This window comes from Isoptericola sp. F-RaC21 (assembly GCF_038593535.1).
In the GTDB taxonomy this organism is placed as follows: Bacteria; Actinomycetota; Actinomycetes; order Actinomycetales; family Cellulomonadaceae; genus Isoptericola.
Map to the genome: position 1 here is coordinate 961,404 of NZ_JBCFYX010000001.1, position 198,754 is coordinate 1,160,157.

At 74.7% G+C, this 198,754-nt stretch carries 177 protein-coding genes and 2 tRNA genes (1 of these 179 running past the window's edge); 60 read left to right on the forward strand and 119 right to left on the reverse strand.

What is annotated here, in order from left to right:
• Nucleotides 1-13: the beginning of an excinuclease ABC subunit UvrA gene (uvrA, locus tag AAG589_RS04495; protein WP_430566030.1), read on the reverse strand. The gene continues 3,005 nt to the left of window position 1, outside the view; the window shows 13 of its 3,018 coding nt (coding positions 1-13); it begins with the start codon at nucleotides 11-13; its stop codon lies off the left edge, out of view.
• A gap of 142 nt (nucleotides 14-155) precedes the next feature.
• Between uvrA and AAG589_RS04500 the strand changes: the two genes are divergently transcribed.
• Complete coding sequence (locus AAG589_RS04500; protein ID WP_430566031.1) at nucleotides 156-452, forward strand: YciI family protein; 297 nt, start codon at nucleotides 156-158, stop codon at nucleotides 450-452.
• A 61-nt stretch (nucleotides 453-513) separates the two neighbouring features.
• Here AAG589_RS04500 and AAG589_RS04505 read toward each other — a convergent pair whose 3' ends face one another.
• The 4 genes from AAG589_RS04505 to coaE all read right to left on the reverse strand — a co-directional run bounded on the left by AAG589_RS04505 (nucleotide 514) and on the right by coaE (nucleotide 5,641).
• Nucleotides 514-1,620: a TerC family protein gene (locus tag AAG589_RS04505; RefSeq protein WP_430566032.1), complete on the reverse strand. Its 1,107-nt coding sequence runs from the start codon at nucleotides 1,618-1,620 to the stop codon at nucleotides 514-516.
• A complete protein-coding gene (locus AAG589_RS04510; RefSeq protein WP_430566033.1) occupies nucleotides 1,617-2,630 on the reverse strand; it encodes a TerC family protein in 1,014 nt (337 codons plus the stop codon). Before AAG589_RS04510 ends, AAG589_RS04505 begins: the two co-directional genes overlap by 4 nt.
• 214 nt (nucleotides 2,631-2,844) lie before the next feature.
• The gene (gene uvrB / locus AAG589_RS04515; protein WP_430566034.1) at nucleotides 2,845-4,959 is read right to left on the reverse strand and encodes an excinuclease ABC subunit UvrB; all 2,115 of its coding nucleotides are present in this window, start codon (nucleotides 4,957-4,959) and stop codon (nucleotides 2,845-2,847) included.
• Nucleotides 4,960-5,005: 46 nt separating this feature from the next.
• Nucleotides 5,006-5,641 (reverse strand): dephospho-CoA kinase, encoded by a 636-nt coding sequence (gene coaE, locus AAG589_RS04520; protein ID WP_430566035.1) that lies wholly within the window; start codon nucleotides 5,639-5,641, stop codon nucleotides 5,006-5,008.
• A gap of 96 nt (nucleotides 5,642-5,737) precedes the next feature.
• Between coaE and AAG589_RS04525 the strand changes: the two genes are divergently transcribed.
• Nucleotides 5,738-7,618 carry an ABC transporter ATP-binding protein gene (locus AAG589_RS04525; protein WP_430566036.1) on the forward strand — a complete coding sequence of 627 codons (1,881 nt, stop codon included), beginning with the start codon at nucleotides 5,738-5,740 and terminating at the stop codon, nucleotides 7,616-7,618.
• A gap of 111 nt (nucleotides 7,619-7,729) precedes the next feature.
• Here the strand turns inward: AAG589_RS04525 and rpsA are convergent, their stop codons facing one another.
• Nucleotides 7,730-9,217, reverse strand: coding sequence for a 30S ribosomal protein S1 (gene rpsA / locus AAG589_RS04530; RefSeq protein WP_430566037.1), 1,488 nt, complete (start codon nucleotides 9,215-9,217; stop codon nucleotides 7,730-7,732).
• A gap of 193 nt (nucleotides 9,218-9,410) precedes the next feature.
• On the opposite strand from rpsA, the gene AAG589_RS04535 reads away from it, so the two are divergent.
• Nucleotides 9,411-10,232: a class I SAM-dependent methyltransferase gene (locus tag AAG589_RS04535; protein ID WP_430566038.1), complete on the forward strand. Its 822-nt coding sequence runs from the start codon at nucleotides 9,411-9,413 to the stop codon at nucleotides 10,230-10,232.
• A gap of 56 nt (nucleotides 10,233-10,288) precedes the next feature.
• On the opposite strand, the gene polA is transcribed toward AAG589_RS04535, so the two are convergent.
• On the reverse strand, nucleotides 10,289-13,030 hold the full coding sequence (gene polA / locus AAG589_RS04540; protein ID WP_430566039.1) for a DNA polymerase I: 2,742 nt from the start codon (nucleotides 13,028-13,030) through the stop codon (nucleotides 10,289-10,291).
• Here polA and AAG589_RS04545 point away from each other — a divergent pair.
• Nucleotides 13,029-13,463 carry a hotdog fold thioesterase gene (locus tag AAG589_RS04545; protein ID WP_430566040.1) on the forward strand — a complete coding sequence of 145 codons (435 nt, stop codon included), beginning with the start codon at nucleotides 13,029-13,031 and terminating at the stop codon, nucleotides 13,461-13,463. The genes polA and AAG589_RS04545 overlap by 2 nt on opposite strands.
• Before the next feature lie 55 nt (nucleotides 13,464-13,518).
• Here AAG589_RS04545 and AAG589_RS04550 read toward each other — a convergent pair whose 3' ends face one another.
• From AAG589_RS04550 to AAG589_RS04675, 26 genes are all read right to left on the reverse strand, one after another.
• The gene (locus AAG589_RS04550) at nucleotides 13,519-14,298 is read right to left on the reverse strand and encodes a GNAT family N-acetyltransferase (RefSeq protein ID WP_430566041.1); all 780 of its coding nucleotides are present in this window, start codon (nucleotides 14,296-14,298) and stop codon (nucleotides 13,519-13,521) included.
• Between the two features lie 223 nt (nucleotides 14,299-14,521).
• Nucleotides 14,522-15,148: an ANTAR domain-containing response regulator gene (locus AAG589_RS04555; RefSeq protein ID WP_429729957.1), complete on the reverse strand. Its 627-nt coding sequence runs from the start codon at nucleotides 15,146-15,148 to the stop codon at nucleotides 14,522-14,524.
• 159 nt (nucleotides 15,149-15,307) lie between these two features.
• Nucleotides 15,308-15,384: transfer RNA gene (locus AAG589_RS04560), tRNA-Leu, on the reverse strand.
• 142 nt (nucleotides 15,385-15,526) lie between these two features.
• Nucleotides 15,527-16,951, reverse strand: a complete 1,425-nt coding sequence (pyk, locus tag AAG589_RS04565) for a pyruvate kinase (protein WP_430566042.1) — start codon at nucleotides 16,949-16,951, stop codon at nucleotides 15,527-15,529.
• An 82-nt stretch (nucleotides 16,952-17,033) separates the two neighbouring features.
• A complete protein-coding gene (locus AAG589_RS04570; protein ID WP_430566043.1) occupies nucleotides 17,034-18,500 on the reverse strand; it encodes a glutamate synthase subunit beta in 1,467 nt (488 codons plus the stop codon).
• Nucleotides 18,493-23,061, reverse strand: coding sequence for a glutamate synthase large subunit (gene gltB, locus AAG589_RS04575; protein ID WP_430566044.1), 4,569 nt, complete (start codon nucleotides 23,059-23,061; stop codon nucleotides 18,493-18,495). Before gltB ends, AAG589_RS04570 begins: the two co-directional genes overlap by 8 nt.
• Before the next feature lie 121 nt (nucleotides 23,062-23,182).
• Nucleotides 23,183-24,298: a prolipoprotein diacylglyceryl transferase gene (lgt, locus tag AAG589_RS04580; protein ID WP_446719671.1), complete on the reverse strand. Its 1,116-nt coding sequence runs from the start codon at nucleotides 24,296-24,298 to the stop codon at nucleotides 23,183-23,185.
• Nucleotides 24,295-25,170, reverse strand: a complete 876-nt coding sequence (gene trpA / locus AAG589_RS04585; RefSeq protein WP_446719672.1) for a tryptophan synthase subunit alpha — start codon at nucleotides 25,168-25,170, stop codon at nucleotides 24,295-24,297. The genes lgt and trpA overlap by 4 nt, the downstream gene beginning before the upstream one ends.
• A complete protein-coding gene (gene trpB / locus AAG589_RS04590) occupies nucleotides 25,167-26,480 on the reverse strand; it encodes a tryptophan synthase subunit beta (RefSeq protein WP_430566045.1) in 1,314 nt (437 codons plus the stop codon). The genes trpA and trpB overlap by 4 nt, the downstream gene beginning before the upstream one ends.
• A gap of 178 nt (nucleotides 26,481-26,658) precedes the next feature.
• Nucleotides 26,659-27,483 carry an indole-3-glycerol phosphate synthase TrpC gene (trpC, locus tag AAG589_RS04595; protein WP_430566046.1) on the reverse strand — a complete coding sequence of 275 codons (825 nt, stop codon included), beginning with the start codon at nucleotides 27,481-27,483 and terminating at the stop codon, nucleotides 26,659-26,661.
• Nucleotides 27,484-27,694: 211 nt separating this feature from the next.
• Entirely contained in the window at nucleotides 27,695-27,973 is a 279-nt protein-coding gene (locus AAG589_RS04600; RefSeq protein ID WP_430566047.1) for an HGxxPAAW family protein, read from the reverse strand.
• Nucleotides 27,974-28,014: 41 nt separating this feature from the next.
• Nucleotides 28,015-28,695, reverse strand: coding sequence for a Trp biosynthesis-associated membrane protein (locus AAG589_RS04605; protein ID WP_430566048.1), 681 nt, complete (start codon nucleotides 28,693-28,695; stop codon nucleotides 28,015-28,017).
• 33 nt (nucleotides 28,696-28,728) lie between these two features.
• Nucleotides 28,729-30,258 (reverse strand): anthranilate synthase component I, encoded by a 1,530-nt coding sequence (locus tag AAG589_RS04610; protein WP_430566233.1) that lies wholly within the window; start codon nucleotides 30,256-30,258, stop codon nucleotides 28,729-28,731.
• Between the two features lie 147 nt (nucleotides 30,259-30,405).
• Nucleotides 30,406-30,828: a phosphoribosyl-AMP cyclohydrolase gene (hisI, locus tag AAG589_RS04615; protein ID WP_446719682.1), complete on the reverse strand. Its 423-nt coding sequence runs from the start codon at nucleotides 30,826-30,828 to the stop codon at nucleotides 30,406-30,408.
• Between the two features lie 96 nt (nucleotides 30,829-30,924).
• The gene (locus tag AAG589_RS04620) at nucleotides 30,925-32,724 is read right to left on the reverse strand and encodes an ABC transporter ATP-binding protein (protein ID WP_430566049.1); all 1,800 of its coding nucleotides are present in this window, start codon (nucleotides 32,722-32,724) and stop codon (nucleotides 30,925-30,927) included.
• On the reverse strand, nucleotides 32,721-34,544 hold the full coding sequence (locus AAG589_RS04625) for an ABC transporter ATP-binding protein (RefSeq protein ID WP_430566235.1): 1,824 nt from the start codon (nucleotides 34,542-34,544) through the stop codon (nucleotides 32,721-32,723). The genes AAG589_RS04620 and AAG589_RS04625 overlap by 4 nt, the downstream gene beginning before the upstream one ends.
• Nucleotides 34,545-34,650: 106 nt before the next feature.
• Nucleotides 34,651-35,424, reverse strand: a complete 774-nt coding sequence (hisF, locus tag AAG589_RS04630) for an imidazole glycerol phosphate synthase subunit HisF (protein WP_430566050.1) — start codon at nucleotides 35,422-35,424, stop codon at nucleotides 34,651-34,653.
• Nucleotides 35,425-35,477: 53 nt separating this feature from the next.
• Nucleotides 35,478-36,473, reverse strand: a complete 996-nt coding sequence (locus AAG589_RS04635; protein WP_430566051.1) for an FKBP-type peptidyl-prolyl cis-trans isomerase — start codon at nucleotides 36,471-36,473, stop codon at nucleotides 35,478-35,480.
• Between the two features lie 228 nt (nucleotides 36,474-36,701).
• Entirely contained in the window at nucleotides 36,702-38,063 is a 1,362-nt protein-coding gene (gene pafA, locus AAG589_RS04640; protein ID WP_430566052.1) for a Pup--protein ligase, read from the reverse strand.
• Nucleotides 38,064-38,116: 53 nt separating this feature from the next.
• Nucleotides 38,117-38,839, reverse strand: coding sequence for a proteasome subunit alpha (prcA, locus tag AAG589_RS04645; protein WP_430566053.1), 723 nt, complete (start codon nucleotides 38,837-38,839; stop codon nucleotides 38,117-38,119).
• Nucleotides 38,836-39,729 (reverse strand): proteasome subunit beta, encoded by an 894-nt coding sequence (prcB, locus tag AAG589_RS04650; protein WP_430566054.1) that lies wholly within the window; start codon nucleotides 39,727-39,729, stop codon nucleotides 38,836-38,838. Before prcB ends, prcA begins: the two co-directional genes overlap by 4 nt.
• Nucleotides 39,730-39,735: 6 nt before the next feature.
• A complete protein-coding gene (locus AAG589_RS04655; RefSeq protein WP_430558976.1) occupies nucleotides 39,736-39,933 on the reverse strand; it encodes a ubiquitin-like protein Pup in 198 nt (65 codons plus the stop codon).
• 199 nt (nucleotides 39,934-40,132) lie between these two features.
• Nucleotides 40,133-41,878 (reverse strand): depupylase/deamidase Dop, encoded by a 1,746-nt coding sequence (gene dop / locus AAG589_RS04660; protein WP_430566236.1) that lies wholly within the window; start codon nucleotides 41,876-41,878, stop codon nucleotides 40,133-40,135.
• 122 nt (nucleotides 41,879-42,000) lie between these two features.
• Nucleotides 42,001-43,668, reverse strand: a complete 1,668-nt coding sequence (arc, locus tag AAG589_RS04665; protein WP_430566055.1) for a proteasome ATPase — start codon at nucleotides 43,666-43,668, stop codon at nucleotides 42,001-42,003.
• 217 nt (nucleotides 43,669-43,885) lie between these two features.
• Nucleotides 43,886-44,845, reverse strand: coding sequence for a tRNA (adenine-N1)-methyltransferase (locus AAG589_RS04670; protein ID WP_430566237.1), 960 nt, complete (start codon nucleotides 44,843-44,845; stop codon nucleotides 43,886-43,888).
• A gap of 145 nt (nucleotides 44,846-44,990) precedes the next feature.
• Nucleotides 44,991-46,112 (reverse strand): site-2 protease family protein, encoded by a 1,122-nt coding sequence (locus AAG589_RS04675; RefSeq protein ID WP_430566056.1) that lies wholly within the window; start codon nucleotides 46,110-46,112, stop codon nucleotides 44,991-44,993.
• Between the two features lie 82 nt (nucleotides 46,113-46,194).
• Between AAG589_RS04675 and AAG589_RS04680 the strand changes: the two genes are divergently transcribed.
• On the forward strand, nucleotides 46,195-47,091 hold the full coding sequence (locus AAG589_RS04680) for a RecB family exonuclease (protein WP_430566057.1): 897 nt from the start codon (nucleotides 46,195-46,197) through the stop codon (nucleotides 47,089-47,091).
• On the opposite strand, the gene AAG589_RS04685 is transcribed toward AAG589_RS04680, so the two are convergent.
• The gene (locus tag AAG589_RS04685) at nucleotides 47,081-47,794 is read right to left on the reverse strand and encodes an HAD family hydrolase (protein WP_430566058.1); all 714 of its coding nucleotides are present in this window, start codon (nucleotides 47,792-47,794) and stop codon (nucleotides 47,081-47,083) included. The two genes, AAG589_RS04680 and AAG589_RS04685, sit on opposite strands and share 11 nt — an antisense overlap.
• Before the next feature lie 104 nt (nucleotides 47,795-47,898).
• On the opposite strand from AAG589_RS04685, the gene AAG589_RS04690 reads away from it, so the two are divergent.
• The gene (locus AAG589_RS04690) at nucleotides 47,899-48,795 is read left to right on the forward strand and encodes a PAC2 family protein (RefSeq protein WP_430566059.1); all 897 of its coding nucleotides are present in this window, start codon (nucleotides 47,899-47,901) and stop codon (nucleotides 48,793-48,795) included.
• Nucleotides 48,796-48,871: 76 nt separating this feature from the next.
• On the opposite strand, the gene mshC is transcribed toward AAG589_RS04690, so the two are convergent.
• Together mshC and AAG589_RS04700 are read right to left on the reverse strand one after the other, a co-directional pair.
• On the reverse strand, nucleotides 48,872-50,155 hold the full coding sequence (gene mshC, locus AAG589_RS04695; protein WP_430566060.1) for a cysteine--1-D-myo-inosityl 2-amino-2-deoxy-alpha-D-glucopyranoside ligase: 1,284 nt from the start codon (nucleotides 50,153-50,155) through the stop codon (nucleotides 48,872-48,874).
• 52 nt (nucleotides 50,156-50,207) lie between these two features.
• Complete coding sequence (locus AAG589_RS04700) at nucleotides 50,208-51,080, reverse strand: undecaprenyl-diphosphate phosphatase (protein ID WP_430566061.1); 873 nt, start codon at nucleotides 51,078-51,080, stop codon at nucleotides 50,208-50,210.
• Nucleotides 51,081-51,131: 51 nt separating this feature from the next.
• Here AAG589_RS04700 and AAG589_RS04705 point away from each other — a divergent pair, with 51 nt between their 5' ends.
• Nucleotides 51,132-52,097, forward strand: coding sequence for an aldo/keto reductase (locus AAG589_RS04705; protein WP_430566062.1), 966 nt, complete (start codon nucleotides 51,132-51,134; stop codon nucleotides 52,095-52,097).
• Here AAG589_RS04705 and AAG589_RS04710 read toward each other — a convergent pair.
• On the reverse strand, nucleotides 52,079-52,441 hold the full coding sequence (locus AAG589_RS04710; RefSeq protein ID WP_430566063.1) for a primosomal protein: 363 nt from the start codon (nucleotides 52,439-52,441) through the stop codon (nucleotides 52,079-52,081). The two genes, AAG589_RS04705 and AAG589_RS04710, sit on opposite strands and share 19 nt — an antisense overlap.
• 74 nt (nucleotides 52,442-52,515) lie before the next feature.
• Between AAG589_RS04710 and AAG589_RS04715 the strand changes: the two genes are divergently transcribed.
• Both AAG589_RS04715 and AAG589_RS04720 read left to right on the forward strand, forming a co-directional pair.
• A complete protein-coding gene (locus tag AAG589_RS04715) occupies nucleotides 52,516-52,767 on the forward strand; it encodes a DUF5703 family protein (RefSeq protein ID WP_430566064.1) in 252 nt (83 codons plus the stop codon).
• Nucleotides 52,768-52,840: 73 nt separating this feature from the next.
• Nucleotides 52,841-53,626: a fructosamine kinase family protein gene (locus tag AAG589_RS04720; protein WP_430566065.1), complete on the forward strand. Its 786-nt coding sequence runs from the start codon at nucleotides 52,841-52,843 to the stop codon at nucleotides 53,624-53,626.
• Between the two features lie 4 nt (nucleotides 53,627-53,630).
• Here AAG589_RS04720 and AAG589_RS04725 read toward each other — a convergent pair whose 3' ends face one another.
• On the reverse strand, nucleotides 53,631-54,998 hold the full coding sequence (locus AAG589_RS04725) for a M20/M25/M40 family metallo-hydrolase (RefSeq protein ID WP_430566066.1): 1,368 nt from the start codon (nucleotides 54,996-54,998) through the stop codon (nucleotides 53,631-53,633).
• 142 nt (nucleotides 54,999-55,140) lie between these two features.
• Between AAG589_RS04725 and AAG589_RS04730 the strand changes: the two genes are divergently transcribed.
• Entirely contained in the window at nucleotides 55,141-56,229 is a 1,089-nt protein-coding gene (locus tag AAG589_RS04730; RefSeq protein ID WP_430566067.1) for a lytic polysaccharide monooxygenase auxiliary activity family 9 protein, read from the forward strand.
• Between the two features lie 49 nt (nucleotides 56,230-56,278).
• Here AAG589_RS04730 and AAG589_RS04735 read toward each other — a convergent pair whose 3' ends face one another.
• From AAG589_RS04735 to AAG589_RS04745, 3 genes are all read right to left on the reverse strand, one after another.
• Nucleotides 56,279-57,910 carry an ABC-F family ATP-binding cassette domain-containing protein gene (locus AAG589_RS04735; RefSeq protein ID WP_430566068.1) on the reverse strand — a complete coding sequence of 544 codons (1,632 nt, stop codon included), beginning with the start codon at nucleotides 57,908-57,910 and terminating at the stop codon, nucleotides 56,279-56,281.
• Nucleotides 57,911-58,179: 269 nt separating this feature from the next.
• Nucleotides 58,180-58,779 (reverse strand): GNAT family N-acetyltransferase, encoded by a 600-nt coding sequence (locus tag AAG589_RS04740; protein ID WP_430566069.1) that lies wholly within the window; start codon nucleotides 58,777-58,779, stop codon nucleotides 58,180-58,182.
• 37 nt (nucleotides 58,780-58,816) lie between these two features.
• Entirely contained in the window at nucleotides 58,817-60,022 is a 1,206-nt protein-coding gene (locus AAG589_RS04745) for an AI-2E family transporter (RefSeq protein ID WP_430566070.1), read from the reverse strand.
• Between the two features lie 304 nt (nucleotides 60,023-60,326).
• Here AAG589_RS04745 and AAG589_RS04750 point away from each other — a divergent pair, with 304 nt between their 5' ends.
• From AAG589_RS04750 to AAG589_RS04770, 5 genes are all read left to right on the forward strand, one after another.
• A complete protein-coding gene (locus AAG589_RS04750; RefSeq protein WP_430566071.1) occupies nucleotides 60,327-60,752 on the forward strand; it encodes a hypothetical protein in 426 nt (141 codons plus the stop codon).
• 63 nt (nucleotides 60,753-60,815) lie between these two features.
• The gene (locus tag AAG589_RS04755) at nucleotides 60,816-62,072 is read left to right on the forward strand and encodes a hypothetical protein (protein WP_430566072.1); all 1,257 of its coding nucleotides are present in this window, start codon (nucleotides 60,816-60,818) and stop codon (nucleotides 62,070-62,072) included.
• A complete protein-coding gene (locus AAG589_RS04760) occupies nucleotides 62,069-62,956 on the forward strand; it encodes a hypothetical protein (RefSeq protein WP_430566073.1) in 888 nt (295 codons plus the stop codon). The genes AAG589_RS04755 and AAG589_RS04760 overlap by 4 nt, the downstream gene beginning before the upstream one ends.
• Nucleotides 62,953-64,494, forward strand: coding sequence for a hypothetical protein (locus AAG589_RS04765; RefSeq protein WP_430566074.1), 1,542 nt, complete (start codon nucleotides 62,953-62,955; stop codon nucleotides 64,492-64,494). The genes AAG589_RS04760 and AAG589_RS04765 overlap by 4 nt, the downstream gene beginning before the upstream one ends.
• Nucleotides 64,488-65,747 (forward strand): CHAT domain-containing protein, encoded by a 1,260-nt coding sequence (locus AAG589_RS04770; protein ID WP_430566075.1) that lies wholly within the window; start codon nucleotides 64,488-64,490, stop codon nucleotides 65,745-65,747. The genes AAG589_RS04765 and AAG589_RS04770 overlap by 7 nt, the downstream gene beginning before the upstream one ends.
• Before the next feature lie 67 nt (nucleotides 65,748-65,814).
• Here AAG589_RS04770 and AAG589_RS04775 read toward each other — a convergent pair.
• Nucleotides 65,815-65,902 (reverse strand) — tRNA-Leu (locus AAG589_RS04775).
• A gap of 240 nt (nucleotides 65,903-66,142) precedes the next feature.
• Between AAG589_RS04775 and AAG589_RS04780 the strand changes: the two genes are divergently transcribed.
• Nucleotides 66,143-66,967: a metal-dependent hydrolase gene (locus tag AAG589_RS04780; RefSeq protein WP_430566076.1), complete on the forward strand. Its 825-nt coding sequence runs from the start codon at nucleotides 66,143-66,145 to the stop codon at nucleotides 66,965-66,967.
• Nucleotides 66,968-66,986: 19 nt separating this feature from the next.
• Here AAG589_RS04780 and AAG589_RS04785 read toward each other — a convergent pair whose 3' ends face one another.
• The gene (locus AAG589_RS04785) at nucleotides 66,987-67,874 is read right to left on the reverse strand and encodes an MBL fold metallo-hydrolase (RefSeq protein ID WP_430566077.1); all 888 of its coding nucleotides are present in this window, start codon (nucleotides 67,872-67,874) and stop codon (nucleotides 66,987-66,989) included.
• A 249-nt stretch (nucleotides 67,875-68,123) separates the two neighbouring features.
• On the opposite strand from AAG589_RS04785, the gene AAG589_RS04790 reads away from it, so the two are divergent.
• Nucleotides 68,124-69,029: a serine protein kinase RIO gene (locus AAG589_RS04790; protein WP_446719673.1), complete on the forward strand. Its 906-nt coding sequence runs from the start codon at nucleotides 68,124-68,126 to the stop codon at nucleotides 69,027-69,029.
• Between the two features lie 9 nt (nucleotides 69,030-69,038).
• Here the strand turns inward: AAG589_RS04790 and AAG589_RS04795 are convergent, their stop codons facing one another.
• A complete protein-coding gene (locus AAG589_RS04795; protein WP_430566078.1) occupies nucleotides 69,039-69,713 on the reverse strand; it encodes a hypothetical protein in 675 nt (224 codons plus the stop codon).
• A gap of 35 nt (nucleotides 69,714-69,748) precedes the next feature.
• On the opposite strand from AAG589_RS04795, the gene AAG589_RS04800 reads away from it, so the two are divergent.
• The 3 genes from AAG589_RS04800 to AAG589_RS04810 all read left to right on the forward strand — a co-directional run bounded on the left by AAG589_RS04800 (nucleotide 69,749) and on the right by AAG589_RS04810 (nucleotide 71,301).
• Entirely contained in the window at nucleotides 69,749-70,147 is a 399-nt protein-coding gene (locus AAG589_RS04800) for a hypothetical protein (protein WP_430566079.1), read from the forward strand.
• Between the two features lie 81 nt (nucleotides 70,148-70,228).
• Nucleotides 70,229-70,876 (forward strand): SRPBCC family protein, encoded by a 648-nt coding sequence (locus AAG589_RS04805; RefSeq protein WP_430566080.1) that lies wholly within the window; start codon nucleotides 70,229-70,231, stop codon nucleotides 70,874-70,876.
• A complete protein-coding gene (locus tag AAG589_RS04810; RefSeq protein ID WP_430566081.1) occupies nucleotides 70,876-71,301 on the forward strand; it encodes an ArsR/SmtB family transcription factor in 426 nt (141 codons plus the stop codon). The genes AAG589_RS04805 and AAG589_RS04810 overlap by 1 nt, the downstream gene beginning before the upstream one ends.
• A gap of 34 nt (nucleotides 71,302-71,335) precedes the next feature.
• Here AAG589_RS04810 and AAG589_RS04815 read toward each other — a convergent pair whose 3' ends face one another.
• From AAG589_RS04815 to AAG589_RS04825, 3 genes are all read right to left on the reverse strand, one after another.
• The gene (locus AAG589_RS04815) at nucleotides 71,336-74,833 is read right to left on the reverse strand and encodes an error-prone DNA polymerase (RefSeq protein WP_430566082.1); all 3,498 of its coding nucleotides are present in this window, start codon (nucleotides 74,831-74,833) and stop codon (nucleotides 71,336-71,338) included.
• Nucleotides 74,826-76,514 (reverse strand): DNA polymerase Y family protein, encoded by a 1,689-nt coding sequence (locus AAG589_RS04820; RefSeq protein ID WP_430566083.1) that lies wholly within the window; start codon nucleotides 76,512-76,514, stop codon nucleotides 74,826-74,828. Before AAG589_RS04820 ends, AAG589_RS04815 begins: the two co-directional genes overlap by 8 nt.
• A gap of 68 nt (nucleotides 76,515-76,582) precedes the next feature.
• Complete coding sequence (locus tag AAG589_RS04825; protein WP_430566084.1) at nucleotides 76,583-77,425, reverse strand: hypothetical protein; 843 nt, start codon at nucleotides 77,423-77,425, stop codon at nucleotides 76,583-76,585.
• 286 nt (nucleotides 77,426-77,711) lie between these two features.
• On the opposite strand from AAG589_RS04825, the gene AAG589_RS04830 reads away from it, so the two are divergent.
• The 7 genes from AAG589_RS04830 to AAG589_RS04860 all read left to right on the forward strand — a co-directional run bounded on the left by AAG589_RS04830 (nucleotide 77,712) and on the right by AAG589_RS04860 (nucleotide 82,145).
• On the forward strand, nucleotides 77,712-78,872 hold the full coding sequence (locus AAG589_RS04830; protein WP_430566085.1) for a zinc-binding dehydrogenase: 1,161 nt from the start codon (nucleotides 77,712-77,714) through the stop codon (nucleotides 78,870-78,872).
• Nucleotides 78,869-79,642, forward strand: coding sequence for a 3-oxoacyl-ACP reductase FabG (gene fabG, locus AAG589_RS04835; RefSeq protein WP_430566086.1), 774 nt, complete (start codon nucleotides 78,869-78,871; stop codon nucleotides 79,640-79,642). The genes AAG589_RS04830 and fabG (AAG589_RS04835) overlap by 4 nt, the downstream gene beginning before the upstream one ends.
• An 85-nt stretch (nucleotides 79,643-79,727) precedes the next feature.
• A complete protein-coding gene (locus AAG589_RS04840; RefSeq protein WP_430566087.1) occupies nucleotides 79,728-80,192 on the forward strand; it encodes a MaoC family dehydratase in 465 nt (154 codons plus the stop codon).
• Nucleotides 80,193-80,211: 19 nt separating this feature from the next.
• The gene (locus tag AAG589_RS04845; RefSeq protein ID WP_430566088.1) at nucleotides 80,212-80,412 is read left to right on the forward strand and encodes a hypothetical protein; all 201 of its coding nucleotides are present in this window, start codon (nucleotides 80,212-80,214) and stop codon (nucleotides 80,410-80,412) included.
• On the forward strand, nucleotides 80,409-80,777 hold the full coding sequence (locus tag AAG589_RS04850; protein ID WP_430566089.1) for a type II toxin-antitoxin system death-on-curing family toxin: 369 nt from the start codon (nucleotides 80,409-80,411) through the stop codon (nucleotides 80,775-80,777). Before AAG589_RS04845 ends, AAG589_RS04850 begins: the two co-directional genes overlap by 4 nt.
• A gap of 45 nt (nucleotides 80,778-80,822) precedes the next feature.
• Nucleotides 80,823-81,308 carry a pyridoxamine 5'-phosphate oxidase family protein gene (locus AAG589_RS04855; RefSeq protein WP_430566090.1) on the forward strand — a complete coding sequence of 162 codons (486 nt, stop codon included), beginning with the start codon at nucleotides 80,823-80,825 and terminating at the stop codon, nucleotides 81,306-81,308.
• 63 nt (nucleotides 81,309-81,371) lie between these two features.
• Nucleotides 81,372-82,145 (forward strand): phosphotransferase family protein, encoded by a 774-nt coding sequence (locus AAG589_RS04860; protein WP_430566091.1) that lies wholly within the window; start codon nucleotides 81,372-81,374, stop codon nucleotides 82,143-82,145.
• 19 nt (nucleotides 82,146-82,164) lie between these two features.
• On the opposite strand, the gene AAG589_RS04865 is transcribed toward AAG589_RS04860, so the two are convergent.
• Nucleotides 82,165-83,388 carry an acetyl-CoA C-acetyltransferase gene (locus AAG589_RS04865; protein WP_430566092.1) on the reverse strand — a complete coding sequence of 408 codons (1,224 nt, stop codon included), beginning with the start codon at nucleotides 83,386-83,388 and terminating at the stop codon, nucleotides 82,165-82,167.
• 63 nt (nucleotides 83,389-83,451) lie between these two features.
• Nucleotides 83,452-84,696 carry an acyl-CoA dehydrogenase family protein gene (locus AAG589_RS04870; protein WP_430566093.1) on the reverse strand — a complete coding sequence of 415 codons (1,245 nt, stop codon included), beginning with the start codon at nucleotides 84,694-84,696 and terminating at the stop codon, nucleotides 83,452-83,454.
• Nucleotides 84,697-84,795: 99 nt separating this feature from the next.
• On the opposite strand from AAG589_RS04870, the gene AAG589_RS04875 reads away from it, so the two are divergent.
• The 5 genes from AAG589_RS04875 to AAG589_RS04895 all read left to right on the forward strand — a co-directional run bounded on the left by AAG589_RS04875 (nucleotide 84,796) and on the right by AAG589_RS04895 (nucleotide 90,136).
• Nucleotides 84,796-85,512, forward strand: coding sequence for a QsdR family transcriptional regulator (locus AAG589_RS04875; RefSeq protein WP_430566094.1), 717 nt, complete (start codon nucleotides 84,796-84,798; stop codon nucleotides 85,510-85,512).
• A gap of 75 nt (nucleotides 85,513-85,587) precedes the next feature.
• The gene (locus AAG589_RS04880) at nucleotides 85,588-85,989 is read left to right on the forward strand and encodes an acyl-CoA thioesterase (protein WP_430566095.1); all 402 of its coding nucleotides are present in this window, start codon (nucleotides 85,588-85,590) and stop codon (nucleotides 85,987-85,989) included.
• 120 nt (nucleotides 85,990-86,109) lie between these two features.
• Nucleotides 86,110-87,207 (forward strand): phosphotransferase family protein, encoded by a 1,098-nt coding sequence (locus AAG589_RS04885; protein ID WP_430566096.1) that lies wholly within the window; start codon nucleotides 86,110-86,112, stop codon nucleotides 87,205-87,207.
• Nucleotides 87,208-87,209: 2 nt separating this feature from the next.
• Complete coding sequence (locus tag AAG589_RS04890) at nucleotides 87,210-88,412, forward strand: acyl-CoA dehydrogenase family protein (protein WP_430566097.1); 1,203 nt, start codon at nucleotides 87,210-87,212, stop codon at nucleotides 88,410-88,412.
• A 59-nt stretch (nucleotides 88,413-88,471) separates the two neighbouring features.
• Nucleotides 88,472-90,136 (forward strand): AMP-binding protein, encoded by a 1,665-nt coding sequence (locus AAG589_RS04895; protein WP_430566098.1) that lies wholly within the window; start codon nucleotides 88,472-88,474, stop codon nucleotides 90,134-90,136.
• Between the two features lie 64 nt (nucleotides 90,137-90,200).
• Here AAG589_RS04895 and AAG589_RS04900 read toward each other — a convergent pair whose 3' ends face one another.
• The 9 genes from AAG589_RS04900 to AAG589_RS04940 form a co-directional block, all read right to left on the reverse strand.
• Nucleotides 90,201-91,484 (reverse strand): ABC transporter substrate-binding protein, encoded by a 1,284-nt coding sequence (locus tag AAG589_RS04900; protein ID WP_430566099.1) that lies wholly within the window; start codon nucleotides 91,482-91,484, stop codon nucleotides 90,201-90,203.
• 4 nt (nucleotides 91,485-91,488) lie between these two features.
• Entirely contained in the window at nucleotides 91,489-92,643 is a 1,155-nt protein-coding gene (locus tag AAG589_RS04905; RefSeq protein WP_430566100.1) for a branched-chain amino acid ABC transporter permease, read from the reverse strand.
• Entirely contained in the window at nucleotides 92,640-93,518 is an 879-nt protein-coding gene (locus AAG589_RS04910; RefSeq protein ID WP_430566101.1) for a branched-chain amino acid ABC transporter permease, read from the reverse strand. Before AAG589_RS04910 ends, AAG589_RS04905 begins: the two co-directional genes overlap by 4 nt.
• Nucleotides 93,519-93,576: 58 nt before the next feature.
• Nucleotides 93,577-94,296: an ABC transporter ATP-binding protein gene (locus AAG589_RS04915; protein WP_430566102.1), complete on the reverse strand. Its 720-nt coding sequence runs from the start codon at nucleotides 94,294-94,296 to the stop codon at nucleotides 93,577-93,579.
• Nucleotides 94,293-95,069, reverse strand: a complete 777-nt coding sequence (locus AAG589_RS04920) for an ABC transporter ATP-binding protein (protein WP_430566103.1) — start codon at nucleotides 95,067-95,069, stop codon at nucleotides 94,293-94,295. Before AAG589_RS04920 ends, AAG589_RS04915 begins: the two co-directional genes overlap by 4 nt.
• A gap of 120 nt (nucleotides 95,070-95,189) precedes the next feature.
• A complete protein-coding gene (locus tag AAG589_RS04925) occupies nucleotides 95,190-95,945 on the reverse strand; it encodes a glucose 1-dehydrogenase (protein ID WP_430566104.1) in 756 nt (251 codons plus the stop codon).
• Nucleotides 95,946-95,991: 46 nt separating this feature from the next.
• Complete coding sequence (locus AAG589_RS04930) at nucleotides 95,992-97,065, reverse strand: NADPH:quinone oxidoreductase family protein (RefSeq protein ID WP_430566105.1); 1,074 nt, start codon at nucleotides 97,063-97,065, stop codon at nucleotides 95,992-95,994.
• Between the two features lie 39 nt (nucleotides 97,066-97,104).
• The gene (locus tag AAG589_RS04935; protein ID WP_430566106.1) at nucleotides 97,105-97,689 is read right to left on the reverse strand and encodes a TetR/AcrR family transcriptional regulator; all 585 of its coding nucleotides are present in this window, start codon (nucleotides 97,687-97,689) and stop codon (nucleotides 97,105-97,107) included.
• Nucleotides 97,690-97,701: 12 nt separating this feature from the next.
• A complete protein-coding gene (locus tag AAG589_RS04940; protein WP_430566107.1) occupies nucleotides 97,702-98,487 on the reverse strand; it encodes an SDR family oxidoreductase in 786 nt (261 codons plus the stop codon).
• 127 nt (nucleotides 98,488-98,614) lie between these two features.
• Between AAG589_RS04940 and AAG589_RS04945 the strand changes: the two genes are divergently transcribed.
• The 3 genes from AAG589_RS04945 to AAG589_RS04955 all read left to right on the forward strand — a co-directional run bounded on the left by AAG589_RS04945 (nucleotide 98,615) and on the right by AAG589_RS04955 (nucleotide 101,573).
• Nucleotides 98,615-99,166, forward strand: coding sequence for a YbhB/YbcL family Raf kinase inhibitor-like protein (locus AAG589_RS04945; RefSeq protein ID WP_430566108.1), 552 nt, complete (start codon nucleotides 98,615-98,617; stop codon nucleotides 99,164-99,166).
• Complete coding sequence (locus tag AAG589_RS04950; protein WP_430566109.1) at nucleotides 99,163-99,747, forward strand: YbaK/EbsC family protein; 585 nt, start codon at nucleotides 99,163-99,165, stop codon at nucleotides 99,745-99,747. Before AAG589_RS04945 ends, AAG589_RS04950 begins: the two co-directional genes overlap by 4 nt.
• Before the next feature lie 128 nt (nucleotides 99,748-99,875).
• Nucleotides 99,876-101,573, forward strand: a complete 1,698-nt coding sequence (locus tag AAG589_RS04955) for a serine/threonine-protein kinase (RefSeq protein WP_430566110.1) — start codon at nucleotides 99,876-99,878, stop codon at nucleotides 101,571-101,573.
• 34 nt (nucleotides 101,574-101,607) lie between these two features.
• On the opposite strand, the gene AAG589_RS04960 is transcribed toward AAG589_RS04955, so the two are convergent.
• The 18 genes from AAG589_RS04960 to AAG589_RS05045 form a co-directional block, all read right to left on the reverse strand.
• On the reverse strand, nucleotides 101,608-102,246 hold the full coding sequence (locus AAG589_RS04960; RefSeq protein WP_430566111.1) for an A24 family peptidase: 639 nt from the start codon (nucleotides 102,244-102,246) through the stop codon (nucleotides 101,608-101,610).
• A gap of 7 nt (nucleotides 102,247-102,253) precedes the next feature.
• Nucleotides 102,254-105,499, reverse strand: a complete 3,246-nt coding sequence (locus AAG589_RS04965; protein ID WP_430566112.1) for a LysM peptidoglycan-binding domain-containing protein — start codon at nucleotides 105,497-105,499, stop codon at nucleotides 102,254-102,256.
• Nucleotides 105,499-105,987, reverse strand: a complete 489-nt coding sequence (locus tag AAG589_RS04970) for a Tad domain-containing protein (protein WP_430566113.1) — start codon at nucleotides 105,985-105,987, stop codon at nucleotides 105,499-105,501. Before AAG589_RS04970 ends, AAG589_RS04965 begins: the two co-directional genes overlap by 1 nt.
• Before the next feature lie 3 nt (nucleotides 105,988-105,990).
• Nucleotides 105,991-106,437: a TadE/TadG family type IV pilus assembly protein gene (locus tag AAG589_RS04975; RefSeq protein ID WP_430566114.1), complete on the reverse strand. Its 447-nt coding sequence runs from the start codon at nucleotides 106,435-106,437 to the stop codon at nucleotides 105,991-105,993.
• Entirely contained in the window at nucleotides 106,434-106,766 is a 333-nt protein-coding gene (locus tag AAG589_RS04980; protein WP_446719674.1) for a TadE/TadG family type IV pilus assembly protein, read from the reverse strand. The genes AAG589_RS04975 and AAG589_RS04980 overlap by 4 nt, the downstream gene beginning before the upstream one ends.
• 80 nt (nucleotides 106,767-106,846) lie before the next feature.
• On the reverse strand, nucleotides 106,847-107,047 hold the full coding sequence (locus AAG589_RS04985; protein ID WP_430566116.1) for a hypothetical protein: 201 nt from the start codon (nucleotides 107,045-107,047) through the stop codon (nucleotides 106,847-106,849).
• Between the two features lie 53 nt (nucleotides 107,048-107,100).
• A complete protein-coding gene (locus AAG589_RS04990) occupies nucleotides 107,101-108,012 on the reverse strand; it encodes a type II secretion system F family protein (protein WP_430566117.1) in 912 nt (303 codons plus the stop codon).
• Nucleotides 108,009-108,875 (reverse strand): type II secretion system F family protein, encoded by an 867-nt coding sequence (locus tag AAG589_RS04995; protein ID WP_430566118.1) that lies wholly within the window; start codon nucleotides 108,873-108,875, stop codon nucleotides 108,009-108,011. The genes AAG589_RS04990 and AAG589_RS04995 overlap by 4 nt, the downstream gene beginning before the upstream one ends.
• Nucleotides 108,872-110,629: a CpaF family protein gene (locus tag AAG589_RS05000; RefSeq protein ID WP_430566119.1), complete on the reverse strand. Its 1,758-nt coding sequence runs from the start codon at nucleotides 110,627-110,629 to the stop codon at nucleotides 108,872-108,874. The genes AAG589_RS04995 and AAG589_RS05000 overlap by 4 nt, the downstream gene beginning before the upstream one ends.
• Nucleotides 110,626-111,420 (reverse strand): hypothetical protein, encoded by a 795-nt coding sequence (locus AAG589_RS05005; RefSeq protein WP_430566120.1) that lies wholly within the window; start codon nucleotides 111,418-111,420, stop codon nucleotides 110,626-110,628. The genes AAG589_RS05000 and AAG589_RS05005 overlap by 4 nt, the downstream gene beginning before the upstream one ends.
• A 7-nt stretch (nucleotides 111,421-111,427) precedes the next feature.
• Nucleotides 111,428-112,111, reverse strand: a complete 684-nt coding sequence (locus AAG589_RS05010; RefSeq protein ID WP_430566121.1) for an SAF domain-containing protein — start codon at nucleotides 112,109-112,111, stop codon at nucleotides 111,428-111,430.
• 494 nt (nucleotides 112,112-112,605) lie between these two features.
• Complete coding sequence (locus AAG589_RS05015) at nucleotides 112,606-113,658, reverse strand: siderophore-interacting protein (protein ID WP_446719675.1); 1,053 nt, start codon at nucleotides 113,656-113,658, stop codon at nucleotides 112,606-112,608.
• 74 nt (nucleotides 113,659-113,732) lie between these two features.
• The gene (locus AAG589_RS05020; RefSeq protein WP_430566122.1) at nucleotides 113,733-114,668 is read right to left on the reverse strand and encodes a universal stress protein; all 936 of its coding nucleotides are present in this window, start codon (nucleotides 114,666-114,668) and stop codon (nucleotides 113,733-113,735) included.
• Nucleotides 114,669-114,714: 46 nt separating this feature from the next.
• Nucleotides 114,715-116,814 (reverse strand): iron ABC transporter permease, encoded by a 2,100-nt coding sequence (locus tag AAG589_RS05025; protein ID WP_430566123.1) that lies wholly within the window; start codon nucleotides 116,812-116,814, stop codon nucleotides 114,715-114,717.
• An 11-nt stretch (nucleotides 116,815-116,825) separates the two neighbouring features.
• Nucleotides 116,826-117,812: an iron-siderophore ABC transporter substrate-binding protein gene (locus AAG589_RS05030; RefSeq protein WP_430566124.1), complete on the reverse strand. Its 987-nt coding sequence runs from the start codon at nucleotides 117,810-117,812 to the stop codon at nucleotides 116,826-116,828.
• A gap of 94 nt (nucleotides 117,813-117,906) precedes the next feature.
• Entirely contained in the window at nucleotides 117,907-118,713 is an 807-nt protein-coding gene (locus tag AAG589_RS05035) for an ABC transporter ATP-binding protein (RefSeq protein WP_430566240.1), read from the reverse strand.
• Between the two features lie 138 nt (nucleotides 118,714-118,851).
• Complete coding sequence (locus tag AAG589_RS05040; protein WP_430566125.1) at nucleotides 118,852-119,709, reverse strand: TrmH family RNA methyltransferase; 858 nt, start codon at nucleotides 119,707-119,709, stop codon at nucleotides 118,852-118,854.
• A gap of 52 nt (nucleotides 119,710-119,761) precedes the next feature.
• Nucleotides 119,762-120,775 carry an AraC family transcriptional regulator gene (locus AAG589_RS05045; RefSeq protein ID WP_430566126.1) on the reverse strand — a complete coding sequence of 338 codons (1,014 nt, stop codon included), beginning with the start codon at nucleotides 120,773-120,775 and terminating at the stop codon, nucleotides 119,762-119,764.
• Between the two features lie 135 nt (nucleotides 120,776-120,910).
• Between AAG589_RS05045 and AAG589_RS05050 the strand changes: the two genes are divergently transcribed.
• Nucleotides 120,911-121,588 carry an NAD(P)-dependent oxidoreductase gene (locus AAG589_RS05050; RefSeq protein ID WP_430566127.1) on the forward strand — a complete coding sequence of 226 codons (678 nt, stop codon included), beginning with the start codon at nucleotides 120,911-120,913 and terminating at the stop codon, nucleotides 121,586-121,588.
• A gap of 80 nt (nucleotides 121,589-121,668) precedes the next feature.
• Nucleotides 121,669-122,202, forward strand: coding sequence for a GNAT family N-acetyltransferase (locus AAG589_RS05055; RefSeq protein WP_430566128.1), 534 nt, complete (start codon nucleotides 121,669-121,671; stop codon nucleotides 122,200-122,202).
• A 76-nt stretch (nucleotides 122,203-122,278) separates the two neighbouring features.
• Here AAG589_RS05055 and AAG589_RS05060 read toward each other — a convergent pair whose 3' ends face one another.
• The 6 genes from AAG589_RS05060 to AAG589_RS05085 form a co-directional block, all read right to left on the reverse strand.
• On the reverse strand, nucleotides 122,279-124,303 hold the full coding sequence (locus AAG589_RS05060) for an ABC transporter ATP-binding protein (RefSeq protein WP_430566129.1): 2,025 nt from the start codon (nucleotides 124,301-124,303) through the stop codon (nucleotides 122,279-122,281).
• Nucleotides 124,300-126,051: an ABC transporter ATP-binding protein gene (locus AAG589_RS05065; RefSeq protein ID WP_430566130.1), complete on the reverse strand. Its 1,752-nt coding sequence runs from the start codon at nucleotides 126,049-126,051 to the stop codon at nucleotides 124,300-124,302. The genes AAG589_RS05060 and AAG589_RS05065 overlap by 4 nt, the downstream gene beginning before the upstream one ends.
• Nucleotides 126,051-126,803 (reverse strand): TetR/AcrR family transcriptional regulator, encoded by a 753-nt coding sequence (locus AAG589_RS05070; RefSeq protein ID WP_430566131.1) that lies wholly within the window; start codon nucleotides 126,801-126,803, stop codon nucleotides 126,051-126,053. Before AAG589_RS05070 ends, AAG589_RS05065 begins: the two co-directional genes overlap by 1 nt.
• Before the next feature lie 156 nt (nucleotides 126,804-126,959).
• Nucleotides 126,960-128,159 (reverse strand): SPFH domain-containing protein, encoded by a 1,200-nt coding sequence (locus AAG589_RS05075; RefSeq protein WP_430566132.1) that lies wholly within the window; start codon nucleotides 128,157-128,159, stop codon nucleotides 126,960-126,962.
• Between the two features lie 117 nt (nucleotides 128,160-128,276).
• On the reverse strand, nucleotides 128,277-128,756 hold the full coding sequence (locus tag AAG589_RS05080) for an NfeD family protein (RefSeq protein ID WP_430566133.1): 480 nt from the start codon (nucleotides 128,754-128,756) through the stop codon (nucleotides 128,277-128,279).
• A gap of 125 nt (nucleotides 128,757-128,881) precedes the next feature.
• Complete coding sequence (locus AAG589_RS05085) at nucleotides 128,882-129,679, reverse strand: ABC transporter ATP-binding protein (protein ID WP_430566134.1); 798 nt, start codon at nucleotides 129,677-129,679, stop codon at nucleotides 128,882-128,884.
• Nucleotides 129,680-129,788: 109 nt separating this feature from the next.
• On the opposite strand from AAG589_RS05085, the gene AAG589_RS05090 reads away from it, so the two are divergent.
• Nucleotides 129,789-130,574, forward strand: coding sequence for a hypothetical protein (locus AAG589_RS05090; RefSeq protein ID WP_430566135.1), 786 nt, complete (start codon nucleotides 129,789-129,791; stop codon nucleotides 130,572-130,574).
• Nucleotides 130,575-130,593: 19 nt separating this feature from the next.
• On the opposite strand, the gene glgA is transcribed toward AAG589_RS05090, so the two are convergent.
• The gene (gene glgA / locus AAG589_RS05095) at nucleotides 130,594-131,898 is read right to left on the reverse strand and encodes a glycogen synthase (protein ID WP_430566136.1); all 1,305 of its coding nucleotides are present in this window, start codon (nucleotides 131,896-131,898) and stop codon (nucleotides 130,594-130,596) included.
• A 66-nt stretch (nucleotides 131,899-131,964) separates the two neighbouring features.
• On the opposite strand from glgA, the gene glgC reads away from it, so the two are divergent.
• The 4 genes from glgC (at nucleotide 131,965) to AAG589_RS05115 (ending at nucleotide 136,001) form a co-directional block, all read left to right on the forward strand.
• Complete coding sequence (glgC, locus tag AAG589_RS05100; protein WP_430566137.1) at nucleotides 131,965-133,209, forward strand: glucose-1-phosphate adenylyltransferase; 1,245 nt, start codon at nucleotides 131,965-131,967, stop codon at nucleotides 133,207-133,209.
• A complete protein-coding gene (serB, locus tag AAG589_RS05105) occupies nucleotides 133,202-133,939 on the forward strand; it encodes a phosphoserine phosphatase SerB (protein ID WP_430566138.1) in 738 nt (245 codons plus the stop codon). The genes glgC and serB overlap by 8 nt, the downstream gene beginning before the upstream one ends.
• A gap of 62 nt (nucleotides 133,940-134,001) precedes the next feature.
• Nucleotides 134,002-135,450, forward strand: coding sequence for a purine-cytosine permease family protein (locus tag AAG589_RS05110; protein WP_430566139.1), 1,449 nt, complete (start codon nucleotides 134,002-134,004; stop codon nucleotides 135,448-135,450).
• The gene (locus AAG589_RS05115) at nucleotides 135,447-136,001 is read left to right on the forward strand and encodes a cysteine hydrolase family protein (RefSeq protein ID WP_430566140.1); all 555 of its coding nucleotides are present in this window, start codon (nucleotides 135,447-135,449) and stop codon (nucleotides 135,999-136,001) included. Before AAG589_RS05110 ends, AAG589_RS05115 begins: the two co-directional genes overlap by 4 nt.
• 3 nt (nucleotides 136,002-136,004) lie before the next feature.
• Here the strand turns inward: AAG589_RS05115 and AAG589_RS05120 are convergent, their stop codons facing one another.
• From AAG589_RS05120 to fabG (AAG589_RS05130), 3 genes are all read right to left on the reverse strand, one after another.
• On the reverse strand, nucleotides 136,005-136,553 hold the full coding sequence (locus AAG589_RS05120; protein ID WP_430566141.1) for a SixA phosphatase family protein: 549 nt from the start codon (nucleotides 136,551-136,553) through the stop codon (nucleotides 136,005-136,007).
• A 49-nt stretch (nucleotides 136,554-136,602) separates the two neighbouring features.
• Entirely contained in the window at nucleotides 136,603-137,367 is a 765-nt protein-coding gene (fabI, locus tag AAG589_RS05125; RefSeq protein ID WP_430566142.1) for an enoyl-ACP reductase FabI, read from the reverse strand.
• A 70-nt stretch (nucleotides 137,368-137,437) separates the two neighbouring features.
• Entirely contained in the window at nucleotides 137,438-138,178 is a 741-nt protein-coding gene (gene fabG / locus AAG589_RS05130; RefSeq protein ID WP_430566143.1) for a 3-oxoacyl-ACP reductase FabG, read from the reverse strand.
• A gap of 257 nt (nucleotides 138,179-138,435) precedes the next feature.
• On the opposite strand from fabG (AAG589_RS05130), the gene AAG589_RS05135 reads away from it, so the two are divergent.
• From AAG589_RS05135 to AAG589_RS05145, 3 genes are read left to right on the forward strand one after another with little or no spacing between them, the layout of a single operon-like run.
• Complete coding sequence (locus AAG589_RS05135; protein WP_430566144.1) at nucleotides 138,436-138,912, forward strand: DUF3099 domain-containing protein; 477 nt, start codon at nucleotides 138,436-138,438, stop codon at nucleotides 138,910-138,912.
• Nucleotides 138,912-139,148, forward strand: coding sequence for a hypothetical protein (locus tag AAG589_RS05140; protein ID WP_430566145.1), 237 nt, complete (start codon nucleotides 138,912-138,914; stop codon nucleotides 139,146-139,148). The genes AAG589_RS05135 and AAG589_RS05140 overlap by 1 nt, the downstream gene beginning before the upstream one ends.
• Nucleotides 139,145-140,164 carry an SURF1 family cytochrome oxidase biogenesis protein gene (locus AAG589_RS05145; RefSeq protein ID WP_430566146.1) on the forward strand — a complete coding sequence of 340 codons (1,020 nt, stop codon included), beginning with the start codon at nucleotides 139,145-139,147 and terminating at the stop codon, nucleotides 140,162-140,164. Before AAG589_RS05140 ends, AAG589_RS05145 begins: the two co-directional genes overlap by 4 nt.
• Here AAG589_RS05145 and AAG589_RS05150 read toward each other — a convergent pair.
• On the reverse strand, nucleotides 140,137-141,735 hold the full coding sequence (locus tag AAG589_RS05150; protein ID WP_430566147.1) for an ABC-F family ATP-binding cassette domain-containing protein: 1,599 nt from the start codon (nucleotides 141,733-141,735) through the stop codon (nucleotides 140,137-140,139). The two genes, AAG589_RS05145 and AAG589_RS05150, sit on opposite strands and share 28 nt — an antisense overlap.
• A gap of 134 nt (nucleotides 141,736-141,869) precedes the next feature.
• On the opposite strand from AAG589_RS05150, the gene AAG589_RS05155 reads away from it, so the two are divergent.
• On the forward strand, nucleotides 141,870-143,351 hold the full coding sequence (locus AAG589_RS05155) for a M15 family metallopeptidase (RefSeq protein WP_430566148.1): 1,482 nt from the start codon (nucleotides 141,870-141,872) through the stop codon (nucleotides 143,349-143,351).
• A gap of 20 nt (nucleotides 143,352-143,371) precedes the next feature.
• On the opposite strand, the gene AAG589_RS05160 is transcribed toward AAG589_RS05155, so the two are convergent.
• On the reverse strand, nucleotides 143,372-144,094 hold the full coding sequence (locus AAG589_RS05160) for a Type 1 glutamine amidotransferase-like domain-containing protein (protein WP_430566149.1): 723 nt from the start codon (nucleotides 144,092-144,094) through the stop codon (nucleotides 143,372-143,374).
• An 80-nt stretch (nucleotides 144,095-144,174) separates the two neighbouring features.
• On the opposite strand from AAG589_RS05160, the gene ypfJ reads away from it, so the two are divergent.
• Genes ypfJ through AAG589_RS05180 form a run of 4 tightly spaced genes read left to right on the forward strand, consistent with a single transcriptional unit; the run spans nucleotide 144,175 to nucleotide 148,473 of the window.
• A complete protein-coding gene (gene ypfJ, locus AAG589_RS05165) occupies nucleotides 144,175-145,080 on the forward strand; it encodes a KPN_02809 family neutral zinc metallopeptidase (RefSeq protein WP_430566150.1) in 906 nt (301 codons plus the stop codon).
• A 47-nt stretch (nucleotides 145,081-145,127) separates the two neighbouring features.
• Entirely contained in the window at nucleotides 145,128-146,039 is a 912-nt protein-coding gene (locus AAG589_RS05170) for an ATP-grasp domain-containing protein (protein ID WP_430566151.1), read from the forward strand.
• Nucleotides 146,036-147,310 carry a glycosyltransferase gene (locus AAG589_RS05175; RefSeq protein ID WP_430566152.1) on the forward strand — a complete coding sequence of 425 codons (1,275 nt, stop codon included), beginning with the start codon at nucleotides 146,036-146,038 and terminating at the stop codon, nucleotides 147,308-147,310. Before AAG589_RS05170 ends, AAG589_RS05175 begins: the two co-directional genes overlap by 4 nt.
• 2 nt (nucleotides 147,311-147,312) lie before the next feature.
• The gene (locus tag AAG589_RS05180; protein WP_430566153.1) at nucleotides 147,313-148,473 is read left to right on the forward strand and encodes a hypothetical protein; all 1,161 of its coding nucleotides are present in this window, start codon (nucleotides 147,313-147,315) and stop codon (nucleotides 148,471-148,473) included.
• Here AAG589_RS05180 and AAG589_RS05185 read toward each other — a convergent pair.
• Nucleotides 148,465-150,216, reverse strand: coding sequence for a PAS domain-containing sensor histidine kinase (locus tag AAG589_RS05185; protein ID WP_430566154.1), 1,752 nt, complete (start codon nucleotides 150,214-150,216; stop codon nucleotides 148,465-148,467). The two genes, AAG589_RS05180 and AAG589_RS05185, sit on opposite strands and share 9 nt — an antisense overlap.
• Nucleotides 150,216-151,337 (reverse strand): PIG-L deacetylase family protein, encoded by a 1,122-nt coding sequence (locus AAG589_RS05190; protein ID WP_430566155.1) that lies wholly within the window; start codon nucleotides 151,335-151,337, stop codon nucleotides 150,216-150,218. The genes AAG589_RS05185 and AAG589_RS05190 overlap by 1 nt, the downstream gene beginning before the upstream one ends.
• Nucleotides 151,338-151,503: 166 nt before the next feature.
• Here AAG589_RS05190 and AAG589_RS05195 point away from each other — a divergent pair, with 166 nt between their 5' ends.
• Nucleotides 151,504-151,944 (forward strand): MarR family winged helix-turn-helix transcriptional regulator, encoded by a 441-nt coding sequence (locus AAG589_RS05195; RefSeq protein ID WP_430566156.1) that lies wholly within the window; start codon nucleotides 151,504-151,506, stop codon nucleotides 151,942-151,944.
• A 3-nt stretch (nucleotides 151,945-151,947) separates the two neighbouring features.
• Nucleotides 151,948-152,514, forward strand: coding sequence for a TIGR03086 family metal-binding protein (locus AAG589_RS05200; RefSeq protein ID WP_430566157.1), 567 nt, complete (start codon nucleotides 151,948-151,950; stop codon nucleotides 152,512-152,514).
• 21 nt (nucleotides 152,515-152,535) lie between these two features.
• On the opposite strand, the gene AAG589_RS05205 is transcribed toward AAG589_RS05200, so the two are convergent.
• The gene (locus tag AAG589_RS05205; RefSeq protein ID WP_430566158.1) at nucleotides 152,536-154,386 is read right to left on the reverse strand and encodes a flavin-containing monooxygenase; all 1,851 of its coding nucleotides are present in this window, start codon (nucleotides 154,384-154,386) and stop codon (nucleotides 152,536-152,538) included.
• Between the two features lie 106 nt (nucleotides 154,387-154,492).
• On the opposite strand from AAG589_RS05205, the gene AAG589_RS05210 reads away from it, so the two are divergent.
• Nucleotides 154,493-155,068 carry a TetR/AcrR family transcriptional regulator gene (locus AAG589_RS05210; RefSeq protein ID WP_430566159.1) on the forward strand — a complete coding sequence of 192 codons (576 nt, stop codon included), beginning with the start codon at nucleotides 154,493-154,495 and terminating at the stop codon, nucleotides 155,066-155,068.
• Here AAG589_RS05210 and AAG589_RS05215 read toward each other — a convergent pair.
• Genes AAG589_RS05215 through AAG589_RS05225 form a run of 3 tightly spaced genes read right to left on the reverse strand, consistent with a single transcriptional unit; the run spans nucleotide 155,028 to nucleotide 161,229 of the window.
• Nucleotides 155,028-157,727: a family 78 glycoside hydrolase catalytic domain gene (locus tag AAG589_RS05215; RefSeq protein ID WP_430566160.1), complete on the reverse strand. Its 2,700-nt coding sequence runs from the start codon at nucleotides 157,725-157,727 to the stop codon at nucleotides 155,028-155,030. The two genes, AAG589_RS05210 and AAG589_RS05215, sit on opposite strands and share 41 nt — an antisense overlap.
• Nucleotides 157,724-158,962 carry a glycoside hydrolase family 1 protein gene (locus AAG589_RS05220; RefSeq protein ID WP_430566161.1) on the reverse strand — a complete coding sequence of 413 codons (1,239 nt, stop codon included), beginning with the start codon at nucleotides 158,960-158,962 and terminating at the stop codon, nucleotides 157,724-157,726. The genes AAG589_RS05215 and AAG589_RS05220 overlap by 4 nt, the downstream gene beginning before the upstream one ends.
• Nucleotides 158,963-158,988: 26 nt before the next feature.
• A complete protein-coding gene (locus AAG589_RS05225) occupies nucleotides 158,989-161,229 on the reverse strand; it encodes a glycoside hydrolase family 2 protein (protein WP_430566162.1) in 2,241 nt (746 codons plus the stop codon).
• A gap of 143 nt (nucleotides 161,230-161,372) precedes the next feature.
• On the opposite strand from AAG589_RS05225, the gene AAG589_RS05230 reads away from it, so the two are divergent.
• Complete coding sequence (locus tag AAG589_RS05230) at nucleotides 161,373-162,584, forward strand: helix-turn-helix transcriptional regulator (protein WP_430566163.1); 1,212 nt, start codon at nucleotides 161,373-161,375, stop codon at nucleotides 162,582-162,584.
• 13 nt (nucleotides 162,585-162,597) lie between these two features.
• On the opposite strand, the gene AAG589_RS05235 is transcribed toward AAG589_RS05230, so the two are convergent.
• The 12 genes from AAG589_RS05235 to AAG589_RS05290 all read right to left on the reverse strand — a co-directional run bounded on the left by AAG589_RS05235 (nucleotide 162,598) and on the right by AAG589_RS05290 (nucleotide 174,600).
• Entirely contained in the window at nucleotides 162,598-164,247 is a 1,650-nt protein-coding gene (locus AAG589_RS05235) for a hypothetical protein (RefSeq protein ID WP_430566164.1), read from the reverse strand.
• A complete protein-coding gene (locus AAG589_RS05240) occupies nucleotides 164,247-165,083 on the reverse strand; it encodes an SDR family NAD(P)-dependent oxidoreductase (RefSeq protein WP_430566165.1) in 837 nt (278 codons plus the stop codon). Before AAG589_RS05240 ends, AAG589_RS05235 begins: the two co-directional genes overlap by 1 nt.
• A gap of 49 nt (nucleotides 165,084-165,132) precedes the next feature.
• On the reverse strand, nucleotides 165,133-166,629 hold the full coding sequence (locus AAG589_RS05245; protein WP_430566166.1) for an MFS transporter: 1,497 nt from the start codon (nucleotides 166,627-166,629) through the stop codon (nucleotides 165,133-165,135).
• Nucleotides 166,630-166,892: 263 nt separating this feature from the next.
• The gene (locus tag AAG589_RS05250) at nucleotides 166,893-167,252 is read right to left on the reverse strand and encodes a metal-sulfur cluster assembly factor (RefSeq protein WP_430566167.1); all 360 of its coding nucleotides are present in this window, start codon (nucleotides 167,250-167,252) and stop codon (nucleotides 166,893-166,895) included.
• A gap of 26 nt (nucleotides 167,253-167,278) precedes the next feature.
• Entirely contained in the window at nucleotides 167,279-167,767 is a 489-nt protein-coding gene (gene sufU, locus AAG589_RS05255; protein ID WP_430566168.1) for a Fe-S cluster assembly sulfur transfer protein SufU, read from the reverse strand.
• 20 nt (nucleotides 167,768-167,787) lie between these two features.
• Complete coding sequence (locus tag AAG589_RS05260) at nucleotides 167,788-169,086, reverse strand: cysteine desulfurase (RefSeq protein ID WP_430566169.1); 1,299 nt, start codon at nucleotides 169,084-169,086, stop codon at nucleotides 167,788-167,790.
• A 36-nt stretch (nucleotides 169,087-169,122) separates the two neighbouring features.
• Nucleotides 169,123-169,890: a Fe-S cluster assembly ATPase SufC gene (gene sufC, locus AAG589_RS05265; protein ID WP_430566170.1), complete on the reverse strand. Its 768-nt coding sequence runs from the start codon at nucleotides 169,888-169,890 to the stop codon at nucleotides 169,123-169,125.
• Nucleotides 169,891-169,948: 58 nt separating this feature from the next.
• Nucleotides 169,949-170,296, reverse strand: coding sequence for a non-heme iron oxygenase ferredoxin subunit (locus tag AAG589_RS05270; protein WP_380316062.1), 348 nt, complete (start codon nucleotides 170,294-170,296; stop codon nucleotides 169,949-169,951).
• Between the two features lie 7 nt (nucleotides 170,297-170,303).
• The gene (gene sufD, locus AAG589_RS05275) at nucleotides 170,304-171,527 is read right to left on the reverse strand and encodes a Fe-S cluster assembly protein SufD (RefSeq protein ID WP_430566171.1); all 1,224 of its coding nucleotides are present in this window, start codon (nucleotides 171,525-171,527) and stop codon (nucleotides 170,304-170,306) included.
• Between the two features lies 1 nt (nucleotide 171,528).
• A complete protein-coding gene (gene sufB / locus AAG589_RS05280; protein WP_430566172.1) occupies nucleotides 171,529-172,989 on the reverse strand; it encodes a Fe-S cluster assembly protein SufB in 1,461 nt (486 codons plus the stop codon).
• Nucleotides 172,986-173,780 (reverse strand): helix-turn-helix transcriptional regulator, encoded by a 795-nt coding sequence (locus AAG589_RS05285; RefSeq protein WP_430566173.1) that lies wholly within the window; start codon nucleotides 173,778-173,780, stop codon nucleotides 172,986-172,988. The genes sufB and AAG589_RS05285 overlap by 4 nt, the downstream gene beginning before the upstream one ends.
• A 172-nt stretch (nucleotides 173,781-173,952) precedes the next feature.
• A complete protein-coding gene (locus tag AAG589_RS05290; RefSeq protein WP_430566174.1) occupies nucleotides 173,953-174,600 on the reverse strand; it encodes an HdeD family acid-resistance protein in 648 nt (215 codons plus the stop codon).
• A gap of 195 nt (nucleotides 174,601-174,795) precedes the next feature.
• Here AAG589_RS05290 and AAG589_RS05295 point away from each other — a divergent pair, with 195 nt between their 5' ends.
• From AAG589_RS05295 to AAG589_RS05320, 6 genes are all read left to right on the forward strand, one after another.
• A complete protein-coding gene (locus tag AAG589_RS05295; RefSeq protein ID WP_430566241.1) occupies nucleotides 174,796-175,722 on the forward strand; it encodes an ABC transporter ATP-binding protein in 927 nt (308 codons plus the stop codon).
• Nucleotides 175,719-176,501, forward strand: a complete 783-nt coding sequence (locus AAG589_RS05300; protein ID WP_430566175.1) for an ABC transporter permease — start codon at nucleotides 175,719-175,721, stop codon at nucleotides 176,499-176,501. The genes AAG589_RS05295 and AAG589_RS05300 overlap by 4 nt, the downstream gene beginning before the upstream one ends.
• Nucleotides 176,502-176,587: 86 nt before the next feature.
• Nucleotides 176,588-177,559: a COX15/CtaA family protein gene (locus tag AAG589_RS05305; protein ID WP_446719676.1), complete on the forward strand. Its 972-nt coding sequence runs from the start codon at nucleotides 176,588-176,590 to the stop codon at nucleotides 177,557-177,559.
• 53 nt (nucleotides 177,560-177,612) lie between these two features.
• The gene (locus AAG589_RS05310; RefSeq protein ID WP_430566176.1) at nucleotides 177,613-178,341 is read left to right on the forward strand and encodes an aminotransferase class IV; all 729 of its coding nucleotides are present in this window, start codon (nucleotides 177,613-177,615) and stop codon (nucleotides 178,339-178,341) included.
• A 704-nt stretch (nucleotides 178,342-179,045) separates the two neighbouring features.
• Complete coding sequence (locus AAG589_RS05315; RefSeq protein ID WP_430566177.1) at nucleotides 179,046-180,041, forward strand: ATP-binding cassette domain-containing protein; 996 nt, start codon at nucleotides 179,046-179,048, stop codon at nucleotides 180,039-180,041.
• Nucleotides 180,038-180,889, forward strand: a complete 852-nt coding sequence (locus AAG589_RS05320) for an ABC transporter permease (RefSeq protein WP_430566178.1) — start codon at nucleotides 180,038-180,040, stop codon at nucleotides 180,887-180,889. Before AAG589_RS05315 ends, AAG589_RS05320 begins: the two co-directional genes overlap by 4 nt.
• Here AAG589_RS05320 and AAG589_RS05325 read toward each other — a convergent pair.
• The 13 genes from AAG589_RS05325 to AAG589_RS05385 form a co-directional block, all read right to left on the reverse strand.
• Nucleotides 180,871-184,329 carry an ATP-binding protein gene (locus AAG589_RS05325; protein WP_430566179.1) on the reverse strand — a complete coding sequence of 1,153 codons (3,459 nt, stop codon included), beginning with the start codon at nucleotides 184,327-184,329 and terminating at the stop codon, nucleotides 180,871-180,873. The genes AAG589_RS05320 and AAG589_RS05325 overlap by 19 nt on opposite strands.
• Nucleotides 184,330-184,351: 22 nt before the next feature.
• On the reverse strand, nucleotides 184,352-184,981 hold the full coding sequence (locus AAG589_RS05330) for an NUDIX hydrolase (RefSeq protein WP_430566180.1): 630 nt from the start codon (nucleotides 184,979-184,981) through the stop codon (nucleotides 184,352-184,354).
• Nucleotides 184,982-185,019: 38 nt separating this feature from the next.
• Entirely contained in the window at nucleotides 185,020-186,705 is a 1,686-nt protein-coding gene (locus AAG589_RS05335; protein ID WP_430566181.1) for a CTP synthase, read from the reverse strand.
• A 58-nt stretch (nucleotides 186,706-186,763) separates the two neighbouring features.
• Entirely contained in the window at nucleotides 186,764-188,425 is a 1,662-nt protein-coding gene (murJ, locus tag AAG589_RS05340) for a murein biosynthesis integral membrane protein MurJ (protein ID WP_430566182.1), read from the reverse strand.
• A gap of 4 nt (nucleotides 188,426-188,429) precedes the next feature.
• Nucleotides 188,430-189,329, reverse strand: a complete 900-nt coding sequence (locus AAG589_RS05345) for a hypothetical protein (RefSeq protein WP_430566183.1) — start codon at nucleotides 189,327-189,329, stop codon at nucleotides 188,430-188,432.
• On the reverse strand, nucleotides 189,329-190,327 hold the full coding sequence (locus AAG589_RS05350) for a copper transporter (protein WP_430566184.1): 999 nt from the start codon (nucleotides 190,325-190,327) through the stop codon (nucleotides 189,329-189,331). Before AAG589_RS05350 ends, AAG589_RS05345 begins: the two co-directional genes overlap by 1 nt.
• Nucleotides 190,328-190,401: 74 nt before the next feature.
• Nucleotides 190,402-191,595: a putative cytokinetic ring protein SteA gene (steA, locus tag AAG589_RS05355; protein WP_446719677.1), complete on the reverse strand. Its 1,194-nt coding sequence runs from the start codon at nucleotides 191,593-191,595 to the stop codon at nucleotides 190,402-190,404.
• A 5-nt stretch (nucleotides 191,596-191,600) separates the two neighbouring features.
• Nucleotides 191,601-193,352 carry a DNA repair protein RecN gene (gene recN / locus AAG589_RS05360; RefSeq protein WP_430566185.1) on the reverse strand — a complete coding sequence of 584 codons (1,752 nt, stop codon included), beginning with the start codon at nucleotides 193,350-193,352 and terminating at the stop codon, nucleotides 191,601-191,603.
• 1 nt (nucleotide 193,353) lies between these two features.
• Nucleotides 193,354-194,301, reverse strand: coding sequence for an NAD kinase (locus tag AAG589_RS05365; protein WP_430566186.1), 948 nt, complete (start codon nucleotides 194,299-194,301; stop codon nucleotides 193,354-193,356).
• Complete coding sequence (locus AAG589_RS05370) at nucleotides 194,298-195,176, reverse strand: TlyA family RNA methyltransferase (protein WP_430566187.1); 879 nt, start codon at nucleotides 195,174-195,176, stop codon at nucleotides 194,298-194,300. The genes AAG589_RS05365 and AAG589_RS05370 overlap by 4 nt, the downstream gene beginning before the upstream one ends.
• Nucleotides 195,177-195,202: 26 nt before the next feature.
• A complete protein-coding gene (locus AAG589_RS05375) occupies nucleotides 195,203-195,451 on the reverse strand; it encodes a hypothetical protein (protein ID WP_430566188.1) in 249 nt (82 codons plus the stop codon).
• Nucleotides 195,452-195,697: 246 nt separating this feature from the next.
• Entirely contained in the window at nucleotides 195,698-196,711 is a 1,014-nt protein-coding gene (locus tag AAG589_RS05380; RefSeq protein ID WP_446719683.1) for an HAD-IIA family hydrolase, read from the reverse strand.
• Between the two features lie 8 nt (nucleotides 196,712-196,719).
• On the reverse strand, nucleotides 196,720-197,526 hold the full coding sequence (locus AAG589_RS05385; RefSeq protein WP_430566190.1) for a hypothetical protein: 807 nt from the start codon (nucleotides 197,524-197,526) through the stop codon (nucleotides 196,720-196,722).
• Between the last annotated feature and the right edge of the window lie 1,228 nt (nucleotides 197,527-198,754).

A 198,754-nucleotide genomic window follows, 5' to 3' on the forward strand; every position in this document is an offset into this window, starting at 1 on the left:
GGCGGTTGCTCACCCGGGCATCCTACGTCGGCGATCCGACATTCGTACAGGCGTTCTATGCCTCTCAGGGTGCCTGACCGGTCACACCCGACGGCCGGCACTCGGGGCATGGACGCCGGCGCCACCGCGTCGCGCGGTGGTGCTTGGATACCGCCATGTCCGTCTACGCCGTCACCTACGTGTACGTCTCCGACCCCGACCGCCTGGCCACGGTCCGTCCCGAGCACCGCGAGTTCCTCCGCGGCCTGCACGCGACCGGCACCCTGCGCGTGTCGGGGCCGCTCCCCGCCACGCCCGACGGCGAGCCCGGCGGCGCGCTGCTGCTCGTGGAGGCCGACGACGCGACCGAGGCGCTCGAGCTGCTGTCGGCCGACCCCATGCGCCGCGAGGGCCTGGTCGCGCATCGCGCGGCACGCGAGTTCGTGCCCGTGATCGGCGGCTTCGCGGCCTGACGGCGACCGGCGCGCGAAGGGCCCCGGACGCCTCTGCGCCCGGGGCCCTCGCTCGTCGGCGTCAGCGGCCCGAGCCGTCCCGGCCCGGGGTGGCCGACTCCGAGGCCGCGTCCTGCGTGGTGGGCTCGGCCGTCGTCGACGGCGTCGACGGCGTCGGCCCGGCCGCGGAGTCCGCCCCCTCCTGCGCGGCCACCGCGGCGGTGCGCCGGGTCTTCGCCAGGCTGGCGACCGTCGCGACGGCGATGGACCCGAGGATCACCGCCAGCGACAGCCAGATCGGGATCTCCGGCGCCCACGCGACGTGCTCGCCCCCGTTGATGAACGGGAGCGTGTTGGTGTGCAGGGCCTCGAGGATGAGCTTCACGCCGATGAAGCCGAGGATGACGGCCAGGGCGATCGGCAGGTACACGAGCCGCTCGAGCAGGCCGCCCAGCAGGAAGTAGAGCTGGCGCAGGCCCATCAGCGCGAAGATGTTCGCGGTGAACACGATGAACGGATCCTTCGTCAGGCCGAAGATCGCCGGGATCGAGTCGAGCGCGAACAGCAGGTCTGTCGAGCCGATCGCGACGAACACCACGAGCATCGGGGTGAACAGCTTCTTGCCGTCCACGACCGTGCGCACCTTCGCGCCGTCGTACTCCTTGCTCACCGGCAGCACGCGGCGCAGCAGCCTGATCGCGACGTTCTCCTTGAACTCCTCCTCGTCGTCGTCGCCCGCCACCAGCTTCACGGCCGTGTAGATGAGGAACGCCCCGAACAGGTAGAACACCCACACGAACTGCTCGAGGATCGCCGCCCCCGCGAGGATGAAGGCCCCGCGCAGCACCAGCGCGATGATGATGCCGACCATCAGCACCATCTGCTGGTGCTTCTTGGGCACGGCGAACCGCGACATGATGATGACGAAGACGAACAGGTTGTCCACGCTCAGGGAGTACTCCGTGAGCCAGCCGGCGTAGAACTCACCGGCGGGAGCGACGCCGCCCACCGCAAGCATGATCAACCCGAACACGAGCGCCAGAGCCACGTAGAACGCGACCCACAGGCCGCTCTCCTTCATGCTCGGCACGTGCGGGCGTCGGCCCACGATGGCGAGGTCGACGGCGAGCAGGACGATCAGCGCCGCGAGCGACGCCCACTCGAACCAGACCGGCAGCTCGTGGATCATGCATCTCCTTCGGAGGACGATGTCGCGCCCGCAGCGACCCGTCGGTCACGGCGGTCCTTGGCCAGGGAGGCGACGGTCGTGACGGCGAGCACCACCACGATGAACGACAGGGACAGGCTGGTCGGGATCTCGGGGATCGCCTCGATGTGCTGCCCGCCGTTGATGAACGGGAGCTCGTTCGTGTGCAGGGCGTGGATCACGAGCTTGATGCCGATGAAGCCGAGGATCGCGGCAAGACCGTAGTTGAGGTACACGAGACGGTCCAGCAGCCCGTCGACCAGGAAGTAGAGCTGGCGCAGGCCCAGCAGCGAGAACGCGTTGGCCGCGAAGACGAGGTACGTCTCCTGGGTCAGCCCGAAGATCGCGGGGATCGAGTCGACGGCGAAGAGCAGGTCGGCGCTGCCGATGGCCACCATGACGATGAGCATCGGCGTGATGTACCGCTTGCCGTCGATCTTCGTCGTCATCTTGTCGCCGACGTAGGTGTCGGTCGTGGGGAAGATCCGGCGCGTCAGGCGCAGCACGCCGTTCTCGTTCCACTCCTCGTCGTGCCCCGTGCCCGAGCGGGCCTGGGCGATCGCCGTCCAGATGAGGAACGCGCCGAAGACGTAGAACACCCAGGCGAAGTTCGCGATGATCGCGGCGCCCGCGACGATGAACACCGTGCGCAGCACCAGCGCGATCGTGATGCCGATGAGGAGCACGCGCTGCTGGAACTCCCGCGGCACCCGGAAGCTCGTCATGATCAGGACGAAGACGAACAGGTTGTCGACGCTGAGCGACTTCTCGGTGATGTAGCCGGCGAAGTACTCGCCGCCGTACGTCCCGCCCCACACGATCCACACGATCACGCCGAACACGACCGCGACCGCGACGTACGCCAGCGACCACATGGCCGACTCGCGCAGCGTGGGGGCGTGCGGGGTGCGCACGTGGCCGACGTAGTCGACCGCGAGCATGACGAGGATCACGCCGACGGTGACGACCCAGACCCAGACGGGCACATCCATGGAAACTCCTCCGGTACGTAGCACTGAGCACCGGAGGTCTTCCCCACCCGGAGCTGCTACGAGCCTGGCGTCCGGGCCGACGAGGCCGGACCGGCATCTGTGCCGGACGTGATGACGACCTCACCGTGGGCGGGGTACTCCCCTCCAACTCGGACACCCTACATGAGACCCCAGACCCGCCGACCGCGCATGTCGCGACGGGTCGCGCACCCGCTCAGGCCGTCGCGGCCTGCATCTGCCGCAGCTCCTTCTTCAGCCCGCCGATCTCGTCGCGCAGGCGCGCCGCGACCTCGAACTGCAGCTCGGCCGCTGCGGCGTGCATCTGGTCGCTGAGCTCCTGGATGAGCTCCGCGAGCTCGCCGGCGGCGGCGCCGGCGAGCCGGTTGCCGGTGGTGGCTCCCTCCTTCGGCGACCCTGGCACGGGCGCGCGGCCCTTGCCCTGCGCAGACGACGGGGCCTTGCGGTACCCGCCGGACAACAGCTCCTGCGTGTCGATGTCCTCGCGGGCGAGCATGTCGGTGACGTCGGCGATCTTCTTGCGCAGCGGCTGGGGGTCGATCCCGTGCTCGGTGTTGTACGCCACCTGCTTCGCGCGTCGGCGGTCGGTCTCGTCGAGCGCGTACCGCATGGCCGGGGTGATCTTGTCCGCGTACATGTGCACCTGGCCGGTGACGTTGCGCGCCGCGCGCCCGATCGTCTGGATGAGCGACCGCTCGGAGCGCAGGAAGCCCTCCTTGTCGGCGTCGAGGATCGCCACGAGCGAGACCTCGGGCAGGTCCAGGCCCTCGCGCAGCAGGTTGATGCCCACCAGCACGTCGTACTCCCCCAGCCGCAGCTCGCGCAGCAGCTCCACGCGGCGCAGGGTGTCGACCTCCGAGTGCAGGTACCGCACCCGCACGTCCTTCTCGAGGAAGTAGTCCGTGAGGTCCTCGGCCATCTTCTTGGTGAGGGTCGTGACGAGCACGCGTTCGTCCTTCTCGACGCGCTCGCGGATCTCGTGCAGCAGGTCGTCGATCTGGCCGGTGGTCGGCTTGACGATCACCTGCGGGTCCACCAGGCCGGTGGGCCGGATGACCTGCTCCACCACGCCGTCGGACATGGACAGCTCGTAGTCGCCCGGCGTGGCGGACAGGTAGACCGTCTGCCCGATCCGCTCGACGAACTCCTCCCACCGCAGCGGCCGGTTGTCCATGGCGCTCGGCAGGCGGAACCCGTGCTCGACGAGGGACCGCTTGCGGGACATGTCGCCCTCGAACATCGCGCCGATCTGGGGCACGGTCTGGTGCGACTCGTCGATGACGAGCAGGAAGTCCTCGGGGAAGTAGTCGAGCAGGGTGTTCGGGGGCGAGCCCTGCTCGCGGCCGTCGATGTGCCGCGAGTAGTTCTCGATGCCGCTGCACGTGCCGATCTGGCGCATCATCTCGATGTCGTACGTGGTGCGCATGCGCAGCCGCTGGGCCTCCAGCAGCTTGTTCTGCCGCTCGAGGTCCGCCAGCCGGTCCGCGAGCTCGGCCTCGATGCCGCCGATCGCCCGCTCCATCCGCTCCGGCCCCGCGACGTAGTGCGTGGCCGGGAAGAGGTAGACGCTCTGCTCGTTGCGGATCACCTCACCCGTCAGCGGGTGCAGCGTCTGGATCGACTCGATCTCGTCGCCGAACATCTCGATGCGCACGGCGAGCTCCTCGTACACGGGGATGATCTCCACCGTGTCGCCGCGCACCCGGAACGTCCCGCGCGTGAACGCCACGTCGTTGCGCGTGTACTGCATCTGCACGAAGCGACGCAGCATGTCGTCGCGGTCGACCACGTCCCCGACGTCGAGCCGCACCATCCGGTCCACGTACTCCTGCGGGGTGCCCAGGCCGTAGATGCACGACACCGACGCCACGACGACGACGTCGCGCCGGGTCAGCAGGGACGACGTCGCGGAGTGCCGCAGGCGCTCCACCTCGTCGTTGATCGACGAGTCCTTCTCGATGTAGGTGTCCGTCTGCGCGATGTACGCCTCGGGCTGGTAGTAGTCGTAGTACGAGACGAAGTACTCGACGGCGTTGTTCGGCAGCAGCTCGCGGAACTCCGTGGCCAGCTGCGCCGCCAGCGTCTTGTTGGGGGCCATGACGAGCGTCGGGCGCTGCAGCTTCTCGATGAGCCACGCCGTCGTCGCGCTCTTGCCGGTGCCGGTCGCGCCGAGCAGCACGACGTCCTTCTCCCCCGCCTGCACGCGGGACGTGAGGTCCGCGATGGCGGTGGGCTGGTCTCCGGAGGGCTCGTACTCGGACACCACCTCGAAGGGGGCCACCGCACGCTGCAGGTCGGTCACGGGTCGCATGGCACCACGGTACGTCGGGCCCCCGACACCCCGACCGACGTCCGCCTCAGAGGCGCGCGCTGTCGCCCTCGGACTCCTGGTCCACCTCCGCGCACAGCCGGCGCCACAGCGCGTCGACCTGGGTGCGGAGCCCCTCCTCCGTGCCCGTGCCGTCCAGCACCACGTCCGCGACGGCGGTCCGCTCCTCGTCCGTGGCCTGCGCCGCGACCCGCGCCCTCGCCGCCCCCTCCTCGAGGCCGCGCCCGCCGACGAGCCGCGCGACCCGCTGCTCCGCCGGGGCGTCCACGACGACGAGCAGGTGGAACCGGTCGGCCTGGCCGGTCTCCACCAGCAGCGGGATGTCGTGGACCACGACGGCCCGGTCGTCCGACGCGCCGGCGAGGGCCTCCCGCTCGGCGGCGATGCGCCGGATCTCCGGGTGCAGGATCCCCTCGAGGCGCTCCCGCGCGGCGGCGTCGTCGAACACCAGGCGCCCGAGCGACGGCCGGTCGAGGGAGCCGTCGTCCGCGAGCACGCCGTCGCCGAACGCCGCGACGACCTCCTCTAGCCCCACCGTGCCGGGCGCCACCACCTCGCGGGCGAGGACGTCGTGGTCGATCACCACGGCGCCCAACTCGGCGAGCCGACGCGCGACGACGGACTTGCCTGCGGCGATGCCGCCCGTGAGGCCGATGCGAAGCATGGGCCCATCCTGCCCCCGGCGTAGGCTTCCCGCCATGAGCGCCCAGCGGCACCGGGCCGGGGCGTGCCGGGAGGTGGCATGGCGGGCGGACCGATGATGCGTTCGTACCTGAACGACGCGACGGTGAAGGACCGCCGGCTGGCGGGCTCGACGCTGCGTCGCATCCTCGGCTTCGCCCGGCCGTACCGGGGTCAGCTCGCGGCGTTCGTCGGCCTGCTGATGCTCAGCGCGGCCGCGGGCGCCGTGACGCCGCTGCTGTTCCGGCGCCTCATCGACGACGGCATCGCGACCGGCGACCGCCGCCTCGTCCTGGCCCTCGCGGCGGCCGCAGCGGGCATCGCGCTCGTCTCCGCGGCCCTCGCGGTGGCGGAACGGTGGCTGTCCTCGAGGGTGGGCGAGGGGCTGATCCTCGACCTGCGCACCGCGGTGTTCGACCACGTCCAGCGGATGCCGCTCGCCTTCTTCGCGCGGGCACGCACGGGCGCCCTGGTGCAGCGGCTCAACGGCGACGTGCTCGGGGCGCAGCAGGCGTTCACCTCCACGCTGCAGACCGTCGTCTCCAACGGGCTGACGATCGTGTTCACCCTCGCCGCGATGGTCGCGATGTCGTGGCAGCTCACCCTGGTCTCCGTGGTGCTCGTCCCCGCGTTCGTCTTCCCCGCCCGGTGGTTCGGGCGGCGCCTCGCCGCGCTGGCGCGCACCGGGTACGACCTCAACGCCGACGCCGGGCAGATGATGAACGAGCGGTTCAACGTGGCCGGCGCCCACCTCGTCAAGGTGTTCGGCGACCCGGAGGCGGAGAGCGCCCGGTACGCGGCGCAGGTGGGCCGGCTGCGGGACCTCGGCGTCCGGACGGCGCTCCTCGGCACCTGGTTCCGCGTCGGGCTGACGACGCTCGCGTCCCTCGCGATCGCCGTCGTCTACGGGCTGGGCGGGGTGCAGGCCATCTCCGGCTCGCTCACGGTCGGCACCGTCGTCGCGCTCACGGCCTACCTCGGGCGCCTCTACGGTCCGCTCACCGCGATGTCGAACGTGCAGGTCGACGTGATGACCGCCCTCGTCAGCTTCGAGCGGGTGCTCGAGGTCCTCGACCTCCAGCCGGCCCTCGCGGAGAAGCCCGGCGCCGCCGACCTGCGCACGGCCGTGGCCGCGCGCGGCGCGTCGCTCGAGCTCGACCACGTGACCTTCCGCTACCCGCGGGCGGACGAGGTCTCCCTCGCCTCCCTCGAGTCGGTCGCGACGCTGCGCTCCGACCCCACCGAGGACACGCTGCGCGACGTGTCCTTCTCCGTGCCCGCCGGGGCGATGGTCGCGCTCGTGGGGCCCTCCGGCGCCGGCAAGACCACCGTCTCCCAGCTGGTCTCGCGCCTGTACGACCCGACGGCGGGCGCCGTCCGGATCGCCGGCCAGGACCTCCGCGACGTCACGGCGGCGTCCCTGCGCGGCACCGTCGGCGTGGTCTCCCAGGAGGCGCACCTCTTCCACGACACCGTCGCCGCGAACCTCCGCTTCGCCCGCCCCGACGCGTCGGACGAGGACCTCGAGCGTGCCCTGCGCCAGGCGCGCATCTGGGACCTGGTGGCCCGGCTCCCCGAGGGCGTCGACACCGTGGTCGGCGACCGTGGCTACCGCCTCTCCGGAGGCGAGCGGCAGCGGCTCGCGATCGCCCGGCTGCTGCTCAAGGCGCCCGACGTCGTGGTCCTCGACGAGGCCACGGCCCACCTGGACTCGGAGTCGGAGGCTGCCGTCCAGGCCGCCCTCGACCAGGCGCTGGCCGGGCGCACGTCGCTCGTCATCGCGCACCGGCTGTCGACGGTCCGCGCCGCGGACGCGATCGTCGTGCTGGCCGAGGGTCGCGTGGTGGAGACCGGCACGCACGCCGAGCTGCTCGCCGCCGGCGGCCTGTACGCCGAGCTCTACGCGACGCAGTTCGCCGACGCCGGGACGACGCCGGGCGAGCGGCCGGCGGCCCGGTAGCCGGTCTCCTCGCGCTCCCCCACGCACGACGGCGGCCCGCCACCCCGAGGGGTGGCGGGCCGCCGTGGGCTGCTGCCGGGTCGCGCACGACCCGGCGGCGTCAGTCGCCGATCAGTTGCCCGTGAGCTTCTCGCGGAGTGCGGCGAGCGCCTCGTCCGAGGCGAGCGTGCCCCCGGCCTCCTGCGCCGGGGGTGCCGACGAGTAGGACGAGGAGGACGAGCTGCTGGAGCTGCTGCCACCGGGGACCGCGTCGTTCACGGCCGCGTCGGCGTCCGCCGCGATGGCCGCACGGACCTGCTCGCGGTGCGACTCCCAGCGCGCGTGCGCCTTGGCGTACTCCGCCTCCCAGGCCTCGCGCTGCGTCTCGAAGCCCTCGAGCCACTCGTTGGTCTCCGGGTCGAAGCCCTCGGGGTACTTGTACTCGCCGTTCTCGTCGTACTCGGCGGCCATGCCGTAGAGCGCGGGGTCGAAGTCCTCGGACTCCGGGTCCATGCCCTCGTTGGCCTGCTTGAGCGACAGCGAGATGCGGCGACGCTCGAGGTCGATGTCGATGACCTTGACGAACACCTCGGCACCGACGCTGACGACCTGCTCGGGCAGCTCGACGTGGCGCACGGCCAGCTCGGAGATGTGCACCAGGCCCTCGATGCCGTCCTCGACGCGGACGAACGCACCGAACGGCACGAGCTTCGTGACCTTGCCGGGCACGACCTGGCCGATGGCGTGCGTGCGGGCGAAGGTCTGCCACGGGTCCTCCTGCGTCGCCTTCAGCGACAGGGAGACGCGCTCGCGGTCGTGGTCGACGTCGAGCACCTCGACGGTGACCTCCTGGCCCACCTCGACGACCTCGGACGGGTGGTCGATGTGCTTCCAGGACAGCTCCGAGACGTGCACCAGACCGTCGACGCCGCCGAGGTCCACGAACGCACCGAAGTTGACGATCGAGGAGACGACACCGGGGCGCACCTGGCCCTTCTGCAGCGTCTGCAGGAAGGTGGAGCGGACCTCGGACTGCGTCTGCTCGAGCCAGGCACGGCGCGACAGGACCACGTTGTTGCGGTTCTTGTCGAGCTCGATGATCTTGGCCTCGATCTCCTTGCCGACGTACGGCGCGAGGTCGCGGACGCGACGCATCTCCACGAGGGAGGCGGGGAGGAAGCCGCGAAGACCGATGTCGAGGATGAGGCCGCCCTTGACGACCTCGATGACGGTGCCGGTGACGACGCCGTCCTCCTCCTTGATCTTCTCGATCGTGCCCCAGGCGCGCTCGTACTGGGCGCGCTTCTTGGACAGGATCAGGCGACCCTCCTTGTCCTCCTTCTGGAGGACGAGAGCCTCGACGGCGTCGCCCACGGCGACGACCTCGCCCGGGTCCACGTCGTGCTTGATGGAGAGCTCCCGGGACGGGATCACGCCCTCCGTCTTGTAACCGATGTCGAGGAGGACCTCGTCGCGGTCGACCTTGACGATCGTGCCTTCCACGATGTCACCATCGTTGAAGTACTTGATGGTGGCGTCGACGGCGGCAAGGAAGTCCTCTTCGGTGCCGATGTCGTTGACGGCAACCTGCGGGGCGGACTTCGTGGTGGAGATGGTCATTGAGTAGATGCTCCGATGCGGACAGGACGTAGTGCGGACAGGGTCTGCGGTGCGAGCTCCCGGGCATCGACACGGGGATCGATCCGCACGACGGCGGATCCACTCCAGGACGTCCTCAGGCGCACTGCACCGCCGACAATCCTATCGACGGTGCGGCGAGGGGTCAACGCGGCCCCCGTGCCACGATGGCCGGGTGAGCCACCATCCTCCCGCGCCCCGGCCCGTCACGCACGCGGGGTACGACGACGTCCCCGACGACGCGGGCAACGCGGCCGCCCGCGGGTGGTGGGACGAGAACGCCGACGAGTACCTCGCCGAGCACGGCGCGTTCCTGGGCGACGCGGGCTTCCGCTGGGGCCCGGAGGGGCTCACCGAGGCCGAGGCCGGCCTGCTGGGCGAGGTCGACGGCGCGCGGGTGGTCGAGGTCGGCGCCGGCGCGGCCCACTGCTCGCGCTGGCTGGTCGGACGCGGGGCCCGCGTCCTGGCGACCGACGTGTCGGCGCGCATGCTGGCCGGCGCGGCGCGGCTCAACGCCGCCTCCGGCGTCGCCGTCCCTCTGGTCCAGGCCGACGCCCGAGCCCTCCCGCTCGCGTCGGCCGGCGCGGACGTCGTGTTCACCTCGTACGGGGCGATCCCGTTCGTGGCGGACGCGGCGCGGGTGCACGCCGAGGCCGCGCGCGTGCTCCGGCCCGGCGGCCGGTGGGTGTTCTCCGTGACGCACCCCGTGCGCTGGGCGTTCCCCGACGACCCGAGCGCCCGCGGGCTCACCGTGCACCGGTCCTACTTCGACCGCCGCCCGTACGTCGAGACCGACGACCTCGGCGAGGTGCGCTACGCCGAGTACCACCGCACCGTCGGCGACCACGTGCGCGACGTCGCCGCGGCCGGCCTCCGGCTGCGCGACGTCGTCGAGCCCGAGTGGCCGGGCTGGAACACCGCGACCTGGGGCGGCTGGAGCCCGGAGCGCGGCGCCGTGCTGCCCGGCACCGCCGTCTTCGTCGCGACCAAGGACTGACCTGCGGGCCGCCCCGCTCAGGCGGGACCTGACCCGCCCGCCGCCTCGTCCCGCCGTCAGTGCCCGGCGTCGTGCCAGGTCGGCCCCGCGCCGACGGACACGTCCAGCGGCACGTCCAGCTCCACCGCGGAGCCCATCTGCGAGCGCAGCACGTCCTCCGCGGCCGCGCGCTCCCCCGGCGCCACCTCCACGACGAGCTCGTCGTGCACCTGCAGCAGCAGCCGCGACGCGAGCCCGCGCTCGTCCAGCTCGCGCTGCACGCCGAGCATCGCCACCTTGATGATGTCGGCGGCGCTGCCCTGGATCGGCGCGTTGAGCGCCATCCGCTCGGCCATCTGCCGCCGCTGGCGGTTGTCGCTCGTGAGGTCGGGCAGGTAGCGCCGCCGCCCCAGGATCGTCGCGGTGTACCCCGTGGCCCGCGCCTCCTCGACGACTCCGGTGAGGTAGTCGCGCACCCCGCCGAACCGGGTGAAGTAGTCGTCCATCAGCGACTGCGCCTCGCCGGTCGGGATGGTGAGCTGCTGCGACAGACCGAAGGCGCTCAGCCCGTACGCCAGGCCGTAGCTCATCGCCTTGATCTTCGAACGCATCTCGGGCGTGACGTCCTCGGGGGCCACCTCGAACACCCGGGAGCCCACGTACCGGTGCAGGTCCTCCCCCGAGCGGAAGGCCTCGATCAGGCCCTCGTCGCCGGACAGGTGCGCCATGATGCGCATCTCGATCTGGCTGTAGTCGGCGGTGAGCAGCGTCTCGTAGCCCTCGCCGACCCGGAAGGCGCGGCGGATGCGCCGCCCCTCCTCGGTGCGGATCGGGATGTTCTGCAGGTTCGGGTCCGTGGAGCTCAGCCGGCCCGTGGCCGCGATCGTCTGCTGGAACGTGGTGTGGATCCGGCCGTCGGGCGCCACGGACTTCAGCAGCCCCTCGACCGTCGAGCGCAGCCGCGTGGCGTCGCGGTGCGCCAGCAGGTGCTCGAGGAACGGGTGCTCCGTCTTGACGTAGAGGTCCTGCAGCGACGCGGCGTCGGTGGTGTAGCCCGTCTTGATCTTCTTCGTCTTGGGCATGCCGAGCTGGTCGAACAGCACCTCCTGCAGCTGCTTCGGGCTGCCGAGGTTCACCCTACGACCGATCACGTCGTACGCGTCCGCCGCGGCGTCCGCCACCATCGACGCGAACTGGCGCTCGAGCTCCGTGAGGTACTCGACGTCCGCGGCGATGCCCGTGGCCTCCATCCGCCCCAGCACGACCGTCAGCGGGAGCTCGAGGTCGGTCAGCAACCCCGCGGCGCCCCGGTCCTCGAGCTGCCCGGACAGCGCGTCGGCCAGGTCGACCACGGCCGCCGCCCGCACGGCCGCCTGCCGCGCCCGCGGGTCCTCGTCCCCCGCGTCGAGCGCGAGGTCGAGGGCGCCCTGGCCCGCGGCGTCGGGCGCCTCGCCCGCGGACAGCTCCCGGCCGAGCAGGCGCACGGTCAGGTCCGCGAGGTCGTAACCCCGCTGGTCGGGGTAGCAGAGGTACGCCGCGAGCTGGGTGTCGAAGGTCACGCCCCGCAGGTCGAGGCCGCGGCCCGCGAGCTCGTGCCAGGCCGCCTTGGCCCCGTGCACGACCTTCGGCGCCGCCGGGTCGGCGAGCCACGTCGCGAGCGCGCGCTCGTCCTCGGGCGTCACGTCGGCGAGGTCGACGACCGCCGCGGCGTTCTCGCCGTCGTGGGCGTCGGCGAGCGCGACCTCCCACGCGTCCCCGGCCCCCGGCGTCGGCGTCCCGGTGACCTCGAGCCCGAGGGCGCGGCCGGAACGCGCGGCCAGCCAGGCACCCAGCCCGCCCGGCTCGAGCGCCGCGAGCGCGACCTGCACGCCCGCCACCTCCGCCGCCTCGGCGGGCTCCGCGGACGGGTCCGCGGCGAGCAGGCGGTCGCGCAGCGCGCCGAACTGCAGGGTGTCCGACACGCGGTGCACGGCCTCCCGGTCGAAGCCGGCGAGGCTCAGCTGGTCCACGGTCAGCGGCAGCTCCACCTGGTCGAGCAGCCGGTTGAGCTCGCGGTTGAGGCGCACCTGCTCGACGACCTCCCGCAGGTTCCCCGCCGCCTTGCCCTTCAGCTCGTCGACGCTCTCGAGCAGCGGCTCGAGGCCGCCGTAGGTCGTGACCCACTTGGCCGCCGTCTTGGGGCCGACCCCCGGCACGCCCGGCAGGTTGTCGCTCGACTCGCCCACGAGCGCCGCGAGGTCCGGGTACTGCTCCGGGGGGACGCCGTACTTCTCGGCGACGGCCGCCGGGGTCATGCGCGCCAGCTCCGACACGCCACGCTTCGGGTACAGCACGGTGACCTCGTCCGTGACGAGCTGCAGCGAGTCGCGGTCGCCGGAGCAGACCAGGACGTCGAAGCCCGCCTCGCGGCCCTCGCGCGCGAGCGTGGCCAGGATGTCGTCCGCCTCGATGCCCTCGCGCTGCAGCGCGGGGATGCGCAGCGCCTCGAGCACCTCCTTGATGAGCGGGACCTGGCCGCGGAACACCTCGGGCGTCGCGTCGCGGTTGCCCTTGTACTCGGGGAACCGCTCGGTGCGGAACGTCACCCGGCCGGCGTCGAACGCGACGGCCGCGTGCGTCGGCTGCTCGTCGCGCAGCAGGTTGGTCAGCATCGAGGTGAAGCCGTAGACGGCGTTCGTCACCTGGCCGCTCGAGGTCACGAGCGTGTCCGGCAGCGCGAAGAACGCGCGGTACGCCATGGAGTGGCCGTCGATCAGCAGGAGGCGTGGGCGGGTCCCGGTTCGCGCGGAGGTCGTCACGGGTGCCAACCTATCGCCCATGACCGACACCTCCACCGGCACGTCCGGGTTCCCCAGCACGCTGGACCAGTGGAAGGCCGCCGGCCGCGGCACCCTCATCGAGCGCCTCGGCATCGAGCTCACCGGCGTCGCCGCCGACCTCACCACGGGCACCATGCCGGTGGCCGGCAACACGCAGCCCGCGGGCCTGCTGCACGGCGGCGCGACGGCGTCGCTCGCGGAGACGCTCGCCTCGGTCGCCGCCCAGCAGCACGCGGGACCCGGGCGCGCCGCGGTCGGGCTGGAGCTCAACGCGACCCACCACCGCGGCGTGCGGTCGGGGACGGTGCACGGCGAGGCCCGGGCGCTGCACCTGGGGCGGTCGACGGCCGCCTACGAGATCGTCGTCACCGACGACGCGGACCGCCGCGTCTGCACGGCGCGGCTGACCTGCATGATCCTCGACGCCCGCTGAGCCGGGTGCGGTCGCCGGGACGGCGCCGCACCCCCGGCCCGCTCAGGACGGGTGCTCAGGACGGGACGGACTCGCTGGCCGCGTCGCGACGCGGCAGGGTGCCCAGCGACGTGACCGCGCCCGTGCCGTCGGCGACGTCGTCGACGGGCTCGACCCGGTCGGCCGCCCGGTCGGCGGCCACGCGCAGCGCGGCGTCGCGCTCGGCCTGGAAGGCGCGCAGGTCGACCGGCCCGGTGGGCAGGCCCGCGGCGCGAGCCCGGCGACGGCGGGCGACGAGGTCCTCGATCGCGGCCCGGGTCGCCTCCCGGCGCCCCGCACGCGCCACCGTGCGCGACGCACGCGGGTTCTCCTGCACCAGCCGGCGCTGCAGCGTGGCCGTGGCCACCACCCGGTGCCCCGACGTGGGGGCGAAGCCGAGACGGGCGAGGAAGCGGTGCATGCCGCGGGCTCCCGGGGCGGGCGCGCAGTAGACGTTCTCGGCGCCCCGCTCCCCCGCGACGGCGGCTGCCGCCGCCAGCAGCGCGTGGCCGACACCGCGGCGTCGGGCGGACGGGCTGACGAACACGGCGTCGACGTACAGGCTCGTCGTGGTGGCGAACAGCATCGGGTCGATGACGCGCAGCACCGCGAACCCGCACGTCCGGCCCTCGTGGGTCGCGACGAGCACCTGCCCGCCCGCACCCACCAGGACGCTCAGGTGCTCCAGGAGGCGCGAGGCGTCCGCCGGGGTCCCCTGCACGGACGTCGGCGACTCCTCGACGGCGCGCTCCGCCAGGTGCGCGACGTCGACCATGTCGTCCTGCTCGGCCGGACGGACCTCGACCGCTGCACGCATCGGCACCTCCTCGACGAAAGACCGCCCCGTCCCGGCGCGGTGGGAGCCTTCCCACCCGTCCGCACGGGACCGCCCGGCAGATCCGGGTCACGGTCGTTGAAGCATGAATATCACAGATCGGTTACGACACCCCAGGCGACGATAGCGACCTCGCCGTCGTCGCACAACGGGCGGTGGCCCGGCCGCAGGAGTCCTCCTGCGACCGGGCCACCGGTGGTGCGGATCAGGCTCCGCCGACCTGCTCGATGACGGCGTCCGCGACCTCGCGCATCGTGAGGCGGCGGTCCATCGACGTCTTCTGGATCCAGCGGAAGGACTCCGGCTCGCTCAGGCCCATCTTGGTCATGAGCAGGCCCTTCGCGCGGTCCACCCGCTTGCGGGTCTCGAACCGCTCGGTGAGGTCGGCGACCTCGGCCTCGAGCGCCCCGATCTGCTGGTAGCGGGAGATCGCGATCTCCACCGCCGGCAGCAGGTCCGCCGGCGTGAACGGCTTCACCACGTAGGCCATCGCACCGGCATCGCGCGCCCGCTCGACGAGCTCCGTCTGGGAGAACGCGGTGAGGAGGACGACGGGGGCGGCGTGCGCCTTGCCGATCCGCTCGGCCGCCGAGATGCCGTCGAGCTCGGGCATCTTGACGTCCATCACCACGACGTCGGGCTTCAGCTCGGTCGCGAGCCGCACGGCGGTCTCGCCGTCGCCGGCCTCGCCGACGACGTCGAAGCCCGCCTCGCGGAGCGTCTCGACGACGTCCATCCGGATGAGGGCCTCGTCCTCGACGACGACCGCGCGACGCGCGGGTCGCTCGGGCGTCTTCGGGGCCTCGGGCTCCTGGTCGATCAGGGGCGGCAGGTCGAGCGGCACCGTCGCCTCGGGCTTCGCGTCGTTGGTCTCGTCGGTCACCCGTCCATCCTAGTGGCCGTGAGGGGGCGCCGCGTCCCGTGCCCGGTGTGACGCGTGCGACGGATGTCGCCTGCGGTCCGCCGTCGGAGGTGTCCCGCGACGTGCGGGTGGTGCCCCGGGTGGGATTCGAACCCACACTGGATCGGGTTTGAGCCGATTGCCTCTGCCGGTTGGGCTACCGGGGCGCGCGGTACATCGAACCACACGCGCAGGTCAGGCACCCAACCGTCTCGTCCCCGGCCGGATCCCGCTGCGACGGCGACGGCCCGCACCCGCCGGAGCGGGTGCGGGCCGTGGATTCGTTCGACGCGCGCGGGACGTCGTCCGTCAGACGTCCGAGTGGCTGCCGACCTGGTGCACGAGGATCGAGTTCGTCGTGCCCGGCACGCCCACCGGGGCGCCGGAGACGATCACGACGCGGTCGCCGGGCTCGGCGAGGCCGTTCGCGCGCAGCGTCGAGTCGACCTGACCGACCATCGCGTCGACGCTCTCGACCTTCGGCACCTGGTAGGTCGTGGTGCCCCAGGTGAGGGCCAGGACGTTGCGCACGCTCTCCTCCGGGGTGAAGGCGAGCAGCGGGATCCCCGAGCGCAGGCGCGACATGCGCTTGGCCGAGTCGCCCGACTGCGTGAACGTCACGAGGTACTTCACGCCGAGCGAGTCGCCGATCTCCGCGGCCGCGCGGGTGATGACGCCGCCGCGGGTGTGCGGGGACGAGCCCAGCGGCGCGATGCGCTCACGGCCCATCTCCTCGGTCGCCTCGATGATCCGGGCCATCGTCTGGACCGTGATGATCGGGTAGTCGCCCACGCTGGTCTCGCCGGACAGCATGACCGCGTCCGCGCCGTCGAGGACCGCGTTGGCGCAGTCGGACGCCTCGGCGCGCGTCGGCGTCGGGCTGGTGGTCATCGACTCCAGCACCTGCGTGGCGACGATGACCGGCTTCGCGTTGCGGCGCGCCAGCTCGACGATGCGCTTCTGCACGAGCGGGACCTGCTCCAGCGGCATCTCCACGGCGAGGTCGCCGCGCGCCACCATGAAGCCGTCGAAGGCCGCGACGACCTCCTCCAGGTTCTCCACCGCCTGCGGCTTCTCGATCTTGGCGACGACGGGGACCGTGCGGCCCTCCTCCGCCATGATCGCCGCGACGTCGTCGTAGTCCTTCGCGGACCGGACGAACGACAGCGCGATGATGTCCGCGCCGAGGCGCAGCGCCCACCGCAGGTCGTCCGTGTCCTTATCCGACAGCGCGGGCACGGAGACCGCGACGCCGGGCAGGTTCAGGCCCTTGTTGTTCGAGACCGGGCCGGCGACCTCGACGGTCGTCGTGACGCGCGGGCCCTCGACGGCGGTGACGCGCACGCGCACCTTGCCGTCGTCGATGAGGATCGGGTCGCCGACGCGGGCGTCGTTCGGCAGACCCTTGTGGGTCGTCGAGACGAGCTCCTTGGTGCCCTCCACGTCCTCGGTGGTGATGGTGAACGTGTCACCCTCGTTGAGGAAGTGCTTCTGGTCGCCCGCGAACCGGCCGAGCCGGATCTTCGGGCCCTGCAGGTCGACGAGGACTGCGACGTTGCGGCCGGACTCCTTCGCCGCCTCTCGTACACCGTGGTAGACGGCCTCGTGCTCCGCCTGCTCCCCGTGGCTCCGGTTGATCCGGGCCACGTCCATGCCCGCGTCGACCAGCTCACGGAGCTTGGTCGGGGACGCCGTCGCGGGTCCGATGGTGCACACGATCTTCGCTCTGCGCATGTCTCCAGCCTCGTCGTCGATCCGCCCCGGCGCGAGCCGGGGCGGGCACCGGGTGCCCTTCCGGCACCCGGGTGTTTCATTCTTATCCTCGCAGCGCGACCGTCCGCGGGCCCACCGGCGCGGGCAGCTCGGAGCTGCCCTGCAGGTAGGCGTCGACGGCGGCCGCGGTCGCGCGGCCCTCGGCGATCGCCCAGACGATCAGCGACTGCCCACGACCCGCGTCGCCGGTCGCGTAGACGCCGGGCACGCTCGTGGCGTAGTCGTCGCCGCGCCGGACCAGCCCGCGGGTGGTGAGCTCCGCGCCGGTCTGGGTCACCAGTTCGTCGGTCTCCGGACCGGTGAACCCCATGGCGATGAGGACCAGGTCCGCCGGGATCTCCCGCTCGGTGCCCTCCTTGGGCACCCGCCGGCCGTCCGGCAGGTACTCGGTCTCCGCGACCTTGAGGGCGCGGACGTTGCCGTCCTCGCCCCCCACGAACTCTACCGTCGAGGCCAGGTAGCTGCGCTCCCCGCCCTCCTCGTGGGACGTCGAGACCTCGAACACGATCGGGTCGGTGGGCCACGGCTGGCTCGCCGATCGCTCGAGCGGCGGCTTCTTGCCGATCGCCAGCGTCGTGACGCTGGCCGCGCCCTGCCGCAGGGAGGTCCCCAGGCAGTCCGACCCGGTGTCGCCGCCGCCGATGATCACGACGTGCTTGCCCGCGGCCGACGGCGCGCCGTCGACGGGGGCGCCGGCAGCGGCCTTGTTGGCCGGGGTGAGGAAGTCCATCGCGAAGTGCACGCCGCCGAGCTCGCGCCCGGGCAGCGCGAGCTCACGGGGCACGGTCGCGCCCGTGGCGACCACGACGGCGTCGAACCGCCGGCGCAGCGCGTCCCACGTGATGTCGCGGCCGATGGCGACGCCCGGGCGGAACCGGGTGCCCTCGGCCTCCATCTGCTCGAGGCGACGGTCGATGTGCGACTTCTCGAGCTTGAAGTCGGGGATGCCGTAGCGCAGCAGCCCGCCGATCGCGTCGTCCCGCTCGTACACGACGACCGTGTGGCCGGCGCGCGTGAGCTGCTGCGCGGCGGCCAGGCCGGCCGGGCCCGAGCCGACGACGGCCACGGTGGAGCCCGTGAGGCGCTGGGGCACCTGCGGCGTCACCAGCCCGCGCTCGAACGCCTCGTCGATGATCGAGACCTCGACGTTCTTGATCGTGACGGCGGGCTGGTTGATGCCGAGCACGCAGCTCGTCTCGCACGGCGCCGGGCACACGCGCCCGGTGAACTCCGGGAAGTTGTTGGTCGCGTGCAGGCGCTCGATCGCGTCGGCCCACTGGTCGCGCCAGACCAGGTCGTTCCACTCGGGGATGAGGTTGCCCAGCGGGCACCCCTGGTGGCAGAACGGGATGCCGCAGTCCATACAGCGGCCCGCCTGCTCCTTGAGGAACGGCTGGCCGTCCTCGCGGTGGGCGTGCGTGTCCTTCCAGTCACGCAGCCGCACCTCGACCGGACGGTTCGGCGGGAGCTCGCGCTCCCGCACCTTCAGGAATCCGCGGGGGTCAGCCACGCGCCACCTCCATGATCTGCTCCCACATCGCCGGGTCGAAGTCGTCGCCCTCGCCCAGCGTCTTGCCTGCGGCCTCGGCGTCGGCCAGCGCGGCACGCACGCGGGCCCAGCCCGCGGGCAGGACGCGCGAGAACCGTGCGCGGGCGCCGTCGTCCTCCAGGAGCTCGGCCGCCACGGGCGAGCCGGTCTCCGCCAGGTGCCGTTCCAGCAGGCCGCGCACGCGGTCCCAGTCGGCGTCGTCCAGCGCGCCCACCTCGAGCTCGCCGCTCGTCACCGCCTGGGTGTTCATCGCGACGTCGCGCAGGTTGAGCACGTACGCCACGCCGCCCGACATCCCCGCGCCGAAGTTGCGGCCGGTCGGGCCGAGCACCAGCACGGTGCCGCCCGTCATGTACTCGCAGCCGTGGTCGCCCACGCCTTCCACGACCAGCGTCGCGCCGGAGTTGCGGACGCCGAAGCGCTCGCCCACCCGGCCGCGCAGCAGCACCTCGCCCGCCGTCGCGCCGTAGCCGATGACGTTGCCGGCCACCACGTTCGCGGCGCCCTCGAGCACCGCGGACCGGTCCGGCCGCACGACGATCCGGCCGCCCGACAGGCCCTTGCCGACGTAGTCGTTGGCGTCGCCGAACAGGCGCAGCGTCACGCCGCGCGGCAGGAAAGCCCCGAGCGACTGGCCGGCGGAGCCCGTGAGGGTCACGTCGATCGTGTCGTCGGGCAGCCCCTCGCCGCGGTACCGCTTGGTCACCTCGTGGCCGAGCATCGTGCCGACGGTGCGGTTGACGTTGCGCACCGGCAGCTCGATCCGCACCGGCAGCGCGTCCTCGAGCGCGGGCCGCGCCTGCTCGATCAGCTGATTGTCCAGCGCCTTGGCCAGGCCGTGGTCCTGCGTGGCCACCTGGTGCAGCGTCGTGCCCGGCACGGGCTCCGGCGCGGCGAGCACGGGGGCCAGGTCGAGCCCCTGCGCCTTCCAGTGGTCGACGGCCTTGCGCGTGTCGAGCGCCTCGACCCGGCCGACCGCCTCCTCGATCGAGCGGAAGCCGAGCGACGCCAGGTGCTCGCGCACCTCCTGCGCGATGAACTCGAAGAAGTTCACGACGAATTCCGGCTTGCCGGTGAACCGCTTGCGCAGCTCCGGGTTCTGCGTCGCGACGCCCACCGGGCAGGTGTCCAGGTGGCACACGCGCATCATGACGCAGCCCGAGACCACCATCGGCGCGGTGGCGAAGCCGAACTCCTCGGCTCCGAGCAGCGCGGCCACGACGACGTCGCGCCCGGTCTTCATCTGGCCGTCGACCTGCACGACGATGCGGTCGCGCAGGTTGTTGAGCACGAGGGTCTGCTGGGTCTCGGCCAGGCCGATCTCCCACGGCGTGCCCGCGTGCTTGAGCGACGTCAGCGGGCTGGCGCCCGTGCCGCCGTCGTGGCCCGAGATGAGCACGACGTCCGCGTGCGCCTTGGACACGCCCGTCGCCACGGTGCCGACGCCGAACTCGGAGACGAGCTTGACGTGCACGCGCGCCGCCGGGTTGGCGTTCTTGGCGTCGTGGATCAGCTGTGCCAGGTCCTCGATCGAGTAGATGTCGTGGTGCGGGGGCGGCGAGATGAGGCCCACGCCCGGCGTGGAGTGCCGGGTCTTCGCGACCCACGGGTACACCTTGGGCCCGGGCAGCTGGCCGCCCTCGCCCGGCTTGGCGCCCTGGGCGAGCTTGATCTGGATGTCGTCGGCGTTCGTGAGGTACTCGCTCGTCACGCCGAACCGGCCCGACGCGATCTGCTTGACCCGCGAGCGGCGCTCGGGGTCGTACAGCCGCTCCGGGTCCTCGCCGCCCTCGCCGGTGTTGGACCGGCCGCCCAGGCGGTTCATGGCGATCGCGAGGGTCTCGTGCGCCTCCGCGGAGATCGAGCCGTACGACATCGCGCCGGTGTTGAACCGCTTGACGATCTCGGAGACCGGCTCGACCTCGTCGATCGGCACCGGCTCACGGTCCGGGGTGAACCGCAGCAGGCCGCGCAGCGTCATGAGCCGGCGGGACTGCTCGTCCACGCGCCGCGTGTACTGCCGGAAGATGTCCATCCGGCCCGTGCGGGTCGCGTGCTGCAGCCGGAAGACGGTCTCGGGGTCGAAGAGGTGCTCCTCGCCGTCCCGGCGCCACTGGTACTCGCCGCCGCTGGTGAGGCGCTGGTGCGGCGCGTGGTTCCCGGACGCGGGGTAGGCCTCCGCGTGCCGCGCCGCGACCTCGGCCGCGATGACGTCCAGGCCGATGCCGGCCAGGCGGCTCGTGGTGCCGGTGAAGTAGTCGTCGACCAGCTCGTGCGAGAGCCCGACGGCCTCGAAGATCTGGGCGCCGCGGTACGACATGATCGTCGAGATGCCCATCTTGCTCATCACCTTGAGCACGCCCTTGCCGAGCGCGGTGATGAGGTTGGCGACGGCCTTCTCCGGCGTGACGTCGAGGTAGCCGCGCAGTGCGAGGTCCTCCACCGTCTCCATCGCGAGGTACGGGTTCACCGCGGCCGCGCCGTACCCGATGAGGAGCGCCACGTGGTGCACCTCGCGCACGTCGCCCGCCTCGACCACGAGCGAGATCCGGGTGCGCGTGCCCTGGCGCAGCAGGTGGTGGTGCACGGCGCTGGTCAGGAGCAGCGACGGGATCGGCGCGAGCTCCGAGTCGGAGTCGCGGTCGGACAGCACGACGTGCGTCACGCCGTCGGCGATGTCCGCGTCGACCTGGGCGAAGATCTCCTCGAGCCGGGCCTGCAGCGCCTTGCCGCCGCCGGACACCTCGTAGAGGCCGCGCACGATGCCGGCGCGGAACTCGCCCTCCAGGCGCGGGTCGCGGTCGATGCGCACGATCTTGGCGAGCTCGTCGTTGTCGAGCACCGGGAACGGCAGGTCGAGCTTGCGGGCGTGGCTCGCGACCTCCTCGAGGAGGTTCGGCTCCGGGCCGATCGTGCTGTCGATCGCCGTGACGAGCTGCTCGCGGATCGAGTCCAGCGGCGGGTTGGTCACCTGGGCGAACATCTGGGTGAAGTAGTCGAAGAGCAGCCGCGGCCGGCTCGACAGCACCGCGATCGGGGTGTCCGAACCCATGGCCCCGAGCGCCTCCGCGCCGGTGTCCGCCATCGGCGTCAGGAGGATCTTCAGCTCCTCGGTGGTGTACCCGAAGGCGCGCTGCCGGCGCTGGACGGACGCGGGCGAGTGCGCCACGTGCTCGCGCTCCGGCAGCGAGTCCAGCGTGATGGTGTTGCCGGCGATCCACTCGCCGTACGGGCGCTGGGCGGCGAGCTGCGACTTGAGCTCGTCGTCCTCCACGATGCGCCCCTGCTCCGTGTCGACCAGGAACATGCGGCCCGGCTCGAGCCGGCCCTTGCGCACGATCGTCGCGGGGTCGAGGTCCAGCACGCCGGCCTCCGACGCGAGCACGACGAGGCCGTCCTCGGTCACCCAGTAGCGCCCCGGCCGCAGGCCGTTGCGGTCCAGGACGGCGCCGATCAGGGTGCCGTCGGTGAACGTGAGGCAGGCGGGCCCGTCCCACGGCTCCATGAGGTTCGCGTGGTACTGGTAGAACGCCCGCCGCGCCGCGTCCATCTCGGCGTGGTTCTCCCACGCCTCCGGGATCATCATCAGCACGGCGTGGGGCAGCGACCGGCCCGACAGGTGCAGCAGCTCCAGCACCTCGTCGAAGCTCGCCGAGTCGCTCGAGCCCTCCGTGCACACCGGCAGCAGCGGCGACAGGTCGCCGAGCACCTCGCTGGCCATGGTGCTCTCGCGGGCGGCCATCCAGTTGCGGTTGCCGCGCACGGTGTTGATCTCGCCGTTGTGCGCCACGAGCCGGAACGGCTGCGCCAGCGGCCACGACGGGAACGTGTTCGTCGAGAAGCGGGAGTGGACCAGGGCGATCTCCGACGCGTAGCGCGGGTCGCTCAGGTCGGGGAAGAACGGCTCGAGCTGCGCCGTGGTGAGCATGCCCTTGTAGGTGAGGGTGCGGCTCGACAGCGACGCGAGGAAGAGGTCCAGCTCGTTCTGGGCCCGCTTGCGCAGGCGGTACGTGCGCCGGTCGAGCTCCAGGCCCGACAGCTCGCGCGACGGGTCCGCCACGACGACCTGCCGGAACAGGGGCATCGACGCGCGCGCCGTCGGGCCGACCAGGTCGGCCGTGACCGGCACGTCGCGCCAGGCAAGCACGTCGAGCTTCTCCTCCGCGGCGATCGCCTCGAACCGGCGCGCGAGCGCGTCGGCCTCCGCGACGTCCTGGGGCAGGAACGCCATGCCGATCGCGTAGTGGCCGGCGGGCGGGAGCTCCGCGGCCACCACGTCACGGACGAAGGCGTCCGGGATCTGCGTGAGGATCCCGGCCCCGTCACCGCTGTTCTCCTCGGCACCCACCGCACCGCGGTGGTCGAGGTTCAGCAGGGCGGTCAGGCCCGCGTCCACGATGTCGCGGCCGGGCGTCCCGCGCAGGGTCGCGACGAACGCGACACCGCACGCGTCGTGCTCGGACGCGGGGTCGTAGAGGCCCTGGGCCGAGGGCCCCGCGACCCGATGCTGCGGCGTGGTCATCAACACCGTCCTCCTGCACGCCCGCACGCGGGCGCGTCATGCTCAAAGGTGGTCGGGACGTCGTCGGCCCGTCGGAAACATAGGCGGCACCGCCCGGGTGGTACCCCGGGCCGGAACCGCCTCAGGCGCGGTCCGCCGGCCCCGGGTCGGGCCCGGCGGCGTCCGCGTCCGCACGGTGCGGTCCGCCGCCGCTGTCGCGACGGTCGTCCCGGCCGGGAGCGCCTGCGGCGGCCCCGGCGTGCGCGGTGCTCGTGGTGTCAAGCTCAGTGCCTGGCTCAATGTCAGGCTCAGTGTCGGGCTCGGTGCCGGGCACGAGGTCGTCCCCGGACCGACGGTCCTCCCCCTGCCCGTCGCGGCTGCGGCCGGGCAGCTCCACCCCGTCCTCACGGTCCGGGTGACGCCTGCCGATGACGACGAAGGCGACGAGGGCACCGAGGCCCACGACGATCGACGTCCACACGTTCAGACGCAGCCCGAGCACGTGCTCGGCGGTGTCGATGCGGAGCATCTCGATCCACACCCTGCCCAGAGTGTAGAGCGCGACGTAGGCCCAGAATACCCGCCCATGACCGAGCCTGTACCGGCGGTCGAGCCAGACGAGAAGCGCGGCCGCCCCGAGGTTCCAGAGCAGCTCGTACAGGAACGTGGGGTGGAACAGCGTCCCGGCCGCGAACGACGTGCCGGTCTGGGCGTTGAGGCGCTCGATGACCTCCGGCGAGACCTCGAGGCCCCACGGGAGCGTGGTCGGCGCCCCGAACAGCTCCTGGTTGAACCAGTTGCCGAGCCTCCCCACCGCCTGCGCGACGAGCAGGCCGGGGGCCAGCGCGTCGGCGAAGGAGCTCAGGCGCACGCCCTTGCGGCGGCAGCCGATCCAGGCGCCGACGGCACCGAGCGCCACCGCGCCCCAGATCCCGAGGCCGCCCTCCCAGACGTACAGGGCGCGCACGGGGTCGCCACCGGCTCCCCAGTACGGCTCGGGCGTGCTGACCACGTGGTAGAGCCGGCCGCCGACGATGCCGAACGGCACGGCCCAGAACGCGATGTCCAGCACGTCGTCGGCCACGCCCCCGCGGGCGACCCAGCGCTTGGTCGTGATCCAGATCGCGACGGCGATGCCCGCGAGGATGGCGAACGCGTAGGCGCGCAGCGGCACGGGGCCGAGGTACCAGGTGTGCTGCGACGGGCTCGGGATCGCCGCCTGCACCGACGCGGCGGACGCCAGGAGGGTCGCGCTCACGCGCCCTCCCCCGGCCCCCCACGGGCGCGGCGCACGCCGTCGGCCAGGTCCGCCACGGTCGCCCGCAGCGCCTCGAGCCGTTCCTCCCACGGGCGGTCGGCCAGCAGGGGCCGCACCAGCGCGGAGCCGACGATCACGCCGTCGGCGAAACGGCCCACCTCGGCGGCCTGGTCGCCGGACGACACGCCGAGCCCCACGCACACGTGGTCGGCCCCGGCCGCCCGGGTGTCGGCGACGAGCTGCTCGGCCCGGTCGCCCACCTGGTCGCGGGTGCCGGTGACGCCCATCGTCGACGCCGCGTAGACGAAGCCGCGCGACGCGCGCGCCGTGAGCGCCAGGCGCTCGGGCGTGGAGCTCGGCGCGACGAGGAACACGCGGTCGAGGCCGTGCTCCTGCGAGGCCGCGATCCAGTCGGCGCCCTCGTCCGGGATGAGGTCGGGGGTGATGAGCCCCGCCCCGCCGGCGGCGGCCAGGTCGCGCGCGAACGCGTCCACCCCGTACCGCAGCACCGGGTTCCAGTACGTCATCACCAGGGCGGGCACCCGCCCGCCGGAGTGCTCGGCCACGGCCTCCACGACGCGCAGCACGTCGCGCACCCGGGCGCCGCCGGCCAGCGCGGCCTCGGCCGCCCGCTGGATGACGGGGCCGTCCATCACGGGGTCCGTGTACGGGACGCCGATCTCCACGACGTCCACGCCGGCGTCGACCATGGCCAGCACGGCCTCGATCGAGCGCTCCACGTCGGGGAAGCCGACCGGCAGGTAGCCGACCAGGGCGGCGCGGCCCTCGGCGCGCAGCGCGTCCAGGCGTGCGCCGGTGGTCGACCCCGCGGACGGTGTCGCCGCGGGCGGGGTGTCGGTCGTCGTGCTCACTGGTCTCCCTCCGGCGTGGCGTCGGCCGCCGTCTGCTCGTCGAGGAGCCCGAACCAGCGCGCGGCCGTGGCCACGTCCTTGTCACCGCGCCCCGAGAGGTTCACGAGGATCACCTGGCCGGTGCGCCCGGCCTCGGCGGCCTCACGCCCCAGGCGCATGGCGCCGGCGAGGGCGTGCGCGGACTCGATCGCCGGGATGATCCCCTCGGTGCGGCACAGGAGCCGGAAGGCCTCCATGGCCTCGTCGTCGGTCACGGGCTCGTACGTGGCGCGGCCCAGGTCGTGCAGCCAGGAGTGCGCGGGCCCGACGCTCGGGTAGTCCAGGCCGGCCGAGACGGAGTGGCTCGGCAGCGTCTGCCCGTCGTCGTCCTGCAGCAGGTAGGAGCGGGCGCCGTGCAGCACCCCCGGGGCCCCGCCGGAGAAGCGGGCCGCGTGCCGACCGGACTCGACGCCCTCTCCGCCGGCCTCGAAGCCGTGCAGGGAGACGCCCTCGTCGTCGAGGAACGCGTTGAAGATGCCGAGCGCGTTGGAGCCGCCGCCCACGCACGCCGCGACGGCGTCGGGCAGGCGGCCGGTGCGCTCGAGGATCTGCTCGCGCGCCTCCTCGCCGATGATGCGGTGGAACTCGCGCACCATCTCCGGGAACGGGTGCGGTCCGGTGACCGTGCCGAGCAGGTAGTGCGTGCTCTCGACGTTCGCGACCCAGTCGCGCAGGGCCTCGTTGATCGCGTCCTTGAGGGTGCGCGACCCGATGGTCACGGGCACGACCTCGGCGCCCAGCAGGCGCATCCGGGCCACGTTCAGCGCCTGGCGCCGCGTGTCCTCCTCGCCCATGTACACGACGCACTCGAGGTCGAGCAGGGCCGCGGCGGTGGCCGTGGCCACGCCGTGCTGCCCCGCGCCGGTCTCGGCGATCACGCGCGTCTTGCCCATGCGCTTGACCAGCAGCGCCTGGCCGAGCACGTTGTTGATCTTGTGCGACCCGGTGTGGTTGAGGTCCTCGCGCTTGAGGAACACCCGGTGACCCGCCTCCGCGCCGCCGCAGTGCTCCGCGAACCGCGGCACCTCGGTGAGGGGCGAGGGACGGCCCGTGTACTCGCGGTGCAGGCGCGCCAGCTCGTCCGTGAACGCCGGGTCCCCGAGGGCCTTGCGGTACTCGGTCTCGAGCTCGTCGAGAGCGGCGATGAGGGCCTCGGGCACGAAGCGTCCGCCGAACTGCCCGAAGTACGGGCCCTCGACGTCCGCGAGCCGCCCGAGGACCTGGTGCGCCAGGGTCTCGGTGAGCGCCTCCCGTACGGGCTGGTCGGGCACGGGTCCTCCGTCTCTCGTCGGCACCGCTCGGCGGACTGCACGAGAGGTCGTCCGAGGGTACCGGTCGTCGGGACCTCGGCCGCCCGCCGTCCAGGACGCGGTGGGGTGTGCCGTCTGGTGATGTGCTGTGCGGTGTGCTGTGGTCACCGGGACGGCCAGGAGGCCGCCCGGGAGGGGGTTACGGCTGGGCCGCCGGACGGACGGACCACAGGGCCGGGTGCTGCCCGGCGGCGACGAGGTCCGCCACCGACCGGCGCGGCGCGCCGTCGGTCACGAGCGCCTCGCCCACGAGCACGGCGTGCGCGCCGGACCGGGCGTAGTCGAGCACGTCGTGGGGGCCGCGGACGCCGGACTCCGCGACGCGCACCACGTCGTCGGGGATGAGCGGGGCGAGCCGCGCGAACGTCGTGCGGTCCACCTCGAGGGTCTTGAGGTCGCGGGCGTTGACGCCGACGACGCGCGCCCCCGCGTCGAGCGCCCGGCGCACCTCGTCCTCGGTGTGGGCCTCGACCAGGGCAGTCATACCGAGCGAGTGCACCCGCTCGATCAGGGACGTCAGCACCGTCTGCTCCAGGGCCGCGACGATGAGCAGCACGAGGTCCGCGCCGTGGGCGCGCGCCTCCCACACCTGGTACGGCGTGACGACGAAGTCCTTGCGCAGCACCGGCACGTCCACCCGGGCGCGCACCGCGTCCAGGTCGGCCAGCGACCCGCCGAACCGCCGCTGCTCCGTGAGCACCGAGATCGCGCTGGCGCCGCCGCTGGCGTACTCCTCGGCCAGCGCCGCAGGGTCCGAGATCGGCGCCAGGTCGCCCTTGCTGGGGCTGGACCGCTTGACCTCCGCGATCACGGCGACGCGATCCTCCGAGAGCAGGCGGCCGCAGCACTCGAGCGCGCCCGGCACGCGGGCCGCGCGCTCCTTGAGCTCGTCGAGCGACGTCCGCGCCTGGCGTACCGCGAGGTCCTCACGGACCCCCGCGACGATGTCCTCCAGGACCGTCATGGTCTGCCTCCCCGTCCCCAGACGCCGCACCGACGCCTGCCAGCCATCGTAGGCCCGCCCGCGAGCCGGCCAGGACGCGTCTCCGAGCGTGAGACGCGCGGCAGGCATCGCGCCGGGGCCGGACACGACGACGGCGCGCCCCCCTCGGTGGGGGCGCGCCGTCGTGCGGGCTCGATACGGTCCTGGTTCGCCAGGACCGGCTCGGCCCGGGTCAGTGACCGGACGACGTCCGGCGCGGCGTGACGCCGTCCTTGGGCTGGCCGAAGCCCAGGTTGCGCAGCACCAGGCCGAGCACGAGGGAGGCGGCCACGATCACGGCGCCGATCCAGACCAGCACGTCCGGGACCTGGGGCAGCATCCCGACGGCGCCGACGGCCACGCCCAGCATGATGCCGATCATCGCCGACCACGCGGCGGTCGTGTGGCCGTGGTTCGTGGGCGGGACGGCCGGCGGCAGGTAGGCCACCTCGGCGTTGCGGTTCTCGGTCATGGGAATGTGATGCCCTTTCGTGACGTGGTGCGCGGTCCAGCCTAGCGGTCCGCGGACGGGTCCGTTCCCCGGGAGAGCGCGTCCCACGCGTCGTGGGGATCGTGCTGACCAGGCGCGTCGGGGGCGGCACCCTCGGCGGGCGCGGCCGCCGTGCCCGCACCGTCGGCGGCGTCGCCGGTCGCGTCCGCGCGCTCGTGCCGCCCGGACGTGGCCCCCCAGGCGGGCGCGCCCGCCGCGGCGAGCGCGGCGACGAGCACCGCCACCGCCCCGAGGGCCACCGTCAGCCAGGGCCAGACGGCGACGGCGACGGGCGACGTGAGGTCCGTCACGCCCGCGGTGGTCGAGGCGCCCGAGGTCGCGGCGGGAAGCGGGTCGAGCAGCACGGCCGCGGCCGAGGCCGAGGCGAGGGCGCCGGCGAGGGCGACCACGACCAGCGCGACCCATCGCGCGACGCGGCCCGCGATGGCGAGGGCGACGCCGCCCGCCACGACCACCAGGGCCGCGGCGCCGACCGCCGGGGCCGCGGTGGTGCCCGTCACCGCGACGTCGACGGTGGGCTCGAGGGCCGTCGACACCGTCGTGCTCACCCAGGTGGGCGACGCCGTCGCGAGCGTGAGCCCGCCGACGAGCACCACCGACCACACCGCGCGCGCCCGCGCGCGCAGCGGCCCGTGGCCCGGGGTGCGGATCCCGCTCGGGGTGCCTGCTGCCTCGTCGTCCATCGGTCCGTCCTGCCCGTCACTCGTGCGCACGGTTCACAGCGCCCGGAACCGCGCGGCCAGCTGCACGGCGCGCACCGCCGCGGCCGCCTTGTTGCGCGACTCCTCGTACTCCAGCGCGGGCACCGAGTCGGCGACGATGCCGCCGCCGGCCTGCACCCACGCCCGGCCGTCACGGATGCACGCGGTGCGGATCGCGATCGCCATGTCCATGTTGCCGCCGAAGTCGAAGTAGCCCACCGTGCCGCCGTAGATCCCGCGCGACGCCGGCTCGAGCTCGTCGATCAGCGCGACGGCGCGCGGCTTGGGCGCCCCTGACAGGGTGCCCGCGGGGAACGTCGCACGCAGGGTGTCGAGCGCCGTCGCGCCCGCCCGCAGCCGACCGACGACGGTGGAGCACAGGTGCATGATGTGGCTGAACCGGCGGGTGGCCATGAACTCGACCACCTCGACCGAGGTCGGCTCGCAGACCTTGACGAGGTCGTTGCGCGACAGGTCGACGAGCATGAGGTGCTCGGCGCGCTCCTTGGGGTCGGCGAGGAGCTCCTCGCCGAACGTCACGTCCTCCTCGACCGTCGCGCCGCGCGGGCGGGAGCCGGCGATGGGGTAGGTCGTGACGTGGCCGTCGGTCACCTTCACCAGCGTCTCGGGGCTGGACCCGACCACGGAGAAGTCGCGCCCGTCCGGTCCGGTGAGCCGGAAGTAGTACATGTAGGGGCTCGGGTTGATGGTGCGCAGCGCGCGGTACACGTCCAGCGGCGCGGCCGGGCAGTCCAGGCCGAGCCGCTGGGACAGCACGACCTGGAAGACCTCGCCGTCGCGGATCGCCTCCTGGCCGGCGCGCACGGCGGACTCGAACTCCTCGCGGGTGGAGCGGAACTCCAGCGCCGGCTCCGGCACCTCCTCGGGCCCGCGCAGCACGGTGGGCTCGGCCGGCGCGGGCGACGCGAGGCGCGCCTGCATCGCGTCGAGCCGGGCGACGGCGTCGGCGTGCGCCTCGTCCACCCGATCGTCCGTGCCGTCGCCGTTGATGGCGTTGGCGATGAGCCAGGCGGTGCCCGTGTGGTGGTCCACCGCCACGAGATCCGTCGCCAGGCTCAGCGCCACCTCCGGCACGCCGAGCTCGTCGGGGGCGTTCGCGGGCAGCGTCGGCTCCCAGTGCCGCACGACGTCCCAGCCGAGCGCGCCCGTGAGCCCCCCGGTCAGGGGTGGCAGCCCGTCGATCGGCGGCGTGCGCAGCGCCTCGAGGGCCGCGCCGAGCACGTCGACGACGTCGCCCTCGCGCGGGATGCCGGCCGGCACGTCGCCGTGCCACACGGCGCGTCCGTCGCGCGCCGTGAGGGTGGCCCGCGAGTCGACGCCCACGAACGACCAGCGCGACCAGCCGCCGGACGACTCCGCGGACTCCAGCACGAAGGTGCCCGGGCGGTCCTGGGCCAGGGTGCGGTACAGGCCCACCGGGGTGACGTCGTCCGCCAGCACGCGACGGACCACCGGGATCACGCGGCGGTCGACCGCCAGGGCGCGGAAGGTGCCGAGGCCCGGCCACGTCGCGCCCCACGCCAGGTCCTCCGTCGTCGGGCCCGCGAGGGGGCGCGAGGTCGCCGCGGGGGCGGCGGTGTCGGGGGGCGTGACGGCGGGGGTGGTCACCGGTCCTCCTGGGGATCGTGGGGTGCGTACGTGGTCAGGTTCAGGTCGGTTGAGGTCGGGTCGTCAGGGGCGCGCGGCCGGGGCGTCCGGGCCGACGACGGCACCCAGGTCGCCGCCCGCCTCGAAGCAGGTGCGGGTGCCGGTGTGGCAGGCGGCGCCCACCTGGTGGACGCGCACGAGCAGCGCGTCGCCGTCGCAGTCCAGGGCGACGGACCGGACGAGCTGGACGTGCCCGGAGGTGTCCCCCTTGCGCCAGTACTCCTCGCGCGACCGGCTCCAGAACGTCACGCGGCCCTCGGTCAGGGTGCGGCGCAGGGCCTCGTCGTCCATCCAGCCGAGCATGAGGACCTCGCCCGTGTCGTGCTGCTGCACGATCGCCGCGACGAGGCCGTGCTCGTCCCGCTTGAGTCGCTCGGCGATCGCGGGGTCGAGGACAGGGTCGAGCACCACGTCGGGCGCGGACCCGGGCACGGAGGCATCGGTCAGATCGGGCACCCGTGCATCTTCCCACGCCCCGCCGGGGTGCGGGGCGCGCCGTCCACCTCGCCGTCGAGGGCGCGGTCGATCACGCGGGCCGGGCCGTCAGCGGGTCTGTGCGACCCAGCTCGCGTGCATCCGCGCGTACACGCCGCCGGCGGCCGCCAGCTCGGCGTGCCCGCCGACCTCGACCACGCGCCCGTCGTCGACGACGACCACGAGGTCGCTGGCCTCGGCCGTCGAGAGCCGGTGGGCGATGGTGATCGTCGACCGGCCGGAGGTGAGCGAGTCCAGCGCCCGCGCGATCCGCACCTCGGCCGCGGGGTCGACGGCCGAGGTCGCCTCGTCCAGCACCAGCAGGTCGGGGGCCGCCAGATAGGCGCGCGCGATGGCGACAAGCTGCCGCTCCCCCGCGCTCAGCGCCTCGCCGCGCTGACCGACCGGCGTGTCGAGGCCCTGCGGCAGCCCGGCCACCCAGTCGGCGAGGCCGAGCGCGTCCACGGCCTCGGTGACGCGCGCCCGGGTCGCGCCGGCGTCGGACGGCGGCTCCGGCCGCAGCCCGTACGCCACGTTCTGCTCGACCGTGCCGTCGAAGAGGAAGCCCTCCTGCGGCACGAGGACGACCCGCTCTCGTAGGGAGGCGAGGCTCAGGCGGCGCAGGTCGACGCCGTCGAGCAGCACCTGGCCCGCCGTGGGGTCCATGAGGCGGGCGACCAGCTTGGCGACGGTGGTCTTGCCCGAACCCGTGCGCCCGACGACGGCGACCTTGCGGCGGGCGGGCAGCTCCAGGTCCACCCCGTGCAGCACCTCGGGCCCGTCGGGGTAGGCGAACCGCACGCCCCGCAGCTCGACCGCGGCCGGGCCGCGCGGGCTCGGTACGGCGTCGTCCGCGTCGGCCACGTCCACCGGCGTCTCCAGCACCGCGAGCACGCGACGCCAGCCCGCGACGGCGTTCTGCAGCTCGTTGAGGATCTCCGTGGCCTGCTGGACCGGTCCCGTGAAGAGCTGCACGAGGAACAGGAACGCGACCACCTGACCCGCCGTCAGGCCGCCGCCGACGCCGAGCAGCGTGCCCACCACCACGACGACGGCGAGCACCAGGTTGGCCACCAGGACGCCGCTCGAGAACACCGACGAGACGAGGAGCTGGGCGCGGGCCTGCGTGGCGCGCGTGCGCTCGACGGCCGCGTCGACCCGGCGGCCGGTCCGCGCGGCGACGCCGTAGGCGCGCACCGTCTCGGCGCCCACCACGGCCTCGGAGATCGCGCCGAGCATCGCGCCGACGGCCTGCCGCACCGCCGCGTACGCGCGGTTCACCACGCCCTGCGCCCGACGCAGCACGAGGAACAGCGGCACGAAGCAGGCCCAGACCACGAGGGTGAGCTGCCACGAGTACACCGCCATGAGGGCCGTGGCCACGAGCACCTGCAGGCTGGACACGAGCAGCTGGATGCCGCCCCACTGCACGAACAGCGAGATCGTGTCGACGTCGGAGGTCACGCGGGACACGAGCGCGCCGCGGCGCTCGGTGCCCTGCGCCAGGGTGGACAGGTCGTGCACGTGCCGGAACGCCTGGACGCGCAGGGCCGCGAGCCCCGCCTCGGTGCGGCGGAACAGCCGGACGTTGACCACGGACGTGCACAGGCCCGCGACGACGACGGCGCCCGCGGCGAGCCCGGTCAGCAGCGCCACCCGCCCTCCGTCCGGGCCGCCGCCGGCGAGGATGCCGTCGTCGATGGTCCGCTGCACGGCGACGGGCACGACGACGCGGCCGGCCGCCGCCAGCACCGCGAGCGCGAGCGTGACCCACAGCCCGTCGACGATCTGCGGGGAGATCTGCACGCCGCGGCGCAGCGTGGCGAGGACGCCCAGCTCGCTGGCGGCGGCGATGCGCGTCGCGCTCACGGCGTCCTCTCGTGCTGCTCGGCTCCCTGCGGCCTCTCCCCCGCGGCGGCCTCGTCGGCGCGCTCGCGCGCCCGGCGCTCCGTCTCCCGCTCGTAGGCGGTGGCGAGCGCGCGGTACCCGGGGTCCCGGGCCAGCAGGTCGGCGTGCGGCCCGACGTCGACGACGCGGCCGCCCTCGAGGTGCACGACGACGTCCGCGAGCGCCACCGAGGACATGCGGTAGGCGACCATGACGACGGTCGTGCCGCGCGCCCCGTCGCCGCGGGCCGCGGAGAGGGAACCGAGGATCTCCCCCTCCACGCGCGGGTCGACCGCCGACGTCGCGTCGTCGAGGACGAGCAGCCGCGGCCGGCGCACGAGCGCCCGCGCGACGGCGAGCCGCTGCCGCTGCCCGCCCGAGAGGTTCGCGCCGCGCTCCCCCAGGGGCGCGTCGAGCCCGCCGGGCAGCGCGCGCACGACGTCGTCGACCCGGGCGACGCGCAGCGCCTCCCAGACCTCGGCGTCGTCGGGCGCGCCGTCGTCGCCGGGGTCGGCGAGCGTGACGTTGGCGCGGACCGTGTCCTCGAAGACGAACGTCTGCTGCGTCACGAGCGCCACCTGCGCGGGGATCTCGCCGGGTGCCAGGTCGCGCACGTCCGCGCCGTCGAGCAGGACCCGGCCGCGGCTCGGGTCGCTGAGGCGCGCGAGCAGCGACACGAGGGTCGTCTTGCCGGCGCCGGTGCTGCCGACGACCGCCACGGTGGCCCCCGGCGCGACGTCGAGGTCGACGCGGTCGAGCAGGGTGGCCGTCGTGCCCGCCGCGGGCACGTCGACCCCGACGCCCTCGAGCCGGACCGCCAGGCCGCCGGCCGCGCGCGGCAGCGTCCGCGTGCCGGGCGCCAGCGTCGACGGGGCGTCGAGGATCGTCGCGATCCGGTCGTAGCCGACCAGGGCGCGCGGCAGCTCGCCGAGCACCCAGCCGAACGCGCGCACCGGCACCGCCATGACCGTCAGCAGGTAGGCGGCCGTCACGACGTCGCCGGCGTCGACCGCTCCGGTGGACGCCCGCCAGGTGCCCACGCCGAGCACGGCCAGCGTGCCGAGGGAGGGCAGCAGCTCGATCACCGGGTCGAACACGGCCCGGACGGTGCCGACGCGCACGTTCGCGGCCCGCAGCGCATCGGTGCGCTCGGCGAACCGCCGCTCCTCGCGGCCGGCGGTGCCCAGCGAGGTGACGAGCAGCGCGCCCTCGAACGACTCGTGCGCGACGTCCGCCACCTCGGCGCGCAGCTGCTGCGCGCGCGTGACGGCCGGCGTCATGTGCCGCTGGAAGACGACGTTCGCCGCGATCGCGGCGGGCACGACCAGCAGGGCCGCGACCGCCAGCCACACGTCCACGGCCAGCAGCATCCCGGCCGCGACCACGATCATCACCACGACCCCGAGCGCGAAGGGCAGCGGGTTGAACACGCCGGTCGCGGCCTCGACGTCGGCGCTCGCCGCGGACAGCAGCCGGCCCGCCGGGTGCGCGCGGTGCCACGAGACCGGCAGCCGCAGGTACTGCCCGGTCAGCCCGCGCCGGTGGTGCGCCTGGATCGCCGCGAACCCGTAGCCCGCCCAGACGCGCCGCCCGGCCACGCCGAGGGCGAGGGTGAGCGCCACGGCGGCGAGCACGAGGCCGGCGACCCAGATGCGCGAGCGCGCGTCCGCGTCGCCCGCGATCGCGGGGACCACGACCGCGTCGGTGGCCCAGCCGACGGCGCGGCTCACCGCGACCGTGGCGGCGCCGAACACGGCCGACGCACCCACCGCCAGCACGTACAGGCGGGGCTCGGAGCGCATGCCGCGCCACACGAGCGTCGCCGAGCGGCGCAGCCTCGACCCGGTGAGCGCGGTCGTGCGGGTTCCGCTCACCGTCGGCGAGGGTGTCGCCCGACCGGCCCCGCGCTCACCTCCGCACCTCGATGCCGGCCTCGGCGAGCGCCGCCTTGACCTGGCCGATCGACAGCGTGCCGAAGTGGAAGACGCTCGCGGCAAGGACGGCGTCGGCTCCCGCGCGCGCGGCGGCGACGAAGTGCTCCGGGACCCCGGCGCCGCCCGACGCCACGAGCGGCACGTCGACCCTCTCCCGCACGGCGGCGAGCATCTCGAGGTCGAAGCCCGACGTGGTGCCGTCGGCGTCCATCGAGTTGAGCAGGATCTCGCCCGCACCGAGGTGCGCGACGCGCGCGGCCCACTCGACGGCGTCGATCCCGGTGCCGCGGCGGCCGCCGTGCGTCGTGACCTCGTAGCCCGAGGACGTGACGGTCTCGCCGGAGACGCGGCGGGCGTCCACCGACAGCGTGAGCACCTGGCGACCGAACCGCGCCGCGATCTCCGCGACGAGCTCCGGCCGGGCGATGGCGGCGGTGTTGACGCCGACCTTGTCCGCGCCGGCCCGCAGCAGGCGGTCGACGTCGTCGGTCGAGCGGACCCCTCCGCCCACCGTGAGGGGGACGAAGACCTGGTCGGCGGTGCGGCGCACCACGTCGACCATCGTGGCGCGGTCGCCCGAGGAGGCCGACACGTCGAGGAACGTCACCTCGTCGGCGCCCTCGCGGTCGTAGCGGGAGGCGAGCTCCACGGGGTCGCCCGCGTCGCGCAGGTTCGTGAAGTTGACCCCCTTGACGACGCGGCCGTCGTCGACGTCGAGGCACGGGATGACGCGGACGGCCACGGACATGCGGGGCTCACCCTTCCTTCTGCTGTCGTCGCTGCTCTGGTCGTTGCGGGCGGCTAGTCGCCGGACGTCTTCTCGGGGGCGTCCTTCCCCGGGTCCTTCTCCGGGTCGCCTCCGTCGTCGCCCTTGCCCTGGCCGGTCGACTCGTCCTCGGTGACCTGGAAGTGCGCGTCCAGGATGTCCACGACGTAGACCAGGGTCTCGTCGGCGAGGTCGCTGCTGGTGCCACCGTAGCCGAGGCTCGGGGGGACCACGAGCAGCACCTGCGACCCGACGGTCTGCTCGATCAGCCCCTGGTCCAGGCCGTCGACCAGCTGGCCGATGCCGACGGTCGCGGACTGCGGTCGCGTGCCGTCGGACCACGTGGTGTCGAACTGCGTGCCGTCGCTCCACCGCACCGCCGTGAAGCGCATCGTGACCACCTGGCCCACCTGCACCTGCGGCCCCGTGCCGCGCACCAGCGGCTGCACCTGCAGGTCGGCGGGCGGGTCGGTCTTCGTCGGCACCGTCACGGTCGGCGCGCCGTCCGCGTCGCGCTCGACGGTGGGCGCCCCCTTCGCCGGGGGGACCTCCTCGCCCGACGCGTGGGTCGGCAGCACGTCGACGACGAGGAGCACGGGCACGTCGCCGTCCTGCTCGAGGAGCAGGGTGCGCGCGCCCACCTTCTGCCCGCGCAGCGTGTCGTAGAGATTGGACCCGAGCGACTCCGGCGACATCGTGTACCACGCCGGCGCGTCGATGTACGTGCTGGAGATGACCGTGCCGTCGCGGCCGTCCTCGGCGTACATGTTCAGCAGGACGGGCTCCCCGTCCACCACGGGGTCGCCGGTCCCGGGCCACACGGTCCGCGCGCCCGCCCGCACCACGTCGTAGGGCTGCTCGTACTCGAGCGACGGCGGCTCGCCCACCGCCCCCGACACCTGCACGGGCGCCGCCGACGGCGCCGAGGACGGGCCCTTGCCCAGGTCGGCCAGCAGCGACGACCCGCACCCGCCGAGCACGAGCGCGCCACCGAGCAGCAGCGAGATCAGGAGGGTCAGACGGCGGAGCACCGCGTCATCCTGCCACGCCCGCCAGACGACCGACGCACCCGTCCGCAGCCGAAGCACTTCCTCATCGAGACCTGCCGCCCGCCGCGAGCCGAGAACGCGCCGTACCCGGCTGATTCCTTCGCGCGGACGTATCTCTCCCGAAGTGGAGGGCGCCCTGGCGCCCGTGAACGCGTCCGCGCGAAGGAATCAGCCGGGTGCGGTGCCTCGACCGAGCGGCCGTCGGCGGAGCTACATGGACTCGATCAACCGATCGACGCGCTCGTCGACGCTCCGGAACGGGTCCTTGCACAGCACGGTGCGCTGCGCCTGGTCGTTGAGCTTCAGGTGCACCCAGTCCACGGTGTAGTCCCGCCGCGCCTCCTGGGCGGCGCGCACGAAGTCCCCGCGGAGCTTGGCACGGGTGGTGGGCGGCGGCACCGCCGTCGACTCGAAGACCTCCAGGTCGGTGACCACCCGCTCCACCATGCCGCGCGCGGCGAGCAGGTTGTAGAGCCCCTCGGTGCGGGAGATGTCGTGGTAGGCGAGGTCGAGGCGGGCGATGCGGGGGTCGTCGAGCGGCAGGTCGTGCTTGGCCTGGTAGCGCTCGATGAGCTTGAGCTTGATGACCCAGTCGAGCTCGCGGTCCACGAGGGTCAGGTCGCCGGACTCGAGGGCGCGCAGCCCGCGCTCCCACAGGTCGAGGACCTGCTTGACGACGGGCGTCGCGCCCGCGTGGGAGTCGACGTGCTCGCGCACGCGGTGAAAGTACTCCCACTGGATGTCGACGGCGGTGGCGGTGCGCCCGTTGGCGAGCTGCACGGGGTGCAGGCCCGTGCGGTCGTGGCTGATCTCGCGGATGGCGCGGATGGGGTTCTCGAGCGTGAGGTCCCGCATCGGCACCCCGGCCTCGACGAGGCGCAGCACGAGGTCGGTGGCGCCGACCTTGAGCATCGTCGTCGGCTCGGCCATCGAGGAGTCGCCGACGATGACGTGCAGCCGGCGGTAGCTCTCGGCGTCCGCGTGCGGCTCGTCGCGGGTGTTGATGATGGGCCGCGACCGCGTGGTGGCGCTGGAGACGGCCTCCCAGATGTGGTCGGCGCGCTGGGACAGGCAGTAGACGGCGCCGCGCGGGGTGGCCAGGACCTTGCCCGCCCCGGTGAGCACCTGGCGCGTGATGAGGAACGGCACCAGCACCTCGGACAGGCGGGAGAAGTCGCCCTGCCGCCGCACGAGGTAGTTCTCGTGGCAGCCGTAGGAGTTGCCCGCGGAGTCGGTGTTGTTCTTGAACAGGTGCACCTTGCCGGACAGGCCCTCGTGCTCCAGCCGCTGCTGGGCGTCGGCGACCAGTCCCTCGAGGATGCGCTCGCCGCCCCGGTCGTACGCCACGAGCTGGTGCACGTCGTCGCACTCCGCCGTCGCGTACTCGGGGTGCGACCCGACGTCGAGGTAGAGGCGCGATCCGTTGCGGAGGAAGACGTTCGAGGACCGCCCCCAGGCCACGACCTTGCGGAACAGGTAGCGCGCCACCTCGTCGGCGGACAGGCCGCGCCCGTCGTCCGCCGCGCACGTCACCCCGTACTCAGTCTCCAGACCGAAGATCCTGCGGTCCACGACGTCTCCCCTCGTTCGGCCCTGCTGTCGCCCTGCTGCCCGACCTGCTCGCGTCAGTCGCCGGTCTGCTCGAGCAGCCCGGCCAGCGTCGCGCCCTGCAGGCGGCGGAACGCCCGCCGCCGGCCCTCGCGCTCCAGCACCGCCACCTCGAGCCCGGTGGGCGCGATCTCGCGCTCCTGGCCCTCGGCGACGACCGACCCGTCCGACGCCACGGCCCCGAGGGTGCGCACCGCCAGCGCGAGCACCTCGGGCAGCGTCATCCCCTCGTGCCAGGCGTCGGCGACCCGCGCGCCCAGTTGCTCGGCCTGGCCGCCCATGACGACGTGCCCGTGCTCGTCCGCGACGGAGCCGTCGTAGGACAGCCGGTAGATCTGGTCGGCGGCCGGGGTGGACCCGACCTCCGCGACGACGAGCTCGACCTCGAGCGGCTTGGACTCGGTGGTGAACACCGTGCCGAGCGTCTGCGCGTAGGCGTTGGCGAGCCCGCGGGCGGTGACGTCGGTGCGGTCGTAGGAGTAGCCCCGCAGGTCGGCGTAGCGCACGCCGGCCACTCGCAGGTTCTCGAACTCGTTGTACTTGCCGACCGCGGCGAACGCGATGCGGTCGTAGATCTCCGAGATCTTGTGCAGCGCCCGCGAGGGGTTCTCCGTGGCGAACGCGATGCCGCCGGCATAGGCGAGCACGACGACGGACCGGCCGCGGGCGATGCCCTTGCGGGCGAAGTCCGCCCGGTCCTTCATCAGCTGCTCGGGCGAGACGTAGAACGGCATCGTCATGCGCGCGCACCCCCCTGCGTCCCGCCGGCGGGACGGTCCCCGTGGGCGGCCCGGTGGGCCGCTCCTCGCTCGGCGACGATCCGCTCGACCGTCGCCGCCAGCTCCTCGTCGGCCACCCGACGCACCCCGTCGGCGGTCACGACCGTCACGACGGGCCAGATCTGCCGCACGGTGTCCGGTCCCCCGGTCGCGCTGTCGTCGTCGGCCGCGTCGTAGAGCGCCTCGACCGCGACGCCGACCGCGGCGGCCGCGTCGAGCCCCGGGCGCCACAGCTTCTTCAACGCGCCGCGGGCGAACACGGAGCCCGACCCGACCGTGTGGTGGTCGTGCTCCTCGTACCGGCCGCCGGTGACGTCGTAGCTGAACAGCCGCCCGTACCCGCGGTCGAGGTCGTAGCCGGCGAACAGCGGCACCACGGCCAGGCCCTGCAGGGCGAGCGGCAGGTTGCCGCGGATCATCGTCGACAGGCGGTTCGCCTTGCCGTCGAGCGAGAGCAGGGAGCCCTCGATCTTCTCGTAGTGCTCCAGCTCCAGCTGGAAGAGCCGGACCATCTCGATCGCCACGCCGGCGGAGCCGGCGATGCCGACCACGGAGTAGGCGTCGGCCGCGAAGACCTTCTCCATCTCGCGGCTGGCGATGAGGTTGCCCGCGGTGGCCCGCCGGTCGCCGGCCATGATCACGCCGCGTCCGCCGTCGTCGGTGCCGAACGTCAGCGCGACGATGGTGGTCGCGTGCGGCGCGAGGCCGTCGGCGGGCGCGCCGGCGCCGCCGACGTCGCGACGCCCGGGCAGCAGGTCGGGCGCGTGCCCGGCGAGGAAGTCCACGAACGAGGACGAGCCGGGGCGCAGGAACGCGTCCGGCAGCCGTCCCGAGGTGTCAGCGTGGGTCATGGGCGCTCACTGACCGCCCTTCTGCACGAAGCCCCGGACGAACGACTCGGCGTTCGACTCGAGCACCTCGTCGATCTCCTCCAGCAGGGAGTCCACCTCGGCGTCCCGGTCCGTCGCCGCCGGGGCCACCGGGGCGGGGGCGTCCGCGTCGTCGTCGGGCGTGCGGTCCTCGTGCTGCGGGTTGATCCGTTCCTGACCGGCCATGGTCCGCCTCCTTCGCTGCTGCGGGCCCCCGAGAAGGAGCTCCGGGAGAGTCTCGCGACGCCAGCCTATGCGCTGCGGCCGACACCGCGCGGCGACGTCCACGCCGGTTGCGCCCAGGGCTGAACGACTCCACCCGCGCGCGGCCCCTCCGGCGCCCGGCCGGGACGTCGTCGCCGGTCAGCGCCGGGTCAGCGCGCGCTCAGCCCTCGCCGCGCAGGCCCTTGAGCAGCGCGGCCGCGTCCGGGCTGGCGTCCAGGAGGGCGCCGATGTGCGCGCGCGTGCCGCGCGACGGGTCGAGCATCGGCACCCGCTGCAGGGCGGCCGCCCCCGGGACGTCGAAGATCACCGAGTCCCAGCTCGCCGCGGACACCTGGTCGGCGTACCGCGCCATCACCTCGCCGCGGAACCACGCCCGCGTGTCCGCCGGCGCGTGGTGCACCGCGTCCGCCACGTGCTCCTCGTCCACCAGTCGCTCGACCGCGCCCGACGCGACGAGGCGGTGGTAGACGCCGCGCTCCGGCCGGACGTCCGTCCACTGCAGGTCCAGGGTGTGCAGCCGGGGGTGGTCCCAGGCGAGGCCGTCCCGCGACCGCATGCGCTCGAGCAGACGCCGCTTCGCCACCCACTCGACCTCGCGGGCGCACGTCGCCGGGTCCGTCGCCAGCCGGCCGAGCACCGACCGCCAGCGGTCCAGCACCTGCGCGGTCTCGTCGTCGCCCGACGCGCCGTCCGCACCGACTCCCCCACCGACATGGCCCGCACCGAGCGCCGCCACGGACCGGGCCGCGACGTCGGCGTACGCCTCCTGGATCTCCAGCGCCGTGAGGCGGCGGCCGTCGGCGAGCTCGAGGCGGGTGGTGAGGCTCAGGTCGCGCGACACCCGCTGCACGTCCGCGACGGGGTCCGCGAGACGCAGCGCGGCGAGCTCCGAGCGGGCGGGAACGCCGGCGTCGGCCAGCTCGTCGAGGTGCTCCAGCAGCCACAGCACCAGGGAGGTGGTGCCGAGCTTGAGGAAGGTCGCGACCTCGAACAGGTTGGCGTCGCCGATGATGAGGTGCAGCCGCCGCCAGCGGGTGCGGTCCGCGTGCGGCTCGTCGCGCGTGTTCACGATGGGGCGGCGCAGGGTGGTCTCGAGCCCCACCTCGGCCTCGATGTAGTCGGCGCGCTGGGAGAGCTGGAACCCGGCCTCCGCACCCGTCGGCCCGAGACCCACCCGGCCGGAACCGGCGAACACCTGCCGCGTGACGAGGAACGGCGTCAGCAGGTCGACGAGCGTGCCGAACGGCAGCGCGCGGTCGACGAGGTAGTTCTCGTGCGTGCCGTAGCTGGCGCCTTTGCCGTCGACGTTGTTCTTGTAGAGCACCACCTCGCCGCCCGGCACCTCGGCGAGCGCCCGGACGGACGCGAGCATGACCCGCTCGCCCGCGACGTCCCACAGGACGCCGTCGCGGGGCCCGGTGACCTCGGGCGACGAGTACTCGGGGTGCGCGTGGTCCACGTACAGCCGCGCGCCGTTGGTGAGGATGCAGTTCGCGGCGCTCGGGTCGTCGTAGTCCTCCACCGAGGGCCGCTCGACCTCCTCCGGCTCCTGCCGCGCCGCGCGCGCCCGCCCGCGCGCCGTCCCGCCCGGGGCGCCGGCCGCGGAGGCCACCTGGGCCGACGCCGGCGTGCTGCCGGCAGCCGGGCCGGGCGCCGTCGGCCCGGACGGCGCGGGGCGCGACGGGTCGTCGGTGAGCAGCGACGGGTGGGCCGATGCCCGCTGGAGGTGGAACCCGCGCGCGTCCTGCAGCGGGTCCTCGTCGTCGTAGTCCCAGCGGGCCGGCGGGCGCGCTCCCGCCTGCGCCACGAGGGCGCGGTACGTCATGACCACCTGCGAGCTCATGAGCATCGGGTTGGCCATCGGCCGCCCCGGTGCCAGCACGCCGTACTCGGTCTCGATCCCCATCACGCGACGAACGCTCACGCCACCACCCTAGGTGTCCCGGAACGAGAACGAGGCACCCGTCCCGAAGTCGGCCACGGCGGGTCGGCCCGGGGCGGGTGCCTCGTCCTGCGAGGGGCGTCCGCCTACAGGTACTGCCCCGTGCTGGTCACGGTGTCGATGGTGCGCGGCGCGCCGTCGCCGCCCTTCTTCTGGACGATCGTGCGGATGAAGACGATGCGCTCGCCCTTCTTGCCGCTGATGCGCGCCCAGTCGTCGGGGTTGGTGGTGTTGGGCAGGTCCTCGTTCTCCTTGAACTCGTCGACGCACGCGCTCAGGAGGTGCTCCACCCGGATGCCGCGCTGCCCGGTGGCGAGGAAGTCCTTGATCGCGGACTTCTTCGCGCGGTCCACGACGTTCTGGATCATCGCGCCGGAGTTGAAGTCCTTGAAGTACAGGGTCTCCTTGTCCCCGGACGCGTAGGTCACCTCGAGGAACTGGTTCTCCTCGTCCTCGGAGTACATCCGCTCGACGACGCTGCCGATCATCGCGCCGATCGCCTCGGTCTTGCTGCCGCCGTGCTCGGCGAGGTCGTCGGGGTGGATGGGCAGGGCCGGCGTGAGGTACTTGCCGAAGATCTCCGTGGCGCCCTCGGCGTCCGGGCGCTCGATCTTGATCTTCACGTCCAGCCGGCCGGGGCGCAGGATCGCCGGGTCGATCATGTCCTCGCGGTTCGAGGCGCCGATGACGATGACGTTGTCCAGCCGCTCGACGCCGTCGATCTCCGCGAGCAGCTGCGGCACGATCGTCGTCTCCACGTCGGAGGAGAGGCCGGTGCCGCGGGTGCGGAACAGCGACTCCATCTCGTCGAAGAACACGACGACGGGCGCACCCTGCGTCGCCTTCTCCCGCGCACGGGCGAAGATCAGCCGGATGTGCCGCTCCGTCTCGCCGACGTACTTGTTGAGCAGCTCCGGGCCCTTGACGTTGAGGAAGTAGCTCTTCGCCGTCGGGTCCCCGCCGCGCTTGGACGCGACCATCCCCGCGAGCGAGCTCGCCACGGCCTTGGCGATGAGCGTCTTGCCGCAGCCGGGAGGGCCGTACAGCAGCACGCCCTTGGGGGGCCGCAGCCCGTGCTCGCGGAACAGGTCCGGGTGCGAGAACGGCAGCTCGACGGCGTCGCGGATCTGCTCGATCTGCGGCCCCAGGCCGCCGATGTCCTCGTACGCGATGTCGGGGACCTCCTCGAGGACGAGCTCCTCGACCTCCGACTTCGGCACCACCTCGTAGACGAACCCGCTGCGCACGTCGACCGTGAGCGCGTCCCCGACCCGCAGGACGGCGTCCGCGACCGACCCCGCGAGCCGCACGACGCGCTCCTCGTCGGCGCGCCCGACGACGAGCACGCGCTCCGCGTCGAGCACCTCCTTGACGGTCACCAGCTCGCCGGTGCGCTCGTAGCCACCGACCTCGACCACCGTCATGGCCTCGTTGAGCTTGACCTCCTGGCCGGGGCGCAGCTCGCCGACGTCCAGGCCGGGGCTCGCCTGCACGTGCATCTTGCGGCCCGCCGACGAGATGTCGACGGAGCCGTCGTCGTGCGCGGCGAGGAACGTCGCGTACGTCCCCGGCGGCTTGGCGAGCTCGTCGATCTGGCCCTTGAGCTCGACGATCTGGTCGCGGGCGGCGCGGAGCGCCTCGGCGAGCCGCTCGTTCTTGGCGGCGAGGAGGGCGAGCTGTGCGTCGTGGCTCGGTCCGGTGGGCAGCGCCGGCTGCTCCGGTCGAGGCTCCGGGCGGACAGGGTTGTCGGACATCGCATCCCCTCTCGTGCGGCCCGGGTGACCACCTCCCCGGACGGGAAGACGTCCCCGGAGTACAGCACCCTAGACATCAACACGGGCGTGCGGGGGTTCATTTCACGGAGCGGTCGCGAGGTTCACACGACCGAGACCTCACGGTGACCTGCCGTGCACCCCCGCGAGCACCCCGCGGGTATCGGCGGGCGCGGGCGACACCCGGCGCGGGCGCGTCTCAGCCCTGCGTCTCCTCCGGCGCGACGCCGAGGTCGCGGCGCACGCGGCGGATCTTCTTGTCCGACACCGCGCGCTCCCCGAGCTCCTCCTCCGACCAGTCGGCGTCGGGCGCCGGGTACGAGCCCTTGGCGGGCCGGCGGGTGCGCTCGGGCGGCGTGACGCCGTCCGCGAGCCGCCGCGCGGTGATCAGGAAACCGGTGTGCCCGATCATGCGGTGCTGCGGGCGCACCGCGAGCCCCTCGAGGTGCCAGCCGCGCACCATCGACTCCCACGCCTGCGGCTCCGCGAAGCGGCCGTCGGCGCGCAGGTCCTCGGCCGTCCGCGACAGCTGCGTGGCGGTCGCGACGTAGCAGATCAGCACGCCGCCGGGCACGAGCGCGCGGGCCACGGGGTCGACGTTCTCCCAGGGCGCCAGCATGTCGAGCACGACGCGGTCCACGCTGCCGGGCTCCGCGACGGTGGGCAGCACGTCAGCGAGGTCGCCGACGGACAGCCGCCACGCCGGGTGCTCGCCGCCGAAGAACGACTCGACGTTGCCCCGGGCGATCGCGGCGAAGTCCTCGCGCCGCTCGATCGAGTGCAGCTCGCCCGCGTCCCCGACGGCGCGCAGCAGCGACATGGTCAGGGCGCCGGAGCCGACGCCGGCCTCGACGACGCGCGCGCCCGGGAAGATGTCGGCCATCTGCACGATCTGGCCGGCGTCCTTGGGGTAGACGACGGCGGCGCCGCGCGGCATGGACAGCACGTAGTCGCTCAGCAGCGGCCGCAGGGCCAGGTACTCGATGCCCGCCGTGTTGGTCACGACCCATCCCTCGGGGCGCCCGATGAGGTCCTCGTGGCGGAAGTAGCCCTTGTGCGTGTGGAAGGTGCCGCCGGGCTTGAGCGTGATGGTGTGCAGGCGCCCCTTGGGGTCCGTCAGCTGCACCCGGTCGCCCTCGCGCAGCGGGCCGCGGCGCAGGTCGGCGCCGGTGGCGCCGCCGGTCGGCCCCTGGTCCGGCCCCTGGTCCGGCGTGGGGTCCGGCTCTGTGGTCGGGCGGTTCTCGGGCGCGGTGGCGTCGGCGGAGGTCACGACGGGCGAGTCTACCGGCCAGCCTCCCGGCCCCTCAGCGGCGCAGGGCGGCCGCGACCCGCGCGACGTCGAGGACCGCGACCAGGCGGGCGCCGTCGACGACCGGCACCACGCGCGCCCCGGAGGAGCCGCGGGCCAGGCGGTCGAGCAGCTCGTCCCCCTCGAGGTCCGGGCTCACGGCCGAGCCGGGCGGGAACGGGACGACGACGGCCTCCACCGGCGTCGCCGGCGCCTGGTCGGCCGGCACGCTCGCGACCGCCGCGGGGTCCACCCAGCCCACGGGCTCGCCGGCGGGCCCGACCACCGCCACGACCGCGCCCGGGTGGCGCGTCGCCGCGTCGGAGACGCCCGCGACCGTGGTGGCGACCGGGATCACGACCGCCGGCACGGCCAGGCTCCGCGCGGACAGCCCCGCGACCCGCTCCCGGGCCTGCGCGTTCTTGATGGCCTCGCCCGCGCCGGACCAGAGGAACGCGCCGATGATCGCCGCCCAGGCCACGGTGACCCACGACGGCGTCCGCCCCTCGAGCAGGGGCCACAGCAGGGCCACGACCAGCACGCCGACGGCCACCACGCGGCCGACCCTGCCCGCGGCGAGCGTGCCCCGCGAGCGCGAGCCGGTCACCCCCCAGACGACGGACTCGAGGATCTGCCCCCCGTCCAGCGGCAGCCCGGGGACCAGGTTGAAGAACCCGACGAAGGCGTTCGAGAAGGCCCCGGCGAGGAGCAGCGCCGTCGCGACGGACGACACCGGCTGCAGCTGGTACACGACCCAGAACGCGGCCGCGAGCGCGAGGTTGGTCAGCGGGCCGACCACCGCGACGAGGGCGCCGTCGAGCGGGCGCCCGCCCGACCCCGTGTAGGCGGTGTGCCCGCCCCAGAGGGTCAGGGCCAGCTCGGTGACCCGGTGGCCGCGGGAGCGCGCGACGAGGGCGTGGGCCACCTCGTGCAGGAAGACCGACGCGAACAGCAGCAGCACGAACGCGGCCGCGACGACGAGCACCGCCGTCGTCCCCAGCTGCGGCGCGAACCACGTCCGGACCGTCGGCGCGAACACGAGGGTGAGCACGACGGCCCCGAGGAACCAGGACGGGGTGACGAGGACGGGCGCGCCCGCGATGCGGCCGACCACCCATCCCCGGGAGCGAGAGGTCACCCGGTCAGGCTATCCGGCCTGGCAGCGCGGCCGGTCCGCCCGCCCCGCCGGCCTGTCCCCGCCCGCCCGTAGGGTGGCGCGCATGACGACGACCGCCGCGCCCGACCTGCCCCCGGCGTCCGCCGTCCGGCCCCCGGCCCTCTCGCCGTCGCGCGCGAGCGACTTCATGCGCTGCCCGCTGCTGTTCCGCTTCCGCGTGGTCGACCGCCTGCCGGAACCGCCGGCGTCGGCGGCCGCGCGCGGCACCCTGGTGCACGCGGTGCTCGAGCGTCTCTACGACGCCCCGCGCGGCGAGCGCACGCCGGAGGCGGCGGCCGCCCTGCTGCCGGTCGAGTGGGAGCGGCTCGTCGAGGCGGAGCCGCGGTACGCCACGCTGTTCGAGGCGGGCGGCGACGCCGCGGGCACCACGCCCGCCCAGTGGCTCGGCCGTGCGCGCCGGCTCGTGGGCACGTACTTCACGCTGGAGGACCCGAACCGCCTCGAGCCGGAGTCGCGCGAGCTGCGCGTCGAGACGTCGCTCGACGACGGGCCGGTGCTGCGCGGGATCGTGGACCGGCTCGACGTCGCGCCCGACGGCGCGCTGCGGGTGGTCGACTACAAGACGGGCCGCGCGCCCGGGCCGGGCTTCGAGGGCTCCGCCCTGTTCCAGATGCGGTTCTACGGCCTGGTCCTGTGGCGGCAGCGGGGCGAGCTACCGCGCATGCTGCAGCTGCTGTACCTCGGCGACGGCCAGGTGCTGCGCGCCGAGCCGGGCGAGCGGGAGCTCGAGGCCACGGAGACCAAGGTGCGGGCGCTGTGGTCGGCGATCCAGGACGCCGCCCGGTCGGGCGACTGGCGCCCTCGCCGCAGCCGGCTGTGCGGGTGGTGCGCCCACCAGGCGCTGTGCCCCGAGTTCGGCGGCACGCCGCCCGCGATCCCGCCCGGCGCGCTGCGCCAGCGGCTGGGGGTGGACCTCGAGGAGCAGCCGGTCAGAGCGTGAGGTCCACGACCTCGCCGGCGCCGATTCGCGCGAGCGTCGCGACGTCGACCTTCTCCAGCGACCCGGCGCGGCTGAGCCCGTCGAGGTGCGGCACGGGCACGACCGCCTCGACACCGAGGGTCGCGATCCCGGCGGCGCGGGCCGACGCGATGCCCGTGGGCGAGTCCTCGATCGCCACGCAGGTCGCGACGTCGACGCCGAGCCGCTCCGCGGCGGTCAGGTAGGGCTCGGGGTCGGGCTTGCCGCGCGACACCTGGTCCCCCGTGACGACGGTCGCGAACGCCCCCGCGGGTGCCCGCGACACGACCTCCTGGGCCAGCGCCGTGTAGCTCATCGTGACGAGCGCGCACGGCACGCCGGCCTCCGCCAGACCGCTCAGGAGCTCGAGCGCCCCCGGCTGCCACGGCACCTGCCGCCGCACCTGCTCGACGACCCGCCCGAGCAGGCGCTCGACGATCGCGTCGAGCGGCAGGTCCACGCCGCCCTGGTCGCGCAGGATCGCGGCGGAGACGGTCAGGGCGTTGCCGACCATCTGCATGGCCTGCTCGTGCGTCCACGTGCCCCCGTGCTCCGCGACGAGCTCCTGTTCGGCACGGATCCAGTACGGCTCGGTGTCCACGAGGGTGCCGTCCATGTCCCACAGGACGGCGGCGGGCAGCGTCGGCGTGGGGGTCTGCGGGGCGGGGGCGAGAGTCTCGGGCACCCGTCCATCGTACGGACCGGCCCGGTGCGGCCGGCGCGCGGGACCCCGTGAGATGGGGCACGGCGCCTCCCGACGCACGGGCCCACGCTGTATACGCTGGACGAATGACGACCGAGCCGGAGACCACCGGGCGCCACGCCGCACGGCAGACCGTGATGATCGCCGCGTTCGAGGGGTGGAACGACGCCGGCAGCGCCGCCACCGCCGCGCTCACCCATCTCGCCCACGTCTGGGACGCCCGCCAGGTACGCGAGCTCGACCCCGAGGACTACCACGACTTCCAGGTGAACCGGCCCGTGATGGAGACCTCCCCGGAGGGGGAGCGCACGATCACCTGGCCCACGACCACGGTGTCGGTCGCCGAGCTGCCCGACCGCACGGTGGTGCTGGTGCACGGCATCGAGCCGTCGTTCCGCTGGCGCTCCTACTGCGCCGAGCTGCTGGACCTCGCCGCCGAGCTCGGCGTCCGCACGGTCGTGACCCTTGGCGCCCTGCTGGCCGACGTGCCGCACACCCGCCCCATCCCCATGACGGCCACGACCGAGAGCTCGGGCCTGCAGGCGGTGCTCGACGTCGAGCCCAGCACGTACGAGGGACCCACCGGCATCGTCGGCGTGCTGCAGCACGAGGCCGACCGGCGCGGGTTCCAGTCCGTGTCCCTGTGGGCGGCCGTGCCGCACTACGTGGCCAACCCGCCGTCGCCGAAGGCCACGCTCGCGATCCTCACCCGCGTCGAGGAGCTCATCGCGGCGCCGGTCCCCCTCGGCGACCTGCCGGAGGACGCCGAGGCGTGGCAGCACGGCGTCGACGAGCTCGCGTCGGACGACGCCGAGATCGCCGAGTACGTGCAGCAGCTCGAGGAGGCGAAGGACACCGCCGACCTGCCGGAGGCGACCGGCGAGGCCATCGCGCGGGAGTTCGAGCGCTACCTGCGCCGCCGCGACGTCGGCGGCGACAAGGGCACGGACAAGGGCGGGGAGAAGGGGCCCGACAAGGGCTGAGCGCCCTCAGAGCGGGAGGCCCGCGCGGCGAGGGCGGCCGTCGGCGCGTGCAGCACCTCGGCGCGACGAGGGTGGACTAGAGCCGGACGCCCAGCAGCGCGTTGACGGCGCGGGCCAGGACGCCGGGCGCGCCCTCGTGGTCGTCGGCCGTGTCGCGGCCGGGCTCCAGCGCGACGTCGGCCCACGCGTCCACGGCCGCGAGCGCGGCGGGTCCGTCGAGGTCGTCCGCGAGCGCGGCGCGCAGGGCCGCCAGGGTCGCGGTCGCGTCCGGGCCCCCGTTGCCGGAGACGGCGGCACGCCAGCGCTCCAGACGCGCGGCCCCGGCCTCGAGGTCGGCGTCGGTCCACTCCCACTCGGTGCGGTAGTGGTGGGCCAGCAGCGCCAGGCGGATCGCCATCGGGTCGACGCCCGCGTGGCGCAGCGCCGAGACGAACACGAGGTTGCCGCGCGACTTGCTCATCTTCTCGCCCTGGTAGGCGACCAGCCCGGCGTGCACGTGCACGCCCGCCCCGCCGCCGCCCAGCAGGCGGTCGTGCGAGGTCGACATCTCGTGGTGCGGGAAGAGCAGGTCCGCTCCCCCGCCCTGCAGGTCGAAGGGCAGGCCGAGCCCGTCGCGGGCGATGACCGCACACTCGATGTGCCAGCCCGGACGGCCGGTGCCGAGGGTCGCGCCGTCCCAGGCGGGCTCGCCCGGGCGCTCGCGGCGCCACAGCAGCGGGTCGAGCGGGTTCTTCTTGCCCTCGCGCTGTGGGTCCCCGCCGCGCTCGGCGAAGAGCTCGGCCATCGCCTGCGGGTCGAGGCGCGCCACCTGGCCGAAGTCGGGGTCCGCCGTGAGGTCGGCGTACACGTCGCCGAGGCCCGCGTCGTCCCCGCCGGCACCCGGCTCGATCGGCACGCGGTAGGCCGCCCCCTCGTCCAGCAGCCGCTCGACGGCGGCGACGACCGCAGGCACCGACTCGACGGCCCCGGTCCACGTGGCGGGCGGCACCATGCCGAGCGCGGTCATGTCCTCGCGGAAGAGCGCGACCTGCTCGGCGGCCAGCTCGCGCCAGTCGACGCCGGTCGCCGTGGCCCGCTCGAGCAGCGGGTCGTCCACGTCGGTGACGTTCGAGACGAACGTCACGTCCTTGCCGGCGTCGAGCCACGCCCGGTGCAGCAGGTCGAACGCCAGGTACGTGCTGGCGTGCCCGAGGTGGGTCGCGTCGTAGGGGGTGATCCCGCAGACGTAGTAGCGGGCGGTGCCCCCCGGGGCCGGGTCCACGAGCCGTCCGGTGGTGCTGTCGTGCACCCGGACGGGGGTGCGGCGGCCGTCGGCCGGTTCGGGGAGCTCGGGGATCTGCGGGGCGGGCCAGGAACGCACGCGCCCAGGCTACCGGCCCTCCCGCCCGGTCAGTTCCGCGACCGGGTCCTGGTCAGACGACGATGCCGCCGTTCGCCGTGAGCACGCCGGTCAGCAGCAGCACGACGACCACGGCGGCCAGGCCGAGGCGGTACCAGACGAACGGCATGAACGAGTGCGAGGTGATGAGCTTGAGGAAGCCGATGATGACGACGTAGCCGACGACGAACGCCACGAGCGTGGCGATGAGGGTCGCGCCCGCGCCCGGCGACCCGGGGGCGGGGTCGTCCCCGACCGACTTGGCGAGCTGGTAGAAGCCCGACAGCAGCACGGCGGGCACGGCCAGCAGGAACGAGTAGTCGGCGGCGGCCTTGCGGGTGAAGCCCATGAACAGCCCCGCGGTGATCGTGCCGCCGGAGCGCGACACGCCCGGGATGAGGGCGAGCGCCTGCGCGAACCCGAACCCGATCGCCCGCTTCGGGGTGAGCTCGTCGAGCTTGCGCTGGCGGCGGCCGACCCTGTCCGCCCACCCCAGCAGGAGTCCGAAGACGACGAGCGTCGTCACCGTGATCCAGAGGTTGCGCAGGTACGTCTCGATCTGGTCCTGGAACAGCAGGCCGAGGACGCCGATCGGGATCGAGCCGAGCGCGATGTACCAGGCCATGCGCGCCTGCTCGTCGTGGGCGCCCATGCGGGAGCGCCAGTCACGACCGTGCCTGCCGACGAGCGACGTCCACCACCCGACGCAGACGTCCCGGATCGTGCGGCGGTAGTAGAGCAGCACTGCCGCCTCGGTGCCGATCTGGGTGATCGCGGTGAACGCGGCCCCGGGATCGGTCCCGCCGAGCAGCTCGCCCACGATGCGCAGGTGCGCGCTCGAGGAGATCGGCAGGAACTCGGTCAGGCCCTGGACCAGGCCGAGCAGGATCGCTTCCCAGGCATTCACGGGCGGTCACACTACCCGGACCGGCGACCTTTCCCGGTAGCCTGGCCCGCCATGGAGCGTCGTCAGATGGGCCGTACCGGCCTGCGCGTGTCCGAGCTCGGCCTGGGGACCATGACCTGGGGGCGGGACACCGACGACCTGGACGCCGCGGAGCAGCTGCGCGACTTCGTCGACGCCGGTGGCACCCTCGTCGACACGGCCGCGACGTACGGCGACGGCGACGCGGAGCGCGTCATCGGCTCCCTCCTGCAGGGCAAGGTCTCGCGCGACGACGTGGTGCTGTGCACCAAGGGCGGCGTGCGCGCCGGGCGGTCCGGGGCTCGCGTGGACGCCTCGCGGGCGGGCCTGCTCGCCGACCTCGACGCGTCCCTGGCCCGCCTCGGCACCGACCACGTGGACCTCTTCCTCGTCGCCTGCCCCGACCCGGCGACGCCGCTCGCCGAGACGGTGTCGGCGCTGCGCCACGCGGTGACCTCCGGCCGGGCACGCTACGTCGGCCTCTCCAACCATCCCGGCTGGGCGTCCGCCCGGGCGGCGACGCTCCTCGAGGCCGACGGGACGGGGCTCAGCGCCCTCGAGCTGGAGTACTCGCTGCTGCAGCGCGGTGTCGAGCGCGACGTCGCCCCCGCCGCGGACGCCCTCGGGCTCGGCCTGCTGGCCTGGTCGCCGCTGGGCCGCGGGGTGCTCACGGGCAAGTACCGGCGCGCCATCCCGGCGGACTCCCGCGCGGCGTCGGCGCACCTCGCGGCGTTCGTCGACCCGTACCTGGACGCCGCCGCGTCGTCCGTCGTGGAGGCCGTGGCCACCGCGGCCGACGGGCTCGGCCGCGCCCCGCTCGAGGTGGCGCTGTCCTGGTTGCTGGCCCGCGACGGGGTCGCGAGCGCGATCGTCGGGGCACGGACGCCGGCCCAGCTCCGCGCGTCGCTCGCGGCGGTCGACCTCGAGCTCCCGGGCGAGGTGCACGCCGCGCTCGACGACGTCTCCGCCCCGGAGATCGGCTACCCCGAGCGCTGGTAGGCCTGCCCCGGGGGTTCGGCGTCGGCCGAACGCTCGGCCGACACGTCGGCCAGGTCGGGGGCCTCGAGATCGGTGTCGAGCTCGGCGTCGAGGTCGTCCTCGTCGTCACCGTCCTCGTCGCCGTCCTCGTCGTCCTCGTCGTCGCCCTCGTCGAGGAAGAACGGCGTCACCTCGGAGTACACCTGGGCGAGGGCGTCCTCGTAGACCTCGAACGCGTCGGCCAGGACCTCGTAGGCGTCGTCGACCGCGGGGTCGTCGTCCCCCCGGCGGGTCGACACCGCGTGGTAGTGCGCCTCGAGCGCGGCGACGAAGCGATCCAGCGCGGCACGCGGGTCTGCGGTCATGCTCTGACCGTAGCGCCCCACGGGGCACAATGGGCAGACGAAAACCGCCCGCCAGCACTTCGGGAGGACAGCGGATGGCTTCGATCCCGTCGACGACCCAGGCAGGAGCGCGCTCCGGCGCACCGTCGGCCTGGCGCAAGCACGGACAGTACGAGTACCGCGTGGTGACGATCGACCGGGGCACCAGCGTCCCGGACGCACGCAAGATGCTCACCGACGAGGCCGAGTACGGCCGGTGGGAGCTGGCGCGCACGCGCCTCTACCTGGGCGGCGAACGCCGGGTGTGGCTGCGGCGCAAGATCATCAAGGTCAGCGCCACCTTCTGACCCGTGCGGCACGGCCGCAGGCACCACCGCCGAGCAGACCCGCGAGACAGACCGCAGACAGACCGCAGAAGACATGGTCGACACCTTCCGCAAGTCCCGGCCGGACGCGCCGCTCGGGTTCTTCACCACCGAGGCCGCCGGGCTGCGCTGGCTCGCCGTGCCGGGCGGCCCGCGCGTCGCCCGGGTGCTCGACGTCGGCCCGGACCACCTCGACCTGGGGCGCGTCGCCGCGGCGCGCCCCACGGCCGACGCCGCGCGCGACCTCGGCCGCCGGCTGGCCGTGCTGCACGGCGCCGGGGCGGACGGGTTCGGCGTGCTGCCGCCCGGGGCCGCGAGCGGGTGGTTCGGCCCGCTCGACGACCCCCTGCCGCTGGTCGCGGGGACGTGGGGCGACTGGCCGGCGTTCTACGCCCACGCCCGCCTGCGGCCCGTCGCCGCGCAGGGACGCGAGCGGGGCGTGCTGACCGGGCAGGACGCGGCCGCCGTCGAGCGCGTCTGCGGCCGCCTGGGCGCCCTCGCGGGCCCCGCGGCCCGCGAGGCACCCGCCCGGGTGCACGGCGACCTCTGGTCGGGGAACGTGCTGTGGTCGCCGGGCCCGGCCGGGTCCGCCGAGGCGGTGCTGATCGACCCCGCGGCCCACGGCGGGCACCGCGAGGCGGACCTCGCCATGCTGGCGCTGTTCGGCGCACCGCACCTGGAGGAGATCGTCGCGGGCTACGAGGCCGAGCGGCCCCTCGCCCCGGGCTGGCGCGACCGGCTCGCGCTGCACCAGCTCTACCCGCTCGCCGTGCACGCGGTGCTGTTCGGCGGCGGGTACGTCGAGCAGACGCGCGGGCTGCTCGCCCGGCTGGGCGGCTGACCCGTCAGCAGTCGCGCAGCAGGCGGTCCAGCACGCGCGTGCCGAAGCGCAGCGACTCGACCGGCACCCGCTCGTCCACCCCGTGGAACATGCCCGAGAAGTCGAGGTCGGCGGGCAGGCGCAGCGGCGCGAACCCGTACCCGGTGATCCCGAGCCGCGATAGCGACTTGTTGTCGGTGCCGCCCGACAGCGTGTACGGCAGCACCGCGGCCCCCGGGTCCTCCGCCAGGAGGGACGCGACCATGGAGTCCACGAGGTCGCCGGAGAACGGCACCTCGAGCGCGGTGTCCTGGTGGATCGGCTCGACGCGCACGGCGGGGCCGGCCAGCTCGCGCAGCGTCGCCATCCCCTCCTCCTCGTGGCCGGGCAGGAGGCGCACGTCCACGGTCGCCTCGGCGCGCCCCGGGATGACGTTCGCCTTGTAGCCCGCGTCGAGCTGGGTCGGGTTGGACGTGTGCCGCACCGTGGCGCCCACGAACTTCGCCGCCGGCCCCAGCGCGGCGACGAGCGCGTCCACCGCCGCGGGGTCCTCGCCCTCGAACGGCAGGCCCGTGAGGTCGGACACCCCGCGCAGCAGCTTCTCCACGGTCGGGGTCAGGGTGTATGGCCACGGGTGCTGCCCGATCCGGGCGACGGCCGCCGCCAGCTCGGTCACCGCGTTCTCGGTGTTGACCTGGGAGCCGTGGCCGGCGCGCCCGTCGGCCACGAGCCGCAGCCACGCGAGGCCCTTCTCCGCCGTCTGCAGCAGGTACGCCCGCCGCCCGCCGACCTCCACCGAGAAGCCGCCCACCTCGCTGATCGCCTCGGTGGCGCCCTCGAAGAGCTCCGGGCGGTGCCGCACCGCCCACTGGGCCCCCAGCGGGCCGCCGGCCTCCTCGTCCGCGAAGAACGCCACGACGACGTCGCGCGCCGGGCGTCGCCCCTCGCGGGCCATCTGCCGCACGACGGACAGGATCATCGCGTCCATGTCCTTCATGTCGACGGCGCCGCGGCCCCAGAGCATCCCGTCGATCTCCTCGCCCGCGAACGGGTCCACGGACCAGTCGTCCGCCGCGGCGGGCACCACGTCCGTGTGCCCGTGCAGCACGAGCGCGGGCCGCGTGGGGTCGGCGCCCTCGAGCCGCGTCACGACCGACGCGCGCCCGGGCGCCGACTCGAAGAGCTCCACCTCCAGGCCGACGTCGGTGAGCAGGCCCGCGACGAGCTCCGCCGCCCGCCGCTCCCCCGGGCCCTCGCCGTTGCCGTAGTTGGACGTGTCGATCCGCAGCAGGTCGCGGCAGATGTCCACGACCTCCTGCTCGGCCGTCGTCTGGTCGGCCGTCGTCGGAACGGCGGGGGTGCTCGGGCGCGGGGCGAGGGGCTGTGACGTCACCCGGCCACCGTACCGGCGCGTGTGCGCGAAACGTTTAGCGGGGATGACGGCGTCCACCACGTGGACCACCGTCGTGCGGACGGCCCTCAGCCACGAACCCGAGCACGAACCCCGAGCACGAACCTCGACGAGGAGGACCATCATGCGAAGACTCGCCGCATCCCTGGCCACCGCGGTGCTGGCCGCCGTCGGCGCCGTCGCCGTCGTCGGCCAGCCCGCCGCCGCCCACGGCGCCGAGGTGTTCCCCGGCTCCCGGCAGTACCTGTGCTGGGAGGACGCCCAGACCGCGACCGGGCAGCTCGACCCCGCCAACCCGGCGTGCGCCGACGCGCTCGCCGAGAGCGGCCCGAACGCCTACTACAACTGGTTCGGCAACCTGGACTCGAACGGGGCCGGCCGCACCGAGGGGTACATCCCGGACGGGACCATCTGCTCCGGCGGCGACCGCGGCCCGTACGACTTCTCCGCGTTCAACGCGCCGCGCACCGACTGGCCCACGACCCACCTCACCGCGGGCGCGACCTACGAGTTCCAGCACAACAACTGGGCCGAGCACCCCGGCCGCTTCGACGTCTACGTGACGAAGGAGGGCTTCGACCCGACCGAGCCGCTCGGCTGGGCCGACCTCGAGCTGGTCGGCTCCGTGACCGACCCGCCGGACACCGGCGGCCCGGGCGGCGACAACTACTACTACTGGGACGTCACGCTGCCCGCCGACCGCACCGGGCGCCACGTCGTCTTCACGCACTGGGTGCGCTCGGACAGCACCGAGAACTTCTACAGCTGCTCCGACGTGGTGTTCGACGGCGGCGACGGTGAGGTCACCGGGATCGGCGACGACGCCGGGACCGCCGAGCCGCCGGCCGCGTGCCCGGACGAGGCCCCGGGCGCGCCCGGAGACGTGACGGCGCACGACGTGCGGGCCACGCAGGCGCACGTCATGTGGGGCGTGTCGCAGTCCGGCTGCGTGACGGGCTACGACGTGCTCGACGCCGCCACGGGCGACGTCCTCGCGGCGACGGACGGCTCGCCCATGGTCGACCTCACCGGGCTCGACCCCGGGTCCACCTACGAGGTGACGGTCCGGTCCCGCAACGACCACACCGGCGCGGTCTCCGACCCCACCGCTCCGGCCTCGTTCACCACGACGACCACCACGACGACCGCCGACAACGCAGCGGCCGCCGGGGCGTGCACCGCGACGCGCACCGGCGCGTCGGCGTGCTCCTGACGCCAGTGGACGAGCGCGCGGGAGAGACCACGGGGCGCTCGCCGAGCGGCTACGACCGCCGCTCGGCGAGCGTCCCGTCCGCCGCCAGCACCAGCTCGGCGTCGAGGCCGAGCCGGTCGAGGAACGCCCGGTCGTGGCTCACGACCAGGAGCGCGCCCCGGTACGCCGCCAGCGCCTGCACCAGCTGGTCGGTGCTGGCGATGTCGAGGTTGTTGGTGGGCTCGTCCAGCACCAGCAGCTGGGCGGGCGGGTCGGACAGCAGCAGGCGCGCCAGGGCGACACGGAACCGCTCGCCCCCCGACAGCGTCGCCACGGGTCGCCCGACCTGGTCGCCGCGCACGAGGAAGCGCGCCAGCCGGTTGCGCAGCTCCCCCGGCGCCACGTGCGGGGCCGCGGCTCGCACGGCGTCGAGCACCGTCTGGTCGTCGTCGAGCACGTCGAGCCGCTGCGGCAGGTAGCCGACGCGGTCGGTGAGCGCCTCGGCACGCGCGCCCGTCCCGACGTCGGCGGACTCCGGCGCCGCCCCGACGAGCCGCTCCAGCAGCGTCGTCTTGCCGACGCCGTTGGGGCCGGTCAGCGCCACGCGCTCCGGCCCGGCCAGCACGACCTCGCGCCCGTCCGTGCCGCGCAGGACGGCGAGCCGCCGGCCCGCGGGGACGCCCGGGTCGGGCAGGTCGACGACGATGCGGTCGTCGTCGCGCACCGACCGCTCCGCGGCCTCGACCGCCGCCCGCGCCTCCGCCTCCTTCCCCGCGGCCTGGCCGCGGCGGGCGGCCTGGGACTTCTCGGCGGAGTTGCGCCGGTCGTTGATCTGCGCCTTGACGTACCGGCGCTCCACGACGTCCTGACGCCCCCGGCGCTCCGAGTGCGCGATGCGCTCCTCGGCCTTGATCCGCTCGCGCTTCTCGCGCCGGAGGATCTGCTCGGCGTCGCGCAGGGCGGCGCGCGCCGCCTCCTGCTGCGCGGCCAGGTGCTCCTCGTACTGCGCGTACGTGCCGCCGTAGGTGGTGAGCGAACCCGTGCGCAGCTCGGCGGTCTCGTCGACGAGCTCGAGCAGCTCCCGGTCGTGGGAGACGACGACGAGCGCGCCGCGCCACGTCCGCACGAGCTCGTGCAGCCGCTCGCGGGCGTCGCCGTCGAGGTTGTTCGTGGGCTCGTCGAGCAGCGCGACGTCCGCGCCGCGCAGGCGCACGCCGGTGACGGCGACGAGCATCGCCTCGCCGCCCGAGAGCGTCCCGACCGGGCGGTCGAGCACGCCGTCGTCGGCCGGGAGCCCGGCGCTCGCGAGCTCGGCCCGGGCCCGCTCCTCGAGGTCCCAGCCGTCGCCGACGACGTCGAACAGCGTGGCGAGCTCGTGCTCGGGCGCGGTGCCGTCGGTGATGACACGCACGGCGTCGACGACGTCCCGCACGCCCAGCAGGTCGGCCACCGTGGCGCCGACGTCGAGGGTGAGGCGCTGCGGCAGGTAGTCCGCGACGCCGGAGACGCTGATCGACCCCGACGTCGGCCGCAGGAGGCCCGCGACGAGCCGCAGCAGGGTGGACTTCCCCGCGCCGTTGAGGCCCACGAGGCCGGTGCGGCCGCGGGAGAACGCGCCGGACACGCCGGCGATCGGGGTGGCCCCGTCGGGCCAGGAGAAGGTGACGTCGTGCAGGACGACGGAGGGGTGGGTGGCAGGCACGGAGGACTCCAGCGGTGCAGGGAGGGCGGACGGCGGGTGCGTCGACGCCGCTCCCCCGGCCGGTACGACCGGCGGGGAGCCTCGGGGTCGACGCGCTAGGCGGTCGTCCGGATGCCCGTCATCGCTGTGGTGCGCCTCTCGTCCTGGAGCCGTCCCCTCTCACGCGCGGCGGAGGCCGCGGGGACGGCGTCGACCATGCCATGCCACCGTGGAGTCGGGCAACCCGAAACCGGACACGTCGCGACGGACACGGGCGGCAAGCCCTGCCGTCAGGCCGTCGGAGCCTCCGCCGGCCAGGGCTCGCTCGGCTCTCGCGGGTCCTGCGGCAGTAGCGATCCGACCCACGAGTCGTGCCGGACACCCCGCTGCAGTCCGAACCGCCGCAGGGTGCCCTCGTACCGGAACCCGAGCTTCCAGGCGACCCGGCGCGACGGCCAGTTGCCCACGTACGCCAGCCAGTGCGCCCGCGCGAGGCCGAGACCCTCGGGGTCGAGGGCCCAGTCGACGACGAGGCGCGCCGCCTCCGTCGTCAGGCCGCGGCCTCGGGCGTCCGGGGCGCTCCAGTACCCCAACTCCCCCATCCGGTCTGTCCCCGGCACGCCTTCGCAGGTCATGCCGACCATGCCCCGCACCGGCCCGTCGGCGTCCCCGGGGTCCCGGACCGCCCACGTGAAGCTCGTCTCCTGGGCCCAGCCGTCGGCCACCATGCCGGTGACGAACCCCACCGCGTCGTCCCGCGTGTACGGCGAGGGCACCGTGGTCCACCGCGCGATCTCGGGGTCGGTGCAGATCCCCGCGATGCGGTCGACGTCGGCAGAGGTCGGGACGGACAGTCGGACGCGGTCGGTGGCGAGGACGAACGGCTCCATCCGGGCATCGTGGCACGCCGCCCGGCCTGGCTACACGCTATTTGTCCCGCGAGGTGTCCGGGCCCTCCTCCGACGGGTCGGCGGCCCCGGGCCCGCCCGGCGCGGCCTCCGCCGGCCGGTCCACCAACGGCGCGACCGCGAGCGGCCCGTCCCTGAGGCCGGACGGCTCCTCCTCGAGCTCGGGGTGCGGCCGGTCGCCCCGCAGCGTGGAGAAGACCGTCCACGCGACGGCCATGAGCGGGACGGCGATGATCGCGCCGAGGATCCCGGCCAGGACGGTGCCGGCGGTGACGCCGATGCCGATGATCAGCGGGTGCAGGGCCACCTGCTTGCCCATGATGAGCGGCTGCAGCACGTGGCCCTCGAGCTGCCCGATGAGCGCGATGCCGATCGTGACGATGAGGGCCGTGACGATGCCGTTGGCGGCCAGCGCGACGACCGCGGCGATGATCATCGCCAGGGGCGCGCCGATGAGGGGGATGAAGGCGCCGATGAAGACCAGCACGGCCAGCGGGGCGGCGAGCGGCACGCCCAGGATGGTCAGCAGGATGAACGCCAGCACGCCGTCGGTGAAGGCGATGATCACGGTGCCGCGCGCGTAGCCGGAGAAGCTGTACCAGCCGGCCCCGGCGGCGGCCTGCCACCGCGTGCGGTGCTGCGCCGGGATCTGGTCGAGGAACCAGCGCCACATCTTGCCGCCCGACGCGACGAAGAAGACGGTGCAGAAGATGGCCAGGGCGAAGACCGCGAACCCCTCCGCCACCGAGCCGGCGCTCTGCGCGGCCTGGCTGACGAGGGAGTCGGCGTTGTCCGTGAGCCACTGCCGGCCCTGGTCGATCCACTGGTTGATCTGGTCGAGGGTGACCGACAGCCCGAACGGGCCGCTCTCGAGGTACGCCAGGATCTGCTGGATGCCGGTGTCGAACTGGCCGGCGAGCTGCTCCCACTGCCCCGCCACGGACGCGACGACGTACGTGATGAGGCCGCCGAGCACGAGGAACGCGCTGAGGATCGCGAGCGCCGTGGCCAGCGGGCGCGGCATGACCTTGGCGTAGAGGTCGGCGACGGGGTTGAGCACCGACGCGAACACCAGCCCGAGGAACACGGCCACGAAGACGAGCTGCACCTGCACCGTCGCCCAGAACACCAGCGCGACCGCCGCCGTCAGGGCGATGAGCCGCCACGACCAGCCCGCCGACGTCCGCAGCCAGGCCGGCACGTTCTCGGTCGCACGTTTCGCCACCCGTGGGCTCCTCTCGCCGGCGTGCACCCCAGTGTGCCGCACCGACCTGCCACGACGCCGGTGGACGCCGCGTGTCGGCCGACGCCGCGGAGGTCCGGGTAGCATGGCCCGCAGACTTCCGGCGCGAGAGCGCCGGCGGGATCCGAATGAGACAGCGGATCGAGACGCCCCGTCGCTCCACACGGCGGGGCGTCTTGCTGTCCGGCGACGCCCTCGACGCTCCGTGATTCCTGTGACCGGGAGGCCTCCGGCCCGATCCTAGGGTCGCCGTCGACGAGGACGAACCGAGGAGAGGACACCGGTCATGGGCCTGTTCGGCAGGAAGAAGAGCGACGAGGAGCGCGTCGAGGACGCGATGCGGACGGCCGAGAAGATCGGCCAGGGACGCGGGCTCACGGGCGGGCTCGCGCGGCTCGTCATGGGCAGCGAGAACACCGACAAGGTCCGCGACGCGATGCAGGCCGCCCGCGCGGGCCAGGCCGGGATGGCGGGGATGGCCGGTGCGCCGGCGGGGACGGACGTCCGCACGGCGGCGGTCACCGCGATCGCCGACACCGGGCAGTCGGTCAACGGGAACCCGATCGTGCAGCTGGAGCTCGACCTCGAGGGTCAGGCGGTCACGCTGCGCACCATGGTGTCGCGCCTGCAGATCCCGCGGGCCGGGGACACCGTGCACGTCATGCGCAACCCGGTCGACGGCGCCCTCCTCTACGGGGGCCCGGCGTCCTGACGGCCCCCTCCCGGCGCCGGCCGCGCCCCGCCCGTGCCCGGACGGCGCCGTTAGGGTTTCCGTGTGACGGCGGAGACTGCACCCCGGGCGGGCGTGCTCGGCGCGGCCTGGCGCGAGCTCGGGGACGGCGTCGCGCCGCTGAGCAACGCGGCGGGCCTGCCGCTGGCGCGCACGACGAAGCTGATCCTGGACCCGCTGGTCGTGCGCCCGGTGCAGCGCCCCCACCTGGGGCGGGCGCTGCTCGACCCGGCCGCCGCCCGGGAGCTGCGGGAGCTGCTCCTGGCCGCCGGCGACGACCTGCGGGCCGCGGCCGCCTGGTACGTGCTGATGAAGCGCGAGCGGCGGGCCCGCGGCATCACGGCGGGCAACGCGCAGGACCTGTACTTCCAGCGGGCGTACGAGCTGGCGCACGGGCACGGGCACCCGTCCCAGGACGACGCGGCGGTGTCCGCCGCAGTGGCCGGCAGGGAGGTCGACGACGTGCACGACGACGGCCGGGTGACGGCCGCCGGGCTGAGGGACTACCTGACGACGCCGTCCGTGGCCGACGCGGTGCGGCGCGCGATCGACGAGGCGTGGGAGCGGCAGGTGCGCGCGAGAGCGGCGGAGCACGGCACCGGGCACGACACCGAGCCTGGCGCGGACGGCCGGGTCACGGCGCTGCTCGACCGGTGCGCCGCGGACGGGCGCGCCGAGCTCGCCGCCATGGTCGCGGCCAGCGACGGCACGGCCGCCGGTGCGGCGCTGCGCGCGCCGGGTGCCGCCCGGGCCGCCGGCATGACGGAGCTCGAGGTGCCGGGCCCGCCCGAGGTGGGCGCGCACGCGTCGAAGTCCGCGCTGCCCGCGCCGTTCGACCGATCGGTCCTCGAGCGCCTGTTCGGCGCGATCTCGGGGCTCGAGGTGGACGGCAGCGAGGGCCTGCACGACGTCGTGACGGCCGAGGCGCGGCGCAGCGGCGAGCCGTGGCAGCTGTCCGACGAGGCGGACCGCGTGGTGATGACGGCCGGCGCCACGGCGGGGCACCTCGACGGCGGCACCGACGCCGCCCGCCGCCTCGAGGGCCGCTGGCGTCGTGAGGCGTTCGTCCGCCAGGCGCTGCGGCTGCCCGACGGCTCCGGCCCGGCCGACGGCGCCCGCGAGGCGTTCCTCCGCCGGCTGTGGGTGCGCCTGCAGGGTCGCGAGCTGCGCGGGACGCCCCTGTCGTCCGACGGCGTCTGGGACCTGCTCGACGGCGCCATGCGCTCCGTGGTGCTCGACCGCCGCGACCGCGTGAAGGCGGGCCTCGCACGAACCGGCGCGACCACGGGCGGCGTGGCGTGACCGCCCCCTGGCGCACCGCCGTCTTCGAGGGGGCCGGCGCCACCCTGTGGTGGGACCTCGGCACGGGCGCGAGCGGCGTCGACGTGTGGGACGCGCCGCGCGCGGCGGGGTGGCTCGACGCGATGCCTCGCGAGGCGCTGCGCCGTCTCGCGCTCGACGCGTGGCGCGAGGCGTGGTGGCCGGCCTCGCGGGTCGCGGACGTCCCGCCCCTGGACCCCCGGATGCTCGCGGCCCGCCGGGCGACGGCGCTCGCCGCGCTCGACGGGATCACCGACGACGACAGGGCCGTCGAGCGCGCGCTCCGGGAGCTGGCGGCGCACGTCGGCCGCCTCGGCCCGCTGGAGCGCGTGTCGCGGCCTGCCGGCACCCCGGAGGACCCGGCCGTGCTCGGCGACGAGGTGCGTGAGCTGGCCGACGACCACGGCGTCGTCCTCGACGCGCCGGCCCCCGCGCCGGCCCCGCAGCAGGAGGACTACGCGCTCGCCGCGCGCGGCGGGGCCGCCGACGGCACCACGCTCCTGGAGGGCAGCGACTCGGTGGACCCGGGATCCGTCCCCCAGGGGGTGGTGGACCCGCTGGGACGGCTCGCGTGGCGGGTCCGGCTGACGATGACCCTCGAGGTCACGGTGCCCGCGGCGCCGACGGTCGGGGCGCCTCCCCCCGTCGCGCCGGTGGCGGTCGACGACGCACCGGACGACGGCGCGACCGGCGCCCTCGCGGTGCCGCTCCAACGCCGCGGCGACGTCTGGCGCGGGGAGGCCGCCGTCGGCCCGGCGGCGCTGACGCGGCGTCCGCGGCTGACGTTGCGGGTACCCGGCTTCACCCCCGTCGCGGGCGTGGACGCGGCGCAGCTGGTCGAGATCGCGCGCGAGGTGGGCCCGTGAGCGGTGCCGTGGACCTCGACGGTGACGTGAACGCGCTGGCCGCGCGGATGACGGAGGTGTACGAGCGCGGCGGCTACGCGGCCGCCGAGCCGTACGCCGAGCGGATCCTCGCGAAGGTCGACCGCTGGTACCTGCGCAGCCACCCCGACGCGCTGTACCTGCGCGCCCACGTCCGGCACGCGCTGTCCCAGGCCGCGACCGACCGGGGCGACCACGACGCCGCCCGCCGGCACGTCGCCGACGGCCTGAAGGCGGCGACCGCCGCGGGCCGGCTGCGCGACGGCCGGGCCGCGTTCGAGCTCGTCATGCTGCTGATGGCGCGCGCCGATCTGCATCTGTCCGCCGGCGACCGTGCGGCAGCGGCCGCCGACTACGACGCCGCCCTGGACGTCGACGATCCGCTGGGCCACCCGATGTGGGCCGAGGCCCAGGTCCACCTGCGGCTCGGGCGCGGCTGGGCGCGGCAGCGCTCCGGTGAGCTGGACCTGGCCGAGGCCGACGTCCGCGCGGCCCTCGACCTCGCCTCGGAGCACGAGCCGCGGCTGGTGTCGCTGTGCCTGGACCGGCTCGCGATGATCCGCCGCCTGGCCGGCGCGACCGACGCCGCGGTGCACCACGTCCGGGCCGCCGAGGCGGTCGCCGCCACCCAGCCCCTCGACGCGGCCCGCCGTGGCGAGCGCGCCCGCCACGCGGCGTCGCTCGCCCTGGAGCAGGGCGACGCCGACGCCGCCGAGCGCCACCTCGACGAGGCGGAGCGGCAGTTCCTCGAGGTGGGCAACCAGCGTCAGGCCGCCGGCGTCGCCGCCGCGCGTGCCGAGGTGCTGCGCCTGCGCGGCGACACCGACGGCGCGATCCGCGAGGCCCGCCGCGCCGCGGAACGGTGCCGTACCTGGGGCGAGCCGGTCGGCGAGACGGAGGCGTGCACGGTGCTGGGCCTCGCGCTCGACGACGCCGGACGGTCCGAGGACGCCCTCGCGGCGCACGACCGCGCCCGGGCCCTCGTGACGGAGCCGGTCGAGCTGGTGCGCGTCGACGTCCGCCGCGCGGTGGCCGCGTACAACGCCTTCGTGCGCCGCGCGAACGCGCTCCGTTCTGGCGGCACTGGCGGCACCGACGACGGCTCCAGCAGCGACGACGAGCCGGCCGCGGCGCTGGATCGAGCCATCGACATCGCCGTCCCGTGCGCGCTGGCGGCCGACGCGATCCGCTTCGGCATGCCCGCCGGCGACTTCCGCGAGTCGTGGACGGCCGAGGCGGCGCGCCCGGTGGTCGACTCCGCGCTGCGGATGCTCACGGCCGCCGGCCGCGCCGACGAGATCCTCGACCTGCTGGAGCACGTCGCCGCGAGCGCCGCGCTCGAGCCGCTCCGCGCCGACCCACGCACGTCCCAGGACGTCGTCGGCCTCGATCTGCTCGCCACCCCGCCGCGCGTGCGGTCGATGCCGGACGGCGACAGCCCGCTGGAGTGGGCGGCGCGTGCGGTCAGGGAGCGGTACGGCTTCGAGGCCCGCTCGCCGGAGGTGGTGGACGCGTGGTGAGCCTGACGGTCCCGGGCGTGCAGGACGTCGCCGAGCACGCCGGCACGCGCCCGACCGTCCAGGTCAAGTACGTGGACACCAACTCCGGCGGGCTCTGGGTCACGTGGCGCTGGGAGCACGCGCTGGACCGGCCACGCCTCTGGGGCATCCAGCCGGCCCAGGTCGCGGGCGCGCTCGCCGCGTTCCGGCCGGCGGTGCCCGACCCGGCGGCGGGCGAGTCCCTGCGCGACGCGATGCTGCGCTCGTGGCGCGTGCTGGGCGACCTCGACCGGGAGAAGGAGGTGGCGTGGGCGCTGGCCGGCGCGCTCCTCCCGCAGCCGCTGGGCGCGGAGCTCAACCACTTCCTCGAGCGGAGCCTGCGCCCGCACCTGCGCATCCAGGCGTCGGCCGCCCTCGCCACCGTCCCGTGGGAGGCGCTGCGCGTCGACGAGGGCGAGCGCGTCGTGCACCTCGCCGACGTGTCGATGCTGCTCCCGGCATCGGTCCGCAACGCCCCGACCCGCGCCGTGACACCGCCGCGCCCGGCGGGCCCCGTGGTCGCGACGGTCAACCCCGTGGTGCCGGGCGCCATCGACGGGTTCGGGCCGGTGACCCGCCGGTCCGAGCCGCTCGTCGAGCGGATGCTGGCCGGCCTCGGGGACCGGCTGCGGGTCACGACCCCCGAGGCGCCGGTGCGCTCGCTCGTGAACCGCGACCAGCTCCGCACGCTGCTGGCCGACGCGGGGCGGTTCCTCTATGTGGGGCACGTCACCCAGGGCGCCCACGCGCTCGGGACGAGCCTGCACCTCACCGACGGGCCGGAGGCGCACGGCCGGGCGACGCTGGTGGGCGGCACGCACCGGCCCCTGCTGGCCTCCGACGTGGCGCTCGACGGCTGGGTGGTGCCGTCGCGCGTCGCGCTGGTCGCCTGCGCGTCGGGCGGCGACGCCGGCTACGCGGACCCGACGGGCCTGGTGGCGGCCTTCGCGTCCCGCGGCGCCGAGCACGTCACGGCGGCGCGGTGGACGCTGCCCACCGACGTCGGCATCGAGATGCTCGCGGCCTCGTCTCTGGGCCCCGCCTCGACGGAGAGCTCCGCGCCCTACGAGAACCTCGCCCGCGCGATCGTCGCCGTGGACGCCGCGCACGAGGCCGACGACCCCGTCGCGGCCCTGGGTGCCTGGCAGCGCGAGCAGGCCGACGCGTGGGAGCGCACCGGCGACCCGGCGTACTCCCCCGTCGTGTGGGCGGCCCTCACGACGGCGTGGGGCTGACGCCGGCGCGCCGGCCGCGGACGCACGAAGGGCCCCTCACCCGCGGTGAGGGGCCCTTCGTGATCTGTGGTGTCCGGAGGGGGACTTGAACCCCCACGCCCGATAAAGGGCACTAGCACCTCAAGCTAGCGCGTCTGCCATTCCGCCACCCGGACGAGTGGACCTCGACAGCGCCTCGGCGCCGTCTCGGTGCGGGGAAAAACATAGCACGGGCGGGGCGGTGTCTCGCAAACCGCGACGCTCCTCCCCTGGTGGCGAGGGCGGCCTCCTGAGCAGCCCGGCGGACCGTCGGCGGCGACGTGTAGCGTCCTGCCCGGCCCGGACCAACCGGTCAAGGGTGAGGAACGGGACGAGCGGCGGCGAAACGGCCGCCGAGGACGGGAGCGCCGCAGGTCATGATGGGTGGGCACCACGCCGCGTCGGGAGCGGCCGCCTGGGTCGCGGTCACGTCGACGGCACCGTTCGCGTTCGGCTGGCACCCGGTCTCCGAGGTCGGGGTGATGACCGGCGCGCTGGTCTGCGCGGGCGCCGCGCTGCTGCCCGACGCCGACCACCACAGCGGCACCATCGCGCACTCGCTGCCCCCGGTGTCCGAGGGTGTCTCCAAGCTCGTCGCGACGGTGTCCGGCGGGCACCGCAACGGCACCCACTCGATCCTCGGCATCGCCGTCTTCACCGCGATCGCCTGGGTGATGGGCATGGTCTCGATCAGCACGGAGGCGTTCGGCGAGGTGCTGGTCGGCCCCGGCGTCATGGCCGTGCTGCTCATCGCGTTCGCCCTGCGCGCCTGGAAGGTCACCGGCGGCAGGCGCTGGTGGACCTGGACGCTGTCGCTGCTCCTCGCCGCGTGCGTGGCCGTCTTCGCGCCCGAGGAGTGGAACTGGATGCCGTTGGCCGTCGCCCTCGGCTGCACGGTGCACGTGCTCGGCGACCTCGTCACGACGGCCGGTGTCCCCCTGCTGTGGCCGCTGAAGTTCCGCTCCCCCTACTGGGTGCGGCGCTACCGGGTGCTTCCCTTCGACGACGTGTGGCGCGACGGCGGCAACCTCTCGCTGCCGATCCTCGGCGACGCCGGGTCGTGGCGGGAGTGGCTCGTCATGACGCCGGTCAGCCTCTACGCGGTCGTCGGCGTGGCCTGGGCCGCCCTGGGCCAGATGGGCTTCGACACCCAGCCGGTGTGGGAGCAGGTCACGGCCTGGGCCGGCGCGCTCGGCGGCTGAGCGCCTCCGCCCGGGGCCGTCAGCGCGCCAGCACGGCGCGGAGCCGGCGGTCGTCCTCCGCGGCTCCGGGCAGGGCCAGTCGCGGGTCGTCGACGGAGCGCCCTGCCAGCACGGCGTCGAGGTACCGCCGGTCGGCGTCGAGGCGGGTCACGGCCCGGGTCGTGGGCGTCCCGTGCCCCGGCACGACGACGGCGCATGCGGCCGCGTACGGCGCGAGCCGGTCCAGCCCGGCGAGGTAGGCCTCCACGCCCCGCGCCGCACGCCGCTCGTCCGGCTCCGTGCTCCCGTCGGTGATCTCGTCGGTGATCTCGTCGGTCGGCAGCGGCAGCTCGACGTCGCTTAGCACGTCCCCCGCCACCAGCACGCGGCTGCGCGGCAGCCAGAGCGCGCCGTGCCCGGGGGCGTGGCCGTCGTGCGTCACCACCTCGGTGGGCGGCAGGACGCCGCCCGGGTCGGGGACGCCGCGCTCGCCCGCGGGGATCGGGGCGACCCGGCCGAGGAGGTCGAGCACCTCCGGCGCATGGTCGGCTCCCCCGTAGCGCTCCGCGTCGAGTCGGGCCTCCTCGAGCAGCCGCCGACGCCGCCGCCGCGCCACCGACGCCGCGCGCGCCGTCGCCCAGCGCGGGACGTCGAGGCCGAGCCGCGGGTGCCACAGGAGGTGGTCGTGGTGCGCGTGGGTCGCGAACCCCGCGGCGAGCCGCCCGCCCCGGGACCTCGTCTCCTCGGCGATCGCCACCAGCTCGCCGGGCTCCCACGCCGGGTCGACCAGGAGCGCAGGGCGGCCGCCGTCGCCGGAGCCGTTCTCGGGGGCGAGCACCAGGGTGGACGTCGTGCGCAGCCGTCGGGCGGTGCGGACCAGCACGTCCTCCACGCCCGGGACCCCCTGCACGACCGGCGCGAACCCCATGCGGGCACCCTACGGACCGAAGAACCGACGCCCGAGGTGCGACACCGAGAAAAAGACGTGGACCGCCCCGGCCCGCCCCTGCCATGCTCCCGGCAGGCGGCACGCGGACGGCGCGGGCCCGCACGCGAAGGAGGGCAGACCGATGGACGACGTCGTCATGCGCGCCCTCCCGGAGACCCTCCGGCGGGCGGACACCACCCGATCCTGAGGGGCCGTGACCGAGCTCCTCGACCTGAGCAGGAGTCTCGCGTGCACCAGCACACCCCCTCGTCCATCCCCTTCTCCCCCGCGTCCTTCGAGGCAGACCTCGGCGCCGCGCTCCCCGCGGAGCCCGGCCCCGACCAGCGGTGGTCCACCTGGACCTCCGTCACCAAGGGCCAGCGCGGCCCCGAGCCCCGGCCCGACTGGGTCGTGACCGCCGACGCCGCGCTCGACACCGAGCTCGGCGTGCTCAAGACCGGCAAGGAGGCGGACGTCTTCCTCGTCGAGCGCGCCGTGCCCGACGACCCGACCCGTCGCAGCCTGCTGGCCGCCAAGCGGTACCGGGGCCGCGACCACCGCCAGTTCCACCGCGACGGCGAGTACACCGACGGGCGGCGTGTGCGCCGCACCCGCGACCAGCGCGCCATCGAGGACCGCAAGTCCTCGTGGGGCAAGGCCGTCGCCGCCACCCAGTGGGCCGACGCCGAGTTCCTCGCCCTCTCCCGCCTGTGGGACGCCGGGGCCCCCGTGCCGTACCCCGTGCAGATCGACGGCACCGAGCTGCTGCTCGAGTTCGTCGGCCGGGAGTCGGCGGACGGCACGGTCGAGGCCGCGCCGCGGCTCGCCCGCACCCGCCCTGACGCGGCGGTCCTCGCGGACTGGTTCGAGCAGCTGCGGCACGCGATGGGCGTCATCGCGCGGCTCGGCTGGGCGCACGGCGACCTGTCGCCGTACAACATCCTCGTCGACGGCGTCGGCGAGGAAGGCACGCCCGACGACGGCAGCCGCCTCGTCATCATCGACCTGCCCCAGGTCGTGGACCTCGTGGCCAACCCCTTCGGCGCGGACCTGCTGCACCGCGACTGCCGCAACGTGTGCACCTGGTTCGCGTCGCGCGGCCTCGACGTCGATGCGGACGAGCTGTTCGCCGACGTCTTCGCGCAGGCCTGGTGAGGGCGCCCGTCAGCCGCCCAGGCCGACGGAGTTGTCCGGCGCCCCGTCGCCGGGCGGCAGGTCGCCACGCTCGGCCGGCGGGCCCGGGTCCCGCGGGGTGCCGGCGACGAGCGCGGCCAGCTCGCCGCTCGTCGGCACCCGGACGTTCGCGGCCGCCTCGCGCAGCGCGTCGTGGTCGGCGGTGCTCCCCGAGATCCGGACGAGGGCGTCGTCATGCAGGACGACGTACTCCTCCACCTCGGCGGCCGTCCGTCGGAACGCCCCGTCCTCCTGGCCGCACGTCACCGGCCCGCCGGCCTCGGCCCCGCCGACGTCCAGCACCGGGACCGCGGCGCAGTCGTCCGCGGTCATCGAGCCCTCGACGGCCGAGAGCATGAACGTGCGACCGGACGTGCCGCTGAACTGGAGCGAGAATCCGTCGGGGCCGAAGACCCCTGCGGCGATCGGCACCGCCTCGAACCCCGCGGCCGACGTCGTCAGCACGTACTGCGGGGCGGCGCCCCACCCCTCGGCCGCCTCGGCGATCTGCCCCTCGGTCGCGGGGGCGTCGGAGGAAGCAGGGGCCTCGGAGGACGCGGACGGCGCCGCGCCCCCGAGCAGCCCGGCGCACGCGCTCGCGGACAGGCTCACGGCCAGCAGGAGGGCGACGGCGGGCACGAGGCCATGCGAGCGACGGCGGCTCATGAGCGCTGATCATGCCACGGCGCTACCGTGATCGGATGGCGAATCCGACGGGCTCGTACGACGGCGAGGCGCTGTCCTCCTTCCTCGCGGACCTGGGCCTGGTGCTCGGCGCGGAGGACCTCGAGGCCGTCACCGACCGCTACGACCTGCCCGCCCTGCTCGTGGGCCAGGAGGGCTCGACCGTCCTCGCGTCCCCCGAGGACGTGCTCGACCTGTCGAGGCAGCGACCGGCGGCACCGCGAGCGCGCGAGGCCGTCGCGGTGCTGCCCGAGCTGATCGCCCTCGAGGAGGTCGGCTGGGCGTTGCTCTGGGTCGAGGTCCGCTGGTCCTACCGGGACGAGCTCGCCGCCGAGATCGCCAGCGAGCGCTGCCGCTACCTCCTGCGGCGCGGCCGCGGGACCTTCGAGGTCTGCGTCGTCGCTCCCCTGGACTGAGCTCCCCTGGACTGGTCCCCCTTCCCTCCGAGCGCCGGCACGTGGTTACATATAAGCGTTCGCTTATATCAAGGAGTCGTCATGACCATCACCATCGACCCGGTCGCCACCGCGGGGCTCGTGGCGCGGGAGATCCGCACCGGCGAGCGGGACGGGACGCCCACGAAGATCGCCGTCGCCCGCCGCGCCTACCCCACGGACCGCGCCGACCTGTGGGACGCCGTCACCTCCGCGGAACGCATCCCCCGCTGGTTCCTGCCCGTCAGCGGCGACCTGACCGTCGGCGGGCGCTACCAGCTCGAGGGGAACGCCGGGGGCACCGTCGAGCGCTGCGACGCCCCCGAGTCCTTCGACGTCACCTGGGAGTTCGCCGGCTCCGTCTCGTGGTTGACCGTCTCCCTGACGGAGTCGGGCGACGGCACCGTCCTCGAGCTGGTGCACGAGGCCGTCGTCCCGCAGGAGCTCTGGGACCAGTACGGCCCCGGCGCCACCGGCGTCGGCTGGGACCTGGGGCTCATGGGCCTCGGGCTGCACGTCGCGCACCCGCGCTCGGCCGTGAACCCGGCGGAGGCCCAGGAGTGGACGCTGTCCCCCGACGGCGTCGCGTTCGCGCGCCTCGCCGCCGCGGGCTGGGCGGACGCCGCGGTCGCCGCCGGCGACGACCCGGGCGCCGCCCGCGCCGCGTCCGAGCGCACCGTCGCCTTCTACACGACCGTCCCGGAGGCCTGATGCCGCGCGGCACGGCCGCCGAGGCGCCGGGTCCCCGGCGTGGGGTCTTCGAGGCCCTGGGCGACCCCGTCCGCCGGCGCCTGCTCGAGCTGCTCGCCGCCGGCGAGCGCCCCGCGGGCGCGCTGGCCGACGCGCTGCGCGTGGAGGCCGCCATCTCGCAGCCCGCGGTCTCGCAGCACCTGCGCGTGCTCCGCGACGCCCGGCTCGTCACCGTGCGCGCCGAGGGGGCCCGCCGCCTGTACGCGGTCGACGACGCCGGGCTCGACGTCGTCCGGCTGTGGCTGGCGCGCTTCGCGGACCCGTTCGCCCAGCCGCTCGACGCCCTGGGGACCGAGGTCTCCCGCGGCCGTCGCGCGCGGCGCCGCGGGACCGGCTCGGATGCCCTGCCCGCCGGGCCGGGCGACGCGGCGAGCGCCGCCGGCTGACCGCGACAGCACACCGCCGCACTCCGCGGGCACCTCAGCGGAAGTCCCGGGACCGGGTGGCCACGGGCAGCCGCAGCGGCGCGAGGTGCTCCGCGAGCAGGTTGACCGCGCCGTCGGCCTTCTCGACCCGGCCGCGGACCACCATCGCCGGGGCGCCGCGCGCCACGGTCCGGAAGCGGCGCCACAGCCCGGCGGTGCAGATGACGTTGAGCAGCCCCGTCTCGTCCTCGAGCGACAGGAACGTCACGCCGCCCGCCGTGCCCGGGCGTTGCCGGTGCGTCACCACACCGCCCACGGCCACCCGCCGGCCCGGCTCCGTGGCGCACACCCCCGCGACGGTGAGCACCCCCGCCTTCTCCAGGCCCTCGCGCACGTGCTCCAGCGGCGACGTCGAGCCGGGCGTGATGCCGGTGGCCCAGGCGTCGGCGACGTCCGTCTCGACCGGCGTCATGCCCGGCAGGGTCGGGGCGTCCACCCCGACGGACACGCCCGGCAGGGTGCCCGGCCCTTCCTGGCCGAGCGCCCCCGCCGCCCACAGCGCCTCGCGGCGTCCTGCGCCCAGCCCCTCCGTGGCACCCGCCGTCGCGAGCGCCTCCAGCTGGGCGGTGCTGAGCCCGACCCGGCGGGCGAGGTCGCGCAGGTCGCGGAACGGCCCGTTCTCCTCCCGCTCCGCGACCATCAGCTCGGCCAGGTCGTCGCCGATGCCGCGCACCGCGGACAGCCCCAGCCGCACCGCGAGCGCCGGGTCGGGCGGCGGCCCGAAGCCCCCGCCGGTCGAGCCTGTCGACACCTGGGCCTCGACAGGCTCGACCGGCGAGGACGTCCGCTCGACGCCCGCGAGCGCCCGCGAGGCGTTGACGTCCGGGCGCAGCACCTGCACCCCGTGGCGGCGCGCGTCGGCGGCCAGCGACTGCGGCGAGTAGAACCCCATGGGCTGCGCGGCCAGCAGCCCCGCGTAGAACGCGGCGGGGTGGTGCACCTTGAGCCACGAGCTCGCGTACACGAGGTAGGCGAACGAGTAGGCGTGCGACTCGGGGAAGCCGAAGTCGGCGAACGCCTTGAGCTTGTCGTAGATCTCCTCGCGCACGGCCGGGTCGTCGACCCCCTTCGCCCGCATCCCGTCCATGAGCCGGCCGCGCAGGGCCTCCATCCGCTCGACCGACCGCTTGGAGCCCATCGCCCGGCGGAGCTGGTCGGACTCGGCGGCGGTGAAGCCCGCGACGTCGATCGCCATCTGCATGAGCTGCTCCTGGAACAGCGGCACCCCCTTGGTCTTGCCGAGGGAGCTCTCCAGCAGCGGGTGCAGGAACGTCACCTTCTCCCGCCCCCGCGCCCGCTCGATGTACGGGTGCACGGACCCGCCCTGGATGGGGCCGGGCCGGATGAGCGCGACCTCGATGACGATGTCGTAGAACTTCCGCGGCCGCAGCCGCGGCAGCGTCGCCATCTGCGCGCGCGACTCCACCTGGAACACCCCGACCGTGTCGGCCGCGCACAGCAGGTCGTAGACCGCCGGGTCGTCGTCGGGCAGGCCGTGCAGCGTGAGCCGCTCCCCCGTGTGCTCGGCGATCGAGTCGAACGCGTACCGGATGGCGGTGAGCATGCCCAGGCCGAGCAGGTCGAACTTCACCAGCCCCGCGTCGGCGCAGTCCTCCTTGTCCCACTGCAGCACCGTGCGCCCCTCCATCCGCGCCCACTCCACAGGGCAGACCTCGATCACCGGGCGGTCGCACATGACCATCCCGCCGGAGTGGATGCCCAGGTGCCGGGGCAGCCGCAGCATGCGGTCGGCCAGGTCGAGCACCGGGCCGGGGATCTGCCCCTCCTCCGCGGCGGACGGCGGGCGCTGCGCGGGCACGACGTCGTGGGCGTCGTCAGCGCGGCGCACCTCGCCCTCGTCCGTGGCGAGCGGGTCGACGACGCCCGCGGGACGGTTCCCCCACAGCGCCGCGACGTGCGCCTCCTTGGCGGCGCGCCGGCTGGGCGGTGCGCCGCCCGTCGCCCGCGCGGCCCCGGCCGCGGCGTCGGCGGCCGGGCTGACCGGGTCCGGGCCGCGCAGCGAACCCCAGCGCTCGATGGACTTGCTCCACGCGTCCTGCTGCCCGACGTCGTACCCGAGGGCCCGGGCGGCGTCGCGCACCGCGGAGCGCGGCCGGTAGGAGATGACGTTCGCGACCTGCGCCGCGTGCGTGCGCCCGAACGTCGCATAGACGTGCTGGATGACCTCCTCGCGGCGCCCGGACTCGATGTCGATGTCGATGTCCGGCGGCCCGTCGCGCTCGGGCGCGAGGAAGCGCTCGAACAGCAGGCCGTGCTTCACGGCGTCGACGGCGGTGATGCCCAGCGCGTAGCAGACCGCCGAGTTGGCGGCGCTGCCGCGCCCCTGGCACAGGATGCCCTCGGTGCGGCAGAACTCCACGAGGTCGTAGACGACGAGGAAGTAGCCGGGGAAGGTCAGCTGCTCGATGACCCGCAGCTCGTGGTCGATCTGCGCCCAGGCCCGCTCGTCGCCGGGACGCCCGGGCGCGGGGCGCGGGCCGTACCGGTCGGTGGCGCCCCGACGCACCAGCTCGCGCAGCCAGCTGGCCTCGTCGTGCCCGTCCGGGACGGGGTAGGGCGGCAGGTTCGGCGCCACCAGGCGCAGGTCGAAGGCGCACTCGGCCGCGAGCGCCGACGCGGCGGCGACGGCCCGCGGGTGCCTCCGGTGCAGCGACCGCATCTCGGCGGCGGAGCGCAGGTGCGCGGTCGGGGCACCGGGCAGCCAGCCGTCGAGGCCGTCCAGCGAGGAGCGCGCCCGCACGGCGGCGAGCGCCCCCGCCAGGTCGGCGTCGCGCGGGCGGGCGTAGTGCGCGTCCGTCGTGGCGACGACCGGCAGGCGCGCGGCGCGGGCCAGGGCGGCGAGCGCGTCGTGCAGGACGGCGTCCCGGGGGTCGCCGGTCGCGGTGAGCTCGACGGCCACGTTGTCGCGGCCGAAGGTGTCGACCAGGAGGTCCAGCTCGCGCCGCGCCGCGGCGACGCCCCCGCCCGGCCCGGGCGCGGTGAGCGCGCGCCGGACGGCGCCCTTGCGGCACCCGGTGAGCACGAGCCACTCGCCGCCTGCCTCGGCGCCGAGGTGCTCGAGGTCGTACCGGGCCTTGCCCTTGACCCCGGCGTCCAGGTGGGCGGTCGCGATGGCGCGGGACAGGTTCCGGTAGCCCTGGTCGCCGCGCGCCAGCACCAGCAGGTGCGTGGCCCGCGGGTCGGGGACCCCGGTGGGCGGGTCGAGCACCGGGCGGCTCCCGGCGGTGCCCGGCGCCGCCCCCGGCGTCACGGGGGCGGGCAGGTGCAGCTCGGCGCCGAACACGGTGGGCAGCTCCACCGCCCGGGCGGCCTCCGCGAACCGGACCACCCCGTACAGGCCGTCGTGGTCGGTCAGCGCCAGCGCGTCGAGGCCCAGGCGCGCGCCCTCGGCCGCCAGCTCCTCCGGGTGGGACGCGCCGTCGAGGAAGCTGAACGCCGAGTGCGCGTGCAGCTCGGCGTACCCGCTAGTCATAGAACGCCTCCACCTGCCACAGCCCGCCGGTCTGTGCCAGCAGCAGCGCCCGGCCGTCGTCGAGCACCGCCTGCAGGTAGACGCGGCGGGCTCCGCCGTCGGCGGACCACCAGCGCTCGGCGAGCGGCCACGGCCCGGCCCAGCCCGTCACCGTCGCGACGTCCTGCACGACGCCCCCGCCCCGGGGGCCGCCGCCGTCACGAGCGCACGCGACGGCGGCGGGCTCGCCGCTCATCGCGAGCCGGGCGTCCACGACGACGTCGCGCCCCGTCGCGTCGAGCACGCGGGCGGGCACCGGCTCGTCCGGCAGACCGGCGGGCGCAGGGCTGGGCAGGGCCCCCGGCCAGGGCAGCCCGGGGTCGCGGCCCGCACCGCCGTCCGAGCCGAAGGGGACGAGCCGCACCCGGTCGCGCGGGCCGCGGCCGCCCTGCAGCTCCACCGTGAGCACGGCGTGCCCGCCGAGCAGCCCCTGCACCCGGCCGAGCGCACGCCGGGCCCGCTCCCCCTCGCCCGCGTCGGCGCCCCACAGGCCGGGCTGGTGCGTGGTCGCGGGGACGACGTCCTCCGCCGCCAGCGCGAGGTGGGCGATCGGTGCGACGACGGGGTCGCCCTCGCCGCCCGCCCCTGGCCCGCGCCGGGCGGACGCCGCGGTGAGCCACCCCTCGAGCTGCCAGCGCACCCGGTCCGTGATCCGTGCCGCGCTCATCCCGCCGGCCGCGGCGTCGTCGGTGCGCCACACGCGCTCCAGCACGGCGCCCTCGGCGCCGCCGACGTCGTCCCCGCCCAGGTCGACCCCCGCCGTGCGCGCCGTGATCCGCAGCCGCCCGCAGGCCAGCCCCCGCGACGCGAGCAGGTCGTGCAGCGCGGTGGCCAGGCGGCGGGCGGCGAAGGTCGCGACGTCGACCCTCAGGGCGGGCGGGTCGAGCTCCTCCGCGACCGCCAGGTCCTCCTCGACGCGGCGCCGCGCCGGCGGGCGCAGGTCCTCGCCGCGCGCCAGCCGCTGCGCCCAGGCGCCGAGGTCGCCGAAGCGCGCCTGCACGCTCGCGCCGGGCAGGGCGGCCAGGTCGCCGAGGGTGCGCAGGCCGAGCCGCCACCACAGCCCCGCCGCCTCCCGCACGGCGGCCACCCCGGCCGGGTCGCAGACGGCGTGCACCAGCTCCCCCACGGGGCGGTCGGCGAGGAACGCGGCGGACCCGCCCGGGGGCACGACGGCGTCCTCGCGGGCGGCGAGCACCGCCGCGAGCAGCCCGTCCGCCACGCCCACCTGGCTCTCGTGGCCGGTGCGCGCGGCGACGGCGCCCACCAGGGCCTGCGCCAGCGCGAGCTCGGAGCCGTGATACCGCGCGGCGCCACCCGCCGGCAGCAGGAGCAGGCCCGGGCGGGCCACCTCGAGGCCCGCCACCACCGTCTCGGCGGCGAGCGCCACGGGCTCGAACTCCCGCGCGTCGCGGGCGTCGTCGGCGGGCAGCAGCGCCACCTCGGGACACCGCTCCTGCGCCTGGCGGCGGCGCATCCCGCGCCGCACCCCCTGCGCGCGGGCGACGGCGGAGACCGCCACGACGGTGTGCCCCGCGCCCGCCCCGCCGCCCGAGCGCGCGCCGAGCACCGCGGCGGGGACGTGCGCGTCCAGGCCGGCCGCCGTCAGCGCCGCGACCACCGGCCAGTCCGGGACCCACAGCACGGCCGTCCTCGAGGCCGCACCGACCACGGCCCTTCCGGCCGGGCCCTTCCCGCCCTTCCCGCTCGTCATCACGCCACCCGCAGCCGGGCGGCCCGCCGGTCGGGCTCGGCGGTCTCGGCGGTGACGTGCTCGGCGGTGACGTGCTCGGCGGTGTGCCGGTCCGTACCCGGGACGCCGCCCGCCGCGACGGGGCCGCCGACCACGCGCTCCACCTGCAGCGGCACGTCCACCTCGAGCTCGACGGGCCGGGCGGCGGCCCCGCGCCCGGTGCGCCGCACGCGCAGGGTGCGGCGGCGCAGCCAGCCCGCCCCGTGGTCCACGCCCGACCAGGTGCCGCCGCGCGCGTCGAGGGTGACGTGCGCGCCGGGCCACGCCGCCTGCGTCACCAGCACCGCGCCCCGCTCCCGGGCGCGGGCGGCCAGGCGGCGCCGGTCGCCGTCCAGCAGGGCGGCGCCCGTGCCGACGACCACCACGTCCATCCCGTCGAGCAGCGCGGCGAGGGCCGCCGGCGCGTCCGGGCCGGGGGCGGGCACGAGCACCGTCCGCCCGAGCGCGATCCCGGCGTCCGCGGCGGCCAGCATCCCGACGGTCGGCGCGCCGACGAGGGCGACCCACGCGCCGGACCGCGACGCCTCCGCCAGCAGCGCGAGCAGGAGCGTCGTCGACCCGCGCACGGCGAGCACCGTGCCCGCGGCCAGGCCGCCGTCGGGCAGCAGGCCCGCCAGCCCCGGGTGCACGGGCAGCAGGCGAGCGGCCGGCTCCGACCCGCGGCCATGACCGGTGCGCGGCCCGGTGTGCCGGCCGGTGCGCTGCTCCGCCGCGCGCAGCGCCGCGCGGGCGGCGGCGACCCGGTCCGGCGCCGCCGCGGCGGCCGGACGGGCCGCGGTGCGCGGAGGGGCGACGACCGTCACGCGACCTCCCCCCGAGCCCGGCGACGGGCGAGCACCCGGCGGACCACGACCATCGACGACCATCGACGACCAGCACGACAGCACCGGCCGGCCCGAAAAACCGATTCGAACGCCTGTTCGAACACTGTCAGTAGACGCCGCGGCGCCGACCGCTGTCAACCGCGCAGGTGGGCCGCGCGAGCCGGCCACTCGTGTACGCTGCACTCGACATACCGCGCAGTCGGTATGTCTGTCCGGTCAGGTTCCCGGAGCAGACTGGGGACCCTCGACGACGAGGAGGTCGACCGTGCAGATCGTGGGCGCCGTGCTGGACCGCACCGGGGCACCCCCGCCGTACGCCGTCTCCGGGGCGCTGCGCACCAGCACGCTCGACCTCGACCCGCCGGGTCCGGGCGAGCTCCTGGTCCGCATCGAGGCCGCGGGGCTGTGCCACTCCGACCTGAGCGTCGTGGACGGCAGCCGCGACCGGCCGACGCCGATGCTCCTCGGCCACGAGGCGGCCGGGGTCGTGGAGGCGGTCGGCGACGGCACGGGCGAGGACACGGACGGCGGTGTCGGCGGCCCAGACGGCATCGCCCCGGGCCGCCGCGTCGTCCTGACGTTCCTGCCGCGCTGCGGCACCTGCGCGGCCTGCGCCACCGACGGCCGGCTGCCCTGCACCGTCGGCAGCGCGGCCAACGCCGCGGGCACCCTCGTCGGCGGCGCGGTCCGGCTGCACCGCGACGGCGCCCCCGTCCGGCACCACCTGGGCGTCAGCGCCTTCGCCACCCACGCCGTCGTGCACCGCACCTCCGTGGTCCCGGTGGACGACGACGTGCCCGCCGACGTCGCCGCCCTGCTCGGCTGCGCGGTCCTCACGGGCGGCGGCGCCGTGATCAACGCCGGCCGCCCTGCCGCCGGCGACCGCGTGACCGTCGTCGGGCTGGGCGGGGTCGGGATGGCCGCGCTGCTCGTCGCCCGCGCCCTGGGGCACGAGGTGCTCGGCGTCGACCCGGTGCCCGCCAAGCTCGACCTGGCGCGCGGCCTCGGCGCCACGGCCGCCACCCCCGCCGAGGCGCTCGACGCCGCGCTGGGCACCGGCGAGCGGGCGCCCGTCGTCGTCGAGGCCGCCGGGTCGGCGCGCGCGTTCGAGACCGCGCTGGCGCTCACCGCGCCGGGCGGCACCACCGTGACGGCCGGGCTTCCCGGGCCCGACGCCCGCGCGTCCGTCGCGCCGCTGACCCTGACGGCGGAGGCCCGCACCGTCGTGGGCTCCTACCTCGGGTCGTCCGTGCCGAGCCGCGACATCCCGCGGTACGTCGACCTCTGGCGGGCCGGACGCCTGCCGCTCGAGTCGCTCGTCTCGGCCCGCATCGGGCTCGAGGACCTGCCGGCCGCCCTGGACCGGCTCGCCGCCGGCGCCGAGCTGCGCCAGCTCATCACCTTCGACGAGAGGATCACCGCATGACCACCGCCTCCCACCTCGACACCCCCAGGGTCGCCGTCGTCACCGGGGCCGCCCGCGGCATCGGCGCCGCGACCGCCCGCCGGCTGGCCGCCGACGGCCACGCCGTCGCCGTCCTCGACCTCCTGGAGGAGCAGGCCGCCGCGACCGCCGCCGACATCGTCGCCGGGGGCGGTCGGGCGCTCGGCCTCGGGGTCGACGTCGCCGACGCCGCGGCGGTCGAGGCCGCCGTCGCGCGCGTGACGGACGAGCTCGGCGCGCCGACGATCTGCGTGAACAACGCCGGGATCCTGCGCGACAACCTGCTGTTCAAGATGTCCGAGGACGACTGGGACGCGGTGCTGCGCGTGCACCTGCGCGGCGCGTTCGTCGTGACCCGGGCCGTCCAGGCGCACATGGTCTCCGCCGGCTGGGGCCGCGTCGTCAACCTGTCCAGCACGTCCGCGCTCGGCAACCGCGGCCAGGCGAACTACTCCGCCGCGAAGGCGGGCATGCAGGGCTTCACCAAGACGCTCGCGATCGAGCTGGGCAAGTTCGGCGTCACCGCCAACGCCGTGGCGCCGGGCGTCATCGCGACCGACATGATCGCGGCGACGGCCGAGCGCATCGGCCTGACGCCCGAGCAGTTCCACGCCGAGGCTGCCAAGGACGTACCCGTCGGGCGGGTCGGGCAGCCCGAGGACATCGCCGCCGCCGTGTCGTTCTTCTGCTCCGAGGAGGCCTCGTTCGTCTCGGGCCAGGTGCTCTACGTGGCGGGCGGGCCGAAGGCATGAGGGCGAGGAGCCCCCGCGGAGGGACGCCGAGGAACGAGGTGTGCCGGAGCGAGGCACCGCAGCGATCGTGCGCAAGGAGCAAGGCATGACGACCACCATCACCGTCTCCTCCCCCGCCGCGCTGGCCGACGCCGTCGGACAGAAGGCCACCGGGGAGTGGTTCACGATCGACCAGGAGCGCATCGACGCGTTCGCCGACGCCACCGCCGACCACCAGTGGATCCACGTGGACCCGCAGCGCGCCGCGTCCGGCCCGTTCGGCACGACGATCGCGCACGGGTTCCTCACCCTGTCCCTGCTGCCCCGGCTGGCGTCGTCGCTGGTGGAGGTGGGCGGCGTCGCGATGGCGATGAACTACGGCCTGGACAAGGTGCGGTTCCTCGCCCCCGTGCCCGTCGGTTCTCGCGTGCGCGCGACGACGGAGCTCACGGGCGCCGAGACCGTCGCCCAGGGCGTGCGAGCGGCCTCGACCGTGACGGTCGAGATCGAGGGCGGCGACAAGCCCGCGCTCGTCGCCCAGTCCCTCGCGCTCTACGTCCCCGAGGGATAGACGCGGGTATACTCACGGTATGACCACGCCGGCGGAGATGACGACGATCAAGGTGCCGACCTCGGTGCGCGACCGGCTCAAGGCGCGCGCGGAGGCGCAGCACCTGACGCAGGGCGAGGCGCTCGAGCGTCTTCTCGACGAGGCGGGCGACGAGAACATCCAGGCCTACATCACGGACGCCATGGACTCCTGGGGCGAGGCCCTCGAGCGGCTCGCGTGACGAGGTACGTCGCCCTGACCGATGCCCTCGCCGTCGTCGACCGCAACGACTGGCAGGTGCGCGACCTCGGCCTCTTGGACTCCGTGTGCCAGAGGCCGAGGTCGCGCATGTACGACGTCGAGCTCTACGAAGGACTCGACCTCAAGGCCGCGGCACTCATGGACTCGGCCAACCGCCTGCACCCGCTGCACGACGGGAACAAGCGCCTGTCGCTCATCCTCGTGCACGTCTTCTACGCCATGAACGGGCGCCGGCTCGCCGGCGAGCAGATCGAGATGGCCGACTTCGTCCTCACGATCGCCGACACCCACCTCACGCTCGACACGATGGCCGCCTGGCTCGGAGCACACACCCAGCCACGCTGACCGGGGCGGGCCTGCGCACCTGCCCGGGTCAGGCAGGATGGCGCCATGACGACGAACCCGCAGGTCGCCCCCGTTCCCCGCACGCGCGAGCAGCGCCAGGCCGACACGCTGGCGATGTTGCGCTCCCCCGTGCGCGACGTGTGGGTCGCCACCGCCTCGGTGGCCGACGACGGCACCGCCGTCCCGTACCTGGTGCCGCTGTCTCTGGCGTGGCTCGACGACCGGGTCGTGCTCGCGCTCGACGCGACGTCGCGCACGGGCCGCAACGTGCTGGCCACCGGCACCGCGCGACTCTCGCTCGGGGGCACGCGCGACGTCGTCATGATCGACGCCGTCCTCGAGCGGTCGGTCCGGGTCGCCGAGGCGCCGCCGGAGCTCGCCGAGGGCTACGCCGCCCAGGCGGACTGGGACCCGCGGCCGGGCGGCGAGCACGACGTCTACCTCGTGCTGCACCCCCGGCGCGTGCAGGCGTGGCGCGAGGTGGACGAGATCGCCGGCCGCACCCTCATGCGCGACGGAGAGTGGCTCTGACAGTGCCCGACAGCGCCCGAGAATTCCGGCGACATCGGCGGCGGTCCTCGTCAGGATGACGGGATGAACACGACGGACGGCACGGACGCCGTCGAGGTCGTCGTCGCCCACAGCCAGCGCGCGACGTTGCGCGTGGGCGACACGTTCCTCAAGGTCGACGGCGACCCGGCGCACGCCGAGCGCGAGGCGCGGGCGATGGCCCTGGCGCCGGTGCCGACCCCGGCGGTCCTCTGGCGCGAGCCGCCCGTGCTCGCGCTCGCCGCCGTGCCCGGCCGGGCGCTCGGCGTCCTCGGCGAGCCGTCGGACGCGTCGCCCGCCGCGTGGGCCGCGGCGGGTGCGGCGGTCCGCAGGCTGCACGACGCGCCGCTGCCGCCGTGGCCGGGACGCCGGCTCGACGACGTGGCGGCGGAGCTCGACCGCGAGTGCGCGTGGCTGCTCGCCCACGACGTCGTGCCCGCCGAGGTGGTCCGGAGGAACCGCGAGATCGCCGAGGCGGTGCTCCGGCCGTGGGACCCGGTGTTCGTCCACGGCGACTTGCAGCTCACGCACGTGTTCGTCGACGGCGACGAGGTCACCGGCGTCATCGACTGGTCGGAGGCCGCCCCCGGCGACGCCATGTACGACCTGGCCATCCTCACGCTCGGGCACGAGGAACGCCTGGACGACCTGCTCGCGGGCTACGGCCCCGGCGCGGACCGGGACGTGGTCCGCGCCTGGTGGTCGCTGCGCAGCCTGGTGGCGTCGCGCTGGCTGATCGAGCACGGCTTCGACCCCGACGCACCGGGGTGCGAGCTCGACGTGCTCCGCGCGCGGATGCGGGATCCCGACGGTCGGTGAGCGGCCCGGCCACCCCGCCTCAGACGCGTTCGAGCACCATCGCCATCCCCTGCCCGCCGCCGACGCACATGGTCTCCAGCCCGTACCGGCCGCCCGCCATCTCGAGGCCGTTGATCAGCGTGGACGTGATGCGGGCGCCGGTCATGCCGAACGGGTGCCCGACGGCGATGGCGCCGCCGTGCACGTTCAGCCGCTCGTCCTCGATGCCGAGCTCGAGGGCGGACGCGATGACCTGGGCGGCGAACGCCTCGTTGATCTCGACGAGGTCCATGTCGTCGATGCCGAGGCCCGCGCGGGCGAGCGCCTGCCGGCTGGCCTCCACCGGGCCCAGGCCCATGATCTCGGGCGACAGGCCCGTCACCCCGGTGGACACGATGCGCGCGAGCGGGGTCAGGCCGAGCTCGTCGACGACGCGGTCGGAGACCACGACGACGGCGGCGGCGCCGTCGTTGAGCGGGCACGCGTTGCCCGCGGTGACCGTGCCGTCCGGCCGGAACACCGGGTCGAGGGTCGCCAGCTTCTCCACGGTGGTGCCGGGGCGCGGCCCGTCGTCCGCGGACACCACGGTGCCGTCGTCGAGGGTGACGGGGGTGATGTCCCGCGCCCAGAAGCCGTCGGCGATCGCGGCCTCGGCGCGCTGCTGGCTGCGCGCGGCGAACTCGTCCTGGTCGCGGCGCGAGATGCCGCGCAGATCCGCGACGTTCTCGGCCGTCTGCCCCATGGCGACGTACACGTCCGGCAGGGCGCCGTCCGCGCGCGGGTCGGTCCATCCCCCGGCGCCGCCGACGGCGCGCTTCGCGGTGCGCTCCTGGGCCTCGGCGAAGCGCGGGTTGGTGAGGTCGACGCCGGGGATCTCGTCGCTCGACCCGACGGCCATGCCGCTCACCGACTCGGCGCCGGCGGACACGAAGACGTCACCCTCCCCCGCCTTGATGGCGTGGAACGCCATGCGCGTGGTCTGCAGGCTGGAGGAGCAGTAGCGGGTCACGGTGGTGCCGGGCACGGAGTCCCAGCCGTTCAGCACGGCCACGACGCGGGCCATGTTCATGCCCTGCCTGCCGCCGGGCAGCCCGCAGCCCAGCAGGAGGTCGTCGATGCGCGCCGGGTCGAGCCCGGGCACCTGCGCGACGGCGGCCTCGACCATCCGTGCGGCGAGGTCGTCGGCGCGGACGCCGGCGAGCGAGCCCTTGTGCGCGCGGCCGATCGGCGAGCGGGCGGTGGCGACGATGTACGCCTCGGTCATGTCGTGTCTCCTAGTGGTCGGTGCGGCTCGGTGCGGCGCGGTGGGGCGAGGTGCGGCGCGCGCTCAGACGAACGCCGCGTGGCCGGTGATCTCGCGGCCGACGATGAGGTTGTTCATGTCCCGGGTGCCCTCGAACGTGTACACGGCCTCGGCGTCGGCGAAGTAGCGGGCCACGCCGTGGTCGAGCTGGATGCCGTTGCCGCCGAGCGACTCGCGGCACAGCGCGACGGTCTCGCGCATCCGGGTGGTGACGAACGCCTTCGCCAGCGCGGCCTGGGCGTCGGTCTGCGTTCCGGAGTCCTGCAGCTGGGACACGCGCACGCACACCGCGAGGCTCGCGGTGATGTTGGCCAGGCAGGTGGCGAGCTTGTCCTGGATCAGCTGGTAGCTCGCGATCGCGTGGCCGAACTGCTCGCGCTGCTTCGTGTAGGTCACCGCGGCCTCGTAGGCGCCGATCATCGTGCCCAGCGACTGCCAGGCGACGCCGTCCCTCGTCACCCGCAGCACCTTCGCGACGTCCTTGAAGCTGTCGATGCGCTGCAGGCGGTCGGCCTCGGCGACCTCGACGCCGTCGAGCACGATGTCGGCGTTCTGCACGATGCGCAGCGACTGCTTGCGCTCGATCTTCGTGGCGGTGAAACCGGGCGTCCCCTGGCGGACGAGGAAGCCCTTCATCTGCTGGTCCGCGGTGTCCTTGGCCCAGATGACGACGACGTCGGCGAACGTCGCGTTGCCGATCCACCGCTTGGCGCCGTCCAGCACCCAGGTGTCGCCGTGCCGGGTCGCGGTGGTGCGCAACCCCTTGGCGGTGTCCGAGCCGGACAGCGGCTCCGTGAGCCCGAACGCGCCGATGAGATCCCCGCGCGCCATCGGGGGAAGCCACTGCGCCCGCTGCTCGGGCGAGCCGCCCAGGCCGATGGCGCTCATCGCGAGCCCGGACGAGACGCCGATGAACGTGCAGAACGAGGAGTCCACCCGGGCGAGCTCCATCCCGACCCAGCCGCGGAACACCGCCGAGCTCTCGAACTGCGCGGTCTCCGGCCAGGCGGCGCCCACCGAGCCGAGCTCGGCGAACGGCTTGAACAGGTGCACCGGGCAGTCCGACCGCTCCCAGTAGTCGTCCGCGATGGGCCGCACCTCGCGCTCCATGAACTCGCGGACGGCGAGGATCCGCTCCTGCTCGTCGGCCGTCAGCAGGTCCTGGAAGCCGTAGAAGTCGGCGTCCAGGACGGTGGGCGCGGGGCCGGCGTCGGCGCCCGTGTCGGTGTCGGTTCCGGCGCTCGCGGTGGCCGGGGAGGTGAACGTCATCGTTGCTCCGATCGTCGTCGAACGCGACCAGTGTGCACCCCGATGCATCATTTTCCAAGATGTTGCACGAGACTCGTCCCGCGACACTAGGCTGCGGGCATGCCGGACAGCGCCACGAGCACCCCGACCGCCACGCACGGCGACCCGCCGCACGACGACGCACCGATCGCGTCCGTCGGCCTCGAGGCCGCGCCCACGCCGCTGTCGCTGCGCCTGCTGCCCGGCGCCCACGCCGACGCGCGCCGGGCGTTCGACGCCGCGCGCGAGACGTTCGTCGCGGGCCGGCGCCTCGACATGGGCCCGCTGGCCACGAGCCTCGGCGTCGACCGGACGTCCGTGTTCCGCTGGGTCGGCAACCGCGACGCCCTGCTCACCGAGGTGCTGTGGTCGCTCGCCGTCCCGACGCTGGTCCAGGCCGATCGCGCGACGGCGGCCGAGCACGGGGCGGAGCGGGTCGCCGACCTCCTCACGCACTTCGCCGGCGACCTCATCGCCGCCCCCTATTTCCGAGAGTTCCTCGCCCGCGAGCCGGCGCGGGCCCTGCGGCTGCTCACCACCAAGGCCAGCCCCATCCAGCACCGCTTCCTCGCGACCTGCGAGTGGCTGGTGCGCACGCATCTCGGCGACACCCCGTTCGCCGACGGCGTCGACAGCGGCACCGGCAGCGGCATCGACCCGGCGTCCCTCGCCTACCTCCTGGTGCGCGTGTCCGAGTCGTTCACGTACGCCGACCTCATCACGGGCGAGACGCCCGAGGCCGACCGCGCCGCCGTGGCGTTCCGGCACCTGCTGCGGGTGCCGTCGACCTCCGCCTGATCCCTGCCCGCCGACCTTCGCCAGACCACGCCCGAGACCCAGGCCAGAGACCCCAGGCCCGAGACAGGAGCACCGATGCCCCGCGCCCGCCACCCGTTCCCCCTGCGCTGGAACGACAACGACCAGTACGGCCACGTCAACAACACCGTGTACTACGCCGCGATGGACACCGCGGTGAACGCGTGGATGATCGCCCACGGCGGGCTGGACCCGCGCGGGGACGTGATCGGCCTGTGCGTCGCGTCGTCGTGCGAGTTCCGCGCGCCGGCGTCGTACCCCGAGGAGCTCGAGGTCGGGATCGGCGTGGAGCGCCTGGGGCGCACCAGCCTCACCTGGGACCTGCACGTGCTGCGCGCGGGCGGCGACGACCCGATCGCGGTCGGGCGGTTCACCCACGTGTTCGTCGACGAGCCGACCCGGCGGCCCGTGCCCGTGCCGGACGGCGTCCGCCGGGCGGTCGCCACGCTGCAGGACTGACCGACACCCGACCCGCGCCGACCGCGCACGCCCCGGGCGGCCTGGTCGCCCCACATACCGACTGCGCGGTATGCTCGTCCGAGCCCCGGGACGATCCGGGTCGACGGAAGGTGGTCATCGATGACCGACGTGCCCGGACTGGACACCGCAGGGCTGCGGGCGTGGCTGGAGCGGGAGCACCCCGAGCTCACCGTCACCGGCCGGGGCGGGGAGCTCGAAGCGAGCGTGATCGCCGGCGGCCGCAGCAACCTCACGTACCGCGTCGACGGGGCGCGCCTGCCGCTCGTCGTGCGGCGGCCACCGCTGGGCCACGTGCTGTCCACCGCGCACGACATGCGTCGCGAGCACCGCGTCGTCACCGCGCTCGCGGGCAGCCCCGTCCCGGTGCCGCGCACCGTGGACGTCGTCGACGACACCGACCGGGGCGAGGTCACCGGCACGGTCTTCTTCGTCATGGAGCACGTGGCCGGCACGGTGCTGTCCCGTCCGGGGCAGAACTCCGCCTTCACGGCGGGCGGCCTGCACGCCCTCGGCCTCGAGCTCGCCCGGGTGCTCGCCGACCTGCACGCCGTGGACCCGGCCGCCGTCGGTCTCGCGGACTTCGGCCGCCCCGACGGCTACCTCGGCCGCCAGCTCGCCACCTGGCGGCGCCAGTACGACGCGTCCCGCAGCCGCCCCCAGCCGCGGCTGGACGCCCTGCAGGACAGGCTCGCCGCGAGCCTCCCCGACTCGGGCGGGCGGGCCGGCATCGTGCACGGCGACTACCGCCTCGACAACGCGATCGTCGCCGGGCCGCCCGACGCGCCCCACGTCGCCGCGGTCCTCGACTGGGAGATGGCCACGCTCGGCGACCCCCTCGTCGACCTCGGCATGCTCGGCCTCTACTGGGACATCCGCGGCCTCACCGGGGGCGACGGGGCCGACGACGGCGCGCTGAGCGCCGTGGTGCCCGGGGCGGGCTACCCGGAGTTCGCGGAGCTCGTCGCCGCGTACGCCGAGCGGGCGGGCGCCGCCCCGCCCGACCTGGCGTGGTACCGCGCGTTCGCTGCCTACAAGCTCGCGGTGATCCTCGAGGGGATCCACTACCGCTACCGGGCGGGCGAGACGGTCGGCGAGGGCTTCGACCGCATCGGCGCCCTGGTCGCCCCGCTGGCCGAGGACGGCCTCGCGCACCTGCCCTCGCGCACGCCGCCCACGACGCCCGCCGGGAGGGCCTGACCATGGACTTCGCCCCCGACGACCGCACGACCGAGCTCACCGACCGGGTCCGCGCGTTCCTCGACGAGCGCGTGCTGCCGGCGGAGCCCGTGCTCGACGCGCAGCTCGCCGCGGCCCCGGACGACTGGTCCCCGCGCCCTGTCGTGCGCGACCTGCAGGCCGCCGCGCGCGAGCAGGGCCTGTGGAACCTTTTCCTGCCCGGCGAGCGCGGCGCCGGCCTCACGAACCTGCAGTACGCGCCGCTCGCCGAGCTCACCGGCTGGAGCCCGCGGCTCGCGCCCGCGGCGTTCAACTGCGCCGCGCCCGACACCGGCAACATGGAGCTGCTCGCCCACTTCGGCACCCCGGACCAGCAGCGCGAGTGGCTCGACCCGCTGCTCGACGCGCGCATCCGGTCCGCGTTCTGCATGACCGAGCCCGGCGTGGCCTCGAGCGACGCGTCGCAGATCGGCACCCGCATCCGGCGCGACGGCGACGAGCTCGTGATCACCGGCCGCAAGTGGTGGTCCACCGGCGCGATGAACCCCGGCGCCGCGCTGCTCGTCGTCATGGGCAAGACCGACCCGGACGCGCCGCCCCGCCGGCAGCAGTCGATGGTGCTCGTGCCGCGCGACGCCCCGGGCGTGACGGTCGTGCGGCCCCTGACCGTGTTCGGCTACGACGACCGCGACCACGGCGGGCACGCCGAGATCGCCTTCGACGACGTCCGTGTGCCCGTCGCGAACCTGCTGGGCGGCGAGGGCGACGGCTTCGCGATGGCGCAGGCGCGGCTCGGGCCGGGCCGCATCCACCACTGCATGCGGGCCCTCGGCATGGCCGAGCGGGCGCTGGCGCTCGCCGGTCAGCGGGCGCGGGAGCGCTCCACGTTCGGCCGCGCGCTCGCCGAGCAGGGCGTGGTGCGCGAGTGGGTCGCGACCTCCCGGGTGGAGATCGAGGCGCTGCGCCTGCTGGTGCTCAAGACCGCCTGGCTCATGGACACCGTGGGCAACCGGCGCGCCATGCGGGAGATCCAGGCCATCAAGATCGCCGTGCCGCGTGCCGTCCAGGCGGTCCTCGACCGCGCGATGCAGCTCTTCGGCGCCGCCGGGCTGTCCGGCGACCAGCCGCTCGCCGAGATGTTCGCCGCGGCCCGCGCCCTGCGGCTCGCCGACGGCCCCGACGAGGTGCACCTCAGCTCCCTCGGCAGGGCCGAGCTGCGCGCCTGACGCGCGGCCCGGCCGGAACTCCCCTCCGTCCCCGCTCGACGACGACGAAAGGACCGGACATGACACCGACCCCCGAACCCACCGCGGGCTCCCCCGGCCCCGCACCCGACCGCACCGCCGACCGCACCGCCACCCATACCGCCGACGACGTCGTCGACGGCCCGGGCTTCGGCACGCTCTCGGCGGCGTCGCTGCTCGCGGAGACGGCGCGCCGCCACCCCGAGTACCCCGCGCTGCACTTCGCCGGCACCACGACGACGTACGGGGAGCTCTGGGACCAGACCCGCGCGTACGCCGGCGCCCTGGCCGCACGGGGCATCACCCGCGGCTCGCGCGTCGCCATGATCGTGCCCAACGTGCCCGACTTCGCCCGCGTGTACTACGCCGCGCTCACGCTGGGCGCCGTCGTCGTGCCCATCCACCTGCTGTTCCGCTCGGGCGAGATCGAGTTCGTGCTGCGCGACAGCCGGGCCGACGTCGTGGTCGCGGCCGCCCCGCTGCTCGCGGAGGCCGCGCCCGCCGCCGAGCGCGCGGGCGTCCCCGTCGTGATGGTGCTCGCCCCCGCCGACCACGGCGCACAGGGCGGTCCTGCCCTCCCCCGCCTCGAGGACGAGGCGGCCGCCGCGACGCCGGTGGAGCGGCACACGCCGGTGCACCCGACCGCCGCCGCGACGATCCTCTACACCAGCGGCACCACCGGGCTGCCCAAGGGCGCCGTCGGCTCGCACCTCGCCGCCGTCGAGCAGGTGCACTGCTCGCTGATCGACTCCTTCGACCTGCGGCACGACGACGTCGTCTTCGGTGGGCTGCCGCTGTTCCACGCCTTCGGCCAGATGGCGGTGATGAACTGCGCGTTCCGGGTGGGCGCGTCGGTGGTGCTCCTGCCGCGGTTCGACCCGGACCAGGCGCTCGAGCTCCTCGTCGCGCACCGCGCCACGGTGTTCACGGCCGTGCCGACGATGTTCGTCGGGATGCTCGAGGCGGCCCGGCGCAGCGACGCCCGGCCGCCGCTGCGGTACGCCGTCTCGGGCGGGGCGGCGCTGCCGGTGAGCGTGCTCGAGGAGTTCGCGGCCGCCTACGGGGCCGAGGTGCACGAAGGGTACGGCCTCACGGAGACGTCCCCGAGCGTCTCGTTCAACACCGTCTTCGAGCCGATCCGCCCCGGCACCGTGGGCCGGCCGATGTGGGGCGTGGACGTGGCCGTCGCCGACGCGGTCATCGACCACGAGGTGCACCTGCTGCCCGAGCCGGGCGCGCTCGGCGAGGTCGTGGTGCGCGGGCACAACGTGATGAAGGGCTACCTGGGGCGCCCCGACGCGGACGCGGCCGCCGTCGTCGACGGCTGGTTCCGCACCGGCGACCTCGGCACCCTCGACGCCGACGGGATCCTCGCGATCGTCGACCGCAAGAAGGACATGATCATCCGCAACGGGTACAACGTGTATCCCACCGAGGTGGAGGCGACGCTGGTCTCCCACCCCGACGTGGCGCTGGCCGCCGTCTTCGGCGTCGCCGATCCGGTGCACGGGCAGGAGATCCACGCCGCCGTCGTCCCGGCCGGCGGGCGCACGCTCGACGCCGACGCCCTCGTCGCCTGGGTCCGCGAGCGCGTCGCCGCGTTCAAGTACCCGCGCGTCGTGCACGTGGTGGACGAGCTCCCGCTCGGCCCGAGCGGGAAGATCCTCAAGCGCGAGCTGCCCGGCCGCTTCGCCCCCGTCCCCTGAGCGGACGCCTCCCGCGGTCGAGCCTGTCGGGACCTGGTCTCGACAGGCTCGACCGCCGGGGCGGTCAGGACGTCGGGACGCCCTCGCCGCGCAGCGGCACGGGCTGCGGCTCGACCTCGGTGACCTTCCCGCCGCCGACGGCGTAGGTCGCGCCCACGTAGTCCTGGACGCCGTCGGTCACGGCCGTGATGCCGACGCCGTCGAAGGCGGAGTGGTCGTCGGGACCGAACATGAGCGGCAGGATGCCGTTGCCCTCGAGGTCGCCCGACTCGACGGCCTCGACCAGGCTCTCGCGCGTCGGGTCCTCGCCGGCGCGGGCCAGCGCCTCCGCGAACAGGTAGCCGAGGCTCATGCCGTACACGGTGTTGCCGTCGAACCGCGCCCCGTCGTTGTGCTCGTCGTTGATCTGCCGGAACAGCTCGACCCACTCGCCGTCGGGGCCGAAGGGCAGGTAGTTCGCGCTGACGAAGCCCTCCAGCAGGGCGGGCGCCACGTCCTCGCCCAGCAGGTCGACGAGGGTCGGGTAGTCGCCGCCCGACGACGACGCCAGCCAGCGGGGGCTCCAGCCCATCTTCGCCGCGGTGCCGACCGCGAGCGCCGTGAACCCGTTGACCGTCGCGAGCAGGACGCTCTCGCACCCGGCGGCCTGCAGGGCCCCGATCTGCGCGGTGACGTCCTGGTTCGACGTCGAGTACGTCTCGTGGGCGGCGACGCCGTCCTTGCCGACCGCGAGCTCGACGCCCTCGAGGAACTCCTGCCCGAAGTCGTCGTCCTGCCCGAGCACGCAGAGCTTCTGCCCGGCGTGCTGGTCGGCGGCGTACTGCGCGAGCGCCGCGCCCTCCACGACGTAGTCGGCGTTGAAGCCGAACGTGTTCGGGTGCCCCTCCGGGTCGTCCCACAGGGTGCTGCCGGACGCGACGAAGAGGTCGGGCACGCCGTTCTGGTCGAGGTAGTCCAGCACGGACGAGTGCGTCGGTGTGCCGAGGCCGCCCAGCAGGGCGAACACCTTGTCCTCCTGGACGAGCTCGCGCACCACGGTCTGGGTGTTCGCGGGGTTGTAGCCGTCGTCCTTGACCACGTACTCGATCGAGCGGCCGTGGACGCCGCCGTGGTCGTTGACGTAGTCGAAGTAGGCCTTCGTGGCCGCGGAGATCGACGCGTACCCGGCGGCGGCCGGGCCGGTCAGCGGCTGGTGGGTGCCGACGGTGACGGTGTCGTCGCTGATGCCGGGGCTCGCGGCGGCCGGCGTGCTGCAGCCGGCGAGCGCCAGGCAGGCGGCGGCGGACGCCGCGACGGCGCCGGTCGCCGCGGCGGCGGGCCGTGCGGTGACGGGGCGGGGGTGGCTCATGAGATCACCTCTCTGAGGGTTGTGGCGGGGTCGCGGGCGCGTCGGTGCGGCCACGGGGCTGGGGTCGGGGGCGGGGGCGGGGGCGGCGGGCCACGGCGCGGGCGAGCCCGCCCGGCCAGGCCAGGGTGACGACGATCAGCAGGGCGCCGAAGACGAGGACGGCGAGGTTGCCGGACAGGCGCTGCTCGAGGTCGGCGGGGACGCCGACGGCGGCGGTGACGGTGTCGACGAGCCACGGCAGCAGCACGACGAGCGCCGCGCCGGCGGCCGCGCCCCCGAGGCTGCCGAGCCCGCCGACGACGGCGGCCACGACGAGCAGCAGCGAGAACGCGAGGTCGTACCGACCGGGGCCGATCGACTGGGTGACGAGGCACAGGACCGCGCCGCCGAGGCCGGCGGCGAGGGAGCTCGCGACGAACGCACCGACCTTGACCCGCCCGGGCGACACCCCGGCGAGCCGCGCGGCCGTCTCGTCGCCGTGCACGGCGCGCATGCGCAGGCCCGCGCGGCCGGAGCGCAGCAGGGCCAGCGGGGTGACGGCCAGCGCGGCCACCGCGATCGCGAGCCAGGCGTGCCACTGCTCCACGACGATCAGCCGGGACAGCGCCTGCGGCACGCCCTCGAAGGGGACGGCCAGCCCCTGGTCGCCCCCGAGCGCCGGGACCTGCGTCGTGAGCGCGGGCAGCGCGACGACCATCGCGAGCGTCAGCCCGGCCAGGTACGGGCCGCGCAGGCGCGCGCCGGCCAGGCCGAGCAGCCCGCCCACCGCGCCGGAGGCGACGAGCGCCCCGCCCAGGCCGAGGACGACGCGCGCCACGCCGGCGGGGCCGTCGCCGTCGAGCCCGGCGCCGGCGGCCGCGTTCGCGGCCAGGGCGTAGCCGTACCCGCCCGCCGCCATGAGCACGGCATGCCCGAGGGACAGCTGGCCCGTGAGGCCGACGAGCAGCGTGAGGCCCGCCGTCGCGCAGAACGTCGCGGCGACGACGGCGAGCTGGTAGTTGCGGTACGGGTCGAGGACGAACGTGGCGGCGACCGCCAGCAGCGTCAGGAGCACCGCCCGCAGCAGGATCCGCTGCGTGGGGGTGAGACGGCCGCGGGCGCGGGGCTCGGGACGGCGGGCGGCGGGGCGGGCGGGCGTCGTCGAGGTCGTGGTCGTCATGCTGCCCGCACCTCGCCGACCGCGAAGATCCCGCCCGGGCGAACCAGCAGCACGAGCGTCAGCAGCGCCAGCACGGCGAGCGGTGCCACGCCGGCGCCGAGGTACCCCGTGACGAGGCTGACCAGCAGGCCCACGGCGACGCCGCCGACGAGCGCGCCCGCGGGCGAGTCCAGCCCGCCCAGCACCGCGACGGTGAACGCGTGCACGAACAGCAGGTCGGCGGAGTGGGCGTTGAGGCCCAGCTCGGTCGGGACGAGGAGCAGGGCGGCGAGCGCCGCGACGGCGCCCGAGAGCGCCCACCCGAGCGTGACCATGCGCGGCACCCGCACCCCGAGCAGCCGCGACACCTCGGGGGCCGCCGCCGAGGCCCGCAGCTGCAGGCCCAGCGAGGTGCCGTTGAAGAGCCACGCGAGCAGCCCGACCACGACGAGCGCGACGACCAGCACGAACAGGTCGTACGGCGACAGCAGGGGCACGCCGCCCACGACGAGCGGCCGTTCGTCGAACGCCGCGGCCATCGGCCGGTGCCGCGGGCCGAAGGCGATCCCCAGGGCGGACTGCAGCACCATGACGAGGCCGATGGCGACGATCATCCCGGGCAGCGGGCTGCCGGACGGCACGCGCCGCATGAGGCCGCGCTCCACGGCGGCGTTGAGCGCGGCCCCGGCGAGCAGCGCGGCGCCGAGGCCGGCCCAGAACGACCCGGTGGCGCCGGTGACGGCGAACGCCGCGAAGACGGCGACGGTGGCGACGGCCGCCTGGGCGAAGTTCACCAGGCGGGCGGCGCGCCAGACGATCACGAGCGACAGCGCGAAGAGCGCGACGACGAGCCCTCGGGCGAGCCCGGTGGCGGTCAGGAAGACGAGTCGGTCCATGGGGAGCCTCTCTCGGGGACGCGGGTCGGGACCTGTGCGGGAGCTGTCCGGTGGCCGGTCAGAAGCCCAGGTAGGCGTGGCGGAGGGCGGGGTCGCCGGCGAGCTCGGCGGCGGGGGCGTCGGCCACCACCACCCCGAGGCTCAGCACGACGCCGCGGTCGGCGACGGACAGGGCGCTGGTGACGTTCTGCTCCGCGAGCAGGACCGTGAGGCCGGTGTCCCGTGCCGCGGCGCGCAGCACGCCCAGCAGCTGGGCGACGACGCGCGGCGCGAGCCCGAGCGACGGCTCGTCGAGGAGCAGCACGCGCGGCCGGGCGAGCAGGGCGCGCCCGAGCGCGAGCATCTGGCGCTCGCCGCCGGAGAGCTGGTGGCCGAGGCTCGCCCGGCGGCGCCCGAGCGGCTCGAACAGCTCGTAGGTCCGGGCCACGGCGGCCCGGCGCGCGGCGCGGCCCGGGTGGCGCCACAGCGCGCCCAGGTGCAGGTTCCCGTCCACGGTCAGCTCGGTCACGACGCTGCGGCCCTCGGGGACCTGCGCCAGCCCCCGGCGGGCGCGGTCTTCGACGCTCACGGCGGTGAGGTCGGCGCCGTCCAGCAGCACCCGGCCGGCGCGAGGCGCCGTGAGCCCGGACAGCGCGCGCAGCAGCGTGGTCTTGCCGGCCCCGTTCGCCCCGAGCAGGGCGACGATCTCGCCCGGGGCGACGGTGAGCGCGAGCTCGTCGAGCACCGGCGCCCCGGCGTAGCCGACGGTCAGCCCCTCGACCGCGAGGGCGGGGGTCATGCCGCCTCCAGCCCGAGGTAGGCCGCCTCGACGGCGGGGTCGGCGCGCACCTCGTCGGGCGTGCCGCTCGCGACGACCCTGCCGAAGTCGAGCACGACGACGCGGTCGGCCACGGCCATGACGAAGTCGACGTGGTGCTCGACCAGCAGCACCGCGCACCCGTCGGCGACGACGGCGCGCACGACGTCCGCGAGGTCGTCGATGTCGCCGGCGCCGAGGCCGCCCGCCGGCTCGTCGAGCAGGAGGAGCCGCGGGCGCGCCACGAGCGCGCGGGCGAGCGCCACCCGCTTGCGCACGGGGTACGGCAGGGCGTCGACGGGCGTGCCGGCGTCGGCGGCCAGGTCGAGCCGCGCCAGCACGGCCGCGACGACCTCGGCGGCGTCGGGCGCTCCCGCCACCGGCACGAGCACGTTCTCGCGCACCGTGAGCTCCGTGAAGAGGCCGAGGCCCTGGAGCGTGCGTGCGAGCCCGCGCTCGAGCAGGCGGGTCGGGGCGGCCGGCGCGGGTCGCCCGTCGAGGAGGACGCGGCCCGCGGCGGGCCGCACGAGGCCGCACGCCGCGTTGAAGACGGTGGTCTTGCCGGCCCCGTTCGGGCCGATGAGGGCGACCGTCTCGGCGCCGCCGGCGGCGTCGCCCACCGTCAGGTCGACGCCGTCGAGGGCCGTCAGGCCGCCGAACGTCACGGTGAGGCCGGACACCTCGAGCCGGGGCCCGGTGGCGGGGGTCGTGGCGGTCGCTGAAGTCGCGGGGACCGCGGGGATACGGCGGGACATCGGCACCTCTTCGTGTCGGGTGCGGGCCACGCTAGCGGAAAAACCGACTGGCCGGTATGCCCTGCCGAGACATTCTTCAGAATGTTGCAGTGCCGTGACGTCGGCGGCGCCCTGCGGGCGTCAGATGCCGGCGGTGAGGCCGCCGTCGACCACGAGCTCCGTGCCCGTGAGGTAGGCGGACGCGTCGCTCGCCAGGAACAGCACCGCGCCCGTGACGTCGCCCGGCAGCGCGGGGCGCCCGACCGGGATCGGCACCGCGTCCGCGTCGATGCGCGTCGTCATCTCCGTCTTCACCAGGCCGGGGTGCACGGAGTTCACCCGGATGCCGTCGCGGCCCAGCTCCACCGCCAGCGACTTGGTGAGCCCCCGCACGCCGAACTTGGACGCCACGTACCCGTGCAGCCGCTCCCCGCCCCGCAGCCCCTCGACGGACGACACGTTGACGATCGACCCGCCGCCGGCCGCCTTCATCACCGGCACGACGGCGCGGCAGCCCAGGAACGTGCCGGTGAGGTTCACCGCGATCACGGCGTCCCACTTGGCCGTGGTGTAGTGCTCGATGGGTGCGGAGTTGGCGATCCCCGCGTTGTTCACCAGCACGTCCACCCCGCCGAACGCGTCGACCGCGGCGTCCACCGCGTCGGCCCACCCCGCCTCGTCGGTCACGTCGAGCCGCACGGGCAGCGCCCGGTCGCCGAGGTCCGCCACGAGCGCCGCCCCCTCGTCGTCGAGCACGTCCGCGACGACGACGGCCGCGCCCGCCGCGTGCAGGGCGCGGACGTACGCCGCACCCAGTCCGCGGGCGCCGCCCGTGACGAGCGCGACCCGCCCCTCGAGCGGGCGGGCAGGGTCGGCCAGGACGGGACGAGCAGGCATGAGGTTCCTCCGGGTCAGGTGCGAGCGAGCGGGCCGGCGCGGGGCGTCAGTCGGCGACCCGCACGACGAGGCGGCCCGTCGTGGTGCCGCCGGCGAGGCGCTGCACGGCGGCGGGCGCGTCCTCGAACGGCACGACGTCGGCGACGACGGGTCGCACGGCGCCCTCGGCGGCGAGCCGCGACAGCTCGGCGTGCGCGGCGTCGACCAGGTCGGGGCGGCGCTGCTGGTAAAGAGCCCAGTGCAGGCCGAGCACGTCGTAGTTCTTCACGAGGGCGTGGTTGGCGCGCACCGGCGGGATCTCGCCGCTCGCGAAGCCGACGACGACGATCCGGCCCTCGAAGGCGATGCAGCGCGTCGACTGCTCGAACGACGAGCCGCCCACGGGATCGACGACCACGTCGGCGCCCGCGCCGCCGGTGAGCCCCTTGACCCGGGCGGCGAGGTCGTCGCCGCGCACGAGCACGTGCTCCGCTCCCGCGTCGCGGGCCACCTCCGCCTTCGCCTCGCTGCCCACCACACCGATCACCCGGGCGCCCGCGGCGACGGCGAGCTGCACCGCGGCGGTCCCGACGCCGCCGGCGGCGGCGTGCACCAGCACGGTCTCCCCCGGCCGCACCCGGGCCTTGCGGTGCAGCGCGAACCACGCCGTCTGGTACGCGATCGTCAGCGCGGCCGCCTCGGCGTCGGCGAGGCCGGCCGGCGCGGCCCGCACGGCGGCGGCGGGCAGCACCGCCAGCTCGGACAGCACGCCGACGGCGGACCCGACGACCCGCGCCCCCGGCGCGATCCCCCGCTCCCCCGCCGGGACGCCCTCGCCGAGCGCCACGACGTCGCCGCACAGCTCGATGCCCGGCACGAACGGCGGCTCGGGCCGCACCTGGTACTCGCCGCGCGCCAGCAGCACGTCGGGGAAGTTCACTGCCACGGCGCGCACCCGCACCAGCACCTCCCCTGGTCCCGGCACGGGGGTCGGCACCTCGTCGAGGCGCAGCACGTCGGCCGGCTCGCCGGGGCCGGTCACGCGCCACGCGCGCATCGTCGCGGCGGCGTCGCTCGTGGCCGTCGCGTCGGTCGTGGCGGTCGGCGTGCGGGCAGCGGTGGGGTCGGGCAGCGTCGTCATCGTCGCTCTCGTCTCGTGCGTGCTGGTAGGTCGTGGTGGTCAGGTCGTGGTGGCGCGGATGCCGCGCAGGAACAGCTCGGCGAGCTGCTGGGCCACCTCGGACTTGGTCTCGGGGCCCTCGGGCGAGTACCAGTGCGACAGGTAGTGCACGTCGCTGAAGAAGTGGGCGACGAGCAGCGGCCGCGGCACGTCCGTGCGGAACACGCCCTCGTCCTGCCCGCGCCGCAGCAGGGCCGCGAACTCGTCGTGGTACTCGCGCCGCCGCTGCGTGACCTCCTTGAGCCGCGGCTCGGTGAGCATGTGCATGCTGCGGAAGAAGACGGTGCCCTCGGGCAGGAAGTCGATCGACGTCTCGACGACGTCGACGCACACGGCCCGCACGACGTCCTCCACGGCCCCGCCCCGCGCGACGATCTCGTCCAGGTGCGACTTCTGCAGCGCCAGCATCCGGTCGTAGATGGCGAACAGCAGGTCGTCCTTGGACTGGAAGTAGTGGTACATGGCGCCCTTGGTGACGCCCGCGGCCTCGACGATCTGCTGCACGCTCGTGGTGGCGTACCCCTGCGTGGCGAACAGGTCCAGGGCGGCCGCGGTGACGCGCTCGGCGACGTTCGTGCTCTTCATGGCCCCCATCCTTCACCCGACCGGCGCGATGCTCGCGCCGCCGTCGATCCGGAGCGTCTGACCCGTCACCCAGGCCGCGTCGTCGGAGAGCAGGAACGCGACCGGCCCGGCGACGTCGACGGGCACGCCGAGCCGCGCGAGCGGGTAGCGCGCCACCGCCTCGTCCTCGTGCCCCTCGTAGAGGGCGCGGGAGAACCGTGTCTTCACCACGGCCGGCGCCACGGCGTTGACGCGCAGGGCGGGCGCCAGCTCCTGGGCGAGCTGCTGCGTGAGGTTGATCAGCGCGGCCTTCGACGCGCCGTAGAACGCGATGTTGGGGCTGGACGACGTCCCGGAGATCGACGCGACGTTGACGATGGACCGGCTCAGCCCGCCGGCGACGGCGTCGCGGGTCCACTCGAGCGCGGACACGACGTTGACCTCGAGGATCTTGCGCGCCACGCCCGGGTCGACGTCGAGGGCCGGGCCCCAGGCCGGGTTGATGCCGGCGTTGTTGACGAGGTGGTCCAGCCGCCCGTGCCGCGCGGCGACGTGGGCCAGGACCGCGGCGCGGTGGTCCGGGTCGTCCACCCGGCCGGCCACGCCCGACGCGCGGTCCGGGCCCAGGGCGGCGACGGCGTCGTCGAGCGCCTCCTGCTTGCGCCCGGTGACGACGACCGTGCACCCCTCGTCCACCAGCCGCCGCGCGACGGCGAGCCCGATGCCCCGGCTCCCGCCGGTGATCAGCGCGACCCTGCCGACGAACCTGCCTCCGGCCTCGCGCTCGACGCCGCCCTGGACACTGCCCGCGGTCCCCATCATCGCCTCCTCGCGACGTCCTGCCCGACGCGAACGTACCGTCCGGTCGGTTTGCGCGAGCACCGTACCACGACACGCGCGCGTCGTGCCCTGGCCAGCACCCGCGACGGTCGGGCAGCATGACCCCATGACTGGCACGGAAACAGGCACCGACTTCGAGCGACCGCTCCCCCCGGACCCGTACTCGCTGCTCCCCGTCCCCGCGACCTTCTCGCTCACCAGCGCGGACGTCGCCGAGGGCGCGGAGCTCGCCGTCGACTTCAGCGTCGACGGCGCCGACGTCTCGCCGCACCTCGCGTGGTCGGGCGCGCCCGAGGCGACGCGGTCGTTCGTGGTGAGCTGCTTCGACCCGGACGCCCCGACGCCGTCCGGCTACTGGCACTGGACCGTCGTCGACCTGCCCGCGGACGTGACCTCGCTGGAGCGCGGCGCGGGCGCCGTGGGCGGGGCGGGGCTCCCGGCCGGGGCGTTCCACGTGCCGAGCGACGGCGGCCGCCTCGGCTTCGAGGGCGCCGGCCCGCCGCCCGGGGACCACCCGCACCGCTACGTCTTCGCGGTGCACGCCCTCGACGTCCCGTCGCTCGGGCTGTCCGAGGCCAACAGCCCGGTGCACGTCGCCTTCAACGTGTACTTCCACGTGCTGGCGCGCGCCACGCTCACGGCGACGTACCGCCGGTGAGCGGCGCGACGACGCCGGGCCTGCCCACGCTCGGCGACCTCACCTGGGCGCCCGCGCTCGACCGGCCCGACCTGCTCGCGCCGTCCGTCGCCGACGCGCTGCACGCCTGGGCCGACGGGGACGACCGGGTCCGCGGGCTCGTCGCCGTCACCGAGATCGACCCCGACCACGCGGACACGGCCACGCTCAACGAGCGGCACGGCCTGCCGCCCGAGGCCTCCGCCAACTGCGTCGTCGTCGCGGGTCGGCGCGGCGACGTCGAGCGCGTGGCGGCGTGCGTCGTCACCGCGGCCACGTTCGCCGACGTCAACACGCGCGTGCGCAAGCTGCTCGACGCCCGCAAGGCGTCGTTCCTGGCCATGGACCGCGCGACGAGCGAGTCGGGCATGGAGTACGGGGGCATCACCCCGGTGGGCCTGCCCGCCGGGTGGCGGGTGCTGGTGGACTCACGCTTCGCCGCGCCGGGCGCGCTCGCGCTCATGGGCTCCGGCGTGCGGCGGTCCAAGCTGCTGATGCCCGGCGAGCTCCTCTGCGCGATGCCGGGCGTCGAGGTGGTCGACGGGCTCGGCGTCGCACGGTGACGGCGACCGCCCGCTGACCGGGCCGCCCCCCGTCTCAGATCCCGGTGCGGCGTGCGCCCCGTTGGTAGGATCGCCAGCTGCCCCGGGCCGCACCGGGACGCCCCCACGACCACTCCTGGAGAGCTTCCTTGTCCCAGCACCGGACGGACGACGCGGCCCTGCCTGACGGCGTCGCCCCGCTGACGGCGGACGACCCCCGGGAGCTGGGCGGCCACCGCATCCTGGGGCGGATCGGCCGCGGCGGCATGGGCATGGTGTACCTCGCCACGATGCGCAGCGGCCGCCGACTGGCGATCAAGGTGATCCGCGCCGAGTACGCCGAGGACGCCGAGTTCCGCGCCCGCTTCGAGCGCGAGATCACGGCGGCCCTCCGGGTGCGCGGCCCGTTCCTCGCGGCGCTCATCGACGCCGACCTCGAGTCCGCGACCCCCTGGCTCGCCACCGAGTACGTCCCGGGGCCGACGCTCGCCCACCGCGTGGCGCAACGAGGGCCGCTGCCGCCCGCCGAGGTGCACGCGCTCGTGGGCCACGTGGCCGAGGCGCTGCACGCCGTGCACCGCGCGGGGCTGGTGCACCGCGACATCAAGCCGGACAACGTCCTCCTCGGCCCCGACGGCCCGTGCGTCATCGACCTCGGGATCGCCCAGGCGGCCGACGCGACGGTGCTGACGCGCGCCGGTTCGCCGCTGGGCACCCCGGTCTTCATGGCGCCCGAGCAGGCGCGCGGCGACGACGTCTCCGCCGCGACCGACGTGTGGGCGCTGGGTGGGGTGGCCTACTTCGCCGCCACCGGGAACCGCCCCTTCGGGCAGGGCCGGCCGGACCTCATGTACTACCGGGTCGTGCACGAGGACCCGCAGCTGGAGGGGTGCCCCGAGGAGCTGCTGCCCTTCGTCCGGGCCTGCCTCGACAAGGACCCGGCCGCCCGTCCCGGCGTGCGGGCGATCCTCGACGCCCAGCCCGAGCTGCCCGGGCCCCCGACCTCGCCGGCGGCCACGGACGCCACCGGTGCGGGCGCGGCGATCGCGGAGCCCGACGCGCCGGCCGTCCCCGTCGGGCTCGCCGGGCCGGTGACGCCGGCCGAGCCCGCCGCACCGGTCGAGGTCGTCGCGCCCGAGTCGCCGGCCCCCGAGCCGGCCGTCAGTGACGTGCCCCTGGCCGCCCCCGCCCCGCTCGACGACGAGTGGTCGAGCGCGGCGGACACCTACGTGCCCGGCGCCGCCACGCCGCCGACGCCGGAGGATCCGCCCGCAGCGGCCCCCGCCCGACGGCGCGGCCTCGTGATCGCCGTCGTCGTCGCCGTCGTGCTGGCCGGCGCCGCCACGGGCGCCGCCCTCCTCCTGCGGGACGACGACGCCCCGACGTCTCCGCAGTCCCCCGGCACGGCGGCCGGCACGGCGATCGACCCCTGCCTCGTCGGGCGGTGGGAGCAGACGTCGATGTCCGACACCTGGAACCAGCCCGAGCTCGGCGAGCCCGTCGACGTCACCGGCTGGGACGGGAGGGTGCTGGAGTTCCGCGAGGACGGCACGGAGATCGCCCGGTTCGACGACGCCGACCCGCTGCGCGGCACGCACTCGACCCTGGGCGAGATCGTCCAGACCTGGAGCGGCACCGCGACGTTCCGCGTGACGACCGGCGACGGGGTCCTGCACGTGGACGACGTCGACTACTCCGAGGTCACCGTGCGGGACGAGGTCGCCGGCACCACGCAGACCAGCCACCCCGTGTCCGTGCCCGGCGCCGACGTGAAGTACGTCTGCGACGACGCCACCCTGACCCAGCACGGCGGCGGCTACAAGGCGAGCTTCGACCGGCTGAGGTGAGCGCCCGCCCAGGCCGAGGGGCGGCGGCGTCCGCTCAGGCCGGGACCAGGAGCGCCACCGCGACACCCGCGACCAGCGCCGGGCCGTACGCGAGGTGCGCCTCGCGCCCCGCCCCCCGCAGCAGCAGCGCCACGGCCATCAGCGCCGCCACCAGGCAGGTCGCGACCAGCGTCGTCACCACCCCTGTCACCCCGAGCGGGCCGACCACCAGCCCGGTGACGAGGGCCAGCTTGACGTCGCCCACGCCCATGCTGAAGAACGCCAGCACGGCGAACAGGAGCCCGAGCGCGAGCACGCCCACCGCGGCCCGGCCGAGCACCGCCCAGTCGCGCGTGACCACCGCGGGCACGACGAGCGCCAGCGCGACCAGGGGGCCCCACACGCGCGTCACGGCATCGGGGATGCGGTGGGTGTCCAGGTCGATCCACACGAGCGCCGCGCCGCCGACGAGGTAGACGCCGGCCGCCGCGGTCAGGGACCACGGCTCGAGACCGGCGACCGCGCCCCCCGCGACCGCCAGCGGCACCACCGCCCAGGAACGCTCGAGGCGGGACCGCGGCTCGTCGGTGGCGTAGCGGTACGCCCCCGTGCGCAGCCACCGCCACAGCACGACGCCGGCGAGCAGGCCGACGGCGGCCCCCACGAGGACCGCCGTCAGCCGCGTGGTGTCCACCGGCGGCTCAGAGCGCGCCGGCCATGAGGCCGTCGAACTCGGAACCGGGGTGCTGCAGCGCCGCGAGGAGCTGCGCCGTCCGCGGGGTCAGGTCGCCCCCGAGGGACTCGGTCGCCGTCAGCAGGCCGTGCACCGCCGCGGTCTCGGAGGCCGGGTCGCGGCTCTCGTGGGCGGCGAGCACGCGCAGGCGCCAGAGCGCCTCGTGCGCCGGTTCCACCCGCAGCCCGACGGCGACGGCCCGCTCCGCGGCGCGCCAGCGCCCCTCGAGCACCCGCCGGCGGGCCACCTCGCAGGCGACGTCCACGACACGCGCCGACAGCCCCAGGCGGTCCGCCTCTGCCCAGGCGTACCGACGCGGCCGGCTGCCCGCGAACGGGGCGCCGCGCACCAGGTCGAGCGCCCGCTCGAGGTCCTCGGTCGCCGCGGCCGACGCGTCGTCGCCCACGAGCGCCGCCCATGCCCGGACGTCCGAGCCCACGTCGTGCAGCGCGAGGCGGTCGTCCGCCGCGTGCCGCGGCAGGCGGTCCCGGCCGTCGGACGCCGGACCGAGCCACCGCCGCAGCCGCGCCACGGCGGTCGAGAGCGCCGCGGCGCGCGCCTCCTCCGTCCGCTCGGGCCAGAGTGCGGCGCCGACCTCCGCGCTGGTGGTGCCCGGGTGCAGGGCGAGGTGGGCGGCAAGCTCCAGGAGTCGCGACCGCTCGGCCGGGTCCACCGGCCCGGCCGCGTCGTCCAGCGAGACGGCGCCGAGCACGCACACCCGGGGCGCCACGGCCGCCGACCGGGCCGGCGCCACGTGCGTCAGGTCGCCGTCCGTGGCATCCAGGTCGCCGTCCAGCGTGGCGTCGCCGTCGGCCGCCGGCGGGACGGACTCCACCTCCGCGAGCGACGGCTCCCGCAGGTGCGTCTCGTCCCCGACGACGTCGGCTCCGGACAGCTCGACCAGCCGCAGGAGCGGCCCGAGCCGGCCGACGGGGAGGCGCTGCGGCCGGAGCGCCATCCCGGCGGGCGCGAGCTGCGCGCGTGCCGCGCCGGGCGCGACCTGGAGCGCCCAGCCGGGCTCGCCGCCCAGGGCGGACGGCGCGGCGCCGTGCACGATGCTCGCGAGGGCGATGCGGGGAGCCTCGTCCACGAGGGCGGTCAGCCGGGCACGCTCGTCCTCGGACATCGGCACGCCGAGCACGACGATCTCCGGGCTCCAGGCGTCGGGCGCGACCCCGGCCGCCCGCGCGGCGCCGACGCTCGTCGCCCCAGCCTGCGCCAGGGCCCGGCGGTCCGCCTCCGCGCACCTGCCCAGCTCCTGCAGGAGGGCGCCCACCGTGGCGTGCCGGCGGACGCGGCCGGTGCGCAGCGCGCCCTCGACGTCGGCGACGCCGTCGGGGAGGTCGTCGCCGGGACCGCCGACCACGTTCACCTGGAGGTCGTCGGCCCAGGCGGAGGTCGCCAGCTCGACGACGAGCGCCGCCACGACCTCGCCGGCGTCCCGCGCGTCGCCCGCCACCGTCAGGGTGCCCACGGTCTCGAGGTTGAGCAGCACGTGGCACGGCCCCTCGTCGTGACCGACCGTCACCAGCGCGGGGAACGGCGCGGCGACCTGGGCGAGGCCGGCGCCGTACGTCTCCTCGAGCCGGCGCACGCCCGCCCGGTCGAGGGACCAGACGGTGCCCGTCGGGTCGGACGCGCCCCAGGGGGCGGCGAGCTCGGCGGGGGCGGCGAGGTACAGCTCGACGGTCGCCTCCCCGAGCCGGACGGCGCGCAGCACAGGCAACGGGCGCCGGGCGTCCGCGCACTGCCGCGCCAGAGCCCGCAGCGCGACGTCGACCCGCTCGACCGACAGCGGATCGGCGAGCGACCGCGCCTCGTGCTCGAACGCCGCCTCCTCGCCCGACGGCAGCGGCACCGACTGCCCGGGCAGCCGCCGACGCTGCTGGTCCCGGCGACGGCGCGCGACCAGCCCCACGACGCCGGCGGCGAGGAGGGCACCCAGCCCCCACCCACCCGCGACCCGCCACGGTGCCCGGTCGCTCAGCCCGGCGTCGTCGCCCGCGTGCAGGGAATCGGCCCGGGAGTCTGCCTGCACCTCGGCCCGGGCAGAGCCTGCCGCGTCGTGCTGCGCGCCCGCCTCGGGGGTCGCGTCCGTGGCGGTCCCGGGCGCGGCGTCGGCGGCGGAGGCGGAGGCCGCCGCGGCCGCGGGCGCGGGCGCGTCCTGCCGCACGGCGCGCTCGGCCTGCTCGTCGGCACCGCCTTCGGCGCCCGGCACCTGCAGCGTCCAGCCCGGCAGGATGAGGTCGGGGTCCGTCAGGTGCGCGCCCCCCGGCTGGGCGACGTCGCGCGACGCCTCGAAGATCTCGGGGTACCGGTCCGCGTCGCCCAGCTCCTGCTCGGCGATCTGCGAGAGGTTGTCGCCCGCCTCGACGACCACGGTCCCCGCCGTCGTGTCCTGCGCCGCACCGTCGCGCTCCTGCGCCGCCGGCGCGGGGACGGTCAGCACCCAGCCGGGGGTGAGGAAGTCGGGGCGGTCGGCCAGCGTGTCGGCGTTGAGGGCGACGATCTCGCGGAACCGCTGCCCGTCGCCCAGATAGTGCTCGGCCAAGGACCACAGCGAGTCGCCGTGCTCGACGGTGTGCTGGACGGTCCGCGCGGCCTGCTCGTGGTGGGCGGCCTGCTCGGCCCGCTCGTGGTGCGCGGCCTGCTCGGCGGCGGCCTGGGCCCGCGCCTCGCGGATCAGGTCGGACGAGATCGGGGCTGCACCCACGCCCTGACCGGCGGACTGCGACGCCAGCGCGGCGTCGAGGGCCAGCTCCCCCACCCCGGCGCTCTGGCCCGGGACGGCCTGCTGCACGGAGACGGCCGCGACGCTCTGCTGCGCCTCGGCGGAGCCTCCCTCGAGGGCCGTCGCCGTCGTCGCCACGGGCACGGTGGTGAACAGCAGGAGGGTGGCCGCCACCAGGCCCCGGGCCGCGTTCTGCGGCAGCCGCAGGCCCACGAGCCGCGGGGCGCGCACCCCGCGCAGCTGCGCCACGAGCTCCACGACGATGCTCAGCGCCAGGAACGCCCACGCCACCCAGGCCGCCGCCTGCAGCAGGAGCATCAGCAGGGAGCCGTCGTCCGGCGAGGTGAGCATCGCCAGGAGCGTGTCCGGCGAGAGCAGGCCGTCCTCGAGCGGGTTCGCCCCCACCGCGACGAGCAGGTACGGCACGCCGACCGTGACGCCGATCAGGAGCAGCAGCGCGAGGAACCCCTTGAGGCGGCGCATCAGCGCTCCACGCCCTCGAAGGCCCGCACCACGCGCGCCTCGCCCCTGCCGGACACGGACATCGCGCGGATCCCGATGATCCCCAGGAACTTGGGGTGGTAGTCGTCCTCGGTGGTCACCACCACCCGCGTGCCGCCGCCCACCACCTGGGCCTGGCCGGTCACGCCGGTGGTGCGGAGGTACTCCTGGGCGGCGGCCTGGGCCGCCGCCGCGTTGATCGCGACGTCGGTGCCGCGCAGCGCGTCCGGCGCCACGAGCTGCTGCCCGCCGGCGCGCGCCGCCTGCTGCGCGACGTCGCGCGCGTGCTGCTGGGCGAGCACCTGGCCGGACAGGTCGACCGCCATCCCGACGACGACGATCATGACGAACGCGCCGAGCGCGAGCCAGATGGAGACCGAGCCGCGCTCGGCGGCGCGGCCCGGGCGGCGCGCTCGGCGGTGCCGGGGGACGGTCCTGGCGGGGGGCCTGACAGCGGTCCTGGCGGGCATGGCTCAGCGCTCCCGGTAGGTGTCGATCGGGCTTTCCATCGTCTTCGTGATCCGGATCGTTCCCGGCAGCCCGGGGACGGCGAGGTCGCCGACGGCGACGTCGCAGGTCACCGTCGCGGCGACGCTCGACGTGACGCCGACGGCGCTCCCGAAGTCGCTCGTGTCCACGTCGACGCGCGGGGCGCACTGGAGCCCCTTCTCGTCGAGGCTGCGCCGCGCGGCCGCAAGGGCGTCGCCCTGCGCCTCGCCGGTGGTCCGGGCGATCGACGCGGACCGCGCGGCCTCGGTGGCCGCCGCCTCGACGGACTGCCCGGCGATCGCCACGCGCCCGCCCGCGAACACCAGGCCCATGATCAGCAGGAAGGCGGGGACGCCGACCGCGGCCTCGATGGACGCGGATCCCCGCTCGCCCTCGCACCGGCGGCGCAGGGCACGGACCAGGCGGCTCATCCGGTGAGCCTCTCGACGGGCAGCCTCGCGGTCTGCGAGATCTGCGGGTTCCACAGCGGCACGATCGACTGGGCGCGCACCCGGACGGTGATGCTGGCCTGCGTGGGCGACCGCCAGCCGGTGGCCCCCACACCGGTCACCCCGCTGTCGACGTCCGCCAGGTAGCCCGTGGCGGCCACCTCGCCCGCGCCGGCGGTGCCGTTCTCGGCGGCCGCCGCGCGCGCGCCCTCCTGCGCGGCCGCGTACGCGACCGTGCGGGCCTGGTACCACAGCCCCGCCTGCACCCCCGCGAACATCAGCGTGAACAGGGCGGGCAGGAGGAAGACCATCTCGATGCTCGAGGACCCACGCTCGCGCGCCCCGCGGGCGCCGAGCCCGCGAGGTCCTCGCGCGTGCCTGGGCCCGCGCATCACTTGATCTCGCCGGCCTTGTCGCGGACGAAGTTGGTGACGGCGAGCGTCACGATGCCGACGATGGCGATGACCGCGACGGCCCAGAGCACCTTCTCGATGGTCTCGGAGCCGGTCTCGGGCTCGGAGGTGAGCTTGGTGCGGGCGCGGTCGGCGACGTTCAGGCCGAAGGTGTGCAGGGTGGCGATGAGCTGAAGCATGGGTGTTCCTTTTCGGGACGGGAGTGGTCGATGGTACGTGGAGGAGGAGGGCGTCAGATGCCTCCCATCACGTTGAGGAGGGCCGGCGTCACGAGGATGACCATGAACACCACGCCCAGCAGGGACATGGGCATGTTGATCCGCTCGCTCATGGCGTTCGCCTTGCCCCGCTCCGCGTTGAGCATGGCCGCGCGCATGGCCGCGGATCGGGCGCGCAGGTTGTCGTACACCTGCGAGCCCTCGCCGCTCATGCGCATCACGTCGGCCAGGTCGTCCAGCTCCGGCAGGCCGAGCTCGTCGGCCAGGTGCTGCAGGGCGTCCCAGGGGGCGACGCCGTTCCAGCGCGAGCGCTGCAGCTCCTCGCCGATGCGTCGGAACACCCAGGAGTCGCCGATCTCGGCGGCGCTCTCCATCGACTGCCGGGAGCCGGCGCCGGAGAGCCGCTCGAGCGCGACCAGGTCGATGTAGGCGCTCAGGGCGCGTGCGAAGTCGATGCGGGCGTGCTTCGCCTCGGTCCGCACGTCGATGTCGGGCGACACGAACAGCACGACGGCGAGCCCCAGCGACGCGACCGTGGGGATCGTGAACGGCAGGGCGGGCCCGCCGGCGACCGCCAGCAGCAGCGTCAGCACGGGCGGGATGACCAGCCCGACGACGCCGTACAGCACCTTCTTGCCGTAGTACCGGTGCACCGGGATCCGCAGCAGCGCGAGCTCCTTGGTCGGCGTCCTGCCCCAGGCCGCCGCGGGGAACCGCTTGATCGCCCACACGCCGACGCGCTCGTAGCGGTCGCCCGCCACGAGGTCCGCCTGCATGGTGGCGCGCTCCTTCGCCGCCTCCTGCGAGTAGCGCCGCACGACGTCGGTGACGTCCGGGCGGCTCGGGGCCAGGCGCCACACGAGCAGCCCGATGCCGAGGCCCACCAGCGCGCCGCCGAGCAGCGCGATCTGCAGCCCTGTCGTCATGACCGTGCCCCCTCGCGGGCGCGCTCGCCCATGAACCGCGGCAGCGCCTCGCCCTTGGACATCTGCCGCATCATCACGAGCAGGCCGACGTACGCGGCGAGGTAGGCCGTGATGAGGAGCTGCCCGATCGGCGTGGAGTACGGGGCGATGTAGTCGCCGGTGAATGCCAGCACGAGGAGCACACCCGCGGTGATGATCGTGACCCAGCGCGCGGTGGCGCGGGGCTTGGCCCGCTCCGCCTCGATCTCGCGGCGCGCGCGCACGTCGTCGGCCACCGACTGCGCCAGCGACTCCAGGACGGACGCCAGCCCGGCCCCGCGGCGGCTCGCGCCGAGGATGAGCGTGGCCGCCACGACGTCGCCCGTCGCGTCGTCGAGCTCGTCGCCGAAGGCCCGCAGCGCCGCGACGGTGCCCCACCGGGCGCGCAGCCGGGCCACGAGGTTGGTCACCTCGGGTCGGATCTCGTCGGGGGCCGACCGCAGCGACATGCGGATGGCCTCCTCCAGGCCGACGCCCACGGTGAGCACGCCCGCGAGGCTACGGGTCCACTCCTCGAGCGCCTCGAGCTTGCGGATGATCTGGCCCGAGTTGCCGGCGCTGAGCAGCACCGGCAGCCCGACGCCCGCGATCGGGCCGAGCACGATGGCCACGACCCAGTTCGTGATCGCGTAGACCACGATGCCGCCGACCAGCCCGACCGCCGCGAGGATCTTCGTCTGCCGGTCCACGGTGGCGAGCCTGGCGGCCAGCCGGCGCCGGCGCGGGACCGCGTCGTCGACCGGCACCCGGCGCCAGCCCACGACGAAGCCGATCACGCCCGCCACGAGGAGCGCGCCGCCGAGGGCGGGCAGCAGGGCGGTCATCGCAGGTCCCCCTGCCCCTGCTGGGCGCCCTCGACCAGGTAGGACGTCAGGTCGAAGCCGAAGCGCTCCAGGTCGCGCAGCTCCTCCGGCAGGGTGCCCGGCACTGCGGGACCGCCCTGCGGGTTCGGCGTGAAGACGTGCGTCGTGGCGTACCCGACGGCCTCCTCGCCCGGGGCGATGTGCACGATCTCCGACACCCAGCGGTCGCGCTGCCACCGGGTCCCCGTCGCGTCGAGGGGGCGGGTCTGCAGCCCGACCTGGACGACGAGGTCGACGGTCTCGGCGAGCTTCGACGTCGCGAGCTCGCGCGTGACGTGCGGCCCGGCCTCCATGGCACAGGTGACGAGCTTGCGGATCGCGCCCGAGCCGTTCGCGGCGTGGGTCGTGGAGATGGAGCCGGCGCCCGACTCCATGGCCTTGATCATCGCCCAGACCTCCTTGCCGCGGACCTCACCGACGATCTGCCGCGACAGGTTGAACCGGAACGAGTTGTAGATGGCCTCGTCGAGCGTGAACTCGCCCGCCTGCCGGCCGTCCGCACCGATCTCGCCGGAGCCGGGACGCGCCTCCCAGGCGTGGACCACGTCGTGCACCTCGGGCAGCTCGTGCAGGTGGAGCTCGAACTCCGTCTCGAACGTGCCGATCTGCTCGTAGCGCGGGATCTCCGCGCACAGCGCGCGCACGATCGTCGTCTTGCCGGCGCCCTGCGGCCCCGCGACGACGATGGACTTCTTCGCCCGGACCGCGGCGCGCAGGAACGAGGCCTGCACGGGCGACATCATCCCCAGCTCGACCAGCCGGTCGAGCTCGACCTTGCGCATCCGGTGCCGACGGATGACGACGGACGTGTTCGCCGTGACCCACGACGCGGCCGCCAGACGGGAGCCGTCGTCGAGCCGCATGTGCAGGTGCGGGCTCGCCGGGGAGAAGCTGCGGGCGTTCGAGTCGGAGCGCGTCGCGATGAACGCGAGGTTCTCGCGCAGCTCCTGGTCGGAGTCCGCGACCGGGTCCACCTTCACGAGCTCGCCCGTGGTCTTCTCGACCCAGGCGTTGTCGTGCGGGCTGATGATGATGTTCTCGACGTCGTCGGCGTCGACCAGGGGCTGGAGGCGGCCGAGGCCGAACAGCGAGTCGTGGATCGCCCTCGCGAGCACGCGCTGGTGCTCGATGCTCCACGCCGCACGCCCGTCGTGCAGGAGGTCCGCGGCCGCGTCGTCCAGGATCTCCTGGATGATCGCGCGGCCGAGCTCGCGCTCCGCCTCGAGGTCCTTGCCGCGGTCCTCGCCGAGGCGCTCGGCCAGCCGGGTCGAGGCCAGGCCGCGGAACTCCGCGACCTGCTTCCAGTCGACGCCCTTGGGCTGGTCGAGGAAGTCGGCGCGCCCTGCCGCGGGGGCCGTCACCTGGGTCGGCGTCTGGGCCGGCACCTGAGCGGGCCCCGTGCCGCTCGGCGGCATCGCGCGCTGGGGCGCGTAGGGCGCCGGGTGACCGGGCGTCGCGGCCGGCCGCTGGGGCGGGACCGAGGCCGGCGGCGCCGCGGGCGCGGCCCGCCGCGCCACCGCCGCGACGGGCACGGTCGGCGGGTGGTGCACGGCGGTGGCGGGGGCCGCGCCGGGCGCGCGCGGGGTCGTCGCCTCGTCGACCGGGCCGGCCAGGGTGTGCGCGGGCCGGCGCACCCGGGTCTGCTCGGCGTCGTCGGTCGCCGCGTACGCGGTGAAGATGGGCAGCGAGCTGGGGTCGGGCGGCTGCGTGCTCACAGGGCACCCCTCTCTGCGCCGACGGCGAGCTGCTGGCGCGAGCGGGCCACGCTCGAGCTGATGCTCTGCACGGCGGCGCGCACGGACTTGTTCAGGGCCGAGGACGAGAACTTCTTGGGGCGCTTGGCCCCCAGCGAGTACACCTCGGCGGACGGCGGGTCCCAGGCGAGGCCCGCGACGACCGGCACCTGCAGCACCTTCGCGACCTCGCCCGCGCCGTACGGCTTGCCCGGCCCGACGACGAGCGCGCCCAGGCTCTCGATCGCGCCCACGCCGGTGAACGCGTCGCGCAGGCTCTGCGCCCACGAGCTCGCCGCGACGAGCGCCGGCAGCGAGCTGTGCGTCGTGAGCAGGGCCAGGTCCGCCTGCGTGAGGAGCTTGGTCGGGGAACCGACGAGCCCCAGCCGGCCGGCGTCGACGATCACGTCCTGGCCGTTGTTCTCCAGCGACCGGAAGACCGCCGACAGCGGCTCCCACAGCTCGTCGAGGGCGCGCGCCTGCTGGTGGTTCATGGCGCCGGCGAGGTACTGCACCTGGCTGTCGGGGAAGCTCATCAGCGCGCGCGGCAGGTCCTCGGCGAGCGTGCCGTGCCGGTGCGAGACGGCCAGGTCCACGACGGTCGCGTCGGTGGGCATCTGGGCGCCGCCGAAGTAGCCGGCGGGCACGGCGCGCGCGCCGGTGGGGTCGGCGTCCACGAGGACGACGGGGCGGGGCCAGGAGAGCGCCAGCGCCAGCGCGCTGGTGGTCACTCCCGGCGACCCGTTGGCGGACGTCAGGACGATCAGTGCCATCGGACCGTCACTCCTGGCTGTCGACGACGATCGCGGCGCTGCCCTCGGCCGACGCCGCCGCGACCTGCGGCGCGTCGCTCGCGGCGACCTGCACGTTGATCAGCGTGTTGCCGGTGACCGTGTCGGTCGAGACGCCGACCACGACGCCCTCGACGGCCTCGGTGTCCGCGGGATCCCCGCCGCCCACGGCCGTGGACACGATCCGCACGTCGTCTCCCGACCGCACCTGGCCGGCGGGGAGCATCGCGGCGGTGACGCTCACGCCCACCACGGAGTTCCCCTCGGACGGGACGGCCGCGTCGGTCACCTGCTCGGCGGTGAGGACGCCGCCGGCGGCGATGTCGAGCGCGGCGTACTTGCCCACGACGGCCTCCGCGTCGCTCGCCGGCACCGCGTGCAGCGCCGGGTCCACCCCGATCCGCACGGTGACGAGGTCGTCGGCGTCGACGACCTGCCCGCGGTGGATAGTCTCGCGGACGGTGAGCACCTCCTGGCTGTTCGACATCGACTGGAACGCGAAGGCGCTCACCAGCGCCCCCACGCACACCAGCACGACGGAGAGCGCGATGAGCGCGGGGCGACGCCGCATCTTGGGCGGCGGGGCGATCTGTCCCGCGGCCGCGCCGGAGGGGTCCGCGGTCCCCTGGCTGCGCGCCCGGGTGTTCTCCGGGGCAGGCGTGGTCGTCGTCATGTGGTGAGGGCCTCTCGCTGCAGGTCAGAGCACGGCGTGCTCGTCGGCGGCGACGGATCGCCGCCGTGAGGAGTTCTGTGAGGTCATCGGCTCGGCCTTGAGCATGACAGCCGAAACGCACCCACTAAATATCACGGCCGCGCAATTGACCCGGCACATCGTCCGCTTCGCGAGACAAGATCTCACGTCTCGCGGACTGAGAATTCAACGCTTATCGGACATCCCGCCGGAAGGTGGATCGGAAACGGCAGAGCGGTCGATCAGGATCAGGTCGGCGATACCGAGCCAGATGCCGAGCCACATCCCGAGCCACATGCTGAGCCCTGGCCGGAATCGACCCCGGAGAAGGACCGTTCCCGCGCGTCTGCGCGTCGCACGGCACGAACCCGCGCACGCCGATCCGTACATTCACGATCGACAATGCGGATCTCGGCCGTCGGGCGGGACGAACGGGCGAGGTCAGGCGTACAGGAGAGCGACCGGCCGGTTCCGGATCAGCACTCCGCGCGGCCGCGGCGCCAGTAGCCCATGAATGCGACCGCCTTGCGGTCCACGCCCTTCTCCGAGACGAGGTAGCGGCGCAGCGTCTTGATCGAGCCGGCCTCGCCGGCGAGCCAGGCGTAGAGCACGGTGTCCTGCGCGAGCGGCTGCCCGGCCGCGTCGACGGGGACCTCCCAGAGGATCTCCGCGTCGATGTCGACGTCGGGCAGCTCGCCCTCCAGGTCGACGCCCGCGGCGGTGAGCGCCGCGGGGTCGGCCTCCGCGGCGAGCAGCTCGGGCGCCGCCGGGGTGTCGGCCGACGGGCGCACGCCCATGGCGAGCAGCCGGTCCGCGGCGTCCTTCACGGCCGGCACCAGCACCTCGCCGTGCTCGCGGTCCTCGCGCGGCAGCCAGGAGATCCGCACGCCGGCCGGCGCGGCGAGGGTCCAGCGGTCCTCGGGGTGCGGCACCTCGAGGAAGACCTCGCCGACGGCGTCGTCGGGCAGCGACTCGCAGATCGCGGCGATCGCCGGGACCGCGGTCTCGTCCCCGGCGAGCAGCAGGGCGTGGCTCCGGGCGGGCGGGTTGAACTCGAGCCCGCCGTGCGGCCCGTCGGTGTACTGCGCGTTGGGGCCCATGATGACGAGCGGGGCGCCCGGCTTCGCGCCGTTGGCCCAGCGCGACGCGGGGCCCGTGTCGCCGTGCAGCACGATGTCGACGTCCACCTCGCGCAGGTCCTGCCGCACGGCACGCACGGTGTAGGTGCGCAGCGGGTTACGACGCTCCTCGGGCAGCGCGCGCCAGGTGCTGAACCAGTCGGGGTTCTGCCGGTCGAGGTACTCCCAGCCGCCGCAGGGCGCGGGGAGCAGGAACTTGATCCGCTGGTCCTTGCCGTTGTCGGCGAACTGGTCGAGGTCGTCGCCGGTGAACGTGATGCGGATGAACGACGGACACAGCCGCGTGACCCGGGAGACGACGACGTCGAACATGCGGTACGGCTGCGCGGGGGCGACGTCCTGCGCGGCGTTCTGGTCGGCGCGCTCGGTCGCCTCGACGGTCTCGGTCACGGTGGTAAGCCTAACCTCACCTCGCCCCGGGTCCGCAACCCCGGGTGACCGTCGTCACACGGGGCTCCGCACCCTCACGCCGTCGCCTCGACCGCCCCGGGCGCGCGCACCACGACGACCGGGCAGGCCGCCGTCCGCACCAGGGTGTGCGTCGCCGACCCCAGCAGCATGGACGCGAACCCGCCGCGGCCGCGGGTGCCCAGCAGCAGTCGCTCGGCGCCCTCCGCCTCCCGGTGGAGCACCCGCACCACGTGCCCCTCGCGCGTCTGGCCGACCACCTCGAGCGCCCCCTCCGACGCGCCGCGCCCGCGCAGCCGCTCCTCCACCCGGTCCAGGCCCTTCTGCAGCACCGGACCGGCGTCGGCCTCCGTCACGTCGTGGGCCTCGTGCTCGGTGGGGCCGCGCGAGGAGACCCACTCGGCGACACCGGGGCGCCACACCACCACGACCCGGAGCGCGCGGCCCAGCTCCCACGCGGCGTCGACGGCGGCGTCCAGGGCCACCCCGGCCTGCTCGGAGCCGTCGTACCCCACGACGACCGGGGCGTCGGGCGGCAGGTCCTGGCGCGGTCCCTCGGCGGGCACGACGACCACCGGGCAGTGGGCGTGCGCGGTCACCTGCAGCACCACGGTGCCGCGGATCGCCTCGTACAGGCCGCCGTGCCGCGTGGCGCCGAGCACGAGGGCGCCGGCGTCCGCGGACACCCCGACGAGCGCCGCGGACGGCGAGGCGTACTCGACGTACGTCTCGACGTCGACGCCGGGGGCGACGTCGCGGGCGCGGGCGGCAGCCTCCTCCACGACGGGCCACGCGCCGCCGTCGCCCCGCTCCCCCAGGTCGTCCCCGTGCGGTCGGGCGGCCACGCCCGTGTCGTGCGCATCGCGCACGTAGACGACGCGCAGCACGGCGCCGCGCGTGCGCGCCTCCCGCGCCGCCCAGGCGAGGGCGACGTCGGCAGGCTCCGACGCGTCGTAGCCGACCACCACCGGGGCGGCCCTGTGCTCGTCCATCCCGTCATCGTCCCTCGCCGCGGCGCCGCTCGAAAGGCGGCGGGCGTCAGGCGGTCCCGCGACCCCGCGAGCGCCACAGCAGGTACACGAAGTACGGCGCCCCCAGCAGGGCCGTGCCGAGCCCCGCGGGGATCTGGCCCGGCGCGATGACGACGCGGCCGAGCGTGTCGGCCGCGGACACCAGCACGGCACCGACGAGGATCGCCACCGGCAGCACGCGCGCGTGCCGGGCGCCGACCAGCGCGCGGGCGGCGTGCGGGGCGACGAGCCCGACGAAGCCGATGACGCCGACGGCGCACACAGCGGCGGCCGTCGTGAGCGCGGCCGCGCCCAGCAGCACCAGCCGCGAGCGGTCGACGGGCAGGCCCAGCACGCGCGGGGTGTCCTCGTCGAGCGACAGCACGTCGAGCTCGCGGCGGTAGGTCGCGGCCAGCGGCACCATGACGAGCAGCGCGAGGGCGACGGGCAGGAGCTGCTCCAGGCTGCGCCCGTACGTCGACCCCGACAGCCACGTCAGGGCGAGGTTGACGTCCCACGGGGCGATGACGAGGACGACGAGGGTGATGAGCGCCGTCGTGCCCGCCTGCGCGCCGATGCCCACCAGCACGAGGCGCTCGGACGCGAGCCCGCCGCGCGACGACAGCAGGTACACGAGGGCGAAGACGCCGAGCGCGCACGCGCCCGCCGCCGCCGACATCGGCCAGATGCCCACCCCGGGGACGAGCAGGATCATGAGCACCGCGCCGAGGCCCGCGCCCGACGTCACGCCGAGCAGGCTGGGCTCGGCCAGCGGGTTGCGGCACACCGCCTGCACGATCGTGCCCGCGAGGGCCAGCGCCGCCCCCGCGAGCACGGCGGCGAGCACGCGCGGCACGCGCTGGTCGAGCACGAAGCTCACCTGGCGGCCGGCCTGGCCCTGGGCCCAGTTCGACACGTCGCCCAGCAGCACGATCCGGTCGCCCAGCAGCAGCCCCGCGACCAGGGCGGCCACGAGCGCGGCCCCGAGGAGCACGACGACCGTGACGAAGCGCGCACGCGACCGCGGGCGACCGAGATTCCCCCGGGCACCGCCGGCCGCGGCCCCGGCGTCACGCAGCCGGCGCGCCATCCACACGAGGATGACGGCACCGAGGACCGAGGTGACGATGCCCGTCGGGACGGCGATCGAGGCCTGGCCGGGCAGGACCGCCCGCAGCAGCACGTCGGAGCCGAGCACGACGACCACGCCCACGAGCGCCGAGAACGGCAGGAGCAGCGCGTGGCGCCCCAGCCCCGGGACGCGACGTCCGACGAGCCGCGCGATCACCGGGGCCGACAGACCGACGAAGCCGATCGGCCCGGCCACCGTCACGGCGATCGCCGCGAGCAGCACCGCCACCAGCACGGACAGCACGCGGGTGCGGCGCACGTCGATGCCGAGCACGCGGGCCGCGTCGTCGCCGAGGCCCAGCAGGTCCAGGCGCCGCGCGAGCAGCAGGGCGCCGGCGACGCCCACCACCACGACCGGCGTCGCGAGGCTCACCGCCCGCGTGCCCGACTGCACGGTGCTGCCGCTGCCCCACGCGAACAGCCCGGTCGTCTCCTGCTCGAAGAGCACGAGCAGCACCATCGTCAGCGAGTGCAGCGCGAGCATGATCGCCGAGCCGGCCAGCACGAGCCGGGTGGGCCCGTCCGCACCGCCCCGGGCGAGGGCGAGCACGAGCGCCGCCGCGGCCAGGCCGCCGACGAATGCCAGCCCGCCCTGCAGGTAGAACGGCACCGTCAGGCCGAACGCGGCCGCCGCGACGACCGTCACGTACGCGCCCGCGTTGACCGCGAGCGTGTCGGGGGACGCGAGCGGGTTGCGCGCGACCGACTGCAGGACGGCGCCGGCGACGCCGAGCGCCACCCCCACGAGGATCCCCGCGAGCAGGCGCGGCAGCCGGGAGGAGACGAGGACGGCGACCGTCTGGTCGGTGTCGGCGCCGACGGCGGCGCGCAGCACGTCCATGGGTCCGACGTCCGCCGTCCCCTGGGTGACGTGCACCGCCGACAGGACGAGGACGGCGACGGCGGCGAGGACGAAGGCCCCGACGACGCGCGCGGGCGCCGCCCGCCGCCCCGAGGCGGCGGGGGCGGCGGACGGCGGGGAGGCGGTCAGCGACATGCGGGGTGCGGTCAGGCGAGGGCGTCGACGAGCGCGTCGATGTACGCCGCGCCCGACAGGGGCCCGCCGAACATCCAGATGCCGTCAGGGATGCGGTGCACGTCGCCGGCCTGCACGAACGGCAGCTGCTCCCAGACCTTGTTGCCCTTCAGGCCCTCCGCGAACGGGTCGGCCTGCGCGCTGTTGGAGGCGTAGACGAACTCGACGTCGCCGAGGTTCGTCAGGCCCTCGACGTCGGTGGTCGCGAGGCCGTAGTCGGGGTCGCCGCCCTCGGTCCAGGCGTCCTTGAGGCCGATCTCCTCGCCGAGCGCGCCGAAGAACGAGCCGGGCGCGTACATGCGAATCGACACGGTGCCGTCGCCGACGTGGCCGTCCGCCATGACGAACTCGGCGCCGGCGAGCCCTGCGTCCTCGATCGCGCCCGTCGCCTCGGTGACCTTGGCGTCGAAGTCGGCCAGCGCCTGCGCGGCCTCGTCCTGCTTGCCGGTGACCTCGCCGAGGGTCGTCACGGTGTCGCGCATGTAGCCGAGCGGGTCCGACCCGTCGGACCCACGCAGCGCCACCACGGGCGCGATCTCCTCGTACTGGGCGATGACGTTCTCGGGGACGTCGGTGGTCGTCACGATCAGGTCGGGCTCGAGGGCGGAGATCGCGTCGACGCTCGGCTCCTGCCGGCTCCCGACGTCGGGGGTGCCAGCGTCGATCGGCGCCACCGTGTCCCAGGCGTTGTACGCCTCGACCTCGGCCTGCCCCACCGGCTCCACCCCGAGCGCCACGAGGTTCTCGGTCAGCCCCCACTCCAGCGAGACGACCTCGGTGGCCGGGGCGTCGAGCGTGTGCTCGCCGCGCTCGTCGGTGTACGTGACCGGGCCGCCCGCGGCCGCCGTCTCAGGGGCCGCCTCGGCTGCCGGGTCCTCGGTGGTGCCGCACGCGGCGAGGGCGAGCGCGGCCACGGCAGCGGTGGCGCCGGCGAGCAGCGGGCGGGTGGGGGTGCGCATGGGTCTGGGTGTCCTTCGGTTCGGGGCGCCGCCCGGGGGCGGACGCGACGGAGCCGGGCGGCGGGCGCGCCGGCGAGAGGGTGGGTTCGGGGCGTCAGGCGCGGGCGTCGTGCCTGCCGACGGCGTCGCAGCGGGTGCGGCCGGTGTCCGGGTGCGTGGTGACGTCGACGCGGATGCCGTACACCTCGGTGAGCAGCTCGCTGGTCAGCACCCGGGCGGCGGGACCGGACGCCCGTACCTCGCCGCGGTGCAGCACCACGACGTGGTCCGCGACGGCGGCGGCCTGGTTGAGGTCGTGCAGGACGACGCCGACGGCGACGCCGTGCTCGGTGGCGAGGTCGCGCACCAGGTCGAGCAGCTCCACCTGGTAGCGCAGGTCGAGGTAGGTCGTGGGCTCGTCGAGGAGCAGCACCCCCGTGTCCTGCGCGAGGCAGGTCGCGAGCCACACGCGCTGCAGCTCGCCGCCGGAGAGCTCGTCGACGCCGCGCTCGGCCATCTCCGCCACGCCGGTGACGTCCATGGCGTGGGCGATCGCGCGCGGCCCGTCGGCGTCCGCCGAGCGGAAGCGCCCGCGGTACGGGTGCCGGCCGTAGGCGACGACGTCGCGGACGGTCACTCCGCTGGGCGTCGGGTGGCTCTGGGAGAGCAGGGTGACGCGGCGGGCGAAGTCCTTGGGGTGCAGCGCGAGCGCGTCGGTCTCGCCCTCGCCACCGGCCGCGTCGTCGAGCGTGACGGCCCCCGCGTCGGGGCGGTGCAGCCGCGCGAGCGAGCGCAGGAGCGTCGACTTCCCGGAGCCGTTGGGCCCGAGCAGCGCCGTCACCGCGCCGGGGCGCAGCTCGATCTGCGCGCCGTCGACGACCGTGCGCTTGTCGTACGAGAGGCGCAGGCCGCGCCCGGCCATCGCGACGGCGGGACGGGACTCGACCTCGGGGGGCGCCGCGGGCGCCAGGGTCTGGCTCACGTAGGTGAGGCTAACCTTCACCAGCGCTTTTCGTCATCCCCGTGTTTCATATTTCCTCGTGTGACTCGGGTCACGGCCTCACGCGCGCGTCGCCCAGAACGCCACGGCCGACGCCGCGGCGACGTTGAGCGAGTCCACTCCCCCGGCCATCGGGATCCGCACGACGACGTCGGCCGCCGCGACCGCACCGCGCGAGAGCCCGTCGCCCTCCGTGCCCAGCACCATCGCGAGCCGCTCGGGCGGGTCGGCCACCAGCTCGTCGAGGGAGACCGAGTCGTCGGAGAGGGCCAGCGCCGCGACGGCGAAGCCGTCGTTCTGCAGCGCGTGCAGGCCGCCCGGCCACGAGTCCAGCCGCGTCCACGGCACCTGGAAGACGGTGCCCATCGAGACGCGCACCGAGCGGCGGTAGAGCGGGTCCGCGCAGCGCGGCGAGACGAGCACGGCGTCGACGCCGAGGGCCGCGGCGCTGCGGAAGATCGCGCCGACGTTCGTGTGGTCGACGATGTCCTCCAGCACGGCGACGCGACGCGCCCCCGCGCCACCGCGGGCCCCGGCGAGCAGGTCGCGCACGGAGGGCAGCGCGGGCCGGTGCATCGCCGCGAGCGCCCCGCGGTGCAGGTGGAAGCCGGTGATGCGCTGCACCACGTCGTCCGCGCCCACGTACACCGGCGCCTCGGGGTGGGCGGCGAGCACGTCGGCCATGGAGTCGAGCCACTTGTCTGCCATGAGGAACGACCGGGGCGTGTGCCCCGCCTCGAGCGCGCGCCGGATCACCGACGACGACTCGGCCATGTACAGCCCCTCGGCGGGCTCGCGCACGGCGCGCAGCTTCACGTCCTTGAGGTCGGTGTAGTCGTGCAGGCGCCGGTCGGCGGGATCGGTGACGCGGGTGACGCGGGCGCCGTCGACGACGCCACCGGGCTCGGGGATGCTCACCGGAGCATTCTCCCCCGCCTCGCCCGTGCCTCCTTCCCGGCGGCCGGCGGCCTCAGCGCTCGAGGACCTCCGCCAGCGTGCGCGCCGGGCCGGCGGCGCGCCACGCCCCCGGCGTCACGCCGTGCCGCCGCACGAACGCCCGGTGGAACCCGGGCACGGAGTCGTAGCCGACCTGCCGCGCCACGCGCTCCACGCTCGCGTCGGGCTCGCGCAGCAGCCGTGCCGCGTCGTCCCCGGCCACGTACGTCATGGGCGGCTCCCCGACGGTGCAGGCGAACCGCTCGGCGAACGCCGACCGCGACAGCCGCGCGACGGCGGCGAGCGACGCCAGCGTCCAGGGACGCCGCGGTTCCGCGTGCACGGCGCGCAGCACGGGCCCGAGCGCCGGATCACGCAGGGCGGCGATCCACCCCGACGCCGGCTCCTCGGCCTCCAGCCAGCGGCGCACCACGTGCACGAGGAGCACGTCGGCCAGCCGGGCCGTGACGACGTCCGTGCCCGGCCGCGGGTGTCGCACCTCGTGGTCGATCGCGGCGACGACGGCGCGCAGCCAGCCGCCGTCGGGCCCGGCGCCGCCGTCCTCGTCAGACTCAACGGCATCCGGCGCGCGCAGCACGGCCGGCAGGCTCGCCAGGAGGCGGCCGACGCCGGGGTCCGTGAACCCGACCGCCCCGCACACCAGGGTGGCGGGTCGCCCGCCGCCGTCGATCCGCAGCCGCTCGTACCGGTCGGCGACGACCGTGCGGTCGACGTCCCACAACCCCGTGGCCGGGTCGTCGCCGGCCCCTGTGATGCGGTGCCCGGCACCGTGCGGCACCAGCACGAGGTCGCCCGGCCCGAGGTCGTGCCGCCCGCCCTCGACCTCGACGACGGCCCGGCCGTCGAGCAGCAGGTGGAACATCAGGACGCCCGGCAGCGCCGGCATCTCGATGCCCCACGGCTCGGAGAACCGCCCCGTGGAGCAGAAGACGGCGTCCATCTCGAGCCCACCCAGCACCTCGGCCCAGGGATCTTCCTGGGGTCGCCCGGCGCCGGGGACGGGCAGGACGGTCGCGACGTCGCTCATCCCGCCATCCTCCGGCCACCCGGACGAACGGTCAAGATCTCCGGACGGACCCTCATGGTTCGTCCGATCGGCAGCCGGAAGTCTGGAGCCAGACGCCGGGACCGCACGGGCCCCGGCACGACGAGGAGGACTCTCATGGACGTGCTGGTGATCGGAGCGACGCGGGGCAGCGGCCTCGCCGTCACCCGCGAGCTCGTGGCCGCGGGCCACCGCGTGACCGCGTTCGGCCGGACGGCGAGCGCCGCGTTCGCCGCGCCCGACCCGGGTCTCGACGGACAGCCGGGAAGCGTACGGCCCGTCGACGGCGACGCCCTCGACCCCGAGGCGGTGGCCAAGGCCGTCGCGGGGCAGGACGCCGTCGTCGTCACGCTCGGCATCTCGGACAACCCGCTCGCCGTGCAGTGGCTGCGCCGGTCGAGCACCGCCCCGGACGTCCGCTCGCGCGGCACGGCGCACGTCGCGGCGGCGATGCGCGAGACCGGCGTCCGCCGGCTGCTCGTGCAGAGCACCTACGGCCTCGGGGACTCGTGGGCCCACCTCGACCTCACCTGGAAGCTGGTGTTCCGGTTCGTCATCGGCCGCCAGTTCACCGACTCGGGGCGCCAGGAGGAGGTGGCGCGCGCCAGCGGGCTCGACTGGACCCTCGTGCGTCCCGTCTCGCTCACCGACGCCCCCGACGACGCGCCCGCGCACGTCACCACCGACGGCACCCGGCGCGGTCTGAAGGTCTCCCGCGCCCAGCTCGCCCGAGTGCACGCCGCCGCGCTCGCCGACCCCGCGACCGTCGGTGCCACGCTCAGCGTCTCCGCGTGACGTGACGACGCAGGCCCGCGAGCGCCGCCAGCCTGCGGCCCCGACAGCAGGCTGTCGGGGCCGCGTGCCAGGATCGCCGGGTGACCCACGACCGGACCGCCGCGCCGACCGTCGTCCTGCGCGACCGCACGGCCGACGACCTGCCCGCCCTCGCCGACGTCCTCGCCGCCCAGCAGCCGGCCTCCGGCTACCCGCACCGGTGGCCGCTGCCGTTCCCGGTCGAGGAGTTCCTGGTCCGCCCCGACGAGGAGCGCGCGTGGGTGGCCGAGGTCGACGGCGCGGTCGTCGGGCACGTCAGCGTCACGACGGTCCCCGACGACCGGTACGGGGCCATCTGGTCCGCCGGCGCCGGCCGGCCCGTCGCCGAGCTGGGCTGCGTGTCCGTGCTCTTCGTCGGGCCGGCGGCGCAGGGCCACGGCATCGGCGGCGCGCTGCTCGACGTCGCGGTGGCGCACCTGCGCGCGCAGGACCGCACCCCCGTGCTCGACGTCGACGACCGCGACGGCGTGGCCCACGCGGTCTACCTGCACCGCGGGTGGCGGGTCGTCGGCGAGGCGCGGTTCCACTGGCAGCGCGAGGGGGCGCCGCCGGCCCGGATGCTCGTGCTCCCCTGACGCGGGAGCACCCCGGGAACGAGCGTGCCGGCGTGCTCCGCGGACCGCGGGAGCACGCCGGCGCGGCGGTGTCGGATCAGACGCCGGCGGGCCCGGCGACCACGTCCTCCTCGTTCACCGCCGGGGCGGTGAACTGCGACTCGTAGAGCCGCGCGTACGCCCCGCCGGCGGCGAGCAGCGTGTCGTGGTTGCCCTGCTCCACGATCTGTCCGTGCTCCATGACGACGATGGCGTCGGCGTCACGGATGGTCGACAGGCGGTGCGCGATGACGAACGACGTGCGGTTCGCGCGCAGCGCGTTCATGGCCTGCTGCACCAGCACCTCGGTGCGGGTGTCGACCGAGCTCGTCGCCTCGTCGAGCACGAGGATCTCCGGGTCGGCGAGGAACGCACGGGCGATGGTCAGCAGCTGCTTCTCCCCCGCCGACAGGGCGGTGGCCTCATCGTCCAGCACCGTCGCGTACCCGTCGGGCAGCGTGCGGACGAACGGGTCCACGTGCGTGGCCTCGGTGGCGGCGAGGAACTCCGCCTCGCCCACCGTGGCGCCGTCGCGCACCCCGTACCGGAGGTTCTCCTCGATGGTGCCCTTGAACAGCCACGTGTCCTGCAGCACCATGCCGATCCGGGAGCGCAGGTCGTCGCGGGTCATCGCGCGGGTGTCCACGCCGTCGAGGGTGATCCGCCCCTCGTTCACCTCGTAGAACCGCATGAGCAGGTTGACCAGCGTCGTCTTGCCGGCGCCCGTCGGCCCGACGATCGCGATCGTCTGGCCCGGCTCCGCCACGAGGTCGAGATGCTCGATGAGCGGCGTCTCGGGGTCGTAGGAGAACGAGACGTCCTCGAACGCGACGCGGCCCCGCACGTGCTCCAGGCGGCGCGGGTCCGCCGGGTCCGGGTCCTGCTCCGGGGCGTCCAGCAGCTCGAACACGCGCTCGGCCGACGCGACGCCGGACTGCAGCAGGTTCATCATCGACGCGATCTGCGTGAGCGGCTGCGTGAACTGCCGCGAGTACTGGATGAACGCCTGCACGTCGCCCAGCGACAGCTGCCCCGAGGCGACCCGCAGCCCGCCGATCACGGCCACGATGACGTAGTTGAGGTTCGCGAGGAAGCCCATCGAGGGCTGCATCGTGCCGGAGATGAACTGCGACTTGCGGGACGCCTCGTACAGCGCCTCGTTCTCCGTGCCGAACTTCGCCGCGGCGGCCTCCTGGCGCCCGTACACCTTGACCAGCGAGTGGCCGGTGAACATCTCCTCGACGTGCGCGTTGAGCCGCCCGGTGGCCGCCCACTGCGCCACGAACTGCGGCTGCGAACGCTTCGCGATCTGCATCGTGAGGACCACCGACAGCGGCACCGTCACCAGGGCCACGAGCGCCAGCACCCACGAGATCCAGAACATCATCCCGAGCACGCCGATGACGGTGAGCACGGAGGTGACCAGCTGCGCGAGCGTCTGGGTGGTGGACTGCGCCACGTTGTCGATGTCGTTGGTGACGCGCGAGAGGATCTCGCCCTTCGCCTGCTTGTCGACGTAGCTCAGCGGGATGCGGTGCAGCTTGGCCTCGACATCGTCGCGCAGGCGCCGCATCGTGTTCTGCACGGCGATCGTCATGATGCGCGCCTGCAGCCACCCGAAGAGGAACGCGCCCAGGTAGACGACGACCACCCACATGAGGATCTCGGACAGCCGGCTGAAGTCGACGCCCTGCCCCACGACGACGCCCTGCATCGACGCGAGCATGTCGGCCTGGGTGGTGTCCCCGGAGGCCCGCAGCCCCGCGACCACCTGGTCCACCGGGGTCCCCACGGGCACCGACGCGCCCAGGGTCTTGCCGACCACGCCGGCGAAGATGACGTTGGTCGCCTCGCCGAGGATCTTCGGCCCGGCGACGGTGAGCGCCACCGAGACGACGCCGCACAGCGTGAGCAGGACGACGCGCGCCCGTTCCGGGCGCATCACCCCCGCGAACCGCTTGAGCGAGCCGGTGAAGTCCATCGGCTTCGCGCCCGGGGCCATCCCGCCCATCGGGCCGTGCCCGCCGCCGCCCCGACGCCCTCCGCCGGCCGGTGCCGCCGGAGCCTTCCGTTCCGTGCTCATGCCGCCTCCTCGAGGGACATCTGGGAGGAGACGATCTCCTGGTAGGTCTCGTTGTCGGCCAGCAGCTCGGCGTGCGTGCCGCGCCCGACGATGCGGCCGTGGTCCAGCACGAGGATCTGGTCCGCGTCGCGGATGGTCGCGACCCGCTGGGCGACGACCAGGACGGTGGCGTCCTGCGTGCGCGGCCGCAGCGCGGCGCGCAGCCGCGCGTCCGTGCTGTAGTCGAGAGCCGAGAACGAGTCGTCGAACAGGTACACCCGCGGCCGCCGGACCACGGCGCGCGCGATGGCGAGCCGCTGGCGCTGCCCGCCCGAGAACGTGGTGCCGCCCTGCGCCACCGGCGCCTCGAGCCCCTCGGGGAGCGCCTCGACGAAGTCGCGCGCCTGCGCGATCTCCAGCGCGGCCCACATCTCGTCCTCGGTGGCGTCGGCCTTGCCGTAGCGCAGGTTGTCCGCGATCGTGCCGCTGAACAGGAACGCCTTCTGCGGCACCAGGCCGAGCTGCGAGCCGAGGTCCGCGGTCGTCAGGTCGCGCACGTCGACGCCGTCCAGGAGCACGCGCCCGTCGGTGACGTCGAAGAGCCGCGGCACGAGGTTGAGCAGCGTCGTCTTGCCCGCACCGGTCGAGCCGATGATCGCGGTCACCCGGCCGGGCGAGGCGGTGAAGGTCAGGTCGTGCAGCACGGGCTCGTCGGCGCCGGGGTACCGGAACTCGACGCCCTCGAACGTGACCTCGCCGCGCGGGCCCTCGCCGTCGGCGAGCGAGGTGAGGGACACGGGGGCCGCGGGCTCCGTGACCGAGGTCTCGGTCTGCAGGACGTCGGTGATGCGGCCCGCGGCGACGGAGGCGCGCGGCACCATCATCACCATCATCGTCGACATCATGACGGCCATAAGGATGTACATGATGTAGCTGAGGAACGCCATCAGCGCCCCCACCTCCATCTGGCCGTTGTCGATGCGCTGCGCGCCGAACCACAGCACGGCGACGCTGGAGGCGTTCATGATCAGCATGACCATCGGGAACGCCAGCGCCATGAGCTTGCCGGCGTTCAGCGACGTGTCGTACAGCGCCTCGTTCGTCACCCCGAACCGCTCGAGCTCGCGGTTCTCGCGCACGAACGCCCGCACCACCCGCAGGCCGGTGATCTGCTCGCGCAGCACGCCGTTGATCGCGTCGATCCGCTTCTGCATCGCCTTGAAGTACGGCACCATCCGCCACATCAGCAGGCCCATGGCGATGCCGAGCACCGGCACCACGACCAGCAGCAGCCCGGAGAGCTCGACGTCCTCCTGGAGCGCCATGATCACGCCGCCGACCAGCATGATCGGCGCCATCACCATGATGGTGAAGGTCATGAGCACGACCATCATCACCTGCTGCACGTCGTTGGTCGTGCGGGTGATGAGCGAGGGCGCCCCGAACTGGCCGAGCTCGCGGGCGGAGAAGCCCTGCACCGAGTCGAACAGGTCGCGACGCACGTCGCGGCCCAGCGAGGTCGCGGCCCGGGCCCCCAGGAACACCGCACCGATCGCGCACGCGACCTGGACGAGGCTCACCACGAGCATCCAGCCGCCCACGCGCATGATGTAGGCCGTGTCGCCGGTGGTCACGCCGTTGTCGACGATGTCGGCGTTGAGGGACGGCAGGTAGAGGGAGGCGAGCGTGGCGAGCAGCTGGAGCACCAGCAGCAGGCCGACGGCGCCGGCGTACGGGCGCAGATAGCTCCGCGCCAGGGAGACGAGCATCAGGGCTCCTGGGGGTGGGAGGTTCGGGGCGTCGCCGTCCCGGGGGAATTCTCGGACGCAGTGTTCTTCGCCGCGGTGGGCTCGGGCACGGGTTTTTCTCCTCGATCGTCCGCGATGCCGTGCACGAGCGCATCGGCGACGACCCGGGGCGAGGGGGCCGGCAGCAGGTGGTCGACCCGGGCGTGGGTGCCGGCGATGCTCGCCTCGACCAGGGCCACCGCGACCTCGATCGGCATGCGGAGCCGGTGCTCGTCGGGCTGCAGCACGCCGATCAGCCCCGCGACGGTGGCCTCCCGCTGCTGCTCGCGCTGCTTCGCCAGCTGGGCGCGGAAGTCCTGCACGTGCTCGGGCTCGACCTGGTCGCGCGCGCCGGTGCGGTGGTGCAGCGCGCGCAGCACGCCCATCCAGCGCATGACGTCGGTCATCCGGCGGCGGCCGAGCTCGATGACCCGCTCGAGCCGCTCCTCGAGGGGCGCCTCACGGTCGATCGCCGCGAGCTCCGCGCGGGTCTCGACCGGGCCGGACGCGCGGTGCAGCCCTTCCACCGCGACCGCGCCGATCAGGGTGAGCTTGTCGCCGAACGCCCGGAACAGTGTGCCCTCGGCGATGCCTGCCGCGTCGGCGAGCTCCCGGCTCGTCACCTCGAGGCCGAACTCTCCGACGAGCGGGAGGACGGCGTCGACGATCGCCGAGCGGCGGTCGTCCGGCGCGAGCGGAGCGGCACGACGGTTCGTGCCCGAGGAGGCGATCACCCGCACACGATAAATGAGTGAGCACTCACTCCGCAATCTGCGCGCCGCCCCCGGCGCGCGATCGACCGGGCACGACGAGAGGGCCGCCACCCCGCGGGGTGACGGCCCTCCGGCCGAACTGCTCCGTCGCGCCGTGGCGGCGCGGCGGCACTGCGGCTACTGCTGCTGCGGCTCCTCCGGGCTCTCCGGCTCACCGCCGAGAGGCCGCGGCTGCGCCCCCGGCGACGGCGGCGCCGTCGGACCGCCGGACGGCCGCTGGCCGCGCTCGGCCGACGGGTCGAACGGCGCGCCCGACCGCGTGCCCGCGCTCGTGGCGTCCGCCGTGGCGGCCTCGGCCTGGCGCCGCGCCTCCGCGAGCGCCTCGCCCGCGTCCTCGAGGGCCGACGCGCCCAGCGTCGAGGGCCGCGGCCGGGGACCGGCCGGACCCTCGTCGTCGGACGGCGGGGTCGGGATGCCGGGGGTGCCGGGGGTGCCGCCGAAGCCCTTGGCGATCGAGCCCAGCGCCGCCGTGAACTCCGTGGGCACGACCCACAGCTTCGAGGCGTTGCCGTTCGCGATCTCCGGGAGCATCTGCAGGTACTGGTAGGCGAGCAGCTTGGGGTCCGCGTCGCCCTCGTGGATCGCGCCGAACACCTGGAGGATGGCGCGCGCCTCACCCTCGGCCTGGAGGATCTTCGCCTGGGCGTCACCCTCGGCCCGCAGGATCTGGGACTGCTTCTCACCCTCGGCGGTGAGGATCTGCGACTGCTTGACACCCTCCGCCGTGAGGATCGTGGCGCGGCGGTCGCGCTCGGCGCGCATCTGCTGCTCCATCGCGCCCTGCACGGAGGCCGGCGGCTCGATCGACTTCAGCTCGACGCGGTTGACGCGCACGCCCCAGCGGCCGGTCGCCTCGTCGAGCACGCCGCGCAGCTGGCCGTTGATCTGGTCACGGCTGGTCAGCGTCTGCTCGAGGTCCATCGAGCCGACGACGTTGCGCAGCGTGGTCACCGTGAGCTGCTCGATACCGGTGATGTAGTTCGCGATCTCGTAGACCGCGGACTTCGGCTCCGTCACCTGGAAGTAGATGACGGTGTCGATGCTCACCACGAGGTTGTCGCTCGTGATCACGGGCTGCGGCGGGAAGGACACGACCTGCTCGCGCAGGTCCACGCCGGCGCGGATGCGGTCGACGAACGGCACCAGCAGGTGCAGCCCGGGCTCGAACGTCTTGTTGTAGCGACCGAGCCGCTCGACGATCAGCGCCGTCGCCTGCGGCACGATGCGCACGGCCTTGACGAGCGCGACGATCAGCACGATCGCCAGGATGATGAGCACCACGTAGAGCACGATGGTGCCGGGTTCGGTATCGGACACGTCGGTCCCTTCTGTCGACACTGTCGACGTCGTCGACATCGGACGGTTCCGCCGGTCGTCCCGGCGGGTCGTGCAGACCCCGGGCCGAGCGGACGGACCGCCGGCGCCCGGGGGACGTCAGGCGGAGCGCTCGGGCTGCTCGTGCGTGGTCGCGACGGGAGCCACCACGGCGGTGGCCCCGTCGATCCGGACGACGCGCACCTCGGTGCCCACCGGCACCCGGGGGGTGGAGTTCGGGATGCCGTCGTCCTCCAGGCGCGCGCTCCAGACCTCGCCCTGCAGCTTGACGCGGCCGCCGGTCTCGGTGACCTCCGCCAGGACGACCGCCGTGCGGCCCACCTGGGCCGCCGCGTTGGTCTCGACGAGCGGGACGCGCTGGCGCAGGTGGCGCAGCAGCCACGGGCGCAGCGTGAAGAGCAGGAGCGCGGAGACGACGCACGCGACGACGATCTGCAGCCAGAGCTCGCCGCCGGCCGCGGCCGTGACGGCGCCGCCGAGGGCGCCGCCGGCGAGCATGATCAGCACGAGGTCCAACGAGAGCATCTCGATCGCGGCGAGCAGCAGCGCGCCTCCGACCCACCACAGCCAGGAGTCCATGGACCTCTCCCCTCGTCGTCCCTCGCGGGAGCGTGCGGTGCCGGGAGATCCCTCAGAGGAACGACTCCCCCGCCACCAGGTTTTGCACAGACTTTACCAAGCCTGAGCCGACGCGGGAAGCCGTTTCAGCGACCGGCAGGTCGCGCCGCGCGGGCCAGCCACCGGCCCCCGCCGTGGGCCACCATCAGGGGCGTCCCGAAGGCCTGGGAGAGGTTGTCCGCGGTGAGCACCTCGTGGATCGGGCCGGCGGCCTGGATGCCGCCGCGCTTCATGAGCATCAGGTGCGTGAAGCCGGGCGGGATCTCCTCGACGTGGTGCGTCACGAGGATCAGGACGGGCGACGCCGGGTCCGCCGCGAGCTCGGACAGCGCGCCCACCAGCTCCTCGCGACCGGCCAGGTCGAGGCCCGCCGCCGGCTCGTCCAGCAGCAGGATCTCCGGGTCGGTCATGAGGGCGCGGGCGATCTGCACGCGCTTGCGCTCCCCCTCCGACAGCGTGCCGTAGTGCCGGTCCGCGAGGTCGGCGACGTCGAACGCCGCGAGCAGGTCCTTGGCGCGCTGCTCGTCGAACTCCTCGTACGCCTCCTGCCAGCGGCCCGTGACCCCGTAGGCGGCGGTGAGCACCACGTCGCGCACCGTCTCGTGGCCCGGGATGCGGTCGGCGAGGGCCGCGGAGGCGAAGCCGATCCGGGGGCGCAGCTCGAAGACGTCGACCCGGCCCAGCCGCTCCCCCAGGAGCTCGGCCGTGCCCCCGGTCGGGTGCGAGCGCGCGGCCAGGATCTGCAGCATGGTGGTCTTCCCGGCCCCGTTGGGGCCCAGGACCACCCAGCGCTCGCCCTCGTTCACCTGCCAGTCCACGCCGTCGAGGATGGTGGTGCTACCGCGTCGTACGGTGACGCCCTGCAGGTCGAGAACCGCGCTCATGAGGCCCGACCCTACCCGAGCCCGACGTCGTCACCGGCCCGTGCCCGAGCCCGCGCCCGAGCCCGCGACGGCCTGCGACGACGGGTCAGGGACGTCTACCCTGAGGCCCGTGGAGACCGACCCGACCGCGCTGCCCCGCAGCGTCGTGCTGGCGCTCTGGCTCGCGACCGTCGGCGCCGCCCCCGGCGTGGTGGTGCGCAGCGTGCAGGGCGACGACGAGCCGCACGGCGTCAGCGGGCTGCCCGGCCACGACGACGCAGCCGACGCAGCCGACGCGAGCCTGCGGGACCTCGTCACCGCATGGCTCGCCGGGCCGCGCGAGGTGTGCGCCCTGCTGCCCGCGCCGGGCGACCTCGCCGGCACCCCCGCCGCGGTCAGCGCGGACGCGACCGACGCCGGGGAGTGCGTGATGGTCGCCACCCCGACGGGGTCGTGGGCCGCGGTGCCGGAGGTCACGACCTTCGGCAGCGCCCTCGAGCCCGGGCACCTCGTGGCCTGGCAGGTGCGTCCCGTGCCCGCGTGGTCGACCCACGTGGCGGGCGCGCTGGGCTCGCTCGCCGACGCCGAGCGGGACCTGCGCACGAGCCTGGTCACCGCGACCGACGCGCTGGACGCCCTCGACGTCGCCCGGTGGCGCGACGACGCCGCCGACGCGATCGAGCGCCTGCGCAGCGGCAGCACCGACGGCTGGCCCGTGCCCACGCTGGACGGTCGCCGGGCCCGCGTGCTGCAGCTCGCGACCCGGCTGCTGGCGATCGTCGACCTGGCGACGGTCGACGAGGGCGGCGCCGTCAACGTCTGGCAGTCCGACCAGCGCGCCACCGCGCTGCGCGAGGTCGAGCGCACGGCTCGGCGCGCGCTCAGCGCGGCGACCTACGGCTCGGTGCCCGGCTGACGGCCGCCGGGCGACCGGCTCACCCGGCGACGACGCCGCGGTAGACGTCCAGCGTGCGCTCGGCGACCGCCTCCCAAGAGAACAGGTCCTCGGCCCGGCGCCGGCCCGCCTCGCCCATCGCGGCGGCGCGCGCCGGGTCGTCGAGCACCCGACCGAGGGCGGCCGCGAGGTCCGCGACGAAGCGCTCCGGGTCCAGGGGCGTGCCGGTGCCGTCGTCGGCCTGCTCGATCGGCACCAGGGCGCCCGTGACGCCGTCGTCGACCACCTCGGGGATGCCCCCGGTCGCGGTGCCGACCACCGGCAGGCCGACCGCCATCGCCTCGAGGTTGACGATCCCGAGCGGCTCGTACACGGACGGGCACACGAAGACGGTGCTCGCCGCGAGCACGGCCACCAGGTCCGGGCGCGGCAGCATCTGCTCGATCCACACCACCCCCGCCTCGGCGCCGGTGCCGCCGGGGCCCGCGTCCCCGGTGCCGCCCCGCGCGCGGCGCAGCTCGGCGACGAGGCCGCGCACCTCGGCCAGCAGCTCGTCGGTGTCGGGCGCGCCCGCGCACAGCACGAGCTGCACCTCGCGCGGCAGGCGGGCCGCGGCGCGCAGCAGGTAGGGCAGCCCCTTCTGCCGCGTGATCCGGCCGACGAACACGACGGCCGGGCGCTCGGGGTCGATGCCGAGCTCGCGCACCGTGCGCTCGGCCGCCGCGTCGCCGGCCGCCGGGCGCCGCCAGCCGGCGAGGTCGATCCCGTTGTGCACGACGTGCACGCGCTCGGGGTCCAGCTCGGGGTAGACGCGCAGGATGTCGGCGCGCATCCCCGCCGACACCGCGATCACGCCCGCGGCGCCGAGGTACGCCGTGCGCTCGGCCCACGACGACAGGGCGTACCCGCCGCCGAGCTGCTCCGCCTTCCAGGGCCGCAGCGGCTCGAGCGAGTGGGCCGTCACGACGTGCGGCACGCCGTGCAGCAGCCCGCCGACGTGGCCGGCGAGGTTGGCGTACCAGGTGTGCGAGTGCAGCACGTCGGCTCCGGCGACGTCCTGCGCCATCGCGAGGTCCACGCCGAACGTGCCGAGCGCCGCGTTCGCGCCCGCCAGCTCGGCCGGCACGCCGTACCCGGTGACGCCCGCCTCGGCGGCGTCGCCGGTGCGCGGCCCGTCGAAGCAGCGCACCCGCACGTCGACGTGGCGGCGCAGCACGGAGGACAGCTCGGCCACGTGCACCCCGGCGCCCCCGTAGACGTGCGGCGGGTACTCGCGGGTCAGCAGGTCGACCCGGAACGGACCGCTCGCCGGGCTGCTGGACGGGCTGCTGATACGCGTGCTCACCCGGCCAACCTAGCGGGGTCGGCGGGTCGCGGGCGCGGGGGGCCGCGACGCCCTAGGGTCGTGGTCATGGCGTCGACCCAGCCCCGCGTGCTCGCGATCGTCCTCGCCGGCGGCGAGGGCAAGCGCCTCATGCCGCTCACCGCGCACCGCGCCAAGCCGGCGGTCCCGTTCGGGGGCATCTACCGGCTCGTCGACTTCGCGCTGTCGAACATCATCAACTCGCACTACCTGCACGTCATCGTGCTCACCCAGTACAAGTCGCACTCGCTGGACCGGCACATCTCCAAGACGTGGCGCATGTCGTCGCTGCTCGGCAACTACGTCTCCTCCGTGCCCGCGCAGCAGCGGGTGGGCAAGCACTGGTACCTGGGCTCGGCGGACGCGATCTACCAGTGCCTCAACATCATCGACGACGAGCGGCCCGACATCGTCGTCGTGGTCGGCGCCGACCACGTGTACCGGATGGACTTCTCCCAGATGGTCGAGGCGCACGTCTCGTCCGGAGCCCGCGCCACCGTGGCCGCCATCCGGCAGCCGATCGCGATGGCCGACCAGTTCGGCGTCATCGAGGTGGACCGCGAGGACCCCACGCGGATCCGCGACTTCCTCGAGAAGCCCGAGAGCCCGGTGGGGCTGCCGGACTCCCCCACCGAGGTCCTGGCGTCCATGGGCAACTACGTGTTCGACGCCGACGCCCTCGTCGAGGCGGTCACCAAGGACTCGGCCGACCCGGACTCACGGCACGACATGGGCGGCGACATCATCCCGGCGTTCGTGGCCGACGGCACGGCCGGGGTCTACGACTTCATCCACAACCACGTGCCGGGCGCCACGGACCGCGACCGGGACTACTGGCGCGACGTGGGCACCATCGACGCCTACTTCGAGGCCAACACCGACCTCATCGCCGTGCACCCCGTCTTCAACCTGTACAACGAGGACTGGCCGATGTTCACCGGGTACACCGGGCTGCCGCCGGCCAAGTTCGTGCACGCCGGGCCGGGGCGCCTGGGCCACGCGGCCGACTCGATCGTCTCGCCTGGTGTCCTCATCTCCGGCGCGACCGTCGCAGGGTCCATCCTGTCCCCGGGCGCGCACCTGCACTCCTGGGCCACCGTCACGGACGCCGTCCTGATGGACAACGTCCAGGTGGAGCGGCACGCCCAGGTCCACCGCGCCATCCTCGACAAGAACGTGGTGGTGAGCGAGCGGGCCCGGGTCGGCGTCGACCACGAGGAGGACCGGGCCCGCGGGTTCACCGTCTCCGAGTCGGGGATCACCGTCGTCCCGAAGGGCACCGTCGTTGCTTGAACCCGCCGCCAGCACCGTCCCCGACCCCGGCGTCGTCGTCGAGGCCGCGGAGCCTTGCCGCCGTCGTCTCGTCGTCACCGACGTCGACTCCACGTTCATCACCGCCGAGGTGATCGAGCTGCTCGCCGACCACGCGGGCACCCGCGCGCAGGTCGCCGAGGTGACCGAGCGCGCGATGCGCGGCGAGCTCGACTTCGCCGGCTCGCTGCGCGAGCGCGTCGCCACCCTGCGCGGCGTGCCCGTCGAGGCCCTCACCGCGGTGCGCGAGGCCGTCGTCCTCACGCCGGGCGCCGCCGACCTCGTGAGCGAGGTGCACCGCCGCGGCTGGGAGTTCGGGCTCGTGTCGGGCGGGTTCGCCGAGATCCTCGGCCCGATCGCGGCCGCGCTCGGCATCGGGCGCTGGCGCGCCAACCGCCTCGAGGTGGCCGACGGCGTGCTCACCGGCCGCACCGTCGGCCCGGTCGTCGACCGCGCCGACAAGGCCGCCACCCTGCGCCGGTGGGCCGCCGAGTGCGGCCTCGAGATGGTCGACACGGTCGCCGTCGGGGACGGCGCGAACGACCTCGACATGATCGACGCCGCCGGCATCGGCATCGCGTTCGCGGCCAAGCCGCTCGTGCGGGCGCAGGCCCCGTTCAGCGTGGACGGGCCGCGGCTCGACGACGTGCTCGGCGTCATCGACGCCGTGGACGCCGCCGCGGGCCGCGCCCCCGGCACCGCTCAGCGCTGAGCCTGCAGCCCCGATCCCCGCAGCCGTAGCGCGAAACCCCTGGCAGGGGCCAGGATCGGACCATGGCGACGACGGTCGAGACCAACGCGCTCAACACCATCGACGAGTCCGAGCGGCACGGGAAGCCGCGGGACCTGTTCTGGCCCTGGTTCGCGGCCAACGTCTCCGTGCTCGGCCTCGGCTACGGCGCCTACCTGCTGGCGTTCGGGGTCTCGTTCTGGCAGGCCGTCCTCGTGGGCGGGATCGGCATCGTGGCGTCGTTCCTCGCCTGCGGGTTCATCTCGCTCGCGGGACGGCGCGGCTCCGCGCCCACGATGGTGCTCAGCCGGGCCGCGTTCGGCGTGGACGGCAACCGGCTGCCGTCGCTGCTGTCCTGGATCCTCACCGTCGGCTGGGAGACGGTGCTCGTCGCCCTCGCGACGCTCGCCACCGCCACCGTGCTCGGCACCCTCGGGTGGGGCGGCGGCACCGTGACGCAGGTCGTGACGCTCGCCGTGGTGGCGCTGGTCGTGGTGGCCGCCGGGATCTTCGGGTTCCAGCTCGTGATGCGGCTGCAGCAGGTCATCACCGTCCTGACCGCCGTGCTCACGGTGGTCTACGTGATCCTCGTCGCGGGGCACGTCGACTGGGCGACCGTGGCGGCGATCCCGCCCGGCCAGGCGCCGCAGGTGATCGGCGGGCTGGTCTTCATGATGACCGGCTTCGGCCTCGGCTGGGTGAACATGGCGGCCGACTACTCCCGCTATCTGCCGCGCACGGCCTCGGGTCCCGGCGTCGTCGGCTGGACCACGTTCGGAGCCTCGCTGCCGCCGGTGCTCCTGCTGGTCGCGGGGCTGCTGCTCGCGGGCTCCGACCCCGCGCTCGCCGACGCGATCGGCGCCGACCCGATCGGCGCGCTGGCGGTGCTCCTGCCCGAGTGGTTCCTGATCCCCTTCATGGTGGTGGCCCTGGCCGGGCTGATCGGCGGGGCGGCCCTCGACATCTACTCCTCCGGCCTCGCGCTGCTGTCCCTCGGCCTGCCCGCGCCCCGCTGGGTGGCGGCGGCGATCGACGGCGTCCTCATGGTGCTCGGGGCCGTCTACGTGGTCTTCGTCGCCGACGACTTCTTCGGCCCGTTCCAGGGGTTCCTCATCACGCTCGGCGTGCCGATCGCCGCCTGGTGCGGGGTGCTGCTCGCCGACATCGCGCTGCGCCGCCGGGACTATGCGGACGCCGAGCTCGCGGACCGCCGCGGCCGGTACGGCAGCGTGCGCTGGCCGGCGGTGCTGCTCGTCGTGGCGGGCACCGCGATCGGCTGGGGGCTCGTGACCAACACGTACGCCGGCTGGCTGTCGTGGCAGGGCTACCTGCTGGGGCCGCTCGGCCTGGGCGGGCGCGACGGGCAGTGGGCGGGCGCGAACCTCGGCGTGCTCGTGGCCCTCGCGCTGGGGCTGCTCGGCACGTTCGCGCTGTCCGCGCGGGCGGTGCGGCGCCAGGAGTCGGCCCCGCAGACGGCCCGGGAGCCGGCATGACCTCCGCGCTCGTCGTCGTCGACATGCAGGTGGTCTTCGGCCGGCCGGGCAGCCCGTGGGCCTCCCCCGGCTTCGACGCCGCCGCCGACGCCGTGCGCCGCCTGCTCCCCGCCTTCGCGGGGCGCACGGTGTGGACCCGCTACGTGGCGCCCGCGGCCCCCGCCGGCGCCTGGCGGGAGTACTTCGACGCGTGGCCGTTCGCCCTGGTGCCGCCCGACGACCCGCTGTACGCCTTCGCGGACGGGCTCGACCCGGCGGGCGACCCGGTCGTCACCGCGGCGACGTTCGGCAAGTGGGGCCCCGAGCTCGACGCGGCGGCGGGGCACGCCGACGAGCTGGTGGTGGCCGGCGTCTCCACGGACTGCTGCGTGCTGTCCACCGTGCTCCCGGCGGCGGACGCCGGTCGGCGGGTGCGGGTGGTGGCCGACGCGTGCGCCGGCGCGAGCGCCGCCGACCACGCGCGGGCGCTCGACGCGATGCGGCTCTACGCCCCGCTGGTGGAGATCACCACGGTGGACGCGGTGCTCGCCGAGACGTCCGACAGGGGCTGACGGTCAGGAGGGTCGCCCGACGTGCACGAGGCGGGCGCCGTCCCGGCCCCACTCGGCCCACGGCTCCACGGACTCGAGCACCGAGTAGGTGGCCGTCGGGACGCCGACGCGCACCTGGGCGACGGCCGCGGCGTCGGACCCCTCGCCCGCGAGGTAGGCCGCCGTCGCCGCCATGGTCGGCTCGTGCCCGACCACGAGGACGGTCCGCGCCGGCGCCTCGACCTCCCGCAGGAGGCCGAGGACGTCGCGCACGCTCGCCTCGTAGAGCTCGTCGCGCACCTCGAGCGTCGTGTCCGCGGAGCCGTCGAGGTGCGCGGACGCCAGGTCCCACGTCTGCCGCGTGCGCAGCGCGGAGGACACGAGCGCGACCTGCGGCCGCAGGCCGGCTGCCGTGAGGGCCATGCCGACGCGGCTCGCCTGCTTGCGCCCGTTCAGGGCCAGCGGGCGACGGTCGTCGGGGATCACGCCCTTGCCGGGCTCCGCCTTGGCATGGCGCAACAGCACGAGGCGCCAGGTCGGCGCCTCGTCCTCGGCCTGCGTCAACGCTCTCATGGGCTCCGTCTCACAGGTCGTTCCAGGGGCCGCTCCGGGCCCCGACCCGTCACTGACCCATCGCGTGCACACCGCCGTCGACGTGGACGATCTCCCCGGTCGTGGCGGGGAACCAGTCGGAGAGAAGGGCCACGACGGCGCGCGCAGCCGGCTCCGCCGTCGTCTGGTCCCAGCCCAGCGGGGCCCGCTGCGGCCAGGCGTCCTCCATGGTCGCGAACCCCGGGATGGACTTCGCGGCCGTGGTGCGGATGGGCCCGGCGGAGACGAGGTTACACCGGATGCCGTGCGGCCCGAGGTCACGGGCCAGGTAGCGGTTGGCGGACTCCAGCCCGGCCTTCGCGACGCCCATCCAGTCGTAGACCGGCCAGGCGAACGTGGCGTCGAACGTGAGGCCGACGTAGGCGCCGCCGGACATCAGCGGGCGGGCCGCCTCGATGAGCGACTTGTAGGAGTAGGTCGAGATCTGCAGCGCGGTGGCGACGTCGCCCCACTCGGCCGACAGGAAGTTCCCGCCCATGACGGACTGCGGCGCGAAGCCGATGGAGTGCACGACGCCGTCGAGGCCGTCGGCGTGCTCCTTCACGCGGTCCGCGAGGGCGGCGAGGTCCTCCTCGCTCGTCACGTCGAGCTCGACGACCGGGGCGGTGCGGGGCAGGCGCTTGGCGAACGCCTGGGTGAGCTTCATCTGGCGCCCGAAGGAGCTGAGGATGACCTCGGCGCCCTCCTCCTGGGCGAGGCGGGCGGCGTGGAACGCGATCGAGCTGTCCGTGAGGACGCCGGTGATGAGGAGCTTCTTGCCGTCGAGCAGAGCCATGATGACCTTCCGGTTGTGCTGAGGGTGGGCGTAGCGAGGGTGGCGGCGGAGGGGCGACCAGGCGGGTGGCTCAGTGGCCCATGCCGAGGCCGCCGTCGACCGGGATGACGGCGCCGGAGACGTAGGCGGCCGCGTCGGAGGCCAGGAACTCGACCACGCCCGCGACCTCGTCGGTGGCCGCGAAGCGGCCCGCGGGGATCGACGCCTTGTACTGCTTCTGGGTGGCCTCCGGCAGGGCCGCGGTCATGTCGGTCTCGACGAACCCCGGGGCCACGACGTTCGCGGTGATGCCCCGCCCGCCGAGCTCGCGGGTGATCGACCGGGCCATGCCCACGAGCGCCGCCTTGGACGAGGAGTAGTTCACCTGGCCGGGGCCGCCGTAGAGGCCCACGACCGAGCCGACGAGCACGATGCGCCCCTTGCGCGCGCGGATCATGCCCTTGGACGCGCGGCGCACGCAGCGGAACGTGCCCGTGAGGTTGACGTCGAGCACGGTCTCGAACTCGTCGTCGGACATGCGCATGAGCAGCTGGTCGCGCGTGACGCCGGCGTTGGCGACGAGCACCTCGACCGGGCCGAGGTCGGACTCGATGCCCGCGAAGGCGGCGTCGACGGCGGCGCTGTCGGTGACGTCGGCGACGTAGCCGTGCACCCCGGCCGGCAGGTCGCCGCCCCGGTAGAGCGTGGCGACCGTGTCTCCCGCGGCGACGAAGCGCTCGGCGATGGTGCGGCCGATGCCGCGCGCCGCGCCGGTCACGACGACGACCCGGCCGGTGGGTGCGGCGGGCTGGGGGGCGGTGGCGTCGGTCACGGATTCTCCTCGGCGGTCGTGGGCGGGGTCGGCGTCGGCGGGTGCGGTCGCCGCGCGGTCGTCGTCATCATGGCGCGCCGACGGCGGTGGTGCAGGCGCTCCGGCGAGGCCGACGCCCTGGTGACGGTACCCCGACGCGGCGGCCCCGCAGGGTCGCGGCGCGTCACACGTCGCCGCGGCGGTTTGTCGGATCCCTACAAGGCGCGAGCCGCGACGACCGGGTCCGGGGCCACCGCGGGCCGCCGTAGACTGGCCGGGTGAGCAACGCCCGCGCGACCTCTCCCGGTCCGCGCCCGTCCGGAGGCCGCCGCCACGGTGCGGACCCGGTCCCCGAGGTCCCCTCGATCACCAGCGCCCCCGAGCCGCTGGAGGAGGACCAGGCGCGCCGGACGCGGCGCTACCTCATCCAGATGGGGATCCGCATCGTCTGCTTCGTGGGCGCCGTCCTCGTGGACGTCCTCTGGATCCGGCTGGTGCTCGTGGCCGCCGCCGTCGTGCTGCCGTACTCGGCGGTGCTGTTCGCCAACGCTGGCCGCGACCGGGTCTCCTACGACACGTCGCCCATGGTCGACGTCCCGCCCGCCGAGCTGCCCGCCGCCGACCCCGCGCGACCGGAGCCCTTCGGCGGGGACGGGCATCGCGTCGTCGAGCACGAGGACGACGCCGGCCACGTGCCGGACGAGAAGAAGCCCACCGACGAGAAGCCCACCGAAGAGCCTGGAGGAGACCGCTGATGGACGTGCTCGGGACGGGCGCCGACCCGGTGGCCGGCGAGCTGATCTGCTCCGCCAAGGGCTGCCGCGCCGAGGCGGCCTGGGGCCTGCTGTGGAACAACCCGCGGCTGCACACCCCGGAGCGGCGCAAGGTGTGGCTCGCGTGCGACGACCACCGCGAGCACCTCGAGCAGTTCCTCGGCGCGCGCTCGTTCTGGAAGCGGACGGTCCCCGTCGCGGAGCTCGATCGCGCGTGACGGCCGACCCCGCCTCGACCCGCCCCGCCACCGGGCCGGTCGTCCCCGACGACGCGTCGGCCCCGCCGCGCACGCGCCGGCAGTGGATCACGCTCGGCCTGGGCGCCGTGCTCCTGGCCGCCCTGTGCGTCCTGGCCGCCGTGTGGCAGTGGCACCGCTACACCTGGCGCGAGGCGCAGATCGACCTGGTGGAGTCCAACTACGCGGCGGAGCCGGTCGCCCTGGACGACCTGCTGCCCGAGCCCGGCGCCGTCCTGCCCGCCGACGACGAGTGGCGCCCCGCGGTGGCCACCGGCACGTACCGGCCGCAGGACACGGTGCTGCTGCGCAACCGGCCCGTCGGCGGCCAGCCCGGCTTCCACGTGCTGGTCCCGTTCGAGACCACCGGGGCCGACGGGCAGCCGATGGTCATCGTCGTCGACCGCGGGTTCGTGCCGCTGGGCGAGGACGCCAGCAGCCCGTCCTCGGTGCCGGACCCGCCGACGGGCGAGGTCGAGGTGACGATGACGATGCGGCCCGACGAGCCCAGCTCGTCGCGCGGCACCCCCGCCGGGCAGGTGCAGGCGATCCACACCGACCAGGTGCTCGCGGCGGGGGCGGACGGCGCGGCGTGGGCCGACGGCGCCACCGTGGGCGGGTACGGGCAGCTGCGCACCGAGGACCCGGCCGCGGCGGTCACCCCCGGGGCCCTGCCCGAGCCGGACACCGATCCCGGGTCCCACCTCAGCTACACGGTGCAGTGGTGCATCTTCGCGCTCGGCGCGCTGGGCGGCTACGTCGTGCTGTGGCGGCGCGAGACCCGACCCGTGCACGTGACGGCGGGCGACCTCCTCGCCGCCGGCGAGGGCCCGGACCCCCTCGACGGGACCGGGCGGCCGGGCGCCGCCGTGCGTCCGCAGCGCCCCCGCCGGCAGCGGGTGGACGAGGACTTCGAGGACGCGCTCCTCGACGCCGCCGAGCGGCCGCGGGCGGGCGCCGCGGACCGGCCTCAGGCCAGCGACACCAGCTCGGCGTAGTCCGCCGACCAGAGGTCCTCGTCGCCGTCGGGCAGCAGCAGCACCCGCTCCGGGTTGAGCGCCTCGACCGCGCCGTCGTCGTGGGTGACCATCACGACCGCGCCCTCGTAGGTGTCGAGCGCCCCCAGGATCTCGGCGCGCGACGCCGGGTCGAGGTTGTTCGTCGGCTCGTCGAGCAGCAGCACGTTCGCGCTGGACACGACGAGGGTCGCGAGCGCCAGGCGGGTCTTCTCGCCGCCGGACAGCACGTTCGCCGGCTTGTCCGCGTCGTCCCCGCTGAAGAGGAACGAGCCGAGGACCGAGCGCACCTGCGTGTCCGTGAGGTCCGGGGCAGAGTGCCGCAGGTTCTCGACGACGGTGGCGTCCATGTCCAGGGTGTCGTGCTCCTGGGCGTAGTAGCCGATCTTCAGCCCGTGCCCCGGCACGACGCGGCCCGTGTCGGGCTGCTCCACGCCGCCGAGGATGCGCAGCAGCGTCGTCTTGCCCGCGCCGTTGAGACCGAGGATGACCACGCGGGACCCGCGGTCGATCGCGAGGTCGACGCCGGCGAAGACCTCCTGCGACCCGTAGCTCTTCGACAGCTCCTCGGCGGTGAGCGGCGTGCGCCCGCAGGGGGCCGGCTTCGGAAAGCGCAGGTGCGCCACCTTGTCCGCGCGCCGCTCCCCCTCCAGCCCGGACAGCATGCGCTCCGCGCGCTTCATCATGTTCTGGGCGGCCGTCGCCTTCGTCGCCTTGGCGCGCATCTTGTCCGCCTGGGCCAGCAGGACGCCGGCCTTCTTCTCCGCGTTCGCCCGCTCGCGCCGGCGGCGGCGCTCGTCCTGCTCGCGCTGCGCCAGGTAGGCGTCCCAGCCCAGGTTGTACTGGTCCAGCTCGCCGCGGTTCGCGTCCAGGTGGAACACCTTGTTCACCGTGGCGCGCAGCAGGTCGACGTCGTGGCTGATCACGACGAACCCGCCGCTGTACGACTTGAGGTAGTCGCGCAGCCAGACGATCGAGTCGGCGTCCAGGTGGTTGGTCGGCTCGTCGAGCAGCAGGGTGTCGACGCCGGAGAACAGGATCCGCGCCAGCTCGATACGGCGGCGCTGGCCGCCCGAGAGGGTGTGGAGGGGCTGGGCCAGCACCCGGTCGTCGAGGCCGAGGTTGCTGGTGATCCGGTGCGCCTCGGACTCGGCGGCGTACCCGCCGGCGGCGACGAAGCGCGCCTCGAGCTTCGGGTACCGCTCGAGCGCGGCGGCCTGCGTGTCGGCGTCGGCCGAGGCCATGAGCCCCTCGGTCTCGCGCATCTGCGCGACGATGTGGTCCAGCCCGCGCGCGCTGAGCACCCGGTCCATCGCGACGACGTCGAGGTCGCCCGTGCGCGGGTCCTGCGGCAGGTAGCCGATGTCGGTGCCCCGCGTGATCTGCCCGGCGGCGGGCAGCGTCTCCCCCGCGAGCGTCTTGGTGAGCGTCGTCTTGCCCGCGCCGTTGCGGCCGACGAGCCCGATGCGGTCGCCCGGGGCGATGCGGAACGTCGCCTCGTGCAGGAGGGTGCGGGCGCCGAAGCGCAGCTCGACGCCGTGGGCGGTGATCAAGGCAGGGGTGTCCTTCGACAAAGGGGGTGGGAGGCCTCGGCGAGTCTAGTGCTCCGGGCGCGATCCCACGAGGACATAGGTCACACCCCGACCACTACCCCCGGTCGGTACCCCCGGATCGGTAAGGTTCCCGCGTGACCCGTGCCCCCCGCCCGACGACGGCCGCCCTCGCCGTCCTCGTGGTCCTGGCCGGCCTCGGCGGCCGCGCCCTGCTCCCGCCCGCGGTCGGCGGCCCGCTCGGGGACGCCCTGTACGCGACGCTCGTCGTCCTCCTCGTCGCGCTCCTCGCCCCGCGCACCCGTCCCCTCGTGGCCGGCGTCGTCGGGCTCGTCGTGTGCGGCGCGGTCGAGGCGGCCTGGCTGACGGACCTCCCGGCGCAGGTGGTCGAGCGGTTCCCGGCCGCTCGGTACGTGCTCGGCACGGCGTTCACCCCCGGCGACCTGGCCTGGTACGCGGCGGGGGCCGTGCTCGGCGCCCTGCTGCTCGCCGCGGTCCGGCCGCGGGCCCGCGGCGTCGACCTCTCCCTGCGGCACGTGCGCGCCGCGGCCGGGCCGCGGCGGCGCGGCGCGCGGGTCGCGGTGCCCGTCGGGCTCGTGGTCGTGCTCGTCGGGGCCGGCGGCGCGCTGGCCTGGGTGCTGCGCTCCGAGACGCAGGACCTGTCCGCCCGGCTCGTCGTCGCCCAGGACGCCCTGGACGGCTCCGCCGACCGCGTGGCCGACCCGGACGTCCGCGCCGACCTCGCCGCGACGATCGACGACGCCCACGCCCTGCTCGACGCGACGCCGGTCCTCGACCGGCTGCCCGGCGACGCCCCGGCGCTCGGCACGCGGCTCGACGACGACGTCGCGGCCGTGCAGTCCGCGCGCCTGGCCTTCGCCCGTGCGCAGGCGGGCGAGTCCCGCGACGCGCTCGGCCCGCTGACGCGGCGCGCGGAGCAGGTGCTGGCCGCGACCGACGAGCTCGCGGCGGACGGCCGGGGAGCGGGCAAGGAGGCCCGGGCGGCGGCGCGGGAGGCCCTCGGCACCGCCGACGACCTCGTCGCCGCGAGCGCCCACGAGCGGCTCGGGGACGCGGACCTGGCGCAGGCCGAGGCGGTGGCCGCCGACCTGGCCGCGCAGCGCGCCACGCTGGACGACGCCACCACCGCCCTGATGACGGCGCAGGACGCCGCCGTCTGCCCGGAGCCCGACCAGGTGTGGTTCCCGCAGGCCGGGAAGATCGCCGCGACGAAGCTCGCGCCGATCCCGTGGGCGCCGCGGTACTCCGTCCGTGCGGACGTGCTCGACGGGCTGGTGGCGCTCGACGCCGCGTACCGGGCCGAGTTCGGGCAGCACCTCACCGTGAACTCCGCCTACCGCAGCTACGACCAGCAGGTCGCGGTGTACAACCCGGACGACCCGAACCCGCTGGCCGCGCCGCCCGGCTGCTCCAACCACGGCCTGGGCACCGCCGTCGACATCTCCATGGGCCCCGAGGGGTTCGACGGCGCGCGGTACGCCTGGCTCAAGGAGCACGCCGAGGAGCACGGCTGGACCCACCCCGGCTGGGCGGAGCCCGACGGGCGGCTGCCGGAGCCGTGGCACTGGCAGTCGGTCGAGACGCCGACGGAGTACTGAGCAGGCGCCGGCGGGCGGCGTCAGGCCCCGGCGAGCCGCCGGACGTCGAGGGGGACCTCCCGCGCGCCGTCGCCGTCCCGCTCGACCCGCAGCACGGGGCGGTCCGGACGCTCGCTCACGGCCTCGACGGGCACCCCGTCGACGAAGCGCAGCGCGGCGTGCTCGTCGACGGCGTACCCGTCCGGAAGCGTCCCGGCGGCCACCCAGCCGAGGTAGGCGTTGCGCCGGTCGGCCTCTCCCAGGTAGTGCGGGCAGGCGCTGCCGGGCAGGAAGCCGAGCCCGTCGTCGAGGGGGGCGAGCGGGCCGAACGAGTCGGTCGAGGAGGACTCGAACCAGCAGTTCATCCCGGCGCTGATGCCCGCGAGGACCGTGCCGTTCGCGGCGGCCTCGGCGAGGATGCCGGGCAGCCCGTGCCGGCGCCAGACCACCAGCAGGTTCGCCGTCGAGCCGCCCCCGACGTACACGACGTCCTGCTCGAGCAGCACCTGCGGGTCGGCGTAGCCCCACGGCTCGCGGCAGAACAGCGACAGCACCGACGCCTCGGCGCGCCCGGCGAACGCCTCCGAGAAGCGGCGCGCGTAGCCCGCGTCGTCCCCGCTCGCCGTCGGCACGAAGCACACCTTCGGCGTGCCCTTGCCCGTGAGATCGAGCAGGTGGTCGTCGATCGCCGACGTCCCGTCGTCGGACTGGGAGAAGCCGCCGCCACCGAGGGCGAGCACCGTACCGGTCACCGTTGCGAGCATGGCCGCACCCTACGGCGGCGGCGTCCCGGGGTCCCGTCCTTTCGCGCGCGGCGGCCGCACCGCCGACCTACCGTGAGCGGGTGACGTTCAACGAGGGCGGCGAGTTCGAGGGCGGCCGGGTCCGCAAGGGCGGGGGCGGACGGCGCGGCGCGGTCGTCGGCGGCGGCATCGGCGCGATCGTCGTCGCGCTCCTGGCCGTCTTCCTCGGCGGCGGCGACCTGGGCCAGCTGACCGGCGCGCTGGGCGGCGCGGTCCAGGACGCCGCAGCCCCCGCAGGCGACGGCCAGGAGCAGTACGTCGACGCCTGCACGGCCGAGCAGGCGAACAGCGACCGCGAGTGCCGGCTCTCCGCGACCGTGCAGTCGCTGGACGCCTACTGGGGTCGCGTGTTGCCCGAGCAGGCCGGCGTGGAGTACTCGCTGCCGCCGGTCGAGAGCTTCTCGGGGTCGACGACGACGGGCTGCGGCGCCGCCACCAGCGCGACGGGACCGTTCTACTGCCCGCCCGACCGGACCGTCTACGTCGACGTGTCGTTCTTCGACCAGCTCACCTCCCAGTTCGGCGCCGAGGGCGGGCCGCTGGCCGAGGAGTACGTCGTCGCGCACGAGGTGGGCCACCACGTCGAGCAGCTCATCGGCGCCATGGACGCCGCCGACCGGGGCGGCACCGGGCCCGAGTCCGACTCCGTGCGCATCGAGCTCATGGCCGACTGCCTCGCGGGCATGTGGGCGGGGTCGGCGGCGACGGAGGTCGACCCGGACACCGGCGTGACCTTCCTCGACCCGGTCTCCCCGGCCGAGCTGCGCCAGGCCCTCGACGCGGCGGCCGCCGTCGGCGACGACCACATCCAGCAGCAGGCGACGGGCCGCATCAGCCCCGAGAGCTTCACGCACGGATCGTCCGAGCAGCGGGTGCGCTGGTTCACCATCGGGTACGAGGGCGGCACGCTGGACGACTGCGACGCCCTGTCCGCGAGGACGCTCTGAGGCCGGCCCCGGCTGCATCCGTGCAGGCCGGCCCCTACGATCCGAGCATGGGTGACGCGCCGGGGCAGCACACGATCGTGGTGACCGGCTCGGCCGGCCCGGCCGGCAGGGCCCTCGGCCCGCAGCTCGCCCGGCGCGCGGACGCCGCCGGCAGGCGCGTCGTGGGGGTCGACCTCGCGCCGTCCCCCGGGGCCGGCTACGACGCCGTCGAGGCCGTGCCCGCCGCCGCCGACCCCGCCTACGACGCCGCGACCCTCGACCTGTTCCGGCGCCACCGGCCACGCCTGGTCGTGCCGACCGTGTCCGACGAGCTGCCCCGGCTCGCGGTGCTCGCCGCGGCCGCCGGGCTCCGGGACGCCGTGGTGCTGTCGGCCCCGGGACCCACCGCCGTCGCGGCCGACAAGCTCCTCACGATGTGGGCCCTCGAGCGCCAGGGCGTCACCGTCCCGCGGCACCTGCCCGCCGACGCGCTGGGATCGGCCGCCGAGGCCCTCGAGTGGGCCGACGGCCCTGTCGTCGTCAAGCCCCGCGTCGCCCGCGGCGGGCGCGGGGTGCACGTCGTCGAGGACCCTCGGGACCCGGTCTGGGCCGGCACCGACGCCTCCTGGGTGGTGCAGACCTTCGCCCCCGGAACGGAGTACAGCCCCCAGGTGTACCGCTCCCCCGCCGACGGCCGCTGCGTCGTCGTGGTGCTCGAGAAGACCGGTCGCAAGGAGGGGCGCGTCGGGAACGCGACCGCGGTGGAACGCCTTCCCGACGGCGCCGCGGACGACGTCGCGAAGCTCGCGGCCCGGACGGCCGAGGCGCTCGACCTGGTCGGGCCGCTGGACATGGACGTACGGCGCCTCACCGACGGGACCCCCGTGGTCCTCGAGGTCAACGCCCGGTTCGGCGCCGTGTCCGCCGGGGCCCCGGAGCTGCTGGACGCGGTCCTCGACGACTGGCCGGGCCGGACATGACGTCCGTCGTCGCCGCCCTCGTCCTGGTGCTGAGCCTGTCGTTGCTCGTCGTCGGCGTGGTCCGCCTCGCGTTCGTGCCGGCAGCGCTCGTCTTCGAGGCCCGGCGCCGCCGCGACGACCCCGGATCGGCCGGCTGCGGCCCGATGTTCGCGAAGGCCCCGGCCGTGAGCGTCGTGGTGCCCGCGTACGAGGAGTCCGTGGTGATCGAGAACTGCGTGCGGTCGGTGCTGCGCAGCGAGCACCCCGCGCTTGAGGTGGTGTGCGTGGACGACGGCTCGTCGGACGACACCTTCGAGCGGATGCAGCGGCTCGCCGACGCGCACCCGCAGGTGCGGGCGCTGCGCCAGGAGAACGCCGGAAAGGGCGCCGCGCTCAACACCGGGATCGCCGCCGCTCGGGGCGAGGTGCTCGTGCTCGTCGACGCGGACGGTCTGTTCCGTCCGGACACCGTCACCCGTCTGCTGCGCGGGTTCCGCGACGAGCGCGTCGGGGCGGTGTGCGGCAACGACCGGCCGGTCAACCTCGACCGGGTGCAGACCAGGCTGCTGTCCCTCATCAGTCACGTCGGCACCGGGCTCATGCGGCGGGCCCTCGACGTGCTGGGGTGCCTGCCCGTCGTGTCGGGCAACATCGGCGCGTTCCGTCGGGACGTGCTCGAGCGCGTCGGCCCGCTGCACACCGACACGCTGGGCGAGGACCTGGAGCTGACGTGGCGGGTGCACCGCGAGGGCTACCGGGTGACGTTCGCGCCCGACGCTCTCGTGTACGCGGAGTCGCCGTCCACGGTGCGCGGGCTCTGGCGCCAGCGGGTCCGGTGGGCGCGTGGCCTGCTCCAGGTGACGGCGCTGCACCGGTCGATGGTCGGCAACCCGCGGTACGGCGCGTTCGGGCCGTACCTGCTCTACAACACCCTCGCGCAGATCGTGGCGCCCTTCGTCCAGGTGCTCGCCATGGTGGCCCTGGTCGCCCTGGTGCTCGTCGACGGAGCGGCGTGGGTGCCGTCGTCGTGGTGGGCCTGGATCCTCCTGATCGGCGTGCCCCTCTCGCTCGCCCTGCTGCTGCTGGCGGTGCTCCTCGACCGCGCGCCCGGCGACCTGCGGCAGCTGTGGACGCTGCCGCTGTGGCCCGTCTACTCGACGATGATGACGTTCGTGCTGCTCGACGCCGCGCGGCTCGAGGCAGGGAACGCGGAGAACCGATGGAACAAGCTCGACCGCAGCGGGACGGTGTCGGTCAGCGGCCTCGTCGACGACGATGGCCCTGGCTCCTGACGGTGGCCGTGGCGCTCCTCGCCGCGGTCGCCGCGGCCGTCCTGGTCGCCCGACCGTGGCAGGACGTCCCGCCCGCGATGCGCCCCGCCGAGCCGCCGGAGGAGGAGCGGTCCGTCAGCGTGGACTTCGGTGTCGTGACCGACCCTGCGACGGACTGGGCCGCGGTCGACCGGCACCTCGACGCCGCGGGGGCGAACGGCGTGGACCTCAACGCCGGCCGCGTCGAGTTCACCGCCTTCGACTGGCCGGCCCACCCCGAGGCGGCCGCCGAGCCGGGTGCCGACCATCTCGCCCGGGCGGCCCGCGCCCTGCACGAGGCCGCCGACGGCACGACGCGGCAGGTCGGCCTGATCGTCGACGCGTACGTCCCCGCGTGGATCGCCGCGGACCCGTCGGTCGCCGGCGTCTCCGCCGACGGCACGACCGCGAAGTACCAGGCGTCGGCCTCACAGCTCGACCACGGCGCCGTGGGTGACCGGCTCGTGGAGTACGTGGCCGCGCTGGGCGAGCGGTACGACCCGAGCCAGATCGCCGTCACGGAGCTGTTCCTCAACCGGTACAGCTTCGGCGACGACGACCTCGACCTCTACCGCGAGATGACGGGTGCCGACGACTGGCCGCGCGACGCCGGCGGCGCGATCGACGAGGACGCCCCCGAGCTCGGGGCGTGGCGCTCTCAGGTGCTGGCGGGCCTCCTCGGCCGGATGCGGACGGCGCTCGACGCCGTGCGGGGAGGCGACGGCGAGCAGATCCAGCTCGCGATGGACGTCCGTGTCGACTGGGACGACCCTGCGGCCGGGGCCGCGTCGAGCGGGCACGACTACCAGATCCTCCTGCGTGCCGCCGACCGCCTGGTGGTCTGGGCGTACGTGGGCCCGCAGGACCGGTCGCCCGCGGACGTGGAGCGGCTCACCGCCGCGCTCGAGGCGGCCGGGTTCGGCATGTCCCGCTTCACGATGTCGGTCGGGCTGTGGGCCGGTTCGGCCGATGCCGACCCGCCCCAGGCGATCCCTCCGGCGCTCATGGCCGAGACGGTCCGGGCGGCCGGGACGCACGGCGTCGAGGACGTCAACGTCACGCCGTACTCGCACCTGACGGCGGGCCACTGGTCCGCGCTCCGGTCGGCCTGGGGCGAGGCGCCCGCGCCGTCGGCGTCACCCTGAGGACCGGTCACCCGCTGCGCGCGACCGCTGGAGGTCGGGCAGCGTGACCTCCACCTCCGTGCCCTGGCCCGGCCGGCTGCGGATGGTCATCTCGCCACCGTGGTCGCGGACGATCTGGTTCACGAGGGTCAGCCCCAGGCCGACGCCCCGCACGTGGCGGCGCCGGGTGTCGCGGGAGCGGTAGAAGCGCTCGGTGACACGACCGAGCTCGTCCGCGGAGATCCCGATGCCCTCGTCGGCGACGCTCAGGCGCGCGAGGCGGGCGCCCGTCGTCGTCGCGCCGGCCGTGACGGTGACCCGGACCCGACCGCCGCGCCGGCTGTACTTGACCGCGTTGCTGAGCAGGTTGTCGACCACCTGCCCCAGCCGGCCGGCGTCCGAGACCAGCGGGACCTGCGCGTCGCCGTCCACCAGGATCTCGATCCCCGCCGACTCGGCCGCGGGGAGCTCGCTCACGATCGCCTCCCGCACCACCGCGACCACGTCCACGTCCTCGGCGGCGAGCACATAGGTGCCCGAGACGATCTGCACGCTCGTCAGCAGGTCGTCGACCAGCGTGCGGAGCCGCCGGGCGTTGCGCGCGATGACGGCCAGGTACTCCCGCTGCTCGGCGTCGAGCCGGTCTCCCTCCATCTGCAGCAGGTCGAGGTAGCCGAGGACGGACGCGAGCGGCGTGCGCAGCTCGTGGCTCACCAGGCCGATGAAATCGTCCTGCGTCCGCTGCTCCTCGTACCGGGCGGTGACGTCGGTGAGGACGACGAGGTATCCCGCCGGGAGCTCCGGCTCCCGGCCCGACAACGGCGGACGCTCGGTCACCGTGAGCTCGACGTGCCGCGGGGTCCCGTCGGGCAGGACGACGACCCAGTCCTCCACGTGGGTCTCACCCGCGACGGCGCGGCCCAGGACGACGCGGTTCGCCGCGTCGACGGCGCGGGGTGCCCCGGGCTCGGCGAGCCGGGCCGCCAGAGCGGCCGCGGAGACGAGCACCGCCACGTCGTGGCCCACCAGCTCCTGGACCGGGCGGCCGAGGATCCGCGCGGCCCCCGGGTTGGCCAGCACGATGCGGCCGCGTTCGTCCGTGGCAACGAAGCCCTGCTCCGTCGCGGCGTCGAGGATGCCGCGCAGCGTGTCCCGCGAGTCGCGCAGGTTCCGCGCGCCGGCGGCGAGCTCGTCGCGCACCCGCGCGAGCTCGGAGGCCTGACGGCGCGCGACGCCGACGATCCCGTGCGCCCCCACGGCCACGAACCCGACGACGAGCAGGCCCACCGCCGCGTGCAGCGTCGGGTGCTCCCTGTCGATCACGGCGCCGGGCAGGAGCGACGGGACGAACAGCACGAGGACCGAGCCCAGCAGGGCGACGAGGAGCCCGCGGACCCCGGGCTGCAGCGCGAGGCTCACCACGGGCAGGAAGAGCAGCACGTCGAAGGTCCCCACCGGCGTCCCCGAGCCGACCCCGAGCAGCCCGACGGCGAGCATCTGCGCGAGCGGGAGCACGTACCGCCAGCCCCGTGGCCAGCGCCCCCACCGGCCGAGGCTGCCCACGAGCTGGACCGCCGCCACCACCAGCCCCGCGACCGCCAGCAGTGCCGGGGTCCCCTCGACGCGATCGACGGACAGGTACGCAAGCACGACCGCGAGGGACACCGTGCCGGGCAGCTGTCGAAGGCCCACGGCGTCGTCCGCGAACCACGCCGACATGACGCGCCCGTAGACCTCCTGGAGGCGCCGGGCGTCGTCGGGCATCAGCCGTTCGCCTCGCGCACGGCTTCCTCGGGGATCCTCACGGCCGTGTCGGGGAGCCGGACGGGCGCATCGGAGCCCTGCCCGTCGACGGCGGGCACGGCCCGCACCGCGGACGTCCGTGCCACGGTCTCGCTGTCCCGCACCGTCTCGAGCGGCTCGACGTCCTGGGCAGGGCTGAACCGAGCCCAGTACCGGGCCGTGGCGCGCACCACGTCGGGCTGCATGTAGTCCCGGTGCGCCTGTGACACGTACTCCGCGAGCATCCGCAGCTTCGTGTCGATGAAGCCGTCGACGTCGACGAATCGGTTCGGCGCGAACTCCACGGTGGACGACGGGCTCTGGAAGCACAGCAGGCTCGGCACCTGGCGGGCCGCGATCTGCACCGCACCGTTCACGGCTCGATGGTCCTGGTGCCGATCGTGCGCGCTGTGGGTGTAGACCCGGTGCGGTGCCACCTCGGCGACGACCTCCTCGATCGCCCCGATCACGCCCGCCGCAGGGTCGAGGTGGGTGTCCGGGAAGTCGAGGTGCACGAGCCGCGCCCCGACGACCGCGGCGGCCGCGAGCGACTCCTCGTGCCGCGCCTCGGCCAGGCCGCCCACCGAGCCGCCCGAGAGCGTGAGGATCACGAGCTCGTCCGCCGCGGCGGCGTGCGCCGCCAGGGTCGCGCCCACCCCGATCTCCACGTCGTCCGGGTGGGCGCCGACCGCAAGGATCCGCAGGCGTGACGTCTCTCGCTCCGTGCGGGCGCGCTGGGCGAGCTCGGTCGCGCGCTCCACGACGGTGGACGCCGCGACGGGCTTGACGAGGAAGTCGTCGGCGGCCTCGCGCAGCGCCGTGACCGCGTTGTTCATGGTGGGGAACGCGGTGACGATCATGATCGGCAGCGTCGGGTCGATCGCCCGCACCTCGGGCAGGATCTGCAGGCCGGACCGCCCCGGGAGCTGGATGTCGCTCACGAGGACGTCGTAGGTCGACCGGCGCAGCGCCGCCAGCGCCTCCTCGGCATCCCCGGCGAGGTCGACATGCATCCCGCCGTACCGTGCCAGCGCGATGCGGACGAACTCCGCCGAGTCAGGGTCGTCCTCGAGCACGAGCGCCCGGAATCGGTCGTCGGACAACGGCCCTCCCCCTCCCGGCTCCCGCCTCGCTCGTACCGTACGCGCGGCCCGCCGTCGCCGCGCGAGGGACGACCTGGCTCCCCCGCCGCGTCGGCCGTGCTCACAGGACGAGTCCGCTATTCATCACTACCTAGTGATGATCACCGGTCGGTGATAATGTGAGGGGATGACACGGCGAGAGCGGCGCGACCTCCTCGAGCTCGTGGGGCCGCTGGCCCGCGGACTTCGACGCATCGAGGAGCGCAGCGCCCGGGCGGCGGGGCTGTCCATGTGGCAGTACGCCGTCCTCTCCGCCGCGTCGCGGCAGGAGGGCCTCAGCCAGACCGAGGTCGCCGACCGTCTCGGGTACAGCCGGAACCGCATCATCGGCGACCTCGACCTGCTGCAGGAGCGAGGGCTAGTCGAGCGGCGTACCGGATCCGACCGCAGACGCCACCACATCCACGTCACGCCCGCCGGGCGGGAGACGGCCGCGGAGGTCCGCGCGGCGATCTGGACGGCCGAGGACGCCATGCTGGCCCACCTGCCGGGCCGCACCCGAGAGTCCCTGCAGGACCTGCTCGAGCAGGTCCTCGCCGCGCCGACGTCGAGCACCGAGAGAGGTTGACTCATGGACACGTCCGCACTGCACGCCGTCACGGAGACCTTCGCCTCGTACCTGTCGGAGCTGGTGCCCGGCGACCTCTCCTTCGCCACGCCCTGCGAAGGATGGGACGTCGGCGACCTCCACCGCCACATGCTCGAGGAGAACGTCCACTTCGGCCGGGCGGTCGGCGGCTCCGACCTCACGGGCGCGCCGTCGCACGGGCTCGACGAGGAGTACCGGCGCACGGCGGCGTTCATGGAGCACGCCTTCGCCACCGTCGCCGACGCCACGCAGACCCGTCAGGTGCCCGGGGTCCCGGGACCGCGCACCGTCCAGGACCTCTACGAGATGCAGCTGTGCGACACCGTGATCCACACCTGGGACCTCGCACACGCGACCGGCCTCCCGTACGCACCCGAGCCGCAGGTCGCCCGGACCGTGCTGCGCCGCATGGAGGCCGTGCCCGGCTCCGCGCGCGGCCCCGGCAGGGCCTTCGCGGAGGTCCCGGAACAGCCCGGACCGGCGACCAGCGCGCTCGGACGCATCCTCCTGCTGTCGGGGCGGGCGATCTCGGACACCGATCGTCGCTGAACGCGTTCTCGGGGAGGCCGGTCAGGCGCGCTGGCCGGCGGCCCCGGCTCCGGCTCCGGCTCCGACGAGCACGTCCGCCATGCCGCCGTCCTCGCGCCACTGCGCCAGCAGGCGGTGGAACGCGACCGGGCCAGGGCTGTACGACGTCGGCGTCGCACGCCGCGTGCCCTCGCCGTTGTAGTAGCCGGGGGTGCACTCGGCCAGGAAGGCGGAGTTGTCGACGGCGACGTCCACGATGGTGTCGCACCAGGCCTGCTCCGCCTCCGGCGTCGGCTCGACGTACCGGGCGCCGACCTTCGCCGCCTGCGCGAGCATCGCCGCGATGTGGTCGGCCTGCTCGGTGAGGATGTGCACGAAGTTCACCGAGTTCGCGTTCTGCATCGCCCCGAGGTGGAACAGGTTGGGGAAGCCGTGGGAGCAGAAGCCGTGCAGGGTGCGCGGGCCTCGTGCCCAGGCCTCGAGCAGCGTGGTGCCGCCCCGGCCGTGCACCGGCATCGTGCCCGAGACGACCCCGGAGACGCCGACCTCGAACCCGGTGGCGAAGACGACGCAGTCGACCTCGTACTCGGTGTCCCCCACCACGACGCCGGTCTCGGTCATGCGCGTGATCCCGCCGTGGTCGGCGGTGTCCACCAGGGTGACGTTCTGGCGGTTGAACGCCTGCAGGTACTGGTCGCTGAACCCCGGGCGCTTGCACATGTACCGGTACCAGGGCTTGAGCGCCTCGGCCGTGGCCGGGTCCTGCACGACCTCGTCCACCCGGGCGCGGATCCGGTTCATCTTCGCGAAGTCGGCCAGCTCGTCCAGCCGCTCCCGCTCGGCCGGGTCGAGCGAGGTGTCCACGGCGCCGGTGATCATCTTGCGCTGCAACCGCGCGGTCGACGTCCACCCGTCCCGCGTCAGGTCCTCCTCGACGTCCTCCCCGGACAGGATGGCCAGGAAGTTCTCCATCCGCTCCCGCTGCCAGCCGGGCTTGAGCGAGGCCGCCCACGCTGGATCGGTGGGCCGGTTGTCGCGCACGTCCACCGACGACGGCGTGCGCTGCATGACGTACAGGTGCGCCGCGTCGCGCGCCACGTGCGGGATCACCTGCAGCCCGGTCGCACCGGTGCCGACGACGGCGACCCGCTTGTCCGCCAGCCCGGTCATCCCGCCGTCGGCGGTGCCGCCCGTGTAGCCGTAGTCCCACCGGCTGGTGTGAAACGTGTGCCCGCGGAAGTCCTCGATCCCCGGGATGCCGGGCAGCTTCGGTTGGGTCAGCGTGCCCGAGGACACGACGACGTACCGGGCGCGCATCGCATCCTGGCGGTCCGTGCGCACCAGCCACTCGGCGGCGTCCTCGTCCCAGGTGAGCTCCGTGACCCGCGTGTGGAACACGGCGTCGCGGTACAGGCCGTAGTGCTCGGCGATCCGCATCGCGTGCCGGCGGATCTCCTCGCCGGGCGCGTACCGCATCGTCGGGACGTACCCGGTCTCCTCCAGCAACGGCATGTACACGTACGACTCGATGTCGCAGTGTATCCCCGGGTAGCGGTTCCAGTACCAGGTGCCCCCGAAGTCGCCCGCCTCGTCCATCATCCGGATCGACCCGAACCCCGCCTCGCGCAGCCGCGCCCCCGTGAGCAGCCCGCCGAAGCCGCCGCCCACCACGAGCACCTCCACCCGGTCGGTGAGCGGCTCACGCTCGGTGCGCTCGGTGTACGGGTCCTTCGCGTAGTACCCGAACTCCCCCGCCGCACGCCGGTACTGCCCCAGCCCGTCCGGCCGGACCCGACGGTCGCGCTCCCGCCGGTACCTCTGACGCAGGGCGTCCGGGTCGAACCCCAGGGCGTCGACCTCGTCGCGAGCGTCGGTCGTGGTGCTGTCGGGCATGGCGGTTCCTCTCGTCGGGGCGTGAGCCGAGAGAAACGTACATCAACGTACGTTTTCACCCGCGCTTGCCGGTTGCGTGTCCCGCCGGGCGGATAGCCTCGGCACCATGGCCGCCCCGACCCGCCGCGACGCCGCACGCAACCGCGCCCGACTCGTCGAGGCGGCGCGGCGCGTCTTCGCGTCCGACGGGCCCGACGCGCCGCTGGAGAAGGTCGCCGCCGACGCCGGCGTCAGCCGCACCACGCTGCACCGGCACTTCGCCAGCCGCGAGGCCCTCGCGTCCGCCGTGCTGGAGGAGAACGTCGCCGACCTCGAGGCGCGCGCCGCCGCCCTGGCCGACACCGACGACGGCGCGGTCGTGCTGTTCCACCACACGCTCGACGTCCAGGCCGCCCTGCCGTCGTTCGCGCTCGTCACGCTCAGCGACTCCCCCGCGCTCGGCGAGCTCGCCCGGCGCACGGCCGCGGCGTTCGAGCCGCTCCTCGCCCGAGGTCGCGCGGCCGGCGTCGTGCACCCGGGGGTCACCACCCGCCACCTGATGCTCGCCCTGCCCATGGCGATGTCCGCGTTCGCCGTCGAGCGGCGGGACGACCGCGACGCGCTCGGCCACGAGGCGCAGGAGATCCTGCATCGCGGCCTGTTCACCACGCCGCCCGGGCGCCCTCCGACGAGCCCTCCCTGACGTCGCCCGCATCGGGCGACGACGCGCGCACCACCGACGCCGGCCCCACGACCACCTCGGGCCGCGCACCCGGCAGGCGCAGGGTGCAGGCGGACCCCGGCGGCACCGTCACCTGCACGCGCAGGGCTTCGTCGTCCCGGTCCCAGCGCACGGCGATCGTGCCCTGGGGGGACTCGTGGGTGCCTTCGGCCCAGGTCAGCCGACGGCCCGGCGCGGGGGCGACGGTGAACGACTCCCACGCGATCGACCCGGCGTCCTGGCGCAGCCCCAGGACATGCGTGTGCAGGAAGCGGACCACCGCCCCCTTGCTGTAGTGGTTCAACGACTCGTGCGCCTCGCCCGCGGCGTCGATGCCCTCCCAGTCCTCCCAGATGGTGGTCGCGCCCTGCTCGACCATGGACAGCCAGGAGGGCGGGGTCGTCTGGAACAGCAGGTCGTAGGCCACGTCGACGTGCCCCGTCTCGACGAGCACCGGCAGCAGGTCACCGGTGGAGAGGAACCCGGTGGTCAGGTGGCCGCCGGCCGCGGCGACGAGCTCGACGAGCCGCTCGGCGGCGGCCGCCCGCAGCTCGGCGGGGACGAGGCCGAAGCTCAGCGCCCGGACGTACGCGGCCTGGGTGTCGGCGACCGTGCGGCCGTCGGCGAGCAGGTACTCGGTCCTCCACGCCTCGAGCACCTTCCGCGCGGCCGTCGCGTACCGCTCGCCGGCGTCGTCGTGCCCGAGGATCGTGGCGATCCGAGCGAGCGTGGTGGCGCTGCGGTAGAGGTAGGCGGTGCCCACCTCGCCCTTGTCGGCCATGAACCAGGCGGCGGGGTTCACCTTGATCGGGTCCCGGCGGGTGCCGTCGGGCCCCTTTGGCACCGGCTCGGTCCACTCGCCCCAGTGGAACGAGCCGTCCCAGAGGTACTCCTCGTGCAGGGCGGGGCTCTCGGAGCGCTGCTTCCGGGAGTGGTGACGCGTGGTCCGGGCCGACGTCAGCTGCCAGTCGACCCAGCGGACCATCGACGCCCAGTTCTCGGCGAGCACCTGTGCGTCGCCGTAGGCCCGGTACAGCTCCCACGGCACCGCGACGATCGCGTCCCCCCAGCCCGCCGAGCCGGTCATCATGGCGAGCCGGTCGTCGAGGTGGTGCTTGATGCGCCGGCCGTCGGGGGCGAAGTTCGGGATGCGGCCGTCGTCCAGCTGGTCGTCGCGCACGGACTGCAGCCACTTGCGGCTGAAGCCGAGCACGTCGTAGAGCCGCGTCGCCGTGCGCACGAAGACCTGGTAGTCCCCGGTCCAGGCGAGCCGCTCCCGGGTGGGGCAGTCGGTGGGGACGTCGACGGCGTTGCCGCGGAAGCTCCACTCGGCGATCTCGTGCAGCCGGTTCAGCTCGGGTGAGCTGCTGGCGAACGTACCGGTGCGGCGCAGGTCGGTGTGCACGACCTGCATCGTCACGCCGACCGGGTCCAGCGGGGCTCCCCGCCGGTGGAGGCGCGCGTACTGGAAGCCGTGCACCGTGTGACGGGGCTCGAACACGCTCGTCACGCCGTCGGAGACGACCTCGTCGCGCTGCGAGAAGACGACGCCGCCGCCGTCCCCGGAGGAGTCGAGGTGCGAGGTGTCGAGGTCGCCGTCCGGGCCGACGTGCTCGCCGTGGTCGATCACGGTGCGCGTGCCCGCCGGCCCGAGCCCCTCGACCCGCAACCATCCCGACGCGTTCTGCCCGAAGTCGAGCACCCACGTGTCGTCGGCCGTCTGCCAGGACCGCACCGGGGTGCGGGTCTCGACCACCCGTACCGGCGGGGCCGGCGAGAACGTGATCGGCGGCGGCGTGACCTGGTCGACGAGGACGGGCCGCGGGTCGGGGACCGCGAGGCCGTGGTCCGTGGTCTGCCCGGCCATGAGGTCGGCGCGGGCGATGCTCGAACGGGCCGAGGTCCAGGTGGCGTCGCTGTGCACCACCTGGCTGGTCCCGTCGGCCAGCTCCAGGTGCAGCTCGACCCGGGCGGCGAGGGTGGCGCCCCAGCCGGCGGGCATCCGGAACGCCCCGACCTGCCCGCGGAACCAGCCGTCGCTGAGCACCACCTCGAGCCGGTTCTCCCCCGCCCGCACGGCCTGCGTGACGTCGCTGACCTGGGCGTACAGCGTGTCCTCGTACGAGGTGCTGCCCGGGTTCAGCACCGCCGTCCCGGCCCGCTCACCGTTCACGAACGCCTCGTAGACACCCAGCGCGGTGGCGTACAGGCGGGCCCGCACCACCTCGCCCTCGACGGCGAAGCCCGCGGTGAGGAGGTGCGCGGGGCGCTCGCCGTAGCCGGGGTCCGTGCCCTCGACCGGGCTGATCCACCGTGCCCGCCAGTCGGCGTCCGCGAGCCCGACCTCGAAGGCCGACCAGCCGGAGACGACCTCGCCGGCCCTGCCCTCACTGTCGCCGCCGCGCACCGACACCCGCCAGCGCACCGCGGCGCGGCTGGGCAGCGGCTCCCACGGCCAGGGCACGAACCGGTGCTCGGGCCCGACGTCGCACGGCGGCAGCCCCGCGCCGTCCACCTCGGCCTCGAGCAGCGCCCCGTCCACGGCGCCGACCGACGTCGGCAGGGTCCACGACAGCCGGGGCGCCGGTCCGGTGACGGGGAACTGGTCGCCGCCGGAGTCGACCTGGAGCTCCAGGCTCACAGCTGCCCTCGCTTCGCGACACCGCCGAGCCAGGCGAGGCTCGGCTTGGGGGTGCGCACGAAGGTCTCGCGGTCCACGGCGACGAGCCCGAAGGTGGGCGCCCAGTGACCCCACTCGTAGTTGTCCAGCAGGCTCCAGTGCAGGTAGCCGTGCACGGTGACGCCGTCGGCCATGGCGGCGGCGAGCCCCTCGAGCGCCCCGGTGGTGTAGGCGATGCGGCGGGAGTCGTCGCCGGTGGCGATGCCGTTCTCCGTGACGAGGATCGGCAGGCCGGTCACCTCGTGGGTGTGCCGCACCGCGACCCCCAACGCGTCCGGCCGGTACGCGGTACCCACCAGGGTGTTGTCGGGGTGGTCCGGGTAGGGCTCGATCCCGTCCGCGGTGACGTACTGGACCGAGTAGGACTGCACGCCCACGAAGTCGTCCCCCGCGGAGCCGGCGAGGTACAGGTCCTCCCACGCCCACGAGAGCTCCCGCATCTTCTCCTCGCCGCCGGGCCGCGCCTGGTACGCACGGTTCGCGACGCTCCAGCCGACCTTCGCCGTCGTCCGCGCGCGCAGCACCTCGCGGGCGGCGTGGTGGGCGCGCACGAAGACCTGCCCGATCTCCGGGTCCGGGGTGGGCAGCTGCACGGGACGCGGGCCGTTGTCGACGGTGGGGCTGGTCCACTCGCCGCCGTCCTGCTCCGCGGACGAGGCAGCCTGTGCCCGTACCGCCATGTCGCGCCCCATGGCGGTCATCATCGAGAGCATGTTGGGCTCGTTCATGGTGACGACCCACTCGACGCCGTCGAGGATGCGGGTCACCCTCTCGACGTACCGGGTGAACAGGTCGACGGCGTCGTCGGCGAGCCAGCCGCCGCGCTCGGCGAACCAGCGCGGGTTGGTGAAGTGGTGCAGGGTCACCACCGGGGTGAGGCCCAGCTCGAGCGCGGTGTCGATCATGCGCCGGTAGTGCGCGAGCTCCGCGTTCGAGAAGAGGCCCTCCTCCGGCTCGATCCGGGCCCACTCGATCCCGAAGCGGTAGGCGGTGCAGCCGGCACCGGCGAGCAGCTGCATGTCCTCGGCGTAGCGGTGGTAGGAGTCGCAGGCGTCGCCGCTGCGCTCCATCCCGGGCACACGCCCCTCGTTCGCCCAGAAGTCGGAGCCCACGTTGCCCCCCTCGATCTGGTGCGGGGCGGTGGACGCACCCCAGAGGAACGTGGACGGGAACGTGGTCGCAGCGATGTCGGTCATGATGTCGGTGTCCCGGCCCTTCGGTGTCACTTGGCGATGGTGTTCAGCTGGGCGTTCAACGTCTCGACCTGCTCGGCAGGCACGCCCCCGGCCTGCTGGAGGAGCTTCTCGACGCTCATCCGGTCGACGATCGCCTGCATGGCCGGCGGGATCTCGACGCCCCTGCCGACTTCGCCGCGGGTGGTCGAGAGGGCCTCGAGGACGGTCGCGATCAGGCGGGCGCCGTCCTCGGACTGCTTGATGTCCCCGAGGGTGTCGCGGATCGAGAAGAAGCCGTCGCGCTCGGTCGGCTCGACGTCGTCGAACCAGTTGGCGATGGTCGTGGTGGGCATGACCATCGCCTCGGGGATCTCGTCCACCTTGTGCAGGACGACGGTGTCGACGAGTCCTCCGGAGCGCGCGGTGACCTGGTGCTCGCCGGTCAGGGGCACCTGGAAGCGGAAGGCCCGGCGTCCCTCGACCGTCGCGTGCTCCACGCCGTCGACCAGGAGGGAGACGCTCGACTGGTTGGAGTAGACGACCACCTCGGTCACGTCCTCCACCCGCTCGGCCCGGCGGCGGCCCGCCACGTGGACGAACGGCTCGCGCGACCACGCGGCCTTGTACAGGTAGAAGGCGTCCTTCTTCAGGGTGCGGTCGAAGGAGACCAGGCCCTTCTGGTTGCGGCCCGCGACCCCGCCCTCGTCGCGGCCGGCGGAACCGAAGTCGGCGAGGTTCCACACGTGGGTGGCCCACAGCCAGGGCCGCTGCTCGATCATCGTCAGCATGTGCTCGTGGTAGAGGGCCTGGTAGCCCTCGGTGTAGTCGCCCTTGGCGGGCTCGGCGGACTGGAACCGCGGGTTCGCGTCGGCCCCGTACTCGGACAGGCCGATCGCGACGTCGGGGCGGGCGGCGTGGAAGTCGTCGAGCCAGGTGTCGTTGTCCGCGGCCTCCCCCACGTACCAGCCGAAGTAGAGGTTGTAGGACATGACGTCCGGCACGGTGACCAGCGGGTGTTCCGTCTCCAGCAGGAACAGGTGCGCCATCGCGGTCAGGCGGGTGGGGTCGAGCTCGTGGGCGAGCTCGTTCAGCTCGCGGTGGGCGGCGAGCACGTCCTCGCCCGCCCCGGCGAGGGTGATCTCGTTGGAGAGCCCCCAGGTGACGATGCTCGCGTGGTGGCGGTTCTGGACGATCAGCTCGACCAGCTGGGCGCGCGCGTTGTCCGTGGCGCCGGGCAGGAACACCGTGATCTGCGGGATCTCCGCCCACACCACGATCCCTGCCTCGTCGCACAGGTCGTAGAAGCTCTGGTCGTGCTGGTAGTGGGCGAGCCGCACGGTGGTCGCGCCCAGCTCCTTCAGCAGCGCGAGGTCCTTCTGCTTCATCGCCTCCGTGATCGCGTTGCCGACCCCCTCGTGGTCCTGGTGCCGGGACACGCCGCGCAGCGGGTACTCCTCGCCGTTCAGCAGGAAGCCCCGCTGCGGGTCGACGGCGAACTCACGGCAGCCGAAGCGCAGGGCGACCACGTCGAGCACGGCCTCGCCGGCGAGGAGCTCGGCCCGTGCGGTGTACAGGTGGGGGTCGCGCAGCCCGTGCCAGCGGCGCACCCGCTCGATGGCGAGCGTCGCCGCCGCCTCGCCGTCGGCGACGGGCACCGTCACCGTGGCCTCCCCGTCGACGGTGAAGCGCACGGCGGTGGCGCGAGCGTCCGCGTCGACGACGCGCGCGCTCAGGGCCACGTCCGCCCGGTCGCCGTCGAGCGCCGGGGTCACGGTCAGCCCCGGGCCCCCGTGCTCGTCGAGCGCGAAGTGCGTCGGCCCCACGGTGACGAGCCGGACGTCGCGGTAGATGCCGCCGTAGAAGGTGAAGTCCGCCTGCTGCGGGTAGACGTGGTCGTTCGCGGCGTTGTCCACGACGACCACCAGGGTCCCGGCGCCCTCGCCGAGGCGGTCCGTGAGGTCCACCCGGAAGGTCGAGTAGCCGCCGTCGTGCCGGGCGAGGAGCTCGCCGTCCAGGTACACCTCGGCGGAGGAGCTCACGCCCTCGAACTCGACCCAGGTCTCCGCCCCCGTCCCGTCGGCCTCGACGAGCCGCGCGTAGGTGGACCGGCCACGGCGGTACTCGCCGCCGGCCTGCCCGTCGACCGCGTTCCAGGTGTGCGGGACCGTGACCCGCTCCCCCGCCGCAGCGACGTCCTCCCAGAGCGCGGCAGGCAGCTCGACGGGCGCGAACGCCCAGCCGTCCGGGATCGGTGTGACCTGCCTCGGGCTGGCGGGAGTCGGCGTCATAGAGGTCTCCTTCGACGAGAGCGCGTCGGCGTGTGCCGCGACATGCGCCACGGTACGAACGGCCGTCGTCCGAGTGATAGAACTGGCCGCGCACGATCAGTACTGATCCGGCAACGGCTGAGCCGCCCGAAGGAGGGCCCACGATGACGACGTCGGCCACCGCGCCCACCGACCTCGACCAGGTCTGCGCCGTCCTCGCCCAGGTGCTGAGCTGCCCGGTGGTCCTGACGGCACAGGTCCCGTCGGCCCTCGCCGACTTCGAGGCCGCGCACTGCCTCGACCCGCACCTCCAGCCCGCCTTCACCGCCGCTGCGCTCCGCGCATTCGTGCGCGAGATGGAACCCCAGGTCGTCCACGAGATCCTCGAACCGCTCGGGATGGCGGTGGCCCTGGTGCGCTGGGACGACCGGCTGCTCCTCGTCGGCCCGTACACGCACGAGCCGATGCACCCCGGCGTCGCCGAAGAGGTGATGAGCCGGCTCGGCATCGCGACGTCGTACCTGCGGCTCTACAAGCTCTACCGCACCCGGTACCCGATCGTGGACGCCGAGTACGTGCACCGCAGCGCCGCGGCGCTCCTGCGCGCCGCGGGCAGCGAGGACCTGCACGGCAGCCTGCGTCAGGTCAAGGCGGAGGGCGGCACGATGGCGCCGGGCCGCGGGGAGGCGCCGCACTCGGCCTCCTTCGCGGTGATCGAGGAGCGGTACCGCCTGGAGCGGGAGTTCATGGACGCGGTCGCCGAGGGCACGGCCGAGCGGGCGCTGGCCGCGCTCCAGCGGCTGGCGGGCATGCCGCAGACCATGAACTACCTCAGCACCCCGTTCCTCGGCACGACCATCCTGCGGATCATGGCGCGCGTGGCGGCCCAGCGCGGCGGGCTCCCCCCGGTGACGATCGACGCGATCTCGCAGGAGTACGCGCAGCGCCTGCACCGCATCGGCCACACCGCCGACGCGCGGAGGACGGCCGCCTTCACCGCACAGATGGTCGCGGACTTCTGCCGCGCCGTGCGCCGGCACCACCAGCGCGGGTACACGACGCTGGTACGGCAGGTGACCGACGAGATCGACCTGCACCTGAGCCACCAGGTCTCGACCCGGGAGCTCGCCGAGCGGCTCGGGGTCTCCCCGTCCACGCTCGCGCGACGCTTCAAGGCCGAGACGGGAGCGACCGTCGCCGCCTACGTCGCCCGGCAGCGCTCCGAGCGTGCGGCGCGGCTGCTCGCCACCACCGTGCGGCCCGTGCACGACGTCGCCCTGGTCGTGGGCTACGAGGACGCGAACTACTTCGTCAAGGTGTTCCGCGCCGCGTACGGGATGACGCCCACGGCGTACCGCGCCGCTCACGCGGGGTGAGGCACCGCCGTGCTCACGGCACGAGCGCCGAGACGTCCCGACGCTCGTCGCCGTGGCGCGCGTACCCGAAGCTGGCCGGCTTCCCGTCGGCGGCTTGCTCGAAGCGGAGCCGCGTGGGCACGGGGCCGGCGAGGGGAGTCCACGTGACCCGCAGGTGCATCTCCCCCGGCACGGGGCCGACCAGCTCGACGTCCGCCTCGTACACGGTGTCGGTGGTGAAGGAGCTGGTCACGCGCTCGACGCCGTGCCACACGGACGCACCGTCGTCGCTGTAGCCGACGTAGCGCACCTGGCCCGTCCCGGCGGTGCCGCGGGCGAGATCCGGCGGGGTGCGTTCGATCTCGAGGTACCCGCCGTGGCGCCCGGCGACCCGGGCGGAGGTCACCGGCTCCGGCGGGTCCCACAGCGCTCTCTCCGCGGCCTCGCCACGCAGCGCGTACGGGACCTCGTCGGGGACGGTGGCCGGCGGCACCGGCTCCCCGGGCACGACGTCGAGCAGCCGTGCCCGCCGGACCCGGATGTCCCGCACGGGCTGGGAGAGCTCGGAGCCGCGAGGGGTCTCGAGCCAGGCGCACCGGTCGCCGTCCGGGTGCCAGGACATGGGGGACACGTAGACCCACTCCTGGGCCGGGTCGTGCAGGGCGACGCCCTGATAGGCGGGGTCGGACCGCGACCGGGCCAGGTCGACGAGCACGGGGCCGACGTTGCCGGGCCGGTGGTTCCGCACCCCCGTGACGCTGTAGCTGTAGGCGCTCCAGGCGATGGCGGACAGCGCGTCTCCGGACCGGGGGCGCGGCAGCAGCCCGAGCACGCTCAGGTCGGTGGTCCGCGAGGCGCGCGTGGTCATCACGAGCCCGAGCCGCTCGTCCGGCGAGAAGATGGTGGTCTCGTCGTAGCCCGGACCGCGGGTGACGGCGCTGAGCTCCTCGGAGTCCAGGACCTGCACCACGGAGTCCGGCAGGAACCCGCCCACTCCCCCGACGGCGGAGATCGCGCGGCCGCCGCGCACGAACTGCTTGACCTCGCCGCCGCGGGAGGGCTGCGGGAGCATGCAGCCGGGATGCTCCGGGTCCGGGCGGAACGGCTCGACCGTGCTGATGAGCTGAGCGTCGACGACCTCGTAGGCGTCGCCGGCGCGCCGCAGCCGGCCGAGCCCGGCCGCGGCCCCCATGTCGGCACGCAGGATGGTCCAGGCGACGTGCTCGCCGTCCGGGGCGACGATGATCTCCGACCAGTGGTGCGTGGTCCCGGGGTCCTCCTCCTGCCGCCACGGGTAGCGCACGTCGACGAGGCGCGCCTCGGTCGCGGTGTCCAGATCAGGGGCGCACTCGAGCACGTCGTCACCGAGCAGGACCCGGCGGTTGTCCGGGAACACCATGGCCCGGATGCCGTTGGCGCGAGGATGCTGCGCGACAGGCCCGGAGAAGACGTGGTGGTGTCCACTGCCGTCGTCCTCGATCGTCGCCACGTGAAAGATCCGCCGTTCGACGGGGTCCTCCGCGCGACGGTAGAGCAGGAGCATCCTGCCCGACGGCGTGTAGGTGGCGTAGGTGTCGAGCGCGTCCGGCGGCAGCGGGACGGTGTCGACGTCGATGCGGCCGAGCTCGGCGGTCGTGAACCGGACGTGCTCGGTCGGCTCGGTGGCGGCACCGGGGCCGGCCATCAGAGGGTCTCCCCGGCGTCGGCCAGCAGCGTGCTGCCGGTCATGATCAGCGACAGGTCGCTCACGGCGAACAGCACCACCCGGGCGATGTCGTCCGGGGTGCCGAGGCGCCCGATGAGGCTGTGGGTCATGACGTCCATGCCCGCCTGCTCGTGGTCGACGCCGGCGGCCTCGGCCTGGGCACGCCCGGCCTCCGCGGCGGCGAGGTTGCCCTCGGTGGGCACGTAGGTGGGGGCGACGCCGAGCACCCGCACGCCGAGCGGTGCCAGCTCCAGGGCGAGCTCCTTCGTGAGGCCGCGCACCGCGTGCTTGCTGACGACGTACGCCGCGAGCCCCGGCGCCGGCGCCCGGAACCCGGCGGTCGAGACGATGTTGACGATCACCCCGCCGTCCGACGTGGCGAAGTGCCGGGCGGCGGCACGGGCCCCGTGGAAGGTGCCGTCGAGGTTGACCGCGTGCACGCGCCGCCACTGCTCGTCGCTCGCCTGCAGGACGCCGAACGCGGGGAACACACCCGCGTTGTTCACCCAGATGTCGAGGCCGCCGAGCCCCCGCACGGCGAGGGCCGCGGCGTCGTCCACGGAGGCCGGGTCGGCGACGTCGACGGGTGCGGCGAGCACGCGGGTGCCGTGGGCGGCGCTCAGCTCCGCGGCCGCCTGCTCGGCGAGCGCGAGCTCGAGGTCGGCGAGCAGGACGTCGGCCCCGGCCTCGGCCAGTCGAGCGGCGACCGCCCGACCCAGTCCGCGAGCGCCGCCGGTCACGACGGCGCGGCGGCCGCGCAGGGAGAGCAGCTCGGTCAACGGGGCGGTGGAGACGTCGGCGAAGGGGAAGGGCATGCGGTGCTCCGATCGGTCCAGGAGGGGTGGGTCGGGCTCGGGCTCCGGGCTACGGCGTGGCGGTGGCCGGCTCGGCCGCCTGCAGCGCCGCCTTCCGGTCCGCTACCCGCCTCTGCACCTCGATCATCTCGGTGCGGGTGAGCCGGTAGCCGCGCATCGCCAGCAGGGTGCAGACCCAGCCGAGGATCGGGAGGCCGAAGAACAGCAGCAGCGTCATCAGCAGGATCGGGGTGGTCGGCGCGTCCGTGGGCTGCGGCATCACGGACGTGAACCCGATCAGCGCCACCGCCCCCAGCGCGAGCGTGGCGCCGAGCGAGGAGATGACCTGGTCGACGACGTTGTACGTCGCGGTGACGGTGGCCGGGAGGTACTTGCCGGACCGGTCCAGCTCGTAGTCGATGATGTCGGCCCGCATGGCGCCCGAGGCCACGGTGACCACCATCGACGCACCGTTCAGCAGCAGGTAGACCGCGAAGAAGACGATGGCGAGCGGCAGGCTGCCGAGGATGGATCCCATGTCCACCATCAGGCAGAACATGGTGAGCAGCGCCGCCAGGACCAGGCAGATCCAGGTCCAGGTGACGGTCGCGGCCTTCGAGCCGTGCTTGCCGTTGTAGCGGGCCCCGAAGATGGCGAAGACGATGCCGGGCAGGATCGCGACCATGCTGAGGACCGAGCCGAGCTGCATGTTGCCCAGCAGGATGCCCCACATGAGCGTGGCGATCACGGCCTGCGACCGCACCACCTGGGCGAGCTTGTCGGAGGCGCCGCTGATCAGGTAGCGCTGGAAGGGTCCGTTGTGGGCGAGCAGGTTCCACATGTCGCGCACGGAGACGTCGGCCTTGGCCCGCTCGTCCGAGAGGTGCGCGAAGTTCTCCGGCCGGTCGATCCGGGACACGCCGACGCAGGCGAGGACCTGGAACACGAAGGAGCAGGCCACGTACGTGACCGCGGTCTCGCTGAGCATCTCCACCGTGAACTGGTTGCCGTGGCGCGGCAGGAAGACCACCGTGGAGACGATCGAGAAGATCGCGGGCACGAAGTAGGAGTAGACGGTCGCCCACACCTGCACGGTGGGCCGCTGCCGCGGGTCGTTGGTCAGCACGGGCCCGGACATCTGCCCGGCGATGTCGTTCATCGAGGACCCGACGATGTAGACGACGTACACCGCGACGAAGAAGCCGGCACCGAGCCCGGTGTCCGACGCCCAGACGAACAGCAGGAGGATCGCGAGCGACCGGACCAGCCAGCCACCCAGCATGAAGAACCGCAGCTTGCCGAACGGGAAGGTCACCTTGTCGATGATCAGCGCCAGCACCGGGTCGATCACGCCGTCGAACACACGCGTCACGGTCAGGATCACCCCCGCCACGGCCACCGCGATGCCGTAGCCGGCGTTCTGCAGGTAGCTCATGAGGCCGACCAGGGTGTAGAAGATCATCGCCGAGCCGTTGTTCATCTGGGAGAAGGCGATCTCCCAGGTACGGGCCCGGCGGTACGTCACGCCGTCGGCCTCGCTCGCCGTCTGCTTCGGGGTACGCGCCATCGCGTTCACTCTCCTTCGAGGACCTCGTCCCGGGCAGCCGACGGGCCGTTCCGTCGGTCGCCGTCCGAGATGGCCGCAACGCTAGGGCGGGGAGCCCCCCGCCCGATAGAAGCAGATCCGCGGGAGCAGCAAGGATTCGGCGGCAGTCGGGCGTCGGAGTCCGACCGGCCGTCACCCCGTCGAGGCCCCGACGTCAGACACGACGAAGGTCCCGACCTCCGAGGAGTTCGGGACCTTCGCGGGACGTCGTCACGACGCCACGGTCAGACGTTGAAGCCCAGCATCCGCAGCTGCTCGCGGCCCTCGTCGGTGATCTTCTCCGGGCCCCACGGCGGCATCCAGACCCAGTTGATGCGGAAACCGTCGACCAGCCCCTCGAGCGCGGTGCCCGCCTGGTCCTCGATGACGTCCGTGAGCGGGCACGCCGCCGACGTGAGCGTCATGTCGATCGTGGACATGTTGTTCTGGTCCACCTGGATGCCGTAGACGAGGCCCAGGTCGACGACGTTGATGCCCAGCTCGGGGTCGATGACGTCGCGCAGCGCCTCCTCGACGTCGGCGGCCGTCGTGGGCGACGGCGCGGCGACGGGCGGGGCGGCCTCGTCGGTCGTGTTCTCGGTCATCGTGTCCTCTCAGGTTCAGGTCGGCTTCAGCTCAGCGCGCCGCTGCGCGCCAGCGAGTCCTTGAGCGCCGCCCAGCCGAGCAGCGCGCACTTGATACGGGCGGGGTACTGCGAGACGCCGGTGAACGCGCTCGCGTCGCCGAGGGCGTCGAGCGCCTCGTCGTCGTCCAGCCCCTTGCCCCGCGAGGCCATGAGGTCGTGGAAGACCGCGTCCAGGTGGGCGACGTCCGCCAGGTCGTGCCCGGTGACGAGCTCGGTCATCACCGAGGCGGAGGCCTGCGAGATGGAGCATCCCTGCCCCTCCCACGAGACGCCCGCGACGGTGGCGCCGGCTCCGTCGCCCTGGACGTCCACCCGCAGCGTGATCTCGTCGCCGCAGGTCGGGTTGACCTGGTGCGACTCGCCCGACCGGCGGTCGGGCGCAGGGTCGACCGGCACCTCCACGAGCCCCCGGCCGTGCGGGCGCTTCGCGTGGTCCAGGATCACCTGCTGGTACATCTGCTCGAGCGAGCTCACTGCTGTCCTCTCCGCCGACGTCAGTCCACACCGAAGAACGCGCGCACGCCCGTCAATGCTTCCCGGAACTCGGTGATCTCCTCGGTCGTGGTGTACACGGAGGCCGACGCGCGGGCCGTCGCGGCCACGCCGAACCGGCGGTGCAGCGGCTGCGCGCAGTGGTGCCCCACGCGGACGGCGATGCCCTTGTCGTCGAGCACCTGCCCCACGTCGTGCGCGTGCACGCCGTCGACGACGAACGACACGACGGCGAGCCGGTCGCGTGCGTCGGCCGGCCCGACGACCCGCACCCCCGGGATCTCCTGGATACGGACCAGCTCGGCCGCGAGCTCGCGCTCGTGCGCGGCGACCCGGTCCATGCCGAGCTCCCCGAGCCACTGCGCCGCCACGCCCATGCCCACGGCCTGGGCGACCATCTGCGTCCCCGCCTCGAACCGTTGGGGCGGCGGGGCGTAGGTGGTCTCGGCCATGGTCACGACCTCGACCATCGACCCGCCGGTGGTCACCGGCGGCATCGCCTCGAGCAGCTCGCGCCGCCCGTACAGGGCGCCGACGCCGGTCGGGCCGAGCATCTTGTGCGCGCTGAAGGCCGCGAAGTCCACGCCGAGGTCGTGCAGGTCGACCGGCAGGTGCGGCACCGACTGGCACGCGTCGAGCACGGTGAGCGCCCCGACCCGTCGCGCCGCCTCGACCAGCTCGGCCACGGGGGCGATCGCGCCGGTCACGTTCGACACGTGGCCGAACGCCACCACGCGGGTGCGGTCCGTGATCACGCTCGCGACGTCGGACAGGTCGATCCGCCCGTCGTCGTCGACCCCGAACCAGCGCAGGACGGCGCCGGTGCGGGCGCACAGCTCCTGCCACGGCACGAGGTTGGCGTGGTGCTCCGCCTCGGTGACGACGATCTCGTCGCCCGGGGCGAGGCGGAACCGCTCCGCCGCCGCTCCCCCGCGCCCGGCGGTCGCGTTGGAGAACGCGTAGGCGACGAGGTTGAGCGCCGCGGTCGCGCCCGGCGTCCAGACGATCTCGCCCTCGTCCGCGCCCACGAAGCGCGCCACGGCGGCCCGGGCGTCCTCGAACGCCTCGGTCGCCTCCTCCGCGAGCTGGTGCGCGCCGCGGTGGACGGCGGCGTTGCGCTGCTCGTAGAAGTCGACCTCGGCCTCGAGCACCACGTTCGGCTTCTGCGAGGTCGCGGCCGAGTCCAGGTAGACGAGCGGCCGACCGCCCCGCACCGTGCGCCCGAGCAGCGGGAAGTCCGCCCGCACGGCGGCGAGCTCCGCCGCGGTGAGCGGCGGGCGCACGGTGTCGGTGGTGGTCATGCTGTCCTCCTGGTGACGGCTCCTCGGACGAGGAGCTCAGGCCATCGTCGCGCCGGTGCCGACGTACTTGTCGTAGCCGTTCTCCTCGAGCTGCTCGGCGAGCTCGGGGCCGCCCTCCTCGGCGATCTTGCCGTCGACGAACACGTGCACGAAGTCCGGCTTGATGTAGCGCAGGATGCGCGTGTAGTGCGTGATGAGCAGCACGCCGACGTCGGTGTTCGACTTGGCGCGGTTCACGCCCTCCGACACGACGCGCAGCGCGTCGACGTCGAGGCCGGAGTCGGTCTCGTCGAGGATCGCGAAGTGCGGCTTGAAGAGCTCCATCTGCAGGATCTCGTGGCGCTTCTTCTCACCGCCCGAGAAGCCCTCGTTGACCGAGCGCTCGGCGAAGGTCGAGTCGATGCGGAGGTTCTCCATCGCACCCTTGACCTCCTTGCCCCACGTGCGCAGGGCGGGTGCCTCGCCGTCGATGGCGGTCTTGGCGGTGCGCAGGAAGTTCGCCACGGACACGCCGGGCACCTCGACCGGGTACTGCATGGCGAGGAAGAGGCCGGCGCGGGCCCGCTCGTCGACGGTCATCGCGAGGAGGTCCTCGCCGTCGAGCGTGACGGTGCCCGAGGTCACGGTGTACTTCGGGTGGCCGGCGAGGGCCGAGGCGAGGGTCGACTTGCCGGAGCCGTTCGGCCCCATGATGGCGTGCGTCTCGCCGGACTTGATGGTCAGGTCGACGCCGCGCAGGATCGGCTTGGCGCCTTCCTTGGTCTCGACGCTGACGTGCAGGTCGCGGATCTCCAGGGTGGGCATTCTCAGTTTCTCCAGGTCAGTTTCGTGGTCTCGACAGGCTCGACCAGCGGGATCAAGGTCAGGACGCGACGGCGAGCCGCTCGTCGACGTCCACGAGGATGCGGTCGCCGTCCACGGTCACCGGGTACACCGGCACGGGCTGCGTCGCGGGGAGCTGGACCGGCTTGCCGGTGCGCAGGTCGAACTGCGACCCGTGCAGCCAGCACTCGACCAGGCAGCCCTCGACCTCCCCGTCGGACAGGGAGACCTGTCCGTGCGAGCAGATGTCGGACAGGGCGTGCCAGCCGCCGTCGGCGTCACGCACGACGGCGACCGGGACCGGGGCCCCGTCCGCGCCGTCGAGCTCCACGAGCATGGCTTCCTCGGGGGCGAGGTCGTCGGCCATGCAGGCCAGCTGGGAGGTCATCGCCGGGTCACTCCGCCGGTGCGGGCGCCGCGACGCCGGTGATGACGCTCATCGACTTCTCCAGCTCGGCCTCGATCGAGGCGAGCAGGCGGTCCTCGACCGACTCGACGCCGATCTGCTCGATGAGCTCGGCGAAGAAACCGCGGACCACGAGACGACGGGCGTCGACCTCAGGGATGCCGCGGGCCATGAGGTAGAAGAGCTGCTCGTCGTCGAACCGGCCGGTCGCCGACGCGTGCCCCGCGCCCTCGATCTCGCCCGTCTCGATCTCCAGGTTCGGCACCGAGTCGGCGCGGGCGCCGTCGGTGAGGACCAGGTTGCGGTTGAGCTCGTACGTGTCGGTGCCCTCGGCCTCGGCCTGGATGAGCACGTCGCCGACCCACACCACGTGAGCGCCGGCGCCCTGCAGGGCGCCCTTGTAGGTGACGCGCGACTTGCAGCGCGGCACGGCGTGGTCCACGAACAGGCGGTGCTCCTGGTGCTGGTCCGCGTCGGCGAAGTACAGGCCGACCATCTCGACCTCGCCGCCCTCGCCCGTGAACGTCGCGTCGGGCGTGAGGCGCACGACGTCGCCGCCGAACGTCACGACGACGTGCTTGAGCTTGGCGTCGCGGCCGATGCGGGCACGGTGGCTGGAGGCGTGCACGGCGCCGTCGGCCCAGTCCTGCACGGACACGACCGTGAGGTGCGCGCCCTCGTCGACGACGATCTCGACCGTCTGGTTGAGCGTCGCGTCACCGCGGTGGTCGATGACGACGACGCCCTCGGCGTGGTGCTCCGCGTGCACCAGCAGGTGCTGCGCGGTGAGGTCCTTGGCGACGCCCTCGACGCGCACCGAGGTGACGTCGCTGGCGACGGCCTCGGCCGGCAGCGTGACGACGGTCGCCTCGGCGGCCGCGTTCCACGCCGTGACGGCGGTGCGATCGCCCGGCTTGCCGGTGGTGCCCAGGCGCGGGTCGTCCTTGCCGACGATCTCGACCTTGGCCTCCGGGGCCTCGACGACGGTGGTCAGCACGCCGCCCGCGCCCTGCTCCTCGCCGAACAGCGGCTGGAGCCGCGCGACGGGCGAGAACCGCCACTCCTCCTCGCGCCCGGTGGGCACGGGGATGTCGGCGAGGTCGAACGACGTCTTGCGCTCGGCGCGCGAGCCCGCCGGGACGACCCCGTGGGAGTGGGCGCCGTCGGCCACGGCGCGCGAGTGATCCGTGGACAGATCAGTAGTTGCAGTCATTTCAGCCGACGGACCCTTCCATCTGCAGCTCGATGAGGCGGTTGAGCTCGAGCGCGTACTCCATGGGCAGCTCGCGCGCGATGGGCTCGACGAACCCGCGCACGATCATGGCCATCGCCTCGGTCTCCTCCATGCCTCGGGACATGAGGTAGAACAGCTGGTCCTCGCTCACCCGCGAGACCGTCGCCTCGTGCCCCATGGACACGTCGTCCTCGCGGACGTCGACGTACGGGTAGGTGTCGGACCGGGAGATCTGGTCGACGAGCAGCGCGTCGCACAGCACGGTCGACGCCGAGTGCTTGGCGCCCTCGAGCACCTGCACCAGGCCGCGGTACGACGTGCGACCGCCGCCGCGGGCCACCGACTTCGACACGATGGACGACGACGTGCGCGGCGCGGCGTGCACCATCTTGCAGCCGGCGTCCTGGTGCTGGCCCTCGCCCGCGAAGGCGATGGACAGCGTCTCGCCGCGGGCGTGCTCGCCCAGCAGGTAGATCGCCGGGTACTTCATCGTCACCTTGGAGCCGATGTTGCCGTCGACCCACTCCATGGTGGCGCCCTCGGCGGCCGTGGCGCGCTTGGTCACCAGGTTGTACACGTTGTTCGACCAGTTCTGGATGGTCGTGTAGCGCACGCGGGCGTTCTTCTTCACGACGATCTCGACGACCGCGGAGTGCAGCGAGTCGCTCGAGTAGATCGGCGCGGTGCAGCCCTCGACGTAGTGCACGTAGGAGCCCTCGTCCGCGATGATCAGCGTCCGCTCGAACTGGCCCATGTTCTCGGTGTTGATCCGGAAGTAGGCCTGCAGCGGGATCTCCACGTGCACGCCCGGCGGCACGTAGACGAACGAGCCGCCCGACCACACGGCCGAGTTCAGCGCGGCGAACTTGTTGTCGCCCGCGGGGATGACCGTGCCGAAGTACTCCTGGAACAGCTCCGGGTAGTCGCGCAGGCCCGTGTCGGTGTCCACGAAGATGACGCCCTGGGCCTCGAGGTCCTCGCGGATCTGGTGGTAGACCACCTCGGACTCGTACTGCGCGGCGACGCCGGCCACGAGGCGCTGCTTCTCCGCCTCCGGGATGCCGAGCTTGTCGTAGGTGGCGCGGATGTCCTCGGGCAGGTCCTCCCAGCTGGCGGCCTGCTTCTCCGTGGAGCGCACGAAGTACTTGATCCGGTCGAAGTCGATGCCGGTGAGATCGGCGCCCCAGTTCGGCATGGGCTTCTTGTCGAACAGGCGCAGCGCCTTGAGGCGCGCCTTGCGCATCCACTCGGGCTCGTCCTTCAGCTCCGAGATGTTCTTGACGACGTCCTCGTTGAGGCCGCGCTTCGCGGACTCGCCGGCGGCGTCGCTGTCGCGCCAGCCGAACTGGTACGCGCCGATCGAGGCGATGATCTCGTCATCGGACCGCTTCTCGGTGCTCTCCGCTGCCGCCTGGGCGGCGTCCTGGGTGGGAGCGCTCATCGTGTTCCTTCCTGCGTGCCGCGGGTGCGGTGGGGCGGGGTGGGGAGGTTCTGCGGGGGCGTCTGGGTGGAGACGATCGGGACGTTCGTGACGCAGGCGTGCGCGCCGCCCGCGATCGTGGCCAGTCGCTGGACGTGGGTGCCGAGCAGCTCGGAGAAGGCGCGGGCCTCCGCCTCGCACAGCTCGCCGAACTCCTCGGCGACGTGCTGCACCGGGCAGTGGCCCTGGCACAGCTGGACGGTGGGCAGCAGCGGGCCGGCCACGGGCCGCACCGAGGCGGCGTAGCCGTCGGCCGAGAGCAGGCCGGCGAGCTGCTCCGCGCGCTCCTGCGGGTCGGTGGCCGTGAGGCGCGGTGCGTAGCGCGCGACGACGGCGTCGTACCGGTCGGCGGCGAACCGCGCCACGGCGTCGCCGCCGCCGCTCTCGCGCAGGTAGCGCATGACCTGCGCCGCCAGCTCGGAGTACCCGCCGGCGAGGTCGGACTGCCCGCGGGCGCTGACGACGTACCGGCGGGCGGGTCGGCCGCGACGGCCGGACGACGGGCCCGCCTCGTGCACCGCGATCGTGCCGTCCTCCTCGAGGCAGGCGAGGTGCCGGCGGACGGCGGCGGACGTGAGGCCGAGCCGGTCGGCGAGCTCGCCGGCGGTCACTGGCCCTTCGCCGGCGACCAGCTCGAGGACGCGGCGGCGGGTGGTGCCGTCGGCCTCGGTCGTGCCGTCGAGGACCGGGGCGACGACGGGAGCGACGGAGGTGGTGCGCGCGGGCGTGCGGTCGGTCGTGCTCGTCGGCATGCGCTCACCCCCGTGCGGCTCGTGTTCCGCCGAGGGCAGCCTGCACCCCCGGCGACGACGTCGATATAGAGAACATCCTTGTTGCGTAATCCAGGATGTCAAGCAAGGCAACCCTCACCGGGGCCGCTCCGCGCGGCGTCGTCGAGCAGAGGTCGGGCAGATGTCGCGAACGTCACTCGTCGGTGACGATGCGCCCCTCGATGACCTCGCCCGGGCGGTTGCCCGGTCCGTTGCCCGATCCGCCGCCCGGCTGCTGGCCGAGCTGCCGCAGCTTGAGCCCGAGCGCGATCATCACGATCCCGATGATCACCGCGAACACGCCGATCACGATGGACAGGCCCACGATCGCGTTCGACGGGTTGACGAAGCACACCACCGCGAGCGCCACCAGCAGCAGGCCCGCGAGCAGGTTCCACACCCACGACGCACCGCCGCGACGACGCATCGCCGGGACCACGAACAGCTGCAGCAGGCCGAAGATCAGCGCCCAGATGGCCACGAGGATCAGCACGACGCCGAGGAACACCTTCGGCAGGAGCAGCAGCAGGGCACCGAAGACCAGCGCGACGATCCCGACGCCCGTGTTCACCGACCCCGCCGAGGTGCCGCGCCGTCGGAGCCCGTCGACGATGCTCACCAGGCCGTCGACCAGCACGAACACGCCGAAGACCTGGACGAGCACCGTCGGCGTCTTGTCCGGCAGGAAGATCGCCAGCAGCCCGAACAGCAGCGCGAGCACGCCTCGCACCACGGGCCAGTACCAGAGCCGCCGCGCCAGGGCGGCGACGTCCTGCGGCGGCGTGAACGCGTAGAAGGTCATGTCCGTCGTGCTCCTCGGGTCGTGCGCAGCGTGCGCCGCCCGGCCGGGCGACGTCCGTAGAATCTTCCGGTGCCCACCTCGATCGCGCCATCGGGCGCGGACGGCGCCACGCCGCCCGCCCGCCCCGCCGAGGACCCGCGCTCCGGATCGGTCGGCCCCTCGTCGGGGGCGGCCGCACCCGGGGCCGCCGTCCACGTGCGGGGCCTGGTCAAACGCTACGACGGCCGCGACGTCGTCGCAGGCCTGGACCTCGTGGCCGACGCCGGGGCGGTGACCGCCGTCCTCGGCCCCAACGGCGCCGGCAAGACCACCACGGTCGAGTGCTGCGAGGGCCTGCGCTCCCCCGACGGCGGCAGCGTGCGCGTCCTCGGCCTCGACCCCGTGGCCGACGCCCGCGCCCTGCGCCCGCGCGTCGGCGTCATGCTGCAGGACGGCGGGCTGCCCACCGGCGCCCGCGCCGGCGAGGTGCTGCGGCACGTCGCGTCGATGTACGCGGACCCGCGGGACGTGGGCGAGCTCGGGGAACGCCTCGGCCTCGGCTCGTTCGCGCGGACGACGGTGCGCCGCCTGTCGGGCGGCCAGCGCCAGCGTCTGTCGCTCGCGGCCGCGGTGGTCGGCCGCCCCGAGGTGGTCTTCCTCGACGAGCCGAGCGCGGGCATGGACCCGCAGAGCCGGCACGCCGTCTGGGACCTGGTGCGCGAGCTGCGGGACGAGGGCACCGCCGTCGTCCTCACCACCCACCTCATGGACGAGGCGGAGGACCTCGCCGACCGGGTGCACGTCGTCGACCACGGCCGCGTCATCGCCAGCGGCAGCGTCCCCGAGCTCCTCTCCCCCGACGCGCAGGACGACCGCACGCTGCGCTTCGACGCCGCCGCCGGCCTCGACGTCGCGGCCGTGGCCGCCGCGCTCGACGCCGCGACGCCGGGCGGCCCCGGTGCGTGGGTCGTGACCGAGCCGCAGCCCGGCTCGTACGTCGTCGCCGGCCCGGCCGGCCCGCGCGCGCTGGCCGCGCTCACCGCGTGGCTCGCCGACCACGACGTCCTCGCGAGCCGCCTGACCGTGGGGCGGCGCACGCTGGAGGACGTCTTCCTCGACCTGACGGGACGGCACCTGCGATGACCACGACGACCCCCCGGACCCCGGGCCCGGCGAGCGGCGCCGCGCCCGCGTGGCGCCGCGTGCTCGCGCAGACCGGGTTCGAGACGCGCGCCGTGCTGCGCAACGGCGAGCAGCTGCTCGTCACGATCGTGCTGCCGGTCATGGTGCTCCTCGGCCTGACGCGCACCAGCGTCGTGGAGATCGACACGGGCGGCTGGGACCGCATCGACTTCGTGACGCCGGGGGTGCTCGCGCTCGCCTGCGTCTCCACCGCGTTCACGTCGCAGGCGATCGCCACCGCGTTCGACCGCCGCAACGGCGTGCTGCGCCTCCTGGCGACGACGCCGCTCGGGCGGGGCGGCCTGCTGGCCGGCAAGCTGCTCGGCGTCCTGGCCGTCGAGGTGGTGCAGGTCGTCGTCGTCGGCGCGGTCGCGCTCGCGCTGGGCTGGCAGCCCGCGGCGGGCGGGATCCTCGCGGCCGTCGGCGTCGGGCTGCTCGGCACGGCGTGCTTCACCGCGCTCGCGCTCCTGCTGGCGGGCACGCTGCGCGCGGAGGGCGTGCTGGCGCTGGCCAACCTCGTCCTCGTGCTGCTCGTCGTGGGCGGCGGCCTGCTCGTGCCGCCCGGGCAGCTGCCCGGGCCGCTCGAGCACGTCGCGACCTTCCTGCCCTCCGGCGCACTCGGCGAGGCGATGCGCGGCGCGCTGCTGGGCACCGGCGTCCCGGCGCTCGCCCTCGTGGTGCTCGCCGCCTGGACCGCCCTGCTGGCGTGGGCCGCCGCGCGCTTCTTCCGCTGGCAGTGACCGGCCCCGACCCGACCGGGCCAACGTCACACCGCGGCGCGCCCGGAGCCGTTCGCCGGGCCCGGGCCGGGCGATAGCGTGGACCCGTGACCTCGCCGAGCCCCGCCGTGCCTGCCCCCGAGGCGGGCGCGGGCACCTCGCCCGACCCGACCGACCGCCCCGACCGCCTCGCCCGGTTCCGCCCGTGGACCCGTGGCGTGCTCCTGGCGAACGTCATCGGGCAGATCCTCATCATCGGCACCGGTGGCGCGGTCCGCCTCACCGACTCGGGGCTCGGCTGCTCCACCTGGCCGATGTGCGAGCCCGGTCACTTCACCCCCGCCTTCCACGAGGCGTCGACGATCCACCCGTACGTCGAGTTCGGGAACCGCACCATGACCGGCGTGCTCAGCGTCATCGGCGTCATGGTGCTGCTGCTGGTCTGGACCGACCGGCGCCGGTCGTCGTCGTACCGGGCGCTCGGCATCGTGCCCCTGGCGGGCGTGCTCGCGCAGGCGGTCATCGGCGGCGTCGTGGTGCTGCTGCACCTGAGCCCGGGCTGGGTCTCCCTGCACTTCGGCGTCTCGGCCGCGCTCGTGTGGTTCAGCGCCTACCTGCTGCACCGGCACGGCGAGGGCGACGCGCCCCCGCGGCGGATCGCGGGGCGCGGCGTCGCGACCGTGGGCGCCCTCCTCGGGCTGCTCCTGGTCCCCGTCGTCACGCTCGGCGTGCTCGTCACGGGCGCCGGCCCGCACTCCGGCGACACCGAGGTCGGCTACCGCCTCGCGCTCGACCCGCTGACGATGACGCGGGCGCACTCCGGGTCCGTGTGGCTGTTCGTCATCACGCTCGTCGTGCTGCTGGTGCTGCTGCACCGGGCTCCCGCCGGCCCGCGCGTCGCGACGGCCCGCAAGGCCGCCTGGCTGCTGCTCGCGGTGACCCTGGCGCAGGGCCTCATCGGCTACGTGCAGTACTTCACCGGGCTTCCCGAGCTCCTCGTCGGCTTCCACCTCGTGGGCGCCGGCTGCCTCACGTGGGCCGCGGCGAACGCCGTGCTGCGGCTGCGCACCCGCGCCTGACCCCGCCCGCAGTCGCGCCGCGCGCCCCGGGCTCGCCGCGCTACCGTGCAGGCGTGCACATCGAGGTCGACGGCCGCCCCGCGACGGCCGAGCAGGTCGCGTCCACCGACGGGCACTTCACCGCCATGCAGGTGCGCGGCGGCGGGGTGCAGGGCCTGGAGCACCACCTGAGCCGCCTGGACGGCGCCCACCGCGAGATCTTCGGTCTTCCGCTCGAGGGCGACCGGGTCCGCCGCCTCGTGCGCCACGCGCTGGCGGGGCGGGCCGACGCCTCGGTGCGGGTCGTGCTGCGCGACCCGGAGCACGTCGCCGTCCAGGTGGGCGATCCGCGCCGTCCGCCCGCGCACCCGCAACGCCTGCGCTCGGTGCCGTACCTGCGGCCGTTCGCGCACCTCAAGCACCTCGGCGGCTTCGCGCAGGCCCAGTGGGCCCGCCAGGTCGGGCGCGCCGGGTACGACGACGCGCTGCTCGTCGGCCCCGACGGCGCCGTCGCGGAGTCGACCGTCGCGAACGTCGGCGTCCTCGGGCCGACAGGCGAGGTCCTGTGGCCCGACGCCCCGCACCTGCGCGGCACCGGCCTCGCCCTGGTCGAGCAGACGACGCCGTCCCGCTACGGCCCCGTCCACCTCGACGACCTGCGGCGCTGCGCCGGGGCGTTCCTCGTCAACTCGATCGGCATCGTCGCCGTCACGTCCGTCGACGGCGTGGAGCTGCCGGACGCGACGGCAGGGGTGGAGGCGATCAGGCGCCGGTTGGCCGCGCTGCCCTGGGTCGGGCTCTAAACACAAAATGCCCCTGGACGGCGGTCGCCTTGTCGGCTTCCAAAATAGCGTCATCCACTGCCATCGGGCACACGTCGAACCGCTCGGCACCCGACCGACAGACCAACACGTGCTCGGCTTCAAGGGCTCTCAACGAACCCAAAGTTCCAAGCAGATTGCAGCGATTGCAAAACCCGCACTCGCGTGTCACGCGAGACGGGCACTGTCCCGGTGCCAGTATCAGGACCCATGAGGACTACGAGAAAGTTCCGAGCGACCGCAATTGCCGTTGCCACCGTTGTTGGCTTGACCGCACTTTCGGCCCCGGCGGAGGCAGCGTCGAAGGCTCCCGCTCCCAACTCCTGCGCACACGGCACCTTCGGTGAAGTTCATGGCGACTACATCTACTTCTACAAGTTCACAGCGTCGTACCCGTCGTTCGGAAAGTGGGTTCACCAGTACGACGTCGGCCTCGTCAGCTACTGGGGCGGTCCTGTCGCGTGGGTTGGGCACGTGACCAAGTACTGCTCAGCTCCCTAATCGCAAAACCCAGGGTCCCGGCCGCGTCCCACACCGACCGCCGCGACCGCTGCCGGTGCTCAAGGCAGAGCACCGGCAGCGGTCGGTCGAATTCGTCCGACAACGCGCCGGTGGCCGCAGAGTGCCTTTGGCTCGTGACAGCACCGTGACAGTGCGGTGCGAGCGCTGGCACGCACTGTGGTGCCATGACCACCACCGCGATCGAGGCCGAGGGCCTCGTCAAGACCTTCGGCGACAACCGCGCCGTGGACGGTGTCGACCTGTCCGTCGCCACCGGCTCCGTCTACGGTGTCCTCGGCCCCAACGGCGCCGGCAAGACCACCACGATCAGCATGCTCGCGACGCTGCTGCGCCCCGACACCGGCACGGCCACGATTTTCGGCCACGACGTCGTGCGCGAGCCGTTCGTCGTGCGCCAGCTCATCGGTGTCACCGGCCAGTACGCCTCCGTGGACGAGACGCTGAGCGCCACCGAGAACCTCATGCTCTTCTGCCGCCTCAACGGGCTCAAGGGCGCCTCTGCGACACGCCGCACCCGCGACCTGCTCGAGGAGTTCAGCCTCACCGATGCCGCGTCGCGGCCGCTGAAGAACTTCTCCGGCGGCATGCGCCGCCGGCTCGACCTGGCCGCCAGCCTCATCGCTCAGCCGCCGCTGCTCTTCCTGGACGAGCCCACCACGGGCCTCGACCCGCGCACCCGCGCGCAGATGTGGGACACCATCCGCCGCCTCGTCGCCACGGGCTCCACCGTGCTGCTCACCACGCAGTACCTCGACGAGGCCGACCAGCTCGCCGACCGCATCGCCGTCATCGACCGCGGCCGTGTGGTCGCGGAGGGCACGGGCGACGACCTCAAGTCGTCCGTGGGCCAGCAGTCGCTGCAGCTCACCCTCATGCGCCCCGAGGACGCGACCGCCGCTGCCGACACCGTGCAGGGCGTGCTCGGCGTCACGGCCACCGTGTCGCCCGAGGCGCGGCGCCTCACCGTGCCCGTCGCCGACCCGGCCCGCGTCACCGAGCTGCTCGTCCACCTGCGCACGGCCGGCATCGACCTCGACGGGCTGTCGATGGACAAGCCGACCCTCGACGAGGTGTTCCTGACCCTGACCGGCCACGACGCGGCCGACCAGGCCGCGCCGGACCGAGCCGACTCTCCCGACCTCGAGGAGGTCTCCGCATGACCATGCTCACCACCGCCACCGCCACCGCTCCGGGCACAGCCGGGCGCATCGTCCCCGGCGCGGAGCGCACGCTGCGCAACCGTGTCACCGTCGGCCAGGCCGTGTCCGACTCCCTGGCCATGGCGCGCCGCGGGCTCATCAAGATCCGCCGCACGCCCGAGCAGCTCATCGACGTCACCGCGCAGCCGATCATCTTCACGCTGATGTTCACATTCATCTTCGGCGGAGCCGTCTCCGGTGACATCCAGAGCTATCTGCCGGTCATCATTCCCGGCATCCTCGTGCAGACCGTCATCACGACGTCTGCCGTGACCGGTACCCAGCTGCGCGAGGACATGGACAAGGGCGTGTTCGACCGGTTCCGGTCGCTGCCCATCGCCCGCGTCGCCCCGCTCGCCGGAGCGCTCGTCGCGGACACAGTCCGCTACCTCATCGCCACGACCCTGACGATCGTCATGGGGCTGCTGCTGGGCTGGCGCCCGGGCGGCGGCGTCGGCGGCGTGCTGCTCGCCGGCCTGCTCGTCATCGTCTGCGCCTGGTCGCTCAGCTGGATCTTCGCGTTCTTCGGGGTGATTGCGCGGTCGGCCTCGTCCGTGCAGGGCATCTCGTTCCTGGTGCTCTTCCCTCTCACCATGGTGTCGAACGCACTCGTGCCGGTCGACACGATGCCCGGCTGGCTGCAGGGCTTCGTCAACGTCAACCCGGTGTCGCACCTGGTGACGGCCGTGCGCGACCTCGCGAGCACGGGCAGCATGACGGGCCAGGTCGGCATCGCCCTGGCGAGCTGCGCCGTCGTCGTGGCGATCTTCGCCCCGCTCGCGGTGCGGAGCTACATGAAGAAGGCCTGAGCCGGCCCTCCCGGACCGAGCTCCTGGCCCGCCTCCCTCGCGAGGCGGACCAGGAGCTCCTCCGCGCGCGGCACCAGCCCGTCGCGGTCGAGGGTGTCGGCCCGCTGCGCGCCCCCGCGGACGACCTCCGCGCCGTGCACGCCGAGCGCGCCGGCGACGTCGGCCGTGAGCGCGTCCAGACGCAGGGCGGGCAGGTCCTGCCGCGCCCCCAGCCGGCCCGCGAGCGCGAGCAGCTCGACACCCTCCGTCACCCGCCCGGGGTCCAGGTCACCCGACCCCACGGGGACGAGGCAGGCCCAGTACGCGACGCCGACCGACGACGTCGCGAGCACCGGCCGGTCGACGAAGCCGCTGCCGCCGCCGCGCACCCTCCGCCCCACGTCGACGATGCGGCGCACCAGGCCGCCGTCGTCGGCACCGGCCTGCACCCGCCGGACGAGGGTCGCCGACGCCAGCAGGAGGAACCACGGGGCCGCGTCCCCCTGCGGCTGGCCCGCACCGAACGTCTCCAGCGCCTGACCGAGGTGGTCCAGCGCCGCGGCACGGTCGCCGCGGGCCCACGCGAGCTCGCCGCGGCCGAGCTCGACGACGCCGCGCGCCTGGACCTCCCGGCCGTCGAGCGCGCCGTCGACGGTGTCCGCCATCGTGGCCACGAGGGAGTCCGCCGTCTCGAGGTCCCCGAGGGCGAGGGCGGAGCCCAGCTCGATCCACATCACCTGCCACTGCATCTCCTCGGCCCCGATCGCGGCGACGCCGTGCTTCGCGGCCGCGACCCAGCGGGCCGCCTCGCCGGACTCGCCCCGCTCCGCCAGGAACGACGCCAGGACCATCGCGGTCATCGCGGACGCCGCCGCGTCGTCGATGCCGCGCGCCACGTCGTGCGCCGCGCGCGCGAGCTCGACCGCGCGGGCGATCTCGCCGTCGTTCTCGCGCTGCTGGGCCTCGAACATGTGCCCGAGCAGCGCCGTGTACCCGTCGTCGGACCGCTGCAGCCGGGCGAGCACCGCCATGGACTCCTCGGGCGTGCGGGCCAGGACGAGCTCGGAGAGGTCGCGGGTGCGCCGGCCCACCGCACGGCTCGTGCGCAGCAGCCGGCGCAGGCGCCCGAGCGGGCGCGCCGGCTGCCCGGTGACCCCGAACGCGGACGAGGCCGCGATCGCCTCGAGCGCGATCGCGGTGGCGTCCGCGTGCTCCTCGGGCACGGGCCAGCCTTCGAGGGCCCGGAGCACGCCGGGCACGAGACCCGTCACGCGCTCCTCCGCACCACGCACCGCCCAGCTGCCCAGCAGGGCGACGAAGCCGTGCACCACGACCTCCGGGCGGCCCAGGTCCATCCCGCGCCGCACCGCGAAGAGCAGGTTCTCCTGCTCGCGGCCGAGCTCCGCGACGGCCTCGCGCTGGCGCGGGGAGAGCATGCGCGACGTGCATCGGCGGGCCACCCGCAGGGCCCAGGCGAGGACCGCGTCGTCCGCGGCCCGGTCCTCGTGCGCGTCGGCGAGCCGCAGCAGCCCGAACTCCCGCCCCGTCTCGACCATGCGGTAGCGGGTCGCGCCGTCCGCCTCCTCGACCCGCACCAGCGACTGCAGCACCAGGGCGTCGACGTCGTCGTCCACCCGCCAGCCCGGGGCGTCGGGCAGCAGCGCCCGGGCCGCCTCCGCCGAGAACCCGTCGGGCAGGACGGCGGCCCGCCGCCAGAGCGTCTGCTGCCCGGCGGTCAGCAGGTTCCAGCTCCAGTCCAGCACGGCCTCGAGCGTGCGGTGCCGGTCGGGCACGGACCGGTCGCGCACGCGCAGCAGGGCGAACCGCTCGTCGAGCCGCTCCTCCACCTCCGCGACGCTCAGGGTGCGGACGCGGGCCGCGGCGAGCTCGATCGCCAGCGGCAGACCGTCCAGCCGCGCGCAGAGGCGCGCGACGGCCTCCCGGTCCAGGAGGGCGTCGGGCCGCACGGCGCGGGCGCGCTCGACGAACAGGCGCACGGCCGGGCCGCCGTCCGCGTCGGCGGGGTCGGCGCCGAGCGGCGCGGGCTCGTACGCGGCCTCCTCCTCGAGCAGCAGCGGGGTACGGCTGGTCGCGAGCACCCGCAGCCGCGGCGACACGTCCAGCAGGAGGCCGGCCCACCGGGCGGCCCCCTCGACGACGTGCTCGCAGTTGTCGAGCACCACCAGCGCGTCGAGGTCGCGCAGCCGGGCGGTGACCTCGCCCACCAGGTCGCGTGCCTGGAGCCGGTCCGCCAGCCGCAGGGAGCCCGCGCCGGGCGCCACGCCGAGCGCGTCCGCGACGGCGAGGACGACGTCGTCGTCCGACCGCACGCCGACCAGCTCCACCACGACGACCAGCCCGGTGCCCGGGACCGCCCGCCGCGCGACCTCCTGGGCGAGCCGGGTCTTGCCCAGGCCGCCCGGGCCGAGGACCGTCACCAGCCGGGACCGCGCGAGCGCGTCGCGCACGGCCGCGACGTCGTCCTCGCGGCCGACGAGCGGGGTCGGGTAGCTCCGCAGCCCACGCGCCGCGCCGGCGGCCGGCCGGTTCACCGGCGCCGCCCCGGGCACCGCGCCCCCGCCGGGCGAGCCCTGCGACGTGCCGTTCTCGACGGGCCCGACCGGCGGGCGCCCGGACGCGTCGCGGGCGAGGCGCTCGGCGAGGGCGACCGTGGCCGGCCCCGGGTCGCTGCCCAGCTCGCGGACCAGCACGGACCGCAGCCGGGTGTACACCCGCAGCGCCTCGGCCGGCCGGCCGAGCCCGGCGAGCGCGCCCATGAGCGCCCGGGCCGCGTCCTCGTCGGTCGGGTCCGCGGCGACGTCCGCCCCCGCGAGCTCGGCCACGACGGCGTGCTGCCCGCCGGCCTCCGCGGCGTCGCGCCGCACCTCCCGCAGCTCGTCGCGGCAGCGCTCGGCGGCGGACGCCAGCTCGCGCGCGACGGCGGCGAACTCGCCGCCGTCGAGGTCGCCTCCGGGTGCGCCCTCCCACAGGCCGAGGGCGCGCTCCGCCGCCGCGGCCGCCGCGGACGGGTCCCCCGCCACCAGCTCCCGGCGGGCCGTGGCCAACCCGTCGCGCGCGAGCTCGAGGTCGGAGGTCACGCCCAGGGCGTACCCCGTCTCGGTGGCCCGCACGACGCCGCGCCCGGCCACGGCCCGCAGGCGGGAGACGAGGTTCTGCAGCGCGGCCCGCGGGTCGGCGGGCAGCGACTCCTGCCAGAGCCGGTCGACCAGCGTCGCCGACGAGATCCCGTGCGCGCCGCCGAGGGCGAGCAGCGCCACGAGGGCGGACGCGCGGGCACCTCGAGGGGCGCGCGCCCGGCCGTCCGTGCCGGCGACACGGACCGGGCCGAGCACGCGCACCGCGGGGCCTCCCGACGGGAGGGGGAGGTCGTCCTGCCGGTCGACATGACCGGCAGCAGGGCCGGCCGCAGGACCGACGGCGGGGTCGGAGGCGTCACGCACGCCTGTGGAGCCTACCGGCCGTTCAGGCCCCCGGCCGGGACGGCCACGGGGCGTCCACAGGCCGCAGCGAGCTCCAGCCCCCCGCACGGCTCGCCGCGGCGGCAAGGATCCCCACCACCGTCGACGGGTTGTGCAGGCTGCCGTCCAGCGCCCGGGCCACGGCCTCGTCCAGCGGCACCCAGCGCAGCTCCATGCCCGCCTCCTCGCCGGTCCGCACGTGCCGGTCGCCCTCGGCCACCGCAGCGAGACCGCGGGCCAGGAAGACCCGCACGGCTTCGTTGCTGCTGCCGGGCGTCGTCGCGTAGTCCGTGAGCACGGACCAGCGCTCGGCCGTGAGGTCCGCCTCCTCGCCGAGCTCGCGCGCGGCCGCGGCGACCGCGGCCTCGCCGTCGACGTCGAGCAGGCCGGCCGGCACCTCCCACAGGAACGAGCCCACCGGGTGCCGGTACTGCCGCAGCAGGAGCACCCGGTCCTGCTCGTCGAGCGCGACGATCGCCACCGCGCCCGGGTGGTCGACGTACTCGCGGGTCACGACGCCCGCCTCGCCGAGGTCGACGTCGTCGCGCACGACGTCGATGATCCGCCCCCGCAGCAGCACCTCGTGCCGCAGCACGGGCCGCGGGTCCACCTCGTCGGCAAGCGGCGCGCCCACGGCACCGGAGGCTGCCCCGGGGGCCGCGCCGGGCGTGGTCACGCCTGGTTGCCCTGCTGCTGGAGCGCCGCCGCGACGAGGCCCGAGAACAGCGGGTGCGAACGGGTCGGGCGCGACTTGAACTCCGGGTGCGCCTGGGTGCTCACGTAGTACGGGTGCACGTCGGCCGGCAGCTCGACGAACTCCACCAGCTTGGCGTCCGGCGACGTGCCGGAGAAGACCAGGCCCGCCTCCTCGAGCTGCGCGCGGTAGGCGTTGTTGACCTCGTACCGGTGGCGGTGGCGCTCCGAGACGCGCTCGCTGCCGTACGCCTTGGCGACGACGGAGCCGGCGCCCAGGTGGGCGTCGTAGGCGCCCAGGCGCATCGTGCCGCCCAGGTCGCCCTCGCCGCCGACGATCGCGAGCTGCTCGGCCATCGTCGCGATCACCGGGTGTGTGCTGTTCGGGTCGAACTCCGTGGACGACGCGTCCTCGAGACCGAGCACGTTGCGCGCGTACTCGATGACCATCGACTGCAGGCCCAGGCAGATGCCGAGCGTCGGCACGAGGTTCTCCCGCGCCCAGCGCAGCGCGCCGACCTTGCCGTCGATGCCGCGGACGCCGAAGCCGCCCGGCACGAGCACCGCGTCGACGCCCTCGAGCGCCTCCTGCGCACCCTCCGGCGTCTGGCAGTCGTCGGCGGCGACCCACCGGATGCCGACCTTGGCGTCGTTGTCGAAGCCGCCCGCGCGCAGCGCCTCGGTCACCGACAGGTACGCGTCGGGCAGGTCGATGTACTTGCCGACGAGCGCGATCTCGACGTTGTGCTCCGGCTCGTGCACGCGCTCCAGGAGCTGGCTCCACCCGTCCCAGTCGACGTCGTGGAACGGCAGGTCGAGGCGCCGCACGACATAGGCGTCGAGGCCCTCGGCGTGGATGACCCGCGGGATGTCGTAGATGCTCGGCGCGTCGGCGCAGTTGACCACGGCCTCGTTGTCGACGTCGCACATGAGCGCGATCTTGCGCTTGATGCCGTCGGGCACGATGCGGTCCGAGCGCAGCACGATCGCGTCGGGCTGGATGCCGATGGAGCGCAGCGCGGCCACCGAGTGCTGGGTGGGCTTGGTCTTGAGCTCGCCGGACGGGCCGATGTAGGGCACGAGCGAGACGTGCAGGAAGAAGCAGTCGTCGCGGCCCAGCTCGTGCCGCACCTGGCGGGCGGCCTCGAGGAAGGGCTGGGACTCGATGTCGCCGACCGTGCCGCCGATCTCGGTGATGATCACGTCGACGTCGGGGCCCGCCTGGTCGCGCATGCGCGACTTGATCTCGTCCGTGATGTGCGGGATCACCTGGACGGTGTCGCCGAGGTACTCGCCGCGGCGCTCCTTCGTGATCACACGGGAGTACACCTGGCCGGTGGTGACGTTGGACGAGGCCGGCAGCTCGATGTCGAGGAACCGCTCGTAGTGGCCGATGTCGAGGTCGGTCTCGGCGCCGTCCTCGGTGACGAAGACCTCGCCGTGCTGGAACGGGTTCATCGTGCCCGGGTCGACGTTGAGGTAGGGGTCGAGCTTCTGCATGGTGACGCGCAGGCCACGCGAGCGCAGGAGGCGTCCGAGCGAGGAGGCCGTGAGCCCCTTCCCGAGCGAGGAAGCCACACCGCCCGTCACGAAGATGTGCCGCGTCTGGTGCGTGGCACCCGTGCGGCTGGAGGAACGGGGCTGGAGTCGATTGGTGTCGGCCACGGAACTCCATGCTAACAGCGGGTGGCCCCCTGGCACGCGGGCCGCGCGGTGCGCCTGGTCACTCCGCGGGTCGGTCGGCGTGCTCGCCGGGCTCGGCGGCGGGCGCCGGGCGGCCGCGCCGGACGATGCCGGTCACCGCGGACCGGTCGGCGAGCAGGAAGCCGCCCACGACGACGGCCCCCGCGACGAGCGCGGCGAGCACGCCGACGCCCAGCGCGGGGAGGATCGCCGAGTCCGCCGGGAGCAGCGCGCCCGACACCAGCGACCCTGACCAGGCGCCGAGCGCGGTCGCGACGACGAGCACGACCAGGGTCCGCGGGACGCCCCGCAGCGCGTCACGCCCGGCGTACCGGCCCACCGCCGCGAGGAGGCCCCCGCCGGCCACCGTCATGCCCAGCGCCGTGGCCAGGCCGAGCTGGGTGAGCACGCCGACCTGGTCGCGAACCCCGGTCAGGGCGGGAAGCGCGAACGCGGCCACGGCCACGACCAGCCACCCGGCCGCCGTCACGACGACCGCCACCCGCTGATGGTCGATGGCGTAGAGCGCCCGCGACAGGTGCAGGATCAGCGCGAAGCCGACGATCCCCGGCGCCATCCAGGCGACCGCCTCCCCGAGGCCCGCCACCGACCCGTTGGCGATGCGGGCGAAAACCGCCTCGACGGCCTCCGACGCGGCGACGAGCGCCCCCACGCCCAGCCCGGACACCACGAGCAGCGTCCGGGTGGTCGTGGCGAGCAGACCGCGGAACCGGTCGGTGCGTCCCTGCGCCACGTGCTCGGCGAGGCGCGGGAACGCGCTCGTGGCGAGCGGGAACGCCAGCACGGCGTACGGCAGGAGGTAGACCTGCTGGGCGAACGTGTAGGTGGGGAAGGTCTGCTGCGGCCCGAACTGGAACGCCGCCCCCATCACCGCGAGCACCGAGAGCTGCTGCGCCACGAGGGCGCCGACGCCCGCGAGCGCGAGGTTGCGCGCGCGGGCGCCCTCCCCGCCGGGGAAACGCAGCGTGGGGCGCAGCCGCGTCCCGGTCCGACGCACCGGCAGCACGAGCGGCAGCGCGAGGAGCGCGACCCCCGCCGTCGTGCCCCAGCCCAGCCAGCCGATCGCCGACGTCGTGAGCGCCTCGACGTCGCCCTGGTTCCCGTCCGCCAGGCCGACGAACACGAGGTAGACGACGATGACGGCCAGGCTGGACAGCAGCGGCGCGAAGGCCTGCCAGAAGAACCGCTTGTGGGCCTGCAGGATGCCGCCGAGCACCACCGCGAGCCCGTACAGCGGCACCTGGAGCGCGAACGTGCGCACGAACGTGGCGGTGACGTCCACGAGCTCGGGGTGCTTGCCGCCCATGAGCAGCGTCGCGATCGGCCCGGCCAGGATCGCGAGCAGGGCGCCGAGCGGCACGAGCACGGCGAGGGTCCAGCCCAGCAGGGCGGAGGCCACGCCGGAGGTCTCCCGCGCCGAGCGGCGCGCGATCGGGCCGGCCAGCAGCGGCACGACGGCGCCCGCGAGCGCCCCGCCCGCGGCCACCTCGAACAGGACGTTCGGGAGCTGGTTGGCCGCGGCGTACGCCGAGCCGACGCCCTCCGTGCCGACGGCGAAGGAGAGCACCAGCGACCGGGCGAAGCCGACCAGGCGGCTCGCCACCGTCACCACGGTGATCATGGCGGCGGCGCCGGCGAGCGTCTGGGTCGCGGCCCGCAGCCCGCCCGGGCGCGACGTCACGGGGTCACTCTCCCGCGGCGGGGACCTGCGCCGGGTCCTGCTCTGCGCTCTGCGTCGCATCCTGCGCGTCCGCCGGGCGGCGCCCCCAACGGTCCGCGGCGTGCAGCCACGGCGTCCGCTCGATGACGGCGGAGAAGCTCACGCGCTCCGAGGCGAGGGTCAGCCCGACGACGGACGCCAGCGCGGCCAGGCGCACCGCCCGCGGGGCGCCGAACGCCCACTGCGCGCCCACCAGGGCCCCGAGCGCGTTCGCGCCGCCGTCGCCCAGCATGTCGCGCTCCGCGAGGTCGCCGGGCGCCGCGACGGCCGCCGCCCCGAGCACGACGCCGGTCGCCGCACCCGCCGCGCCGCCCGCGACGGGCAGGCTGAGGGCCGCCGACGCCTTGAGGGCGCGACCGGGCCGCAGGTCCAGCAGGTTGAGCAGGTTGGCCGTGCCCGCGACGAGCGCGCCGTTCACCGCGACGTCGACCAGGTGGCCCGCCGTGCCCCCCGTCCGCCGGGTCCCGACCGCGGCACCGACCAACGCCGACGCGCCGATGCCGAGCACCTTGAGCCCGCCGGTCGTGAGCCGGCCCTCGGCGAGCGCGCCGAGGTGGCCGCGCAGCCCCTTGACCCGCGTGCTCGTGTCCTCCGCGAGGTCGTCCACGAGCCCGAACGCCGCCGCGCCCGCGGTCGCGACCGCGGCGCCCGCGCGCTCCCGGCCGCCGCCCGCCGCGAGGGTCCCGGCGACGAGCCCGGCCGCGACGGCCGGACCCTCGAGCATGCTCACCGGCTCCCCGCGGTGGTTGGTCCGCGTCCAGCGCGCGGCGCCGCCGGGCGGGTCGGTGCCCAGCAGCCGCCGCGCGAGCGCCGTCCCCGCGGCCGCCGCGGCCGCGCCGCGCAGCAAGCCGCCGAGCCCGGCCATCAGCCGTTCCCCTGCGTCTCGCCCTGCTCGACCACCGGCGGGAGGACCGACGCGCCGTCCTCGAAGCCGTACTGGTCGACGGCACCGGCGTCCTGGGCCGCGATGGCGAGCGGCACGACGATCTGCCCGGTCGTCTGCTCCACGCCGCTGACGGTGCTGACCTTGTCGGCCAGCTCGTCGTCCGCGCGCACCGTGGCCACGAGGTCGCCGTCCTGCGTCGTCGGCCCGGCCACCACCGAGGTGCCCGCGATCTCGGCGGACGTGCCCGCGAGGGCCGCCAGCGCGCCCATCCCGGTCTGCTCCGGGTCGGCGTCCTGCGTCTGCTCCTCCTCGTCGGCGCCCGTGTCCCCGCCCGACAGGAGCAGGACGGCGTCCGCGGGCGCGCTCGGCTCCGCGACCTGCTCCACGAGGCCCACCTGCTCCAGGAGGTGCTGCTGCTCGAGGGCGGCGTCGCTGAACGCGGACGGACCCCCGGGCGCGGCGTCCGTGAGCGCCACGGTGAGCGACGCCGCGAGCAGCTCGGCCGGGCCGGAGTCCTCGTCGACGACGCCGTCGATCACGTCGGCGGGCAGCTTCTCGCGCAGCCCGTCGGCGACCGTCTCCCGCATGGTCGCCTCGTCGGCCGACGTCCACGACGCCGCCAGGCGCTCCTGGGCGACGACGTTCCCGTCCGCCGCCTCCAGCTGGTCCAGCACCGCCTGCCGGCTCGCGTCGCTGACCTCGTCCACCTCGACCACGGCGACGTTCTTGCCCGCGAGCGACCCGGCGACGAGCTGGTCGCCCGCGCTCTCGATGAAGCGCCGCTGGTCCTGCGCCGTCGTCTGCGCCGTGCCGAGCTCCTCGCGCAGCGTGTTGCGCTCCGTGCGCAGCGCGTCGACCTGCTCGGTGAGCTGGTCCCCCAGCGCGCCCTGGAGCGGGCCGGCACCCAGGATGATGCCCACCGCGAGGGCGAGGAAGACGGAGATCAGCGAGACGAGGTGATACCTGAAGTCGATCACGGTCGGCAGAGGTTCCTTGTCAGGTCGGGGGGGGCAGGTCGGGGCGGGGCGGGCGGGATGCCGGTCGGGGGACGTCACCCGCCGAAGAGGCTACCCACCCAGGAGACGAGGTCGTCGATCCGGGCACCGATCAGCCCGAAGAGCGTCTGCCCCGCGGCCGTCGACCAGAGCGCCGCGACGACGGCGGCGACGCCCGCCAGCGACAGCAGGGTGAGCTGCAGGTTCGAGATCCGGGTGCGGTACAGCCGGGAGACGCCCTTGGCGTCGACGAGCTTGCCGCCCACGCGCAGCCGCGTGAGGAAGGTGCTGGCCATGCCTGCCCGGCCCTTGTCGAGGAACTCGACCAGGGTGGCGTGCGTGCCGACCGCGACGATCAGCTCGGCCCCCTTGTCGTCGGCGAGCAGCATGGCGATGTCCTCGCTGGTCCCCGTCGCGGGGAACACCACGGGCTCGACACCGAGCGCCTGGACGCGGTCCAGCCCGGGCGCGTTGCCGTCGCGGTACGCGTGCACCACGATCTCCGCGCCCGAGGACAGCGCCCGGTCGGACACCGAGTCCATGTCGCCGACGATCATGTCCGGCTTCCAGCCCGCGTCGATGATCGCGTCCGCGCCGCCGTCGACGCCGACGAGCACCGGCCGGTTCTCCGTGATGTAGGACCGCAGCATCGCCAGGTCCTCGCGGTAGTGGTAGCCGCGCACGACGATCAGCACGTGCCGGCCCTCGAACCTCGTCCGCACGTCCGGCACGCCGACGCCGTCGAGCAGGAGGTCCCGCTCGCGGCGCAGGTACGTCATCGTGTTCTCGGCGAAGTTCTCGATCTCCTCCGACAGGCCCTCGCGCGCCGCGACCATGTCGGCCGCCACCGTCTCCGGGGTCTGGCGCACGCCCTCCGCCACCGTGGTCCCGTCGACGACCACGGTGCCGCCGTCGATCCGGACCGAGACGCCCTCGGGCAGCGCCATCACGGCCGGGCCCAGGTCGTCGACCAGCGTGATGCCGGCGTCGACGAGGATGCCGGGCCCTGCGTTCGGGTAACGGCCCGACGTCGAGCGGGCCGCGTTCAGCACCGCGGCGGGGCTCACCGCCACCAGGGCGTCGGCCGCGACGCGGTCGATGTCGACGTGGTCGATGACGGCCACGTCGCCGGGGTGGAGCCGCTTGGTCAGGTCCTTCGTCCGCGTGCCGACCCGGGCGGGTCCGGTCGCGTCGGTGCCGTCGTCCCCGGCGTCGGGCGCACGCTCGGACTTGCGCAGGATCATTCTCATCGCCCCTATCGTCCCACGGTGGAGGACGCCAGGAGCTCGACGGCGTGCTGACGCGCGGTCGCGGACTCCTCCTGCCCCGAGAGCATCCGCGCCAGCTCACGGACCCGGTCGTCGTCCGTGACCTCGCGCACGCCGGTCACCGTGACGCCCGCCGCGGCGTCGGCGTCGCCGTCGGGCGTGGACTTCGTCACGACGAGGTGCGAGTCCGCGAACGCCGCCACCTGGGCGAGGTGCGTCACGACGACGACCTGTGTGCTGCGGGCGAGCGTCGCGAGCCGGCGCCCCACCTCGACGGCCGCGCGGCCCCCCACGCCGGCGTCGACCTCGTCGAAGACGAACGTCGGCAGCGGCACGGTGCGGCGGCCCGAGCCCGCCTCGGCCTCGATCCTCGCCGTGGCGAGCGCCACCTCGACCGCGAGCATCACGCGGGACAGCTCGCCGCCGGACGCGCCCTTGCCCAGGGGACGCGCGGGCGCGCCCGGGTGCGGCTCCAGCAGGAAGGCGACCTGGTCGGCGCCCCAGGGTCCGGGCTCGTCGGCCGGAGCGACGTCGACGACGAGCCGCGCGCCCTTCATGGCCAGCCCGGACAGCTCCTGCGTCACCGCGTCGGAGAGCGCCTCCGCGGCCTTGCGCCGACCCGCCGTCAGCCGCTCGGCCGCGCCGGCCAGCTCCGCGTCCAGCTCCGCCGTGCGCTCGCGCATCCCGGCCAGCCGCTCGCCGCCGTCGTCGAGGTCGAGCAGCCGCAGCCCCGCGTCGCTCGCCCAACGGAGCACGTCGTCGATGGTCTCGCCGTAGCTGCGGGTGAGCGTCGTCAGCTCCGCGAGCCGCGCGTGCGCCGTCTCGAGGCCGGCAGGGTCCGCCTGGAGGTCGTTCACGTACGACGACAGCTCCGTCGCGACGTCCGCGAGCAGGTACCCCACCTCCGCGAGCCGGGTCGCGTGGCCGCCCAGCGCCGGGTCGTCGGCCGCCGCGGCCTCGAGCGCGCGCCGCGCCTGCTCGACCGCCGCGACCGCGCTGCCGGCGGTCTCCACGTCGTCGCCCGCCACGGCGTCGTGCGCCTCCTGGGCCGCGACGCGGAGTTGCTCGGCGTTGCCCAGCCGCGCGACGAGGGCCGTGAGCTCGGCGTCCTCCCCCGGCTGCGGGTCCACGCGCTCCACCTCGGCGAGGCCGAGCCGCAGCAGCTCCGCCTCCCGGGCGCGCTCGGCGGCCCGGGTCGTGAGGTCGTCGATCTCCGCCAGCAGCCCGGCCCGCTCCGACCACGCCGCCCGGTAGGTGTCGAGGTCGTCGTGGTGGTCGGGGCCGGCGAACGAGTCCAGGGCCTCGCGCTGCTTGGCCGCGGTGCGCAGGCGCAGCTGGTCGGCCTGGCCGTGCACGGTGACGAGCTCGTCCGCGATCTCCGCCAGCACGGCCTGTGGCACGCCGCGACCGCCCAGGTGGGCGCGGGACCGGCCCGCCGCCGCGACGGTCCGCAGCACCACGACGGACCCGTCGTCGTCGACCTCGCCGCCCGCCTCGTCGACCCGGGCGGCGACGGCCGGGTGGCCGCCCACGCGCAGCCGGCCCTCGACGACGGCGCCGTCCGCGCCGGGTCGGACGGCGGCGGGGTCCGCCTTGCCGCCCATGAGCAGGCCCAGCCCGGTGAGCACCATCGTCTTGCCGGCGCCGGTCTCGCCCGTGATGACGGTCAGGCCGTCGGCCAGGGGCACCCGGGCTGCGCGGATCACGCCCAGGTTCTCGATCGCGATCTCCTCGAGCACCTCACGCCTCCTTGTCGGGCTCGGCGGGCCCGGGCTCCGGGGCCCGGTGGTCGGGGCGGTTCGCGGCCAGCTCCCGCCAGCCGACGACCGGCAGCGAGAACTTCGACACCAGGCGGTCGGTGAACGGAGAGTGCGACAGCCGCGCGAACCGCAGCGGCAGCGCGCCGCGCCGCACCTCCACCCACGACCCCACGGGCAGGTCGATGCGCCGCCGGCCGTCGCAGGTCAGCACGGCCGGCACCGGGCTGCGCTCGAGCACCTTCACCGTGTACGTCGAGCGGGGGCCGATCACCAGGGGCCGCGCGAACAGCGCGTGCGCGGACAGCGGCACCAGCAGCACGCCGTCGACCTCGGGCCACATCACGGGGCCGCCGGCCGAGAACGCGTGCGCCGTCGAGCCGGTCGCGGTCGACATCACCACGCCGTCGCAGCCGAACGACGACAGCGGCCGGCCGTCGACGGCGATGCCGACCTCGACCATCCGCTCGCGGCGCGCCTTCTCGACCGTGGCCTCGTTGAGCGCCCACCCCGTGCGCGGCGTCTCCTCGCCGGGCAGGTGCACGGCCACGTCCGCGACGGCGCGCTCCTCGACCTCGTAGTCGCGCGCGGCCAGTCGCCGCACCGCGTGCCGCAGGTCGTCGCGCTCCGACTCGGCCAGGAAACCCACGTGCCCGAGGTTGACTCCCAGCAGCGGCACTCCGGTGCCGTGCGTCAGCTCGGCCGCTCGCAGGATCGTGCCGTCGCCGCCGAGGACCATGACCGCCTCGGACTCGGTGACGCCCTCGCGGGCGCGGGCGGCCGCCATGTGGTCGCCGAACGACTCGGCCAGGTCGTCGTCGTGCAGCGCGACCTCGAAGCCCGCGTCGGTGAGCTCGCGCACGGCCTCCGAGAGCGCCGCCACGGCCTCCGGGCGGCCGCCGTGGGTGACGATGAGGACTCGGCGACTCACAGTGCTCCTCCGATCGGCAGGACGGGTGGGACGGGCGGCCGGGCGTCGGAGGCCCCGGGGCGCCAGGCGACGGCCGCGGCGACGGCCGCCCCCGCCTGGTCCTCGGGGACCGGCGCGGCCGCGCCGGCGGGCCGGAACCAGCAGAAGTACTCGCGGTTGCCGCTGGGACCGGGCAGCGGGCTCGGCACCACGGCGCACGCCCGCAGACCGTGAGCGGCCGCGGCGCGCACGACGGCGAGCACCGCCTCGGCGTGCAGGGCCGGGTCGCGGACCACCCCGCCGCTGCCCAGCCGCTCACGCCCCACCTCGAACTGCGGCTTCACCAGCAGCAGCGCGTGCGCGTCCGGGCCGAGCACGGCGGCGATCGGCGCCAGCACGAGCGTCAGGGAGATGAAGGACAGGTCGCCCACGACGACGTCGGCGGGCCGCTCGAGATCGGACGGCGCGAGGTCGCGCAGGTTGAACCCCTCCACGACCGTGACCCGCGGGTCGTCCCGCAGGGCCGGCACGAGCTGGTCGTGCCCGACGTCGAGCGCGACGACGTGCCGCGCACCGCGGCGCAGGAGCACGTCCGTGAAGCCACCGGTGGACGCGCCGACGTCGAGGCACCATCCGTCCTCGACCGCCCGCAGCAGGTCTCGTCCGGCCGGGTCCGTGGCGAGCGCGTCGAGGGCACCGGCCAGCTTGCCGCCCGCCCGCGACGCGTACCCCGGGTCCTCCGGGTCGGCGAGCACCGTGACGGCGGCGTCCCCGGAGACCGGCACGGACGGCTTCGTGACGACGCGGCCGTCGAGGCGCACCCGTCCCGCGTCGACGAGCTCCACCGCGTGGCGTCGCGACCGGGCCAGCCCGCGCCGGACGAGCTCCGCGTCCACCCTCACGTCCGTGCGTGTCCCCGCCGTCAACGCCCCGGCCCCGCGTCCGGGCCGCCGCCGTCCCCGCCCGGCGCGCCGTCGAGCCGCGCGCGCAGCGCGTCGTGCACCTGGGTGAAGCGCTCGACGTGGGCGCCCACGGGGAGGTCCTCCAGGCCCTCGAGCTCGGCGAGGGCGGCGGAGGGGGCTGTCGTGGGCTCGGACGTCGGCTCTGCGGCGGGCTCGGGCGCCGCGGGGCCGGAGGTCGTGTCTTCAGGCGTCGCCGGATCCTGCGTCATGGTCCCTCCCTGCCGCTCGCGGTCGTGGTCACGTCGCCGGCACCCGTACGGGTGCGCGCGGACCGCCGGTCCGAGGGCGGCTGGTCGCGCGGGTGGCCGCCGTCCGAGGTCCGGGTCCACGCTACCTGCTGGCGCCGACCTCCCGTGCACGACGCACAGCCCGCGGCCAGGTCGGTCGCGCGCACGCGACGCGTCGCCCTCCCGCGCCGCCGGCGTCCCGTCCTGCGCGACCAGTGCCGCGGGCGCTCAGGCCGACAGCTCCGGGACCGTGGCCGGGTCCACCGGGACGCCCTGGTCCGCGGCGTCCCAGGCCGCCGCGCACGCCGCGCGCACGACGTCGATCCCGACCGGGCCCTCGCGGTCGAGCTCGAGAGCGCCGTCCAGCACGCGCGCACCCCGGCCCTCGCACGTCCACCAGCCGTCCCCGGCCGGCTCCGGGCGGGGGTGCGGCTCGAGCAGGGCCCGCAGGTCGCGGCCGAGGAAGTCCGGTCGCAGGCCGGGCTCGGCGAGGACGGCGTCGCGGGCGGTGGACACCCCGGTCAGGACATGGAGGCCCGGATACCCGCCGGCGCGCGCGCCCCCGAGGTCCGTGTCGAGCCGGTCCCCGATCACGAGGGGACGCTCGGCGCCCGCCCGGTCGACGGCCAGGCGATACATGGCGGGCGAAGGCTTGCCGGCGCTGTCCGGCCGGACGCCCGTCGCCGCGACGACCGCGCCCACCAGGGCACCGTTGCCCGGCGCGAAGCCCCGCGCCGTCGGCAGCGAGAGGTCGAGGTTGCTCGCGACGTGCCATGCTCCGCCCGCCACCGCGTAGGCCGCCTCGGCGAGGTCACCCCACGCCAGGCCGGCGGCGTAGCCCTGCGCCACCGCGTCGGGGGCGTCGTCCGCGGAGTCGACGACCGTCAGGCCCGCCTCGGCGACGGCGGTCCGCAGCCCCGCCCCGCCGACGACGAGGACGCGGGCGCCCGGGTCGAGCCGCGTCCGCAGCAGCGCCGCGCACGCCTGGGCGGCGGTCAGCACCTCGTCCGCGGCGGTGGGGATGTCCAGCCCGGTGAGCTGGTCGGCGACCTCCTGGGGCTCGCGTGACGCGTTGTTCGTCACGAACACCAGCCGCAGGCCCCCGCTCCGCGCGGCCGTGAGGCTGTCCGCGGCGTGCGGGATGGGCAGGTGGCCCTTGTAGGCGACGCCGTCCAGGTCCACCAGCGCCAGGTCGTGCGCGGCGGCCAGCGGGACGGCGCTGCCCGACAGCGTCGCCGGCACGGCCGCCGTCACGCCTTCCCCTCGTCCGTGGTGCGCGGCTGCTCATCGGCCGCAGCTCCCTCGTCCTGCGGCCCGTCGACCGCGTCCTCGGCGTCGTCCGCGTCGACGTCCCCCGCCACGTCCTCGTCCAGGTCGTCCGCCGCGCCCTCGTCCGGGTCCTCCACGGCGTCCTCGTCGTACGTGTCGTACACGACGACGTCGTCCTCCTCCTGCGGCACGCCCGAGACGCGCTCGAGCTCTGCGGGGTCGACGCCCGCCAGGAGCTCGTGGGCCTCCGTGGCCCGGCCCGCCGCCTCCAGGGCCGCGGCTCGGGCCTGCAGCACCCGGAGCCCGGGGTCGCCCCGTCGCTCGGCTGCCGGGATGCGGTCGAGCACGGCGAGCGCGGCGTCGTGCTCGCCGAGGTCGCTGCGGGCGCCGCTCGCGACGATCGCGAGCTCGGTGCGTCCCTCGGCATCGAGCGTGCGCGCCTCCTCGCTCGCGGCGAGGGCGAGGGCACGCTCGGGCCGGCCGAGGCCACGCTCCGCGTCGGCCATCAGCGGCAGGTGCTCGGAGGAGCCGTTGAGCCGACGCACGGTGCGCAGCTCCCGCAGCGCCTCGGCGAACCGTCCGGTGCGGTACGCCGCGATCCCCGCCGCCTCCCGGACGACGTCCACGCGGCCGCCGCGACGCACCGCCGCCTGGGCGTGCTCGTACGCGCGCTCAGGATCGGAGTCCAGCAGCCGCCCGGCCATCACGAGGTGGAGGCCGATGCGCTCGGCGTTCTCCTTGGTCAGGCCCCGCAGCCGGCCTCGGACCTCACGGCTGAGCTGACCCATCGACGCGTCCTCGGCGATCTCCGGCTCGACGACGCGGGGACGTCGTTCCGCGCCGGCCGCCGGGCGGGCAGGACGCCCCGCCCCGCCGGGGCGGCCCTGTCCGGCAGCCCGGCCCGGTCCACCGTCGTTGCCGCGACCCGAGCCGCCGCGGAAGCCCTGTCGGCCCCGGTCCTCCCGCCGCTCACCGGACGGACGCCGGTCGTCGCCACGCGCGTCGCGGCCGCGACGATCCTGCCATTCCTGCCGGTCGGCGCGGTTCCCGTCGCCCCGGGGGGCTCGTCCGTCACGCTCACCGGGCCGGCGCCCCGACCGGGGACGCTCGTCGCGCCCGCGGTCTCGGTCGTCACGCCGGCCCGGGCGGTCGCCACGCCGGTCGTCCCCATCGCGACGCCCGTCACGCCCCTGCCCCGAGCGCTCGTCGCGCCACGCGCCACGGGCATCCCCGCGAGCCGTCTCCCGGCCGCGATCGCCGGATGCGGGGTAGCCACGGCCGTCCTCCGCCCGCGCGCCGGTGCGCGCCCGGTCCCCGCGCGGCGGACCATCGCTGCGGCCGCCGCGCGCCGGGCCACCTCTGCGGTCGTCACGGCCGCGGGCACCGGACCTCGGCGCGTCGTCGCGCGAGGAGCCGCCACGCGTCGTGCGCCCGGCGACGTCGCCACGCCCGGCCCCGCCGGAACGCGGCGCGCGATCGCCTCCGCTCGACGCACGCGATCCGCGCCCGCCCTCGCCCGCCCGTCCTCGTGAGCCGCCCTCACGGGACGACGGCGCGCGACCAGCCGCACCGCCCTTGTTCTCGTCCCGCGGTGAATCGTTCACGGTCTTCCTTTCCGACGCCGACACGAGCCGTATTCTCCCACGGCACCCCGCTCGCCCAGCGACCCAGCGGGCTGCCGTGCATGTGACGGCAGGCACCTCACTACCCTCGTGCCCATCGCACCACGTGCACGTCAGCCGTGCTCCGTCCATCGTGCCCCGGACGTCTCCGGCAACCAGAGGGGCGGACAGCACGCAGGCCGTCACAGCTGGTCCCCGCTGGTCCCCACGGCGCCCCGGCCACGCACGGGCACCGTCACCGAAGTTCGGAGCTCGCTCCCCAGCCACGGGGCATGCTGCCGGCGGTGACCCGTCCCACACGGTGAGGAACGGACCAGACGCTCGAGAACCTCCGCCACGCAGGCCGCGCCGACCACGATGCCTCTGCACGCGTCCCCCGCCAGAACGGTGGTGT

Coding starts and splice junctions, on each gene's coding strand:
- AAG589_RS04500 (WP_430566031.1), top strand. CDS start 156: ATGTCCGTCTACGCCGTCACCTACGTGTACGTCTCCGACCCCGACCGC.
- AAG589_RS04505 (WP_430566032.1), bottom strand. CDS start 1,620: ATGATCCACGAGCTGCCGGTCTGGTTCGAGTGGGCGTCGCTCGCGGCG.
- AAG589_RS04510 (WP_430566033.1), bottom strand. CDS start 2,630: ATGGATGTGCCCGTCTGGGTCTGGGTCGTCACCGTCGGCGTGATCCTC.
- uvrB (WP_430566034.1), bottom strand. CDS start 4,959: ATGCGACCCGTGACCGACCTGCAGCGTGCGGTGGCCCCCTTCGAGGTG.
- coaE (WP_430566035.1), bottom strand. CDS start 5,641: ATGCTTCGCATCGGCCTCACGGGCGGCATCGCCGCAGGCAAGTCCGTC.
- AAG589_RS04525 (WP_430566036.1), top strand. CDS start 5,738: ATGCGTTCGTACCTGAACGACGCGACGGTGAAGGACCGCCGGCTGGCG.
- rpsA (WP_430566037.1), bottom strand. CDS start 9,217: ATGACCATCTCCACCACGAAGTCCGCCCCGCAGGTTGCCGTCAACGAC.
- AAG589_RS04545 (WP_430566040.1), top strand. CDS start 13,029: ATGACCGACACCTCCACCGGCACGTCCGGGTTCCCCAGCACGCTGGAC.
- polA (WP_430566039.1), bottom strand. CDS start 13,030: ATGGGCGATAGGTTGGCACCCGTGACGACCTCCGCGCGAACCGGGACC.
- AAG589_RS04550 (WP_430566041.1), bottom strand. CDS start 14,298: ATGCGTGCAGCGGTCGAGGTCCGTCCGGCCGAGCAGGACGACATGGTC.
- pyk (WP_430566042.1), bottom strand. CDS start 16,951: ATGCGCAGAGCGAAGATCGTGTGCACCATCGGACCCGCGACGGCGTCC.
- gltB (WP_430566044.1), bottom strand. CDS start 23,061: ATGACCACGCCGCAGCATCGGGTCGCGGGGCCCTCGGCCCAGGGCCTC.
- trpC (WP_430566046.1), bottom strand. CDS start 27,483: ATGACGGTCCTGGAGGACATCGTCGCGGGGGTCCGTGAGGACCTCGCG.
- AAG589_RS04600 (WP_430566047.1), bottom strand. CDS start 27,973: ATGACCGAGAACCGCAACGCCGAGGTGGCCTACCTGCCGCCGGCCGTC.
- AAG589_RS04605 (WP_430566048.1), bottom strand. CDS start 28,695: ATGGACGACGAGGCAGCAGGCACCCCGAGCGGGATCCGCACCCCGGGC.
- AAG589_RS04625 (WP_430566235.1), bottom strand. CDS start 34,544: ATGCGCTCCGAGCCCCGCCTGTACGTGCTGGCGGTGGGTGCGTCGGCC.
- hisF (WP_430566050.1), bottom strand. CDS start 35,424: ATGTCCGTGGCCGTCCGCGTCATCCCGTGCCTCGACGTCGACGACGGC.
- prcA (WP_430566053.1), bottom strand. CDS start 38,839: ATGACGATGCCGTTCTACGTCTCGCCCGAGCAGCTGATGAAGGACCGG.
- prcB (WP_430566054.1), bottom strand. CDS start 39,729: ATGACCCACGCTGACACCTCGGGACGGCTGCCGGACGCGTTCCTGCGC.
- AAG589_RS04655 (WP_430558976.1), bottom strand. CDS start 39,933: ATGGCCGGTCAGGAACGGATCAACCCGCAGCACGAGGACCGCACGCCC.
- dop (WP_430566236.1), bottom strand. CDS start 41,878: ATGGGGATCGAGACCGAGTACGGCGTGCTGGCACCGGGGCGGCCGATG.
- arc (WP_430566055.1), bottom strand. CDS start 43,668: ATGTCCGACAACCCTGTCCGCCCGGAGCCTCGACCGGAGCAGCCGGCG.
- AAG589_RS04680 (WP_430566057.1), top strand. CDS start 46,195: ATGACGACGACCGCCGCGCCCGACCTGCCCCCGGCGTCCGCCGTCCGG.
- AAG589_RS04690 (WP_430566059.1), top strand. CDS start 47,899: ATGACGACCGAGCCGGAGACCACCGGGCGCCACGCCGCACGGCAGACC.
- AAG589_RS04705 (WP_430566062.1), top strand. CDS start 51,132: ATGGAGCGTCGTCAGATGGGCCGTACCGGCCTGCGCGTGTCCGAGCTC.
- AAG589_RS04710 (WP_430566063.1), bottom strand. CDS start 52,441: ATGACCGCAGACCCGCGTGCCGCGCTGGATCGCTTCGTCGCCGCGCTC.
- AAG589_RS04715 (WP_430566064.1), top strand. CDS start 52,516: ATGGCTTCGATCCCGTCGACGACCCAGGCAGGAGCGCGCTCCGGCGCA.
- AAG589_RS04720 (WP_430566065.1), top strand. CDS start 52,841: ATGGTCGACACCTTCCGCAAGTCCCGGCCGGACGCGCCGCTCGGGTTC.
- AAG589_RS04730 (WP_430566067.1), top strand. CDS start 55,141: ATGCGAAGACTCGCCGCATCCCTGGCCACCGCGGTGCTGGCCGCCGTC.
- AAG589_RS04740 (WP_430566069.1), bottom strand. CDS start 58,779: ATGGAGCCGTTCGTCCTCGCCACCGACCGCGTCCGACTGTCCGTCCCG.
- AAG589_RS04750 (WP_430566071.1), top strand. CDS start 60,327: ATGGGCCTGTTCGGCAGGAAGAAGAGCGACGAGGAGCGCGTCGAGGAC.
- AAG589_RS04780 (WP_430566076.1), top strand. CDS start 66,143: ATGATGGGTGGGCACCACGCCGCGTCGGGAGCGGCCGCCTGGGTCGCG.
- AAG589_RS04785 (WP_430566077.1), bottom strand. CDS start 67,874: ATGGGGTTCGCGCCGGTCGTGCAGGGGGTCCCGGGCGTGGAGGACGTG.
- AAG589_RS04795 (WP_430566078.1), bottom strand. CDS start 69,713: ATGAGCCGCCGTCGCTCGCATGGCCTCGTGCCCGCCGTCGCCCTCCTG.
- AAG589_RS04800 (WP_430566079.1), top strand. CDS start 69,749: ATGGCGAATCCGACGGGCTCGTACGACGGCGAGGCGCTGTCCTCCTTC.
- AAG589_RS04805 (WP_430566080.1), top strand. CDS start 70,229: ATGACCATCACCATCGACCCGGTCGCCACCGCGGGGCTCGTGGCGCGG.
- AAG589_RS04810 (WP_430566081.1), top strand. CDS start 70,876: ATGCCGCGCGGCACGGCCGCCGAGGCGCCGGGTCCCCGGCGTGGGGTC.
- AAG589_RS04815 (WP_430566082.1), bottom strand. CDS start 74,833: ATGACTAGCGGGTACGCCGAGCTGCACGCGCACTCGGCGTTCAGCTTC.
- fabG (WP_430566086.1), top strand. CDS start 78,869: ATGACCACCGCCTCCCACCTCGACACCCCCAGGGTCGCCGTCGTCACC.
- AAG589_RS04840 (WP_430566087.1), top strand. CDS start 79,728: ATGACGACCACCATCACCGTCTCCTCCCCCGCCGCGCTGGCCGACGCC.
- AAG589_RS04845 (WP_430566088.1), top strand. CDS start 80,212: ATGACCACGCCGGCGGAGATGACGACGATCAAGGTGCCGACCTCGGTG.
- AAG589_RS04855 (WP_430566090.1), top strand. CDS start 80,823: ATGACGACGAACCCGCAGGTCGCCCCCGTTCCCCGCACGCGCGAGCAG.
- AAG589_RS04860 (WP_430566091.1), top strand. CDS start 81,372: ATGAACACGACGGACGGCACGGACGCCGTCGAGGTCGTCGTCGCCCAC.
- AAG589_RS04865 (WP_430566092.1), bottom strand. CDS start 83,388: ATGACCGAGGCGTACATCGTCGCCACCGCCCGCTCGCCGATCGGCCGC.
- AAG589_RS04870 (WP_430566093.1), bottom strand. CDS start 84,696: ATGACGTTCACCTCCCCGGCCACCGCGAGCGCCGGAACCGACACCGAC.
- AAG589_RS04875 (WP_430566094.1), top strand. CDS start 84,796: ATGCCGGACAGCGCCACGAGCACCCCGACCGCCACGCACGGCGACCCG.
- AAG589_RS04880 (WP_430566095.1), top strand. CDS start 85,588: ATGCCCCGCGCCCGCCACCCGTTCCCCCTGCGCTGGAACGACAACGAC.
- AAG589_RS04885 (WP_430566096.1), top strand. CDS start 86,110: ATGACCGACGTGCCCGGACTGGACACCGCAGGGCTGCGGGCGTGGCTG.
- AAG589_RS04890 (WP_430566097.1), top strand. CDS start 87,210: ATGGACTTCGCCCCCGACGACCGCACGACCGAGCTCACCGACCGGGTC.
- AAG589_RS04895 (WP_430566098.1), top strand. CDS start 88,472: ATGACACCGACCCCCGAACCCACCGCGGGCTCCCCCGGCCCCGCACCC.
- AAG589_RS04900 (WP_430566099.1), bottom strand. CDS start 91,484: ATGAGCCACCCCCGCCCCGTCACCGCACGGCCCGCCGCCGCGGCGACC.
- AAG589_RS04905 (WP_430566100.1), bottom strand. CDS start 92,643: ATGACGACCACGACCTCGACGACGCCCGCCCGCCCCGCCGCCCGCCGT.
- AAG589_RS04910 (WP_430566101.1), bottom strand. CDS start 93,518: ATGGACCGACTCGTCTTCCTGACCGCCACCGGGCTCGCCCGAGGGCTC.
- AAG589_RS04915 (WP_430566102.1), bottom strand. CDS start 94,296: ATGACCCCCGCCCTCGCGGTCGAGGGGCTGACCGTCGGCTACGCCGGG.
- AAG589_RS04920 (WP_430566103.1), bottom strand. CDS start 95,069: ATGTCCCGCCGTATCCCCGCGGTCCCCGCGACTTCAGCGACCGCCACG.
- AAG589_RS04925 (WP_430566104.1), bottom strand. CDS start 95,945: ATGCCTGCTCGTCCCGTCCTGGCCGACCCTGCCCGCCCGCTCGAGGGG.
- AAG589_RS04930 (WP_430566105.1), bottom strand. CDS start 97,065: ATGACGACGCTGCCCGACCCCACCGCTGCCCGCACGCCGACCGCCACG.
- AAG589_RS04935 (WP_430566106.1), bottom strand. CDS start 97,689: ATGAAGAGCACGAACGTCGCCGAGCGCGTCACCGCGGCCGCCCTGGAC.
- AAG589_RS04940 (WP_430566107.1), bottom strand. CDS start 98,487: ATGGGGACCGCGGGCAGTGTCCAGGGCGGCGTCGAGCGCGAGGCCGGA.
- AAG589_RS04945 (WP_430566108.1), top strand. CDS start 98,615: ATGACTGGCACGGAAACAGGCACCGACTTCGAGCGACCGCTCCCCCCG.
- AAG589_RS04965 (WP_430566112.1), bottom strand. CDS start 105,499: ATGCGCCGCCTCAAGGGGTTCCTCGCGCTGCTGCTCCTGATCGGCGTC.
- AAG589_RS04970 (WP_430566113.1), bottom strand. CDS start 105,987: ATGCCCGCCAGGACCGCTGTCAGGCCCCCCGCCAGGACCGTCCCCCGG.
- AAG589_RS04975 (WP_430566114.1), bottom strand. CDS start 106,437: ATGAGCCGCCTGGTCCGTGCCCTGCGCCGCCGGTGCGAGGGCGAGCGG.
- AAG589_RS04980 (WP_446719674.1), bottom strand. CDS start 106,766: ATGGTCTTCCTCCTGCCCGCCCTGTTCACGCTGATGTTCGCGGGGGTG.
- AAG589_RS04985 (WP_430566116.1), bottom strand. CDS start 107,047: ATGCTTCAGCTCATCGCCACCCTGCACACCTTCGGCCTGAACGTCGCC.
- AAG589_RS04990 (WP_430566117.1), bottom strand. CDS start 108,012: ATGACGACAGGGCTGCAGATCGCGCTGCTCGGCGGCGCGCTGGTGGGC.
- AAG589_RS04995 (WP_430566118.1), bottom strand. CDS start 108,875: ATGACCGCCCTGCTGCCCGCCCTCGGCGGCGCGCTCCTCGTGGCGGGC.
- AAG589_RS05005 (WP_430566120.1), bottom strand. CDS start 111,420: ATGGCACTGATCGTCCTGACGTCCGCCAACGGGTCGCCGGGAGTGACC.
- AAG589_RS05010 (WP_430566121.1), bottom strand. CDS start 112,111: ATGACGACGACCACGCCTGCCCCGGAGAACACCCGGGCGCGCAGCCAG.
- AAG589_RS05020 (WP_430566122.1), bottom strand. CDS start 114,668: ATGGACGAGCACAGGGCCGCCCCGGTGGTGGTCGGCTACGACGCGTCG.
- AAG589_RS05025 (WP_430566123.1), bottom strand. CDS start 116,814: ATGTCGCTGACCGCCTCCCCGCCGTCCGCCGCCCCCGCCGCCTCGGGG.
- AAG589_RS05030 (WP_430566124.1), bottom strand. CDS start 117,812: ATGCGCACCCCCACCCGCCCGCTGCTCGCCGGCGCCACCGCTGCCGTG.
- AAG589_RS05035 (WP_430566240.1), bottom strand. CDS start 118,713: ATGGCCGGGCGCGGCCTGCGCCTCTCGTACGACAAGCGCACGGTCGTC.
- AAG589_RS05045 (WP_430566126.1), bottom strand. CDS start 120,775: ATGAGCGACGTCGCGACCGTCCTGCCCGTCCCCGGCGCCGGGCGACCC.
- AAG589_RS05050 (WP_430566127.1), top strand. CDS start 120,911: ATGGACGTGCTGGTGATCGGAGCGACGCGGGGCAGCGGCCTCGCCGTC.
- AAG589_RS05060 (WP_430566129.1), bottom strand. CDS start 124,303: ATGAGCACGGAACGGAAGGCTCCGGCGGCACCGGCCGGCGGAGGGCGT.
- AAG589_RS05065 (WP_430566130.1), bottom strand. CDS start 126,051: ATGCTCGTCTCCCTGGCGCGGAGCTATCTGCGCCCGTACGCCGGCGCC.
- AAG589_RS05080 (WP_430566133.1), bottom strand. CDS start 128,756: ATGGACTCCTGGCTGTGGTGGGTCGGAGGCGCGCTGCTGCTCGCCGCG.
- AAG589_RS05085 (WP_430566134.1), bottom strand. CDS start 129,679: ATGAGCGCGGTTCTCGACCTGCAGGGCGTCACCGTACGACGCGGTAGC.
- glgC (WP_430566137.1), top strand. CDS start 131,965: ATGGCGTCGACCCAGCCCCGCGTGCTCGCGATCGTCCTCGCCGGCGGC.
- AAG589_RS05110 (WP_430566139.1), top strand. CDS start 134,002: ATGGCGACGACGGTCGAGACCAACGCGCTCAACACCATCGACGAGTCC.
- AAG589_RS05115 (WP_430566140.1), top strand. CDS start 135,447: ATGACCTCCGCGCTCGTCGTCGTCGACATGCAGGTGGTCTTCGGCCGG.
- AAG589_RS05120 (WP_430566141.1), bottom strand. CDS start 136,553: ATGAGAGCGTTGACGCAGGCCGAGGACGAGGCGCCGACCTGGCGCCTC.
- fabI (WP_430566142.1), bottom strand. CDS start 137,367: ATGGCTCTGCTCGACGGCAAGAAGCTCCTCATCACCGGCGTCCTCACG.
- AAG589_RS05140 (WP_430566145.1), top strand. CDS start 138,912: ATGGACGTGCTCGGGACGGGCGCCGACCCGGTGGCCGGCGAGCTGATC.
- AAG589_RS05160 (WP_430566149.1), bottom strand. CDS start 144,094: ATGCTCGCAACGGTGACCGGTACGGTGCTCGCCCTCGGTGGCGGCGGC.
- AAG589_RS05170 (WP_430566151.1), top strand. CDS start 145,128: ATGGGTGACGCGCCGGGGCAGCACACGATCGTGGTGACCGGCTCGGCC.
- AAG589_RS05175 (WP_430566152.1), top strand. CDS start 146,036: ATGACGTCCGTCGTCGCCGCCCTCGTCCTGGTGCTGAGCCTGTCGTTG.
- AAG589_RS05185 (WP_430566154.1), bottom strand. CDS start 150,216: ATGCCCGACGACGCCCGGCGCCTCCAGGAGGTCTACGGGCGCGTCATG.
- AAG589_RS05195 (WP_430566156.1), top strand. CDS start 151,504: ATGACACGGCGAGAGCGGCGCGACCTCCTCGAGCTCGTGGGGCCGCTG.
- AAG589_RS05200 (WP_430566157.1), top strand. CDS start 151,948: ATGGACACGTCCGCACTGCACGCCGTCACGGAGACCTTCGCCTCGTAC.
- AAG589_RS05205 (WP_430566158.1), bottom strand. CDS start 154,386: ATGCCCGACAGCACCACGACCGACGCTCGCGACGAGGTCGACGCCCTG.
- AAG589_RS05210 (WP_430566159.1), top strand. CDS start 154,493: ATGGCCGCCCCGACCCGCCGCGACGCCGCACGCAACCGCGCCCGACTC.
- AAG589_RS05220 (WP_430566161.1), bottom strand. CDS start 158,962: ATGACCGACATCGCTGCGACCACGTTCCCGTCCACGTTCCTCTGGGGT.
- AAG589_RS05225 (WP_430566162.1), bottom strand. CDS start 161,229: ATGACGCCGACTCCCGCCAGCCCGAGGCAGGTCACACCGATCCCGGAC.
- AAG589_RS05230 (WP_430566163.1), top strand. CDS start 161,373: ATGACGACGTCGGCCACCGCGCCCACCGACCTCGACCAGGTCTGCGCC.
- AAG589_RS05235 (WP_430566164.1), bottom strand. CDS start 164,247: ATGGCCGGCCCCGGTGCCGCCACCGAGCCGACCGAGCACGTCCGGTTC.
- AAG589_RS05240 (WP_430566165.1), bottom strand. CDS start 165,083: ATGCCCTTCCCCTTCGCCGACGTCTCCACCGCCCCGTTGACCGAGCTG.
- AAG589_RS05245 (WP_430566166.1), bottom strand. CDS start 166,629: ATGGCGCGTACCCCGAAGCAGACGGCGAGCGAGGCCGACGGCGTGACG.
- AAG589_RS05250 (WP_430566167.1), bottom strand. CDS start 167,252: ATGACCGAGAACACGACCGACGAGGCCGCCCCGCCCGTCGCCGCGCCG.
- AAG589_RS05260 (WP_430566169.1), bottom strand. CDS start 169,086: ATGACCACCACCGACACCGTGCGCCCGCCGCTCACCGCGGCGGAGCTC.
- sufC (WP_430566170.1), bottom strand. CDS start 169,890: ATGCCCACCCTGGAGATCCGCGACCTGCACGTCAGCGTCGAGACCAAG.
- AAG589_RS05270 (WP_380316062.1), bottom strand. CDS start 170,296: ATGACCTCCCAGCTGGCCTGCATGGCCGACGACCTCGCCCCCGAGGAA.
- sufD (WP_430566171.1), bottom strand. CDS start 171,527: ATGACTGCAACTACTGATCTGTCCACGGATCACTCGCGCGCCGTGGCC.
- sufB (WP_430566172.1), bottom strand. CDS start 172,989: ATGAGCGCTCCCACCCAGGACGCCGCCCAGGCGGCAGCGGAGAGCACC.
- AAG589_RS05285 (WP_430566173.1), bottom strand. CDS start 173,780: ATGCCGACGAGCACGACCGACCGCACGCCCGCGCGCACCACCTCCGTC.
- AAG589_RS05290 (WP_430566174.1), bottom strand. CDS start 174,600: ATGACCTTCTACGCGTTCACGCCGCCGCAGGACGTCGCCGCCCTGGCG.
- AAG589_RS05300 (WP_430566175.1), top strand. CDS start 175,719: ATGACCACGACGACCCCCCGGACCCCGGGCCCGGCGAGCGGCGCCGCG.
- AAG589_RS05315 (WP_430566177.1), top strand. CDS start 179,046: ATGACCACCACCGCGATCGAGGCCGAGGGCCTCGTCAAGACCTTCGGC.
- AAG589_RS05320 (WP_430566178.1), top strand. CDS start 180,038: ATGACCATGCTCACCACCGCCACCGCCACCGCTCCGGGCACAGCCGGG.
- AAG589_RS05345 (WP_430566183.1), bottom strand. CDS start 189,329: ATGGCCGGGCTCGGCGGCTTGCTGCGCGGCGCGGCCGCGGCGGCCGCG.
- steA (WP_446719677.1), bottom strand. CDS start 191,595: ATGAGAATGATCCTGCGCAAGTCCGAGCGTGCGCCCGACGCCGGGGAC.
- AAG589_RS05375 (WP_430566188.1), bottom strand. CDS start 195,451: ATGACGCAGGATCCGGCGACGCCTGAAGACACGACCTCCGGCCCCGCG.
- AAG589_RS05385 (WP_430566190.1), bottom strand. CDS start 197,526: ATGGGTCAGCTCAGCCGTGAGGTCCGAGGCCGGCTGCGGGGCCTGACC.